This window comes from Ralstonia sp. 1138, assembly GCF_040544795.1.
Taxonomy (GTDB): Bacteria; Pseudomonadota; Gammaproteobacteria; order Burkholderiales; family Burkholderiaceae; genus Ralstonia; species Ralstonia flatus.
Window position 1 is genome coordinate 113780 of record NZ_JBEPKQ010000003.1, and the last position, 227150, is coordinate 340929.

The window sequence follows — 227150 nt, forward strand, 5'->3', positions numbered from 1 at the left end:
CGGCGAGCGTAAAGGCGCGAGGCTCGGCGCCCATCGCTGCCAGGTCAGAGAGGTTGACAGCCAGCGCTTTGTGGCCAAGTGCGCGCGGCTCCGCGTGTGGAAAGAAGTGACGGCCGGCGACCAGCATGTCGGTGGAGATCGCCAATTCGTGTCCCGCGCGCGGCGCAAGCAGGGCGCAGTCGTCGCCTACGCCCAACGTCGCTTTCGGGGTCGGTCGCGTGAAATAACGGCGGATCAGACCAAATTCGGACAGATTTTCCGCCGGATCGCTGGAGTTGGAGGGGTGGGCGGGCTTGGACACGGCAGCGGCGATGGAAGAATATGGGGCAAGCCCGATGGTGCCGTGACAGGACGGTGGAATATTGTAGCGAATGCGCATAGCACTCCCACCCAAAATCCCGTTGTGAGATCGCTTTTCACTATATAAAATGACGGGCCCAAGGAGGCGGACCGTATTCCCGTGGCGCTCGTGAGGGTATCCCGGTGGCCCGCTAGATGCGACGGCCGGCGCGCGCGCTGGCCACCCGATACGAGAGACCCATGACCACGGTGGATACCCAGCCTCAGCAGCCCGCCCGCACGGATGAAGAACTCAAGGCGCAGCAGCGCGCCGCCTTGCGCAAGGCCGCGCTGGAGTACCACGAGTTTCCCACCCCGGGCAAAATTTCGGTCACGCCGACCAAGCCGCTGTCGAACCAGCGCGACTTGGCCCTGGCGTATTCGCCCGGCGTTGCCGCCGCCTGCGAAGAGATCGTCGAAGACGTCGCCAACTCGTTCCGCTACACCGCCCGCGGCAACCTCGTCGGCGTGGTGACCAACGGCACGGCCGTGCTCGGCCTGGGCGACATCGGCCCGGAAGCCTCGAAGCCGGTCATGGAAGGCAAGGCAGGCCTCTTCAAGAAATTTGCCGGTATCGATGTGTTTGACATCGAGATCAACGAAAAAGACCCCCAGAAGCTGGTCGATATCATCGCCTCGCTGGAACCGACCTTCGGCGGCATCAACCTGGAAGACATCAAGGCCCCGGAGTGCTTCTTCGTCGAGCGCGAACTGCGCAAGCGCATGAAGATCCCCGTCTTCCACGATGACCAGCACGGTACCGCCATCGTCGTGGGCGCAGGCATCACAAACGCACTGAAGGTCGTCGGCAAGGACATCAAGAAGGTCAAGCTGGTGGCTTCGGGCGCGGGCGCTGCGGCGCTGGCCTGCCTCGACCTGCTGGTCGATCTGGGCCTGCCGCGCGAAAACATCTGGGTGACGGACCTGGCGGGCGTTGTCTACGAAGGCCGAACCGAACTGATGGATCCGGACAAGGCGCACTTCGCACAGAAGACCGATCTGCGTACGCTGGCCGAAGTCATCGACGGCGCCGACATTTTCCTGGGGCTGTCCGCCGCCGGCGTGCTCAAGCAGGACATGGTCAAGCGCATGGCCGACAAGCCGATCATCTTCGCGCTGGCCAACCCGAACCCGGAAATCCTGCCGGAGCTGGCCAAGGAAGTGCGCCCCGACGTCATCATGGGCACCGGCCGTACGGATTATCCGAACCAGGTCAACAACGTCCTGTGCTTCCCGTTCATCTTCCGCGGCGCGCTGGACGTGGGCGCGACCACCATCACGCGCGAGATGGAAGTTGCCGCCGTGCACGCCGTGGCTGAACTGGCCCGCCAGGAGCAAAGCGACATCGTGGCTTCCGCCTACGGCATTCAGGATCTGTCGTTCGGCCCGGAATACCTGATCCCGAAGCCCTTCGACCCGCGCCTGATCGTCAAGATCGCGCCGGCCGTGGCGCAAGCGGCCATGCTCTCGGGCGTGGCACAGCGTCCGATCGAAGACATGGACGCCTACCGCCAGCATCTGCAGCAGTTCGTCTACCACTCGGGCACGCTGATGAAGCCGATCTTCTCGGCCGCCCGCAAGGTGCCGATGGAGAACAAGCGCATCGTCTTTGCCGAGGGCGAAGAAGAGCGCGTCCTGCGTGCCGTGCAGATCGTCGTGGACGAAAAGCTCGCCAGCCCGATCCTGATCGGCCGCCCGAGCGTGATCGCCCACCGCATCGAGCGTTTCGGCCTGCGCCTGCGTGAAGGCGTGGACTTCACGGTGGTCAACCCCGAGCACGACGAACGCTTCCGTGATTACTGGGAGACGTACTACAAGCTGATGGCGCGCAAGGGCGTGACGCCGCAGTACGCCAAGCTGGAAATGCGTCGCCGCAATACGCTGATCGGCGCGCTCATGATCCACAAGGGCGAAGCGGACGGCATGATCTGCGGCACCATCAGCAATACGGCTGCGCATCTACGCTACATCGACCAGATCCTGGGCGGCACGAACTGCGTGTACGCCGCCATGAACGGTCTGGTTCTGCCGGGTCGCCAGGTCTTCCTGACCGACACGCATGTCAACGTCGACCCGACCGCCGAGCAGTTGGCCGAGATCACCATCATGGCCGCCGAGGAGCTGTGCCGCTTCGGCATCAAGCCGAAGGTCGCGCTGATGTCGCATTCGAACTTCGGCTCGTCGGAGGCGCCTTCGGCCGTCAAGATGCGCGAAACGCTGGCCATCCTGCGCGAACGTGCGCCGAACCTGGAAGTGGACGGTGAAATGCACGGCGACGCCGCGCTCGACGAGAAGCTGCGCGCCTCGCTGGTGCCGGACTCGACCCTGAAGGGCGAGGCGAACCTGTTGGTCATGCCCAACATCGACGCCGCGAACATCGCTTACAACCTCCTGAAAGCGGCTGCCGGCAACAACATTGCCATCGGCCCGATCCTGCTCGGCGCCAAGAAGCCGGTGCACATCCTGACGCCATCGGCTACGGTGCGACGCATTCTCAACATGACGGCGTTGACCGTTGTGGATGCCGCCGCACAAGCGCAACGCTGATCGCCACTGCACCACGAAAGGGAGCGCACGATGCTGCGCTCCCTTTTTTTGTACGTTAAGTTTGCGTGCGCTTACATTTGTGCAAACTTAATGGCTGCATGAAAAAACCCTTCAGACTTTTACCGTCGGTTGATTGTTGTCATCGATGAGCGTACCCTTACGGGCTGAAGGGGTGCTTCTGAGCACATGAGGTCTGAACCGGGCCGACGGCGTCGAAAAATGCGGTTTTCCGTAGACACGTCTGACGGGTTCGCCTGATTCAGTGCGCGCAATGGGTTGGTTTTTGCAGGCGGAAGGATTCCCCAAGTCTTCGGCAGTCGCCCGACTTGTCATTCCCTGCCAAGCCTCTCAGGCATTGAGCCGCTTCGCTTTCAGCTGCAAACGGCTGTCCGGATCGTTATTGGACGGCCACCTGCGCTTGTGACCTGCGCCGGGCTTCGGTCGGCGCGATTCTCCCGTTAGGGCCTGCTGATGACAAAGCGACTTGGAGCGTGGATCGGCCGCTCCGTATCTCAGGCGATGGCACGTGGCGCGCTGGCGGCGACGCTTGTGGTGTCGGTGGCTGGCTTGCCGGCCAATGCGGTCGCCCGGGACACCTCCGGCATGACTGCCGCGGTGGGAACCATTCGCGTGGCAGACCTGCCCAATGAGGCGCAGCGCACGCTGGCACTGATCGAGCAGGGCGGTCCGTTCCCCTATGCAAAAGATGGCACCACGTTTGGCAACTATGAACGACGTTTGCCTGCGCAGCGGCGTGGCTATTACCACGAGTACACCGTGAAGACGCGGGGCGCTCGTAACCGCGGCGCCCGGCGCATCATTTGCGGCGGCGATCAGCAAGCGGCCAACGACTGCTACTACACGGAAGATCACTACAACAGTTTTCAACGGATACAGCGATGACGACCAACATGTTTGGGCTGGACGACTCGCTCACCGCACGCGATGAGCGCGTGGCCCGCGAGGCGTGGCACAAGGCGCAAAATCTGTACGACGGTGTGGTCGGGATGCAAGCCCTGGGCGCACGCGTCGGGGGGGCGGCCAAGTTGCCTCAAAGCGCACCGCAGAACATCATGACGCAGGACAACACCCAGACGGACGACGACGGAGGCCGCGAAGACGCCATGAACCTCTTCAAGACGGTGCGTCCGAATATCGTGCAGTCGATCCGCGCGTTTCGTGTGGCGGATCTGGCCGAATCGGCGGCCAGCCTTGGCCAGCATTTCCTGTACGCCAACTGCGCGGCCGCGACCACCAAGAGCGAAGTGCTTGACGTGATTGCGCGTGAGTTCCTGTTCCCGAAGCATTTCGGCAAGAACTTCGATGCTCTGGCCGACTGCCTGACCGACATGATCTACAAGGCCGGCCCGCAACCGGGTTTTGTGATCGTGCTGGAGGGTCTGCCGTGCCAGCCCAAGTTCGACAAGGAAGCGCGTGAAGTGCTGCTTGACGTGTTCCGCGACGCGGCCGAATTCTGGGCCGAGCGCAAAGTTCAGTTCCGCGTGTTCTACTCGTTCGCGTGAATTTGCCCGCCCGCCGGTTGATCGGCGTTGCAACAAAAAAGCCCGCACATGCGGGCTTTTTTGTTGCCGTGCGAAAGCCCAGTGGGGCGTGTCAGCTTGCCCGCTTGTTGCGGCGAATCCGGTCAAACCACACCGCCAGCAGCAGAATGCCGCCGCGGATCAGGTACTGATAGAACGTCGGCACGTTCATCAGGCTCATTGCGTTCTGCACCGAGCCCATGATGAGAACGCCGACCAGCACACCGGATACGGTCGCCACCCCGCCCGTGAGCGACACCCCGCCCAGCACGCAGGCCGAGATCACGCCCAGCTCAAGCCCGACCGACGTTTTAGGATCGCCCAGGCTCATGCGCGAGGCCAGCATCACGCCGGCAAAGCCCGTCACCAGACCCTGCAGGACGAACACGGCGATCTTGATGCGCGTGACGGGCAGGCCGGCAAGCAGTGCGGCTTCTTCGTTGCCGCCGACGGCGAGCACGTTCTTGCCGAACACCGTCTTCTTGAGCAGGAAGCCGAACAGGGCGAACCCGACGATGTTGCTCCAGATGGGGTAGGAAATGCCGAGGAAGGATCCGCCGCCCAGGTCGAAGAAGCTCTCTTCGGAAATCATCACCGCGTCGCCGTTGGACGTGATGAAGGCGAGGCCGCGCACGACTTCCATCATGGCCAGCGTGACGATCAGCGAGTTGATCTGGTAGCGCGCCACCAGCACGCCGTTGACGAGCCCGACCAGGCCGCCCGCCAGCACGCCGGCTCCGACGCCAAGCACCACGCTATGGGTTGCGGTGATGAGCGTCGATGCCACCACGCCCGCGAACGCGACGATGGAGGCGACGGACAAGTCCACTTCGCCGAGTGCGAGGACGAACATCATCGTGACCGAGATGGAACCGATCAAGGTGACGGAGAGCAGCAGGCCCTGGATGTTGCGACTGCTGACGAAGCCCGGCACCGTGAAGGCCAGCGCGGTGAACAGCAGGAGGAACACCACGACGATGCCGGAACGGTTGACCAGTTCCCACGTGAGCGCGGCACGGCTGGGCATGCCCGGGGCAGCCAACGGCGCGCCGCCCGGCACGGATTCGGTGGATGGCGTTTGCATAGGGTCGGTTTCCATGAAGGCGTGAAGCGCGCGCTAGCGCGGCAGCGCAAGTTTGATGAGGGTGTCGGGCGAGGCGTGCTCTCTGGGCAGATCGCCGACGATGCGGCCTTGCTTCATCACGAGCACGCGGTCGGCCACGCCGATGACTTCCGCCAGGTCGCTCGACACGACGATGACGGTGCGGCCCGCCTCGGCCAGGCCGTAGAGCAGGCTGTAGATTTCGCTGCGGGCACCGACGTCGATGCCGCGCGTGGGCTCGTCCATCAGGAAGACGTCGATGTCTTCGGCAAGCCAGCGCGAGAGGATCACCTTCTGCTGATTGCCGCCCGACAGCTTGCCGATGGGTGTTTCACCGTTGCGCGTCTTGATGGCGAGCTTGTCGATGAACGACTGGGTGGTCCGCGCTTCCTGCCGGTTGTTCAGCACGCTGAAGCGGCTGAAGTGGCGCCGGCAACTGATGTTCAGGTTGTCCGAGACCGAAGCGATGGCGACGATGCCTTCCTGCTTGCGGTCTTCCGGGCAGAGCGCGACACCCGCGCGGACCGCATCGCGCGGCGAGTTGAACTGGACGCGCTTGCCGTTCAGGCGAATCTCGCCTGCCGTGGGCTTGACCGCGCCGTAGAGCAGCTTCATCAGCTCCGAGCGCCCTGCGCCCACCAGCCCGAAGAAGCCGACGATTTCGCCTGCATGCGCCCGGAACGATGCGGGTTCGCTCAAGCCGGGCCCCATCAGGCCGCGCACGTCGACCTTCACGCCGCCGAGTGGGCGCGGCTTGTAGCCGTACACGTCCTGGATCGAGCGGCCGACCATGCAGCGGATGAGCCGTTCGCGATCGAGGTTCGCGCCGGCGTTGAACGTGTCGATGTGCCGGCCGTCGCGGAACACGGTTACGCGATCGCACAGTTCGTACACCTCTTCCATGCGGTGCGTGACGTAGATGACCGCGCGGCCCTCGGCCTTGAGTGCGCGAATGATGCGGAACAACTGCGTCGTCTCGCGTGAGGAGAGCGAACTCGTGGGTTCGTCGAAGGCGATCACGCGCGCGTCGCGCATCAGCGCCTTGCCGATTTCGATCATCTGGCGCTGGCCGATCGACAGATGCTTGACGGCCTGGGTCGGATCGAGCTTCTCGCCCAGCCGTTCCAGTTCGCGCAGCGCGCGGGCGATCAGCGTCTTCTCGTCGAGCACGCCAAAGCGGTTGGGCAGCGCGCCGAGCATCAGGTTTTCTGCCACCGTCAGTTCAGGTACGAGGTGCAGTTCCTGATAGATGATCGCGATGCCCGCCGCAATGGCCGCGCGCGTGTTCGTGAACTGCTGCGGCACGCCGTCGAGCGACAGCGTGCCGTTCTCCGGTTGGTTGACGCCCGATAGCACCTTGAGCAGCGTCGACTTGCCCGCGCCGTTCTCGCCCATCAGGCCGTGCACTTCGCCGCGGCGGATGTCGAGCGAGACGTGGTCGAGCGCCAGCACGCCAGGAAAGCGCACGGTGATGCCGTCGAGCTTCAGATACGCGCCAGCGGAAGCGTCGGGAGGACCGCTCGCATCAAGTGATTGGACTGTCATCGATTGCCTTTTTTTCGCTGCCCTTGGCGCTGAACCGGTTCACGGTCCGTAGCGAGCGGCCCGAGGTTGGCCTGAGAAGCGCAGTCGTACATGGGTACGGCGAGCATCGCAAGGTCAAGTTCGAGCCGCGCAGTAGGATCGTGAGCCGGTTCTCAAATGCCCAGTTCCTTGCGCACCTCTTGCCAATTGCTGCGCACCATCAGCTTGCCGGTGGTCTGCGTATCGGCCGGGGGCTGCTTGCCGGTCTTGATCCAATTGACGAGGTTTGCAGCACTCTCCTTGCCGTGGCTGGTGGAGCTGACGGCAATCGTGCCAAAGAAGCCCGTCTGCTCCTTCTTCTGGAATTCGGCAAACGCCTCGCCGGCACCGTTGATGCCGACGCCGATCACATCGGCTGCGGGAATGTGAAGTTGCTCGGTGGCACGGACGCCGCCCAGCACGCTCTCTTCATTGAGCGCGAAGATCACCCACTTCTTGATGTTGGCATGCTGGGCCAGCACCGGCGATGCCGCATTGAAGCCGCCTGCGTCGTCGGTCGTCTTTTGCGGCGCGTCGAAGATGTTCTCCTTCTTGAAGCCGCCGGCCAGCAGCGTCTGCGTAGCGCCGTCGGTGCGCAGCTTGGCGGTGGGCAACTCGTAGTTGGTGATGCGCAGCGCGCCCACTTCCTCGGGCTTCCAGCCGCGGCGCTTCATCTCGTCGGAGATGGCCTGGCCGACCTGGTTGCCGATCTTGAAGGCCGACATGCCCAGGTGCGGCACGTTGGCCAGCGGCTTGCCAGACGAGTCGACGAGCTGATCGTCGACCGTGACGAACTTCATGTTGTAGTGCTTGGCGCGTGCCGAGATGGCCGGCCCCAGGCGCACGTCGGGTGCGCAGATCACGAAGCCCTTGGCACCTTGCGCGCCCAGGTTGTCGATGGCGGACAGCACTTTTTCGCCATCGGGCGTGCCGATGTTCACCACCGAAAAGCCGTTCTTCTGACCAAGCTCGGTGGCGGCTTTCTGCTCGTTGATGAACCACGCCTGCTCCGGCATCTTGACCAGGAAGCCGATCTTGAGCGGCTCGTCGGCGTGGGCGGGCAGGCTGGCGGCCAGCGGCGCCAGGCACAGGGTGGCTGCCAGGGCGGACAGGGTCAGCCGGCGAAGTTTGCGTTGCATGGTTGTCTCCTCGTTGGAATGGCTCTGATGGCACTACGTAAGTCGGGCGCGCTTCATGGCACGAACGGGTCAATCAGATGGCGCCGGCCGAGCAGCATGGCGTCGGCGACGTGCTGCAACGGGCGGACATCCACATCGCTTTCACCACGGGCGATCAGCTCGAGAAAGCGCGCGTAGAGACTCGGGTATTCGCGTTCGGGGCCGACGTCGATTTCTGCGCCGTCGATGGTCAACTGCTTGCCGCCCTGGGCGAGCCGCAGGGTGCCGTCGCGCGTGGTCACGTCGATCTGCCAGAGTTCGCCCGCGTCATGGCGCCAGTCGAATTCCGCCGCGATGGCCGTGCCGCGTTCATCGGTGAAGGCGAGGTGGGCGGCAATCGGCGTCTGCTGATTGGCGGGCACCCACAGGTCGGCCGCCGTCAGAAAGAACGCATGCGGCAGCACGCGGGTCAGGATCGACAGCGCGTTGATGCCCGGGTCGAATACGCCCAGGCCGCCGGGTTCCCAGATCCATGCCTGGTTCGGGTGCCAGCGGCGCACGTCTTCTTTCCATTGCACGTTGACGGAGACGATGTCTCGGCTTGCCAGCCACGCCCGAGCGGCCTCGACACCGGGCGCGTGGCGCGAGTGCCAGGAGGCGAACAACGTGCAGCGGTGCTGCCGCGCCAGATCAGCGAGGATCGTCACTTCCGACACGCTGGCGCCGGGAGGCTTCTCCAGCATCACGTGCTTGCCTGCGGCGAGCGCCGCGCGGGCCTGGGCAAACCGCACCTGCGGCGGCGTGCACAGCGACACTGCCTGCAGCGCGCGTTCGTCTGCCAGCATGGCCTCGAGCGTCGTGTAATGCGGCAGGCCCTCAACGCGCGAATGCGGGCTGGCGCAGGCCGCAAGCGTAAAACCCGGCTGCGCGGCGAGCGCAGGCAGATGCTGGTCACGCGCGATCTTGCCAACGCCGACGATCCCGATCGAAACCGGATGGAGTTCACCGTGCATGGCTATCGCCCCCAACGCAAGACCAGCGGGTCAAGCCGCCGGGCAATGTCGATCAAGCCCCGGCGCGTGTCGGGATGCATGGCCGGCAACGGATGCCGTGATGCCTCGCAGGCAATCACGCCGCCTTCCTTCATCAGCGCCTTGGCGGCCAGGATGCCGGCCTGCCGATTCTCGTGATTGATGAGCGGCAGCCAGCGTTGATACAAATCGAACGCCAGATCCTGCTGCCCTTGCGCGTGCGCCTCGATGATCGGCCGGATGCCGTCGGGATATGCGCCGCCAGTCATGCTGCCCGTCGCGCCGGCATCGAGATCGGCCAGCAGCGTGATGGCTTCTTCGCCGTCCCAGGGGCCTTCGATGGCGTCGCCGCCAAGGCGGATCAGCTCGCGCAGCTTGGCCGCCGCCCCGGGCGTTTCGATCTTGAAGTAGGCCACTTGCTCGATCTCGCGGGCCACGCGCGCGAGGAACGCCGCAGACAGCACCGTGCCGCTGGCCGGCGCATCCTGGATCATGATCGGAATACCCACCGCATCCGACACGCGCGCAAAGAACTCGTAGATCTGCGTTTCGGGCACGCGGAAGGTGGCACCGTGGTAGGGCGGCATCACCATCAGCATGGCGGCGCCCATGTCCTGCGCCCGGCGGCTGCGTTGTGCGCAGACCTGCGTGCTGTAGTGCGACGTGGTGACGATCACCGGTACGCGGCCTGCCACGTGTTCCAGCGCGGTGCGGGTGAGCACTTCGCGTTCGTCGTCCGACAGCGAGAACTGCTCGGAGAAATTCGCCAGGATGCACAGGCCATCGGAGCCGGCGTCGATCATGAAATCGATGGCCCGCTTCTGGCTGGCCAGGTCGAGTTCGCCAGTTTCCGTGAACGTGGTGGGCACCACCGGAAAGATGCCTCGGTAGCGTGGCTTGCTGTTGCGGGTCATGAAGTCGTGAAGTCGTGAAGTCGGGAACGGGTGTCAGGAGAGGTGCTGGCGTGCGCCCAGCACGGTGCGAACGACGAACGTCATCACCACGGCAAATGTCAGCGCGGCGGCAAGGAAGTACAGGCCGGCAGACAGGCTGCCTGTGGCGTTCTTGATGATGCCCATGCCATAGGGCCCAAGGTAACCGCCCAGGTTGGACAGCGAGTTGATGGTCGCGATGCCCACGGCGGCGCTCGTGCCGGTCAGGAAGTGTCCCGGCAGCGTCCACAGCACGGCCTGGATTGCATAGGCGCAAAACGCGAACAGGCAGAGGCAGGCCAGTTGCAGCGCGGGCGCTTGAACCCAAGCGCTGGCCGCCATGCCGAGCGCGGCCAGCGCCGACAGAATGGCGATGTGCCAGTAGCGCTCGCCCGTGCGGTCCGAATGACGCGGCACCAGGTACAAGCCCAGCACGGCAAACAGATAGGGCACCGCCGACAGCAGACCGGTGGCGACATCGCTCACGCCAAACTGCTTGATGATCGTCGGCAGCCACAGCGAGAGGCCGTAGATGCTCAGCGGAAACGGCAGAAACAGCAGCGCCAGCATCAGCACGCGCACATCCTTGAGCGCCTTGAGCGGGCTGCCGTGCGACTTCAGCGCATAGGCGGCCTGGTCTGCGGCCAGCTCACGTTCGATCCACGCGCGGTCTGCAGCGGGCAGCCAGCGCGCATGCGCGGGGGATTCCGGCAGGATACGCAGCGTCGGCACACACAGCAGCGTGGCCGGCAGGCCGCTGACCACGAACAGCGTTTGCCAGCTCGACATGCCAAAGAGCCCCGGCACCGACAGCAGCCACCCCGCCATCGGCCCGGTGATGATGAGCGCGACGGGTTGTGCCAGCACCAGCAAGCCGACGATGCGCGCACGATGGCGCATCGGAAACCACTTGGTCAGGAAATACAGAATGCCGGGGTACAGGCCGGCCTCGGCCGCACCGAGCAGGAAGCGCAGCACGTAGAAACTGACCGGGCCGCTGACCAGCGCCATGGCCATGGTGATGACGCCCCAGGTGAACAGAATGCGCGCGAACCAGCGGCGTGCGCCAAAGCGTTCGAGTGCCAGGTTGCTCGGCACCTCGCACAGGAAATAGCCGATGAAGAACAGGCCCGCCCCAAGCCCGTAGGCAGCATCGCCGATGCCCACTGCCGCGTTCATGTGCAGCTTGGCGAAGCCGACTACGGAGCGATCGATATACGCCACCACGTAGATCAACGCGAGGAACGGCATCAGCTTGCGCGCGAGCAGGCGGATGATGCGCTGCTCCTCCGATGCATCGGCCGAAGCCGGAACGGCGCCTGCGGTTTGAGAGATGTCCATCGGTCTTTCCCCCGCTCAGTGCGAGTGGCGCGGCACGGCGGCGCCACGGCAGCCGACCAGGAAATCGAGGTCGCAGCCCTCGTCGGCCTGGAGCACGTGATTGACGTACAGGCGCTGGTAGCCGCCGCCTTCACCATGGGAGCGCGGCGCCTGATAAGCCGCCATGCGGCGTGCAAGTTCGGCGTCGTCGATGTCCAGGTGCAGCGTACCGGCCTCGCAGTCGAGTTCGATCCAGTCGCCGTCCTGCACCGCGGCCAACGGCCCGCCAGCGGCAGCTTCGGGCGCGACGTGCAGCACGACCGTTCCGTAGGCGGTGCCGCTCATGCGCGCGTCGGAAATGCGGACCATGTCCTTCACACCCTGGCGCAGCAGCTTGGGCGGGAGGCCCATGTTGCCGACCTCGGCCATGCCCGGATAGCCCTTCGGTCCGCAGTTCTTCATCACCAGCACGGAGCTGGCGTCCACCTCCAAGGTCTCGTCGACGATGCGTTCCTTGTAGTGCTCGAGGTTCTCGAACACGACCGCACGGCCGCGATGCCTGAGCAATTCCGGACTGGCCGCCGACGGCTTGAGCACCGCACCGCGCGGCGCGAGATTGCCGCGCAGCACGCGAATGCCGCCATCGTCGATCAGCGGCTTGGTGAGCGGCCGGATGACTTCGTCGTCGGTGATGGGCGCGTTCTTGACGTTCTCCCACAGCGTCTTGCCGTTGACCGTCAGCGCATCGGGGTGCGGCAGAAGCTTGGCCTCGCCAAGGCGCCGCAGCACGGCGGGCAGACCGCCGGCGTAATAGAACTCCTCCATCAGGAAGCGCCCGGAGGGCATCAGGTCGACGATGGTCGGGGTGTCCCGGCCGATGCGCGACCAGTCTTCCAGCTCAAGCGGCACGCCGATGCGCCCCGCAATCGCCTTGAGGTGGATCACCGCGTTGGTCGAGCCGCCAATCGCCGCGTTGACGCGGATGGCGTTCTCGAATGCAGCGCGCGTGAGGATCTTGGACAGCGTCAGCCCTTGCAGCGCCATCTCGACGATGCGGATGCCGGACATGTGCGCCAGCACGTAGCGCCGCGCGTCCACTGCCGGAATGGCGGCGTTGTGCGGCAGCGAGGTGCCGAGCGCTTCGGCCATGCAGGCCATGGTGGACGCCGTGCCCATCGTGTTGCACGTGCCGGCCGAGCGCGACATCCCCGCCTCGGCGGACAGGAAATGATGCAGGTCGATCTCACCCGCCTTGAGCGATTCGTGCAGCTGCCACACCGCCGTGCCCGAGCCGATGTTCTTGCCGTCGAGCTTGCCGTTGAGCATCGGCCCGCCCGTCACGACGATCGCCGGCACGTCGCAACTGGCCGCGCCCATCAGCAGGGCGGGCGTGGTCTTGTCGCAGCCCGTGAGCAGCACCACCGCGTCGATCGGGTTGCCGCGAATCGCCTCTTCCACGTCCATGGCCGCGAGGTTGCGCGTGAGCATGGCGGTCGGGCGCAGGTTCGATTCGCCGTTGGAGAACACCGGAAACTCCACCGGAAACCCGCCCGCCTCGTAGATGCCGCGCTTGACGTGTTCGGCCAGCTTGCGGAAATGCGCGTTGCACGGCGTCAGTTCCGACCAGGTATTGCAGATGCCGATGATCGGGCGGCCGTCGAATTCGTGGTCGGGGATGCCCTGGTTCTTCATCCAGCTTCGATACATGAAGCCGTTCTTATCGGCAGTGCCGAACCATTGGGCCGAGCGCAGCTTGGGTTTCGATTCCGACATGGGTGCGTGTGTCACGGACGTGGTTGTCGAGGCGCGCGCGTCGACCGGCAGCGCGGCACTTGCAGGCCGCGCGGCACGTCCGTTGTCTCCGGTGTGGTTGTGGTTTTTTGATCGGACCGAGTGTACGGAGCGCCCTGATATCCTTCCAATGAAATATTGGCCCTGACCGATATCCGATTTGATATCCCGAGGAAGACCCGATGTCGAACAGCCCCTGGTATGTCCGTGCGCGCCTGAAGACGCGACAACTGCTGTTGCTGATCGCCCTGGCCGAGGAGGGCAACATCCACCGGGCGGCCGCCGCGCTCAACATGACGCAACCCGCCGCCTCCAAGCTGCTGCGCGAGCTAGAGGCCATGCTCGATGTGCAGTTGTTCGAGCGCATGCCGCGCGGCATGCGGCCCACGCGCTATGGCGACGCGCTGATCCGGCACGCGCGCGCAGTCGTCGGCAGCCTGGACCAAGCGCAGGAGGAAGTGCTTGGACTGAAGGCCGGCCACTTGGGGCATGTGGCAGTGGGCACCATCACCTCGCCGGGCGTGCGGCTGTTGCCGCCGGTGGTGGCGCAGATCACGCGCGAGCATCCGGGGCTGCGGGTGTCGCTTGAAATCGAAAGCAGCAACGTGCTGCTCGAACGCCTCGCGCAGGACAAGCTCGACCTGGTGGTCGGCAGGCTGTTTGCCGAGCACGACAAGCTGCACCTGCGCTACGAGCCGCTGGCCGACGAACCGGTGGTTGCGGTGGCGCGACCTGGGCATCCGCTGCTGGCAGAACCGTCGCTGACGCTGGCCGATGTGCAGCCCGCCACCTGGGTGGTGCCGCCCATCGGCAGTGTGTTGCGTCACCGGTTCGATCTGATGTTCCAGCGGGAGAGCCTGACGGCGCCGTCCAGCGTGGTCGAAACCTCCGCGCTGCTTTTCCTGACGCGCATCCTCGAGCAGAGCGACATGCTCGCCGTGATCGGCACCGATGTCGCGCAGTACTACGCGTCGTACCGCATGCTGGCGATTCTTCCGCTGGCCATGCCGTGCCAGATGGACGATTTCGGCATCATCACGCGCACGGACCGCTTGTTGTCGCCGGCGGCCCTGCATGTGGTGCAGGCGCTGCGCGATGCGGGCCGAACAGCCTACGGCGCGGCTTGATCGCCCTCGTAAAAAAAGCCCGCAATTGCGGGCTTTTCTCTGTGCAGCGATGACGTTCAGGCTGCCGGTACGGCGCCCTGCGGCGTGAGGTGATTGACCGCTTCGGGCAGGCCTTCGGCAAGCTGGCTGGCGAGATCGCCCTCGTTGATGCCGAAGTTGGCGGCCAGTTTCGACACCTCCTCCAGCGCGCCCGTGCCGCTCAGTGCCTGCGTGATCTGTTCGCCCGACACCGGCAGGTTCTGACCATTGCCGATCCACGATTTGACCTGTTCGCCCAGACCGGCTTGTTCCAGGATTTGCTGCAGCGGCCCAAGGCCACTGACCGCCGCCTGATCCGCATTGACGCTGCCGCCGCCCAGCAAACCGCCGAGCAGACCGCCCAGGCCACCGGCTCCGCCTGCACCGCCGAGCAGACTGCCCAGCGCGCCTGCACCGCCTGCCGCACCGAGCAAGCCACCCAGCGAGCCGAACAGGCCGCCGCCCTGATCTTCCTGCCCCTGCGGCGCGGCTGCATCGCCCGCGCCTTGCGACTTGTGCTTCATTGCCAGGTAGGCCAGCACGCCCACGGCCAGCAGCACCTTCTTGTTGCCCAGCAAGGACGATTGCGCGCCGCTGGCGTCATTGCCGCCGCCGAGAATCGAATCGAGTAGACCCATGATGAAGCTCCTTTGGTCAATGGCGGGCACGGGGGAAAGGCCCGCCGGGGGATCAAACGGTCAGTGTTTCGTCGTCAGAACTTAGAACTCGCCGAGCACGGCGTGCAGCGCGGAGACGGCAACAAGCGCCGCCGATTCCGTTCTCAGAATACGTCGCCCGAGTGTCAGTGGTAAGAAACCGGCAGCCTCGGCAAGCGCTTCTTCGTCGGGGGAGAGGCCACCCTCGGGCCCGATCAGCAGGACGATGCCGTTGCCTTCGATGTGCGTGCGCGACTGCACCGCCCACTGCGTGAGCGACTGTGTGCCGCGCGGTGACAGCAACACGCGCGGCGCGTCGGTCGACTTGGCGGCGGCAAGCCACTCGCGCAGCGTGGCGACCGGCGCGACCACCGGCACGCGGGCGCGGCCGCATTGCTCGCAGGCGGCTTGCACCAGTGCTTGCCAGTGCTGCACGCGCTTGGCGGCACGCTCGCCGGAGAGTCGCACCACGCCGCGTTCGGTCTGCAGCGGCGCGACGGCATTGACGCCCAGTTCGACGGCCTTCTCGATCAGCCAATCCATCTTGTCGCCACCGGCAATGCCTTGCGCGAGCGTGATGGCGTAGCGCGCTTCGGTGTCGGGCTGCGTGGCGTCGGCAAGGCTGGCAGTGGCATCGCGCTTGTTGATGGCATCGAGCCGCGCACGGAATTCGTGGCCGGAGCCATCGAACAGGCAGACGTCATCGCCGGCAGCCAGGCGCAGCACGTGGATGTGGCGCGTAACGGCCTCGGGCAGCGTGACGCTGGTGTTGGGGGCGAGCGGCGTGTCGACGAAAAAACGGGGAAGCCCCATTACAGCAATCCTTGTGGTGAATCGGTCAGGCGAGCAGACGATGGCGCGATCAGGCCGCGGCGGGGCGGCAGGCGAGGCCCCAGCGGTAGCCATCGGGGTCGCGCACGGCGGCGTAGCGTTCGCCCCAGAAAGCATCGTGCGGCGCCATGATGGACGCGGCGCCCTGGTCGAGCGCGTGCTGGTACACGGTGTCGACGTCGTCGCAATACAGGTGGAAACTCTGCGGGCATTCAAAGCCGGCGCCCGCGGGGGCTTTGGCGGTGGAGCCGAAGACGCCTTCGGGCGCGAACATCAGCATGAGCTGGCCCTGGTACGTCATCTCGACGTGGATCGGGCGGCCATGGTCGTGCACCTCATCCTGCACACCAAAACCGAACGCGTTGCGATAGAAGGCGATGGCGGCCGAGGCGTCGCGCACGGTCAGGTACGGGACGAGCCACGGCGTGTTGGCGGGGCGGGGGAAGCTCATGGCGGGCTCCTTCTTCGGCGCGATGCAAACAGGGACGAGTAGTGTAGAGCGCCGGCCGCACCACAATCAAAAAGAAATCAAAACACCTCGCCTGCCGCCGACTGGTTGCGCGGCCGCCCGCCGCTGCGCGCCACTTCATCGACGAGCCATTGGCGGAACAGCGCAAAACCTGCGTGCTCGGCCGCCTGGTGCGGGTGGATCAGGTAGTACGACAGGCGCAGCGACGCCTCAGTCGCCAGCGGCCGCATCAGGCGCCCGGCGGCGATGTCGTATTCGACGAGGATGCCCTGGCCGAGCGCCACGCCTTGGCCGTCAATGGCGGCCTGCAGGGCCATCAGCGCCTCGGAAAACGCGGGCCCGCGCGTGGCGTCGATGTGCGCGACGCCGACTTCGTCCAGCCATTGCCGCCACGTCGGATGGTGCGCGAGATGGCGTCCGCCGCGCTCGTGCAGCAGCGTCTGTGTGGCCAGGTCCTGCGGCATCCGGATCGCGGCCTGCAGCGTGGCGTTGCATACCGGAAAGAAATCGGTGGAGGTGAACCACTCGACGCGCAGGTTGGGTGCATTGACTTGCCGGTCGTCGATGCACAGATCGAACTGGCCGTGGTCCTGCACGTCGGCGGTCGACACCTCGACGCGCACGTGCGGGTGCTGGTTGAAGAAGCGGTACAGCCGCGGCACCAGCCACTTGGCGCCGAAGGTTGGCGGCACGGCCACGCGCAGGGGCGCGTCGGCGGTGTCCATCAATAGGTCGGTGGCCTGTTCGAGCGCGCGCAGCGCATCGCGCACGCGGGGCAGGTAGTTCTCGCCGGCGTCTGTGAGCGTGAGCTGGTTGTTGCGGCGCGCGAAGAGCTTTTTGCCCAGATGATCTTCGAGCTGCTTGATCTGGTGGCTGACGGCGGCATTGGTGACGCAAAGCTCGTCCGCGGCTCGGCTGAAACTCAGGTGACGGCCCGCGACTTCAAAGACGCGCAATGCATTAAGGGGAGGGAGGCGCCGTGGCATGCGTTCTCGTTAAGAAAAATTTAACGTCTCGCGAAGAATTTGTAGTTTGCCACGTTAAGGCGGCCCCGACTACAAATGCGCCTGGGGACGGTGACGATGCCTGGTGTGTGCCTCCAGCGATCTCAAACCACGCGACGGACCGGACCCCGCCTACAAAAACATTCCAGGAGACGTCATGAATCGAACCACCGCTGTTCGCGGGACGCTGGCGTGCGCGCTTGGGCTCACCTTCGCGCTCGCTGGCTGGACCGCTCCCGCCCTCGCACAAACCAACGTCACGCTGTACGGCCGCGTCGCCAGCGGCATCGACTACCAGAACAACGTCGCCCCCACCGCGACGTCGCCCGGCGGCAGCCTCTGGCGCGCCGCCGACAACCAGTGGGGGACCAGCATGTTCGGGTTCATGGGCAAGGAGGATCTCGGCGGTGGCCTGCAGGCCGTGTTCCGGCTTGAATCCGGCTTCGGTGCAGCCCAGGGCAAAACCAACGGCGATGCGCTCTTCAACCGCCGTTCGTACGTCGGCCTGTCCAGCCCCACCTGGGGCACGTTGACGGCCGGCAAGAACCTCTTCATCAGCAACGACGTCTGGTTCCTCGACCCGACCGGCCAGCAGTTCATCGGCTCGGCCACGCTCGTGCGCGGGCGCAACTGGCCGGGCGCGAACAACATCGTCGAATATCAAAGCCCGACCTGGGGCGGCTTCCAGATCGGCCTGCAGACGGGCCTGGGCGAACAGCCGGGCTCGTTCACGAACAGCCGCCGCGATGGCGTATCCGCCGTCTACACGGCCGGCCCGCTGGAAGTGCGCGCGATCTATGACGTGATCCGCGATGGCAACGGCAAGTTCAGCGACATCTTCAACTTCTCGAAGGAAGCGACGATCGGCGGCACATACACCATCGGCAAGGCCAAGCTGTTTGCGGCGTATGAAAACCTGTCGGCGCCGGATGCCGCGGCGGGTGCGCCGACCAAGGCGAACCACTACTGGCTGGGCATCAACTATGAAGTCACGCCGGCGCTGACGCTGATCGGCGCGGCCTACCGCGTCAACGTGAACCACGGCGGCGGCAACGCCAACCTGTTCATGGCCGGCGCGAACTACAACCTGTCCAAGCGCACGATGCTGTACGCGAGCGTGGGCACGGTGCAGAACAGCTCCACCGCCAATTTCTCGGTGGAAGCGACCAACAACAACCCGGCCCCGGGCAAGAACCAGCTGGGTGCCTATACGGGTATCGTTCACTCGTTCTAAAAACCGCTCATGATCGTGGTGCGCACCCCCAAGATTGACCCCGCGATGCTGCCGTTTCCGGACGACGTCCTCATGAGCGGCGGCAGTTCTCAAGTCAACCTGGGGCCGCCCGCTGCGGCTCATGGATGGTTTTAACCCGGGCCGTGTCCCAAGTCACACCAAGCAATGCCACGCATGAACATCCTCACCATCGATACCGGTACCACCAACACACGCGTTACGGTCTGGCGCGATGACGTTGCGCTTTGCCAGGCTGCGCGCCAGGTTGGCGTGCGCGACACCGCCATCACCGGCAACCGGACGACGCTGCAGCGCGGCGTGCAAGACACGATTGAAGCTGCGCTGCAGAAGGCCGGGTTCGGCATGAGCCAGGTCGACTTGGTGCTGGCGTCCGGCATGATCACCTCCAACGTCGGCCTGCACGAAGTCCCGCACCTGATGGCGCCGGCCGGCCTGCGCGACCTGGCGGCCGGGATGGTGCAGGCAAGCATCCCCGAGGTGTGCGCCCAGCCGATCTGGTTCGTGCCGGGCGTGCGCAATCCGGTGGACAACCTCGGCCTGCACAACATCGAGTCGATGGACATGATGCGCGGCGAGGAGGTCGAGACCATGGGTCTGGTCTCGCGTCTGGGCATCACGGAACCGGCGGTGATCGTGCTGCCGGGGTCGCACTCGAAGTTCGTGCATCTGGACGCCGACCAGCGCATCACCGGCTGTGTGACGACGCTGGCTGGCGAACTGCTCCACGTGATCACGCACAACACCATCCTGGCCGACGCGCTCGACTCCGACTTTGCCACCGAGGTCGATCCGGAAATGTTGCTCTCCGGCGCGCGCAGCGCCAGCAGCATCGGGCTGGGGCGTGCCTGCTTCATGGTGCGCACGCTGGGACAGTTCACGATCTACGAGCGCAATGCGCGGGCCAACTTCCTGCTGGGCGCGGTGCTGGGCGCGGATCTGCTCACGCTCAAGAACAGCAGCGCGATCCGCATGAATCCGGGCACGCAGTTCGTCATCACGGGCAAGCCGCTGCTGCGTGAAGCGCTGGCCGTGCTGGTGTCGGACGACGATTTCTTCTCGGGCAAGGTCACCGTCACCAGCAGTGAACAGCAGGAACACCTGGCCGGCAGCGGCGCGATCGCCATCGCACGCGAGCGCGGCCTGGTCAAAACCTTGAAGGTGGCGTGAGCCTGGCGCACACGCCACTCCTCTTTCATCCAACGCAGAACAGATGCCGCAACGACGGCATCGCAAGGAGACAACATGCAACAACAACGACGCGGGACATTCAAGGCCATTGCGGCCGCCACGCTGTTTGCCATGGCCGGCGGCCTTTCGGTGTTTGCCCATGCCGCCGATGACGTGAAGATTGGCTTCCTGGTCAAGCAGCCCGAAGAGCCGTGGTTCCAGGACGAATGGAAGTTCGCAGACCAGGCTGCCAAGGAGAAAGGCTTCAAGCTCGTGAAGATCGGTGTGCCCAGCGGCGGCGAAGTGCTCACCGCCATCGACAACCTGGGCGCGCAGCACGCGCAGGGTTTCGTGATCTGCGTGCCCGACGTGAAGCTCGGACCGGCGGTCGTCGCCAAGGCCAAGCAGAACAACCTCAAGCTGATGACGGTGGATGACCGGTTGGTCGACGGCGCAGGCAAGCCGATCGAGTCTGTGCCGCACATGGGCATCTCGGCCACGAAGATCGGCGAACAGGTGGGCGACGCCATCGCGCAGGAGATGAAGAAGCGCGGCTGGAACCTGTCGGAAGTCGGTGCTATCCGTATCGCCTATGACCAGCTGCCGACCGCCAAGGAACGTACCGACGGCGCCGTCGCCGCGCTCACCAAGGCGGGCTTCCCGGCCGCCAACGTGCTGACCAGCCCGCAGGCCAAGACGGATACCGAAGCGGCCTTCAACGCCGCCAACATCACGCTGACCAAGAACCCGAAGTTCAAGCACTGGATTGCCTTCGGCCTGAATGACGAAGCGGTGCTCGGCGCTGTGCGCGCAGCGGAAGGCCACGGCGTGAAGCCGGCCGACATCATCGGGGTGGGTATCGGCGGCAGCCAGTCGGCACTCAACGAGTTCGCCAAGCCCGAGAAGACCGGCTTCTTCGGCACCGTGCTGATCAGCCCGAAGCGTCACGGCTACGAAACCTCGGTCAACATGTACGAGTGGATCAAGAACAACAAGGCGCCGGACCCGCTCATCCTGACCAGCGGCCGCCTGATGACGCGCGACAACGAAAAGGCCGTCCGCCAAGAGATGGGTCTGTGATCTTGCGGATGACGTTGTTGAAGGAGACTTGCCATGTCGGCGTTTCTTGAGTTTCGTGGCATCAGCAAGGTGTTTCCGGGTGTGCGGGCGCTGTCCGATGTGTCGTTCGGCATCGAGTGCGGTCGCGTGCACGGCTTGCTGGGCGAGAACGGCGCGGGCAAGTCGACGCTGTTGAAGATCCTGGGCGGCGACTATCAGCCCGATGGCGGGCAGATCGTCGTCGAGGGAACGCCGACGACGTTTCCGACCACGCGCGCGGCGCTGGATGCCGGCATTGCCGTCATCCATCAGGAGCTGCAGACGGTGCCCGAGCTGACCGTGATGGACAACCTGCTGCTCGGCCACCTGCCGGCCAGCGGCGGGTTCATCCGACAGCGCGAGGCGATGGCGTGGACGCGCGAGCAGCTCGGCCGCATCGGCGTCGACCTGGACCCGCGCGCCAAGCTGAAGCACCTGTCGATCGGCCAGCGCCAGATGGTCGAGATCTGCAAGGCGATCCTGCGCGATGCGCGCGTGATTGCGCTGGACGAGCCGACGAGTTCGCTGTCGATCCGCGAGACCGACATCCTGTTCCGCCTCGTGAAAGACCTGCGCGCGCAGGGCCGTGCGCTGATCTACATCTCGCACCGGCTCGATGAGATTTTCGAGCTGTGCGATGGCTGCACGATCTTCCGCGACGGCCGCAAGGTGGCGGATTTCCCGTCGATGGCCAACGTCACGCGCGACGAGCTGGTGGCGCAGATGGTCGGCCGCCAGATCGACGACATCTTCGACTACCGTGCGCGCCCGCTGGGTGACGTGCGCTTGCAGGTGGATGGCCTGATGGGCCCGAAGCTGGCCGAGCCGGCAAGCCTGTCCGTACGCCGCGGCGAGATTGTCGGCCTGTTCGGGCTGGTGGGCGCGGGGCGCTCGGAACTGGCGCGATTGATCTACGGGGCCGATCGCAAAACGGCGGGCAGCATCACGCTCGACGGCGCGCCGATCCGCATCCGAGACGTGGCCGACGCCATCCGCCAGGGCATCGTGCTGTGCCCGGAGGACCGCAAGGAAGAGGGCATCATCGGCTGCCGCTCGGTGTCGGAAAACATCAACATCAGCTGCCGGCGCAACCAGCGTCGCTTCGGCCTGTTCGTCAATGACCGGCAGGAAGCGAAGACGGCCGATCACTACATCACGCGCCTGCGCATCAAGACGCCCAACCGCGAGCAGCCGATTCGCCTGCTGTCGGGCGGCAACCAGCAGAAGGCGATTCTGGCGCGCTGGCTGGCCGAAGACGACATGCGCGTGCTGATCATCGACGAGCCCACGCGCGGCATCGACGTGGGTGCCAAGAACGAGATCTACCAGGTGCTGTACGAGTTGGCCGAACGCGGCGTGGCCGTGCTGATGATCTCCAGCGAGCTGCCGGAAATCCTCGGTGTGGCCGACCGCGTGCTCGTGATGAGCGAAGGCCGCATCGCCGGCGAATTGCCGCGCGAACTGGCGAACGAGCAAGCGGTGCTCAAGCTCGCACTGCGGCCAGAGTCCGCGCCGTTGCCGTCCGCACCTTTGCCGCCGCTGGCGGCATGAGAACCCCGGAGTCCAAGATGTCTCAGTCTCAACCCCTGCAACATTCCGATGCGCTCGCCGCATCGGCACGCTCTGCCATGAACAAGACGCGCCTGCTTAGCCTGCTGGACGATTTCAGCCTGCCGCTGATCTTCGCCATTCTCTTTGCCGCGCTGTCGTTCTCGGTCGAGTATTTCTTCTCGTGGCAGAACATGGTCGGCCTTGCGCTGTCCGTCTCGCAGATCGGCATGGTTGCCTGCACGATGATGTTCTGTCTGGCCTCGCGTGATTTCGATCTGTCGATCGGCTCCACGGTGGCGTTTGCCGGCGTGCTCTGCGCCATGATCATCAACGCCACCGGCAGCATCGCACTCGGCATCGGCGCGAGCCTGGTGGCGGGCGCGATCATCGGCGGCATCAATGGTTTCGTGATCGCCAAGCTGAAGATCAATGCGCTGATCACGACGCTGGCCACGATGGAAATCGTGCGTGGCCTCGCTTTCATCGCCTCACATGGGCAGGCGGTGGGCGTGTCGGACATGGATTTCTTCGACCTCGGCAACACGATCCTTTTTGGCGTGCCGACGCCGGTGTGGGTCGCGGCGCTGTGCTTTGTCGTGTTTGGTGTGCTGCTCAACAAGACGATCTACGGCCGCAATACGCTGGCGATCGGCGGCAACCCGGAAGCCGCGCGGCTGGCCGGCGTGAACGTCAACATGACGCGCATCGTGATCTTCCTGATCCAGGGCGTGATTGCTGCGTTGGCCGGCGTGATCCTGGCGGCGCGCATCACCAGCGGCCAGCCGAATGCGGCGCAAGGCTTTGAGCTGAACGTGATTTCGGCCTGCGTGCTGGGCGGCGTGTCGCTGCTCGGCGGCCGCGCGACCATCAGCGGGGTGCTGGTCGGCGTGCTGATCATGGGCACCGTGCAGAACGCGATGAACCTGCTGAACATCGACGCGTTCTATCAGTACCTGGTGCGCGGTGCGATTCTGCTGGCGGCGGTGCTGGTCGACCAGTTGAAGAACCGTGGCGGCCGTGAGTGAGGCCGTGCAGATGACAACCGCAACCACGCTGTCCGATCTGCGCTGCACGCTGGGCGAAGGCATCGTCTGGGACGACGCCCTGCGCGTGCTCTGGTGGACCGACATCCAGGAATCGCTGCTGTGGCAGCACGATCCGACGACGGGGCAGGAGCGTCAATGGCCGCTGCCGCAACGCGTCGGCTCTTTCGTGCTGACGGACGAGCCCGGCGTGTTGATCCTCGGCCTCGCGAAGAACATCGCCCGCTTCGATACGCGCACCGGCGCGCTCACGCTGCTGGCTGACGTCGAGCCGGACAACCCGACCACGCGGGTCAATGACGGCCGCGCAGACCGCTCCGGCAACTACGTCTTCGGCACGCTGCACGAGGGCGGCCCCGAACCCACCGGCAGCTTCTATCGCTTCACGCCGATGGGCACGTTGCAACGCCTGGCGCTGCCGCACATCGCCATCGCCAACAGCATCGCCTTCAGCCCCGACGGCGAGACCATGTATTGGTGCGATACCAACAGCCGGCGCATCCACGCGTGCGATTACGACGGGCAGACCGGCGCAGTCGCCAATATTCGCGTCTTCGCCGATCTGCGCGACCAGGATGCCGATGGCGCCCACAAGGGCTCGCCCGATGGCTCGACCGTCGATGCAGACGGCTGCCTGTGGAATGCCGAGTGGGGCGGTAACCGCCTGACGCGCTACGCACCGGACGGCCGCGTGCTGGCGCGCGTGTCCGTGCCGGCATCGCAGCCCACATGCCCGGCATTTGGCGGCGCGGCGCTCGATACGCTGTATCTGACGACGGCACGAGACGGCTTGTCAGCGCGCCGCCTGGCAGAAGACGTGCATGCCGGCGCGACGTTGCAGCTTGCCGTGCCGGACGCACGCGGATTGCCGGAGGGCCGGTTCGGCCATGCCTACGTTGCAGCTTGAAAACGGCACGCTACGCGCCGAGGTATTGCCCGAAGCCGGTGGCGGCTTGCTGCGTTTCGATCTGCTGCGTGACGGCGATGTCGCGCCGATCTTCCGGCCGGCGGTAGCAGAAGCCGCGCTGCACGATCCGAGAGCGCTCGCCTGTTTTCCGCTCGTGCCGTGGTCCAACCGCATCGGCGGTGGGCGCTTCCAGTTCGAAGGGCGGACCATCGACGTGCCGGGCACGCGTGACGACGAAGCCTATCCGCTGCACGGTCACGGCTGGCTGATGCCGTGGGAGGTGGTCTCACAAACAGACACGTCAGTCGAACTCGCCGCAACGGTCCACCACGGCCCTCCCTTCCGCTACCTGACGACGCAGCGCTACACGCTCGCGGGCAACACGCTGGAAATCTCGCTGACGGTACGCAACGAAGGTGCGCCGCTGCCCTTTGGCCTGGGCGTGCATCCGTTCTTTCCGCGCACGCCGGATGTTCGGTTGCTCGCCAGCGCAACGGCCATGTGGGAATCCGCATCTGACCATCTGCCGACGGTTCTGCAGGCGCCACATGCAGATGCAGACTTTCGCGAGCTCCGGAAGCTCGAAGCCAACGCCGCCATCAATCACAGCTTTGAAGGCTGGGATGGCCACGCCGAGATCGTCTGGCCCAGCCGCCGCCTGTCTGTGCAGATCACGGCCGACACGGCGCGCTATGTGCTGTACACCCCAGCCGGGTACGACTTCTTCTGCTTCGAGCCGGTCGACCACGCCATCAACGCGCACAACTTATCCGGCCTGGCGCAAGACCACGGGCTGACGGTTCTCGGCACCGGTCAGAGCCTGCAGCGCAGCTATCAATTCACCGTGAACCGAACTGACGCATGACTGTTTCTCCGATGTCTTTCCCGCCGCGTCTTGCCGGCAAGGTCGCCTTGGTCACGGGCGCCACGCAAGGCATTGGCGGCGCGATTGCCAGGCTGTTCGCGCAGCACGGCGCGCGCGTGATCGTCAACGCGCTGGTGCGTGACGCGTGCGCCGAAGCCTTTGCCGCCGAAATTGGCGACAGCGTTGGCAACGACAACATCCTCCTCGTGCAAGCCGACGTGCGCGACCGCGCGCAGATCGACGCGATGGTCGCTGCCGGCGTCGAGCGCTTTGGCGGCATCGACGTGCTGGTCAACAACGCCGGCATCAACGTGTTTTCCGATCCGCTCACGTTGAGCGAGGACGACTGGGCGCGCTGCCTTTCCGTCGATCTGGAAGGCGCGTGGCATTGCGCGCGCGCCGTGCTGCCGCACATGCTGGCGCGCGGGGCGGGCAGCATCGTCAACATCGCGTCGGTGCATGGACACAAGATCATTCCGGGCGCGTTTCCGTATCCGGTGGCCAAGCATGGGCTGATCGGGCTCACGCGTGCGCTGGGGATCGAATATGCAGCGCGCGGTATCCGCGTCAATTCGATTTCGCCGGGACTGATCCTCACGCCGATTGCCGAGGCCGGCTTTGCCGCCGCGCCCGATCCGGAGGCCGAACGCCGCCGCCAGGCCGAACTGCTGCCGTGCAAGCGCATCGGCGAGCCCGAAGAAGTGGCCTACACCGCGCTGTTCCTCGCCTCCGACGAGGCGCGCTTCATCAACGCGACCGACATCCTGATCGATGGCGGCCGCTCGCAGCTCTATCACGAATGACCTGGACAACCCACCTTCCGCTGATCGCCATCCTGCGCGGCATCCGGCCTGACGAGGTGCTCGCGCACACGCAGGCGCTGGTCGATGCCGGTTTCGATGCCATCGAAATTCCGCTGAACTCGCCCGACTGGGCGCAGAGCGTGCTACTCGCCGCGCGTGCTTTTGGCGACCGCGCGCTGATCGGCGCGGGCACCGTGCTGCGCCCCGAAGACGTTGACCTGATGGTCGCGGCCGGCGGCAAGCTCGTCGTGACGCCCAATACGAATGCAGACGTGATCCGTGCCGCCGCTGCACGCAAGCTCGTCACCTGCATCGGCTGCATGACCGCCACCGAGGCTTTTGCCGCGCTCGACGCAGGTGCGCAGGCGCTGAAGATCTTCCCGGCCGGCAATCTCGGGACTGGTTATGTCCGGGCGCTCAAGGCCGTGCTGCCCGCTGACGTGCCGGTATTTGCCGTCGGCGGCATCACGCCGGAGAACCTTGCCGATTACCTTGCCGCCGGCTGCATCGGCGCCGGGCTCGGCAGCGACCTGTATCGCCCGGGCCAGCCCATCGAGCGCACCGCCGAACGCGCGCGCGCCTTTGTCGCGGCCTACCGCGCCGTCCAATCTGTCCGCACCTGAACGCACCTTCGATTCGATCCATGAAAATCACCCGCCTGACCACGTACCGCCTGCCTCCGCGCTGGATGTTCCTGAAAGTCGAGACCGACGAGGGCGTCACCGGCTGGGGCGAACCCGTCATCGAAGGCCGTGCGCGCACGGTGGAGGCGGCGGTGCACGAGCTGTCCGATTACCTCGTCGGCCAGGACCCGCGCCGCATCAACGACCTCTGGCAGACCATGTACCGCGCCGGCTTCTACCGCGGCGGCCCGATCCTGATGAGCGCCATCGCCGGCATCGACCAGGCGCTGTGGGACATCAAGGGCAAGGTGCTGGGCGTGCCGGTGTATGAACTGCTCGGCGGCCTCGTGCGCGACAAGATGCGCACCTACAGCTGGGTCGGCGGCGACCGCCCGGCCGACGTGATTGCCGGCATGAAGGCCCTGCAGGCCGGCGGCTTCGATCACTTCAAGCTCAACGGCTGCGAAGAGATGGGCATCATCGACACGTCCCGCGCGGTGGACGCGGCGGTCGCCAAGGTTGCAGAGATTCGCTCCGCGTTTGGCAACACCGTCGAATTCGGGCTCGATTTTCACGGCCGCGTGTCTGCGCCGATGGCCAAGGTGCTCATCAAGGAGCTGGAGCCGTATCGCCCGCTCTTTATCGAAGAGCCCGTGCTGGCCGAGCAGGCCGAAACCTATGCCCGCCTGGCCGCCCACACCCATCTGCCGATCGCCGCTGGCGAGCGCATGTTCTCGCGCTTCGACTTCAAGCGGGTGCTGGAGGCGGGCGGGGTGTCGATCCTGCAGCCGGACCTGTCTCACGCCGGCGGCATTACCGAATGCGTGAAGATCGCCGCCATGGCCGAGGCTTACGATGTGGCGTTGGCGCCGCATTGCCCGCTGGGCCCGATCGCGCTGGCGGCCTGCCTGCACGTCGATTTCGTCAGCTGGAACGCCACGTTGCAGGAACAGAGCATGGGCATCCACTACAACAAGGGCGCCGAACTGCTCGATTACGTGCGGAACAAGGCCGATTTCGCACTGGAAGGCGGCTATATCCGCCCGCCGCGCCTGCCCGGCCTGGGCGTGGACATCGACGAGGCGCTGGTCATCGAACGGAGCAAGGAAGCACCCGACTGGCGCAACCCGGTGTGGCGCCACGCCGACGGTTCCGTCGCGGAGTGGTAAGCCGGGCGGGGGAGGGGACGTCGTAGCACGTTTTACTGACCGCGATCACCCCAGCCGGGTCATTCCCGTCTGGTAAAATCGCGGTTTTCCCGCCTATCTCCTGCCGCAGGTTCGCATGACCGCCCCCGCCCTCCACTCGAATACCACCCAGCCTACCCAGTTGATGGCCAGCGCCATTCGCGTGCTCGCCATGGACGCCGTCCAGCAAGCCAACTCCGGCCACCCCGGCGCGCCGATGGGCATGGCGGATATCGCCGTGGCACTGTGGAGCCGCCACCTGCGTCACAACCCGCTCAACCCGCGCTGGCCCGACCGCGACCGCTTCGTGCTGTCCAACGGGCACGGCTCGATGCTGATCTACGCGCTGCTGCACCTGACCGGCTATGACCTGCCGATGTCGGAACTGAAGAACTTCCGCCAGCTGCACAGCAAGACCGCCGGCCACCCGGAATACGGCATCACCCCGGGCGTGGAAACCACCACCGGCCCGCTGGGCCAGGGCATCACCAACGCCGTCGGCATGGCCCTTGCTGAGCGTCTGCTGGGTCAGGAATTCAATCGCCCGGGCTTTGACATCGTCAATCATCACACCTACGTCTTCCTGGGCGACGGCTGCCTGATGGAAGGCATCAGCCACGAAGCCTGCTCGCTGGCCGGCACGCTGGGCCTGAACAAGCTGATCGCGCTGTGGGACGACAACGGCATCTCGATCGACGGCGACGTCGTCCACTGGTTCAACGACGACACCCCGAAGCGCTTCGAAGCCTACGGCTGGAACGTGATCCGCGCCGTCGACGGCCATAACGTTGCCGCCGTGGAGGCCGCGATTGCCGAAGCCAAGAAGTCCGACAAGCCGACGCTGATCTGCTGCCGTACGCTCATCGGCAAGGGCGCGCCCAACAAGGAAGGTGGCCACGACGTGCACGGCGCACCGCTGGGCGGCGTGGAAATCGCTGCCGCGCGCGAAGCGCTGGCTTGGCCGCACGCACCGTTTGAAATTCCGCAAGCCGTGTACGACGCGTGGGATGCCAAGGGCCAGGGCCAGGCGCTGGAAAAGGCCTGGAACGCGCTGTTCGACGCGTATTCCGAGCGCTACCCGGCCGAGGCCGCGCAGTTCGAGCGCCGCATGCGTGGCGAACTGCCGGAAGCCTTCGACAAGGCCGTCGCCGAGTTCATCGAGAAGTGCGAGCAAAAGGCCGAGACCATTGCCACGCGCAAGGCCAGCCAGAACACGCTGGAAGCCTACGGCCCGGTGCTGGGCGAGCTGCTGGGCGGCTCGGCCGACCTGACCGGCTCGAACCTGACCAACTGGAGCGGCAGCAAGGCCGTGCGTGTGGATGCCTGGGGCAACCACATCAACTACGGCGTGCGCGAGTTCGGCATGAGCGCCATCATGAACGGCATCGCGCTGCACGGCGGCTACATTCCGTACGGCGGCACGTTCCTGACGTTCTCCGACTACAGCCGCAACGCGCTGCGCATGGCCGCGCTGATGAAGATCCGCTCGATCTTCGTCTTCACGCACGATTCCATCGGCCTGGGCGAAGACGGCCCGACGCACCAGTCGATCGAGCACGTTGCCAGCCTGCGCCTGATCCCGAACATGGACGTCTGGCGTACTGCCGACACCACCGAAACCGCCGTCGCCTGGGCCGCGGCCATCGAGCGCCAGAACGGCCCGAGCTGCCTGATCTTCAGCCGCCAGAACCTGCCGTTCCAGGCACGCAATCCGGCCACGCGCGAAGCCATTGCGCGCGGCGGCTATGTGCTGCGCGATGCCGCCAACGGCAAGCCGGACGTGGTCATCATCGCCACCGGCTCGGAAGTTGGCCTGGCGGTCGGTGCAGCAGACCAGCTCGCCGCCGAGGGCATCCACGCGCGCGTGGTTTCGGTGCCCGCCACGACCGTGTTCGACAAGCAGGACTCGGCCTACAAGGCGAGCGTGCTCCCGGCCGGCGTGCCGCGCATCGCCGTGGAAGCGGGCGTGACCGATTTCTGGTGGAAGTACCAGGTGCAAGCCGTGGTCGGTATCGACACCTTCGGTGAATCGGCCCCGGCGGGCGTGCTGTTCAAGCACTTCGGCTTCACCGTCGAGAACGTGGTGAACACCGCCAAGAGCGTCATTGCTTAACTGAATTTGCGTACGCGGCACCCACGAGGTGCCGCGCTGGTTTTTATCGCATCGTCGATTTCTTTTCTGCTATCAGGAGACTGACCATGACCATCAAGATCGGCATCAACGGCTTCGGCCGCATCGGACGCATGGTGTTCCGCGCCGCCGCCGCCAACTTCAAGGACATCGAAGTTGTTGCCATCAACGACCTGCTGGAGCCCGACTACCTGGCGTACATGCTGAAGTACGACTCGGTGCACGGCCGCTTCGACGGTGAAGTGTCGGTCGACGGCAACACGCTCGTCGTCAACGGCAAGAAGATCCGCCTGACCGCCGTGAAGGACCCGTCCGAGCTGAAGTGGGGCGAAGTCGGCGCCGACGTGGTGATCGAATCGACCGGCATCTTCCTGACCAAGGAAGGCGCGCAAAAGCACATCGACGCGGGCGCCAAGAAGGTGATCATGTCGGCCCCGTCGAAGGACGACACCCCGATGTTCGTGTACGGCGTGAACCACGAAACGTACAAGGGCGAGGCGATCATCTCCAACGCTTCGTGCACGACCAACTGCCTGGCACCGGTTGCCAAGGTGCTGAACGACAAGTGGGGCATCAAGCGCGGCCTGATGACGACCGTGCACGCTGCCACCGCCACGCAGAAGACCGTTGACGGCCCGTCCAACAAGGACTGGCGCGGCGGCCGCGGCATCCTGGAAAACATCATCCCGTCGTCGACCGGCGCCGCCAAGGCCGTGGGCGTGGTGATTCCGCAGCTGAACAAGAAGCTGACCGGCATGTCGTTCCGCGTGCCGACCTCCGATGTGTCGGTCGTCGACCTGACTGTCGAGCTGGAAAGCGCCGCCACGTACGCTGAAATCTGCGCCGAAATGAAGGCGCAGAGCGAAGGCGCGCTGAAGGGCGTGCTCGGCTACACCGAAGACAAGGTTGTTGCTACGGATTTCCGCGGCGATGCACGCACCTCGATCTTCGACGCCGAAGCCGGCATCGCACTGGATGGCACCTTCATCAAGGTCGTGAGCTGGTACGACAACGAGTGGGGCTACTCGAACAAGTGCCTGGAAATGGCACGTGTGGTGGGCAAGTAATCCACCTTGCTGCCAAGAGAACGCGCCTTCGGGCGCGTTTTTTTCATGGGCACGTCGGTCTAGGGCGAGCCGATCTCACTAAAACGCTGCGGGTTGGGCGCAGATCGGCGTTTGTTATGGACTGAAACGAAAACGTTTGCGGATTAGCAAATTTCGGATTCGGGCTACAGGAATTCGCTTTGAAAATTGGGTTGCAGTCCGTACACTGAACAAATACTACATTGTGATGTGGCGGGCTTTTACGTCGCATCCGGCCCATTGCCTTGGCAATGGTTGCCTTTCCAGTTTTCCAACGTGTTCGAGCCAAGGCGTCCCATGGTCAACGTCGATACCAAGCTGCTGGTGATTTTTGTTGAGCTGCTCAGCAAGCGCAACGCCACCTACGTGGCCGAAAAGATGCACATGACCGCACCGGCTGTTTCGCATTCGCTGGGCCGTCTGCGCGAGATCTTTGACGATCCCCTCTTCATTCGCGTGCCGCACGGCCTGACGCCTACGCCCAAGGCGCTTGAGCTGGGCCCGAAGGTGCGCGAGATGCTCGACCTGTGGGCGGCCATCAACGAGGGCGATATCGCCACGTTCGATCCGGCCGAAGCCACCGGCACGTTCAACGTCAGCTTTGCCGGCACGCTGGGCGATGCGCTGTTCGATCGCTTCCTGCTGCGCATCAAGCGCCTGGCGCCGGCATTGCAGGTGCGCCTGACCGAATCGTCTTCGTGGGAAGCCGATGTGGCCGCCATGCGCGCGAACGAGCTGGATCTGGCGTTCTCGCCGTTCCCCACGCGCCATCCCGAGATCATGGAAGAGGTCGTGACCTCCTTCAACATGTGGGTCTGCGCGCGCAAGGATCACCCGATCCTCGGTGATCGCTGCACGCTCGAGCAATACCTCGACTGCGAGCACATCTTCATCGCGCAGGGCAGCCCCGGCAGCCGTGTCGCGCCGTCGCTCATTCCGCTGGACTACGCCTTGCAGCAGCGCGGCCTCAAGCGCAATTCGACCATGACGGTGCATAGCTGGCGCACCCAGGGCGAAGTCGCCGCCCAGACCGACATGATCTTCACGGTCAATTCGCTGATGAAGGATATGGTCTGCAAGATGTACGACCTCAACGCGTTCCCGCTGCCGACCGAGCTGGAAACCGTGCTGGGCCTGAACATGCTGTGGCACCGCAGCCGCAATACGCACCCGATGCTGGTGTGGGCGCGTCAGCTCTTCAAGCAGGTCGTGGCTGAGTACACGGGGCAGGCGTCGGGCGCGCCGGCGCATTCGCCCGTGCAGGCCAATGAACATGGCAAGGCCGAAAAGGGCGGCCAGGGCGACGCAGAAAAGGAGGACGAGACGCGGCTGTCCGCCTGACATCCGCCCTCTCGCCGCTCCAATGAAAAACGGCCGCAGACGATGCGGCCGTTTCCTTTTGGCGACGACGCTTCAGCGCTTCGGCCGATGCGGGCAGGCTTCCTTCGTGCAATTGCCATAGAGCGACAGCGCATGCTCCTGCAACGCAAAGCCGCGCGCACGTGCAATGCTTTGCTGGCGCTGCTCGATCTCGGCATCGAAAAATTCTTCCACGCGGCCGCAATCGAGGCACACCAGGTGATCGTGGTGTTTGCCTTCGTTGAGTTCGTAGATGGCCTTGCCGGATTCGAAGTTGTTGCGTGACAGCAGGCCCGCCTGTTCGAACTGCGTCAGCACGCGATAGACGGTGGCCAGGCCAATGTCCATGTGCTCGGCGAGCAGGATGCGGTACACGTCTTCGGCGCTCATGTGGCGCTCTTCGCTGGTCTGAAAGATCTCGAGGATCTTCAACCGCGGCACCGTGGCTTTCAGACCGATGTTCTTGAGGTCTGCAGGACTCGGCATGCGCCAGGCTCCCTAGAGTACAATGTTCGGATATTCCAATCATAAGGGTTTTGGCGGCAAAAGTCCTATTGACGGGCCTGCACGATGTGCCTGGGCCGTCGCCGATTCCTCCCGTACCGGCATGTCCGGAACCGTTTGAAGGCCGATCGCTCATGACCTTTTCTTTTGCGCGCAGTCCTGTCCGTTTTGCCCACGTCGCCCGTCGCGGCGGCCTGTTGGTGGGTGCCATGCTCGCCGCGTCGGCGTTGCTGGCCGGATGCGGCACCTATGACAGCACCACGCGCAAGATCGCCAATGCCATCACGCCGTATCGCATCGATATCGTGCAGGGCAACTTCGTCTCGCGCGAACAGGCAGCGCAGCTCAAGGAAGGCATGACGCGCGACCAGGTCCGCTTCGTACTCGGCACGCCGCTGCTGACGGACATGTTCCACGCCAACCGCTGGGACTACATCTTCTCGTTCAAGCGTGGCAACACGTCGGTTGTGCAGGAGCGCAGGCTGACGGTGTGGTTTGACGGCGACCGCCTTGCCAAGTGGGTCGGCGCCGATGAGCTGCCGTCCGAGTCGGAACTGATCTCCGAGATCGACGGCATCAAGCGTCCGAAAAAGGATGCCGCGCAGGCCGCCGCAGCTGCGGGCGCCGCGCCGGCAGCGCGTGCACCGTCGATTCCGTCGGCTGAGGTGACGGACCGCGTGCAGTCGACCGCAGGCTCCAAAAACAACGTTGACGTGACGCTGCCGGAGCGCCGCACTGGCGGTGGTGGTACTGACACCAGCGTTCCGCCGCCGGCCACCCAATCGCAGTGAACGCCGTGAAGCGCGCATAGCCAGCGCGCCGGCATCACGACTTCGAGCGAGCGGCGGACGGGTTCCGCCGCTTGTGCGTTTTACAGACCGTTTTTCTTTTGCAGCTTTTCGCTTCCACCGACATGAAAATCGCGATTGCAGGCGCCTCGGGCCGTATGGGCCAGATGCTGATCGACACCGTACTGCGCACGCCCGGCGTGACGCTGGGCGCAGCGCTGGACCGCCCAGGCAGCGATGCCGTGGGCCAGGACGCCGGCATCAAGCTGGGCAAGACGACCGGCGTGATTGTGACCGAGGACGTGCGCGCGGGTCTCTCGCAAGCCGACGTGCTGATCGACTTCACGCGTCCTGACGCAACGCTGAATCACCTGAACGTGGCCCGTGAGCTGGGCACCGCGGTGGTCATCGGCACGACCGGCTTCACGGCTGAGCAAAAAGCCAGCTTCAAGACCTACGGCGAGTCGATCGGCGTGGTGTGGGCGCCCAACATGAGCGTGGGCGTCAACGCGACCTTCAAGCTGATCGAAGTCGCCGCGAAGATCCTGGCGCAGGGCTACGACGTCGAGATCATCGAGGCGCATCACAAGCACAAGATCGACGCCCCGTCGGGCACCGCGCTCAAGATGGGCGAGATCGTGGCCGAGGCGCAGGGCACCAAGCTGGCCGATCGCGCGGTCTATGCGCGCGAAGGCGAGACCGGCCCGCGCGAGCTTGGCACCATCGGCTTTGCCACCGTGCGCGGCGGCGACATCGTCGGCGACCACACCGTGCTGTTTGCTGGCGACGGCGAGCGCATCGAAATCACGCATCGCTCCAACACCCGCCAGTCGTATGCCGAAGGCGCCGTGCGCGCTGCGGTCTATGTGGCTGGCAAGAAGGGTTTGTACGACATGAACGACGTGCTCGGCCTGTAATCAGGCTGGCGGCAGAAGGCGCTGGCAGGCCTGTCCGGCGCCTTTTTTCACTGCTCGCGATCGCCCGGATGGGGCGGGTGGCGACGGTATAATCGGGCCTTTTCCGTTATTCAATCCGGCTGCGCGCGTTGGCGGCGCGGCTGCAATCGCCGGGGCATCCGGGCGACCCATCACCATGCAAGACAAATATTCCCCGTCCGACGTCGAACAGCAAGCGCAGCAACACTGGCAGGCCCTGGATGCCTACCGCGTGACCGAACACGCGCGCGCTGCTGACGGCTCGGACAAGCCCAAGTTCTACGCCTGCTCGATGCTGCCGTATCCGTCGGGCAAGCTGCACATGGGCCACGTGCGCAACTACACGATCAACGACGTGATGACGCGTCAGCTGCGCATGAAGGGATATAACGTGCTGATGCCGATGGGCTGGGACGCCTTCGGCATGCCGGCGGAAAACGCGGCGCTCAACAACGGCGTGGCACCGGCTGCATGGACCTACGACAACATCGCTTACATGAAGAAGCAGATGCAGTCGATGGGCCTGGCGATCGACTGGTCGCGCGAAGTGGCGACCTGCAGCCCCGACTACTACCGCTGGAACCAGTGGCTGTTCCTGAAGATGCTCGAAAAGGGCATCGCCTACCGCAAGACCGGTACCGTGAACTGGGACCCGGTCGACCAGACCGTGCTCGCCAACGAGCAGGTGATCGACGGGCGCGGCTGGCGTTCGGGCGCGGTGGTGGAAAAGCGCGAGATCCCGATGTACTACCTGGGCATCACCAAGTATGCGCAGGAACTGCTCTCCGACCTTGACCCGCTGGGCTGGCCCGAGCGCGTCAAGCTGATGCAGCAGAACTGGATCGGCAAGAGCGAGGGTGTGCGCTTTGCATTCCCGCACAACATTGCCGGTGACGACGGCAAGCTGATCAACGACGGCAAGCTGTACGTCTTCACCACGCGTGCCGACACGATCATGGGCGTGACGTTCTGCGCCGTGGCCGCGGAGCATCCCATTGCCGCGCATGCCGCGCAGAGCAACCCGGCACTCGCCGCGTTCATCGAAGAGTGCAAGCACGGCAGCGTCATGGAAGCCGACATGGCCACCATGGAAAAGAAGGGCATGCCGACCGGCCTGACGGTCACGCACCCGCTTACGGGCGAATCCGTGCCGGTGTGGGTGGGCAACTACGTGCTGATGACCTACGGCGACGGCGCCGTGATGGGCGTGCCCGCGCACGACGAGCGCGACTTTGCCTTTGCCAACAAGTACCACCTGCCCATCAAGCAGGTGATCGACGTGAAGGGCCAGCCGTACGACACGACCACCTGGGCCGACTGGTACGGCGACAAGGAACACGGCGTGCTATTCCACAGCGGCAAGTACGATGGCCTGAACTATCAACAGGCCGTCGACGCCGTGGCTGCCGATCTGGCCGCACAAGGCCTGGGCGAGAAGAAGACCACCTGGCGCCTGCGCGACTGGGGCATCTCGCGCCAGCGCTACTGGGGCACGCCGATCCCGCTGATCCATTGCGAGAGCTGTGGCGTCGTGTCCGTGCCCGAGCAGGACCTGCCGGTGCGCCTGCCCGAAGACCTCGTTCCGGATGGCACGGGCAACCCGCTCGCTAAGGATCCGCGCTTCCTGAATTGCACGTGCCCGTCGTGCGGCAAGCCCGCGCGCCGCGAGACCGACACGATGGATACCTTCATCGATTCGTGCTGGTACTACATGCGCTATACGTGCCCGGACGGCGAGACCATGGTCGATGCCCGCAACGATTACTGGATGCCGATGGACCAGTACATCGGCGGCATCGAGCACGCGATCCTGCATCTGTTGTACGCACGCTTCTGGACCAAGGTCATGCGTGACCTGGGCCTCGTCAAATTCGATGAGCCGTTCACCAACCTGCTCACGCAGGGCATGGTGCTCAACGAGACGTACTACCGGGAAGATGCCGCAGGCAAGAAGCAGTGGATCAACCCCGCCGACGTCGACGTACAGACCGACGAACGCGGCCGCCCGGTGGGCGCCACACTCAAGGCCGACGGCCAGCCGGTGGTGATCGGCGGCGTGGAAAAGATGTCGAAGTCGAAGAACAACGGCATCGACCCGCAAGCCCTGATCGACCAGTACGGTGCCGACACGGCGCGCCTGTTCACGATGTTCGCCGCGCCGCCCGAGCAACAGCTCGAGTGGAACGACGCCGGCGTGGAAGGCGCCTCACGGTTCCTGCGCCGTCTGTGGAACTTTGGCGTGGCGCACGCCGACGCCATTCGCGCCGGTCACGGCAATGGCGTTGTGGCCGGTGCCACGGATGCCGATCGCGCACTGCGCCGCGAGCTGTACACCGTGCTCAAGCAAGCGAATTACGACTACGAGCGCCTGCAGTACAACACCGTCGTCTCGGCGACGATGAAGATGCTCAACGCGCTGGAAGGCGCCAAGGACGCCGGTGCCGATGCGCGCCGCGAAGGCTTGGGGTTGCTGCTGCGCGTGCTGTACCCGGTGGTGCCGCACATCACGCACGTGCTGTGGACCGAACTGGGCTACACCGGCGTATATGGCGACTTGCTCGACGCCCCGTGGCCGCAGGTCGACGAAGGCGCGCTGGTGCAGAGCGAGATCGAACTCGTGCTGCAGGTCAACGGTAAGGTGCGCGGCAGCATCGTCGTGCCGGCCGATGCCGATCGCGCCGCCATCGAAGCGATTGCCGCCAAGGATGAAGCGGTCCAGAAATTTGCTGAAGGCAAGCCGCCCAAGAAGATCATCGTGGTGCCGGGCCGTCTGGTGAACGTGGTGGCCTGATCGGCCATCCCACTCAAGGAACGCATGGTTATGTCGTTGTCCCGAGGTTTGTCCCGCCGTCGCTTTGGCCGCTCTGTCCTTGCGCTTGCGATTGCGCTGCCGGCGCTGTCCGCTTGCGGTTTCCACATGCGGGGCAATACCGACTTCGCGTTCAAGCGGCTGTACATCAACTTGCCGCAGAATTCGCAGATGCGCGCGCAGTTGCGCCGGCTGATCGACAACGGCTCCGACACCGTCATCGTGTCGGATAAGAAAGACGCCGATGCGCTGCTCGACGTGCTGGCCGAAGACCGCGTGAAGACCATCTCGTCGCTCACGCCGCAGGGTGTGGTGCGCGAGTACCGCATCACGTACCGCTTCCGCTTCCAGCTGCGCGATGCGCACGACAACCTGCTGATCCCGCCGTCGGAAATCACGCAGTTCCGCGATCTCTCGTACAACGAGACGCAGGTGCTTGCGAAGGACTACGAAGAAGCGGCGCTCTACCGCGACATGCAGGGCGATACGATCAACCAGCTCGTGCGGCGCCTGGGCGCCGTGAAGCTGCCGTCGTAAGCGCGGATCAGGGCAGGGTTTGCCATGCAATTGCGGCTCGATGCGCTCGAAGGTCATCTGAAGCAGGCCACTGCCAAGGGGCTCGCCCCGCTGTACGTGGTGCATGGCGACGAGCATCTGCTCGCACTTGAGGCGGTCGATGCGCTGCGGCAGGCCGCTCGTGCGCAGGGCTTTACCGAACGCGAGGTGATGAGCGTCGAGCGGGGTTTCTCGTGGTCGCGCGTGACCGAGGCGCAGCAGTCGATGTCGCTGTTCGGAGATCGCAAGATCGTCGAGCTGCGCATTCCGTCTGGCAAGCCCGGCAAGGATGGCGGCGAGGCATTGCGCGCATTGGCGGCGGGCACACCGTCTGGCCCCGCCACCGATACCGTCACGCTGATCACGCTGCCGCGTCTGGATTTTGCGACGGCCAAGTCGGCGTGGTTTGCGGCGCTGGAAGGGGCGGGCGTGTCGATCAAGGTGGATTCGGTGGATCGCACCAAGCTGCCCGGCTGGATTGGGGAGCGCCTCGCGCGCCAGCAGCAACGTGTGGAGCCCGGTGAGCCTGGCCGCCGCGCGCTGCAGTTCATTGCCGACCGTGTGGAAGGCAATCTGCTGGCCGCGCATCAGGAAATCCAGAAACTCGGCTTGCTGCATCCGCCCGGTGTGCTGACGTTCGACGATGTGCACGATGCGGTGCTCAACGTGGCGCGCTACGACGTGTTCAAGCTGTCCGAAGCCATGTTGGCCGGCGATGTGCCGCGTCTGGTGCGCATGCTGGAAGGCCTGCGCGGCGAGGGCGAAGCCACGGTCCTGGTGCTCTGGACGTTGACCGAAGAAATTCGCGTATTATCAAAAATCGCCTCGGGCGCGGCCCAAGGCAAGCCGGTGGCGTCCATGCTGCGAGAACTCCGGGTGTGGGGCCCGCGCGAGCGGCTGGTGCCGCAGGCGGCGCAGCGGCTGTCACAGCGGGAGCTGGAGGGTGCGCTCTCCATGGCCGCCAAGCTGGATCGGCAGGTCAAGGGGTTGCGCGAGCCGTCGCTGCCCGCCGAGCCATGGGACGGCCTGCTGCAACTGGCGATGCGCGTCGCGCGGCCGGGCAGTCTTCCGGTGCCGGCCTGATCCACACCGTCGGCCGCAAGCCTCCGAATTGTCCTCACACTGAATTTGCCGGCAGCTCGCCGGTCGCGATCATCATGAAGCAGCTCGACGTGAACGAATACATGGCCCTGGTCGGCCGTCAGGCGCGCACCGCCTCGCGTGGCATGGCCCGGGCCGGCACCGCGCAGAAGAACCGCGCGTTGTTGCACATTGCCGCCGCCGTCCGTCGCGATGCCGCCAAGCTCAAAGAGGTCAATGCCCGCGACGTCGAACGCGCTCGCGCCAACGGCCAGGACGCCGCCTTCATCGACCGCCTCACGCTGACCGATCGTGCCATCGACACCATGGCCGCCGGCCTGGAGCAGATCGCCGCGCTGCCCGACCCGATCGGCGAGATCAGCAACATGAAGTTCCGCCCCACCGGCATCCAGGTCGGCCAGATGCGTGTGCCGCTTGGCGTGATCGGCATCATCTATGAGTCGCGGCCGAACGTGACGGTGGATGCCGCGGCGCTGTGCATCAAGTCGGGCAACGCGACCATTCTGCGCGGCGGCTCCGAAGCGATCGAATCGAACGGCGCGCTGGCGGCGCTCATCGAGGAAGGGCTGGCCGATGCCGGCCTGCCGGCCAACGCCGTGCAGGTGGTGGCCACCACGGACCGCGCAGCGGTCGGCAAGCTCATCACCATGACGGAGTACGTCGATGTGATCGTGCCTCGCGGCGGCAAGAGCCTGATCGCGCGACTGATCGAAGAAGCCCGCGTGCCGATGATCAAGCATCTGGACGGCATCTGCCACGTCTACATCGACGTCGATGCCGACATCGAGAAGGCCGTGCGCGTGTGCGATAACGCCAAGACCCAGCGCTATGCGCCGTGCAACACGATGGAAACGCTGCTCGTGTCGCGCGATGTGGCTGCGCGCGCGCTGCCGCCGCTGGCAAAGATCTACCAGGACAAGGGCGTGGAACTGCGTGTGTGCCCGGCCACGCGCGCCACGCTGGAAGCGGCCGGCTTCAGCAACCTGAAAGACGCCGTTGAGGCCGACTGGCACACCGAATATCTCGCGCCGATCCTGTCGATCCGCACCGTCGACGGCCTGGACGACGCCATCGAGCACATCAACACCTACGGCTCGGCGCACACCGATTCGATCATCACCGAGAACTATTCGACTGGCATGCGCTTCCTGCGCGAGGTCGATTCGGCCAGCGTGATGATCAACGCATCGACGCGATTTGCCGACGGATTCGAATACGGCCTGGGCGCCGAGATCGGCATCTCCAACGACAAGCTGCACGCGCGCGGGCCGGTCGGGCTGGAAGGGCTGACCTCGCTGAAGTACGTCGTGTTCGGGCACGGCGAGATCCGCACCTGACATCGCTTGCTGCACATTGAGCGCCGCCACGAGCGGCGCGCTGTTTTTACCGCTCGCGCTTCACACCATTCACGGGACGCTTCGCATGCTCTGGGTCAAAGCCTTTCACATCGTCTTCATTGCGTCGTGGTTTGCGGGGCTGTTCTATCTGCCGCGCATCTTCGTCAATCTTGCGATGGAAACCGAGCGCGCGGCCATCACGCGCCTGCTGATCATGGCGCGCAAGCTGTTCCGCTTCACGACGATGCTGGCGATTGTCGCGATCCTGCTGGGGCTGTGGCTGTTCCTGGGATATCGCATCGGGCTATATCCGCCCAATGGCTGGATGCATGCGAAGCTCGCGCTGGTGCTCGTAACGATCGGGTATCACCATGGCTGTGGCGTGCTGCTGCGCAAGTTCGAGGCGGGTGCCAACAAGCGCTCCCACACGTTCTACCGCTGGTTCAATGAACTGCCGGTGCTGTTGTTGTTGGCGATCACGATCCTGGTGGTCGTCAAGCCATTCTGATTTTTTCTGGTTTTCCGATGGCAACTGCTTACTTCGCGCCATGCCCCCGTGGGCTGGAACAGGCGCTGGCCGATGAACTGGCCGAAATCGCCATTCGCCCCGAGGTCGATGAGCTGGCGGCGTTCGAGGTGGGCCGCACCGTGCCGGGCGGCGTGCATTTCTTCGGCACGCAGGGTGCGGCGTATGCGGTCAACCTGCACAGCCGCATTGCCAGCCGCGTGCTGATGCGCCTGGCTTCGCGCGGGTATCGCTCGGAAGACGACATCTATGCGCTGGCCGCTGCGCAGCGCTGGGAAGACTATTTCACGCCCGACGAGATGATCCGCGTGGACGTGACCGCGCACAAATCGCCGTTGCAGAGCCTGAAGTTTGTCGGCCTGCGCGTGAAGGACGGCGTGTGTGACCGCTTCCGCCAGCGCATGGGCGCGCGGCCCAGCGTCGATACGGTCTCGCCCGACGTGCGCATCTACGCATACCTGACCGAGACCGACTGCACGATCTATCTCGACACCACCGGCGAACCGCTGTTCAAGCGCGGCTGGCGGCAGGAAAAGGGTGAGGCGCCGCTGAAGGAAAACCTCGCCGCCGGCATCCTGCGCCTGACGGGCTGGACGGGCGCACACGGCATGCCGTTCTACGATCCGATGTGCGGCAGCGGCACGTTCCTCGTTGAAGCCGCGCAACGTGCGCTGGGTATTGCGCCGGGCGGGCAGCGCGCCTTCGCTTGCGAGTGGTTGCAGGACCACGATGCCAAGTGCTTCAAGCGCCTGCGCGAAGCCGCTGCCGATGCGGCGGCCGCATCCATGCGCCGGGCACCGCCGCTGGTGGCTGGCTCCGACATTTCCACCGACATGCTCGCCTATGCTGCCGCCAACTGGCAGCGTGCCGGTCTGCCCGGCGAGCCGGTGCTCAAGCAGGTCGATGCGCGCTTCGGTAAGCCGCCGTTCGAGGCGGCCGGCGTGCTGCTGATGAATCCGCCGTACGGCGAGCGTATCGCCGTGCGCGGTGCCCACGGTTCGCGCCGCCGCCGGCCGGAAGGCGAGGGCGACGAGGATGGCACCGTGTTCGAGCGCGCCAGCCGCGCCATGGGCGCCCCGCGCGACGATGGTCGCCGTCCGATGCGCGAACTGCGTCAGCCGGAGCCGCCGCTCCCGATCGACCCCGAGGAAGAGGCCGCCGCCAACGAATTTGCACAGGCCTTTGCGGGCACGCTCAAGCGTGAATTTGCTGGCTGGAAGGCGTTCGTCTTCACGGGCGATCTCTCGATGCCGCGTCGGATGCGGCTGAAGGAATCGCAGCGCACACCGCTCTACAACGGCAACATCGAATGCCGTCTGTTCCGCTTCGACATGGTGAAGGGCGGCATGCGCGATCGCCCGGAGCGGCCTGTAAAAGGCGATGCCTCAAACGACAACGCCGACGCATAAGCATCGGCGTTGTGTGCCAACGGCGGGCTCCGTTCAGGCGGCCTGCTGACCTTGGAAATGCTCCATCCACGCCGCGAGTTGATCCGGCGTGAGCTGCGTCTGGTTGTCGAGCAGGCGCAGCTTGACGGTTGCGTCATCGCGCTCGGCCGTGAGTGACCAGCCCTTTCCGTCGAGCCACAGCAGGAACGCCAGCCACTTGGCATGCGCGTCCGACACCTTGTGCGTGGACGCGGCTTCCAGGAATTCCGTCAGGGTGGTGAGATCCACCACCGCGGCAGCATCGCTGCCCGACGGCGAGACCTTGCCGTGCAGCACCTCGGCGAGCACCTCCAACGCCTGGGCTGCCGGCTTGCTGTCAAAGCGCGACGACAAGTCGAGATAGGCCTGCCGCACTGCGTGGCTGAACTCGCCGGTGCGCAGGCTTTCTTCGCCCACCAGCTCGGTGTAGTCCTTCATCGCCCAGTCCGGCTGCGCCAGCGATTGCAGCCCCACGGCCGCGGCCGCACGGAGGTAATCGTTGACGGCGCTGAACGACGACAGCCCCGATACCGCCAGGTACAGCGTCTGCAGCGCCCCGATGCGGTGGGTGAGCGTCTGGCTCTGGCGTACGGTCATCTTCTCGCGCAGCAGCGCGTCGCGCTCGCGGCGCAGGTCAGAGAACTCCAGCGCCTGCTTCAGCTCCACGCGCAGCGCCGTGATGTCCCACGGCTTCTTGATGTAGCGGTGAATCTGCCCCTGGTTGACGGCCTCCACCGTGTCTTCGATTTCGGAATAGGCGGTCGTCAGGATGCGCACGAGGTGCGGATACCGCTCGCGTGCATAGCGCAGCAGTTCGTTGCCGAGTTCACCGGGCATGCGCTGGTCCGACACGAGCACGCCCAGCGTGGCGGCGTGCTGGTCGAGCATGCGCTTGCCTTCTTCGACCGAGGTGGCGGTGACGACCGGCGCCAGTGAACCGATGGCACGGCCGAAGTAAGTCAGCGCCAATGTCTCGTCGTCCACGTACAGGATCTTGGGCTCGTTGCCCCCGGGATTGGTCATCCGTCACTCCTCATAGCAAATGCAGCCAATACGGCAAACGCGCGGAACACGTGCGGCTTGGTTCGTAAGTCTTGTGGTCTTGTCATGGGAACGTCAGAGTCACGCGCGTGCCTGCGCTGGGTGCAGAATCAATCGCAATCGCTCCTCCGAACGATTGCATGATCCGCGTACAAAAAATCATGCCCATGCCGTTGCCGCCTTCTTCAGCGCGCGTCGTTACGGGGTCGATGGTCAGCCGCGCGAGAACGTCCGGCGCGATGCCGGGGCCGTTGTCTTCGATGCGGATCATGTGCTGCGCGCTGCCGGCATCCGGCGCACGGCCGGCGACGATTTCGAGCTTCGGCGCATTTGTTTGCCGCAGCGCCTGCAAGGCGTTGCTCGTCAGCGACGAGAGGACCAGCATCACGCAGTTGGGCAGGGTCTGGATCGGGAAGTCGTCTTCCACGCGGTACGACACCCATTCGCGCTGCGCGTTCGTGAACGGATACGTGTCGAACAACGAGCGGATCAGGCCGCCCGCGCTGTTGGGCGTGACGGCCGTGCCGGGCTTGCCGTAGGTGTTGCGCACGGAGTTCAGGAACGTGGCGATCACCGAAAGGCAATAGCGCGCGTTGTCCTGCACGCGATCGGCCGCGCGGCCAATCTCGGGCAGCGCGCCTGGCGTGGGCTCGGTCTGGTCCACGCGCATGCGGATGCCGCGCGCAAAATTCGAGATGGCGGCCAGCGGCGTGTTCAGTTCATGCGCAAGAAAGGCCAGCGTTTCGTCGATTGCCATGAGGCGCTGCGTACGCAAGAGGCGATCCTGGCGCAGGGCCAGCGCCTCCTGCAGCGAGCGCCGAACGTCTTCGGGTTGATAGGGCTTTTCAAGGATCTTGAACACGCGCCCGGTGTTGACGGCCTGGATCAGCAGGTCCTTGTCGGCATATGCCGTGACGAGGATGGTGGCAATGTCGCCGTATTCCGCATCGATGAAGCGCAGCAGTTCGGTGCCGTCGCCGCCGGGCATGCGGAAGTCGGTCAGCACCACGCTGATGCGCTCGTGCGAATCGCGCAGCACGGCCTTGGCCTCTTCGACGCTGTTGGCCGTGAGCACCTCGTAGCCGACACCGATCGTGCGTGCAAACCACTTGCAGGCCTGCACTTCGTCGTCGACGTAGAGGATGGTGACGGTGTCCGGCGTGGTGTCCATGATGCGTCTACTCCGAACGCGGCAGATCGAACGTGAAGCGCGCCCATTCGCCTTCCTGGCTCGTCACGGCCAGGGTGCCGCCGTGGCGCTGGATCACGCTGTAGCTGATCGACAGGCCGAGCCCCAGGCCCTTGCCGACGTCGCGCGTGGTGAAGAACGGCTCGAACACGCGCGACAGGTTCTTCTCGGAGATGCCGGGGCCGTTGTCGGTCACCACCACATGCAGGCGGTTGTCGATCCACTCGCCGGCAATTTCGATGCGCGGGTTCTCGCGCTGCACCTTTTGCATGGCAAGCGCAGCGTTCGACAGCAGGTTGATCAGTACGCCAATGATGGCCGCCTCGTCGCCGCGCACGAGCGTGTCGGCCGGCAGCTTGCGTTCGAGCGCCACGCCGCGCAACTCGTGGCTGGTCAGGCGGACGGCCGAGTCGATGGCCTTCTCGACCAGGAATGGCGCATCGGCTTCGCCTTTCTCGGGGCTGCGGTAGGCGAAGGTCTTCAGGTCCGACACGATGTGCTGCACGCGCTGCATGCCTTCCTTGGCATCGGTCAGGCATTCGAGCAGCATCGGGCTGCTCTTGGCGGTCGGGTCTTCCTGCGCCACTGCAATCGCCATCAGGCAAAAGTTAACCGGGTTGTTGATCTCATGCAGCAGGCCGGCCGACAGCGTGCCGATGGCGGCCATCTTTTCCTGTTGCAGAAGCTGACCCTTGATGTCGGTGAGGTTCTGATTGGTCTGCGCGAGCTGCTCGTTCTTCTGCGCCACTTCTTCCTTGAGCCGGAAGAGCTGGAAGCGCCCGCGCTCATTGAAGTACGTGTAAAGCGTGCTCGTCGCAATCGAGAACAGGATGAACATCGAATGCACGATGAAGATTTCGCGCGACTGGATGCCGCCGGGGTGCAGCGTGCACGCGATCACCCAGAAGATGTACGTGCAGGTGCCGAACAGCACGGCCTGCAGAAAGCCGATCGGCATCACCATGCCCACCGCATAGATCGCCAGGTTCAGCCCCGAGTAATACGGCGAACTGGCGCCCTCGGTGTCGTAGATCATCCACGAGATCATGATCTGCGGGCAGATCAGCCAGAAGAACGTCAGGCTTTGGACGTGCTCCTCGCCCCAGCGCGTGTACAGCACCAGCAGCGCGCCCAGCATGATGAGCGACGTGATGACCCGCAGCGAAGCGAACAGCCAGAGCCTGTCCACGTACATGCCGTAGTCCAGCCCGACGCCCGCCAGCACCAGGACGATGCCGGTAATGGCGGCCATGCGGCTGAAGACGAGCCGGAACTGCTTCAGCTCGGCTTGGTATCCGCGATGTGTAATGGGCTCCATGGTGTTCCTGGGCAGCGGATTAGGCGGCGGATGTGGCAGGCCCGGCCACGCTGGCCTGGGCGAATACGTTGACGCCGGTCACGTCGGTATAGACACGCACGTCGTGCGAGCCTTCGGGCAGCAGTTCGGCCATCAGCGGTTCATCGCGATAGACGAGATACCACTCCAGCACGTGCTCCATCACAAAGCGCATCGGGTTGTTGCCGTGCACGTTGGTCGCAAGAATGGCGCCGCCCCGGCGCGTGCGCGCAGCAAAGTACGAGAGCAGGCGCTGGCAGACCTTGTTGGACAGATAGTCGAACAGGCCGGCGCAATACACCGCATCGCAATCGCCGGCTTGCAGGCTGTCGGCCGTGATGCGGCGCTTGAGCAGCTGGTGCACCGATTCGTGCACGAAATCGACAGTGACGGTCTTGCGCGCGCGGTCCATCGCACGGCGCATCTGCTCGCGGGTGTAATCGAGCGTCTCCTCGCTGAAGTCCACCAGCTCGAACGACAGCAGCGACGGCTCCGGATGCTGCTGAATGAAGCGCTGGATTTCCACGGCTGGCCCGCAGCCCACGTTCAGCACCTTGAACGTTCGGCCTGCCGCCTTCGCCTGTGCAGCCAGGTCGCTCAGATACTGCACAAGAATGTCGATGCGGTTGCGGTGCGCCTCGGCCACGTCGGTACGAAGGAAAGCGGCGTTGACGATCTGGAAATAGGTGTTCGGCCCCTCGCGCGGGTCGGAGAGGATCTGGTTGACCATCTCATAATCGCCTGCGTAGCCGAGCGGCTTGGTGTACGTGCGATAGATGAACGGCGCGCGCAGCAGCAGCGGATGCAGCGCCGCCTGCGCGAACGTGCGGTGTGCGGGTGCAAGCTCCGCCTCGACCTTGCCGGCTTCCGATTCCAGCCCGTCCATGTAGCCCTTGAGCTTGAGCATGATCGGCTCGGCCAGCTCCTGGAAGACATCCATGCGCAGCTTGTTGTCCTCGCGCGGCAATGTCTTCGACAGATCCACCTGTTCCACCCAGCGCGACACTTCGGCGAGGAACGCGCGCATCTCGTTGACGACGATCTGATAGTCGCGATGGATGCGGAAACGCTCCTGCCATTCCTGCACGAACGTTCGCGCTTCTTCGCCCACCGAGGCGGGCGTGTCGGCCACTTCCGACAGCTCGCGCCATTCGTCGATCAGCGTGAGCGAGACGACGGCGGTCAGACCCGTGTTCACCAGGCTGATCACCACCGCCTTGCCGAGATAGGCCTGCCGGGTCCCCATCTTGATCGCGAGTTCGGACAGCACCTCGCTCACCTGCACGATCGAGTAGGGGTTGTAGATCTCCATCACCAGGGCACGCCGCTGCAGCGTGATGATGGTGCCGCGGACCTGCTGACCCTGTGAGTTGCGGAAGCTGACCGCGGGATCGATTTGGTTGGGTGAGTACACGGTGCGAATTTGCCGGAGACTTCAGGGAAAACGTCTGCCAAGCGGGACGCTCACTCCAACAACCGCGCACCCGGCGTCGCACCGCGAATCCGGGCACCGCGAACACGGCGCGCCCCGCCGACACTGCCGGGCATGCCGCCGCATCAGTCGTGAAAGCGTGCTTGAAGCCGTCCGCTGGCCATGCGCAATACGCGCCAGCCCGGGCGTCTCTCGCCCAAACCCGCTCCGAGAAGATCGGGGAAGACGATCGACTGCAGCCGGTGCCTTCAGTCCTACAACGACGGCACCTTTACTGCCTGCCGATCAACAGCGTGGCAACGGGAATCGTGCAACCGTGAACCATGACCAGACTGGAACGATGCACTCCCCTGACATCCGCAACGCGCGCTGCTTGAACGCGCGGCCCGCTGCTGCATCCCAAATCGTCTCTCAAGGAGAATCCCGCACAGTAATGAACTCGGGGCGCCGTATCGTATGTTGCGTGCCGGCGCCCGTGTTCGCCATGATGCCGCAGCTATGCCACGCATGCATCAGGGCGATTCAACCGGGCCATGCTCTGACGTCATGGCTGCCGAATGACCCAATCGATTGTACTTGCCGAATGTGACCCACACAATGCGGAAACCCGCAGTGCAGAGCAAAGCTGAACCACCATCTCAGCGTGATTTACGGCCGGTGAGCGCGTCCGGATCCTGCTTGTAGTTGGTGAGGAACTGGGTGTAGCTGTAGACCTGTGCCGGCAGCAGGTGGCTGGGCATGTCGAACAGTGCGTAGTAGTACGGCTCGCGCCCCTGACACACCTCTGCGGGCAGGCAATATTGTTCCCACTCCACACAGGCCGGGGTGTACATGCCGTCGCCGGGCCAGAAGAACGGGACGATCTGCTTGTCGTGCAGCCCCTTGAGCAGCGCGTCGGGCGCGTTGTAGGCCTCGGCGTTTTCCAGGTGCGTCAACATGCTTGCGTTGGTCTCGATGACCATCAGCGTTGCCCGACCGTCGGCTGTGAGCAGCAGCACGCCGGCGGGGTGCGGATACAGGTAGTACTCGATGAAGCGGTACCGCGTCGACAGCTCGCGCACGAGCCGTGTGATCGCCGGGTCTGAGAGAAAGCTGAACGAGTGGCGCGACAGCAGATCGCGCAGTGTGCTCGACAGGTTGCTGAAGTAGCGCACCTGCAGTGCTTCGATTTCCGCGCTGAGCCGCTCGGCCATCGCCGGATTGTCTTTCTTGATGTAACGGTCGATCAGGCCGTCGTTGAAACCCTGCACGGCGATGTTCTCGTCGGCCATGCCGGTGAGCAGGATCGTCATGCACGGCAGGTCTTTGAGCTTGGCGCAGAATTCCAGCCCGTTCATGCGCGGCATGGAGTAATCCACCACGATGACGGACGGCTGCAGGAAGCGGTTGACCTCGTGGATCTGGCGGTAGACGCGGTCGACGTCGAGCTGGATCGTGCGGCGTTCGGTCGAGAACGTCAGATCGTCGTGGGTGACGCGCACCGGCAGAAAACCCGGCATGCGCAGCGAATGCCACTGGCGCAGCCACGCCAGCGCCTCTTCCGGGTCATTGAAGGCCAACAGCGCACGCGATGGGTCCATCTGGAACCCAAGGCTTTCCACGAACGATTGGCTGTCGTCGACCACCACCGTCAGGGTCGGGTGGAAATAGACCGGCAGGGCGCTGTCCTGTTGCATACGTCGGGAAGAGTCGGAAGAGGGCTGGGTGCAGCGCACGGCCGGTGTGGCCGGCGCTGCCCGTTTCCACTACGTTACTGTCTGCCGCCGCCGGGAGCAAGCGGAACCCGTCTGACCTGACGGACCGTTGACGGCCGTCAGTGGGGCCGCCAGTGCGCCGCTTTACTCGACGGATTTCACCATGTCTTCGACAACCTTCTTGGCGTCGCCAAACACCATCATCGTCTTGTCCATGTAGAACAGCTCGTTGTCGAGCCCGGCGTACCCGGCGTTCATCGAGCGCTTGTTCACGATGATCGTCTTGGCCTTGTAGGCCTCCAGGATCGGCATGCCGGCAATGGGCGACTTCGGATCGTTCTTGGCCGCCGGGTTGACCACGTCGTTGGCGCCCAGCACCAGCACCACGTCGGCCTGGCCGAACTCGCCGTTGATGTCTTCCATCTCGAAGACCTGGTCGTAAGGCACTTCGGCTTCGGCCAGCAGCACGTTCATGTGGCCCGGCATGCGGCCTGCGACGGGGTGGATCGCGTATTTGACGGTCACGCCCTTGTCCGACAGCTTTTCGGTCAGCTCCTTCAGGGCGTGCTGCGCGCGCGCCACCGCGAGGCCGTAGCCCGGGACGATGATGACGGTTTCGGCGTTGCCCATGAGGAAGGCCGCATCATCGGGCGAACCCGATTTGACCGGGCGCTGCTGCCCGCCGCCACCCGCTGCCGCTCCGGCGGACGCTTCGGAACCAAAGCCGCCCAGGATCACGTTGAAGAACGACCGGTTCATCGCCTTGCACATGATGTAAGACAGAATTGCACCGGATGAACCCACCAGCGAACCGGCGATGATCAGCATCGGGTTGTTGAGCGAAAAGCCGATGCCGGCCGCTGCCCAGCCCGAGTACGAGTTCAGCATCGACACCACGACCGGCATATCGGCGCCGCCGATCGGGATGATGATCAGCACGCCCAGCACAAAGGCGATGGCCGTCATGATGATGAACGGCAGCCAGCTCTGGCTCAGGAAGAACAGGATGCCGAAGCCGAGCATGGCGACCGCCAGCAGCAGGTTCAGCATGTGTTGACCGGCAAACTGCACCGGCGCGCCCTGGAACAGGCGGAACTTGTATTTGCCCGACAGCTTGCCGAAGGCGATCACCGAGCCCGAGAACGTGATGGCGCCGACGAAGGTGCCGATGAACAGCTCCACCCGGTTGCCCAGCGGCAGCACGTTGTCGCCCGCCACGGTGATGCCGAAGGCCGACGGTTCTGCCACCGCGGCGACCGCAATACACACCGCGGCCAGACCGATCAGCGAGTGCATGGCAGCCACCAGCTCCGGCATCTTGGTCATCTCGACCGTGCGCGCCACGTAAGCGCCGATGCCGCCCCCGACCACCAGGCCCGCGAAGATCAGGATGAAACCCGTGGAGGCGCCGCTCTCGGTGCCCGCAAACATCTCGGCCTTGAGCTTGTAGATGAGCGCGACGGTCGTGACGGCGGCGATCGCCATGCCCGTCATGCCGAACGCGTTGCCGCGCCGCGCCGTGGTCGGGTGCGAAAGCCCCTTGAGCGCCTGGATGAAGCAGACCGAAGCCAGCAGATACAGCAGGGTGACGAGGTTCATGCTCATTGCTTGGCTCCCTCGCTCTGACCGCCCTTGGCCTTCGGCTCTTTCTTCTTGAACATCTCAAGCATGCGCTGGGTGACCAGGAAGCCGCCAAACACATTCACCGCCGCCAGTGCCACCGCCACCACGCCCATCGTGCGGCCCAGGCCCGTTTCCGTGAGGCCCGCCGCCAGCATGGCGCCGACGATGATGATGGCCGAGATGGCGTTCGTCACGGCCATCAGCGGCGTATGCAGCGCCGGCGTGACCGTCCAGACCACGTGGTAGCCGACGTAGATCGCCAGCACGAAGATGATCAGATTGATCACCGTGTGATTGACCAGCTCCATTTGCTCCTCCTCGCTTCTTGGTCGATGTGCGAAGCGGCCAGGCCGTTCAGGCCCGGCCGCCCGGCGCGTCAGGTTGCCTTGATGGCCTTGATCTTGTTGCCCTCGCCCAGCAGCACGACCTTGGGCTTGTAGCTAGCGACTTCTTCTTCGTTCATCGGTGCATAGGTGCAGATGATCAGCAGATCACCCACGTGCGCACGGCGCGCTGCGGCACCGTTGAGCGAGATTTCGCCCGAGCCGCGCTTGCCCTTGATGATGTAGGTGGAGAAACGCTCGCCGTTGTTGACGTTGTACAGCTCGATCTTTTCGTATTCGCGCATGTCGGCGGCGTCGAGGAGGTCCTCGTCGATGCCGCACGAACCTTCGTAGTCCAGATCGGCCTGGGTGACCGTCGCGCGGTGCAGCTTGGCGCGAAGCATGTTGCGTTGCATGAAGCTTTCCTTGAAACAGAAATGAAATCGCCACTGGCGACCGCGCCGGGTTGTGACGCCCGGCAGGCCGCCGTCTCCGTTCTTATTTGGCGGCGCTCGTGGCTGCGGGAGCGCGCTCCACCTGGCCGGCCTGGCTGAGCAGGCAGGCGGCCACGATGTCGTCTTCGCGGTTGATGTTCAGGACGCCATCCTTGTCGATGATCAGCTTGAGGAAATCGAGCACGTTACGGGCGTAGAGGGCAGAGGCGTCGGCCGCCACCATCGACGCGAGGTTGGTGTAGCCCACCAGCGTGACGCCGTGTTTGACGACCACGCGGTCGGCTTCGGTCAGTGGGCAGTTACCGCCTTGCGCTGCCGCCAGATCAACGACGACCGAGCCGGGCTTCATGGCTTGCACGGTGGCTTCGGACAACAGCGTCGGCGCGCGGCGGCCCGGGATCAGCGCCGTCGTGATGACGATGTCGGCCTGGGTTGCGCGCGTGTGCACCAGTTCCGCCTGGCGGCGCATCCAGTCGGGCGGCATCGGGCGGGCATAGCCGCCCACGCCCTGGGCGATTTCGCGCTCTTCGTCCGTCAGGAACGGCACGTCCAGGAACTTGGCACCCAGCGATTCGATCTGCTCTTTCACCGCCGGCCGCACATCGGATGCCTCAATGACGGCACCCAGACGCTTGGCCGTGGCGATGGCCTGCAGGCCGGCCACCCCAGCGCCGAGGATCAGCACGCGCGCGGCTTTCACGGTGCCGGCTGCGGTCATCAGCATCGGCATGAAGCGTTGGTAATGGTTGGCAGCGACCATCACGGCCTTATACCCGGCGATGTTGGCCTGGGAGGACAGCACGTCCATGCTTTGCGCGCGTGTGGTGCGCGGCGCGGCTTCCAGTGCGAACGCGGTGACGTTGGCGGCGGCGAGGCGGGCCGTGTTCTCGTCGTCGAACGGGTTCAGCATGCCGACCAGCACGGCGCCCGGCTGCATCTGCGCCAGCTCGGCCGCTTCCGGCGAGCGCACCTTCAACACAATCTGCGCGCCCAGCGCCTCGGCGGCGGTGCCGATCTTGGCGCCGGCTGCCACGTAGGCGTCGTCGGGCTGGGCAGCGGCGACACCGGCACCCGATTGCACCGTCACCTGATGGCCAAGCGCCACGTACTTTTTCACCGTTTCCGGGGTCGCGGCAACGCGCGTCTCGTCCGCCCGCGTCTCCTGCGGGATGCCGATGTGCATCGTGTTCTCTCCTCGCTGATTATGGTTAGGATGCGCGCGAAGTGAACGAAGGCGCGCTGGATCAGGATCGACGTGCAGCTTACCCGAACTTTTTGGCGCACGGACGCTCGTCGAATGCCATGTCGAATATCCGAACCGACAGGGAATGCGGGCCCATTCTGCGCAAACGTGTGCTCAATTGCTCACAACTCTGCGCTGGCGCGACATGCCGTGGTTTCAGCGCCCCATGCAAGCGGGGAGGGCAGCCTCCAGCTACAATAACGCCTTGTTTTTGTTGCCTTTTTGCCATGAACCAAGCTGTCCGCTGGAAACCCAGCGTTACCGTTGCCGCCGTCATTGAACAGGACGGGCGCTTTCTGCTGGTGGAGGAGCACACCGATGTCGGCTTGCGCCTGAACCAGCCCGCCGGCCATCTCGACCCGGACGAAAGCCTGGTCGACGCCGTCGCGCGCGAGGCACTGGAAGAAACCGCGCACAGCTTTGTGCCGACCGCGTTTCTGGGCTGCTACATGGCACAGTTCCAGCCGCCGCAGGGCGATCCGGTCACCTACGTGCGGATGGCCTTTACTGGCGAGCTGGGCCCCCAAGACCCGCGCCGCACGCTGGACGACGGCATCGTCCGCACCGTGTGGATGACGGCGGATGAAATCCGCGCCAGCCGCGAGCGCCATCGCAGCCCGCTGCTGCTCGCCTGCGTGGAGGACTACCTGGCCGGCAAACGCTATCCGCTCGATGTCATCCACACACATGCGAGCGTGTACGGCCTGGGAGCGCAGTCATGAGCAAGAAGCGGATCGTCGTCGGGATGTCCGGCGGCGTGGATTCGTCCGTCACTGCCTGGCTGCTCAAACAGCAAGGCTACGACGTCGTCGGCCTGTTCATGAAGAACTGGGAAGACGATGACGACAGCGAATACTGCTCGACCCGGCAGGACTGGATCGACGTGGTGTCGGTGGCCGACCTGATCGGCGTCGATGTCGAAGCCGTCAACTTTGCCGCCGAGTACAAAGACCGCGTGTTTGCAGACTTCCTGCGCGAATACTCCGCCGGCCGCACGCCCAATCCCGACGTGCTGTGCAACGCCGAGATCAAGTTCAAGGCCTTCCTCGACCACGCGATGGCGCTTGGCGCCGACACGATTGCGACCGGGCACTACGCCCGCGTGCGCGAGGTCGACGGCCGCTTCGAGCTGCTGAAGGCGTTCGACCACACGAAGGATCAGAGCTACTTTCTGCACCGGTTGAACCAAGCACAGCTGTCGCGCACGCTCTTCCCGCTGGGCGAGATGCCCAAGACGAAGGTGCGGGAAATCGCCGCCGAGATCGGTCTGCCGAATGCCAAGAAGAAGGATTCCACGGGGATCTGCTTTATCGGCGAGCGGCCGTTCCGCGATTTCCTGAATCGCTACCTGCCGACCAAGCCCGGCCCGATCAAGACGCCGGACGGCAAGACCATCGGCGAACACATCGGCCTGGCGTTCTACACGCTGGGGCAGCGCAAGGGCATCGGCATCGGCGGCAGCCGCGACGGCAACGGCGATGCCTGGTACGTGGCCCGCAAGGACATGGCGGCCAACACGTTGTATGTGGTGCAGGGTCACGACCACCCGTGGCTGCTGGCGCATACCGTGCACGCCGACGATCTGAGCTGGGTTGCCGGGCACGCGCCCGCCGAAGGCACGCACCTTGGCGCCAAGACGCGTTACCGCCAGGCGGACGCGCCTTGCACGGTCGCACGCGCGGCCGACGGCGCACTGACGTTGGCCTTCCCAGAGGCGCAGTGGGCCGTCACGCCGGGTCAATCTGCCGTGCTGTACGACGGTGAAATCTGCTTGGGCGGCGGCATTATTTCGGCAGTCGAGCCTGCAGTCATCGAAAAGGCAGTCGCTTAAGCGGTTTCTGCAACACGGCGTTGTGACGGCTGCGGCTGTTGCGGCACTCGTTTAAGCTTGCGCCCTGATTTGTCTTCACACAGGGTTGGTCATGCTGCCACGTCGCTACTGGGCCTTTGCGGGCGTTGTGCTGTTGTTTGCCGTTACCGCCGGGTTTGCGGTAGCGGGGCGCCTGCATTGGGTGTGCGCGGTCATTCCGGGCATGTTCGTCATCCTGGGCGTGCACGACATCACGCAGACGCGCCACTCGGTGTTGCGCAACTACCCTCTCTGGGGCCATTTCCGCTTCCTGTTCGAGTTCATTCGTCCGGAAATCCGCCAGTATTTCGTTGAAGACGACACCGACGAAAAGCCGTTCTCGCGCGCCCAGCGCAGCATCGTTTATCAGCGTGCCAAAGGTGAGGTCGATAGCCGTCCGTTCGGCACGGAAGTCGACGTAAAGGTGGCCGGTCACGAATGGATCGGCCATTCGTTGGCGCCAACGCGCATTGCCTCGTCGGACTTCCGCGTGATGGTCGGCGAGGGCCGCGCCAAGCCGTATTCGATGTCGGTGTTCAACATCTCGGCGATGAGCTTCGGGGCGCTGTCGGGCAATGCCATTCGCGCGCTCAATCGCGGCGCCAAACTCGGCAACTTCGTCCATGACACGGGCGAAGGTTCGATCTCGCCGTACCACCGCGAAGAGGGCGGTGACCTGATCTGGGAAGTCGCCTCGGGCTACTTCGGCTGCCGCGACGCCAATGGCCGCTTTGATCCGGACCGCTTTGCCGAGCAGGCACGCAGCCCGCAGGTGAAGATGATCGAGGTGAAGCTCTCGCAAGGGGCCAAGCCGGGCCACGGCGGCGTCTTGCCAGCGGCCAAGGTCACGCCCGAGATTGCTGCCACGCGCGGCATCCAGATCGGCAAGGATTGCATCTCGCCGGCCGCGCATTCGGAGTTCAACTCGCCGCTGGGTTTGCTGCAGTTTGTGGATCGCCTGCGTACGCTGTCGGGCGGCAAGCCGACCGGCTTCAAGCTGTGCATCGGGCATCCGTGGGAGTTCTTCGGCATCTCCAAGGCGATGCTGGAGTCCGGCATCCTCCCGGATTTCATCGTCGTTGACGGCGCGGAAGGGGGCACGGGCGCGGCGCCGCTGGAATTTACCGACCACGTTGGCACGCCGCTGCAGGAAGGGTTGCTGCTGGTGCACAACACGCTGGTCGGCACCAACCTGCGCGACAAGATCAAGATTGGCGCGTCGGGCAAGATCGTCACCGCGTTCGATGTGGCTCGCACGCTGGCAATGGGTGCCGACTGGTGCAACGCGGCGCGTGGCTTCATGTTTGCGCTGGGCTGCATCCAGGCGCAGAAGTGCCACACCGACCGCTGCCCGACCGGCGTGGCGACACAAGACCCATCTCGTCAGAAGGCGCTGGTGGTGCCGGACAAGGCCGAGCGCGTGCATCAATATCACGCGCATACCCTGCATGCGCTGCTGGAGCTGACGCAGGCCGCCGGCCTGCAGCATCCGGCGGATTTCCGCGCGCACCACATCGTGCGGCGCGTGTCGGGCAACGAGGTGCAGTTGCTCTCGACGCTGCTCAAGTACCTGGAACCCGGCGATCTGCTGGCCGGGCGGTACCGTTATCAACTGTATGAGCGCTACTGGCCGATGGCCCAGGCCGAACGGTTTGATCCGGTGGCCGTGTAACGCTCGATAATTTCCCTGGATTACTGCGGCTGGGTTTCCATGAAACTCGGCCGCTTTTCAATGCGCGCGTAGAACGTGGCGAGGTTCGCGTGACGCTCGCGCCAGTCGATCTGCGGCTGGCGGAAATCCAGGTAGGCAAGTGCGCAGCCGACGGCGATGTCGGCCAGCGTCAGGTGGTTGCCGTTGCACCAGGTCTTGTCGGCCAGGCCTTGCGACATGGCTTGCAGGGCCTGATCGATCTTGTGGCTCTGGCGCGCGAGCCACGTTTCGCTGCGCTGCTCCGGCGTGCGCTGCGTATGTTCGATGCGCAGCATGAGCGCGGCGTCGAGCAGGCCGTCGGCCAGCGCTTCCCAGCAGCGCACTTCCACGCGTTCACGGCTCGACGGCGGAATGAGGCGCGCCACCGGCGACAGCGTGTCGGCGTATTCCGCAATCACGCGCGAGTCGAACAGCGCGCCGCCGTCGTCCATCACCAGGCAGGGGACCTTGCCGAGCGGGTTGAACTGGTGGATCTGCGTACCTGCGCTCCACACGTCTTCCAGCACGAACTGGTAGTCGATTTTCTTTTCAGCCAGGACCACGCGCACCTTGCGGGTGTACGGGCTGGCGTGCGATCCGATCAGTTTCATAGGCATGTCATGTTGGAGGCGGAAGTATAGCCGCGCACTTTCCCGAGTGCGCTGCGCGGCGCCTGAACCCAACTCAACCAAACGGAGGCTTGCTTTCGGCCGGATTGGCCGTGAAAGGCAGGTGCCGGGTGGTAAAATCGCGGGCTCGCTTGGGTGCGGGTATGCACCTGGGTTCAACGCGCAACGCCGCGTCCGGGTTGTCCGGATTGAGATTCCCTTCACATTTTTCCCCGCCTGCCATGTCGTCGCTTTCTGCCCTGACCGCTCTGTCTCCCATCGATGGCCGCTACGCTGCCAAGGCCGATCCGCTGCGCGAGTGGCTGTCGGAAGCCGCTTTCATGCGCAACCGCGTGAAGGTGGAGGTGCATTGGCTGATCGCCCTGTCGCAGGCCGGGCTGGCCGAGATCCCGCGTTTCTCGGCCGCCGCCGAGGGCGCACTGCTGGCGCTGGTCGAGAACTTTGCCGAGGCAGACGCCGTCCGCATCAAAGAGATCGAAGCCGTCACCAACCATGACGTGAAGGCCGTCGAATACTGGATGAAGGAGCGCGTGAAGGGTAACGCCGAGCTGGAAGCCGCCAGCGAATTCATCCACTTCGCCTGCACGTCCGAAGACATCAACAACACCTCGCACGGGATGATGCTCAAGGGCGCGCGCGACACGGTCATCGTGCCGACGCTGCGCCGCGTTCAGGCGCGCCTTGTGGAGCTGGCTCATGCCAACGCCGACGTGCCGATGCTCTCGCGCACGCACGGCCAGCCGGCCAGCCCGACCACGCTGGGCAAGGAAATGGCCAACGTGGCCGCGCGCCTGGACCGCGCCATCCGCCGCATCGAAGCCGTGGAACTGCTGGGCAAGATGAACGGCGCGGTGGGTAACTACAACGCGCACCTGTCGGCGTATCCGTCGCTGGACTGGGAGGCGTTCTCGAAGAACGTGATCGAGACGCGCCTGGGCCTGACGTTCAACCCGTACACCATCCAGATCGAGCCGCACGACTACATGGCGGAGCTGTTCGACGCCGTGGCGCGCGCCAACACGATCATCCTGGACCTGGACCGAGACGTCTGGGGCTACATCTCGCAGGGCTACTTCAAGCAGAAGACCAAGGCGGGCGAGATCGGCTCGTCGACCATGCCGCACAAGGTCAACCCGATCGACTTTGAAAATTCGGAAGGCAACGTCGGCCTGGCCAACGCGGTGCTGCGCCATCTGTCGGAAAAGCTGCCCGTGTCGCGCTGGCAGCGTGACCTGACCGATTCGACCGTGCTGCGCAATATCGGCGTGGCGTTCGGCTACAGCCTGTTGGCCTACGACGCCTGCCTGCGCGGCTTGGGCAAGCTCGAAACCAACCCGGCCCGCCTGGCCGAAGACTTGGACAACTGCTGGGAAGTGCTGGCCGAGCCGGTGCAGACCGTGATGCGCCGCTATGGCATCGCCAACCCGTACGAGCAGTTGAAGGAACTGACGCGCGGCAAGGGCATTTCGCGCGAGGCGCTGCGTGAATTCATCGCCACGCTGGCCATTCCCCAAGACGCGCGCAAGCTGCTGCTGGACATGACGCCCGGTAGCTACATCGGCAAGGCAGAAGAACTGGCGCGTCGTATCGCCTGATTGTTGCAAAAATTTGGTGGTACCGTCTTGAAAAACGGCCCGCTCTCGAATTCGAGGCGGGCCGTTTTGTTTGGTGTACTCCGCAGAACGGGCTGTCGCGCCACGTCTATAAAGCTGCCTGGTCAATCAAAAAATTTGAATCGCTTCGTGAACTTCGCGCCGACTTGACGGGTCGGATCGCGCAAATAATGCACAATCGTTTGGCGCCGTGGTCTGACCCACAGGCGCCGCCAACTGAGCGCTTCAAAATACCGAGGGAACCGATGTCTCAAGCTGCCCACTCGAATCCGGCCATGCGCGGCGCCGCTGACCACGGCGTCTATACCAAGCCGGCGATTGCGATGCACTGGATCATCGCGCTGCTGATCTTCGCAGCCTTCGGGCTCGGTCTGTACATGACCGATATCCCGGGCTTTACGCCCACCAAGCTGAAGCTGTTCTCGTATCACAAATGGATCGGCATCACGGTGCTAATTTTTGCGGCGCTGCGCGTGCTGTGGCGCCTGACGCATCCGGCGCCGGCGCCCGTGCCCGGTATGCCGAAGTGGCAACACGCCGCCGCCGAAGCCGCGCACGTCGGCTTGTATCTGTTGATTTTGGCGGTGCCGCTGACCGGCTATCTGCTCAGCGTCGCGGCCGGCGTCAAGGTTGTCTACCTTGGCCTGTGGGAACTGCCGATGCCGTTCGACAAGAGCGACGCGCTGAAAGACATCTTCGGCATGGCGCACGAATGGCTGAACTGGACCATGGCGGCCATCGTCGTGGTGCACATCCTAGCTGCGCTGAAGCACCACGTCGTCGATCGTGACGGCACGCTGCGCCGCATGGTGCCTTTCCTCCGCTGATTTCCAAATGCGCCGGTGCGCGGTGTGTGCCGGTGCTCCTGCCTGTCCATCCTGACCAAGACTGCCGGCATGATCCGGCCTGACTGAAGGAGTCTGATGATGAAACGTGTTGTGCGCCCCCGCGCCATCGCCCTGGTTGCCGCCGGCGCGCTGTCGATCGCTGCCGTATCGGTATCGGCCATCGCCCAGGTGGATGCCGCCAAGAGCAGCGTCACCGCCACCGGCAAGCAGCTCGGCGTGCCGATGGACATCAAGTTCGGCAAGTTCGATGCCGCCGTCAATTACAACCCGGCCAACGTGGCCGCCTCGACGGCGAAGGTCGACATCGATGTCACCAGCGTCGACGTTGGCAGCAAGGAATACAACGACGAACTGAAGAAGAAGGATTGGTTCGACACCGCCAAGTACCCGAAGGCAACGTTCGTCTCGTCGGCGTTCAAGCCGGGCGCGGGCGGCAAGGTGGACGTGGTCGGCAAGCTGACCATCAAGGGCATCACGCAGGATGTGACTGCACCCGTCACGTTCAAGCAAGAAGGCGCCAATCAGGTCTTTGAAGGCGCATTCCCGGTCAAGCGCAACGCATTCAAGGTGGGTGACGGCGAGTGGAAGGATACGTCGGTCGTCTCGGACGACGTGACGATCAAGTTCCGCGTCGTCATTGCCAAGAAGTAATCGGAAGTCTCACCCCAACGTTTTTCCGGCCCTCGTGTGCCGCTTTTATCCGCAGGAGTTCTCATGAAATTGCGTACCCTCGTTGCCGCACTGTCGGCCGTTGCTGCCACCGCCGCATTTGCCGCCCCCGCTACGTACCAGCTCGACCCGAGCCATACGTACCCGAGCTTTGAAGCCGACCACATGGGCGGTCTGTCGAAGTGGCGCGGCAAGTTCGAAAAGTCCAGCGGCACCGTGACGCTCGATCGCGCCGCCAAGACCGGCAGCATCGACGTGACCGTGCAGACCGACAGCATCGACTTCGGTCACGCCAAGATGAACGAGCACGCCAAGAGCGCCGAGATTTTCGACGTGGCCAAGTACCCGACCGCCACGTTCAAGGGCAACTTCACGAAGTTCAAGGGCGACGTGCCGACCGAAGCCGAAGGCCAACTGACGCTGCACGGCGTGACCAAGCCGGCCAAGCTTGAAATCGACGCGTTCAAGTGCATGCCGCACCCGATGCTCAAGCGTGAAGTCTGCGGCGCTGATGCCGAGATGAAGTTCAAGCGCGACGACTTCGGTGTCGACTACGGCAAGGCCTACGGTTTCAACATGGAAACCAAGCTGAAGATTCAGGTGGAAGGCATCAAGCAAGACGCCAACGTTGCACAGCAGTAAGCCTGGCAACACGGCACAGCCAAAGAAAAAGCCCCGCAATTGCGGGGCTTTTTTGTGGCCCGAGGAATGCGTCCTCTGGGCATTGGACGACCGAGCCTTCAGACTTGCGCGCCGAAGTTCGGATCGTCTTCCTTCGGGCCACCGGCCTTTTTGTCGGCCTTGACGAGATCTTCGCGCTTGACGCCCAGCCACATGCACAGCGCAGCCGCCACGAACACCGACGAGTAGATGCCGAACAGAATACCGATCGTCAGGGCCAGGGCAAAGTAGTGCAGCGTCGGGCCGCCGAACACCAGCATCGACAGCACCATCATTTCGGTCGAGCCGTGGGTGATGATCGTGCGCGAGATGGTGCTGGTAATCGCGTGGTCGATCACCTCGTGCGTGTTCATCTTGCGGTACTTGCGGAACGCTTCGCGGATCCGGTCGAAAATCACCACGGATTCGTTGACCGAATAGCCCAGCACCGCTAGCACCCCCGCCAGCACCGACAGCGAGAACTCCCACTGGAAGAAGGCGAAGAAGCCCAGGATGATCACGACGTCGTGCAGGTTGGCGATCACGCCCGCCACGGCAAACTTCCATTCGAAGCGGATCGACAGATAGATGACGATGCCGACCACCACGAACAGCAGCGCCAGGAGGCCGTCGGTGGCCAGTTCCTTGCCGACCTGCGGCCCGACGAACTCGACGCGCTGGAGCTTGGCGTCGGGGTTGGCGGCGTTCAGGGCTGTCATCACCTGCTCGCTTTGCACGGCCGAGGCGATGGGCTTGCCGTCCGGGCCGGTCTTGAGCGGCAGGCGGATCATCACGTCGCGCGAGGTGCCGAAGTTCTGCACCTGGGCGTCGGCGTAGCCGAGCTTCTCAATGTCGCCGCGGATCTTCGGCAGATCGGCGGCCTGGGTGTAAGCGACTTCCATCACCGTACCGCCGGTGAACTCCACCGACAGGTGCAGCCCCTTGTGGAACAGGAAGAAGACGGCGGCGATAAACGTCAGGAACGACAGCGCGTTGAGGATCAACGCGTGCTTCATGAACGGAATGTCGCGGCGGATGCGGAAAAACTCCATGGTCTGCCCTTTGTGGCGACCGCCCCTTCGTATCGGGGGCGGTGCCGGTTATGCGAGATTCGTGGTGGGTGGCGTGATTACTTGGCGGGCGATTCCGTGTTCGTATTGCCCGGCTTCCACACCTGCCCGATGGCGACGCTCTGCAGTTTCTTCTTGCGGCCGTACCAGAGGTTCACGAGACCGCGGTTGAAGAACACCGCCGAGAACATGGACGTGCCGATCCCCAGGCAGTGCACGATCGCGAAGCCGCGTACCGGGCCCGAACCGAAGGCGATCAGCGCCAGGCCGGCGATGAGCGTCGTCACGTTCGAATCGAGGATGGTCGCCCAGGCGCGGTCAAAGCCGGCGGAGATGGCCATCTGTGCCGATGCGCCGTTGCGCAGCTCTTCACGCACGCGCTCGTTGATCAGCACGTTCGCGTCAATGGCCATACCGAGCGCCAGCGCGATAGCCGCAATACCGGGCAGCGTGAGCGTGGCCTGCAGCATGGAGAGCAGCGCGATCAGCAGGAACACGTTGACGCCGAGGGCCGCGACCGAGAATGCGCCGAACAGCATGTAGTACAGCACCATGAACACCGAGATGGCGAGGAAGCCGTACAGCGCCGAATCGAAGCCCTTCTTGATGTTGTCGGCACCCAGCGACGGGCCGATGGTGCGTTCTTCGATGATCTCCATCGGCGCGGCCAGCGAGCCTGCACGCAGCAGCAGCGCCAGGTCGGAAGCCGCCTCGGTCGAGCCCATGCCGGTGATCTGGAAGCGCGAGCCCAGTTCGGACTGGATGGTCGCCACCGTCAGCACTTCGCCCTTGCCCTTTTCAAAGAGCACGATGCCCATGCGCTTGCCGATGTTGTCACGCGAGACATCGCGCAGCATGCGGCCACCCTGGCCGTCGAGCGTGATGTCGACCGACGAATTGTGGTTCTGGTCGAAGCCCGCCGAGGCGCTCGTGATGCGATCGCCCGTGAAGATCACCTGCTTCTGCAGCAGGACGGGAGCGCTGCGCCCTTGCGTGAACAGCTCGTCGCCCAGCGGTACCGGATCGCCGGCACGCGGCACGAGCGGCGCGTTCGGATCGGCCAGGCGCGCTTCCAGCGTTGCCGTGCGGCCGATGATGTCCTTGGCCTTGGCGGTGTCCTGCACGCCGGGCAATTGCACGACGATGCGGTCCGGGCCCTGTTGCTGGATCACCGGCTCAGCCACGCCGAGTTCGTTCACGCGGTTGTGCAGCGTAACGATGTTCTGCTTCACCGCGTTGTCCTGCACTTCCTTCATCGCGGCGGCGGTGAAGGTGCCGGTGAGCGTGGCGCCGTCGGCGCTCTTGTCCACGGTGTAGGCCAGTTCGCGGGTGGAGTCGGCCAGCAGCCCGCGGGCGCGATCGGCGTCGTCCGGGTTGCTGAACTTGATCGTGATGGTGTTGCCGTTGCGGTCGATGCCGCTGTGGCGGATGCCCTTGTCACGCAGTTGCGTGCGGATGTCGCCAGCCAGCGAGTCGAGCTTCTTCGTCACAGCGCCGTTCATGTCGACCTGCAGCAGGAAGTGCACGCCGCCGCGCAAGTCCAGGCCGAGGAACATCGGCTTGGCGAAGAACGGCGCGCCGCTGAGCCACTGCGGGGAGCCCGGCAGCAGGTTCAACGCGACGATGTAGGTCGGATCGGCTTGATCGGTGTTCAGGCCGCGGGCCAGGACGTCCTTGGCCTTGAGCTGCGTGTCGGTGTCGGCAAAGCGCACGCGCACGCTGGCGGAGGTGCCGTTGTTGTCGAAGAACACGCCGTCGGGCCGAATGCTGGCCGCAGCCAGCAGGCTCTCGACCTGCTTTTGCACGTTCAGATCGACCTTGACGGTGGCCTTGCCAGAAGACACCTGCACGGCAGGCGCCTCACCGAAGAAGTTCGGCAGCGTATAGAGGAACCCAATGGCAAGCGCCACCAGGATCACAATGTATTTCCAGAGCGGATAGCGATTCATCTTGGAATGCAGAGAGGCGACGCCGAGGGGCGCGGGCGCGGATTCTTAGAATAGGCGCTGCCTGGGGTTCCGGCGCCGGCGCAATCGTGCGCGGCGCCTGGATGGGGCGATTACAGCGCCTTGAGCGTGCCCTTGGGCAGCACGGTCGTCACGGCGCTCTTCTGGACAGTGATTTCGGTGTTGGCAGCGATTTCCACGGTGACGTACTGCTCGGCCACCTTGCTGACCTTACCGAGGATGCCGCCGGCGGTGACCACTTCGTCGCCCTTGGCCAGGGCTTCGAGCATCGCCTTGGTTTCTTTCTGGCGCTTCATTTGCGGGCGGATCATGATGAACCACAGCACCACGAACATCAGGATGATGGGCAGGAAGCTCATCAGGCCACCCGCGGCACCACCGGCTGCCGGTGCGGTTTGCGCGTAAGCGTCGGAAATCAGGAACACGTCAGAACTCCGTAATGGTTCGTCAATCGGTCAAAAATCGGACCGGACATTCTACCATTGCGATGCTGCGGCAAATGGGCGCGCCCGGCGCCCTGCGAAGGCGGCTTACAGGGCCCCGCGCGCGCGGTCTGCGGCGAAGCGCGCCTGGAAGGCGGCAAAGCCGTGGGATTCAATGGCAGCGCGCATTTCGGCCATCAATTCCAGGTAGTAATAGAGATTGTGGATGGTGTTCAGGCGGGCACCCAGGATCTCGCCGACGCGCTGAAGGTGGTGCAGGTAGGCGCGCGAGAAATTGCTGCAGGTGTAGCAGCCGCAGGTCTCGTCCAGCGGGCGCGGATCGTTGCGGTGTACCGCGTTCTTGATCTTGATGTCGCCAAAGCGGGTGAAGAGCCAGCCGTTGCGCGCGTTGCGGGTGGGCATCACGCAGTCGAACATGTCGACGCCGCTGGCGACGCCCGCCACCAGGTCTTCTGGCGTACCGACGCCCATCAGGTAATGCGGCTTGTTGGCCGGCAGACGCGGCGCCACGTGCTGCAGCACGCGCATCATGTCTTCCTTGGGCTCGCCGACCGACAGGCCGCCGATGGCATAGCCGCCGAAACCTTCGCCGCCCGCATCGGCGTCAATCGCTTGCAAACCGGCCAGCGATTCGTCGCGCAGATGCTCGAACATGCCGCCCTGGACGATGCCGAACAGCGCGTTCGGGTTGTTCTCGCGCGCAAATTCGTTGCGGGAGCGCTGTGCCCAGCGCAGGCTCATGCGCATGGAGGCGGCGGCTTCGGCCTCGGTGGCCGGGCGATCGCCCATCTTGTACGGCGTGCATTCGTCGAACTGCATGACGATGTCGGAGTTCAGCCGGCGCTGGATCTGCATCGAGATTTCGGGCGAGAGGAACAGCTTGTCGCCATTGATGGGCGATGCAAACGTCACGCCTTCTTCGGTGATCTTGCGCAGATCACCCAACGAAAACACCTGAAAACCGCCAGAATCGGTCAGGATGGGCTTATCCCAGCCATTGAAACCGTGCAGGCCTTTGTGCGCGTCCATCACTTCCAGACCCGGGCGCAGCCACAGGTGGAACGTGTTGCCCAGGATGATCTGTGCGCCGATGTCCTTCAGCTCCGCCGGCGACATCGCCTTGACCGCACCATAGGTGCCCACCGGCATGAAGATGGGCGTTTCGACCACGCCGTGGTTCAGGGTCATGCGGCCGCGTCGAGCGAGGCCATCGGTGGTGAGCAGTTCGTACTTGAGCATGGTCAGAGCGATTGGGTTTCGCTGGGTTCGGCGGGCGCGCGCGTGAGCAGCATGGCGTCGCCGTAACTGAAGAAGCGGTAGCGCTGGGCGATGGCGTGCTGATACGCCTCACGGATGGCGCTCATGCCGGCAAACGCCGATACCAGCATCAGCAAGGTCGACTTGGGCAGATGGAAGTTCGTCACCAGCAGGTCGACGGCGCGGAAACGGTAGCCGGGGGTGATGAAGATGTCGGTCTCGCCGCTGCAGGCGTTGAGCGTGCCGTCCGGCTGCGCGGCCGACTCCAGCGCCCGCATCGACGTGGTGCCGACCGCGATGATGCGGCCGCCGGCAGCTCGCGTGGCCCGAATGGCGTCGGCCAGTTCAGCCGTAATTTCGTACCACTCGCTGTGCATGCGGTGTTCGGCGATGTTTTCCACGCGCACCGGCTGGAACGTGCCCGCACCGACGTGCAGCGTGAGAAAACCGCGCCGGATGCCCATGGCGTCCAGCTTGGCGAACAGCGCATCGTCGAAGTGCAGGCCCGCCGTGGGTGCCGCGACGGCGCCCGGGTTGCGCGCATAGACAGTCTGGTAGCGCGTCTCGTCAAAGCTGTCCGGGTCGTGCTCGATGTAGGGCGGCAGCGGCAGGCGGCCGTATTGTTCGATCAGGTCCAGCGCCGGCTGCGGGAAACGCAGCGTGAAGAACGGCTCGGCGCGCGGCCCGACCGTCACGTCAAAGGCGTCGGCCAGGCGCAGCGTGGTGCCCTCGACGGGCGACTTGCTGGAGCGGATCTGCGCCAGCACCGTGTGTTCGTCCAGCAGGCGCTCGACGAGCACTTCCACCTTGCCGCCGCTGGCTTTGTGGCCAAAAAAGCGTGCCTTGATGACGCGCGTGTCGTTAAAGACCAGCAGGTCGCCGGGGCGCAGGTAGTCGACCAGGTCGGCAAATTGGCGGTCTTCAAAGTGCACGGCGTCATCCGCGGGGCGTACGGCCAGCAGGCGGCTCGCGGTGCGGTCGGGCAGGGCGGTTTGCGCGATCAGCTCGGGCGGCAGATCGAAATCGAAATCGGACAGCGTCAGCATGAAAAGTGGCGCAGACGTGGATTGCGCCAAGTGATGGTCGCGGGCGCCGGTACAATCGGGCGACTCGCAAAGTTCGCCATTGTAAACGCCCTGTGCCGTCTCGCGCCCGTTCCGCCACTGATGCTGCTCCTATGCCCGACGCTGATACTGCGCCGGCGCCGAAGCCAAAACGCGCGGCCACGGCAGATAAGGCGGCCAAGGCAACGGCCAAAACCGCCCGCCCGGCAGACAAGCTCGCCAAGCTTGGCCTGCACCGCGACGTCGATCTCGTCCTGCATCTGCCGATGCGCTACGAGGATGAAACCACGCTGCTGACCATTGCCGAGGCCACGGCCCGCGCCAACACCGGGTGGGCTGCGCAAGTCGAAGGCACGGTCACGCGCAATGAAGTGGCGTTCCGGCCGCGCCGGCAGCTGGTCGTGCATATCGCCGATGACTCGGGCGAACTGGTTCTGCGTTTTCTCAATTTCTACGGCAGCCAGGTCAAGCAGATGGCCGAGGGTGTGCGCTTGCGCGTGCGCGGCGAAGTGCGCGGCGGCTTTTTCGGCGCCGAGATGGTGCACCCGACCGTGCGCGCGGTGGCGGACGATGAACCGCTGCCCGATCGCCTGACGCCGGTGTATCCGAGCACGGCTGGCGTGGCGCAGGCCTATCTGCGCAAGGCGATCCTGAACGCGCTCACGCGCACGCCGCTGCCGGAAACGCTGCCGAACAGCCTCGTCAACGGCTCGCTCGCTCCGCTCAAGCTGATGACGCCGGCCGATGCCGTGCGCCTGTTGCATCAGCCGACGCCCGATGTCGATGAGCACAGCCTTATCGAGCGCACGCACCCGGCGTGGCTTCGCATCAAGTTTGATGAACTGCTCTCCCAGCAGCTCTCGCTCAAGCGTGCGCAGGCCGCGCGCCGTATGCGCAACGCGCCTGTCCTGCGCGACAGCGGCAAGGATGGGCTGCTCGCGCGCTTCATGAACGCGTTGCCGTTCAAGCTGACCGGCGCGCAGGCCCGCGTGTGGGAAGAGATCCGCGCCGACCTCGCGCACCCGTACCCGATGCAGCGGTTGCTGCAGGGCGATGTGGGCAGCGGCAAGACCGTCATTGCCGCGCTGGCCGCCTGCCAGGCCATCGATGCGGCGTGGCAGGCGGCGCTGATGGCGCCGACCGAATTGCTGGCCGAGCAGCACTATCGCAAGCTTTCTGCGTGGCTCGAACCGCTGGGCGTGGACATCGTCTGGCTGGCCGGCAGCCTCAAGCGCAAGCAGAAGGACGAGGCGGCCGCGCGCGTGGCCGCTGGCACGGCCCAACTTGTGATCGGTACGCACGCGCTGATCCAGGATGCCGTCACGTTCGCGCGGCTCGGCCTGGCGGTGGTGGACGAACAGCATCGCTTTGGCGTGGCGCAGCGGCTCGCCCTGCGCGGCAAGGCAAGCAACGGCGATGCACCTGCCGCCAACGCCCAGGTGCCGCACCAGCTGATGATGTCCGCCACGCCGATCCCGCGCACGCTCGCGATGACGTACTACGCCGACCTCGACGTCTCCGCCATCGACGAGTTGCCGCCCGGCCGCACGCCCATCGTGACGCGCCTGGTCAACGATGCGCGCCGCGACGAAGTGATTGAACGCATCTACGCCGCCGCACGCGAAGGGCGACAGGTCTACTGGGTTTGCCCGCTGATCGAGGAAAGCGAAGCGCTGCAATTGCAGACCGCCGTTGAAACCTTCGAGACGCTTTCGCAAAGTCTGGAGGGCCTGAAAGTGGGCCTTGTGCACGGACGCCTGCCATCCGCCGAGAAGGCCGCCGTGATGAGCGCCTTCGCCGGCGGCGACCTGCACGTGCTGGTTGCCACGACCGTCATCGAGGTCGGTGTGGATGTGCCCAATGCCTCGCTGATGGTGATCGAGCACGCCGAGCGCTTTGGCCTTGCGCAGTTGCATCAGTTGCGCGGGCGAGTTGGGCGCGGTACGGCGGAATCGGTGTGCGTGCTGCTGTATCAGGCGCCGCTGTCGCCGACGGCCAAGCAGCGCCTGCAGACCATGCGCGAGACCACCGATGGTTTCGAAATCGCCCGGCGCGATCTGGAGATCCGGGGGCCCGGTGAATTTCTCGGCGCGCGGCAATCAGGCGAAGCGATGCTGCGTTTTGCCGATCTGAACCACGATGCGTGGCTCGTCGAGTTCGCGCAGGGCGCGGCGGACGCGATGCTCGCGCGCTTTCCCGAAGCGGTGGACACCCACCTCAAGCGCTGGCTGGGCGAGCGCGAGCACTACCTGCGCGTCTAAGGACGGCGGCCCGAGCGTCAGTGCGCCGGCTGTGCCTGCTTGCGCAACCGCTTGACGGTGTACATCTGGCGATCTGCCTGATCGAGCAAGGCGGTGATCTCGGTGCCGTCCTCGGGCATGACGGCCACCCCAACGCTCACACGCAGGTCCAGCGGCTGACCTTCGAACACGTACGGCTGCTGCACCTCTTCGACGAGCCGCTCGCATTGCGCTTGTGCATCGGCCCGTGCGCCAATGCCGGGCAGGATCACGGCAAACTCGTCGCCGCCGACGCGCGCCACCGTGTCGGAGCGCCGTGCCGTGCGGCCCATGCGCTGTGCGGTCTCGCGGATCGCCGCATCGCCGGCGCGGTGGCCATGACGATCATTGATCAGCTTGAGATTGTCCATGTCGATATTGAGCACGCCCAGGCTGCCCTGCGCACGTTGTGCCAGATGGATCGACTGGCGCAGGCGGTCATAGAACAACGCGCGGTTAGGGAGGTCGGTAAGCGCGTCGTGTGTGGCGCGCAGGTACAGCTGGTCGCGCTCGGCGTTGGCGGCGTGGAACATGGCCGCGGCAATCAGTTCAGACATCAACGCCAGCACGCCGATATCGCTTTCGCTGAAAGCGTCGACTTCCGGCGCCACCAGCTTGAGCACGCCGACCGTGGTGTCGAGATGCCGCAGCGGCGTGACCACCATCGAGCGCAAACCCACGCGGCGGCAGGCTTCGCGGTCGACGCGTGCGTCGGTTTCGGAGTCCGTGCATTGCAGGATTTCGCCGGTCTGCACACACAGGCCAGACAGGCTGCCCTTGCGCGCCAGGCGCAGGCCCAGCAGCGTTTCAGTCAGACCCGAGGTGGCGCGATAGACCATCTCATCGCCTTCGGCCAATTCGATCACCGCGCCCGTCGCGCATGTCAGATGCTGTGCTCGCTCGGTGACCAGCGCCATGATCGCCCCGAGATCAGTGCCAAGCTTGGCGATCTCTGACTGCGCTCGCACGATTTCGAGGAGCGTCGCGGGATTTTGCAGTGGTGGGTGATCGAACGACATGGAGCGCAGTGCGGGCGGAACTGTGGTTCGGGCGATTCTAGCCCGGTCAACCGAATGACATAGATCGAAATGTCGCCGGTGTGAGGCGGCGTTACAACTTTCGTATGCACCCTGGCGGTGCGGGCGGCCTCGACAGCGCGCGAGACGTCAATACGGTGCGGGTTTCCGGTCGATGCGTCCCTTTGGCGGTTCAGTTCCCGGCCGGCTCCAGGCGCAGCAGCGTGATCTCCGACGGCGCACCGAATCGCTTGGGCGGGCCCCAATATCCGGTGCCGCGGCTGGTGTAGATCCACAGGCGCCCCAGTTTGTGCAACCCCGCCGTAAAAGGCTGCTGCAGCGGAACAAACAGGCTCCACGGCCAGAACTGGCCGCCATGTGTGTGCCCGGAAAGCTGCAGATCGAAGCCCGCCTCCGCAGCGGCGGGAGCGGTGCGCGGTTGATGCGCGAGCAGGACGGTCGGCGTCACCCCAGGCGGCGAACCTGCCAGCGCCCGGGCCGGATCGCTGGTGTGCGCGGCGTCGAACTTGCCCGCGCTGAAATCAGTCACGCCCGCAATCACCAGCGGCGCGCCGTCGTGTTCCAGCACCGCATGCTCGTTCATCAAGACCCGCATGCCGAGCCGCTCGAACTCCGAGACCCAGGGGCCCACGCCCGAGTAGTACTCGTGATTGCCCGTCACCGCAAAGACGCCGTGCCTTGCCGACATGCCTGCCAGCGGCGCGATGTGCGGACGCAGCACCTCCACCTCGCCGTCCACCAGATCGCCCGTCACGGCAATCACATCGGGTCGCAGTGCATTGAGCCGTTCGACCACGCCGGCCACATAGGCGCGCTTGATGGTGGGGCCGACATGCAGATCGGTGATCTGCGCGATGGTGAAACCGTGCAGCGCTGCCGGCAGGCCCGCAATGGGTACCGTCACCCGCGCCACGCGGGGAATGCGGCGCGCATTGATATAGCCGATCAAGGTGACGAGCACGGTGAGGCCGACGACAAGCAGGGCCGAATCATGGCGGTAGGCGTCTGGAAGCACGATCAGCGCGATGTCACGCAGCAGCGTCAGCACCAGCAGCGACGAGAACAGGCCCATCAGCAACGCCCCGAACCACGTCACGCGATCCGCCAGCGAGATGGGCCGGATCACAAAGCGGGCCGCCATCCCCGTGGGGATCATCACCGTCGATACGAGCAGGAAGACGATGCCCGCGGCCCAGCCGGCGCCATTCCAGCCCAGGTCGGGCAGCAGCCGCCATCCGATATAGAGATGCAGCGCCGCGATGAGCGCCACGGCCGTCGTTAGAAAGCGGCGCCTGCCGCGGGGCAGGGATCGGCTGCCGTTAGGTTCGTCACGCATGCTGGGGCGGCTCCTTTGGGTCTCGGTGGGGCGTGTCCACGGAAGATGGGGCGACTGGCAGCGTTGTCAATGCCGGGCACCCGTTCGAACGGCAAGCAACATCGCACGTCCCTTGGTAAAATCTATCGATATCCTCAAGCCGATTGATCGTCATGACGCTCACCGAACTCAAATACATCGTCGCCGTCGCGCGGGAACGCCACTTTGGGCGTGCCGCGGAGGCCTGCTTCGTCTCGCAGCCGACGCTGTCGGTCGCCATCAAGAAGCTGGAAGACGAACTGGCCGTGCAGATCTTCGAGCGCGGTGCGTCGGAAGTGAGCGTCACGCCCGTCGGCGAGCAGATCGTCACGCAGGCGCAGCGCGTGCTCGAGCAGACCATGGCGATCCGCGAGATCGCCAAGCAGGGGATGGACCCGCTGGCCGGGCCGCTGCGGCTCGGGGTGATTTATACGATCGGCCCGTACCTGCTGCCTGCGCTGGTCAAGCAGATGATCGACACCGTCCCGCAGATGCCGCTGATGCTGCAGGAGAACTTCACCGTGCGGCTGGTGGAGCTGCTCAAGCAGGGCGAGATCGACTGCGCCATCATGGCCGAGCCGTTTCCCGAAGCCGGCCTGATGACGGTGCCGCTGTACGACGAGCCCTTTGTGGTGGCGGTGCCGCGCGGCCATGAGCTGGCCAAGGCATCGTCGGTGGACCCGGAGGCGCTCAAGCAGCAGACCATGCTGCTGCTCGGCAACGGCCATTGCTTCCGCGACCATGTGCTGGGCGTGTGCCCGGAGCTGTCGCGCTTCTCGCAGAACGCAGACGGCATCCAGAAGACTTTCGAAGGTTCGTCGCTCGAAACGATCCGACATATGGTGGCCAGCGGCGTGGGCATTACCGTGCTGCCGCGTACGTCGGTGCCGAACATGCAGCCCGCCGCCACCGATCTGCTGACCTACGTGCCATTCCAAGAGCCCGTGCCTGACCGCCGCGTTGTGCTGGCCTGGCGCAAGAGCTTCACCCGCATCGCCGCAATCGAGGCGGTGGCCAAGGCGGTCGCGCAATGCGATCTGCCCGGCATCAAGCTGCTGCCGCCCACGCCGCTGATTCACTGATTCATTGATTCACTGATCCGCTGAGTTGTCAGTTGGCCGTCACCGCATGACGGCCATAGCGCACGTCTAATTGATAGATAAAAACAATCAAATATACGGATCAATAGCGTAAAGATAGACTGTGTTCCATGGTGAGCGCATCGCTCACCGCCCGATCACCGTGGAGCCCGTCATGTCCTTGCCGCTTGCCTCGAACACCGTTGCGACCGTGCTGGAATGGCTCGCTGCCTATGGTGAATCGCACTGACCTGACGGATGCACGAAGTTGCTCGCGCGAATGGTGCGGGCATCAGGAGGGCGCAGGGTCGCAAGGAGAAGAAAACATGGCAATGGTGCGGATGTTCGTTTCGGAGTGGCAGGGATTTGCGGGCACAGTGCGCGCCTCGCACGCGGAGGTGCCGACGCTGTCCGGCATGCCGGGCAGTGCAGCCGGTGGCCGCGGCCCACGCGCGGCTGAATCCGCCCGCCTGCAACGCAAGTGGGTGCGCAAGCAGATCGGTCTGTCCATCGTGGCTGCCGGCGCTATGATCGTGCTCCTGCACGGTATGGTGCAGTTCACGGTCTGACGACCGGCCGGATGCTCGGTTGCCAGCCGCTCTGTGTTTCGTCATAGGACGATGCGACGATCGGAACTTGCTGCGCGAGCGGCAACCGAAAGAAGGCTCCAAGCACGCGTGGCCCGACGCTGAATCCAGCGGACGGCATCGCGTTTTTGCACACCACTTCATAGGGGAATCCAGATGGCAAAGAAGAACAGCGGCGCGCCTGCCGCAGCCCAGATCAACATCGGCATTGCTGACAAGGATCGCAAGAAGATCGCAGAAGGCCTGTCGCGCCTGCTGGCCGATACCTACTCGCTCTATCTGAAGACGCATTACTTCCACTGGAACGTCACCGGCCCGATGTTCAACACGCTGCATCTGATGTTCGAGACGCAGTACAACGAGCTGTGGAATGCCGTCGACCCCGTGGCCGAACGCATCCGCGCGCTGGGCTATCCGGCACCGGGCTCGTATTCGGAGTTCGCCAAGCTGTCGTCGATTCCGGAGTCGAAGGGCATTCCCGAGGCGATGGACATGGTGCGTGAACTGGTGGCCGGCCACGAAGCCGTGACGCGCACCGCCCGCAGCCTGTTCCCCGACGTCGACAAGGCCGCCGACGAACCGACCGCCGACCTGCTGACGCAACGCATGGACATTCACGAAAAGACCGCGTGGATGCTGCGTTCGCTCCTGGCTTAAGGCTGACCTGACGGCCGTTCGCCACGTTTGCGACAGGCGTTTCGACAGCAGCGAATTGCGCCCCACCCGCGAGCCCGTTGTGTTGCGGGTGGGGCGGCATCAACCCCATGACCTAGACGAGAGAATCATGACGACTGAAGCCAAATGCCCGTTTTCCGGCCATGCTCCCGCTGCTTCGCACACCTTCGGTGGCGGTACGGCCAACAAGGATTGGTGGCCCAATCAGCTGCGTGTTGATCTGCTGAACCAGCATTCCGAGAAGTCCGATCCGCTCGGGTCGAGCTTCAACTACCGCAAGTCGTTCAATGCGATCGACTACGACGCGCTCAAGGCCGATCTGCGCCGCCTGATGACGGACTCGCAAGACTGGTGGCCGGCAGACTTTGGCCACTACGGTCCGCAGTTCATCCGCATGGCGTGGCACGCCGCCGGCACGTATCGCACGGGCGATGGCCGTGGTGGTGCCGGCCGCGGCCAGCAACGTTTTGCACCGCTCAACTCCTGGCCTGACAACGTCAACATCGACAAGTCGCGCCGCCTGCTGTGGCCCATCAAGCAGAAATACGGCCAGGCTATCTCGTGGGCCGACCTGCTGATCCTGACCGGCAACGTTGCGCTTGAAACCATGGGCTTCCGCACGTTCGGCTTTGCCGCCGGCCGTGAAGACACGTGGGAACCGGACAACGACGTCTACTGGGGCAACGAGACCAAGTGGCTGGAAGCCACGCGCTATTCGGGCGAGCGCAACCTCGCGAACCCGCTCGCCGCTGTACAGATGGGCTTGATCTACGTGAACCCGGAAGGCCCGGAACATGCTCATGGCGATCCGCTGGCTGCCGCAAAAGACATCCGCGAAACCTTCGCCCGCATGGCGATGGACGACGAAGAAACCGTCGCGCTGATCGCCGGTGGTCACACCTTCGGCAAGACCCATGGCGCCGGTGCGGCAAGCCACGTTGGCGCCGATGTCGAGGCCGCGCCGCTGGAAGCGCAAGGCCTGGGCTGGGCCAGCACCTTTGGCACCGGCAAGGGCGCGGATGCGATCACCAGCGGGCTTGAAGTCACCTGGACGCAGACGCCCGCGCAATGGAGCAACTACTTCTTCGAGAACCTGTTCAAGTACGAATGGGTGCAGGAAAAGAGCCCCGCCGGCGCCCTGCAATGGGTGGCCAAAGACGCCGAGGCGATCATTCCGGGCCCGACACCCGACTCGCCCAAGCGCAAGCCGACGATGCTGACGACCGACCTGTCGCTGCGTTTCGATCCGGCATACGAAAAGATTTCGCGCCGCTTCCTGGACAACCCGCAGGCCTTTGCCGAGGCCTTCGCCCGCGCCTGGTTCAAGCTCACGCACCGTGACCTCGGCCCGAAGTCGCGTTACCTCGGCCCCGAAGTGCCGCGTGAAGACCTGATCTGGCAAGATCCGCTGCCGGCCGCCACGCACAAGCCGACCGAGGCCGATATCGCCGACCTCAAGGCAACGATTGCCGCTTCCGGCCTGTCGGCATCGGAACTGGTTGCCGTGGCGTGGGCGTCTGCCTCGACCTTCCGCGGGTCGGACAAGCGCGGCGGCGCCAACGGCGCGCGCATTCGCCTGGCGCCGCAGAACGATTGGGCGGTCAACCAGCCGGTGGCCGGCACGCTGGCCAAGCTGGAGGACATTCAACGCGCCTCGGGCAAGGCTTCGCTGGCGGACGTGATTGTACTGGCAGGCAGCGTTGGTATCGAGCTGGCCGCGAAGGCAGCCGGCACGACGATCACCGTGCCGTTCACGCCGGGCCGTGTCGATGCGACGGCCGAGCAGACCGATGCTGCATCCTTCTCGGTGCTCGAGCCCGTGGCCGATGGCTTCCGCAACTACCAGAAGTCGAAGTTCGCGGTGCCGGCCGAAGTGCTCCTGCTCGACAAGGCGCAGCTGCTGACGCTGACGGCGCCCGAGCTGACCGTGCTGATCGGTGGCCTGCGCGCCATCAACATCAACGCGGATGGCAGCCAACACGGCGTCTTTACCCGCACGCCGGGCGCACTGACGAACGACTTCTTCGTCAACCTGCTCGACATGAACACCGAGTGGAAGCCTGCCGGCGACATCTACGAGGGCTATGACCGCAAGACGGGCGAGCGCAAGTGGACGGGCACGCGCGTCGATCTGGTGTTCGGCTCGAACTCGATCCTGCGTGCGCTGGCCGAGGTGTTCGGCAGCGCCGACGGTAAGGAGCGCTTCATCAGCGAGTTCGTGGCCGCATGGGTCAAGGTGATGAATCTCGACCGGTTCGATTTGGCCGCCGCCTAAGCTGCTTTCGGCGGGACTAAAATGGCGCCTTGCCTCGTGCAGGCGCCATTTTTCTTTGGTGATTTCCATGCAATCGTCCGCTGCCCAACCCAGCCGCCTCGTGCTCTATGCGCGCCTGATGCGGATGGACAAACCGATCGGCACGCTGCTGCTGCTGTGGCCGACGCTGTGGGCGCTATGGATGGCGGCTGATGGTCATCCGCCGGTCTCGCTGGTGGTGATTTTTACCGTCGGCACGTTCCTGATGCGCTCGGCCGGCTGCGCCGTCAACGACTGGGCCGATCGCGACTTTGACAAGCACGTCAAACGCACCAAGGAGCGACCGATCACCGCGGGACTGATCGCCCCGTGGGAAGCGCTCGCGGTTGCGGCGGTGCTCTCGCTCATCGCCTTCACGCTGATCCTGCCGCTCAATGCGCTGACGAAGTGGATGTCGGTTGCCGCCATCGTGATTGCCGGCACGTATCCGTTCTTCAAGCGGTTCTTCGCGATTCCGCAGGCGTACCTCGGTATTGCGTTCGGGTTTGGGATTCCGATGGCGTACGCCGCGGTGCAGGATCAGGTGCCGATGCTGGCGTGGCTGATGCTCGCCGGCAATGTGTTCTGGGCCGTCGCCTACGATACCGCGTATGCGATGGTCGACCGCGATGACGATTTGCTCATCGGCATCAAAACGTCGGCCATCACGTTCGGACGCTACGACGTGGCGGCGATCATGCTGTGCTACGTCGGCTTCTTCGGGATCATGGCCTGGGCTGGCCATGTGATGGCGTTAGGCGTGGCGTACTGGATTGGATTTGCCGCCGCCGTGGCGTTGTCGCTTTGGTATTACCCGATGCTGCAGACGCGGGATCGGATGAAGTGTTTTTTTGTTTTTCGGCATAACAATTGGTTGGGGGCTTGTTTGTTTGGCGGGGTGGTGGGGGGGTATTTGATGCGCTGAGTTCTTGTGCTGTTGGTCCACCCTCCTTTCGTTCCCTGCCGGGACCGACTCACTTTTCTTTGTCTTGCCAAAGAAAAGTAAGCAAAAGAAAGGCGCGCCCGAGATGGCGAAAGATTCCTTGAATTTGCGTAACCGGGCGGAGGTGGGGAAAACTCGCTGCGCTCAGACAGTTCCCCACCTTTTTTCCGCCCGCTTACGAAAATTCAAGGCGCCATCAAGGGCCTAACGTCAAAAGAAAAAGGCCAACCCGTCGTGAGGTTGGCCTTGTCGTTTGCGCTGGCGCTGCGTTGGTTTGGTCTTTGACTTTCCTGCCCTAGATGGCGCCTTGAATTTCTGTTGCAGGGAGGAAAAAGAGGGGAGGCCTGTCTGAGCGCAGCGAGTTTGCCTCCCCTCCCTCCCTGCGACATAAATTCAAGGGGAAGTCGCCATCTCGGGCGCGCATTTCTTTGCTTACTTTCTTTGGGCAAGACCAAAGAAAGTGAGTCAGCCCCGGCAGGGGATGAAACAAGGGATGCACCACCAAGCCGTCAATCCCGCCCAAACTCCTCGCCCATTTCTTTGCCACGGGCAGCAGCAGCCTGCATGGCCCGCACAAACGCAGCCTTAATACCTGCGCCTTCCATCGAAGTGAGCGCCGCATAAGTCGTCCCGCCCTTGGACGTCACACGCTCGCGCAGCACCTCCACCGGCTCGGTCGATTGGCCCGCCAGCGTGGCCGCGCCAATAAACGTCTCGACTGCCAGCGTGCGCCCATCTTCCGCCGACAGCCCCAGCTCCTGCGCCGCCTGCTGCATCGCTTCGATGAAATAGAACACGTACGCGGGGCCGCTGCCCGAGATGGCGGTCACTGCATCAATCTGCGCTTCGGCGGGCACCCAAACGCTCTTGCCGACGGCATTGGCGATGGCGCTGGCGGTCGCGCGGTCGGCGTCGGACAAGCCCGCATTGGCAGCCAAGCCGGTCATACCCAGACCGGAGAGCGCAGGCGTATTCGGCATCGCCCGAACCACACGCGCGTGGCCATTCAGCCAGCGCGACAGATCCTGGATCCGGATGCCCGCCGCCACCGACAGCACCAGGCTGTCGCGCAGATGCGGTGCCAGTTGCGCACAGACCTCGCGCATCTGCTGCGGTTTGACGGCCAGGACGATCACGTCGCGGTCGGCCAGTTCGGCGCCCGGCGCGGCAGCTGTGCGGGCGCCCCAGGTCTGCTCGGCGCGGCTGCGGGCGGGTTCGGTCGGGTCTACCACCACGATGTTGGCGCCGTGCGCGCCCTTGGCGATCAGGCCGCCGATGAGGGCCGCCGCCATGTTGCCGCCGCCGATGAAGCCGAGTTTCAGAGTGTCGAGCATGAGAGTGGTGGTGTGAGAGGAAACAGGAAGTCAGGCGTTGGCATACTGCCGCGCGCCAAAGATGGCGCTGCCGACACGCACAATCGTGGCGCCTTCGGCAATTGCGTCTTCCAGGTCGGCGGACATGCCCATCGAAAGCGTATCGAGCGGGATGCCGGCCTCGCGCAACCGGCCCGCCAGGGCACGCAGATCAGCAAACGGCTTGCGCTGCGCCACGGGGTCATCGCTGGGCTCGGGCACGGCCATCAGGCCGCGCAACTGCAAGCGGGGCAGGGACGAGACGGCTCGTGCCACGGCAACCACCTCATCGAAATCGGGCAGCAGGCCATGTTTGCTGGCCTGGCGGCTGATGTTGATCTCGAGACAGACCTGCAGCGGCGGCAGGGTGTCCGGGCGCTGGGCCGACAGGCGCTCGGCGATCTTCAGGCGATCGACGCTGTGCACCCAGTCGAATTGTTCGGCCACGGCGCGCGTCTTGTTGCTCTGCAGGGGGCCGATGAAGTGCCAGCGGATCGGGTCGGGGCCCGTGCGCAGGTCGGCCAGCGCGTCGATCTTGGCGATGCCTTCCTGCACGTAGTTTTCGCCGAAGAGGCGTTGCCCGGCGGCATGCGCGGTGCGTACGGCATCGGCGTCGAACGTCTTCGAAACCGCCAGCAATGTGACACCCGCAGCATCGCGCGAAGCCAGTGTGCAGGCCGTTGTGATCCGTTGACGCACGGCTTGCAAGTTGGCGGCGATTACAGACATAATCCGGCGACGTTTGTTACAAATAAACAAGGTTCCGGCACGTCAAAACAACGGCTCGGAGCGCGTCTGGAGGCGCCATTGCGACGCCGGGCGACATAAAAAAGTCGGGGGTCATTATAAGATGGACATCGCGCAGCTTCTGGCGTTTTCCGCCAAGAACAAGGCGTCGGACTTGCACCTGTCGGCCGGACTGCCGCCGATGATCCGGATCCACGGCGACATGCGCCGGATCAACGTGCCCCCGCTCACGCACCAGGATGTGCACTCCATGGTGTACGACATCATGAGCGACGGGCAGCGCAAGGTCTACGAAGAAAACCTGGAAGTCGACTTCTCGTTTGAGATCCCCGGCCTCTCGCGTTTCCGGGTCAACGCGTTCAACCAGAACCGCGGCGCTTCGGCGGTGTTCCGGACGATTCCGTCGAAGGTGCTTTCCCTGGATGACCTGAAGGCGCCGGCCGTGTTTGCCGATCTGGCGATGAAGCCGCGCGGCCTGGTGCTCGTCACGGGCCCGACCGGCTCGGGCAAGTCGACCACGCTCGCCGCGATGGTCAACCACCGCAACGAAAACGACTTGGGCCACATCCTCACGGTGGAAGACCCGATCGAATTCGTGCACGAATCGAAGAAGAGCCTGATCAACCAGCGTGAACTCGGGCCCCATACGCACTCGTTCGCCAATGCGTTGAAGTCGGCACTGCGTGAAGATCCGGACGTGGTGCTGGTCGGCGAATTGCGTGACCTTGAAACCATTCGCCTGGCGCTCACCGCAGCAGAAACCGGCCACTTGGTGTTCGGCACGCTGCACACCAGCTCGGCAGCCAAGACCATCGACCGGGTCGTCGACGTGTTCCCGTCGGACGAAAAGGAGATGGTCCGGACCATGCTTTCCGAATCGCTGGAGGCGGTGATCTCGCAGACGCTGCTCAAGACGCGCGACGGGTCGGGCCGGATTGCGGCGCACGAAATCATGATTGCCACGCCGGCCATCCGTCACTTGATCCGCGAGAACAAGATCTCGCAGATGTACTCGATGATGCAGACAAGCAGCGGCATGGGCATGCAGACGCTTGACCAGTGCCTGTCGGAGCTGATCAAGCGCTCGGCGATCAACTACGCAGACGCGCGCGCCATCGCCAAGAACCCGGACGCGTTCGCGAACTGATACGCGAACTGATACGCTGACCGAACCGTCAGCGCGCTTTCCAATTCTTTCCAGGAGGGGCACGCCATGCTGGACCGCGAAGCCGCCACCAAATACATCCACGAACTCTTGCAGTTGATGGTGAACAGCCGTGGCTCGGACTTGTTCATCACGGCAGAATTTCCGCCCGCGATCAAAGTGGACGGCAAGGTCACGCCGATCTCTCAGCAGCCGCTGAATGCCCAGCAGGCCCTCGGTCTGGTCAAGTCGATCATGAACGAGAAGCAGCTGCGCGAGTACGAAGACAGCTCGGAATGCAACTTCGCCATCACGGCGCCGGGTGCGGGGCGTTTCCGCGTGTCGGCGTTCATGCAGCAGGGCCGCGCCGGCATGGTGCTGCGGACCATCAACACGAAGATCCCGACGCTGGGCGAGCTGGACCTGCCGCCGATCCTGAACGAGATCGTGATGAGCAAGCGCGGCCTCGTGATCGTCGTGGGCGCCACGGGCTCGGGCAAGTCGACCTCGCTGGCGGCGATGGTGGGCTATCGCAATGCGAATTCGTACGGCCACATCATCACCATTGAAGACCCGGTGGAATACGTGCATGCGCACCAGAACTGCGTGGTGACGCAGCGCGAGGTGGGCGTGGATACCGAGTCGTGGCACGTGGCGCTGAAGAACACGCTGCGCCAGGCGCCGGATGTGATCCTGATCGGCGAAATCCGGGATCGCGACACGATGGAATACGCCATCCAGTATGCGGAAACCGGCCACCTGTGCCTCGCCACGCTGCACGCCAACAGCTCGAACCAGGCGATCGACCGGATCATCAACTTCTTCCCGGAAGAGAAGCGTCAGCAGCTGCTGATCGACCTGTCGCTGAACCTTCGCGCAATGATCGCGCAGCGCCTGCTGCCGCGTCAGGGCAAGAAGGGGCGCGTACCGGCCGTCGAGATCATGCTGGCGACCCCGCTGGTGCAAGACCTCATCTTCAAGGGCGAGGTGCATGAGCTGAAGGAGGTCATGAAGAAATCCCGCGAGCAGGGAATGATCTCGTTCGACCAGGCGCTGTTCGAGTTGTACGAACAGAACAAGATCACCTACGAGGATGCGCTGCGCAATGCGGACTCGCTCAACGATCTGCGCTTGCAGATCAAGCTGCACAGCAAGCGGGGCGGCCAGACCGACCTGTCGGCCGGCACCGAGCATCTGAATGTCGTCTGATGTGGCTGATGCGCTACACCATTTGAGGTAATTTGCGGCGCATAACGTTTGCGCCTCTTCCTGCACCCACCTGTCGTCATTAACTTTCCTTAATATTTGCTGAGAATTGCCGTATAAACCGGCGAGCACGCCTGTCGAGTCACTTGACGGGCGTGAATAAAAGAATTGCCTTAGCAAATACGGGTGGGTGGAAACGTGGCAAGCAGGCCGATACGCCAGCGCGCGCAAGCCGCGCGGGGCTTTACGCTGATTGAGTTGATGATCACGGTGGCCATTGTTGGCATCTTGGCGATCATTGCTTATCCCAGCTACGTCAAATACATCGTCCGCTCCAATCGGGCAGCGGCGGAATCCTTCATGCAGGAAGTGGCGGCCGCGCAGGAGCGCTTCCTGCTCGACAACCGCGCCTATGCGCCTGACCTGACAACGCTGCAATACGCCAGCAACGTCCCGGCCAACGTTTCGCCCAATTACACCTTCACGCTGAGTGCCAGCAGCGTGCCGCCGTCTTACCAACTGGCGGCGACGCCGCTGGGCTCGCAGCAGGCGAACGACGCCGCCTGCGGCACGCTCACGCTGACGAACACCGGTGCCAAGGCGGCTTCCGGCGGCGCCTCCAACTGCTGGAAGTGAGGCGCGCCATGAACACCCTGCGAAAGCCCATCCGTGGTTTCACGCTCACCGAGCTGATGGTCACGCTGGCCGTGCTCGCCGTCCTGGTGACGATTGCCGTGCCGTCGTTCTCCGGCATGATCGCGACACAGGCCACACGCAATGCATCGTTCGACCTGTCGTCTGCCGTGTCGTTGGCGCGTGCCGAGGCGGTCAAGCAAAACGCCGTGGCCACCGTCTCGACCACCAGCAACTGGGCGACCGGCTGGACGCTGACGGTGGGCTCGCCCGCCACCGTCATTCGCACATTCGGCCCCTACAGCGGCGTGACCATCGCGGCGAGCAGCGGCAACACGCTGTCGTTCGGCAACGATGGCCGACCCACTGCAGGCGGCGTCACGTTCCAGGTCACGCCGACGAGCGCCTCGCAATCCGTTTCCTCGAGCTGCGTGCAGGTGGGCGGCACCGGCCGCGTCGCCGTGGTGTCGGGGACGTGCTCATGAGCGGCGCCGCACGCTTTCGCCATCGCAGGTCGCGCAAGGCCGCGCAGCGTGGGTCGACCCTGATCGAAATCCTGATTTCGGTCGTGATTCTGCTGGTCGCGCTGCTGGGCGCGGCGGGGATGATGGTTCGCTCCAACCAGTCGGAGATGGAGTCCTACCAGCGCGTGCAGGCCCTGACGTTGTTGCAGGACATGGCCGCGCGGCTCAATGCCAACCGCCAGGTGGCCGCCTGCTACGCCGTGGCCGGTGCGATCACCACCGTGGGCACGGGCGGTGTCTCGGCGCCCAGCTGCACGATGGGCACAGCCGCGCAGCAAGCCACGGTCACCACCGATCTTGCGGCGTGGAACAACGCGCTTCTCGGCAATACCGAAACCGCTGCGAGTGGGGCCGTCGCTGTGGGCGCCATGATCGGCGCGCGCGGCTGCATCGAAGCCGTCGACACCGTCAACCAGATCTACCGCGTGACTGTCGCGTGGCAGGGCCTGGTGCAGACCGTGGCGCCGGCCTTGCCCTGCGGCAGCGGCAGCGGCAATTACGGAAACGACGCTTACCGGCGCGCCATCAGCGTGCAGGTGCGCATGGGGGTGCTGTCATGACGACGCCTTCCAAACGTCCTGCACATCGCACACATCGCACGCTGCGGTCTCTGCAGCGCGGGATGTCGCTGGTCGAATTGATGGTCGGCATGGCGCTCGGGCTGCTGCTGCTGACCGCGTTGGCGAGCTTGTATGCATCGACCTCGCAATCGCGCGTGCAACTCGGCAACAGCGCCACGCAGATCGAGAACGGACGCTATGCGCTCGACATCATCAGCCAGGAAGTCGGGCTGGGCGGCTTTCTCGGCGACCTGAACCTGCTGGGCACCTCCGCCGTTGCCACGCCTGATGTCTGCGCCGCGGCCATCAATGCGCTCGGCTTCAGCACCGGCCCGGCAACGGTGCCGGTGGCCATCTACGGCTACGTGCCCGGCGCGAATGCGGCGCCGTGCTTGCCCAACCTGTCCCCCAACTCGGAAATCCTGGTGGTGCGCCGCGTGTCGAGCACCGTCACCTCGGCGAGTGCCGTCGCGGCGGGGCAGGCCTATCTGCAGGACTCCTTCTGCAGCACTGACACGTCGCCCTTTGTGTTCAGCGCTACGGCAACGGATTTCACGCTCAAGGACAAGACCTGCACCAATCTGGCAGACCTGCGCCAGGTCAGCGTGCGTGCGTTCTATCTGGCCACGTGCGACCGTTGCGGCACGGGCGGCGACAGCATTCCGACGCTCAAGATGGTCGAGTTTTCCAGCGGTGCAATGCAGCCGCCCAACTCGATCGCCCAGGGCATCGACGACGTGCATTTCGCCTATGGCGTGGACATGGACGGCAATGGTTCGCCCGATTGCTACGTCGCCAATCCCGGCATCGACAACAGCGCTGCGTGTACCAACGTGGGCGGCTACAACTGGCTCGCATCCGCCGCGACCAACTGGAGCAACGTGACGGCCGTGCGCATCAACGTGCTCGCGCGCACGCTGGGCGTGTCACCGGGCTGGACGGATACGCGGTCTTACGACCTCGGCCGCGGCACGCTCACCGCCCCTTTCAACGATGGCTACAAGCGGCACGTCTACGCGGAACTCGCGCGCGTCGCCAATGTGGCCGGCCCTCGGGAGTAGCCATGCGGCGCTTATCGGTTCGCCAATCGGCACGTCAGTCGGGCGTGACCCTCGTTGTCACGCTGATCTTCCTGGCGATCTTCATGGGCATCGTCGTGATGATGATGAACTCGGGCGTGATCAACACCAAGATCGCCGCTAACCAGCAATACGGCCTCGAAGCACGCAGCGCGGCGCAGCAGGGTATCGAGCAGGTCATCAGCGTGGATTTCACTTCCAATCCGGTCGCGACCAGCGTGCCGGTCGATGTGAACGGCGATGGCAAGGCGGACTACACCGCGCAGGTGGCCGCCCCCGCCTGCGTGGCCACCAAGCCCATCGCCAATACGCAGCTGACGACAGATACGACCAGCCCCAACTTTGCTGCCGACTCGTCCTGCTTCAGCGGCGTGAACAACAACTCCGACACCGGCATCCTGACCGCTGCCGGCACGCCGGGCGGCATGTCGAACTGCAGTGCGACGCAGTGGGATGTCGCTGCCACCGTCAACGATGCCAATGGCACGGCCGTGAGCACCACGCTGCATCAGGGCGTGGCCGTTCGCGTGCTGACCGGCGCCGCGTGTCCGTAAGCCAACGCGCAAGCAAGGAACAACTCATATGCGCTCATTTGCTCAACGATTTGCGTTTGCCGCGACGGCCACCGCCGCGCTCGCGCTGGCGTGTGTCCAGCCTGCCGGGGCCGAGGATATTGATCTGTACACCGGGCTGCAACCGCAGGCAGGCAAGCCCAACGTGCTGATCATCATGGACAACGCGTCCACATGGAATGCATCCGCAACGTTCACCTGCGACACCAGCGGCGTCGTGTCGAGCAACAATGCGAACACCGATGTCGGTGCCGAGCAGTGCGCGCTCTATGACGCGGTGAACGCGTTCAAGAATTCCCCGTCGCTGCTGGGCAACCTGAATCTGGGCCTGATGATGTTCGGCTCCGGCAACAACGTCGGTGCGCAGTTCCAGTTTCCGGCAACGCCGCCCGCGCAATTGCCGCTGATGGATCTCAATGGGATCAACAGCTTTCTCAACTACGTGTTGACGATCGACCGTCAGGCAAACAACTCGAACAACTCGCAGGTGGGCGGCGGCATGGAGGAGGCATGGGCCTACTTCAACAGCGGAACCGGGCCATCCGGAACGTCATACAAGTCGGCCAATCCGATCAACAACCCGTGTCAGCGGAATTACGTCATCTACATCGGCAATGCCGTCAACAACGGCAAACCGCAGGACACCGGCAAGAACATCCAGAGCGATCTGGCATCTGCGCTCGGCCTTTCTGCCAACACGACGCCGCCGCAGATCGTCATCCCATCGCCCTACAACAAGTACCAGGCCAACTGGGGCGACGAGTGGGCGCAGTTCATGTACCGCTATGACCTGCAGACGAAGACGATCCCCAAGGATCATCCGCCGCAGAACATCATCACCTACACGATTTCCGTCACGGACGGAAACAACCCCGACTACGTGGCCTTCGACCAGAGCATGGCCACGAACGGCGGCGGCAAGGCGTATGTTGCGCAGCTTGGCAAACCGGACCAGCTGAAGGACATCCTGCTGCAGATCTTCAACGAAATTCAGGCTGTGAACAGCGTGTTCGCCTCGGTCAGCTTGCCGGCCGCCGTGAATGCGCAGGGCCAGTTCCTGAACCAGGTCTATGTCGGCATGTTCCGTCCGGACGCGAGCGCCGCGCCGCGCTGGATGGGGAACCTCAAGCAATACCAGGTGGGCTACGACGCCAACGGCACCCTGCAGTTGCTGGACTCCGTCGGCAAACCGGCGCTCAGCAGCGCAGGCACCGGCTTCATTTCGCCCAACGCCGTCAGTTTCTGGTCGGCCGATCCCCCGCTGGCTTTTGGCACCAGCGGCTACGGGTCGGGCGTAACGAACTGGCCGAAGAACGGATTCTGGATCAACAGCCCTTCCGGCGTCGGAGGCGCAAGTGACTCCCCTGACGGCGAGGTGGTCGAGAAGGGCGGCGCCGGTGAAATGCTGCGCGCCCAGTTCCTGACCGATCAAAGCACCCGTGTGCTCTATACCTGCAACGGCGTCGGCACGTGCCCGACCAGCGGTGCCATGCCGACGTTCGACACGTCGAACACGTGGCTGACCGGCGGTGCAGGGAAAGGGCTGGACGCCATCAACTCCTACAACAGCGTCAACGGCGCCCCGGCCATCACTTCGACCGAGCAGAACTACTTCATCAATTGGGTGCGCGGCCGCGACGTCTACGCGATGGACGGCACCACGAAGGCGCCGACGGTGGGGCAGGAAGCCGAGACAGGCCCGGGCTCTCCGGTGACGATCCGTCCGTCGATCCACGGCGACGTGCTGCACTCGCGCCCCGTGGTGATCAACTACGGAACATCGACCGCGCCCAACGTCGTCGTCTATTACGGCACCAATGACGGCGTGTTCCATGCCGTCAACGGCAACCAGGCAACCGGCATCAAGACCTCGTCGACGAACATCGTGCGTCCGGGCGGCGAGCTGTGGGGCTTCATCCCGCCCGAGTTCATCGGCAAGCTGAGCCGGCTCTATGCCAACACGCCGGAGGTTGCGCTCTCCACCACGCCGGGCGGCATCACGCCCAAGCCGACACCACGCGACGACTTTTTCGACGGCAGCACGACCGTCATGCAGGATCAGCGTGTGACCGGCAGCCCGCGCACCGTCATCTACCTGACAGCGCGTCGTGGTGGCAGCCTCATTTATGCGCTGGACGTGACCGACCCCGTCAACCCGCGCTACCTCTGGTCGCGCAGCAACACTGACATTCCGGAGCTGGGCCAGACCTGGTCGAAGCCTCGCCTGATGCGCGTGGCAGGCTATACCAACCCGGTGCTGATCATGGGCGCAGGCTACGATGCCGCCTCCGAAGACAGCGACCCGGCACCCGGCACCGACACCGTCGGCCGCGGCATTGTCGTGCTCGATGCGTACAGCGGCGTGCCGGTGTGGAGCGCGTTGGCCAATTGCAGTGGCGTCGCGGGCGTGTGCGTGAAGAACACCAGCCTCACGCGCTCGATTGCCTCCGATGTCACCACGGTGGACCGCACGGGCAGCGGCTACATCCAGATGGCCTACGTGGGCGATGTGGGTGGCAACATCTGGCGCGTCGATTTCCAAAGCGCGGCCGGCAACACCCCCGCCAACTGGGCACTGACCCAATTCGCGACGCTGGGCGGCGCAGCCAACACCAACAATGCGCGCAAGTTCTTCTATGCGCCCGATGTGGTGCCCACGGCTGGCTTCAATGCGATCCTCGCCGGCACCGGCGATCGCGAGCATCCGCTGTATTCGGCGTCGAACGCGCCCGGTACCGCATACAACGTGGTCAACCGGTTCTACATGCTCAAGGATCCGAACCTCGGCCCGGTGCCCGCCGGCTGGACGCCGCTGACCGAGGCCAACCTCGTCGACGCGACCTCGGGCGCGTACAACGGCACGGGCTCCGGCTTCTTCATCACGTTGCCGAATGCAGGCGAGAAGGTGGTGAATGCGCCGCTGACCGTCGCGGGCTACACGACGTTCGGCACCAACACGCCGGCAGTGCCGAAGGCCGGCATGTGCTATCCGAACCTCGGCGTGGCGCGTACCTACTCCGTCAGCTTCCTCACCGGTGCGGGTCAGAACCCCGACCGGTCCGTCATGCTCGATGGCGGTGGCTTTCCGCCGTCGTCGGTGTATGGCGTGGTGCTGGTCAACAACGGCAATGGCGGCACAACGCCGGTGCCGGTGTGTTTTGGCTGTGGCAACCAAACGGGTACGGGTGGTGGATCGTCACTCGCTCCGATCAAGGTCTCGCCGACGGGCCTCGGCAAACGCAAGCGCACGTTCTGGTTCTCCGAAACCGACAAGCACTGACCCGCATCGTCCCGCATCGCTCCCAAACGGCCCGCCCAGCGCGGGCCGTTACAATTCCGGCCAGATGCCGGAGCACTCCCGTTCCCGCAACCATCCGGAGAGTAGCCATGACTGACGTTTATGCATTCGAGGCCGATTCGCTGACCGGCCAGCGCGTGCCGCTGTCGCAGTACAAGGGCAAGGTCCTGCTGATCGTGAACACGGCCAGCAAGTGCGGATTCACGCCGCAATACGCGGGGCTGGAGGCGGTATACAAGCGGCTGCACGACAAGGGGCTGGAAGTGCTCGGCTTTCCGTGCAACCAGTTCGGCAAGCAGGAACCGGGCGGCGAAGACGAAATCGGCGCGTTCTGCGAAAAGAACTACGGCGTCTCCTTCCCGATGTTCGGCAAGATCGACGTGAACGGCTCCAATGCGCATCCGCTCTACAAGTGGCTGACCTCGGAAAAGCCCGGCGTGCTCGGCATCGGAGCCATCAAATGGAACTTCACCAAGTTCCTGCTGCGCCGCGACGGCACGGTGTACAAGCGCTACGCGCCGATGACCAAGCCGGAAGAGATTGCCGGCGATATCGAGCGGCTGCTGGCGGAGCCGGATCCCGCCTGACGTTGCGTTCGTCGGTTACGGTCGTTAATCCGACGAGCCTCGCACCTTGCGCATGAAGTCCGCCAGCGAGCGCTCGGCGGATTCGGCAAAGTGGCGCTCCAGAATGTCCACTTTGACGCAGCGGTCGAGGCGGAAAGTGCGGTAGTCCTGACGGTGCTCGCACCAGGCGGCCACCAGCCAGACTTGTCCCCAGAAGAACAGGCCGAGCGGCTGGATGCAGCGTTCGGTCAACTGGCCCTGCGCGTCGCGGTAAGACAGCCGCGCAACAGCGTGGCGGCCCAGGGCGGCATGCAGCGTATCGAACACCTGCTTGACCTCGCTGCCCATGCCGTAGCCGGGCGCGAAGATGCGTGTGGTCTCGGCCTCGGCGCGGCGTTCGGCGGGCAGGGCGCCCATCAGCTTTTCCAGCGCCGCTTCCACGGAGTCGGCCATGGTGCCGCCGCTCCACGCCTTGATCATCCGCGCGCCGGCCACCAGCGCTTCCACTTCATCGGCGGTGAACATGAGCGGCGCCAGGTCGTAGCCGGCACGCATGCGGTAGCCGATGCCGGCTTCTCCTTCGATCGGCACGCCCGAGACAGACAGATCGCGGATATCGCGATACACCGTGCGCTCCGACACGCCGAGGCGGTCGGCCAGCATCGCCGCCGTGGTCAAACGGCGGCCTCGCAGGATCTGGGCAATCTGGAACAGGCGGTCGGCGCGGCGGGTCATGCGCGGCATTGTAGTGGGCTTCTTGCCGCGCGCAATCCGCACAATCTTTCCCCTACGCGCCGAAGGGCGTCAGTTCACGTTGCGGGTGGATATCCACCACGTCGACCTGCTCGCCACGGCGCAGCATGCGCTTGCCCAGTCGCGGGAAATCGGCAATCTCGATGTTGAGATGTTCGCCGCCGCACAGGTAGACGAGATCTTCCTTGCCGCAGTTGCGCAGGTGGTGCGCGACGCCTGTGGGGAAGGCCATGAAATCGCCGCTGCGCACGGTGAAGATGTTGTCGTCGATCTCGGCCTGCGCTTCGCCGGAAAGGATGTAGATCCATTCCTCTTCGCGCTGGTGCGCGTGATAGACGAACGACTCCTTGCCCGGCGGCACGCGCGCGAAGTTCACGCCGGTGCGCTTGAGCCCGAGCAGCCGGCCCATCATCGTGCCGTGAATTTCCGACAGGCTGTTCCAGGGGTGCGAAAACGACTGCGTGCGCGCGGTGACATCCGCGGCACGCATGAGATACGGGGATTGGCTCGGCATGGTGTTCTTCTCTGTCTCATGGTGAAGGCCGGCGCCCGCGCACCGGCCTTGGGGAGCGTTGCTGCCGTTACTGCTGCAGCAGGTACGCCTGCGTCTTGGCATCCGGCTCGTGCAGGCCGACGCGGTTGCCTTCGGTGTCGACGATGTGGGCGATGCGACCCATGTGGTCGGGCAGCGTCATCGGGCCGAATACGCATTGGCCACCGCTGCCGTTCACGCGCTCGAGCACGGCATCCAGGTTGGGCGCGTTCAGGTAGACCACGCTGCCCTTGTCGGACGGCGCAAAGCCCTCGCCCTTGACCAGCGCGCCGTGGATGGTCGTCTCACCCGCCGGAAACACGCCCATGGTCAGGTCGCCCATGTCTTCCTGCTTGAGCTGCGTGTCGAAGACGTTCTCGTAAAACTTCACCGCGCGCGGGAAATCGTTGGCGGGGATTTCAAACCAGTTGATGACGCTTGCCATGGTGTTCGCTCCGGTAGGTGGCTCAGGCGGTGGGGAGTGCCGTTGCCGGTTAAGGTGGAGCGATTCTGGCGGGGGGCTCCTGACAGCGTTCTGTCAGGAGCATTCAGGAGGACTGAGGATCGTGTCTCAGGTTGCTCAGGCAGTGAATGCCGGGCGGAGGGGGGAGGCAGCTCAGTGGGGAATCCAGCCCGCCAGCAGCGGCACCAGCACCGCTGTCAGCACGCCGTTCAGGCCCATGCCCAGCGCCGAGAACGCACCCGCTTCCGGATTGACCTGAAACGCGCGCGCGGTGCCAATGCCATGCGCCGCAATGCCGGTGGCGAAGCCCCGCACGCTGTACTCACGCACGCGCAGCAGGTTCAGCAGCCGCGTCGTGGTCGTCGCGCCGACAATGCCGGTAATGAGCACCAGTACTGCCGTGATGGTCGGCGCGCCGCCGATCTTCTCCGAGATACCCATGGCGATCGGGATCGTCACCGATTTCGGCGCCATCGAGCGCAGCGTTTCCGGCGATGCGCCCAACAGCCACGCGATGCCCACCGCTGACACCACCGCCACGACCGACCCCGCAAGCAGCCCGGCCATGAGCGGTAACGCGTGGCGGCGCAGCTTCGCCCATTGCTGAAACAGCGGCACCGCCAGCGCCACCGTGGCCGGCCCCAGCAGGAAGTGCACGAACTGCGCGCCGTCAAAGTAGGTCTTGTAAGGCGTGCCTGTCACGGTCAGCAGCGTGCCCAAAATGACCACCGCAATCAGCAGCGGATTGACCATCGGATTGAAGCGGCTGCGCTCATGCAGACGCACGCCGATCAGGTAGGCGATGAGCGTGGCAGTCAGCCCGAGCAGCGGGCTGGCGGCCAGGTAGACCCAGAGTTGATGCAGGTTCGGAGCCATCGCGTTCATGGGGCCAGCTCCTCGTGGGCTTCGCCGTGGTCACCCATGCGGCGCATCAGCGCGCGGGTGACAAGTGCACCGGCGGCAATCGACAGCCACGTCGATACGACAGTCGCCACCACGATCGGCAGCCATTCCTGCCCGATGCGGTTCAGTTGCGTCATGACACCCACGCCGGCCGGCACGAACAGGATGGTCAGGTGCCGCAGCAGTTCACTCACGGTGCCGTGCATGACTTCGAGCACGCGGCCCTTGTCCACCAGCAGGTAGATGACCAGCAGCACCATGCCGATCACCGGACCGGGCACCGGCAGGTGCATCGAATACGTCAACAGCTCTCCCACCGACTGGAACGTCAACAGGATCGCGAAGGTTTGCAGCATGGGGCCTCCGGGTAAAACGAAGCGCCAAGTATAGAACCGGGCTGCGTTCGTTTCAGGCCAGCATGCGGTCGACCAGCTCGATCCAGTGTTCGACCGGCGTGTCGGTGCCGCTTTGCAGATGCGTGACGCAGCCGATGTTGGCGGTGACGATGCGCTCGGGCTGCGTAGCTTGCAGCTTGGCGAGCTTGTCGTCGCGCAGGCGGTAGGCAAGTTCCGGTTGCAGCACCGAATACGTCCCCGCCGAGCCGCAGCACAGATGGCTGTCGGCGCAGAGCTTGACGTCCACACCCAGCGAGCCGAGCAGTGTTTCCACCGCGCCGCGAATCTGCTGGCCGTGTTGCAGTGTGCAGGGCGGGTGCCATGCCACGCGCGGCCGTTGCGCTTCCGGTTTGGCTTTCTGAAGAAGCTGCTGTGAAAACGCAGGCAGCACCTCGCACAGATCGCGCGTCATGGCGGACACACGCGCCGCGCGCTCGGCATAGGCCGGGTCGTCGCGCAGCAGGTGGCCGTATTCCTTGACCATCGCGCCGCAGCCGGAGGCCGTCATGACGATGGCCTCGGCGCCGGCCTCGATATGCGGCCACCACGCGTCGATGTTGGCGCGCATGTTGCCCAGGCCGCCTGCGTGGTCGTTCATGTGATAGCGGATCGCCCCGCAGCAGCCGGCACGGTCTGCGCTGATGAGCTGCACGCCCAGCTTGTCGAAGACGCGTGCAGTGGCCGCGTTGATGTTGGGCGACATGGCGGGTTGTACGCAGCCTTCCAGCAGCAGCATCTTGCGTGCGTGCGCGGTGCTTGGCCGCACGCCGGCGTGGGGTTGCTTCGCCGGGACCTTGTTGCGCAGCACCGGCGGCAGCATCGGCCGCACGGCTTGTCCGAGCTTGAGCGCGGAGCCGAACAGCGCCGGCCGCGTCAGGCCCTCGCGCAGCGCCCAGCGCACGGCGCGTTCGCCGAGCGGGCGTGATTCGCCTTTCGCGTCGAGCTGGTCATCGACGATCTTGCGGCCGATCTCGACGAGGCGCCCGTAGGTCACGCCGGACGGGCAGGTCGATTCGCAGTTGCGGCAGGTCAGACAGCGGTCCAGGTGCAGGCGTGTGGCCTCGCCGGCGGGCTGGCCTTCCAGCACCTGCTTCATCAGGTAGATGCGCCCGCGCGGGCCGTCCAGTTCGTCGCCAAGCAGTTGGTAGGTCGGGCAGGTGGCGGTGCAGAAACCGCAGTGCACGCACTTCTGCACGATGCTTTGGGCTTCTTCGCCGTCGGGGGTGTTGCGCAGGAACGCCGCGAGCGTGATTTGCATGATGGGCTTGCGTTAGAAGTCGGCAGTCAGAACGCTGAATACAGACGGCCCGGGTTGAAGATGCCGTGCGGGTCGAAGCTGTCTTTCAGGCGTTTGTGCACGGCCATCAACGGCGCGGCGACGGGCGTGAAGATGTCGCTGGCGCGGTCGCCGTTGCGGAACAGCGTGGCGTGGCCGCCGGCCTTGCGTGCTGCATCGCGGATGACATCCGCGGAGGTGTTGGCGGTGTCGATCCACCAGCGCTGGCCGCCGCCCCATTCAACGAGTTGCTCATCAGCGGACGCATGGCCCAGCGCCAGCGGCGGCGTGGCGGGGGGCAGCGCGATGCGCCACAGCGGCAGGCCGCCTTGCACGGCGCGCGCGAAGAACGCATGCGATTGCTCGCGCAGGTCGCGCCAGAACGCCGCCGCTTCTGCGTCATCAACACGCTCGCCGCCAAGCTTGGCGATGGCCGCACGCACCGCCGCATCGGCCCCGCTCAGGCGCACCCACAGCGCACCGTCGATCCACGCAGACGCCGCAATCGGCAGCGGCTGGCCGCCCCAGCGGTTGAGGGTATCGATGGCCTCGCCTTGCGCCATGGCAAAGCGCAGCGTTGCATCGCAGAACGGCATCGGCAGCACCTTGAGCGACACCTGCACGATCAGGCCCAGCGTGCCGAGCGCGCCGGCCATCAGGCGCGAAACGTCGTAGCCGGCCACGTTCTTCATGACCTGGCCCCCGAAGTTCAGCAGGTCGCCGCGGCCATCCATGACGACGGCGCCGAGCACGAAGTCGCGCAATGCCCCCACCGATTGCCGGCGCGGCCCGGACAGGCCCGATGCAAACGCACCGCCCACGGTTGCCTGTTGGCCATTCGCAGCAAAGTGCGGCGGCTCGAACGCCAGCATCTGTTTGTGCTCGGCCAGTGCGGCTTCGATTTCGACGAGCGGCGTGCCGCTGCGCGCGGTGACGACGAGTTCAGCGCAGTCGTAGTCGACGATGCCGGACCATTCGCGTGTGTCGAGCACCGTGCCGTTGGGCTGCGGGGCGCGGCCGTAGAAATCCTTCGTGCCGCCGCCGCGCAAGGTCAGCGGCGTATGGCTGTCGCCCGCATGGGCGATGGCGTCGCGAAAACGTGCGAGCGTGGGCGAAAGGGCGGTGTCTGGCGTGCTTGGCATGGCGAACCTTCGGGTGCGCAGCTCACTGGCTGGGCGCGGTCTCGGTGGGGTGAAGCGGAAGCCTGGTGCCGCAGCGCTTGCAGAATGCGGCGTCGGTGTCGTGACGGTCGAACGTGCAGCCTGTGCAGGCGCGCGTCGATGGCGCAGTGGGTGGCGTGGTCGAGGAGGAACCGTCGCGCATGGTGTTCACGAGTTCGGCACCGATGATGCCGGTGGGGAACGCGATGATGCTGTAGCCGAGCAGGATGGTCATCGACGTGATGAACTGGCCCAGCGGGGTCTTCGGCACGAGGTCGCCAAAGCCCGTGGTGGTGAGCGTGACGACCGCCCAGTACATGCTGACCGGAATGCTGGTGAAGCCATGCTGCGGCCCCTCCACCACGTACATCACCGTGCCCAGGATGATGGTGATGATGAAGACGGTGCCCAGGAACACGAAGATCTTGTGCCGCGCGTTCAGCAGCGCACGCAGGAGGATCTGCGCTTCTTCAAAGTACACCGTGATCTTCAGGATCCGGAAGATCCGCAGCAGGCGCAGCAGCCGCACATCGAGCAGATAGGCCAGCTCGGGCACAAAGATCGCCAGCCACGTCGGCAGGATCGAGATGAAATCGATGACGCCGTAAAAGCTCAGCACGTAGCGCCAGGGCCTGCGCACCACCAGGATGCGCATGACGTATTCCGCCGTAAACAGCAGCGTGAAGAGCCACTCGAGCACCGTGAAGAGCGTGCCCGCGCGGCCGCTTACGCTCGGCAGGCTGTCGAGCATCACCACCAGCACGCTGGCGAGGATGGCGCCCAGCAGGGTCAGGTCGAACAGCCGGCCGGCGCGTGTCTCGGCTTCGAAGATGACGGTGTACCAACGCAGGCGCCAACCGCTCTCGGGCTTGCCGAGATACTCGCCAAGGCGCGCGTTGTGGGCGTGCCAGCGGTTCCGGGTGGTACGGGGCGGATTCTTCATGGCTGCGGGCTTCAGAAGCGCGGCAGATCCGGATGCGGCAGCAGGCCGTTGCGCACGTGCAGCTTGCCGTATTCGGCGCAGCGTGCGAGCGTCGGGATGGCCTTGTCGGGGTTCAGCAAACGCGCCGGGTCAAAGGCTGCCTTCACGCGCAGGAAGGCATCACGCTCTTCCGTCGAGAACTGCACGCACATCGAACTGAGCTTTTCCACGCCTACGCCGTGCTCGCCCGTCACGGTGCCGCCCAGCTCCACGCAGGTCTCGAGGATGTCGGAGCCGAACAGTTCGGCGCGGTGCCATTCGTCCTGGTCTTCGCCGTTGAAGAGGATGAGCGGATGCATGTTGCCGTCGCCGGCGTGGAACACGTTGATGCAGCGCAGGGCGTACTTCTGCTCCATCTGCTGGATGCGTCGCAGCAGCGTGCCGATGTGCTTGCGGGGGATGGTGCCGTCCATGCAGTAGTAGTCCGGCGAGATGCGCCCGGCTGCCGGGAAGGCATTCTTGCGTCCGCTCCAGAACTTCAGGCGCTCGGCCTCGCTTTGCGAGACCTGGATCCGCGTGGCACCCGAGGCGCGCAGCACTTCGCTCATGCGCGCGATTTCTTCGGCCACTTCTTCGGGCGTGCCGTCGGATTCGCACAGCAGGATGGCGGCGGCATCCAGGTCGTAGCCCGCGCAGACGAATTCCTCCACGGCCGCGGTGGCGGGCTTGTCCATCATCTCCAGCCCGGCCGGGATGATGCCCGCGGCAATCACGTCGGCGACGGCGTTGCCGCCCGATTCCACATCGTCAAAGCTGGCCATGATCACCTGCGCCAGTTGCGGCTTGGGGATCAGGCGCACGGTCACTTCGGTCACCACGGCCAGCATGCCTTCGGAGCCGATCACCGTGGCCAGCAGGTCGAGGCCGGGGGCGTCGGGCGCTTCGCTGCCGAATTCGACGACCTCGCCGTCCATCATCACGGCGCGCACGCGCAGCACGTTGTGCACGGTCAGGCCGTATTTCAGGCAGTGCACGCCGCCCGAGTTTTCATTCACGTTGCCGCCGATGGTGCAGGCAATCTGCGACGACGGATCGGGCGCGTAGTACAGCCCGTGCGGGTTGGCGGCTTCCGAGATGGCAAGGTTGCGCACGCCCGGCTGGACCACCGCCGTGCGCGTGTAGGGGTCGACCTTGAGGATGCGCTTGAACTTGGCCAGCGAGAGGACCAGCCCGCCCGGCGTGGGCATCGCGCCGCCCGACAGGCTCGTCCCTGCGCCGCGCGGCACCACGGGCACGCCCAGGCGGTGGCATACGCGCAGGATTTCGACGACCTGCGCCTCGGTATCCGGCAGCACCACGGCCAGCGGCACCTGCCGGTAGGCGGCCAGGCCATCGCATTCATACGGGGTGGTGTCTTCGCGCTCCCAGAGCAACGCGTCGTCGGACACGATCCGGGACAGCGCGGCGGTCAGCTCGGCCTGCAGGGCGGTCAGGTCGCGGGCGGTGGCGGACAACGACGATGGCGCATTCATGGGGTGTCTCTCATGGTTCTGCCCGCCAGCGGTGGCCGGGGTGGGAGGCACTATATCCCGGCCGCCGCGCCGCGCGGCGTGTTAAGGACTTTTGCTGCGATGAATTTGGCTCGCCGGGGCGGCCAATGCGGTTCATCGCGGTGCAGCAAGGGTTCGCCGCCCGTTGGTGGAGGTCCGACCTTCACGATCGAGCCTCCGACCGTCGACGATGGACCTCCGATCACCGAGCTTCACACTAAAAGTTTCGAATCCGAGGTTCGGATACCTCACGCGTGAGGCAAATACAGTCGCCGTTGATGAAAAAAGCAGCAACGATGAGGTTCAGAACGCCAACTTCGAGGCTCAGAGGGTCGACCGATGACGCTTTTTGCTCCGACGTTGCTGCTTTTTTCATCAACGCTGAGGTTCCGAACGTCAACGTCGATACTAAAAGTTTCGAATCCGGTGGTTTGAGGCCCGGCGACGCGCCTCCACTGCCCACGGCAGGCCGCTTACCAATCCAGCCCGAGCAACCAGTCCACAAAATGCTGCGCCTCGGGCTTCATCGGTGCCTGCTCGCGCTGCACGATGTAATAAGCATGTGGCGACGTCGATTCGATGTCCAGCAGCCGCACGATCTGCCCCGAGGCCAGCCAGTTGCGCGCCATCGCCTGCCGCACCAGCGCCACGCCCTGGTTGGAGGCGACGGCTTCCAGCATGAGCCCGATGTCGTTGAAGAGCGAACCGGTGGCAGGCTCCGGCGCATCCAGCCCCGCTGCCTCGAACCACGGGCGCCACGGCTCCAGCGGGCTGCGCAGCAGCGTGAGGTTCAGCAGTTGCGATGCCTCGGTGATGGTGCTGCCGCTGATCTGCTCGAAGTAGCCGCGCCCGCATGCGGGAAACACCGGCTCGTTGAGCAGGAGCGTGGTCTTCAGGTCGGGGTAGCGGCCGGTGCCGTAGCGGATTTCGACGTCGGTGTCTTCGGCCTTCACGTCGAGGAACGGGATGGCGAGGTGCAGCTCCACGTCGATGTGCGGATACAGCGCGTTGAACTCCGGAATGCGTGGCACCAGGTGCTGACGCCCGAACGTGGGCGGGATTGCCACACGCAGCCGCGCGCGCTGTTTGCTGAATTCCGGGCGAGCCAGCTCATGCAGGCTCTTGAGCGCGTCCTGCACGCTGCGCAGGTAGCGCGTGCCGGCGGCGGTCAGCCGCAATGCCGTGCCGGTGCGCACGAACAGGTCTTCGCCCCACAGCTCTTCGAGGTTCTTGATGCGGTGCGAGACCGCGCTGGGCGTAACGGACAGCTCCTCGGCCGCGCGCGCGAAGCTCGCATGGCGTGCGCCCGCTTCAAAGGCAATCAGCAGGTGCAGCGGAGGAACGCGCTTGAAGACGGAGGCCATTACAGGTGGAAGATCTTGCCGGGGTTGAGGATGTGCTTCGGGTCCAGCGCGAGCTTGACGCTGCGCATCAGGTCGATCGCATCGTTGCCGTGTTCGGCGATGAGGAAGTCCATCTTGTGCAGGCCCACGCCATGTTCGCCTGTGCAGGTGCCGTCCATGGCAATCGCCCGCGCGACGATGCGCTGGTTGATGCGCTCGGCTTCTTCCAGTTCTTCCGGCTTGTTCGGATCGATCAGCAGCGCGACGTGGAAGTTGCCGTCGCCGACGTGGCCGACGATGGGGGCGGGCAGTTGCAGCGCGCTGGCCAGCAGGTCCTTCTCGGTCTCGACCACGCATTCAGCCAGGCGCGAGATCGGCACGCACACGTCGGTGGTGACGGCGCGGCAGCCTGGCTTGAGCTGCAGGAACGCAAAGTAGGCGTTGTGGCGGGCGTTCCACAGGCGGCTGCGGTCTTCGGGGCGCGTGGCCCATTCGAAGCCCTGGCCTTTATGTTCAGCGGCGATCTGCTGGACGGTCTCGGCCTGTTCCTGCACGCCATGCTCCGAGCCGTGAAACTCGAAGAACAGCGTCGGCATCTCGGGCAGCGTCAGCTTGTCGTACTGGTTGATCGCCCGGATGGCCAGCGCATCGACAAACTCCACGCGCGCAATCGGCACGCCCATCTGGATGGTGTCGATCACGGCGGACACCGCATCGCCCATGCTCGGGAAGGCGCACACGGCTGCGGACACGGCTTCCGGTTGCGGATACAGCTTCAGCGTGATCTCGGTGATGATGCCGAGCGTCCCCTCGCTGCCGATGAACAGGCGCGTGAGGTCGTAGCCCGCCGACGATTTGCGTGCACGGTTGGCGGTCTTGACGATGCGGCCGTCGGCGGTGACGACCGTCAGGTTCAGTACGTTTTCGCGCATCGTGCCGTAGCGCACGGCGTTGGTGCCGGACGCACGCGTCGCACACATGCCGCCGATGGACGCATCCGCGCCCGGATCGATCGGGAAGAACAACCCGGTATCGCGAATCTCGGTATTGAGCTGCTTGCGCGTGACGCCCGGTTCGACCGTCACCGTCAGGTCTTCCGGGTGCACCGACAGCACGTGGTTCATCTGCGAGAGATCGAGGCTCACGCCGCCGGCCACGGCCAGCAGATGGCCTTCGAGCGACGAGCCGGCGCCATACGGGATCAGCGGAATTTCGTGCTCGAAGCAGAGCTTGGCGACGGCAGCGACTTCCTCGGTGGTCTGCGCGAAGACGACGGCGTCGGGCAGCATCGGGTCGTAGGCGGATTCATCGCGGCCGTGGTGGGCGCGCACGGCTTCGGTGGTGGAGACGCGGTCGCCGAAGCGGGCCCGCAGCGCGTCGAGCATGACCGGGGGGATCGGCTTGCGCACCAATCCGGGATGGGGAATCGGGTGGTTCATGGGGGTCTCGCAATGTTGTGCGGCTCTCGGCGGGCCAATGGATCATTCTAACGCCGGGGTTGCACGCCGCTTGCGATAATGGCGGCTTGCAACGCGCCAATACAGGAACAGGAGACGCACCTTGGGCAACCGCCTATCCAAAATCGCCACCCGCACCGGCGACGACGGCACCACTGGCCTTGGCGACGGCAGCCGCACGGCCAAGGACAGCCTGCGCATCGCTGCCATCGGCGACGTCGACGAGTTGAACTCGCACATCGGCGTGCTGCTGACGGAAACGCTGCCCGACGGCGTGCGCGCGGCGCTCACCGCCATCCAGCACGACCTGTTCGATCTGGGTGGCGAACTCTGCATTCCGGGCTACACGATGGTGACGACCGCGCACGTGCTGCGGCTCGACCAATGGCTGGCCGATTACAACGCCGATCTTCCGCGGCTGGCCGAATTCATCCTGCCCGGCGGCAGCCGCGCCGCGGCACAGGCGCATGTGTGCCGCACCGTTGCGCGCCGCGCGGAGCGCAGCATCGTCGCACTCGGCCGCGCAGAGGCCATTGGCGAGGCGCCGCGCCAATACGTCAACCGCCTCTCGGACCTGCTGTTCGTGCTGGCGCGCGTGCTGAATCGCGCAGATGGCGGCACGGACGTCCTCTGGAGGCGCGACGAGCACAAGCCGGCGTAATCGCCGTCCGCATCAAACAAAACGGCCCGGCGAGGTGACGTTACCTCGCCGGGCCGTTTGCTTGTGCGGTGCGCTGACTTAGTTCACGCTTGTCGGCGTCGTCGTGCTTTGCGCCACGGCGGCCAGCCCCGCCAGTTGCCCCGGCGTGGTGATCGTCAGCGCCTGCGATGGCGTCGGCGCCGGGAAGCCGGCTTCGGCCAGCGCTTCCTTGATGGTGCGGTTGGTGTCGAAATAGACCTGCCAGTAGTTGTCGTTGTGCGTGTACGGGCGCACGGCCAGCACAGGCCCGACCAGGTTGAACTCGAGAATCTCAACATCGACCGCCGGATCGGTCAGCACGTTCGGAATGGCGGCCACCTTTTCCTTGAGTAGCGCGATGGCGGCGCGGTGATCGGCGCTGCCGGCCAGTTGCGCCTTCAGCTCGACGCGGCGGAACGGGTTGGAGGTGTAGTTCTGGATCGTGTCGGCGAAGATCTTGCCGTTGCCGACAATCGTGACCACGTTGTCCGGCGTGTTGATGGTCGTGGCAAACAGGCCGATCTCCTTGATCGTGCCCGTCACGCCACCGGCCGTCACGAAGTCGCCCACCTTGAACGGCCGCAGCACGATCAGGAACGCGCCCGCCGCAAAGTTGGACAGCAGGCCCGACCACGCCATGCCGATCGCCACACCGGCTGCAGCAATCAGCGCCGCGAACGTCGTCGTCTGGATGCCGAAATAGCCGAGGATGCCGATCACCAGCAGCACATTCAGCGTGACGGTGATGATGGAGCCGACATACCGCAGCACGGTCGGATCGACCTTCTGTCGACTCAGCGAACCTTCCACCATGCGCACGGCCAGGTTGATCAGCCAGCGGCCGACCACCCAGAAGACGATGGCGGCGAGGATCTTCATGCCGACGTCGGTGGCATACTGCGCCACGATTGCCTGGTACTTGCTTGCGGTGTTGACGGCGGTGTCCGCCAGGTTGTCTGCCATGGGTGCCTCCGAAAGAGCAGGGGGGAACCCACCTACGATATGTCAAAGACAACGCACTTGTGTGACTTTGATACGTTTCGCTCACATTTGTTATAGATCTGCGCGTTGATGCGCGCGCAAAGAAAAAGGACGCCCGCAGGCGTCCTTCCCAAATCACGCTGATGGCGTCTTAGTTGCCGCTGCCCGGTACGAGACGGCGCTTGCGCACGGCGTCGGCCAGCGTTTCCAGCACCTTCACCGAATCGTCCCAGCCGATGCAGGCGTCGGTCACGCTCTGGCCATAGGCCAGGTCGGATACGGGCGTGCCTTGCACGTGGTCCTGGCGCCCGGCGTTGATGTGCGATTCCACCATCACCCCGACGATGCGGTTGTCGCCGGCAACCATCTGGCGGCCGATGTCTTCGCACACCGGAATCTGGTTCTCGTGTTTCTTGCTGCTGTTGGCGTGCGAGGCGTCGATCATCAGGCGCGCGGCCAGGCCCGACTTGGAGATGGCGTCGCAGGCTTCCTGCACGCTGGCGGCGTCATAGTTGGGCGCCTTGCCGCCGCGCAGGATGATGTGGCAATCCTCGTTGCCGGCCGTCGACACGATGGCCGAGTGGCCGCCCTTGGTGACCGACAGGAAGTGGTGCGGCTGCGATGCGGCCTTGATGGCGTCCACGGCGATCTTCACGTTGCCGTCGGTGCCGTTCTTGAAACCGACCGGGCACGACAGGCCGGACGCCAGCTCGCGGTGCACCTGGCTTTCGGTGGTGCGCGCGCCGATGGCGCCCCAGCTCACCAGATCGGCGATGTACTGCGGGCTGATCACGTCGAGGTATTCGGTGCCGGCCGGCAGGCCCAGTTCGTTGATGTTCATCAGCAGTTCGCGCGCGGTGCGCAGGCCGTCGTTGATCTTGAAGCTGCCGTCCATGTGCGGGTCGTTGATCAGACCCTTCCAGCCGACCGTGGTGCGAGGCTTCTCGAAGTACACGCGCATCACGATTTCCAGCTCGTTCTTGAAGCGCTCGCGCTGCTCGACCAGGCGGCGGGCGTAGTCCATCGCTGCCTTGGTGTCGTGGATGGAGCAGGGGCCGATGATGACGATCAGGCGGTCGTCCATGCCGTGCAGGATGCGGTGCATCGCGTTCCGGCTCTGGTAGATCAGGTCGGACACGGTATCGCTGCACGGGAATTCGCGGATCAGATGCGACGGCGGCGTCAGCTCTTTGAGTTCGCGAATGCGCAAATCGTCGGTGTTCTTCGGCATGGAAAGCTCCGGGGATGTGTCTTGAGTTCTATTGGAAACGTCTACTGTGTTCGGATCATGTTTCGCGTCGGTGCCGGGGTGGGGCAGGTGACAGGGCGAAAAAAAAACCGCCAGGGTCGCTGGCGGTTTTCGGTATCTGCTGGGTGCTTTTATTTTTGCTGCAAGCGCCCCTCTCCTTCCGCCAGCGGTGCGAGATGCCAAAAGTAAAAGTAAAAAAACTTGGCGAAGGACATGAGAGGAAAACGAGGCAATGCAGGAAAAATTGTGGCGCTCAGTTAGCTTGAACCTACTGCGCCGCACCAATCGAACCGTCTTTATAAACCCTTTTTTTGAGGGCCGCAAGCGCGGATTTTCCGGGCCTGCGGCGTCAAAACGACGGTTCCAGGGCAATCAGGCGGTGCCGCCCACGGTCATGTTCTCCATGCGCAGGGTCGGCTGACCGACACCCACCGGCACGCTCTGACCTTCCTTGCCGCACACGCCGATCCCCGAATCGAGGCGCATGTCGTTGCCGATCATGGTCACGTGCTTGAGCGATTCCGGGCCACTGCCCACCAGCGTCGCGCCCTTGACCGGCGCGGTGATCTTGCCGTCTTCGATCAGGTAGGCCTCGCTGGCCGAGAACACGAACTTGCCGTTGGTGATGTCGACCTGGCCACCGCCGAAGTTGACCGCATACAGGCCTTTCTTAACGCTGGCGATGATCTCTTGCGGGTCCTTGTCGCCGCCGAGCATGTAGGTGTTGGTCATGCGCGGCATCGGCAAGGCGGCGTAGCTCTCGCGGCGGGCGTTGCCGGTCACGGGCATCTTCATCAGGCGCGCGTTGAGCGTGTCCTGCATGTAGCCGGTGAGGATGCCGTCTTCGATGAGCGTGTTGCACTGCGTGGGGTTGCCCTCGTCGTCGAGGTTGAGCGAGCCGCGGCGGTTGGCCAGCGTGCCGTCATCCACCACGGTGACGCCCTTGGCCGCCACGCGCTCGCCCATGCGGCCGGAAAACGCCGACGAGCCCTTGCGGTTGAAGTCGCCCTCCAGGCCGTGACCGATGGCCTCGTGCAGCAGCACGCCGGGCCAGCCCGGACCGAGCACCACCGTCATCGTGCCGGCCGGTGCCGGCTTGGCTTCCAGGTTGACGAGCGCGGAGGAGACCGCCTCGTCCACGTATTCGCGCAGCAGTTCGTCGGTGAAGTAGCCGTAGGCATAGCGGCCGCCGCCGCCGGAGCTGCCCATTTCGCGGCGACCGTTCTGCTCGGCAATGACGGTGACAGAGATGCGCACGAGCGGGCGCACGTCCGCAGCGATCACGCCGTCGCTGCGCGCAACGAGCATCACGTCGTATTCACCGGCCAGGCCGGCCATCACCTGCACCACGCGCGGGTCTTTGGCGCGGGCGAGCTTTTCGATCCGCTCGAGCAAGGCAACCTTTTCGGAGGCCGTCATCGAATCGAGCGGGTCGTTCGGTGCATACAGCGAGTGGCTGCCCGGGGTGCTGGCCAGACTGCTGGCGACCTTCACGCGACCGGCGCCGGCTTTGCCGATCGTGCGCGTGGCACCGGCGGCCTGCATCAGCGCGGGCAGGCTGATGTCGTCGGAATACGCGAACGCCGTGCGGTCGCCCGACACGGCGCGCACGCCCACGCCCTGGTCGATGCTGAAGCTGCCGGATTTGACGATGCCTTCTTCCAGGCTCCATGCCTCGTTGCGGGTGTACTGGAAGTAGAGGTCGGCGTAGTTCACGCGGTGCGTGAAGATGTCGGCTAGTGCGCGCTGCAGGTGCGCTTCATCAAGGCCGTACGGATCGAGCAGCACGCGGCGCGCGATGGACAGATTCTGGATGGCGATGTCGCCTGCGTTCATGATCGGTTCTCGTAAAAAAATTCGATTGGCTTACATCACGCGGTGCTTGAGCGCGGGCAGGTCCCGGCGCACTTGTGCGATGCGTGCGGGGTCCATGTCGCCGATGGCGACGCCTTCGCCCTCGGGCACGGAGGCGATGATCTCGCCCCACGGATCGACCAGCATGGAATGGCCCCACGTGCGGCGGCCGTTTTCATGGCGCCCGCCCTGCGCGGCGGCGAGCACATAACACTGGTTCTCGATGGCGCGGGCGCGCAGCAGGATTTCCCAGTGGGCGGCGCCCGTCACATAGGTGAAGGCCGCCGGCATCAGAATCAAGTTCAGGTTGCCCTGTGCCGCCAACGCCCGGTACAGCTCCGGAAAGCGCAGGTCGTAGCACACCGACATGCCCACGCGGCCGCACGGCGCATCGAATGCGACCGGCGTGGCGCCGGGTTCGATGGTGCGGGCTTCGTCGTAGCGCTCTTCACCGCGCACGAAGTTGAACAGGTGGATCTTGTCGTAGCGTGCGACCCGCAATCCGGCCGGGTTGAATGCGAGCGACGTATTGCGCACGCGCTGTTCGTCGTCGCACCACATCGGCAACGTGCCGCCGACGAGCCACAGCTTGTGGCGGCGCGCGGCATCGGCGAGAAAGGTCTGGATCGGGCCGTCTTCGTCGCCTTCGCGGATGGCGACCTTGTCGGTGTCCTTGCGGCCCATCATGCAGAAGTACTCGGGCAGCAGCGCGAGTTGCGCACCTTGGGCGGCGGCCTCGGCGAGCAGGGCGTCTGCCCGCGCCAGGTTGGCGTCCACGTCGATGGCCGTCACGGTCTGGATGGCGGCGACGCGAAAAGGTGCATCGAAAGGCGCATCCATACCGGATGCGACGGGGGCCGGAGCAACGGTGGTCGAGGTCATGGCGCCTATTTTGCCGAGGTTTGCGATTGGCTGCCCGAATTACCGTTGGAGGCCACTTTTTCGATCTTCGGATCGGCCCAGCTGCCGGTCACGTGGTATTGCGTGACGAAGGCCTTCGACAACTGATCGCCCAGGACCAGTTGCGCGGCCAGGGTGCCCAGCCCGATGGCCGGGTTGATGAACGCCGCCGCCAGCGAGGCCGATGTGGCGTCCACCTTGGGCGTGACCTTGACGCGCAGGTCCTGCGTTTCATCGAGGATGTTGGCCGAGCCCTGCATGGCGACCTGGAACTGCGGGCCCTTCACGGCGAAATCTTCGGTGTGGGCGATGCCGCTGGCGATGGTGCCGGTGGCGGCCACGCTCTCGAACGGCGTGCCGCGCCCGGTGGCGCTGCGCAGGTCGGTGGCGAAATGCAGCAGCCCCTGCAGGCTCAGCACACCGGCCAGCTTGGCCAGCCCCGGATCGACGGGCAGGAACTGGCCGCGCTCCAGGTTCAGCGCCATGCGGCCGTTGAGCGTCGGGTAGTCGATCGACATGGGCGAGCCGCGCCACACCACACGGCCTTCCAGCTTGCCCTTGGCCCCGTCGATGACCTTGGCGAAGCCCATCTTCTGCAGCAGGTCGCCGGTGTCGCGCAGGTCGAGGTTGAAGTCGAGCAGCGTCCGGCGCTCGGGATCATCGCCGCCGCCGCGCAGGCGTCGCGGGATGCGCCACGTGCCGTGCGCTGTGAGCGTGGCGGCCGGCTGCTCGATCTTCAGCGTTTCGAGCGTCCACACCGGCGCGCCGTCAGTGATCTGGCTGCGCGCCTTGATCTCCAGCTTGCCGAGCGCCTTGCCGCGCAGGTCGAACTTGTCGGCGACGAGGTCGAGCGAGGGAATTTCCTGCGAGCTGCTGGCCAGCGATTCGGTGAGCGCCGTCTCTTCCTTGGCGTCGGGGATGCTCATGCGCGACAGGCGCATCGTCAGCTCGCCGAAGGGCACGGCGGCGCTTTCGGCGTGCCAGCGCGCGCTGCCGGCAATTTCGCGCGAATCGATGGTCGATTGCCAGTTGGCGCCATCGCGCGTGGCGTCGATGCGCACGGCGTTGAAGTCGCGGCCCAGGATGCGCAGCGTTTGTGCGCGGGCATTCAGGTGGCTGGGCAGATACGCGCTGTGGTTGCTGGAGGCGTTGGCCGCATTGGCTGCATTCGCGGCATGTTCGGCGGCAATCTGCGAGGCGCTCTTGTCAGGGGCGGGTGCAGCAAAGGCATGGCGCCAGGCGTCGACGTCCAACTGATCCAGCGCAAGATTCGCCTGCACGCCTTCCTGCGGCTGCGGCACCGGTTGCCGTACGCCGATGCCGCCGCGCAGCACCTCGACGCCGTTGCCTGTGTTGCGTTGCTCGTAGCGCGCGCTGACGATGTTGCCGACCTGCAGAACGATTTCGTCGACAGCGTTGTTGGACGCCAGTGGCTGCATCTCGAAACGCACCGGCAGCGGCTGCCCCGCCGCCTTGTTGAGCGGTGCCGGCAGACGCACCGTCATTGGCGTGAGATCAGACTGCACTTGGATGAGCGGTCGATGCTGCTTGACGCTGATGGTCGCGCTGTACGGGGCGCTGCCCTCCAGCGAGCGGGCGACGGCGGCCACCGGGCTGTTTTCCGGCGTCGTCTCGCGCAACCCTTGCGCGGAAGCGGTGCCCGCCACCTGGATGCGGATCGTGCCGTCGGGCGCGGTGCCGCCGGTGGGGCGGATTTCGCCGCCGGCAAAGCGCGCGCGCAGGTTGTCGAAACCGATGCCCTTTTGCGTGAAGGTCAGCGCGCCGGTCACATCGGTAAGCGGCGGTGCCTGCGGAACCAGCGTGACGTCATTGCGCAGGAACGTGACGCTGCCCTGGGCGCGCGTCGAGTGCATCTCGTGCAGCGGCAAGTCCAGCTTGAGCGCCAGCGTCGCGTTGCCCTGGGCGCGCGCGTCCTTGGTGAAGTGGCCGATCCACTGGCTGATCGGGCTGGCCTCGATGTATTGCAGGAAGTTTTGCGTAGCCCCGTCGCCGCGGCCCTCGATGGTGAGCAGCGGGCTGTGGTCGCCCATGTCGGGCAGGCTGCCGCTCACGTCCTGTAGATTCACGCCCATCACCTTGGCGCGCGCCACCTTGAACGCGAGCGATGCGCGATCGAAGATCACTGTGCCGTCGATGTTGGTGAACGCCGGCCAGCCGCCGGGGTGCGTCGGCGCCTGGCCGGGCGGGATGTGCGCGGCTTCGGCCGGCGCCGATTGGTACGTCACATCCTGGATCGGCACTTCCACGCGGAAAACACCCTTGTGCGGCGGACGGAACGGAAAGTCGTGCAGATCGCCCGCCAACGCGAAATTCACATTGTTGGCCGTGCCTGCCTGCAGTGCCCCGCCGAGGTAGTCGCGCAGATGCTGCCCGATCGACAGCGGCAGATAGCGCGGCACACGCGGCACGTTCGCGCGTTCCAGCGTGCCCTTCAGGTCGATGGTGCCGAGGTGGCTGGTGTCTGCCGCGTGACGATAGCTGCCCGTGATGCGCGCCGACAGGTCGTCGTTGGAGAACGCAAGGTTGTCGCTCGTGACGACCAGCTCCTGCTTGCGATACGTCCAGCTGAACGTGCCTTGCAGCCGGTCCAGCGGCACGCGGGCATCGGCGAAGGTGCCGGGCAGCAGCAGCGCGGTGTCGTTGGACTCGATGCGCAGCGTCCCCTTGTCGTCGGAGAAGACGGCGTTGCCGGAGAGGTTCTCAACGCCGGGCACGGCCGGCTCGGGATGCTGGCCCGGCGGCACTGCAGGCAGCGCGCCAGGGCCGAACGACACCTGGCGCATCGTGGCGCGGCCAGTGAAGTGCACGGGCGCGGGTGTATTGGGCCGCCAGCGGGAGACATCGCGCTGCCAGTTGATGTCCAGATCGTCGATGCGGCCGGACGGTTGCTTTGTGCGCAGGGGTTCCAGCACGCCGCTGGGCAGCGGCAGCGCGGTGGCGATGTTGCGCAGGTCGGCCAAATCCAGTGTCGTGGCCTTGACTTGCAGGTTGCGCAGGGCGTCGCGCGAATCCAGCGCCCACCCCACGGTGACGTTGCGCAAGCCGCGCGGCGTGCCCGCCGGGTTGGCCGGCGTCTGGATACCGGGGCCTGCCAGCTCGGGGACCGACGGCGGCTGGGCGGGCAGGTTCAGCGGTTGCCAGAGCAGCGTGTCGACGCGCAAGGTGTGCTCGCCACGCGCATTGCGCTGATGGGTCGCCAGCGCCTGGAGGCTGCGCAGCTGCAGCGGGTCAAGATCCTTGCGGACCTGCAGATCGAGCTGCTGCCCCGTCAGCCGTGCCTGGCTGCGCGTGAATACGCCGTCCGCAAACTCCACCGAACCATCGGACGTGAGCGTGCCGCTTTTGGCCGCGGCCAGCACGGGCACGTAGCGCTGCACGGACGCCAATTGCAGCGTATCGACCTGCCAGGACGCCTGGCCATGCCAGTGGTGCCAGTCGCCGGGGCGGGCGAGCAGGTCGTGGCGGAAATCGGCATGCAGCTTGATGGGGCCGCTGAACAGCGTGGGCGATGTGCCGCTGGCCTCCAGCCGGTGGCGCGTCGGTCCGCTGCGCAGCTGCACGCGCACGTTGCCCAGGGCGACTTCGGGCAGCTTCTGCTGTTCGTCGAGCCAGCGGACCTCGCCTTGCTGAAAGTCGATGTTGCCCTGGGAAAGCAGCTGGTCGAGGAAATTGCTGTCGCCGCCGGCGTCGGGGTTGAGCGGCATGCCGGCGACGGAGAGGGCGCCTTGCGGGTCGCGCCGTACCAGCACGTCGGCCTGGCTGGCGTGCAGCGCGGCAAAGGTGATCTGCACGCGCAGCAACGAGCGCCACGACAGCCGCGCCTGCACGTCCTGTACCGCGAAGGTGCGGCGGCCTGCGGTGTCGCGCGCGTCGATACGCTGGGCGCGGAAGGCCGGGTGCCAGCCTTCCCAGTAGGTTTCGAGCGAGCCGATTTCGACCTTGGCGTGCAGTGCGCTGGACGCCTCGCGCTCCATCCACTCGCGTGCCACGCTCGCGCGCGGCCACAGAATGAAGCGCACTGCCAGCATGCCCACGACGGCCAGAATGGCCAGCACCGCCGCAGTCTTCCACAGCACGCGCCACAGCTTGCGCCAGATCGGGGCGCGGAAAACGGCTCCGATGGCGGCGCCGATACGGCTGACGAGCCGGACCGACCGCGCCCAGGCCGAGGGCCGGCTCACCCCGCGTGTGGACAGGGTGCTGGCGTGTCCACCATCGGACTTCGGCGATTCTGGGGGCTGGGACGGGCGGGGCATGATGCGGATTATCCGATATTCAGGAGGCGGCGCCACATTTGGAGGCCGGGCGCCGCGCTTGCTGAGCGGCAAGCACGGGCAAGCACGCCCGATGCCCGCGACGCCGGAGACCGCTCGCCGGCTTTGCATGCATTTCAGCGAGAATGGATGCTTCCGCCAATGCCCGATGGGTTCGCATGACCGATTCCGCCTTGTCCGCCCAGCCCTTTCTGAAAGCCCCGGCCCGCCGGCCTGAGACGCCTGCGCCTGCGCTGCCCTTCGCGCTGGCGTATTCCCGCTACCTCCAGCGCCAGGCGCAAGCGCGCCAAGGTTGGGCCGAGCGCGTGCAGGCCAGCGCCGACCGTCCGGTTGACGCGGCGTGGCTGTCGGCGCGCTTTGCCGAGCTGTTCGACACGAAGGCCGTGGAGGTCGAGGTCGCGCTCAAGCGGGCGTTGCGCCTGCTGCGCAATGAAGTGTTCGGCGCACTGGTTGAGCGCGATTTGTCCGGTGCCGCGACGCTCGATGAGGTTACGGGCACGATGACCGACCTGGCCGAATTTGCCGTGCGCACAGCCATTTCCGTGATCGGCCAGGAGCTGAGCGCACTGCACGGCCAGCCGATCGGGCAATCCACCGGCGAGGTGCAGGAACTGGTGGTGGTCGGCATGGGCAAGCTGGGCGGGCGCGAGTTGAACGTCTCGTCCGATATCGACCTGATCTTTCTCTACGACGACGACGGCGACACCCAGGGTGGCCCGCGCCCGCTCTCCAATCATGAATATTTCACGAAGCTTGGCCGGCGGCTGATCAACGCGCTGGCCGATGTGACGGAGGACGGCTACGTCTTCCGCGTCGACATGCGCCTGCGCCCAAACGGCGATGCGGGGCCGCTCGCCTGCAGCCTGGGCATGCTGGAGGAGTACTTCGTCGTGCAGGGCCGGGAGTGGGAGCGCTACGCCTGGATCAAGGGCCGCGTCATCACCGACCCGACCAGCCCGTATGCCGGCCGCGTGATTCAGCAGTTGGAGCGCGTGACGGGGCCGTTCGTGTTCCGGCGCTATCTGGATTACGGCGTGATCTCGGCCATTCGCGCGCTGCATGCGCAGATCCGCAGCGAAGCGGCCAAGCGCAGCAACGGTGCCAACCAGCAGCGCGACGGCGAGGGCCACCTGCAGGCGCGCTCGCCCAACATCAAGCTCGGGCGCGGCGGCATTCGCGAGATCGAATTCGTGGCGCAGGTGTTTCAGCTCATTCGCGGCGGGCAGGACTTCGGCCTGCGCGTGCGGCCCACGCTGGAGGTGCTTCGGGCGGCGTCCGAGCGCGGCCTGATCGACGCCGAAGCCGTGGCGCGCCTGACGGAGGCCTACTGCTTCCTGCGCCAGCTGGAACATCGCCTGCAGTACATCGAAGATGCGCAGACGCACAACCTGCCGGGCTCGCCCGAAGATCAGCTGCGCGTGGCGCGCATGATGGGTTTTGACGATTACGCGGCGCTCGTCACCAGGCTCGAGGCGTATCAGGACGAAGTCGCCCACCATTTCGAGCAGACCTTCTCCGACAAGCAGGACAGCCAGCCGCCGTGCGCCGCCGTCTGGCACGCCGACCTGCTCGACGACGAGCACACGGAAACCGCGCGCGCACAACTCGCCGAACTCGGCTATGCAAATCCGGAGAGCGTGCTGGAGCGGCTGCGTGCGACGCGCAATTCGCCGCGTTACCGCGCGTTGTCCGAAGTCAGCCGCCAGCGTTTCGACTTGCTGATCAACCGCGCGCTGGACCAGGCTTCGCGGCAGACCGATGCCGATGTCACCATCGCGCGCTTTCTCGATTTCTTTGATGCCATCAGCCGGCGTTCGTCGTATCTGTCGCTGCTGAGCGAATACCCGCAGGCCATGGAGCGCGTGGCCCACACGCTGCATGCATCGCGCTGGGCGGCGGACTACCTCACGCGCCATCCGCAACTGCTCGACGAACTGCTCGACGTGGAGGCGCTGTCAGCCGAGCCTGACTGGCCGGCGTTCAGGGCGCGCGTGCGCGAACGCCTGGAAGCCGCGTCCGACCATGTCGAGATGCAGATGGACATCCTGCGTCAGGAGCACCATGCGGAAACCTTCCGCGTGCTGCTGCAAGATCTGCAGGGCATGCTGAGCGTCGAGCACATCAGCGACCGGCTTTCGGACCTGGCCGACGCCATGCTGGACCTCACGCTGGAAACGGTCTGGAAGCAGGTCGCCACGCGCCACCGGGAGGTGCCGCGCTTTGCCGTGGTTGCCTACGGGCGGCTGGGCGGCAAGGAACTCGGCTATGCGTCGGACCTCGACATCATCTTCCTCTACGACGACGATGACGAGCGCGCGCCGGACGTGTACGCGTCATTCGCACGCAAGCTCATTACCTGGCTGACCAGCCATACCGCCGCCGGCACGCTGTTCGACGTTGATACGCGCTTGCGGCCGAACGGTGCGGCAGGTCTGATGGTCACGCACTTCGAGGCCTTCCGCCGCTATCAGATGCGCGAAGGCGACAACGCCGCGTGGGTGTGGGAGCACCAGGCGCTCACGCGGGCACGCTTCTGTGCGGGCGATGCGGAAATCGGCGAGCGCTTCGAGGCGCTGCGTACGGCCGTGTTGCGCCAGCAGCGCGAACGCGGCCCGCTGCGCGACGAGATCGTGGCGATGCGCGAGCGCGTGGCGGAGGGCCATGCGAATCCGACGGGGCTGTTTGATCTCAAGCACGACCGCGGCGGCATGGTCGATATCGAATTCACCGTGCAATTCCTGGTGCTTTTGCATAGCGCCGCGCACGCCGAGCTGACCCGCAACAAGGGCAACATCGCACTGCTGCACATGGCCGGCGAGTTGGGCCTGATCGATGCGACGGCGGCCGTGCAGGTCGCCGATGCCTACCGTGATTTCCGCGCCCGCCAGCACAAGTTGCGGCTCGATGGACACTCGGCCGCGCGCGTTCCGGTTGATACCTGCGCGCACGAGGCCGCCCACGTGCGTGCGCTCTGGACGCAGGTGTTCGGGCCCGAGCAATGACGGCACAGCGGCACACGTTGTACACGTGGAGCGTGTGCGTGGGTGTGGCTGCGCTGGCGGCCGCTTTCTCGTTCGTGCCGTGGCTGTACGCGGTCGGGATGTATCAACGCGATGCGGTGCGCGCAGGGCAATGGTGGCGCATCGTGACCGCCATGTGGGTGCATCTGGATGCGTGGCATTGGCTGGCCGATGCAATGGCAGCGGCAGGGCTCATCTTGCTGCTCGCGCGCGTGGTGCGGCCGCAGGTCATTGTTGGAGCGCTGGTGGTGTGTGGGGTGCTCGTGCAGGTGGCGCTGCTCAGTCAGCCGGCGGTGCAGTGGTACGGCGGGCTGTCCGGCGCGCTCCATGGCCTGGCGGCATGGGGCGGGCTGCGGCTGCTGAAGCCGTCTGTGAGCGATGCCGAGGATCGCTTCTCGCGCTGGATTGGCGTGGCGCTGTGCGTGGGCGTGCTGGTGAAGGTGTGGCTCGAGCAATCGTGGCTGTCGCCCATCGCCTATGACCCGCACTGGGGGTTTGGCGTGGTACGCATTGCGCATGCCTTTGGCGCGGCGAGCGGATTGCTGATCTGGGTGCTTGGAGAGTGGCGTGCGCAAGGAAGCAGGCAGGCGCCGCGCTGATCGGCAGAGAGTCACGTGCTGATAAAAAAAACGGACATGCTGGCGGGCCAGCGTGTCCGTTTTGCGTTGAGACGATCGCGAGATGGCTCGATCAGCTCTTGCGACGGCGGAAGGTCAGTGCACCGCTGATGAATAGCAGGGCCGCCAGCTCCAGGGGGAGGGCGCCACCGCCACCGCTCTGGTTCAGCGAGCCCGTTCCGCTGGTGCCGCCACTGAAGGGCAGCGTGCCCGTGCCGGTGCCGGGCGTGGTCGTCGGCGGCGCCGTCACTGTGACGGAAGTCGATGCCGAGGCCGTGCCGCCCAAGTTATTCGTGACCGTAACCGTGAAGCTGTAGGTGCCGGCGGCGCTGGGGGTGAAGGTGGCGGTGACGTTGCCGTTGCTGTCCGGTCCAGCGGTAGTGGGGGTCACACCGGGGCCGGCAGTCTGTGCCCACTGGACGCCACCGCCAGACAGCGTGTTACCAAAACCCGCGCCGACCACGGCCGTCAGCGTGACTGCGTTGTTGGCTACAACCGTGCTCGCCGAACTCGACACGGTGACCGTCGGCGTGCCGACCGACAGCGCGATGGCCGCGCCGGCATCCAGCATGCCGGCTCCGCAAGCGCCCGGGTTCTGCGCGCAGAACGTACCGGCCGGGAAGGCACGTGCCGATTGCGTCAGGATCGCCTTGATGTCGTCCACGCTCAGCGTTGGCTTGTGGGACAGCAACAGGGCCGCAACCCCGGCCACGTGCGGCGTCGCCATCGAGGTGCCCATCTCGGTGGTGTAGTAGCTGGTGCCGGTGTCCGGGGTGGTCAAGCTGGCGTTGGACAGCGAGACGATCTTGTCACCTGTGCCTGTGACGACCTGACCCGGGCCGCCGCCCGGTGCGCTGATCGTTGTACCGGTACCGACGTTGGCGTAGAACGCGTTGTCGCCATCGATCGTGTGGGCTGTCACGGCAATCACGCCGTTGCAGTTGGCTGGTGAGCCAATGAACGGTGCGCCGTCGTTGCCGGTTGCCACCACGATGGTGGCGCCTCGGTTGCGGGCGGCGGTAATGACCGCCTGTTCCGCCGAGGAGCACGCGCCCGCGCCGCCCAGGCTCATGTTGACCACCTGCGCCATCGGCGAATTTGCGGTCAAGGCCGTGCCGCCGGCACCGGGGACGCCGCTGGCGCCAGTGACCCAGGCCAGAGCGTCGAGGATGTCCGATGTGGTGCCGCCGCATTTGCCCAGTGCGCGAGCCATCTGGATCGTCACGTTGGGCGCAATGCCCGCGATGCCGACCGAGTTGTGCTGCGCGACGATCTGGCCCGTGACGAAGGTGCCGTGCCAACTACTGTCGCTGTGAGTCCCTGCGGTACCGCAGTAGCTGGGGTAGTTGGTGGTGTCTTGTGCCGACACCCAGTCACCCGGATCAGACGGGTTAGTGTCGCGGCCGGCGGGTGTGTCCAGCGGGTCGTTTTCGACGAAGCCCAACGGCACCGTTTTGTTGGTGGCGGGGTCGGGTGTGCCGTGGTACGCGTCGCTGCTGATGAAGTCGTAACCCGGGCGGATATTCGCGCCCACGAAATCCTCGTGATTGGTCAGCAGGCCCGTGTCGATGACAGCCACATTGACCGAGGGTGCGCCCTTGGTGCTATCCCAAGCGGTGGTGATATTGGCGCCACCTGCAGATGGGGTCGAGGGGCCGTTGGCGACCACGGTGCTCGGCCACAGGCTCCACTGCTGAGTGAATTTCGGATCGTTCGGCACGGAGGTCGGCCGCATGATGCGGTCGGGCGACACATACTCGAACTGGCCACTGGCTTCCATCCGCTGCGCAACCGTTTGTGCATCGGCCAGCGACATCCCGTTAGGCAGGGTGACCACGTGGGCACCGCCTGACATGGCGCGCTTGTACATCACCGGCAGTTGTGCTGCGACCGACCAACGTTGCACCGCCGCAACGTCAGCGCGCGCAATGGGCGTTCCCGGCGCAACCGATTGCGTCTTCAGGCCGCTGTTTTTCTCTTTAACGATGAGCTGCGTCACCCATTGCAACTGCGGTGCCGGCGTGGTGGTTTTGCCCACTGCCAGCGCCGGCATTGCGTGATACGACAACAGCCCGAGCGCCACCAGCGCGCGAGCCACACCCCCTGAGACCCCTGTCTTCATGCGAATCGCCTCGATTGTTTTTGTGAGGATTGCGAAATTTGCCGAGGCATTTTCCTAAAGGATTTCCATGTCGCGAATGTTCGTTAGGTTTAAGTAGAAACCCTAGTATCGCGAGCCTGGGCAGCTATGGACCGGGCAACGCCCGCTGAAAGGCCACGCACGTTTGCGTTGAGCCATAAAAAAACCGCCTCGCAGGGAGGCGGTTTCGTGCACCGGATGACGGTCTCAACGCGAAAGCGGACGTCGTTTGCGGCTGGCCAGCCCAACCGCCAACAGCAGGGCAGCCCCAATCAGCGGCACGGCCCCACCACCTCCGCCACCGCCGCTGCTGCTGGTACCGCCGGACGACCCAGTGGAGCCGGTCGACCCCGAGGTGCCGCTGCCCGCGCCTGCCGGCGCCGTGTTCTGCGCATAGCTGACGGCCCCGGCGGCGTCCAGCAGGCCCGCGCCACAGACGCCTGTGTTCACAGCGCAAAACGTGCCGCCCGGATGCGGTCGCGCAGTCTGCTTCAGCCCGGCGAGCACCTGCGCGTTCGACAACTGTGGCTGCACGCTCAACATCAGCGCGATGGTGCCGGCTGTTTCCGGCGTCGAGAAACTTGTCCCAGCGACCGACTTGACCGTGGGGTTGCCAACGCTCTGCGTACCGTCGTTGGAGTCGGCCTGGATGATTGAAACTGGCTCCGAGCAAGTCGCCGGATTAGTACCTGTGACGACCTTTGAGTTGCCGCAGCCACCGCCGGGCGCGGACAACGCCACCTGCGGCCCCACGTTCGCGTAGCTGGCGTTCTCGCCGCTGTCGACGTGCGCGGTGACAGCGATCGCGCCCGTGCAATTGGCCGGTGCGTCAACGGTCTGCGCGGCTTCATTGCCGGCGGCGGCCACCACGATGGCGCCGCGTGCGGCCAACTGGTTCACCGCATCCTGTTCTGCCGCAGAGCACTGCGTGGTGCTGCCCAGGCTCACGTTGACCACCCGCGCCGGGTTGGCGTTGGCCGGCACGCCAGACACGTTGATGCCGCCCGCCCACAACATGCCGTCGACCGTGTCCGACAGCAGCGCGCCGCATTTGCCCGACACGCGCACTGGCACGATCGGCGTGTTCCAGCCTACCCCGGCGATATAGAGCCCGTTGTTTGTCTGGGCGGCGAGCACGCTGCTGACCTCGGTGCCGTGCCAGCTGCTGTTGCCGACGTCGTTGCTGGTGCAGCCTGGAATGTTCTGCCATTGCGTGCTGGTCACGCCGTCGCCAAGGTCATGCGCATCCGTTCCCCGGCCGAAAGAGTTGCCCGCGCGCGCCGGATCCGAAATGAAGTTGTAGCCCGGCAGGATCTTGCTCGACAGGTCGGGGTGATCCGTGTAGCCGGTATCGACCACCGCTACCACGATGCCCGTCGAGCCCTGCGTGATGTTCCAAGCCGCTGCCGCGTTGATGCCGCCCGGCACCAGCGCCGGCGCGGCGAGGTTGTTTTGCGTGGCGAACAGCGGGTCGTTCGGAACGGTGTTGGGCCGCAGGATGCGGTCAGGCACCACGTAGGCCACGCGGGCGTCCTGCGCGATCTTGTTGACGGTGGCCTGGATGCTGGCGGCATCGGTCAGGCCGGTGTGCATGAGCTGCGCGTTCGTCGCCAGCGTGCGCTTGACCTGCAGCGTGCTGCCCGCCGCTTGCGCCACCGACAGCAAGCGGTTGCTTGCCTCGCTGGCCGAGAGCGTCTTGCGCGTGCCGCTCGTGTCGTCGCGCCATTTGATGATCAGGTCACCGGTGTACTGCGGTTGCGGCGTGGCTGCTGCGGCCGCTGTGGCGACTTGGCCGCCCACCATCCAGGCAAGACAGGCAAGGCTGGCGCCTGCGCGGCGCCAAGACTTCAACCGGAAGAGGGAGGGGGTCATCAGCGCGGGCTCCGTGGTGTCTCGTTGTGATGAGAAACGTCGTCAGGATGTGGTCGTTGACAGACCGTTACACAAAAACAAAGGTAGCACGCGACTCGTCCGCTTGGTGTGGTGGCGAAGGGCGATGACGTTTGCGCGGGGAATGGGCCTGCCAGTGCGCCGCCATCGCAGCAGAATACGGACCCGGCTGCGACGAACAACCGGAAATCGGGCGCCACGTGGCACCCGATGATTCACAGTGTGGAGCGGTGTTGCGGTGGTTCAGCGTTGGATCTTCACGACGCGGTCCGGATCGGCCGAAGCAACACCTGGCGTGTTGCGCAACGCGGTCACCGCGCCGTCCAGCGTGGCCGATGCATCGCCCGAGGTGGCACGCACCAACCAGAACCCACCCGACATCGGGCGTACCACCGCAAAGGCCAGTCGCGGCGTTGCGCGCGCGCCCGCGGCATCCAACAGACCTTGCACGGTGGCCGATGACGTGGTCGGCGTGCTCAACCCGATGATGACATCGCCCACGCTGTGTGCGGCCGACACCGAAGCCGGCGGCTGGGTGTTGGTCGATGCAGGGTCCATGGCAGGCGGCTTGCCCGGATCAATCGCCGGCACGGACTTGCATGCGGCCAGCAGGCACAAGCCAAGAGCCACCACCAGCGCAGGTTTGGCAGACGACAACAGCGATCGAGGGCGGGCGGCCGATTGGATCATGCGGGCCATGAAGTTCTCCTTGGATTCGGTAGACGACGTTTGCGTCGGTTGCAGCCGGAACCTTCGTGCCAATGACGGCAGCCATGGTTCCGGTATAGGCGATCACTGCGCCACGCGGCGGGATTTCCGCGTGGAGGCTTCCGGCGCCGATTGCGCGCGGCCGGCAGCGAGCATTTCGTCCGCATGGCGGCGCGTGGTGTCCGTCAGCGAAGCCCCGCCCAGCATGCGGGCGATCTCGTCCACGCGGCCCGTGGCGTCCAGCACCACGAGGTCGGACCGCGTGCTGCCGGCCACGGTTTGCTTGGCGACCTGAATGTGGTGATTGGCCAGCGCGGCCACTTGGGGCAGGTGCGTGACGCACAGCACCTGGCGGCGCATGCCGAGTTCGCGCAGGCGTCGTCCCACGACTTCCGCCACCGCACCGCCGATGCCGGAATCCACTTCGTCGAAGATCAGCGTGGGGGTTGGGCTGGCCTCGCTGGCAATCACCGAGATGGCCAGGCTGATGCGCGCCAGCTCGCCGCCCGAGGCGACCTTCGCCAACGGCCGCGGCGAAACACCCGCATGCCCGGCAACGAGGAATTCGACCTGTTCCAGCCCCGCCGCGCCGCCGTGTTCCAGCGCGTGCAGCGCGATGTCGAAGCGCCCGCCGGCCATCGACAGGCCTTGCATGGCGCCGGTCACGGCATCGGCCAGCTCGCGTGCGGCCTTGGCGCGGTCGCGCGACAGCGATTGCGCCACCGTCATATAGGCAGCGTGGGTTTGCGCTTCCTGAGCTTGCAGCGCATCCAGATCGGATGCGGCTTGCAGCGCCGCCAGTTGCGCCTGGCGTTCAGCCAGTTCGGCAGGCAGCGTTTCGGGGGCGACGCGATATTTGCGCGCCATGGTGTGCAGCGCCTGCATGCGCGCATCGACTTCGGCCAGCCGGTCCGGATCCAGCTCCGCGCGGTCGGCATAGCGCGCGAGCGTGTGCACGGCTTCCTGGATCTGCACTTCGGCCGGCTCAAGCGCAGCCAGCACATCGGCAAGCGCGGGGTCGATCTCGGCCAGTTCGCGAAGCGTATGGAGCGTCGCGCCCAGTTGCGTGAGCACCGCGCCTTCGGATTCGGACAAACCGTCCAGCGCCGCGCGCGTGCCTTCGATCAGGCTGGCCGCGTGCGACAGGCGGTGATGCTCGGCCTGTATCTCTTCCCACTCGCCGGGTTGGGGGCCAAGCTTCTGCAATTCGTTGACCTGCCATTCGATGCGCTCGCGTTCGAGCTGGGCTTCGCGCGACTGCTGCTCGGCAGCTTCGCGTGCGCGCACCACGGCGTGCCACTCGCGGTAGCGCTCGCCCACCACGCGCACGGCGCTTTCCAGGCCCGCATGGGCATCGAGCAGGCTGCGCTGGGCATCCGTCTTGAGCAGCAGTTGATGCGCGTGCTGGCCGTGGATGTCGACCAGTTGCTCACCCACTTCGCGAAGTTGCGCCAGCGTGACGGCCGCCCCGTTGATGAAGGCCTTGCTGCGGCCGGCGGCATCGACCGTGCGGCGTAGCAGGATGACCCCTTCGTCGTCGTGCAGTTCATGCGCTTCGAGCCATGCGGCCACGTGCGGATGCACGTCGAACTCGGCGGTGATGTCGGCGCGCGGCGCCCCTTCGCGGACGACGGCCGCATCGGCGCGCTCGCCCAGCGTCAGGGCAAGCGCATCGATCAGGATGGATTTGCCCGCGCCGGTTTCGCCCGTGAATACGGTAAAGCCGTCGGCCAGATCGAGATCCAGCGCGTGAACGATGACGAAATCGCGGATGGTGAGGCTGCGCAGCATGGAAGCGGTGAGCGAAAAGTTTTTAGAACCTGCTCATGATTCGTAGCGAGCGGCGCGAGGTTGAAGCGAGAAGCGCAGCCGTACATGCGTACGGCGGGCATCGCAGGTTCAAGATCGGGCCGCGCAGCAGGATCATGGGCAAGTTCTTAGAGCCGGTTGTCTTCGGTCGGGTACTCGTGCCAGTGCAGCTTCTTGCGCAGCGTGGCGTAGTAGTTGTAGCCGATCGGGTGCAGCAGCCGCACCGTACGCTCGGAGCGGCGCACCACGATGCGGTCGCCGGGCAGCAGGGACGTGAGCGACTGCATGTCGAAGTTGACGCTGGCATCACGCCCGCTGGTGACCTGGATGACCACCTCGGCGTCGTGCGGAATGACGATCGGCCGGTTCGACAGCGAGTGCGGCGCGATGGGCACCAGCACCAGACCCGACAGCGCCGGATGCAGGATCGGGCCGCCCGCAGACAGCGCATACGCCGTCGAGCCGGTCGGCGTGGAAACGATCAAGCCGTCCGAACGCTGGTTGTACATGAAGAAGCCGTCGACCGACACGGCCAGTTCCACCATCCCCGAAGTGCCCGAGCGGTTGACCACCACATCGTTGAAGGCGAGGGCGGAGAAGATGACCTCGTCGTCGCGCACGACCTGGGCCTGCAGCAGCGTGCGGGTTTCGGCCTCGTAGCGGCCCGCCAACATGTCGGGCAGCACGGTGTGCACGTCGTCGAACGGGATGTCGGTCATGAAGCCGAGCCGCCCGTGGTTGACGCCGATCACGGGGACGCTGGCGCCGGCCAGGTGGCGCCCGATGCCGAGCAGCGTGCCGTCGCCGCCGAGCACGACGGCCACATCGGCGTGGCGCGCCATTTCTTCGGGCGGCAGGGCCGGGTAGTCCTGGACGCCGATGTTGAGCGCCGTTTCTCGCTCGAACACAATGTCATGCCCGCGCCCGGCGATGCACGATGCCAGCTCCATGAGCGGGCCGGCAATGTTGGCGGCCGAATACCGGCCGACCAGCGCAACGGTCTTGAAAGGCGAGACAGGCGAGGCGGCGGGAGCTTGCGGGGCCACGGCGGACGGGGAAGTCGACATGCGCGCATTACACCATATCGATATGACCGTCGCCACGTTAGCGCGTGTTTCGTGGAGAAACGCCGACATCACCCGCAGACGGGCGCCGAATTTGCGTAAAATTGACGAATCATGGACAAGCGCGCAACCATCCTCCTCAAGACCCTGATCGAACGGTATATCGCCGAGGGCCAGCCCGTGGGCTCCCGCACCTTGTCGAAATATTCGGGGCTCGATCTGTCGCCGGCCACCATCCGAAATGTGATGTCGGACCTGGAGGAAATGGGCTTCATTGCCAGCCCGCACACCTCGGCCGGCCGCGTGCCGACGCCGCGTGGCTACCGGCTCTTTGTCGACACGATGCTGACCGCCAGCCCGCTGGACGTGTTGAGCACGCAAGACCGCATGGCGCAGCAGATGGTGGGGGCGATTGCGGAGCAGGTCCGCACGCAGCTGGCCTCGCATGGGTCGGAATCGTCGCAGCGGGTGATTGCGGCGGCGGCGCAAACCTTGTCCAACCTTTCGCAGTTTGCCGGCATCGTGATGACGCCGCGCCGCACGCATGCGTTTCGGCAGATCGAATTCCTGCGGCTGTCGGAGTCGCGCATCCTGCTGATCGTCGTCACGCCCGAAGGCGACGTGCAGAACCGCATCATCCATACCGATACGCCCTACACCCCGTCGCAGCTGGTGGAAGCGGCCAACTACATCAACGCGCACTACGGCGGCCAGACGTTCGACGCGGTGCGCGAAAGCCTGCGGGGTGAACTCTCTGCGCTGCAGGCCGACATGACGGCGCTGATGCAGGCGGCCGTGGAGGCGGGCAGCAGCGCCGTGTCGGAAGAAGAACCAGTCGTCATCTCGGGCGAGCGCAAGCTGCTGGATGTGGAAGACCTGTCGTCGTCCATGGACAAGCTGCGCCGGCTCTTTGCCGTGTTCGAGCAGAAGACCGGCCTGCTGCAACTGCTCGACGTATCGAGCCGCGCCGAGGGCGTGCAGATCTTCATCGGCGGCGAAAGCAGCCTCGTCCCGCACGAAGACATGGCGGTCATCACCGCACCGTACGAGGTGGACGGCAAGATCGTCGGCACGCTCGGCGTGATCGGGCCGATGCGCATGGCATATGAGCGCGTGATCCCGATTGTGGATATCACGGCCAAGCTGCTGTCCAGCACGCTCAGCCAATATTGATCTCCCGGTTGTTCTGTCTGCGAGCTGCATAAGCTCAGCCGATTTTCTTCGACGACAGCCCACGCTGCCGTCTCTCACAATCGACTCCGGCGCATGTGCGCGATTCTTTTCTGCCGGAGTCTTTCATGGCTGGTCCTTCCTTCTCCCGTTTGCTGGCCGCAGCAATGTCTGCGGCCATTTCATTCGCCTTGTTTGGCGCTGCTCCTGCACGCGCGGCCGACCGCGAGGTTGTCATCGCTTATCAGGACATGGTGCTGCCCTGGCGCTACGCCCAGGCCACGGGCGAGGTCGAGCGTGCCACCGGCTATAAGGTGACGTACCGCCAACTCGCCAGCGGCGCCGACGTGGTGCGCGCCATCGCATCGGGTTCCGTGCAGATCGGCGAAGCCGGCTCCAGCCCGATTGCGGCCGGCGTGTCGCAGGGCGTGGACCTGTCGCTGTTCTGGATTCTCGACAACATCAACGATGCAGAAGCGCTGGTTGCCCGCAACGGCAGCGGCGTGTCGCGCGTGGCTGATCTGAAGGGCAAGACCTTGGGCGTGCCGTATGTCTCGACCTCGCATTTCCATGCGCTGGTGGCGCTGCAGCAAGCCGGGCTCGAGCCGCGCGACGTGAAGGTCGTCAACCTGCGGCCGCAGGAGTTGTCGGCCGCGTGGGACCGGGGCGATGTCGATGCGGCCTTCATCTGGGATCCGGTGCTCGCCAAGGTGAAGAAGAACGGCACCGTGCTGACCACCTCCGGCAAGATCGCCGCCGCCACTGGCAAGTCGACCTTTGATGGCTTCGTGGCAGACCGCAAGTTCGCGCGCGACCATGCCGAGTTCATCGCCAAGTTTGTCGAAGTGCTGGCCAAGGCCGATGCGGCCTATCGCGACAACAAGGCCGCGTGGACGGCGACGTCGCCGCAGGTGGCAGCCGTGGCCAAGACGTCGGGCGCGACGGCGGCGGATGTGCCAGCAAGTCTTGCGCTGTATGCCTTCCCGGATGCGGCGGAGCAGGCTTCCAAGCGCTGGCTGGGCGGCGGCGCGCAGTCCGGCGCAGCGCAATCGCTGCTGGCCACGGCGCAATTCCTGAAGACGCAGGGCACGATCCAGACGGTGCTGCCGGATTACGGTGCCACCATCGACTCGCGCTTTGTCCAGCGCACGGCCAATGCTGGCAACAAGGCCGTCGCCACCGCAGCGCGATGAGCCGCATCGATGTGCGCGGCCTGGGCGTCGACTACATCGACGCGCACGGCCGCACCGCCCGCGCCCTGGCCGGGGTGGATTTGTCGATCAACGCCGGCGAATTCGTCGTGGCCCTGGGGGCCTCGGGCTGCGGCAAGACCACGCTGCTGAACTGCCTCGCGGGTTTTGTGGCGCCCACGGCGGGGCAGATTCTCCTGGATGGCCGCGAAATCGATGGGCCGGGCGCGGACCGCGGCGTGGTGTTCCAGCGCTATGGGCTCATGCCGTGGCTGAACGTGCGCGACAACGTGGCGCTTGGCCTCAAGCTGCGCGGTGTCGACCGCAAGACGCGCTATGCGCGTGCGCTGGAGTTGCTCCGGCTGGTCGGCCTTGAAGCGCATGCCGCATCGCCCGTCTATGCCCTGTCCGGCGGCATGCAGCAACGCGTTGGCATTGCCCGTGCGCTGGCGACGGAGCCCCGCGTGCTGTTGATGGACGAACCGATGGGCGCGCTCGACGCGTTCACGCGCGAGACCATGCAGACGCTGGTGCTCGATGTCTGGCAGCGCACCGGCACGACCGTTTTCTTCATCACGCACGACGTGGAGGAGGCGCTGTTCCTGGCAACGCGCCTGATCGTGATGTCGCCATCGCCGGGGCGCATCGTGCAGACATTCGATCTGCCGTTCTCGCGGCAGGCGCTGGCAGGCGGCGACGCCCGCGCGGTGAAATCGTCGCCGGAGTTCATTGCCTGGCGCGAGCGTGTACTGGCGCTGATCCACCATGCCCCCGAGGAGCTGCTCGCATGAGCGCGCTCGAAACTCCCGTGCTGCAGCGCGCCTCCGTCGATGCAGCGCCGCCTTCCAGCAGGCCGGCGCGCAGGCTGCGCGGCTATCGTCTGCCGGGCGAGGGCAGCGCATTGGGGCTCAGCGTGTTGTCGGTGACGGCGTTGCTCCTGCTTTGGTGGGCGGCGACCACCTTCCATTGGGTGCCGCCGTTGTTCCTGCCTTCACCGCAGGCCGTGGGGCGCGCGTTCATCGATGCCTGGCATGGCGATATTCAAGGCGGCCAGCCGCTGGCGTCGCATCTGGGCTGGAGCGCGTTGCGCGTGTTCGGTGCGTTTGCGCTGGCTGCCGTGACGGCCATACCGATCGGCCTTGCGATGGGCGTTTCCCGCACCGCGCGCGGCTTGCTGGATCCGCCCATCGAGTTTTATCGCCCGCTGCCGCCGCTGGCATACCTGCCGCTCGTGGTCATCTGGCTGGGTATTGACGAGCGCGCGAAGATTGTCGTCATCTATCTTGCCTGCTTCGCACCGATTGCCATGGCCGCGCGTGCCGGCGTGCGCAGCGCCACGCTTGAGCAGATCAACGCCGCGTATGCGCTTGGCGCGAGCTTCACGCAGGTGGTGCGACATGTGATCCTGCCGGCGGCGCTGCCCGAGATCCTGACCGGCTTGCGCATCGCCATCGGCTTCGGCTGGACCACGCTGGTGGCGGCGGAAATGGTGGCGGCCACCGTGGGCGTGGGGCAGATGGTGCTCAATGCGTCGAGCTTTCTGCGCACCGACCTCGTGGTGATGGGCATCGTGCTGATCGGCGCGATTGCATGGGCGTTCGACTTGGCCATGCGCGCCATCGAAGCGCGCGTGGTGCCCTGGAAGGGCCGCAGCTAGCTGCGACTCAGAAGCTGCCCGTGAACTGATAACGCCCGCCCGGATGCCACATGGTCGCCACCGAGGCGACCTGTCCCTGCGACAACGTTTTTCGCCGCAGCATCAGGCAGGGCTCGCGCACGTCCATGTGCAGCATTTCGGCGATCTCGCGGGTGGGCAGGCGCGCCTCGATGCCGTAATCCACGCCTTGCAATGGGGCGGCACGCATCAGGTAGGCGTTGGGCGTGGTCTGCGTGAAATCCTGCTCCATGTATTCGGGCGCCAACGCCGCGTTCACCCAGCGGTCTTCCACCTGGATCGGCAGGTCGTTTTCGAAGTGCACGATCAGTGAATGAAAGAGCACGCGGCCGGCCGGCACGCCAAACGCAGTCGCCATCGCTTCGTTGGCGCGGGCGCGTTCCAGCTTGTGCAGTTCGGCGCGGTGCCGGTGGCCGCGCGCGGCAATTTCCTCGGCGATGTTGCGGATCGCCACCAGCGTCGCCTGGTATTTCTGCTGCGCGACGAATGTTCCCAGCCCCTGCACGCGCGTGAGGATCTGCTCGGCGGTCAACTCCCGCAGCGCGCGATTGACCGTCATGCGCGACACGCCAAAGGTCTGCGCGAGCGTCGTCTCCCCCGGAATCATTTCCCCTTCCTGCCACTCCCCGCTGCGAATGCGCGTGAGGATGTCTTCCTTGATGCGCTGGAAGGCGGGCGTGCTGGCGGACGGGTCGTGTGACATGGGCGTGGCTTGCAGTGCGGTGGTGGCCGCGGATGTGATGTGCGGATGGCGGTCATCATCAGGGTTTGCTCTTAGCTTGTAAAGTTTTCTTGCCTAAGTTGTATATACAACATAAGATGCGCTCCATGACAAAGGAGTTCGCAGGAGACCTCACATGAACGCCCCGACCCACGCTGCCCACCTGACCAACGATCCGCGCTACGACGCTTCGCGTGAAATCCGCGCCCCGCGCGGCACCGAGCTGCACTGCAAGAGCTGGCTGACCGAAGCGGCTTACCGGATGCTGCAGAACAACCTCGACCCGGATGTGGCCGAGAACCCCAAGCACCTCGTCGTGTATGGCGGCATTGGCCGCGCCGCGCGCGACTGGGCCTGCTTCGACAAGATCCTGGAAACGCTGCGCGAGCTGAACGACGACGAATCGCTGCTCGTGCAATCGGGCAAGCCGGTGGGCGTGTTCAAGACGCATCCGGATGCGCCGCGTGTCTTGATCGCCAACTCCAATCTCGTGCCCAAGTGGGCGAACTGGGAGCACTTCAACGAGCTGGACCGCAAGGGCCTGTTCATGTACGGGCAGATGACTGCCGGCAGCTGGATCTACATCGGCAGCCAGGGCATCGTGCAGGGCACGTACGAGACGTTTGCCGAAGCCGGTCGCCAGCATTACGACGGCAAGCTGGCCGGCAAGTGGATCCTGACCGCAGGCCTGGGCGGCATGGGCGGCGCCCAGCCGCTGGCCGCCACGCTGGCCGGCGCCGTGTCGCTGAACATCGAATGCCAGCAATCGAGCATCGATTTCCGCCTGCGTACGCGCTACCTCGACAAGCAGGCCAAGGACATCGACGACGCATTCAACCTGATTCGCCACCATTGCGAGCGCGGCGAGGCCGTGTCCATCGGCCTGCTCGGCAATGCGGCGGAAATCCTGCCGGAGCTGGTCAAGCGTGCCCGCGCCGGTGGCCTGAAGCCGGATCTGGTGACCGACCAGACCTCGGCGCATGATCTGGTCAACGGCTATCTGCCGATTGGCTGGACGGTCGAGCAATGGCGTGCTGCGCAACGCGACCCGTCGCAGCACGCCCGCCTGACCGACGAGGCCGCCAAGTCCTGCGCCGTGCACGTGCAGGCCATGCTGGATTTCCAGGCCATGGGCATCCCGACGGTCGACTACGGCAACAACATCCGCCAAGTTGCGTTTGACCAGGGCGTGAAGAACGCCTTCGACTTCCCGGGCTTCGTGCCGGCCTACATCCGTCCGCTGTTCTGCGAGGGCAAGGGCCCGTTCCGCTGGGTGGCGCTGTCGGGCGATCCGGAAGACATCTACAAGACCGACGCCAAGATCAAGGAACTCTTCCCGCACAACACGCACGTGCATCGCTGGCTCGACATGGCGCGTGATCGCATCGCCTTCCAGGGCCTGCCCGCACGTATTTGCTGGCTGGGCCTGGGCGAGCGTCACCTGGCCGGTCTGGCTTTCAACGAGATGGTCAAGAATGGCGAGCTGAAGGCGCCGATCGTGATCGGCCGCGATCACCTCGACACGGGCTCGGTGGCCAGCCCCAACCGCGAAACCGAAGCCATGCGCGACGGCACCGACGCCGTGTCGGACTGGCCGCTGCTCAACGCGCTGCTCAACACGGCCGGCGGTGCGACGTGGGTGTCGCTGCACCATGGCGGCGGTGTCGGCATGGGCTATTCGCAGCACTCGGGCGTGGTGATCGTCGCCGACGGCACCGACGCTGCAGCCAAGCGCCTGGGCCGTGTGCTCGTCAACGATTCGGGCTCGGGCGTCATGCGCCATGCCGATGCCGGTTACGAAAGCGCCATCGCCTGCGCCAAGCGCAACGGTTTGAACCTGCCGATGATCGGCTAAGTTAAAGACATCCTCTCGCATTGCTATGAACACCATGACCACGCCCCCCATCATCACGTTGCAGCCGGGCGCAATGTCCTTCGCCGACCTGCGCCGCGTCTGGCTGGCCCCGACGCCTGTTGCGCTGTCGGGCGACTGCGCGGCCGCCATCGAAGCGTCTGCGGCCACCGTGCAGGCGATCGTTGCCAAGGGCGACCCGGCCTACGGCATCAATACCGGATTCGGCCTGCTGGCCAAGACGCAGATCCCCACGCACGAGCTGGAGCGCCTGCAACGCAACCTGATCCTCTCGCACGCCGTCGGCACGGGTGAAGACCTGAGCGACAACGTCGCGCGACTGGTGCTGCTGATGAAGGCCGCCAGCCTGGCCCGAGGCTATTCGGGCGTGCGCCGTGTCGTGATCGACACGCTGCTGGCACTGCTGAACGCCGGCATCGTGCCGTGCATTCCGTCCAAGGGTTCGGTGGGCGCGTCGGGCGATCTGGCGCCGCTCGCGCACATGACGCTCGCCCTGCTGGGCGAGGGCGACGTGCGTGTGAACGGCGTGCGCACGCCGGCGCGTGCCGCATTGGCCGCCGCCGGCATCGAGCCGATCGCGCTGGCCGCTAAGGAAGGCCTGGCGCTCATCAACGGCACGCAGGTGTCGACCGCGCTGGCGCTCAACGGTCTGTTCCTGGCAGAGCGCCTGCTGCAGGCTGCCACCGTCTCCGGCGCGTTGTCAGTGGATGCCGCCAAGGGCAGCGATGCGCCGTTCGACCCGCGCGTGCACACCGTGCGTGGCCAAGCCGGGCAGATCGCCACCGCGGCCGTGTACCGCAACCTGCTGGCCGGCAGCGCCATCCGCCAGTCGCACCTCGTGGGCGACAAGCGCGTGCAAGACCCGTACAGCCTGCGCTGCCAGCCGCAAGTCATGGGCGCATGTTTAGATCTGATCCGTCAGGCCGGCGCCACGCTGCTCACCGAAGCCAACGCAGTCACCGACAACCCGCTGGTCTACGCCGATGCCGGTGAAGTGATCTCGGGCGGCAACTTCCACGCCGAGCCGGTGGCGTTTGCCGCCGACATGCTTGCGCTGGCGATTGCCGAGATCGGTGCGCTGTCGGAGCGCCGCATCGCGCTGCTGATCGACTCCACGCTGTCGGGCCTGCCGCCGTTCCTGGTCGAACAGCCGGGCCTGAACTCGGGTTTCATGATCGCGCACGTCACGGCCGCGGCGCTGGCCTCGGAAAACAAGACGTTCGCCCACCCGGCCAGCGTCGACAGCCTGCCGACTTCGGCCAACCAGGAAGACCACGTCAGCATGGCGACCTTCGCCGGCCGCCGTCTGCAGGACATGGCCGAGAACACCGCCACCATCGTCGGCATCGAAGCACTGGCGGCGGCGCAGGGCATCGACTTCCACAAGCCATTGGCGACGTCCGACACGCTGCAGAAGGCACATGGCTGCATCCGCGCGCGCGTGGCGTACTACGGTGAAGATCGCCTGTTCGCCCCCGACATCGAAGCCGCCCGCCGCCTCGTGCTCGACGGTGCCCTCGGCGATTCGTGCCGGGCGCACGTCGGCGAACTCGCACTCGTCTGACCATGCTCGCCCAAGCCGAACCGAACGTCTGGCAAGGCCGCGTCGATGCGGAGGAAGGCCCGCTGGGCTTGCGTTGGCACCAGACGGTGCGCCGCATCGATGCATCGACGCCGCTGGCCAACACCGTCGCCCTGGCGGGCTTTGCCTGCGATGCGGGTGTCGCACGCAATCACGGGCGAACCGGTGCACAGGCGGGCCCCGCCGCCATCCGCAAGATGCTCGCGAACTTGCCTGCGCGTGCAGGCCGTGTGGTCGTCGACGCGGGCGACGTAACTTGCCAGGGCGATGCGCTGGAAGACGCGCAGAGCGAATTGTCCAGTGTGCTCCACGATCTGCTTGACCGCGGTGCGTTTCCGATCGCGCTCGGCGGCGGGCACGAGATCGCATGGGCTTCGTTCGGCGGCTTGGCGCGGCATCTGGCGGCGAAATCCGACCAGCCTCCGCGTATCGGCATTCTCAATCTGGACGCGCATTTCGATTTGCGCGCCGGCGAGCGCGGCAGCTCGGGCACGCCATTCCGCCAGATCGCCGAAGACTGCGCGCGGCGCGGATGGCCGTTCCACTACGCCTGCCTCGGCGTGAGCACCTACGCCAACACCGAAGCGCTGTTCGCGCGTGCGCGCCAGCTCGGCGTGCGCTGGATGCACGACGATGAGATGGACGTCATGCAACTCGCGCACGTGCTGAAGGTGGTCGAGGTGTTCCTGAGCCAGGTCGACCACGTCTATCTGACGATGTGCCTGGACGTGCTGCCGGCCGCTGTGGCCCCCGGCGTGAGCGCGCCGTCCGCACGCGGCGTGGGGATGGACGTGATCGAACCCATCGTCGATCGCGTGGTCAGCTCGGGCAAGCTGCGGCTGGCGGATGTGGCGGAACTGAACCCGTCGCTCGACATCGACAACCACACGGCGCGTGTCGCCGCCCGTCTCGTGGCGCGCGTAGCAGACGGCATTGGCCTGCAGGGAGCCGCACATGACTGATCCGGCCAACCCGCACTGGGACGCGCTCTGGACCAACGTCCACCTCGCCACGCTCGCCGCCGATGCCGACGGCTACGGCGAGATCCGCGACGGGGCCATCGCCGTCAAGGATGGCCGCATTGCGTGGCTTGGCTACCGCGCTGATGTGCCCGTCAACGCCCGCGCCACACGCGAACACGATGGCGGCGGCGCGTGGCTCACGCCCGGCCTGATCGATTGCCACACACACCTCGTCTACGCCGGCAACCGCAGCAATGAATTCGAAGCGCGCCTGAACGGCGTGCCATACGAAGAGATCGCGCGGGCGGGCGGCGGCATCCTCTCCACCGTTCGCGCCACGCGGGCGGCCAGCGAAGACGCGTTGGCCGAAGCCAGCCTGCCGCGCCTGAATGCCCTGCGCGCCGAAGGTGTCACCACCGTCGAAATCAAGTCCGGCTACGGCCTGAACCTGGAAACCGAGCGCCGCATGCTGCGCGTTGCACGGCGCTTCGGTCAGTCATTGCCGGTGCGCGTGCGGACAACATTCCTCGGCGCGCATGCCGTGCCGCCCGAATTCGCCGGCCGTGCGGATGACTACATCGATCATCTCTGCGCCGATGTGCTGCCCGCGCTCGCTGCGGAGGGTCTGGTCGATGCCGTTGACGCCTTCTGCGAAACCATTGGCTTCACGCCCGCGCAGACGGCGCGCATGTTCGACGCGGCGCAGCGCCACGGCTTGCCGGTCAAGCTGCACGCCGAGCAGCTCTCCGACCAGGGCGGCGCGGCGCTGGTGGCTCGCTACGGCGGCCTGTCAGCAGATCATCTCGAATGCCTGACCGAGGCCGGCATCGCAGCCATGGCGCAAGCCGGCACGGTGGCCGTGCTGCTGCCTGGCGCGTTCTACTGCCTGCGGGAGACGCGCCTCCCGCCGATGGCCGCGCTGCGTGCCGCCGGCGTGCCCATGGCCGTGTCGACCGACTGCAACCCTGGTACCTCGCCGTTGTCGTCGCTGCTGCTGGCGATGAACATGGCGTGCACGCTGTTCCGCCTGACGCCGCTGGAAGCGCTGACCGGCGCCACGCGTCATGCTGCCGCAGCGCTGGGCCTGTCCGGCACGTGTGGCGTGCTGGCTCCGGGCTGCGCGGCCGACTTCGCGCTGTGGCGCATCGACCGGCCCGCCGATCTGGCGTACGCGATGGGGCTCAACCCGTGTGTGGGCGTGGTTAAGGACGGCACCGTGGTGGCGTAAGGAACACGCGATGACGCGGCTCGTATAATCGGCCGGTCTATCGCGAACCCGCGCCCATGCCCTTCTTGCCCGAACCCCTGTTCCAGCACGGCCAGCCCGATCGCACGGCGATCCTGCTCGTCAATCTCGGTACGCCCGACGGCACATCGCCGCGCGAGGTCGGCCGCTACCTGCGTCAGTTCCTGTCCGACCCCCGCGTTGTGGAAATTCCGCGCGCGGTGTGGTGGTTCATCCTTAACGGACTGATCGTGCCGCTGCGTTCGCGCACGTCGGCGCACAAATACGAAAGTATCTGGCTGCGCGAGGCCAACATGACCGGCTCGCCGCTGCTCGTCTACAGCGAGCGCCAGGCGCATGCGCTGCAGCAGCTGCTGAACGCGCAGGGCCACGATGTGGTGGTCGCCTGTGCAATGCGCTATGGCAATCCGTCGATTCCGTCCGTCATGCAGGCGCTGCGCAAGCAGGGCGTGGAGCGCATCCTCGTGTTGCCGATGTATCCGCAGTATTCCGGCACCACCACCGCCACGGCCTTCGATGAGGTCTTCCGTGTGCTGGGCGAATTGCGCAATCAGCCGGAGTTGCGGCTGGTCAAGCATTTCCACGATGACCCTGCCTACATCAATGCGCTGCACCAGCAGGTGGGGGCGTATTGGGCACAGCACGGCGCTCCAGATTTTGCGCACGGCGACAAGCTGGTGCTGTCCTTCCATGGTGTGCCGCGACGGACGCTGGAATTGGGCGATCCGTATCACTGCGAGTGCCTGAAGACCGGCCGCTTGCTCGGCGAAGCGCTCGGCCTGCAGCCGGGTCAGTACTTGGTCACGTTCCAGTCACGCTTTGGCCGCGCCGAATGGTTGCAGCCGTACACCGCCCCCACGCTGGAAGAGCTGGGCCGCGTCGGCACCCATCGCGTCGACGTGTTCTGCCCGGGTTTTCCGGCCGATTGCCTGGAAACGCTGGAAGAGATCGCCATGGAAGGGCAGTCGACCTTCCGTGTCGCCGGCGGCAATGCATTCCATTACATCCCGTGCCTGAACGACAGCGAAGCGTGGATTGCCGGCATCGCTGACATCGCGCTGGCGCATCTGCAGGGCTGGCCGCTCACGCTCACACATCCGCATGTGCTGGAGGCGAGCCGAACGCGTGCGCAGAGCAAGGGAGCGGCCGCATGAAGGTGAGCACCGACGCGGCCGAACGCGTGCGCATCGACAAATGGCTGTGGGCGGCGCGCTTCTTCAAGACGCGCTCGCAGGCGACGGATGCAGTGGAGCGCGGCCGCGTGCAGATCAACGATCAGGCGGTTCGTCCCGCCAAGGATGTCAAGATCGGAGACCGCGTGCGTGTGCACGCGCATGAACAGCAATGGGAAGTGGAAGTGTTGGCGCTGGCGGAAGTGCGCGGCCCAGCCTCGATCGCGCAAACCCTCTACGCCGAGACGGACATCAGCCGCTTAAAACGCGAAGAGAGTGCGGACAAACGCCGGCTGTATCGGGAACCGGCCACACAAATCGCCGGCCGGCCGACCAAGCGGGACCGGCGACGTATCGACAAACTCGGCGGAGAATGACGCAATCCGCGCGAGTGTGTGCTAACTTGATACGCTCATCAAGCCGCGCGGCATTTGCTGCATCTGTGCCGGCTTGATGATGTAGTGCTTGAAGAATGCCTTGCCGCTGCCGTACTCCGTATAACGGGGCGTGACGGCGCCAGACAGGCAGATGAACGTTGTGGCTGCGGTCAGGGTCAACAGCAGGAGCACGGTCAGAACGGGCAATTTGTTGTGCATGGTACGAACCCTCAAAGAAGCTCGCGCCCCCCAATTTTTTCTTGCATCATAGGCGGCCAATTGGGGCGTCGCAATTGCTGTGCCGTTGCAGTCTGATGAAAGTTGTAACCCCATATTTCGTGATGCACGCCGCACAGTTGTCGCGCATCCGGCGCCCTTGAAAAGCGCGCCAATTGCCCCATAACGGGGACAAATCGTTTGTAAAAATCCAGCGGATCGATTCCGGGCACATACCGTGCGTCGATCCCGTTTATCCAGCGCTATGAAACACACTTCGGACACCCAATCGAACTCGGACATGTCAGCGGACAGCCAAGCCACCCAGCCGAACGCATCGGCGACGGGCCAAGCGGCCCATGCCTATTCGAGCCAGGCCCAGCACGCTAGCGCAGATGCGCAGGCTGTGGCCGGTGACGAAGCCGCCGTGGCGGAAGCCGTGGCCGACGTGGACGTCGCCGAACTGCGCCGCCAGCTCGAAGCTGCCGAGGAAAAGGCACGCCAGAACTACGAAAACTGGGCCCGCGCCACGGCCGAAGGCGAGAACATCCGCCGCCGTGGTCAGGAAGACGTGGCCAAGGCCCACAAATTCGCCATCGAGGGCTTTGCCGAATACCTGCTGCCCGTGATGGACAGCCTGCAGGCCGCCTTGGCTGACACGTCGGGCGACGCCACCAAGCTGCGCGAGGGCGTTGAACTGACGCTCAAGCAGCTGTACGCCGCATTCGAAAAGGGCCGCGTCACCGAGCTGAACCCGGTGGGGGAAAAGTTTGACCCGCATCGCCATCAAGCCATTTCGATGGTGCCGGCCGATCAAGAGGCCAACACCGTCGTCGCCGTCCTGCAGCGCGGCTACACGCTGGCCGATCGCGTGCTGCGGCCGGCCCTGGTGACGGTGGCAGCGCCCAAGTAAGCTGACGCGCCCCATGATCCAAAGCACAGTCACTTCGCACGACGCCCACGGCGCGCTCCCGGTCGATAAGACCGCGTTCGCGGCGTTCGGTATGCGCGAGGTGAACACCGAGACCTTCGACGCGGCCATTGCGGCCGCGGGCGATGCGCTCGTGTGCGTGTTCTTCTGGGGCGTCGATTGCTTCAACTGCGAGATGGCCAAGAAGGCCATGCTCGCGCAACCGGCCGCCGTGCGTGAACTGGGGCTGACCTGGCTGCATGCCGACGTCTATGCCCACCCGGAGCTGGGCCAGCGCTTTGGTCTGCACGGTATTCCGGTGTTCATGTTCTTCCACCGTGGCAAGAAGCTGGGCCGGGCGACCGGCTGGCACGGCCACGCGCAGTTTGCCGCCGCCGTTGCCAATGCGCGCAACAAGCTGGCCGGCAAGCCGCTCGTCTGAGGCTGCGACCATGATGACGTCGACGCCCATGGCTGCGGCCCTCTTTCTTGCCTCGCCTTCCCGTGCTGTGCGCCCCAAGCGCATGGCGCGCACCTTGCCGCGCGCCGCTCAGGCGATGACCGCGGCCCTTGCCGCCGCCCGGCGGTCGTTCTAGTGCCCCTGCGGCACGTTGCCGCCGGGCTCGCTCTCTTTCACCAGCAGTTTTAGTGCGTATTACTGCCGGCCGGCCTGTGTGCCCGCTGGTTTCCTCGTCGCTGCTTTGCGTTGGCCCGTCAGGCTACCGGCAGCGGCTTTGCTTCGTGTTGAACACAGACTTGTAGGAGATCGTCATGTCCAAGGCAGCCGCCATCTACTTGACCGAGCTGGACCTCACCCGCCTGGAAAACGCTGCCACACGCGCGGGCAGCAATTCGCCGCTGGCCGATCTCGTCGATGACCTGATTGCGCGCGCCAACGTGGTCCCCGGCAACAAGATTCCGGCCGATGTGGTCACCATGAACTCCGTCGTCTGCGTGGTGGACGATTCCGGCGTGGAGCAGGAGTGGACGCTCGTCTACCCCGAAGAGGCCAACGTTGCGTCGGCCAAGCTGTCGGTGCTTTCGCCGATGGGCGCGGCGCTGCTGGGCGCGCGGGCAGGCAAGTCGGTCAAATACTCCGCGCCCAATGGTGCACAGCGTTCGTTGCGCATCGATCGCGTGGCGTTCCAGCCCGAGGCCGCCGGCCAGCATACGCTGTAAGCCGGCTGCGTCCTATCGCGAGAGGCTGTAACCGACGCGCAACTGCGAGCCCAGCTTGTGGTTGTAGTCGAGCAGGCTCTCGCCGTAGCCGGTGAAATACTGGATGAACAGATAGCCCGCCGTGCCAGTGAAGATCCGGCTCATCGGATACGTCAATTGCGCGTCGACGCTGCCATAGGCCTTGCGCGTGCCCTTGCGCAGCGTGGCGGCCAATTCCCAGCCGTTGGGCGCGCCGTACGACACGCGGAAATCCCCAAAGCCGCGGTAGTGCGCGATATCGGTGTTGCCCGTGCGCGTGAGGTAGGCGTAGAGCTTCGGCTCGAACTTCCAGTGGTAATCGTTCAGGTCACCAAAGTGGAACGTCGGCCGGACGAAGACGGTGTTGATGGCGCGTGAGGCATCGCCGTCGCGGCCGTTCGATTCGTGCTCGATGCCGCCCGCGAACGACAGCCGGGTGAGCGCGCCGCCGTGGATGCCCGTGTCGGGGCGGTAATAGAAGAGGCTGGGCCGGTAATTCGTATCGCGGAACGGCGCCGATTCCTTGCCCAGATCCCACAGCGAGAACTGCGTGTAACCGAAATACAGGTTATCGAGCAGCGCTGCCGATGCGGGATTCTCCGGCTGAAAAATCCGGAACTTGAAGCTCAGCTGGAACTTGGCGTTCAGGCCTTCGTGCGCCCCGATGGCGGCGAACATCGGTTCGTGGAACGTCAGGCGCGCGGTCTCTTCAGGCGGGCGGACGGCTTCGCCGTTGCCGGCCACGGCGATGGGAACGGCAGGCGTCGCCGTTGCATTGGCCGCGGGGGCGCTCGGGTTGGCGCCCAGCGCACCGCCGGGCCTGGTCGCCTCGGCGGCGGCGTTGCGGACGGCGCCATTGGGCGCACCTTCCGCAGCGATCTGCGGGGCGTCGGGGCCGCGCACGAGCGTGACCAGAACGGGCGCCGCATCCAGATCGGGAACATCGATCCGGACGGTACCGCGCAGCACCTCGGGCAGCGTGCCCGTATAGGCGACGGTGCGGACCTGCCCCGGGCGCAGGTGCAGGGTCTCCGCCCCGGCGTTATGTCGATTGAGAATCACTTCCACCGCGCCTTGCAGATCGGCGGTGGCCGTTGCACGCAGCTTGGCCGGCACGGCATAGCTGCGCTGGGCGGCATCGCCAGAAATGACGAGGGTCAGGGTGAAAGGCTGGTTGGCATCGATGCGGCGGGAAGGCTGCAGCAGGGCCACAGCGGCATCGGCGGAGGGCACGGCGCATGCGGCAAGGAGCGCAGCGCCAAGAATGGATCGAAGCGGATGCAAAGGCATGGGCGCAAAAGCCGGGTTGGCGTCCGGCGAGTGGCAATGCGCGCAAGGGTAACACCCAGACCTTTTGTGCCCGGTTTGCGGCGGTGAACGTTCGAAACGGACGTTTTTGCCTGGTAGCGCACGTTTTCGGGTGCTTTCCCAAGAAAAACCGGCCAAAATGCTCAACTTTTCAAAATTCGGCCTTGAAAAGCCGGACGGCACTCCCACATCCGATCCAAGTTTGTATTCAGTGCAGTCCTGACACCAGATTCGAGGAGCAAGAACATGGGCAAAATCATCGGTATCGACCTTGGTACCACCAATAGTTGCGTCGCCATCATGGAGGGCAACACCCCCAAGGTGATCGAGAACGCCGAAGGCGCTCGCACCACCCCGTCGATCATCGCCTACATGGAAGACGGCGAGATCCTGGTCGGTGCCCCGGCCAAGCGCCAGGCGGTGACCAACCCGAAGAACACGCTGTACGCCGTCAAGCGCCTGATCGGCCGCAAGTTTGAAGAGAAGGAAGTCCAGAAGGACATCGGCCTGATGCCGTACACCATCACCAAGGCCGACAATGGCGACGCCTGGGTGGAAGTGCGCGACAAGAAGATGGCGCCGCCGCAGATTTCGGCTGAAGTCCTGCGCAAGATGAAGAAGACCGCCGAGGACTACCTGGGCGAGGAAGTGACCGAAGCCGTGATCACAGTGCCGGCCTACTTCAACGATTCGCAGCGCCAAGCCACCAAGGATGCCGGCCGCATCGCCGGTCTGGACGTCAAGCGCATCATCAACGAGCCGACTGCGGCTGCGCTGGCATTCGGCCTGGACAAGAACGAGAAGGGCGACCGCAAGATCGCCGTGTATGACCTCGGCGGCGGTACGTTCGACATCTCGATCATCGAGATTGCCGACGTGGACGGCGAGAAGCAGTTCGAAGTGCTGTCGACCAATGGCGATACGTTCCTGGGCGGCGAAGATTTCGACCAGCGCATCATCGATTACATCATCGGCGAGTTCAAGAAGGAGCAGGGCGTCGACCTGTCGAAGGACGTCCTCGCGCTGCAACGCCTGAAGGAAGCCGCTGAAAAGGCCAAGATCGAGCTGTCGAGCACGCAACAGACCGAGATCAACCTGCCGTACATCACGGCGGATGCCTCGGGTCCGAAGCACTTGAACCTGAAGATCACGCGCGCCAAGTTGGAAGCGCTGGTCGAAGACCTGATCGCCCGTACGATCGATCCGTGCCGCACCGCCATCAAGGATGCTGGCGTGAAGGTGTCGGACATCCACGACGTGATCCTGGTCGGCGGCATGACGCGTATGCCGAAGGTGCAGGAAAAGGTGAAGGAGTTCTTCGGCAAGGAAGCCCGCAAGGACGTGAACCCGGACGAGGCCGTTGCCGTGGGCGCTGCCATCCAGGGCCAGGTGCTGGGCGGTGACCGTACCGACGTGCTGCTGCTGGACGTGACGCCGCTGTCGCTGGGCATCGAAACGCTGGGTGGCGTGATGACCAAGATGATCGGCAAGAACACGACCATCCCGACCAAGTTCTCGCAGACGTTCTCGACCGCGGACGACAATCAGCCGGCCGTGACGATCAAGGTCTATCAGGGCGAGCGCGAGATGGCCTCCGGCAACAAGCTGCTGGGCGAATTCAACCTGGAAGGCATTCCGCCGGCACCGCGCGGCACGCCGCAGATTGAAGTGTCGTTCGACATCGACGCCAACGGCATCCTGCACGTGGGCGCCAAGGACAAGGCGACCGGCAAGGAAAACAAGATCACGATCAAGGCAAGCTCCGGCCTGTCGGAAGCCGAGATCGAGCGCATGGTGAAGGATGCCGAGGCCAACGCCGAGGAAGACAAGAAGCTGCGCGAACTGGTCGACTCCCGTAACCAGGGTGAAGCGCTGGTGCACTCGACCAAGAAGGCACTGGGCGAATACGGCGACAAGCTGGAAGCTGGCGAGAAGGACAAGATCGAAGCCGCGATCAAGGAACTTGAAGAGACCCTGAAGGGCACCGACAAGGCCGCGATCGACGCCAAGACCGAAGCGCTGGCAACCGCCTCGCAGAAGCTCGGCGAGAAGGTCTATGCCGACATGCAGGCCAAGGGCGAGGCAGGCGGCGCTGAACACGCTGCCGGTGCCCAGGCAGGCGCGCAAGCCGGACAAGGCGCTCCGCACGACGATAACGTCGTCGACGCCGAGTTCAAGGAAGTGAACGACAAGAAGTAAGCCAACTCGTCCGCCAGGCGGACGTTACGGTACGCCGGGCAGTGGTCATCGGGTTGTGCGGGACGCACCTGATGTCACGCTCGGCTTTTTTGCTATTCGACACGCAGTAAAAACAGGCGACGACTGAAGCCACCATGGCAAAACGTGATTACTACGAAGTGCTCGGGGTGGGCAAGAACGCGAGCGACGACGAGATCAAGAAGGCGTATCGCAAGCTCGCGATGAAGTACCACCCGGACCGCAATCCGGACAGCAAGGAAGCAGAAGAGAAATTCAAGGAGGCCAAAGAGGCCTACGAGATGCTCTCCGACGCCGAGAAGAAGGCGGCCTACGACCAGTACGGCCACGCGGGTGTCGACCCGAACATGGCCGGCGGCTTTGGCGCGGGCGGTGCAGGCTTTGGCGGGGGCTTTGCCGAAGCCTTCGGCGACATCTTTGGCGATATCTTTGGCCAAGCCCAGGGCCAGGGCGGGCGCCGCGGTGGCGGCCCGCAGATGTATCGCGGCGCTGACCTGCGCTACAGCATGGAAATTACGCTGGAGCAGGCCGCGCATGGCTACGATACGCAGATCCGTGTGCCGCACTGGGACGAGTGCGACCACTGTCACGGCAAGGGCGCCGAGCCCGGCTCCAGCGTGGAGACGTGCCCGACCTGCCACGGCGCCGGTCAGGTGCGTGTGTCGCAGGGCTTCTTCACGATGCAGCAGACGTGCCCGAAGTGCCACGGCAGCGGCAAGTACATCCCCAAGCCGTGCACCAAGTGCCACGGCCAGGGCAAGCTGAAGAGCCAGAAGACGCTGGAAGTGAAGATTCCGGCCGGCATCGATGAAGGCATGCGCATCCGTTCGTCGGGTAATGGCGAGCCGGGCATCAACGGTGGGCCGCCGGGCGATCTGTATGTGGAAATCCACATCAAGCCGCATCCGGTATTCGAGCGCGACGGCGATGATCTGCACTGCCAGATGCCGATTTCGTTTGCGACGGCAGCCATTGGCGGCGACATCGAAGTGCCGACGCTGGGCGGCCGCGCCTCGTTCACGGTGCCGGAAGGCACGCAGGCCGGCAAGACGTTCCGCCTGCGCGGCAAGGGCATCAAGGGCGTGCGTTCGGGCTATGCGGGCGATCTCTATGTGCACATCAACATCGAGACGCCTGTCAAGCTGACGGAGCACCAGAAGGAGCTGCTCAAGCAGTTCGACAAGTCCGTGCACGAAGGCGGCTCGCGGCACAGCCCGCAAGAGCAGTCGTGGCTAGACAAGGTAAAGAACTTCTTCTCCTCGTAAACTCCGCAAAGCTACTGCGCGCCCCGATCTTGGTCCTGCGATGCTCGCCGTACCCATGTACGGCTGGGCTTCTCGAACCAACCTCGGGGCGCTCGCTACGCTTTTCGAGGCTTCTTAAACACCACCTTTTCAATCAAGGACATCGTCATGCAGCCGCTCCAAGCGCCAGAAGCCGGCGCGCCGTTCGCGCTGCTGGACGATGCCACCTCGGGCGGCGCGCCGTGCTCGCGCTGGTACACGGGTTATGCCGGCGAGTTCTTCCGGCCGGCGGGCATCCTGGATGGACTGGACGATGACCTTCGTGCCGCCTGGCGCCAGGGCTTGCATGCCCTGATCGTTGCGCCGTACGAGTTTGGCGAGCCGCTGGTCGGTCTGCCGGCTTCCACGGAAATCTCTTCGTCCTTGCCCGGCCACGATGGCCGCCTGCGCGTGCTGCTGTTCCGCACGATGCAGGTGCTGTCGCCCGCCGAGGTCGACACGCTGTTCGGAGCTTGGCCTGAAGCGGCCGGGGCCGCCGGTCTGTTCGACTGTGCTGCCAGCGTTGATCACGCCACCTATACCAACGCCATCGCGCGCATCCACGACTGGATTGCGGCGGGCGACACCTACGAAGTCAACTACACGTACCGCCTGCGCATGACGGCGTTCGGCGCGCCGGCGGCGTTGTATCGGCGCCTGCGTGCGCGCCAGCCGGTGCCGTACGGTGCCTTCATCGGGCTGCCGGAGGGCGGCGCGATTCTGTCGTGCTCGCCGGAGCTGTTCTTCTCGCATCACGCCGGCAAGCTTGTTGCGCGGCCGATGAAGGGCACCGCGCCAGCCTCCGGCGACGCTGAAGTCGATGAAGCCCGCGCCATCGCACTGGCCGCAGACGAGAAGAACCGCGCCGAGAACCTGATGATCGTCGACCTGTTGCGCAACGATCTGGGCCGTCTCGCGCGTGCGGGGTCGGTGCGCGTGCCGGCGTTGTTCGAGGTGACGCCGTTCGGCAGCGTGCTGCAGATGACGTCGACCGTGGAGGCCGAGATTCCGCCTGCCACTGGCCTGGCCGATTGCCTGCGTGCGCTGTTTCCGTGTGGCTCCATCACGGGGGCGCCCAAGCGGCGGACGATGGAAATCATCAAGGCGCTGGAGTCTGAGCCGCGGGGCCTCTACACCGGCGCGATCGGCTGGATCGATGCGCCTGCCGATGATCGCGCGATGGGCGACGCCTGCTTCTCGGTGGCGATCCGCACGCTGGTGCTGAGCGCGCCCGGCACCGATGGCCTGCGCTGCGGCGAACTCGGCATCGGCTCCGGCATCGTGCACGACAGCGTCGCCCATGAGGAATACGCGGAGTGCCAACTGAAAGCGCGCTTCGTGACGGCGCTTGACCCGGGGTTGTCGTTGTTCGAGACGATGCGCGCGACGCGCGACGGCGTGCCACTGCTGGATTGGCATCTGGCGCGGCTGGAGCGTTCAGCGGCTGCCTTTGGTTTTCCATTCGACCGGGCTGCCCTGACGAACGAGGTGGCACGTGCCTGCGCAACGCTGGACGGTGATGGCGCCTATCGCATGCGCCTATTGCTCACACCGGACGGTGCGGCCAACGTATCGGCCGTGCCCTTGTCGCCGCTGCATGCGAGCTGGGATGCGCCGGTCCGCCTGCTCGTCGCACCGCAATCGCGCGAGATCACGCACAGTCTGCCGACGCACAAGACCACGTTGCGCGAAGGCTACGACGCCGCGTGGCAGGCCGCCGAGGGCGAAGGTGCGTTCGATGCCGTGTTCTTCAACGCCGACGGCACCTTGGCCGAGGGCGGGCGCAGCACGTTGCTGGTCAAGCTCGATGGTGCGTGGTGGACGCCGCCGCTGTCGGCGGGGGTCTTGCCGGGCGTGATGCGCGCCGTGCTGTTGAAAGATGCTGCGCCGTGGCTGGGCGGGCCGCTGCAAGAGCGTTTGCTCACCCGGGCCGATGTTGCCCGCGCCGAGGCCGTCGCCGTATGCAATGCCCTACGCGGCGTGGTGCCCGCGCATTTCGAGCCGGCCCTGACCGTCGACGTGCTCTAGCTTCCAGCGCGCCACGCCGGGCAGGTTGATGAGTTCGCGGTCGTGGCAGACCATCAGCAGTGTGCGGCCCTCCGCTGCCAGCTCGCCGACCAGCGCAATGACTTGCTCGCGCGCAGCGCCGTCCAGGTTCGACGTCGGTTCGTCGAGCAGCAGCACATCCGTGTGCAGCGCGCGCGCCCGCGCCAACGCAAGACGTTGCGTCTCTCCGCCGGACAGCCGTTCGGGCGGCACATCCACCACGTGCTGCAGCCCCGCCCAGCGCAGCGCATCGTCGACGCGCGCAGCCAACGCCGTAGGCGCCGCGCGGTGTGGGCCCGTGGTCAGCCCATAAGCGAGATTCGCGCGTACCGACGTGCGAAACAGATACGGATGCTGGTGCACGTAGGTCAGCCGCGCGCGCAGCTCGGCTGGGTAGGGCGACAGCGCTTGCCGCCCCTGGCCCATGTCGACGGTCGCACCATGGGCGGGTGCAAGCCCGGCCAGCATGCGCAGCAGCGTTGTCTTCCCGACACCGTTTGCGCCGGTGATGACGATCGCGTGCCCCGCGGACAGCGCCAGGCGCGGAATCTCGAACAGAACGCGCGCGCCGTGCTGGCAGCGCAAGCCTTCAAACACCATCGTGGGCTGCGACGGCGCGCTCATGCCGGCTCCCTGCGATAGTTGCCAGCCCCTTGCAACCACGCCAGCACCAGGTTGACGAGCAGTGCCAGCACGATCAGCACGATGCCCAGTGCGATGCCCTGTGCGAACTCACCCTTGCTGGTTTCCAGCGCAATCGCGGTGGTCATGGTGCGCGTGACGCCTTCGATGTTGCCGCCGACCATCAGCGCCGAGCCCACTTCGGCGATGACGCGCCCGAAGCCGGCCACCACCGCCGCCATGAGGCCGAAGCGCAATTCACGAAACACCGTCAGCAGCAGCCGGACGCGCCCGGCGCCCAGCACGCGTGCGGTTTCGGCGAGACGCGGATCCGCGCGCTCCAGTGTCGTCAGCGCAAATGCGACGATCACCGGCAGGCCAAGCACCGCTTGCCCAAGGATCATCCCGCCCTGCGTGAACAGCAGTCCGAAGCCGCCCAGCGGCCCCTGGCGCGACAGCAGCAGATACAGCAACAGCCCGATCAGCACGGTCGGAAACGACAGCGACGCCTGCGCCAGCACCACGAGCGCACGGCGCCCTGCAAACCGATGCATGGCGATGAGATAGGCGATGAGCAGGCCGGGAGGCGCCGCCACCAGCAGCCCCGCGATCGCCACCTTCAACGACACCCAGACGATCCGCCACAACGCCGCATCGCCGCCGGCAAGCAGGGCGAAGGCGTCGACGGTGGCCGACCAGATTTCCATGCGGAGGCCGCTCAGGCGAAGGTGTGTTCCGGGCCGGGGAACGTGCCGTCCTTGACGGCGGCCACATAGGCCGCCACGGCGCCGTCGATGGTGGCTTGCCCGTCCATGAAGTTGCGCACGAACTTCGGGCGATGGCCGGGGAACACGCCCAGCATGTCGTGCATGACGAGCACCTGGCCCGAGCATTCCAACCCCGCGCCGATGCCGATGGTCGGAATGGCCAGCAGACGCGTCACCTCGCCGGCCAGCGCGGCAGGAATCGCTTCCATCACGACGAGTTGCGCGCCGGCGTCCTGCACGGCCAGCGCGTCGGCTTTCAGTTGCGCGGCCGCTTCATCGCCGCGACCCTGCACCTTGAAGCCGCCGAACGCATGCACCGATTGCGGCGTCAGGCCGATGTGCGCACACACCGGAATGCTGCGTTCAACGAGGAACTTGATGGTCGGCGCGAGCCACACGCCGCCTTCGAGCTTGACCATCTGCGCGCCGGCCTGCATCACGCGCACCGCGCTGTGGAAAGCCTGTTCGGGCGTGCCATAGGTGCCGAACGGCAGGTCGGATACGAGCAACGCCTTGTCGATGCCGCGCGATACGCATTCGGTGTGATAGACGACGTGATCGAGCGTGACCGGCAGCGTGGTCTTCTGGCCCTGCATCACGTTGCCGAGCGAATCGCCGACGAGCAGCACGTCGGTGCCGTTGCGGTCCATCAGGGCGGCGAAACTGGAGTCGTAGGCGGTCAGCATGGCGATGCGCTCGCCGGCGGCACGCATGGCCTGCAGCGAAGTCACCGTGACGGCCTTGCGGTTCGATTCCTGGAGATAGCTCATGGACTGAGACTCATTGGGGCATCGCGAGCGCCCACGCAGACCATGCGGTGCGTCGACTGACTAGCGCGTTGCCAGCTTGATGAATTCCTTGGGTCCGCGCATCGCGTCGATGCGGGCGAGCAAGGTGCGGAAATCGTCGTCGTTGCCTGCGGGGTCGAAGGCAGCGGTGTCGACGATCATCGTCGGTGCGGCATCGTAATACAGAAACAGCTCGCCGTACGCGGCGCAGATGCGTTCGAGATACTCCGCATCGATGCCTGTTTCGTAAGGAACGGCACGACGGGTGACGCGTGGTAGCAGGTCTTCTGCACGCGCCTGCAGACAGATGACGAGATCGATGCGCTGTTGCGGCAGGGCCAGCGCATTCGCCATTGCGTCGTACAACGCGAGTTCATCGGCGGGCAGCGTGAGCTGGGCGAACAGCCGGTCGCGCGGCAGGAAACTGTCGGCGACGATGCGCTCGCCGGCGAGCGTTGCCTTGTGCCACGCCTTCAGACGCTCGGCACGTTGCAGCAGGAAGCGCAGCTGCACCGGCAGCGCATAGCGCGCGGGGTCTTCGTAAAAGCGGGCGATGAAGGTGTTGTCGGCGGGCGTCTCGAATAACGTCGACGCGCGCAGGTGATCGGCCAGACGCTGGGCCAGCGCGGTCTTGCCCACGCCAATGGGTCCCTCGACAACGATACGGCGCAGGTGGTCCAGGGCCATCGGCAGGTGTTTGTGCGTGGTGCGGATGATCAGGCGGCGGACTGCTTGGCGCGCATGCACTGACACATCGTGGTCTTTTCGATGCGCTGGTCGGCCACGCCGGGCAGCAGTGCAGCCACGGCGCCAATGCCCGGAATCACGAGGTCGGGCGCCAGTTCATGCAGGGGCAGCAGGGTGAAGGCGCGCTGGCCCACGCGGGGGTGCGGCACCGTCAGCTCGGGTGAGGTGAGGACGTGGTCCCCGTAGAGCAGCAAGTCCAGATCGAGCGTGCGCGGCGCGTTGTGGAACGGACGCTCGCGGCCGAACTGGTCTTCGATGTGGTGACAGATGCGGAGCAGCTGGTCGGCGGTGAAATGCGTATCGATGCGCACCACGGCGTTGATGTAATCGTCGCCGCTGGATTCGACGGGCGCGCTGCGATACAGGCTCGATTTGCCGGTGACGGTGATGCCGACCTGCTGTGCGAGGCAGACCACGGCGTCTTTCACTGCCTGGCGCGCGTCGCCCAGGTTGGCGCCGATGCCGATGTACGCCACTGTCTTCACGTTTCCTCCGAACTTCCCGGATTGACGTCACCGACTGTATCCGATTTTGCCGGACCACGTCGGCGGCGACGGCGCTTGCCCGGGCTGGCCGGGCCGGCATTTGCCGAGGGGCTCGGGGCGTGCTTCGCTTGTGCCATGAGGGCTTCGCGGGCTTCGCCGTCACCGTTCTGGAAGTCGGTCCACCAGTCGGCGAGTTCCTGCGGCAATTCGCCCGAGGCGCAGCGCAGGACCAGGAAGTCATATCCGGCGCGGAAGCGCGGCGATTCCAGCAAGCGATACGGCATGCGGCCCGAGCGCTTCTCAAAGCGCGGCTGCATGCTCCAGATTTCCTTCATGTCGGAGGTGAAGCGGCGCTGGATGGCGAGCTGCTCGGTCTGGCGGTCGAGCACTTCGTCCATGGCGGTATGCAGCGCAGGGATCAGCGGCTCGCCGGCGGCGCGGCGGCGGTTCCAGTGCTCGACCACGTGATGCCACAGCAGCGAGGCAAACAGGAAGCCCGGCGAGACCGGCTTGCCGGCCTTCACGCGATCGTCGGTGTTGTCGAGCGCGAGCTGCACGAAGCGCTGGCCCATCGGCTGCTCCAGCGCGACGTCCAGCAATGGCAGCAGGCCGCGGTGCAGGCCCGCCTTGCGCAGTTCCTGCAGCGATGCCCAGGCGTGGCCCGACATCAGCAGCTTCAACATCTCGTCGAACAGGCGGGCGGCCGGCACGTTGTGGATCAGCGGGCCCAGCTCCGCGATCGGCGCGCGCGTGTCCGGGTCGATGTCGAAGCCGGTCTTGGCCGCGAAGCGCACCACGCGCAGCATGCGCACCGGGTCTTCGCGGTAGCGGGTGTGCGGATCGCCGATCATGCGCAGCGTGCGGGCGCGCATGTCTTCCATGCCGTGATGGTAGTCATGCACGGTTTCGTCGGCGGGGTTGTAGTACATCGCGTTGACGGTGAAGTCGCGGCGGGTGGCGTCTTCGGCCTGGGTGCCCCAGACGTTGTCGCGCAGCACGCGGCCGCTGGCGTCGACGGCGTGCGTGTGGTGGTCCAGCTCGGTGCGCTTCACGCGCTTGCCGGCGGGCACCTGCTCGGCGTCCACCGCGTCGACGAGCGCACGGAAGGTCGAGACTTCGATGATTTCCTGGTCGCGTCCGCCGTAGAACGTGACGTGCACGATCTGGAAGCGGCGTCCGATGATGCGCGAGCGGCGGAACAGCGCCTGGACTTGGTCGGGCGTGGCGTTGGTCGCCACATCAAAGTCCTTCGGCTTGATACCGAGCAGCAAGTCGCGCACGGCGCCGCCCACGATGAAGGCGGCATAGCCGGCGTCCTGCAGCGTGGACGTGACCTTGACCGCGTTGCGCGAGAGCAGCTTCGGGTCGATACCGTGCTCGTCCACGCTCCACACGCGCGCCTGGCGCGGCACGCCACCGGCGGACTTGGTGCGCGCCTTGACGGTTTTGGCTGCCTTGGGCGTGCGGGTTTTCCTGGCGGCGGGCGCGCCCGGTTCAGCGGGAACGGTGGGCTCTGCGGAGGTTTTGCCCAGCAGGCGATTGATGAGTTTCTTGATCACGCCGCGCCTGCTTAGAAGAGATCCATGATGCGCCAGTTGCGCGCGGCTGCGAGGTTGCGCAGCGTGTCGTCCGGATTGGTGGCGACGGGGTCGGTCACTTCCTCCAGCAGCGGCACGTCGTTGGCCGAATCGCTGTAGAAGGTGCTGCGCTCGAAATCGCTCCAGCCGTGGCCCATGTTGGCCAGCCACTCATGCACGCGCGCGACCTTGCCTTCGCGGAAGCTCGGTGTGCCCGCCACGTCGCCGGTGAAGGCGCTGTCCGGGTTGCCGTCGGCGGTGGCCGGTTCGGTGGCGATGAGGTGGTCGATGCCGAAGGCCTCGGCAATCGGGCGCGTGACGAAGCTGTTGGTGGCGGTGACCACGCAGCACAGGTCGCCGGCGTCCAGGTGCTTGTAGACCAGTGCCTGCGCCTGCGGTGTGATCTTCGGACGGATCACGTCGTGCATGAACTCGGCGTGCCACTGGGCGAGCGTGTCGCGCGGGTGGGCGGCGAGCGGTGCCAAGGCAAAGCGCAGAAAGGCATGGATATCCAGCGTGCCGGCTTTGTAGTCGGCATAGAACTGATCGTTCTTGCGCTGGTATTCGGCTTCATCCACCACGCCGCGGCGGATGAGGAAGCGTCCCCACTCGTGGTCGCTGTCGGTGGGGATGAGGGTGTGATCGAGGTCGAAGAGGGCCAGATTCATGGGGCGCGATTTTACCCGAACGTTACATAACCGGCCGCGCCAGCCCTGGTTTCACTTCATCAGCGCGAGCATGTCGCGCACGAGCGGCAGGGTGACGGCGCGCTTGCGGGCGAGCGAATAGGTGTCGAGGGCGTCCAGCAAAGCCATCAGGCTCGGCATGTCGCGGTAGGAGTGCGTCACGAGCCACTGCGGCACGTCCGCCGAGAGCTGCATGCCGCGTTCGCGAGCGGCTTGGCGCAGGGCTTCGACTTTGTCGGCGTCGGACAACGGGCGCAGCCAGTAGACGAGTCCCCAGCCCAGGCGGGTGCGCAGGTCTTCACGCAGCGGCATCGCCATCGGCGCGGCCGCCCCGGAGATGGCGATGGCGGCATGCGGATGCGCGCGCACTTCATTGACGAGGTTGAACACGGCGATCTGCGCCCATTCGTCCAGGCGCTCGGCGTCATCGATGGTCCAGACGGTGATGGTCGGGTCGAATTCGAAGGCTTCGGGCGGGGCGTCCGGCTCCAGCGTGCGGACTTCGTAGCCGCCGGCTTCGGTCTGGGCGCAAATGGCCTGTAGCAGGTGGCTGCGGCCGCTGCCTTCCTCGCCCCAGAGGTAGACCAGGCGGTCGGTGGCGGTGCCGTCCACCACTTGCGGAATCAGGGCGCGCAGGCGCAGCACCGCCTCTTCGTTGCCGGTGGCGACGAAGTTGTCGAAGGTCGGGGCGGGTGTCGCACCGAGTTCGAGCGGGAGCTGTTCGGGTGTGGCCATGAAACGTGGAGTGGAGTCGCCGTACTTTTCAGTTGCCTTCAGTCGCCTTCAGTGGCTTTCAATCCTGGTAGAGCCGGCTGCCCAGGTAAAGCTTCCGAATCTGCCGCAAACCGACCAGCAGCACAGCACTCATCGGTAGGGCGAGGAGGATACCGAAAAAACCGAACAATTGGCCAAAAGCCAGCAAGGCGAGGATGACCGCCAGCGGATGCAGGCCGATGCGTTCGCCTACCAGCCGGGGCGTCAGGTAGAAGCCTTCCAGGAATTGGCCGATGCCGTACACCACGGCCACCGCCAGCAGGCCGTAGAGGTTGCCGAACTGCAACAGTGCGGCCAGGATGGCCAGCGTGAGCCCCACGCCAAAGCCGATATACGGGATGAACACGGCCAGCCCCGTAAAAATGCCCACCGGCAGCGCCACGTCAAAACCCGCCAGCGCCAGCCCCGCCGAGTAATACACCGCCAGCACCAGCATCACGATGATCTGCCCGCGCAGGTATTGGGAGAGCAGGCCGTCGGTTTCGGCGGCCAGTTCACGTGTTTTTGCCAGCCAGCGGCGCGGGACGGCGGTTTCGATCCGGCGCATGAGCATGTTCCAGTCCATCAGCAGGTAGAACATCACGATGGGCACGAGAAAGAAGATGCCCAGCACCTGGATGGCCGCCGAGCCCGACACACGCAGATAGGTCAGTACCCGAGCCACCACGTCGTCCGGGCTGGCGGCGAGCTGTTCCGTGAGCAGGGCGCGCAGGCCGGGAAAATCGAAGCTGACATGCAGACCCAATTCGTCCAGCTTGGGCGACAGAAACGCGTTGAGCTTGGCAAGCATCCCGGGCAATTGATCGCGGATGGCCGGAATCTCCCGCTGCAGCACCGCCAGGATCAGCAGCATCAGCGCCACGCCCACCACCGTCAGCACCAGGATCATCAGAAACACGCCCAGCACGCGCGGTACGCGATGACGCTGCAGCCATTCCACGCCCGGGTGCAGGATGTACGACAGGATGAACGCGAAGACGAAGGGCGTGAGCGTCGGCGCCAGCGCCTTGAGCAGGGCCAGGAAGACAAGCGCCACGGCGATCCAGGCGAGCGTGCGCTTGGTTTCCTGCGACAGCACGGGGGCGTTCATGGGGGGCGACGGTTCCGATGGCGGGGTGGAGGAGTCGGAAAAGCGGCCATCGGGACGGCCGCATCCGGTAAAATCGCGATTTTACTGGACCGGCGGGTCCGATTTTTGTGACTCCCCGCCGCCGTCTCGCTTTCTTTCCCGGTTTTTTCAATTCAGACGATTGTATGAGCGCTTCCGAAACCCCATCCGCATCGACCGGCCTGTCTTACCGCGACGCGGGCGTCGACATCGAGGCGGGTGACGCCCTTGTCGACCGCATCAAGCCGTTTGCCAAGCGCACCATGCGCGAAGGCGTGCTGGGCGGCATCGGCGGCTTCGGCGCGCTGTTCGAGCTGTCCAAGAAGTATCAGGAACCGGTGCTGGTGTCCGGCACCGACGGCGTGGGCACCAAGCTCAAGCTGGCCTTTGCGCTCAACCGCCACGACACGGTGGGCCAGGATCTGGTCGCCATGAGCGTGAACGACATCCTCGTGCAGGGTGCCGAACCGCTGTTCTTCCTGGATTACTTTGCCTGCGGCAAGCTCGACGTCGACACCGCTGCCACCGTGGTCAAGGGCATCGCACAGGGTTGCGAGCTGGCTGGCTGCGCGCTGATCGGCGGCGAAACCGCTGAAATGCCGAGCATGTACCCGGACGGCGAATACGACCTGGCCGGCTTTGCTGTCGGCGCGGTCGAAAAGCGCAAGATCATCGACGGCACCACCATTGCCGAGGGCGACGTGGTGCTGGGCCTGGCTTCGTCGGGCGCGCATTCGAACGGCTACTCGCTGGTGCGCAAGATCATCGAGGTGTCGCGCCCGGACCTGAACGCCGACTTCCACGGCCAGCGCCTGCAGGACGCCATCATGGCGCCGACGCGCATCTACGTGAAGCCGCTGCTGGCGCTGATGGAGAAGCTGACCGTCAAGGGCATGGCGCACATCACCGGTGGCGGTTTGACCGAAAACGTGCCGCGCGTGCTGCGAGACAACCTGACCGCCGTGCTGCACAAGGACGCCTGGACGCTGCCGCCGCTGTTCCAGTGGCTGCAAAAGGCTGGCAACGTGGCCGATGACGAAATGCACCGCGTGTTCAACTGCGGCATCGGCATGGTGGTGATCGTGTCGGCAGCCGATGCACCGGCTGCCATCGCCCACCTGAAGGACGCAGGCGAAACGGTCTACCAGATCGGCGAAATCCGCGCCCGCCAGGCAGGCGAAGCGCAGACGATCGTGGTCTGACGCGAGGCTCGCCCCCACAAAAAACCGCCGATGCGTTCGGCGGTTTTTTTATGCGCGTCGTCTGGCGGGCGCTTATTTGAGCGGGACGTATTCGCCGCTGGCGGGGTCGTCCTTCTGCAGGGCGCCGGTGTTCTTGTCGATGAGCAGCGTGACGACGCGCGGTGCCGCGTTCGGGTCGCCGCCGCAGGCCGGGGTGTGGTTCTCCAGCACTTCAACGCTGTTGTGCGTGTCGTCGGCCCGGTCCACCACGAAAGACAGGCATTCCTGCGACAGGGAGGTCAGCTTGTACTTTGCGATGGCGGCGCGGGCCAGGTCGACGGCCTTGGCCTGTTCGGCTTCGCTGACGGCGGGGGCGCTGGCGGTCGGCGCATTGGCCGAATTGGCCGCGTTGGACGCGCCAGGGGCGGGGGCCGCAGGTGCGGAAGCCGGAGCGGGCGCGGCAGGCTTGTGCGCGTCGTCGGAGCGGCCGCAGCCGGCGAGCGCAAGCACCGTCAGCGCGGCAAGCAGCAAAGGTTTGGTCATGATGGGCGAAGCGTGTCTGCGATGATCAGCCCACGACTTTACCCGCAACCGGCCGATCTTTTCCATGCTGCATACGCCTGTGGCATGCACACGGCGCAGGGCCGGTAGCCGGCGGCGCGCGCATCGGCTTCGTTCAGGAAAAACACCCGGTGGCGCACATAACCGCCGCGCGCGATGGCCCGGCGTGCGGCGGCGCAATCGAGGCGGCCATAGATGCGAGCACGCCGATGCCCGCCCAGCGTGCCGGGCAGGGCGCTCTCATAAGGCTGGCCGCTGGCGCCGATGAGCGTCCACGTTCTCACGCGCTTTCATGCGGCGGATTGCGACTCGCGCTCCAGCAGCGCCAGCTTGCGCTCCACGCCCCAGCGATAACCGGAGGTGTTGCCGTCCCGGCGGATCACGCGGTGGCACGGAATGGCCACCGCGATGTGATTGGCCGCGCAGGCCTGCGCGACGGCGCGGACGGCCTGGGGCGCGCCGATGCGCGCGGCAATCTCGGTGTAGCTGGTGGTGCTGCCGGGCGGCACTTCGCGCAGCGCCTGCCACACGCGCTCCTGGAACGCGGTGCCGCGCACGTCCAGCGGTAGGTCCAGGCCGATGGACGGCGCTTCGACAAAACCCACCACTTTCGCCACCAGATCTTCGAAGCCCGCGTCGCCGCCGATGAGTTCGGCCTTCGGGAAGGTGTCCTGCAGATCGCGCGCGAGGGCGTCGGGGTCGTCGCCCATCAGGATCGCGCAGATGCCGCGATCGCTTTGCGCCACCAGGATCGAACCGAGCGAGCACTCGCCCACGGCAAAGCGGATCGTCGTTTGTACGCCGCCGGCGCGGTAGCGGCTGGCCGTCATGCCGAGCACGTTGTCCGACGCCTCGTAGAAGCGGCTGCTGGCGTTGAATCCGGCGTCGTAGATGGCCTCGGTGACGGAGCTGCCGCGCCCCAGCTGCGCGCGCAGCTTGCGGGCGCGATGCGCATCGGCGTAGGCCTTGGGCGTGAGGCCCGTGACGCTTTTGAACAGGCGATGAAAGTGATACGGACTCAGGCCGGCGTCTTGCGCCAGCGCATCGAGCGTGGGCGGCGTGTCAGCTGCTTCGATGCGGCGGCACGCTTGCGCGACAAGCGCCGCTTGCTGCGCCCGGACGGTGGTCTGATCCGGGCCGGCGCGGCGGCTCGGGCGGTAACCGGCGGCTTCTGCGTCGGCGGGCGTGTCGAAGAACTCGACGTTTTCCGGGCGCGGCAAGCGCGACGGGCTGCTCGGCTGGCAATACACGCCGGTGGTCTTTACGGCATAGACGAATTGCCCGTCGGCAGAAGCATCGCGCGCCAGCACGCGAGCCCAGCGCGGGTCATGTTCGACGGAGGTGGTGTCCGGTACGGTACGGGCGGAGGTTTGCATGGCGTCATCCAGTGGACTGCGATGACTGTACTGTAGGTGCGGCCCCCTGGCGGGACACTCCGGGTCTTGCGGTCAAATTCGAAACGCCGCAGGCGTCACCCGCCTCTGCGCGTTCACGGGCGGGCGGCATTCGCGGGCACCCGCCATAAATACCAGGCCGCGATGGTCCGATATGGGCTCCACGCCAGACCAATGGCCTCCATCTGCCGGCGTGTGGGCGTGGCATCGAGCCGCTTCAGGCGGCGGTAGCCATCGCGTACGCCGAAGTCGTCTGCGGGCAGGATGTCGGAGCGCTCCAGCGTGTAGATCAGCAGCATTTCGACCGTCCACCGGCCAACTCCGCGCAGTGTCACCAGCCGCTCGATGAGCGCTTCGTCGCGCATGGCCAGCGCTTGCGCGCGCGTGGGCACGACGCCGTCGAGCGCGGCTTGGGCGATGCCGCGAATGGTCGCCAGTTTGGTCGCAGAGAAGCCGCACGCGCGCAGCGCTGCCTCGTCCGTGTCGAGCACCTGTTGCGGCGCGGGAAACGCAGCAGCCGGATAGAGCGCGAGGAAACGGCCGAGGATAGCGTCACCCGCCTTGGCGTGCAGCTGCTGATAGGCGATGGCGCGGACCAGCGCTTCATAAGGCTCGCGCGCAGGCTTGGCGGCGTGGCCGCAGGGCCCGACGGCGGCGACATGGCGCGCCCAGTCTTCGTCCAGCGTCGCCAGAAACGTTTCGGCTTGCCGGTAGGCGCTCTCGGACAGGTCTGCGGTGATGGTCATGCGCGGGATTGTCGGTCAGCCGGCCTTGCGGAACGTTAGGTTGATGCGCTGGCTGCCCAGCGATGCGTGCGGATGGTCTTTGAGCGGTGCGACGCCGTGGTAGCGCAGGCGATCCGGGCCGCCCCAGACGACAACATCACCGTGAAACAGGGGAATGCGCTGCGCCTTGTCGGCACGGCGATGGCCGCCAAACAGGAAGACGGCCGGCATGCCGAGCGACACGGAGACGATGGGAGCGCTGTAGTCCTGCTCGTCTTTGTCCTGATGCAGCGACATGCGCGCGCCCGGCACATAGCGGTTGATGAGGCAGGCGTCCGGCGTAAAGCCCGGAAAGCCTGCTTCTGCGGCCGCGTGGCGCGCCAGCCGCACGAATGCGTCGGGCAGCGGCGGCCACGGGTTTCCCGTGAGCGGATCGAGCGTGGCATAGCGGTAGCCGCGGCGGTCTGAGGTCCAGCCCAGTGTGCCGCTGTTGGTGAGTGCGACCGACATCTCGAAGCCGCCCGGCGTGACCATGTGGCGAAACGCGGCTTGCTGCGCGATGGCGTCCACAGCCGTGATCAGGCCCGGCGCTTCCGACAGCGCAAAGCCGCGCAGGACAAAGGCCGCCTCGCCGAGCGCAATGCGCGCGTCGTCAGCGGGTGCGTGATCGGCAAACAGATCGCCGGTGGTCATGGTCAAGCCTCTACAGCGCGTCGTGGAAGATGATCCCCACAGTATGCCGTTGGCCCGAGCGCAGGCGGCTCACGCCGTGGCGCATGTTCACCCGGTATGTGCCGCGCGTGCCCTGCACGGGGCGATGGTGTACCGCAAAGACCACCGCATCGCCTTTGCGCAACGGCACCACCTCGGGCCGCGACTGCATTCGCGGGCGCTGCTCCGTCATGACGAACTCGCCGCCGCTGAAATCGACGCCCGGTTCCGACAAGAGGATGGCGACCTGCAGCGGGAAGACGTGCTCGCCATAGAGGTCTTGATGCAGGCAGTTGTAGTCGCTGGGGCCGTATCGCAGGATCAGCGGCGTGGGGCGCAGCTGGCCGGCTTCGTGGCAGCGGCGCAGGAAATCGGCGTGTTTGGCCGGATAGCGCACGTCGATATCCATGGCTTGGTTCCAGCGGTTGGCGATGGTCGCCAGCGGCGGATAAAGCGACGTGCGCAGTTGCGCGATGAGGTCCGGCAGCGGATAGGCAAAGTACTGGTATTCGCCACGCCCGAAGCCATGGCGCTCCATCACCACGCGCGAGCGGTACAGGCGGTCCTGCGGGTACAGCGCGGTCAGGACGTCACAGGCGTCGTGGTCCAGCAGGCTCGGCAAGACGGCGCTGCCGACATCGTTGAGCGCGTCTTCAACGGCGTGCCAGTCGACGCCCTCTAGATCGGGACGGTGCCCCGCGCTGACATGCGCGGCGGCCGTGGAAGGCGGCATATGCGCTCCTTCGGAGATTCGATATGCCAAGCCTACGCTCACCGGCGTGCGCGTGACACTCCGGAGCTTGCGGTCAAATTCAGGCTTGTGCGGCCAAGCTGGCGGGCATGGTCGTGGCGGCCAGCTTGGTCAGCGCATCGCCGGTGGCGCGGCAGATGCGCCACTCGGGCAGCACATCGGCGCCCATGGCTTCGTAGAAAGCAATCGAGGGCGCATTCCAGTCGAGCACGCTCCATTCGAAGCGGCCGCAGTCCCGCTCCTGCGCCAAGCGCGCCAGGTGGATCAGGAGTGCCTTGCCGATGCCCAGGCCGCGGTATTCGGGCTCCACGAACAGGTCTTCCAGGTACAGGCCCGGCTTGCACAGGAAGGTCGAGAAGTTGTGGAAGAACAGCGCAAAGCCCACGGCCCGGCCGTCGACTTCCGCCATCACCGCCTCGCAATACGGGCGCGGCCCGAACAACATCGTCGCCAGCGCTTCGGGCGTGGTCTGCACGAGGTGCGTGAGCTTTTCATACTCGGCCAGCGCAGAGATCAGGCGAACGAGCGAGGCGCAGTCGTCTGGCGTGGCAGGGCGCAGCGTGAACGTGGTGGCGGTGTCAGTCGTCGTCATTGCGATTCCAGTGAGGTTTGGACCAGGCGCGCGACCTGGTCGACGTAATCGGGCGCGAGGCAGTCGACAACGTGCCGCTCGGGCGTGCTGCGCAGCCACGTGATCTGGCGCTTGCAGAGCTGGCGCGTGGCTGCGATGCCTTGTTCGCGCAGGGCGGTCATGTCGATTTCGCCGTCGAGGTACGCCCACGCCTGGCGATAACCGACGCAGCGGATGGACGGCAGCGTGGGCGAAAGATCGCCGCGGCGGCGCAAGGCCTCCACCTCGTCGAGCAGGCCGCCGGCGAGCATCGCGTCAAAGCGCTGTGCGATGCGCGCATGCAGCACGAGGCGGTCGGACGGTTCCAGCGCAATCGTCAGATACGGCGCAGCCGCATCGTGTTGCTGGAATGCATTTGCGCCGACCTCGCGTGCGAGCAGGGCAGACATCGGCTGGCCTGTCAGCCGATACAGCTCCAACGCGCGCTGGATGCGCTGTGCGTCGGTCGCGTGCAGTCGCGCAGCCGTCACCGGATCGACCTGCGCCAGTTTCGCGTGCAGCGCCGGCCAGCCATCGCGGGCGGCTTCGGCATCGATCTCCGCGCGGATGGCGGGATCGGCGCCGGGCAAATCGGAGAGACCTTGCGTGAGTGCCTTGTAATACAGCATCGTGCCGCCGACGATCAGCGGCAGCCGGCCGCGCGCGCGGATGGCGTCGATCAGCGCATTCGCATCATTGGCAAACTGCGCGGCGGAATAGGCATCGAGCGGATCGATGATGTCGATCAGGTGATGCGGCGCGATGGCTTGTTCTTCGGCGCTGGGCTTGGCGGTGCCGATGTCCATGCCGCGATACACCAGCGCGGAATCCATGCTGATGATCTCGACCGGCCAGCGCTCGGCCAGCTTCAATGCCGCGGCGGTCTTGCCAGACGCGGTCGGGCCCAGCAGGCAAATCGCGCGCGGGGCGCTTGCAGCGGACGCAGTCATCGGAACTTACTGGCCACGCAGGAAGAGGCGATCCAGGTCAGCCACGGTGAGCTGGATCCACGTCGGGCGACCGTGGTTGCATTGGTCGGCGCGTTCGGTGGCTTCCATCTGGCGCAGCAGCGCGTTCATCTCATCGAGATTCAACCTGCGGTTGGCACGCACGGCGGAGTGGCACGCCAGCGTGGCCAGCAGTTCGTTCTGACGTTCGGCCAGCACGCGCGAGCCGCCATAGGCCTGCAGATCGCGGAGCACGTCGCGGGCCAACGCCTGCGCATCGGCCTTCTGCAGCAGCGTGGGCACCGATCGCACGGCCAGCGTGGTCGGCGACACGGCGGAGATGTCGAAGCCGAGGAGCGTGAGCGTGTCGCGGAACTCCTCTGCGGTGCCGATCTCTACCGGGCTCGCGGCAAACGTCACCGGAATCAGCAGCGGCTGCACTTCCACGCGCCTGGCTTCCAGCGCGGTCTTGAGCTGTTCGTAGAGGATGCGTTCGTGTGCGGCATGCATGTCGACGAGCACCATGCCGCGCGTGTTCTGCGCCAGCACGTAGATGCCGTGCAACTGAGCGACGGCAAAGCCGAGCGGGTGCGCATCGTCGCCATCGTCATCGGCGTGCTGCACAGCGGCCGGCTCCGCAACGGCGACAGGCGCTTGCGCAGTTGCGGTACCGCCGTCGAACAACGTCGCGGCGCTCGCCACATCGGTCATCCAGGCCGGGCGGCTCGACGGCATGGGCGCGCTATCGCCGCGCATCATCGACAGGTATTCCGCACGCGGCTGCGCAATGCCGAGCGACGTCTGTCGCGCGGCCATCTGGTTGATCCAGCGCGTGGTGTTGTCGGCGGGCGAGGGCGCCGTCGTGACGCCCGCAACCTCCGGCGCATCGGCGATGTCGGTGCGCAGGCTGTCGCCCTGTTCGCCGGCGTGGCGGGAGAGGGCGCGTTGCACCGCGTGATAGACGAACTGGTGCACCGCGCGGCTGTCGCGGAAGCGCACCTCGATCTTGGACGGATGCACGTTGACGTCCACCGCTTCGGGCGGCAACTCGAGGCACAGCACGTAGGCGGGGAAGCGGTCGCCGTGCAGCACATCTTCATAGGCGCTGCGCACGGCGTGCGTGAGCAAGCGATCGCGCACGAAGCGGCCGTTGACGTAGAAGAACTGATGATCGGCCCGGCCGCGCGACGCGGTCGGCAGGCCGGCAAAGCCGAACAGGCGCAGCTCGCCGGCGGATTCTTCGAACGGCAGGCGCGCGCGGGCGAATTCGGTGCCGAGCACGGCCGCCGATCGGGAATCCGCCTGCGTGGCGTTCCAATGCTCCAGCGGCTTGCCGTTGTGATGCACGGAGATGGCCACGTCGGGCCGCGCCAGCGCGGTGCGGCGGATCACCTCCATGCAGTGGCCCAGCTCGGTCTGCTCGGTCTTCAGGAATTTGCGGCGCGCCGGCGTGTTGAAGTACAGATGCTGCACGTCGACCGTGGTGCCGACACCGCCCGAGGCGGGCTGCGCTCGCCCCGTTTGCGCAATGATCTGCGTGGCGTGGGCATCGTTGGCCGTGCGCGACGTGAGCGTCAATTCCGCCACCGAGGCAATCGAGGCCAGCGCCTCGCCCCGGAAGCCGAGCGTCGCCACCGATTCCAGCTCTTCCAGCGAGCCGATCTTGCTCGTCGCATGCCGCATCAGCGCGACGGGCAGTTCGTCGGCCGGAATGCCGCCGCCGTTGTCGGTAATGGCAATGCGCCGCACGCCGCCTTCCTCCAGCTTGATCTGCAGCTGCGTGGCGCCGGCATCCAGCGCGTTTTCCAGCAGCTCCTTGACCACGGACGCAGGCCGTTCGACCACCTCGCCGGCTGCGATCTGGCTGATCAGCTGGTCGGGAAGGGGGCGGATGGGGCGGCGGGAAGTCGAGGCGGAAGTCATCGCGGCATTATAAATGTCACGCCCTGTGCGGCGCACTGCCGCAAGCCCCGCCAAGGGCAAGGGGAAATCTAAGTCACATCCGGTATCATTTCCCGCTCGTTCAGGGGGAAGGTTTGGATATCGTGATGCAATTGGTCGACATCGTGTTGCATGTCGACAAGTCGTTGGGCTTGCTGATTCAGCAATACGGCGCGTGGGTCTACGTGCTGCTGTTCGCCATCGTGTTTGCCGAAACCGGCCTCGTGGTGCTGCCTTTTCTGCCGGGCGACACGCTGCTGTTCATTGCTGGCGCCATGTGCGCCACGGGCCAGATGGACGCCTGGCTGCTCATCGTGCTGCTGGTGATTGCCGCGACGACGGGCAACACCGTCAACTATTTCGTCGGCTCCTGGATCGGTCCCAAGGTATTCGACGGTCACATCCGCTTCCTCGATCACGAAGCGCTGATGAAGACCCACGGCTTCTATGAGCGCCACGGCGGCAAGACGCTGGTGATGGCGCGCTTCATCCCGGTGGTGCGCACGTTCGCGCCGTTTGTGGCGGGCGTGTCGAAGATGACGTTCGCGAAGTTCCAGCTCTTCAACATGATCGGCGCCGTGCTGTGGGTCGCGATCCTGGTGCTGTCAGGCGAGGCCTTCGGTAATGTGCCGGTGATTCGTGATCACCTGAACACGATCGTGCTGATCGGCCTGGGCGCGGCGATCGTGCCGCTGGCGCTGGGCGGGCTGTGGAAGCTGCTCAAGCGCCGTCGCGGCGTGGCGCCGAAGTAGGCGTCAATTCAAGTGCTTGCTCATGGCGCGCAGCGTCGGCATGCGCTCCTTGAGCTTGGCCGTGTCGGCTGCGTCCGGCCGGGCATCCACGTAGGCTTCCAGATCTTCCAGCGCGGGCCGGAAGCACTCCAGGTTGGCGTAGGCCAACCCCCGGTCGCGCACTTCCTCGATTGAATCGGGCAGCAAAATCACCAGCCGCTGCTGCACCGCCAGCAGGCGCTGCCAGCGCGATTCCTGCAGGTAGATCGCCTTCAGATTGCGCAGCATGCGCGCGATGATCTCGCGGTGCGTGGCCACTTGCAGGAACACCCCGAGCGGCACCGTGTTCGGATCTTCGATGCCTTCCTTTTCCAGGTACGGGTCGAGCATGTCCTGCAACTCTTCCTTCGACAGCGTCTGCCCCGTCAGCGGATCGAGCACCACCTCGCCCGCAGGAATGCTCATGCGCACCAGGAAGTGGTTGGGGAAAGACACGCCCTTGAGCGGCAGGCCGATCTGCTGGCCGATCTCCATCAGCAGCACCGCCAACGAGATCGGAATGCCGCGCCGGCTTTGCAGCACGGCATTCAGATAGGAGTTCTCGGGATCGTAGTAATCGTTTGCATTGGGCCCGAAGCCCAGCTCGCGATAGAAGAACTGATTGAGCAGGCGCAGGCGCTGGATGGCCGGCGTGCCGTCGGCGATGCGGTTTTTGATCCGCGCGACGAGCACGTCAATGGCGGCCAGCTCGGCTTGCAGGTCCAGATCCGGATACGCGTCCTGCGCAATCGACAGGGCGGTTTCTGTGAGGGGGATGCTGTCGTCGTCCGCGACCAGGGCCGAAAAATAATCGAGGACTTTAGTGGTCATCAGATGGCCTTTTTTCGGAACGTGGAGAACTTCAATCCGGTGAGCCACAGTGTACCGAAATAGACCACCGCGCACAGGACCAGGCTTGCCCCGAGCAGCGCGATGCGCACAAGCGGCTTGGCGCCCAGTCCCACCCAATCGAAATTGTGGGCGAGCCACAGCAGCGCCCCGGCCAGCAGCAATACCGCCGCCATCACCTGCGCGATGAACAGCCCCCAGCCCGGCAGCGGATGGTAATAACCGCGCCGGCGCAGGCCGAAGAACAGCAGCGCCGCATTGATAGTCGCGCCAAAGCTGATCGACAGCGCCAGCCCCGCGTGCCCGAAAATCGGCACAAAGACATAGTTGGACAACTGCGTCGCCACCAGCACCACCAGCGCAATCTTCACCGGCGTGCGAATGTCCTGCCGCGCATAGAAGCCCGGCGCCAGGATCTTGATGACGATCAGTCCGATCAGGCCCACGCCGTACGACGTCAGCGCCTGGCGCGTCATCTCGACGTCCATGCCGGTGAATTTGCCGTAGTGGAATAGCGTGGCCGTGAGCGGTGCGCCAAACACGAACAGCCCCACCGCAGACGGCACCGCCAGCAGCACGGTGAGCCGCAGGCCCCAGTCGAGCAGCGATGAGTACTCTTCACGGTTGTTCTCGGCGCTGGCCTTCGACAGGCTGGGCAGCAGGATCGTCCCGAGCGCCACGCCAAGCAGCGCGGTCGGGAATTCCATCAGCCGGTCTGCGTAGTTCAGCCACGAGACGCTGCCCGTGGGCAGGCGCGACGCAATGTTGGTGTTGATGATCAGGCTGATCTGCGCGACGGACACCGATAGCGTTGCCGGCAACATCTGCTTGAGCACGCGCCGCACGCCCGGGTGATGCCACGCCGCCCGCACGTTGAACGACACGCGCGGCAGCATCTCGATCTTGCGCAGCGACGGGATCTGAATGGCGAGCTGCAGGATGCCGCCCACCATCACCGCGTAGGCCTGGGCGTAGATCGGCGTCTCAAGGTGCGGCGCCACAAACACCGCTGCCACGATGAACGACAGGTTCAGCAGCACCGGCGTAAAAGCCGGCACCGCGAACTGCCGCCACGTATTCAGAATGCCCGATGCCAACGCCACCAACGACACCAGCCCGATGTACGGAAACATCACGCGCGTCATGAAGATCGCCGAGATGTACGCCTGGCTCTCGTGCTCCTTGAAGCCGGTAGCGACCGCGGTGACGATCAACGGCGCGCCAATCACGCCCAACGCCGAGATGATCACCAGGAACCACGTCATCACCGTGGCCACGGAGTCGACCAGCGCACGTGTTTCGGCTTCGCCCTGGCGGTTCTTGAATTCCCCCAGGATCGGCACGAACGCTTGCGAGAACGCGCCCTCGGCGGACAGCCGACGCAGCAGGTTGGGAATGCGGAAGGCGACGTTGAAGGCGTCGGTGTAGACCGAGGCACCGAAGGCGCGGGCGATCAGCGTCTCGCGAACGAGCCCCGTGATGCGCGAGAGCATCGTCAGGCCGCTGATCGTGGCGAGGGTTTTGAGGAGATTCAAGATGAATGCGTGGTTGGGCGCCGCCTGGGAGGCAAACACGGCGATGGCGGTCTGACCGACGGCGCCATGCGGGGTTCGCGCCCGGCGTGACGAACGTGACCGGAAGGCACAATTGCGGCCGTATTATAGGGACCGGCCCGCCACGCGCCCAAAAGTGCCGCAAAAGCCGCAAACTGCGGCTATCCGGGCGATTTCACAACAGGGTTTGCGTTGAGGGCCGAAGTCTGCGTATAATTGCCGTCTTTCACCAATTTGCGCGCTTCGGCCTTCCGTGTCTCCCGGGGCGCTTGCTACCGTTTCTTCAGGGATTTTTCCATGGCAAACACCGCACAAGCACGCAAGCGCGCACGCCAAGCCGTCGTTCAAAACGCTCACAACTCGGCTCTGCGCTCGCGTCTGCGTACCGCAATCAAGGGCGTCCGCAAGGCTGTGGCTGCTGGCGACAAGACTGCCGCTGCTGCTGCATTCAAGACCGCCCAAAGCACGATCGACAGCATCGCTGACAAGAAGATCGTCCACAAGAACAAGGCTGCACGCGCCAAGTCGCGTCTGTCCGCTGCCATCAAGGCAATGGCTGCCTAAGTTCGGGTGATGCCGGCCCAGGCCGGCATGGCGCGACACGCAACGTCGCGCTCCGACGATAAAAAAGCCCGTCTTCGGACGGGCTTTTTGCGTTCTGTGCGCCCGCAATGTGCGAGGCGCTGCATCGGACGAACTGGAGAGAATTAGCTTTTCGCGGCAGCGCCGCCTTCCGGCAGGATGCAGGCTTCCACGAGCTGGAGATTGTTGTCGTGCGCGAAGTTCAGCACGAAATCCAGCGCCTTGGGTTCGATGTCGCGCAAGCGCTCGTCGACGAACACGCTGCGGATGCCGCCCGACATGACGGGGCGCACATACGGGGAGTAGGTGAAGCGGGGATCTCCGGAATCGCCGGCAGGGCGGAACTGCGCCATCACACCGCACAGCCGATCGGCCCAGTCGCTCGGGCGGAACGTTTTTCCGTCGCGGGTGACGCCCTGGATAAAGAATTGGCGAGGGTTGGCTGCCATGGACTGCGTGGGGCTGTGGAGATTTGCAAACGACTTCGACCGTGCGGGTGCCGCAACGTTCGAACGGGGTGCACTTGTGGTGCGGATGATGCGCCTGCCTGGTTGCCGATTCGTGAACCGGACAGACCGGTTTGTCGTACCGGTGTGCGGACGGTTGGGGCATCCGAGGCAGCCAGTATTATATCTTATATAAGACTTTCATCGGCCTTTCAGCCAGGCCTTTATGGTAGCGGGCGCGCGTAGGCACGAAACTCGCCAAACCGGTGGCGATCCCGTATGATGGGCTGAATCTTCAACAGGCAAGGCGGCTAGGGCGACGTGCTACGGGATGTTCCCGGTGCGTCTTCTGCGGGCCGCCTTCGTTGTTTTATGAACCCACCAAGCTCGATCAAGCACTACCTGCAGTTCAAGGACTTTTCGCTGGAAGAGTACGAATACCTGCTGGACCGTTCCGCGATCCTCAAGGCCAAGTTCAAGAACTACGAGACGTGGCACCCGCTGCACGACCGCACGCTGGCCATGATCTTCGAGAAGAATTCCACGCGTACGCGCCTGTCGTTCGAAGCTGGCATTCACCAGCTCGGCGGCCACGCGGTCTTCCTCAACACGCGCGATTCCCAGTTGGGACGCGGTGAGCCGATCGAAGACGCAGCGCAGGTCATCTCCCGCATGACCGACATCATCATGATCCGCACGTTCGGGCAGGAGATCATCGAACGCTTTGCCGCGCATTCGCGCGTGCCGGTCATCAACGGGCTGACCAACGAATACCACCCGTGCCAGGTGCTGGCCGACATCTTCACCTTCATCGAGCACCGCGGCCCGATCAAGGGCAAGACCGTCACTTGGGTGGGCGATGCCAACAACATGGCCTACACGTGGATCCAGGCGGCTGAGATCCTCGGTTTCCGCTTCCATTTTTCTGCGCCGAAGGGCTATCAGCTGGATCCGGCCATGGTGGCCGATTCCGCTTTGCCGTTCGTCCATGTGTTCGAAAGCCCGCTCGAGGCCTGCGACGGCGCGCATCTGGTGACCACCGACGTGTGGACCAGCATGGGCTACGAAGCCGAGAACGAAGCGCGCAAGAAGGCCTTTGGCGACTGGATGGTCACCGAGGCGATGATGCAGCGCGCACAACCCGATGCGCTGTTCATGCACTGCCTGCCCGCACACCGCGGCGAGGAAGTCGAAGCGGCCGTCATCGACGGCAAGCAGAGCGTCGTGTGGGACGAGGCGGAAAACCGTCTGCACGTGCAGAAGGCGCTGATGGAATACCTGCTCTGCGGTCGTTATTGAGCGCGCAGCCGCCCCAATCTGCAGGCATAAAAAAGGCCGCTCCGATTGACGTCGGAGCGGCCTTTTTGCCTTGATGCGGCAGGCAGTTACTTCTTGCCGCCGTCGAGTTGGGGCAGCGCGTTGGCGGTGCCCAGCGACAGCAAGCCGGCCTTCGAATAGATGGCCAGCTTGTCGCGCGTGTCCATCAGGTCGAGGTTACGCATGGTCAGTTGGCCGATACGGTCGGCCGGGCTGAACGGCGCGTCTTCCACCTTCTCCATCGACAGACGCTCCGGCGCGTAGGTCAGGTTGGGCGACTCGGTGTTCAGGATCGAGTAGTCGTTGCCGCGGCGCAGCTCCAGCGTGACGGTGCCGGTCACGGCGCGGGCCACCCAGCGCTGGGCGGTTTCGCGCAGCATGATCGCTTGCGGGTCGAACCAGCGGCCCTGGTACAGCAGACGGCCCAGGCGCAGGCCGTTGATGCGGTACTGCTCGATGGTGTCTTCGTTGTGGATGCCGGTCACGAGGCGCTCGTAGGCGATGTGCAGCAGCGCCATCCCCGGGGCTTCGTAGATGCCGCGGCTCTTGGCTTCGATGATGCGGTTCTCGATCTGGTCGCTCATGCCCAGGCCGTGACGGCCGCCGATGCGGTTCAGCTCCAGGAACATCTCCACCGGGTCGGCGATTTCGCGGCCGTTGACGGCGACCGGGCGGCCTTCGTCGAACGTGACCGACACTTCTTCCGCCTTGACCTCGACTTCCGGCTTCCAGAACGCCACGCCCATGATCGGATTGACGATGCGGATGCCGCTGTTCAGGTGCTCCAGATCCTTGGCTTCGTGCGTAGCCCCAAGCATGTTGCTGTCCGTCGAGTAGGCCTTCTCGGCGCTCATCTTGTAGCCGAAACCTTCCTTGGTCATGAACGCCGACATTTCGGCGCGGCCGCCGAGTTCGTCGATGAAGGCCTGGTCCAGCCAGGGCTTGTAGATCTTCAGTGCCGGGTTGGTCAGCAGGCCGTAGCGGTAGAAGCGCTCGATGTCGTTGCCCTTGAAGGTCGAGCCGTCGCCCCAGATGTTGACGTCGTCTTCCTTCATGGCGGCGACCAGCATGGTGCCGGTCACGGCGCGGCCCAGCGGCGTGGTGTTGAAGTACGTAATGCCGCCAGTGCTGATGTGGAACGCGCCGGATTGGATAGCGGCAATGCCTTCATTGGCCAGTTGCGGGCGGCAGTCGATCAGGCGGGCCTTCTCTGCACCGTACTCCATGGCCTTGCGCGGGATGGCATCGTAGTCTTCCTCGTCGGGCTGGCCGAGATTGGCGGTGTAGGCATAGGGCAGCGCGCCCTTGTTCTTCATCCAGCGCAGCGCAGCGCTGGTATCGAGACCGCCCGAGAAGGCAATGCCGACCTTCTGGCCGACGGGAACGTGTTGCAGGATGGTTTCCATGGTGTGTCTCTTCAGTCTTTCAGTTCTGTGAACCTGTTCAGAATCCGTAGCGAGCGGTTCGAGGTTGGCCTGAGAAGCGCAGCCGTACACGGGTACGGCGAGCATCACAAGGTCAAGATCGAGCCGCGCAGTAGGATCCTGGGCAGGTTCAGGCGTAGTGGCAGATGTAGTGGTAGGCCTCGGTCACCCGAATGTCGAACTTCGAGTTGGCCGGAACCTGGAAGCTTTCGCCTGCGCCGGACGTCTTCCATTCATCGGTGCCGTCGAGCTTGTATTCGCACGAACCGCCCACGCATTCCATGATCTCGGCCGCGGCCGTGCCGAAGGTCAGCGTGGCCGGCAGCACCACGCCCACGGACTTCTTGGTGCCGTCGGGCAGGGTAAAGCTGTGGCTGACGCACTTTCCGTCAAAGTACACATTGGCCTTGGTGGTCAGGCGGACGCCGTCAAAGGTTTCGGTGGTCATGAAATGGAACGCAAAAAGGGAGGTCGTGGGGTCAAACCAGCCATTTTAGGCCATTGGATCGACCGCGGGTACGTCTGGCAGGGGCTGCGCGAATCCAGACACGCTGCATGTGGCGCAAGATGCCCCGCGCGCCCCTCCGGCCGCCTGTCTACACCACGACGGGCTCAGGTTCGATGCGCACGCCAAAGCGTGCATGAACCGCGTCCTGGATTTCGCGCGCCAGCGTCATCAACTGGACCGCGCTGCCGCCGCCACGGTGCACCAGCACCAGCGCCTGTTTTTCGTATACACCCACCGCGCCGCTCTGCCGGCCCTTGAAGCCGCACTGATCGATCAACCAGCCGGCGGCGAGCTTGTACGTGCCGTCGGGTTGCACATATCCGACCAGATTCGGGAAACGCTCGGCGAGGGCATCGCGCGTGGCGGCATCGACGATGGGGTTCTTGAAGAAGCTGCCGGCGTTGCCGATCTCGGCCGGGTCGGGCAGCTTGCGGCGGCGGATGGCGACCACCGCATCGAAGATGTCCTGCGCCGTTGGGCTGGCGATGTGTTGCGCGGACAGCTCGCGCGCGAGTTCGGCGTAATGCGTGTCGGGCTGCCAATCGGCCGGCAGGGCGAAGGTGACCTCGGTGATGACGTAGCGATCGGCGCCGGCACGCTTGAAGAGGCTGTCGCGATAGCCGAAGGCGCAATCGGTGGCGGTGAGGGTGACGAATTCGCCGGCGTGGCGGTCGTAGGCGCGCAGCAAGTGGAACCGGTCCTTGATCTCGACGCCGTATGCGCCAATGTTCTGGATGGGCGCGGCGCCCACCGTGCCCGGAATCAGCGCGAGGTTTTCCAGCCCAGGCAAGCCATGCGCCACCGTGTGGGCGACCAAGCCATGCCACGATTCGCCGGCGCCTGCGGTGACGGTGTGGACTGCGCGGCCATCGACCATGCTTCGACCGGTGGCGATGCCCGGAATCTCCATCAGCAACACCAGGCCTTCGAAATCGCGTGTGAGCACGACATTGCTGCCACCGCCCAGCACCAGCACCGGCAAGCCCTGCACGCGCGCGTCGGCCAGCGCGGCGGGAATGTCGTCCGGCGTGCGAACGTGGGCGGCATAGCGCGCAGTGGACTCGAAACGGAACGTGTTGTGCTGGCCTAGGGGATAATGCGTGTCGAGCAACGCCATGGCGCCAAATCTGCTGGGAAAGCCGGGATTATAGAAGCCATGGCGCACGCGGCCCCCGCACAGAGACGCCGCAGCAACCCGATTCAAGTCTGCAAGGAGAACACGATGCCGTCGTTTGACGTGGTATGCGAAGCCAACATGGTGGAAGTGAAGAACGCCGTGGAACAGGCCAACAAAGAAATTTCGACGCGATTCGACTTCAAGGGCTCCGACTCCCGCGTCGAGCACAAGGAGCAGGAACTCACGCTGTTTGCCGACGACGATTTCAAGATCGGTCAGGTCAACGACGTGCTGATGAACAAGCTTGCCAAGCGCAACGTCGACGTGCGCTTCCTGGACTACCAGGACAAGCAAAAGATCGGCGGCGACAAGATGAAGCAGGTCGTCAAGATCAAGAAGGGCGTCTCGGGCGACCTGGCCAAGAAGATCGTCAAGACGATCAAGGACAGCAAGATCAAGGTGCAGGCGAGCATCCAGGGCGATGCGGTGCGCGTGACCGGCGCCAAGCGCGATGACCTGCAAAGCGTGATCGCCATGCTGCGCAAGGACGTGAGCGATACGCCGCTGGATTTCAACAACTTCCGCGACTGAATCCGCACGCTTCTAGGCAAAACGCCCCGCACGAGCGGGGCGTTTGCATTGGTGGTGACGCACTTTATTGCGACAGCTTGGTCACCTTCAGTGCCGGATCGGCGGCGATGGCGGCTTCCGAGAACGGCAACCGGTTCCAGCGCTTGGCCGAAAACTCGCGCATCTGGTCGAACGCATGCGGCGAGGCCGGGTCGGTCGATTCACCGTAGGTCAGAAGCGCATCCGCCACCGGGCCCTGATCGTCGAACGTCACGGTCTGGATATAGCTCGTGCCGAAATACACCTGCAAGCCCCTGGGCCCGATCGGCGTGCTTTGCAGCTTGTTCAGCACGCCTTCGTACTCCTCGCCGCCGTGCAGGGCGATGTCGCCGCCCGGTGCGTGTGCCGCCTGAACCGTACCCAGCGGTGCGTCGAGCGCAAAGCCGGCGGTGCGGACGGCGCCCACGGCGTCCTTCAACGCTTTGAACACGGCCGCGCGTACGGTGGGGTCGCTCATGCGCAGGCTGCGCGGCGTGTAGACAGGATCCGCCGGGTTGAAGTCGACCGCGTAGACATTGGGGATGTCCTTGGCGCGCATCCAGAACTCGCGGAACACATGCGCGGCGCGCGCGTCGACGTTGTCTGTGAGGTTCCATTGCGCCAGGGCAGCGCAACCGTCGCGCACGTCGGTGTCAAGGTTTGCCGTGGCTTTGCAGGCGGCCAGCAGATCGTCGCGCACGAGGTGGCCGGCGAGGTTGGCATTGCGGAAGATCATCGCCTGCAGGTTCGGCAGGTTCACCTTGTTACCCGGCAGCCCATCTGTCCCGGCGAGGCGACGCTCGATTTCGATGATGCCGATGCGGGTGCGCAGGCGTTGCGGCACGTCGGTCGAGCCCATCACCGGCGAGAAGCCCGTGAGCTTCTGCGCCGGGTTGGTCAGCCACGAGCTGTCGTTGCTGTTGGCGACGTAGTCATCACGCTCCAGCACGGGCATGCGCGCGGGCGCCACCAGGCCCGGCACCGGCGATGCGGGGTCGACCTGCCAGTTGCACGCGCTGCGTGAACCGTCGAGCAGCACGAGGCCCACGCCCTTGAAGAGCTTGTCTGCGAGCGGCGACGGCGCGCAGCGCTTGAGCGCTTCGGTCGACACGTCCGGCGTGGTCGACACATCGGCAAACAGCGCACGGCCGTTGCGGTCTGTGGCGATCGTGTTCACCCAGGGAATGCCGAGATTGCCGATGGCCTGCCGGATACCCGCCACATCCTTGGCCTGCGCGATATGCAGCCACGTATCGACGGAGCGCGTGTTGTTGCGATTGACGTCGCGCAGCGAGTAGGCCTTCTGCGAGGTCCACGGCATGCCACCGGCGGGCATCGACAGCACCGGCCCGTACACCGTGTTGTAGAAGGTGTGCGTGCGGCGCTCGATGCGACCGTCCGGCAGCTTCACGTCAAAGGCCACGGTGCGCGTGGTCATCTTGTGGGGCTTGCCGTCGATGAGGTAGGTGGTCGGGTCGCCTTCGGCCAGCTTCAGCTCGAACAGCGTAAAGCGGCGGCCGGTGGAGACGGTATGCGTCCACGCCACGTCTTTGTTGAAGCCGATGCTGACGACAGGGAAGGCGGCGATCGAGGCGCCCATCACGTCCAGCTTGCCCGGCACGGTCAGGTGGACCTGGTAGAAGCGGTTGGTGGTCGTCCACGGGAAGTGTGGATTGCCGAGCAGCACGCCGCGGCCCGTATCCGTGGCGGTCTTGCCGAAGGCCCAGCCGTTGGAGCCGATCGGCATGTCGCGCAGCTGCAGATCGCGGTCGAGCGCGGCGGTGTCGACGGCATGCGGTGGAATGACTATCGATGCCGGTGCGCCCCCCGGCGGCTGCGCTGCGACGATGCTTTGCAGCATGGCGCCCGCGCTCGCCTGAATGGCTTTCTCTTCGCCCATCAGCATCATGTCGGCCACCGTGAGCGGGCGCACCCAGTCGGCATTGCGGCAGGCGGCCGGGCGGTTGGCGGGGGGCGTGTCTTTCAGATAGCGGTTGTAGCCGGCGATGTAGCCGCGCAGCAGTTCACGCGCTTCGGGCGACATCTGTGCATAGCCGGCGCGCAGGCCAGCCTCGTCGAATGCGCCCTTGAAGAAGGCGTCGGCTTGGGTGTTCGGCACCGGCTTGAACGACACCACGACCGTGCCGTCCGGCCCGAATGTCTTCGAACGTTCGCCGTTGACAGTGACGACCTGGTCGGCCAGCAGGCAGACGTTGTCCTGCGCATAGGCGTAGGCCATGCCGAAGCCGAGGCTCGCGTAGTCGTGGGCGCGGACGTGCGGAATGCCGAAGCGGGTGCGGCTGATGTCAGCCGAGAGGCCGGTGTCCGAAGGCGTGGCCCAGCCGCTGCCTGTGCTTGCGCAGCCGGCCAGCGCCGCAAGCGCGGCCGTGGCAAGCGCGCCGCGCGCGAATCCTTGCATGAATCGCTGCATCGTGCGTTGTCTCCTGATGTCGATGTTGTTATGGGCGGTTGCGTCTGTGCGCAGCCACCGCGGCATCGTCAATCGGGCGGGTCTGATTCGAAAGAGGTATTCCCGCCAGAATTCGGGGCAATATCGCCACGCGTATTGCCGCCCGGACCTATACTGCGGCATGCCGAAAATCGACTTGCTGACCTTTCCTGACGCCGGTTTCTCTATGCTGGCCACGGCTTCCGACACGCTCGGCGTGGCCAATGCGCTGGCTTCCATGCAGGCCGGCAAGCGGGCCAATGTCGCCAAGGCGCCGGTGTTCGGCTGGCGGCTCATCGCGCGGGACCCGGCGCGTTGGCAGGCGGCTGCAGAAACGCTCGCTTGCCGTTGCGACGCACTGCCGCAAGACGACACGCAGCTGGGCGACGCGTTGATCGTCCCGCCGCTGCATTTCGATCACATCGGCACGCTGGAGCAGCGTCTGGCCCTGCTGGACGCGGAGCGCGCCACGATCCGCCGTTATTTGCATGCAGGGCGGCTCGTGGCGTCGCCGTTCACGGGTGTGGCGATGCTGGCCGACGTGCTGCCGCCCGGACAGCGCCTGACCGTCACGTGGCTGATTGCAGGGTGGGTACAGGGCAATTTCCCTAGCCTGAAGGTGGTGCCGGCACAGGCGATTGTCACCAGTGGCAACGTCATCACCGCACGGGCGATGGAGCATGGCGTGGCGCTCACGCACCGGTTGGTCGCGCGATTGGCGGATGCACGGCTTGCGCGCACGCTGGGCAATACGGCGCTCGATCACCCCTCGCGCGGCGAGGCCATCGGCATCTGGCTGCGCAGCAAACCGGCCATCCGCGACAGCGTTGTGCTGCGCGCGCGGCGCTACCTGCAGCAGCATCTGCACGAACCGTTTGATCTGGAAGCACTCGCGGCCGCGGCGTCAACCAGCGAGCGGACGCTGCTGCGGCATTTCGCGAAAACAGTGGGGATGTCGCCGTTGCAATTGCTGCACCGGTTGCGCGTGGAGCGCGCCTGTCACCTGCTCGAAGTCAGCACGCTGAGCCTGACGGCGATTGCCGAACAGTGCGGCTATCAGGACATGTCCGCCTTCCGGCGATTGATCCGGCGGCACACGGGGCGGCCGCCGGGAGAACATCGACGCGCGCATTCGGTGCGCGCCGAGCTGCGGAATTAGGCCGCTTTTTTCTTCTCGCCGATGCGGCTTTCCTTGCCGGCGAGCAGCTTGGCGATATTGGCGCGGTGGCGCGCGATGAGCAGCACCGCCATCAGCGCAACCGCCCCGGCAATCCAGTCGAAGCCGTTCATCAGCACGTAGAAGAACGGCGCGAACACCGCCGACACCAGCGCCGCCAACGACGAATACCGGAAGAACACGGCGATGATGAGCCACGTGGCCAGCGTGGCCAGCCCGAGCCACACGTTCAGCGCGAGCAGAATGCCTGCCGCCGTGGCCACGCCCTTACCGCCCTCAAAGCGGTGGAATACCGGAAACAGGTGGCCCAGGAACACAGCGATCACCACCAGGGCGATGCCGGTTTCGTCCACGCCAAAGCGCGCGGCCAGCCATTGCGCCAGCCACACCGCGAGCCAGCCCTTGGCTGCATCGCCGAGCAACGTCAGGATGGCCGCCTTCTTGTTGCCCGAGCGCAGCACATTGGTGGCGCCGGGGTTGCCCGAGCCGTAGGTGCGCGGGTCTGCCAGGCCCATTGCACGGCTCACCACCACGGCAAACGAGATCGAGCCGATCAGGTAGGCGGCCACGGCAAAAATGACGGTTGCGACGACTGGGGACATAGGAAATCGGTGAAATCAGGCTGCGGGATTGTAGCGCGCCGCGTAGGGTGCCCCAGCCGCCGCGTTCGTTTCAATCGGGGTTTGCACAGTTGACGGGCTGCGCATTCAGCACGGTGGTCAGCACGCTGGGCGCGAGGCTGACGAGAAAGCCGCGCCGCCCGCCATTGATGTAGATGCGCTCCAGCTCCAGCACGCTTGCCTCCACATACACCGGCATCGCCTTGCGCACGCCAAACGGCGACGTGCCGCCGACCAGGTAGCCGCTGTGCCGTTGCGCCACCTCGGGCTTGCATGGCTGCACGGTCTTGCGGCCGGTCTGGCGCGCGAGGTTCTTGGTGGAGACGGAGCAATCCCCGTGCATCAGCACGATCAGCGGCTTGGCATGCTCGTCTTCCATCACCAGCGTCTTGACGACGTGATGTTCATCGACGCCAAGCTGGCGCGACGACTCGGTCGTGCCGCCCTTGTCGACATAGTCGTAGGTGTGTTCGGTAAAAGCGACGCCGTGCGCCTTGAGGAACTGCGTGGCGGGCGTCTCGGAAACGTGCTTGGACTTGCTCATACGGGGCAGGGGAACGATCGCTATCCGCGCGGATGGTGCTGCGCATGCAGCGTACGCAGCCGCTCGCGCGCGACGTGGGTGTAGATCTGCGTGGTGGAAATATCTGCGTGGCCGAGCAGCATCTGCACGACGCGCAAGTCTGCGCCGTGGTTGAGCAGGTGCGTGGCAAACGCGTGCCGCAACGTGTGCGGCGACAGCGGCGCGTGAATGTCGGCCAGCAGCGCATAGCGCTTGATGAGATACCAGAACGCCTGGCGCGTCATGCCTTCGCCGCGCGCGGTGACGAAGAGCGCGTCAGCGGTGCGCTCGCCGAGCAGCGCCGTGCGGCCATCGCGCAGATAACGCCGCAGCCAGTCGCCCGCTTCCGCGCCGAACGGCACGAGGCGGTCCTTGCCGCCCTTGCCGCCGACCACGCGCACCACGCCTTCATTCAGGCCGACTTCCACCGTTTTCAGCGCGACGATTTCCGACACGCGCAGCCCGCTCGCATACATCAGTTCGATCATCGCGCGGTCGCGCAGGCCGAGCGGCGTGTCGACATCGGGCGCGTTGATGAGCGCCTCGACTTGCGTTTCGGACAGCGTCTTCGGAAAGCGCGGCGGCTGCTTGGCGGTCGGCAGCAGGCGCGACGGATCGGTGCTCACCACATGCTCGCGCAACGCCCATTGAAAGAAACGCTTGAACACCGTACGGCGCCGGTTGGCGGACGATGCGCGGCTCTCGGCGTGGCGTGCGGCGAAGTAGTCGGCCAGGTCACCGTCTTCGGTTTCGGCGATGGATTTGCTGCGCTCGGCGAGCCACTGCGCGTAGAGGGTCAGGTCGCGCCGGTACGCATCGAGCGTATTGCGGGCGAGGCCGTCCTCGAGCCACAGGGCGTCGCAAAAACGCTGGATCGCGTCTGCGCTTTGCGGCGGCAGAGACGGTGCTTCGGCGTCTTTCCGTGCGGCCTTTCTCATATCAGCATCACGCCTTCGTGGCGCAGCAGCCAGTGCTTGATGTTCAACAGATAGCCATCCGTGTGATGCGAAAACCCGCCGATGCCGGATGCACTCACCACCCGGTGGCACGGGATGAGAATCGGGAACCAGTTGTCGCCGCAGGCCTGCCCCACCGCGCGTGGCACGCTGCCGACCTGTTGCGCGATGGTGCCGTAGGTGATGACGCTGCCGCATGGGATGGCGCTGATGGCCTGCCATACGCGGTGCTGGAAATCCGTGCCGGCGCGTGCGAGCGGGATGTCGAATGTCGCGCGAGGGTCGCTGTAGTACGCGTCGAGCTGCCGGGCGAGTCTTGCGATCAACGCGTCGGATGAATCGACGCGGGGCGTGCCTTCCGGCAGATAGACGAGTTCACGAAGCGCGCCGTCGGCCACGCGCACGCCCAGCTTGCCGAAGGGCGCTTCGAGAACGGCGTCGAAAGGGGATGGCATGACAGGGGCCGGCGCTGGAAAACAATCCTGCGAATCTAGCACAGGCCCCACGTGAGGCAGGGTTACTGATCCAGCTTGATGTTCTGCTGCTTGACCAGGGTGCGCATCTTGTCGAATTCGCGTTTGATCTCGGCCGCGTATTGCTGCGGCGTATTGCCCACAGGCTCAGCGCCGGCACCACGGAACCGGTCCACCAGGCCCGGGTCTTTCAGCGCCTTCACGGCGGCTTCGTTGAGCTTGCGGATGATGTCGTCGGACGTGCCCGCCGGCGCGACCAGGCCATACCACGCCGGGTCATTCGCATCCTTCAGGCCGACTTCGGCAAAGGTCGGCACATCGGGCAGGCTATCGATGCGTTTGTTCCACGCCACCACGATCGGCCGCAGCTTGCCGCCCTTGATGAACTGAATGGACGACGGCAGGTTGTCGACCATGATCGGCACCTGGTTGGCCAGCACGTCGTTCAGCGCAGGCCCCGCGCCGCGATACGGCACATGGACCATCTGCGTCTTGGTCAGCACCTTGAACTCTTCGCCGAGCATGTGCCCGATGCCGCAGGTGCCGGATGTCGCAAACGAATATTTGCCAGGATTGGCCGTCAGCACCGCAACAAATTCCTTGTAGTTCTTGGCCGGAAAGGTCGGGTTGACTGCAATCACGTTGGCCACCGTGGCCAGGTTGGTGATCGGCTTGAAATCCTTGAGCGGGTCGTACGAAAGCTTCGGGTTGCACGCCGGGTTGACGGCATGCGTGGAGACGGTGGCGATGCCGATCGTGTAGCCGTCCGGCGCCGCCTTGGCGATGGCGTCTGCGCCGATCGATCCACCGCCGCCGCCCTTGTTTTCCACCACCACGGCCTGGCCCAGCACCTTGGAAAGCTGGTCGGCCACGCCGCGCCCCACGATGTCTGTGGTGCCGCCGGGCGGAAACGGAATGATCAGCTTGAGCGGCTTGGCGGGGTAGGTGTCGGCCAGCGCGGGCCCGCACAACGCCATTCCTGCGGCGCCGATCAGGCTGGCGATCAGTCGTCCCTTGGTCATCGTCTCCTCCTTGTAGCTTGGTGTGCGTTCTGCGTTCTTGTGGGGAAACTGCTGAATAGCACAACGGCAAACGCCAGCCACACGGCAACCGGGGAAACCCTGAAAAGCCAATCGTCAGCTTGTCAGCTTCCGAGCAGCCCGTTTTTCAGATCGCGGTCGACCGGGCTGTTGCCGATGAAGATGCTGAGCACGGCCTGGTAGAAGTCTTCGCCGGGGATGGCCTTGGTGCGTGCCACGCCGTTGATGCTGATGGTGGTGCCGGCATCGGGGGCGTAGTCGAAGTTGATGGTGTCGCCGCGCTTGGTGGAGCCGATCTGGCGCATTGCGTCTTCCAGCTGGGTCAGGCGGTCGGCCAGCTTCTGCACTTGAATTTCGGTCTGGTTGCGGTGGATGCCGTCGTTCAGCGCGTGGATGAACGTGTCGGCACCGACGTCGCGCAGCGGATGGATCTGCAGCCGCTTCGGCCCCTTCATGCCGAGGACGACTGCCGCGTTCTTGGCGCGCTCCGGCAGGTACAGGCCCGCCACATAGCCCTTGATGACGAACACCGAACGCAGGCCCGTGCCGTTGAGCAGCAGTTCGCGGCCGGCCACACGTGCGGCGTCGTCGAAGGGCACACCCTCGACGTTCACCGCTGCCCATGCCGTGCTCATACACGCAGCGCAGAACATCGCGCCCAGGACGCCACCGCGCCACGCGCGTGCCATCCGGGAGGAGCGGGCACGGATACCAGCCTGCAATGCGCGACGGAGATCAACAAGAGCGGAAAACATCGAAGTGGACGGTTTAGGATTAAGCCGCCATTTTCCCGATATTTTATTTACAAACAATTAGTGTCTGCCCTGATGCGCAAGCGTTTGCGTACTAGGCGGTATAAGGCCCTGCTGGCGGCAGCATTAAGCGGCATTCATGGGTTTGTGCTAGACGCGCATTGTTTTGTTTTTAAAACAAGCTGCAGGCTGCGTGAAAAAAACAGATTAAGCGCGCGTCACAGTGTTGATGCGCTGGTACGTTGCACCACAGGGAGTGCTCACGTCATTGGGCGAGCGCCCATGCGACGTGTTCGCGCACGAGTTCCGACGCGTCATCAGCGCGTGCACGCAGGGCGGCGGTCAGTTGCGTGCGCGTGGCATCTGGCAGCGGCCCGCGCAGCGCGTTGCCGATCGCCACCGCAATGTTGCGCAGCCAACGCTCGTGCCCGATGCGGCGGATCGGGCTGCCTTCGAGGCGCTGGTTGAACTTGTTGTCGGTCCAGTTGAACAGGTCAGCCAACGTGGCCGCGTCCAATCCGTTGCGCACGTCGAAGTCGGGCAGGTTGGCCGGCACGGCAAATTTGTTCCATGGGCAGACGAGCTGACAGTCGTCACAGCCGTAGACGCGGTTGCCCATCGCTGGGCGCAGTTCGACCGGGATGCTGCCCTTGTGTTCGATCGTCAGGTAAGAGATGCAGCGTCGGGCGTCCACCGTGTATGGCGCGACGATGGCCTGCGTGGGGCACACGTCGATGCAGCGCGTGCAGTTGCCGCAGTGGGGCTCCACGGGCGGGTCGACGGGAAAGGGCAGGTCGACGAGGATCTCTCCGAGAAAGAACATCGAGCCCGCATCGCGGTCGAGCAGCAGCGTGTGTTTGCCGCGCCAGCCGAGGCCGCCGTTGGTAGCCAGTGCGACTTCCAGGACCGGCGCCGAATCGGTGAATACGCGAAAGCCGTACGGCCCGACAGCGCCGGCAATCTTCTCTGCCAGCTTCTGCAGGCGCTGGCGCAGTACCTTGTGATAGTCGCGGCCGCGCGCGTAGAGCGAGATGGTGGCGTCTTCAGGGCGGCGCAGGCGGTCCCACTCGATGGTGCGCCAGTCGCTGCCGGGCGTTTGCGGATCGGCCAGATGTGGCAGATACGGCATCCGCGCGACGATGGCGCGTACCGTTCCGGCAACAAGTTCGGCCGGGCGTGCGCGGAGCATGCCATGGTTCGCCATATAATCCATGTCACCGTGAAACCCCTGCGCAAGCCATGTCTGGAGCCCTTCTTCAGCATGCGACAGGTCGACATCGGCGATGCGGACCGCATCGAAACCGAGTTCGGCACCCCAGGAGCGAATCTGCGCGACAAGCGTTTGCATGCCGGCCGCATCGGCTGGCAGGCGTGCATCGAGGTTCGTTCCGGGTGATGACGTGGGGGTGGCGGACATGCCCAAATTGTACGCAATGCCCACCGTGCTCCCTGCTGACGCGCCTTCTGGTCTGACCCCTCCGCTCGCCGAGCGCACACTTTCGCTCACCGATGAAGCGGCCACGTCGGCCTTTGGCGCCGGACTCGCGCAGGCCGTGCTGGCATTGGGTCCGCGGCCCGTGCAGGTGCAGCTTTCCGGCGATCTGGGCGCGGGCAAGACGACGCTGTCGCGGGCCATCCTGCGCGGCCTCGGGCACACCGGACGCGTGCGCAGCCCCACCTATACGCTGGTCGAGCCGTACGACGTGGCCGGAACCACTGGCGCGCAGAAGGTCTATCACTTCGACCTGTACCGCTTTGCCGATCCCGAAGAGTGGACCGATGCCGGGTTCCGTGACTGCTTTGCCGAACCTGCGCTGTGCCTGGTCGAATGGCCTGAGAAGGCGCAGGCGCTGCTCGGTACGCCTGACCTGCACATTGCTTTATCGGTCGACGTTGTGCACGAAACCTACGATGACGGCGTTGAGCATGCACCGCGCGCAGCCCGTCTGGGCGCACGCACGCAGACCGGCCTTCAACTTCTACAGTCGTTGCAACACCTGTTCCCATGCTGATCAAGCATCTGCCGACCGACCAACCGGATGATCCCAACCTGCCGAGCCAGGCCCGCCGCCAATGGCTCACGCGCATGGCGAAGGCCGGCGCAGGCACGGTCATCCTGAGCCTGGTGGGCCCGCAGATCGCACGCGGCGCCAACATCGTCGCCGTGCGCGTGTGGCCCGCCGAGGACTACACGCGCGTGACGATCGAATCCGACGTCGCGCTCAAGGCCACGCATCAGCTCATCAAGGATCCGGATCGCCTGATGGTCGACATCGACGGGCTCGACCTGAACCCGACCTTGCGCGAATTGGTGGCCAAGATCGCGCCGAACGATCCGTACATCCGCCAGGTGCGCGTGGGCCAGAACCGGCCGAGCGTCGTGCGCCTGGTGTTCGACCTGAAGGAAAGCGTCAACCCGCAGGTGTTCACGTTGCTGCCGATTGCCGGCTATCGCAACCGGCTTGTGTTTGACCTGTACCCGACCAACCCGCCCGACCCGCTGATGCAGCTGGTGCAGGCCACCGAGGGCAAGCAGGAGCGCTTTGCCGCGTCAGGCGGCACGCCGATGCCGACGCCGTCGGATGACGATGACCCGATCGCCGCGCTGGCACGCCGCGACAGTGGCGCAAGCCCCACCAAGCCCGCGATCGAAGAGCCGCAAGCTCCGGCACTTGCCAGCCGCACACCGCCTCGCAAGACGCCGCCTTCGACGTCGACGAATCCGCCGTCGACGCTCGCCAACGCGCCGAACACGCCGCCGCTGGAGATCGTTCCTGAGCAGCCTGTGCCGCGCACGCCCTCAAACGGGCCGCGCATGCGCCGCCTGCTTACCGTCGCGATCGACCCCGGCCATGGCGGAGAAGATCCGGGCGCCACGGGCGGTGCTGGCACGCACGAGAAAGACGTGGTGCTGTCGATCGCCCGCATGCTCAAGGCCAAGATCGACGCTCAGCCCAACATGCGCGCCATGATGACGCGCGATTCCGACTACTTCGTCCCGCTGGGCGTGCGCGTGCAGAAGGCGCGCCGCGTGCAGGCGGATCTGTTTGTCTCGATCCATGCCGATGCGTTTCTTTCGCCGGAAGCACGCGGGGCCTCGGTGTTCGTGCTGTCCGATCGCGGCGCTTCGAGCGCGCAGGCCAAGTGGCTCGCCAACAAGGAAAACGCGGCCGACATGATCGGCGGGGCGAATCTCGGCTCGAAAGACGCGCAGGTCACGCGTGTGCTGCTCGACCTGTCGACCACCGCGCAGATCACCGACAGCATGAAGGTCGGCAAGGCGGTGCTGGACCAGATTGGCGGCATCAATCGGCTGCACAAGGGGCAGGTCGAGCAGGCGGGCTTTGCGGTGCTCAAGGCGCCGGACATTCCGTCGATCCTGGTCGAGACGGCCTTCATCTCCAACCCGGAGGAAGAGGCCAAGCTCAACGACCTGGGTCACCAGAACCAGCTTGCCGACGCCATCCTGCGCGGCATTCGGGCGTACTTCGCCAAGAACCCGCCGCTGTCGCGCAACCCGGGCGTCTGAGGCATGGCAACGCTCGTATTGCGCGAAGGCGGTGCGTCCGACGCGGGCACCATCGCCGACATCCATACGCGCAGCTGGCAAAGCGCGTACCGCGGGCTGGGCGTTTTGTCCGACGCGTATCTCGATAGCCGCGCAGCGACCGACATCCAGGCGAAATGGCGTGAGCGCATGGCTGCACCCGTGGCCGGACAGCAGGTGTGGTGCGCCGATCTGGACGGCCAGACCATCGGTTTTCTGTGCGCCCTGCGTGAAAACGGCACGCCCTGGGGGGCGTTCGTCGACAACCTGCATCTGCTGCCAGCCTCACGCGGCCATGGTGTCGGCAAGCGCCTGATGAGCGAAGCAGCGCGTTGGGCTGCCGCTCAGGGCATCACGCAGTTGCATCTGCTGGTGTACGAGGCGAACACCGCCGCGATCGGCTTCTACGAAGCCCTGGGCGGTGTGTCGGTCAGCCGGGACTGGCTGGAGACGGCCGATGGCGGCCACGCTTGGGTGCGCACCTACCACTGGCCGGAAGCGAAATTCGCGGGCCTGACGCGCTTGCCTTGATTAAGCCGCGCGGCTCGCCGGGGCGGCTGCGCTGGCCTCGGCGTGGGCAACGCGATCCGCATATCGGCGCGCCAGCGTCGAGCACACGATCAGCTGCAGCTGGTGATAAATCATCAGCGGCAGCACGATCAGCCCCAGCGCCGGGTTGCCGGCAAACAGGATCTTCGCCATCGGCACGCCGTTCGCCAGGCTTTTCTTCGAGCCGCAGAACACAGCGGTGATTTCGTCGGCCAGGCTGAAACCGGCGCGCCGCGACAGCCATGTCGTCGCACCGAGCACGACGAACAGCAGCGCGCCGCTCATCACGGCCACGGCCACGATGGTCTCCCACGGATACTTCGACCACACACCCGCGTGCGTCGAGTCGGCAAACGAGTTGAACACGATCAGCAGGATCACCGCGCGGTCAACTTTGTTGATGATCGCCTTGTGCTTGTTGATGAACCCACCGATGACCGGGCGGAGCAACTGACCCAGCACGAACGGCAGCAGCAGTTGCTCGGCCACGCCCAGCAGCGCCTTACCGACCGACAGGTCCGCGCCCGACGCGTGGATCACGAAGCTCATCAGCAGCGGCGTGGCGATCATGCCGATCAGCCCCGAGATGGTCGCGTTGAAGATGGCGGCCGGCACATTGCCCTTGGCCATGGCCGTCATCGCCACCGACGAGGACACCGTGGACGGCAGCGCGCACAGATAGAACACGCCGAGCAGCAGTTCAGCTGGAATGAACGGCTTGCAGACAAACAGAATGGCCGCGCCGATCAGCGGAAAGAGGATGAACGTGCAGCTCTGCACGAACAGATGCAGACGCCAGTTGCGCGCGCCTTCGACGATCTTCTCGCGCGAGAGCGCCGCGCCGTGCAGGAAGAACACCAGCGACACGCCGACGATGGTGACGATGTCGAGCCGCAGCGGGCCGTCGCTCGCGCCAAGCGCCGGGAAGAAGAGGGCCAGTGCGACCATCACGAGCATGGCGCGAATGAACCCATCGATCTGGGACAACAGCGGAGACAACAGCGGGATCTTCATGTGCGTGCGCGGTCACCATTACGTAACGGCGCGGATTGGATGGCGGGATAGCCGCTATTGCACAACATCCCTATCTAGAATACAAATGCATTGATCGAATCAATTCATACGTCGTCAGCATGAATGTGACCTTGCGCCAGTTGCGCGTCTTTCTCGCGGTGGCACGCGCGCACAGCTTCAGCCGGGCGGGCGACACCATCGGCCTGACGCAGCCGGCCGTGAGCCGTTCGATCTCGGAGCTGGAAGGCGAACTGGGCCTGAAGTTGCTCGATCGCACCACCCGTGAAGTCGTGCTGACGGAAGTGGGGCGCTCGCTGGCGACGGCGCTGGATCGCCTTGTGGCCGATCTGGACGACACGTTGCAACAGGCGCGCCAAGTCGGCGAGCAACGGCGCGGGCGCGTGGTGGTGGCGTCCAGCCCGACCGTGTCGACACGGCTGATGCCGGTGTATGTGGCCGAGTGCGCGGTGCGCTATCCGGACATCCGCATGATCGTGCGCGACTCCGTGCAGGTCGACACGCTGCAGTTGATCCGCACGGGCGGCGCCGATTTCGGTGTGGTGGTGGAGCCGCTCGATACCGAAGGCCTCTGGACCGAGCCGCTGCTGATCGATCCGTTTTGCCTGGTCTGCCGCAAGGATCACCCGTTCGCGCAGCGCAGCAGCGTGCGGTGGAAAGATCTGCATCGCACAGCGGTCGTCCTGCTCGATCATGCCTCGGGCAGTCGCCCGCTGATCGACCGCATCTTCCTGCGCCACGGTGTTCATCCTGACGTTACGCAGGAGATGGGCCACAGCAGCGCGGTCTTCGGGATGGTGGAAGCGGGCATCGGTGCGGGTGTGGTGCCGTCGCTGTCGTTGCCGCTGCCGTCCTCGTCGCCATTGGTGGCGGTGCCGCTGTCGCCCAAGGAGACGCGCGCCATTGTGCTGGCGCGGCGGCACGACCGGTCGCTTTCGCCGGCGGCCGAGGCAGCGTGGCAGATGATCCGCCGAATGGCGCTGCCAGCCGCCTGACGACCTGACCGCGCTTATTTCGGCTGCATGCGGATGGCGCCATCCAGGCGGATGGTCTCGCCATTGAGCATCGGGTTCTCGACGATCGCACGCGCGAGCTGCGCATATTCCGCCGGCTTACCGAGGCGCGGCGGAAACGGCACCATCTTGCCCAGCGCGTCCTGCACTTCCGCCGGCATGCCAAGCAGCATCGGCGTCTCGAAAATGCCCGGTGCAATCGTCATCACCCGGATGCCGTCGCGCGACAGGTCACGCGCAATCGCCAGCGTCATCGCCACCACGCCACCCTTGGACGCTGCATAGGCTGCCTGGCCAATCTGCCCGTCAAAGGCGGCCACCGATGCCGTGTTGATGATCACGCCACGCTCGCCGCCGGCATTGGGTGTGTTGCCCGCCATGGCCGTCGCGGCCAGGCGGATCATGTTGAATGTGCCGATCAGGTTGATGTTGATCACGCGTGCAAATTGGTCCAGCGGGTGCGGCCCCGTCTTGCCCACCGTGCGCGACGCCGTAGCAATCCCCGCGCAATTCACCAGCCCGCGCAACGTGCCCAGCGACGTGGCGGCGTCCACCACCGCCTGGCCGTCGGCTTCCGACGTGACGTCACAGCGCACGAAGCGGCCGCCCAGTTCCTGTGCCAGCGCGCTGCCGGCAGCCTCGTTCAGGTCGGCAATCACGACCTTGCCGCCCGCTTCGGCCAGCGTCCGTGCCGTACCTGCACCCAGTCCCGACGCGCCGCCGGTAACGATGAATACCTGATCGCGAATCTCCATGCCGTGTCTCCTTGTGTGTTGTTTGCGAGTTACTTGACGTTTACGTTCGCGTCAAGTTCAGCGCCATATGTTAGCGCGAAGCGGCCGGCGATCGAGCAAAAAAAAAAGCGCCTCATGATCGAGGCGCCTTTTTTCGTGGCGGGTATTGCGGGGTGTGCTCAGTCCTGCAGCGCGCCGAATACGCGAGCCGTGATTTCATCGACGTTGCCCACGCCGCTGATCTTGCGGTACTTCGGCGGCGCAACCTTGGCGGCGCTGTTGCCGTTGGCGGCCCATTGCGAGTAGTAGTCGACCAGCGGACGCGTCTGGTTTTCATACACGTCCAGGCGCTTGCGCACGGTCTCTTCCTTGTCGTCGTCGCGCTGGATCAGCGGTTCGCCGGTTTCGTCATCCACGCCTTCGGTCTTGGGCGGGTTGTACTTGACGTGGTACGTGCGGCCCGACGCCACGTGCACGCGGCGGCCGCTCATGCGCTCGATGATGGCGTCGAACGGCACGTCGATTTCCAGCACGTAGTCGATCGCCACAGCGGCGTCTTTCATGGCTTCCGCTTGCGGAATGGTGCGCGGGAAACCGTCGAACAGGTAGCCGTTCTTGCAGTCGGGTTGTTGCAGGCGGTCTTTCACGAGGCCGATGATGATGTCATCCGACACCAGGCCGCCGGCATCCATCACCTTCTTTGCTTCGATACCCAGCGGGGTACCTGCCTTGACGGCCGCGCGCAGCATGTCGCCGGTGGAGATCTGCGGAATGCCGAACTTTTCGCAGATGAATTTGGCTTGCGTACCTTTGCCGGCGCCGGGCGCGCCCAACAGAATCAACCGCATGGTGACGAGTTCCTCAAGTTTTCGAATCCTGTCGCGCTGTCAGGCTCTGTGAAGCGCGTTGGGAATCGGTCCAAGAGGGCGGATTCCCAATACGCCTGGGGATAAAGCCATGGCGACGCAATCGACGCGAACAGGCAGCCTAGCGGGCGAAGTTGACGCCAGCCTTACCGGACTCTGGGGAATCAGGCGTCCGCCGGACGGCGGCACCCATGGCTCGATTTGTCTCCCTGTCGCCGCTGTGGCGCCTGCGTGGGCGCCGTCATGCGGCTTGTCGTCCTCGCGATTATGCCATGGCGAGGACGGGGTTTTGGCAGCCCCGCACGCAAAGTTCAGAGAAATGCGGCCTCAGGGGCCATCCTGGGCAAGAAGCTCGCCCCACGCGGCGCGCACCCGTGCGAGGTCTTCGGGGGTGTCGACGCCGGCGGCGGGGGCGTCTTCGGTGGTCAGCACGGCAATGCGTTCACCGTGCCACATGGCGCGCAGCTGCTCCAACTGCTCCGTCTGCTCGATGGGGGCGGCGGCCAATTGCGGGAAGCGGCGCAGGAATCCGGCGCGGTACGCGTAGATGCCGATATGGCGCAGCACGGGCATGGCCGGCAACGGGCGCTCCACAACGGACCGCGCCATGACGGCGGGCGTCCAGGTGTCGCGCGCCCAGGGCAGCGGTGCGCGCGAGAACAGCAGTGCGCGTTCGGCAGCGTCGAGGACGACCTTGACGACATTCGGGTTGAACACGTCGGCCGGGTCGTGGATCGGGTGCGCCGCGGTGGCGATGGCGCAGTCGGGATGATCGCGCAGGTGCGCGGCCACGTTGTCGATCAGCGTCGGTGCGATCAGCGGCTCGTCGCCTTGCACGTTGACGACGATGGCGTCGTCGGGCAGGCCCAGCACCGTGGCCACTTCGGCCAGGCGGTCGGTGCCCGAGGCGTGGTCGGCGCGCGTCAGCACGGCTTCCACGTGATGCTGCATGCAGGCATCGGCAACCGACGCTGCATCGGTGGCGACCACCACGCGCGCGGCGGACGACTGATGCGCGCGTTCAGCCACGCGCACCACCATCGGCTTGCCGTCGATGTCGGCCAGCGGTTTGTTGGGCAGCCGCGTGGACGCCAGCCGCGCGGGAATGACAGCGATGAACGGCGCGTGCGACATGGCGGCGACCTTCGTATCAGGCCGGATCGACCGGCGTGCCTTCCACGGTCTGGCGCGCTTCGTCAGCCAGCATGACGGGGATGCCGTCGCGGATCGGGTAGGCCAGCTTGTCGACGTGGCAAATCAGTTCATTGTTGGCGCGGTCGTGTTGCAGCGTGCCCTTGCACAACGGGCAGACGAGGATTTCCAGCAGGCGATTGTCCATGGCGGTAGAGGCTCCGTGGCGGCCGCTCAAGACGGAGGGCGGCGCGCCGGTACAGCGGAAGGGTGGCGTTATTGTGCGCTTGCCTTGAGCGTTGCGCGATCGGCCAGGGCGCGCACGCGCTGGCAGACCTGTTCGACCAGCGCCGCGTCGACCACCGGTGTGGTCGGCACCACCCAGATGCGCGGATCGTCGAGATGGCCGCATTTTACGGCATCCTTTTCGGTGATCAGGATGACCTCGGCGTGGCTGTCGGTGAACGGGTTGTCAGCGAAATCGTAGTGATCGGGCAGCGGCAGCGTGCTCGGCTTGAGGCCGGCGGCGCGCAGCGAGGCGAAGAAGCGCTCGGGGTTGCCGATGCCGGCCGCGGCCAGCAATTGCTCGCCCTCGATGCGTGCGAACTGGGCCAGCGGGCGGCGCAGCGCCGGGTCGGCCAGGTTGTAGGCGTCCTGCAGCTCGAGGTGCATGCCGAACACGTCCGGGCGGTCGGGCGTGGCGCGGTAGTTCGGATCATTGATGAGCGTGGCGTCACGGCGGCGCGTCATCGGTTCGCGCAGTGGGCCGGCGGGCAGCAGGAAGCCGTTGCCGCCCATGCGCGTGTCGAACACGATGATTTCGATATCGCGGCGCAGGCGGTAGTGCTGCAGGCCGTCGTCGCAGACGATCACGTTGCAGCCCGGGTGCGAGGCCAGCAGCGTCTGGGCGCACAGCACGCGATCGGGAAAGACCCACACCGGTAGATCGGTGGCGCGGGCGATCAGCAGCGGTTCATCGCCGACGTCTTCTGCCCGGGAGTGTTCTCGCACAGGGCGCGGATGCTTCAGTTGCGCACCGTAGCCGCGCGAGACGATGCCCGGGCGCAGGCCGGCTTCAGCCAGCGCCGAGGCCAGCGCAATCACGGCGGGCGTCTTGCCGGCGCCGCCCACGGTGACATTGCCGATCACCACCACCGGCATCGGCAGCCGCACCGAACGCAGCACGCCAAGGCGGAACAGCAGCCGGCGCAGCGCGCTGATCCCACCAAACAGCCACGACAGCGGCCACATCAGCCACGCAAACCAGCCGCGTTGCTGCCATTGGCGGGTGACGAAGCTGGCGAGACGGTGCTGGGCGACGGGCATGCGTGATGGTGGTTGAGAAGCGATCTCTTAGCGGGCGTTGCCGGTTTGCGTGGCGAAGGTCAGGTGCGAAAGACCCGCCACACGTGCAGCTTCCATGACATTGACCACCGCCTGGTGCGCGGCTTGCGCATCGGCGTTGACGATGACGATGGGCTCGGGGCCGCCAGCCTTGCCTGCAGCATTGCGCAGTGCATCGGCCAGGCTGGTGACATCTCGGGTGTCGAGCACCTGCTTGTCGACAGAGTAGACGCCGTTGGCGGTGACGGACACGACAATCTGGCCCGGGCGCTCGGTGGCTTTCTCAGCCTCTGCGGTGGGCAGGTTGACCTTCAGTTCGGTGTAGCGGGAATACGTGGTCGTGATCATCAGGAAGATGAGGATCACGAGCAGCACGTCGATCAGCGGGATCAGGTTGATCTCCGGCTCTTCGCGGGCACGGCGCGGGCGGAAGCGCATGGCTGTTTCCAGTAAGGCGTGGCCCGGATCAGCCGCGCCGCGGCGGCAGGATCGCGTCGAGGTACGTGGTGGAGAGGTGCTCCAGCTCGACCACGTAGTTGTCCACCACGCCACGGAAGTAGCGCCAGAAGATCAGCGTCGGGATGGCCACCACGAGGCCCAGCGCCGTGTTGTACAGCGCGACCGAGATACCGTGTGCCAGCGCCTGCGGGTTCGTGCCCGCGGCCGTCTGGCTGCCGAAAATCTCGATCATGCCGACGACCGTGCCGAACAGGCCCATCAGCGGCGCCACCGACGCAATCGTGCCGAGCGCGTTCAGATAGCGCTCCAGGCGGTGGGCAACGTTCTGGCCGGCTTCTTCCACCACTTCCTTGGCGGCATCGCGCGAGGTGTTCGGATGCAGCACCACGTGGCGCAGCGCAGCAGCCAGCAGGCGGCCCAGCGGCGAGCCCTGTTCCAGCGTGTTCACCACTTCCGGTGTGGCGCGGCGCTGATGCGCGACGGCCAGCGCCTCGTCATAGACCTTGGGCGGAATGATCTTCTTGCGTTGCAGGGCGACGAAGCGTTCGATGATGAGCGCGAGTGCGAGCACCGAGGCGATCAACAGCGGCCAGATCGGCCAGCCGGCGGCTTGAATGATGGAAAACACTGGACAACCCGTTTTGTCGTTGTGGAAGGAGTGTGATTCTGATGGTGTGCTCGTGCCGTCCGCGTCCCCGAACGCTGTCCGTTGCGGCAAAAACAGGCAGCACTCTAGCGCGTCGGACCTGCCTCGGCAACACGATGGCGCAGCATCGCGACATGCGCAGACGATGGTCAACGCGCTGTCACGAAAGAGACTGGCCGCGCAATCCACAGCCAGGCGGGACAGTCTTGTGGACGGGTTGTGGACATTGCCCGAACAAGCAAACTAAGTGCTTGATGTGAAAGGGCGTTCGGGTTCCTGCTTAAAAAACGTGCAACGGGCGTTTTCGCGGTCTATCCATCAAAAAGCGTGTGCTGGCCCGGCAAAACGGCGGGTAATCCACACCGCTGCGGGACAGTCTTGTGGATGGGTTGTGGACATTGCCTCAACAAGCACGCTAAGTGCTTGATCCGAAAGGAAGTCCGACGGCCTGCTTAAAAATGAAGCAACCGAGGGTTCTGGCCTTGATCTGGTGGAAAACGAGGGTGCGCCTCGAAAAACCGTGAGGAAATCCACACCGACACGGGACAGTCTTGTGGACGGGTTGTGGACATTGCCCGGACAAGCACCTTAAGTGACTGATTCAAAACGGTGTTCGGTGTTGCGCTTAAAAATTGAGCAGCGAAGTTTCCCGCGAAAAACTGTGGACACGCACCTCGGACGTGTGAGAATCGACGGCCGATTTATCCACTGCCCAGGCGTCACACCACGGTTTTCCAGCGATGCTGTGGATAACTTTGTGAACATCCTTGGGGCGCTCGCGCTAAATGCTTGACGCAGAACGAAATTACTTGCGGTGCTGAAATTTTGACATGGGCGGATTTTTCATAAGAATCAATGGGTTGCGCCAAAATGCAGAGAGCGCGTCACCTGACCTCTGTCAAGCTTGACAAGCACGTTATGCTGTGGACAGGTAGCCCATTCCGCGTGAGTTGCCTCCCCTATTCAAGGTAGATGTCGCCCCGAAGCCTCATCGTTTTGCGCTCCTCGCACCACTTATGACCCCGCCGCCGTCTTCCCGCCGACCCTTTTGGATGGATGCCTCCGCGCCCGCAGCCCCATCCGCCCCCGACACATCGGCCGCCGCTGCCGCCGCATCTGCACCGAATCGGGGCTCGCAGGAAGTGCTGACCGTCAGCGATGTCAATCGACGCATTGCGGGGCTGCTCGAACGCAACTTTCCGCTGGGCTGGGTGCGCGGCGAGATTTCCAACTTCACGCGCGCGGCCAGCGGCCATTGGTATTTTTCGCTCAAGGATGCAGGCGCGCAGATCCGCTGCGTGATGTTCAAGGGCCGCAACCAGTACGCCGATTTCTCCCCGCGCGAAGGCGAGGCCGTCGAAGTGCGCGCGCTGGTCACGCTGTACGAAGCGCGCGGCGAACTGCAATTGAGCGTCGAAGCGATTCGCCGGGCCGGCCTGGGCAATCTATACGAGGCCTTTCTGCGGCTGAAGGCCGCGCTGGAGGCGCAAGGCCTGTTCGATGCCGACCGCAAGCGGCCACTGCCACGGCATCCGCGCGCAATTGGCGTGGTGACGTCGCTGCAGGCGGCGGCCTTGCGCGACGTGCTGACCACGCTGCGCCGGCGTGCGCCGCATGTGCCGGTGGTGGTGTATCCCGTGCCGGTGCAGGGTGCCGGGGCGTCGGAGCGCATCGCCGCCATGCTGGAACGGGTCAATGCCCGGGCAGAGGTCGACGTGGTCATCCTGTGCCGGGGCGGCGGCAGCATTGAAGACCTCTGGGCCTTCAACGAAGAGCCGGTCGCGCGCGCGGTGGCCGCATCGCAAATTCCCATCGTGGCGGGCGTCGGGCACGAGACGGATGTGACCATCGTCGACTTTGTTGCCGACGTGCGCGCGCCCACGCCCACCGCTGCGGCCGAACTGGTCAGCCCGGACCGTGCACGCATGCTGCGCGATGTGGGGCGTGACTGGGATGCGCTGTCTGCCCAATTCCGCCGGCAGCTCGATCGCCGCGCGCAGACCGTCGATTGGCTCGCGCGCCGCCTGCGCAGCCCGCAGGCGCAGATGCGCGAACGCCGCACCCAACTCGCCCATCTGGAGGGCCGTCTGCGCTTTGCCCTGACCGGCCGCGTGCAGCGCGCGGAACATCTCCAGCGTCTGCTGACGATGCGCCTGTCTGCGGCGCGCCCCGACGCCACGCGAGAGCGCACGCGCCTCCAGCAAGCCGAAGCGACGCTGGCACGCGTCATGCGAGACACGCTGTCTCGCGCCCACGAACGCCTGGCGCGTCAGCACTCTGGCCTGGAGCTGCTGGCACCCCAGCGCACGCTGGAGCGCGGCTATGCGGTGCTGCTCGATGCCAAGGGCCACGCCATCCGCGATCCGAACGCATTGCATGCCCGGGCGCGCATCGAGGCGCGGCTGGCGCAAGGCACGGCCGACATCGAAATCGCCCGCGTGCAACCGAAGCTCGAACTGTGACCAGCGCATGACCTTATAGCGCCAGTGATCGCGATTCCGCACGCGTTTAGCGGGTATTCCGACTATTTAGCCTGCGGTTTGCGCCGGTTTTGCAAGTCTCCTACAATCGTCGCTCCCAACCTGTACAACCCACAGAAGGCAAGAACAATGGAACACACGCTCCCCCCGCTGCCGTACGCCCAAGACGCTCTGGCGCCGCACATCTCCAAGGAAACGCTGGAGTTCCACTACGGCAAGCACCACCAGACCTACGTCACGAACCTGAACAACCTGATCAAGGGCACCGAGTTCGAGAACCTGAGCCTGGAAGACATCGTCAAGAAGTCCTCGGGCGGTGTGTTCAACAACGCCGCACAGGTCTGGAACCACACGTTCTACTGGAACGGCCTGAAGCCGCAAGGCGGCGGTGCTCCGACCGGCGCGCTGGCTGACGCCATCAACGCCAAGTGGGGCAGCTTCGACAAGTTCAAGGAAGAGTTCACCAAGACGGCCATCGGCACGTTCGGTTCGGGCTGGGCCTGGCTGGTGAAGAAGGCCGACGGCTCGCTGGATCTGGTGTCGACCTCCAACGCCGCCACGCCGCTGACGACCGACGCCAAGCCGCTGCTGACCTGCGATGTGTGGGAACACGCTTACTACATCGACTACCGCAACGCCCGTCCGAAGTACGTCGAGGCGTTCTGGAACCTGGTCAACTGGGACTTTGTTGCCAAGAACTTCGCCTAAGGCGAAACGCTTTTGGCGATTCAGAAAAAACCTCCGCACCAGCGGAGGTTTTTTTATGCGCGCACGCTGCCGAGCATGTCGTGCAACTCGTGGCTCATCATCGCAAGGAACACGACCAGGCCGATGTAGTAGACGGTGTAGGTCAGGCGAGATTCGTTCGAGATGCTGTAGTACGCGCGGTTTTCCGGCGCATGTGGGTCGTAGCGCCACGCCTTCATCAACTGCGGTACGGCCAGCACCGCAATGAGGATCAGGATCGGGCTCGGCCGCCAGATGAACAGCGCCACCAGCACCGGCACGCCCAGAAACCAGATGCGCGGCGACAGCACCGCCGTAATCCGTCCGCCGTCAAACGGTGACAGCGGGATCAGGTTGAACAGGTTGAGGAAGCAGCCAGCGTAGGCCAACGCCAGCAGCAACTGGCTGTCGGTGTAGCGTGCAAGCCCGTAGCAGAGCATCGCGCCGACCGTGCCGGCGACGGGGCCGGCCAGGCCGATGTGGGCCTCGGTTTCTACATCCATCGGCTGCTCTTTCAGGTCGATCCACGCGCCCACGAAGGGGATGAAGGTCGGCGCGCCCACGGCCAACCCGCGCTGGCGTGCCGCCATGAAATGGCCCATCTCGTGGATGAACAGCAGCACCACGAAACCCACCGCATAGCGCCAGCCGAACACGAAGGCATAGGCGGCCACCGACAGCAGCATCGTGCCGCCGGTGGTCAGCAGCTTGCCGAACTTCAGCCCTGAAAACAGCAGGATCAGCAGCTTGGCCACGGCTTATGCGCTCGGCTTGCGCTTGAAGAACTTGGCGATGGCGGCGCCAAAGCCTGCCACCGCCAGGATCGCCACCTTGGCGAACTTCGCCAGGAAGGCGGCGATCACCGCGAACAGGCCCAGCTTCTTGGCGGCGATGCCACCGACCAGCGCGGCCAGGCCGTACTCGGCCACCTTGTCGGTCTTCGCGTTGAAATCGGTGTAGCGCTTGCCGTCTTTGAAATCGAGATCGGCGAGCAGCTTTTGCACGGCGGGCTTGTCGGCGTCGACGTGGTTGCGGCCGGTGATCAGGTTCAGGCTGATGTAGCCATCGCGGCCCAGTGCGTAGGTGTTGTAGTTGACCGCGCCGGGGTCATCAGCGGGCTGGCCCTTGGAGCGTGCAGCCATCGACCAGATCAGGCGGTGCGTGGCGGCGTCATAGTGCGGACGCTCGACCCAGCCCTGGATTTCCAGTGCGGGGATGCCGCGCTTCTCACGCTCTTCGTTGGCGGCAGCGGTGCCTTCCTTGAGCGATTTGTACAGGTCGTCGACGTTCCAGTCGCGGGCGTCGTCGTCCTTGATGTAGCCGGAGGCCTCGTACTTGGCGACGACCATCCATTCGTCATCGTCGCTGGTGGGCATGACCAGGCCGAGCATGTCGGGGTTGTTGCTGTTGCCCATGGCGTGCATGAGCTGTCCCGCGGCCGGCTGCGGAATGAAGACCTCGTCCTTGCCGATCTTGAGCGTGGCCTGGTCACGCAGTTCGATCGACGTGGGGCCGACCTTCGCAGCGGCCTTGGCGGCGGCCCAGGCTTGCTTCATTTCCTGTTGCCGATCGCTGGCCTGTTGCGCGTGGGCGGCCGTCGCGCCCGCCAAGCTCGTTGCGCCCAGCACCGCTGCGCAGGCGAGCGCGCCCGTGCAGGCGCGCAACGCGCCCTGAAACCCCTTTCCCATGGACTTCTCCCGAAGATGTTCTTGTGTGTTGATTGGCTCGATTCTTCTGACGCTTGGGCAGCCGCATCAGCGGTTTGCAAGCTGGGCCGAAGCATAGCGGGCGCAGGGAGCAGGGCTGTTAATGGGCGTTAATGAAGCCGTGTGGATTACGGTTGAAGGCCCATCTGCCGCAGCAGCGTCTGGTTGTCTTCCAGGTGCCAGTTTTCGGCGATCTTGCCGTCGGCAATGCGGTACAGGTCGAAAGCCTGGAAGTCGATCGGCTGGTTCTGCCCGTGCGTGCGGCCGAACTCGCCGGTGAAGTGTCCGCGAAAGCGCAGGTGAACCGAGACGCGGTCGCCGGCGACGACCATGTCTTCGATCTCCACGCGCATGTCCGGTACCGCCGTGCGGAACGCCTTGGACGCATCGAGTGGGCCTTGCGTACCCTGCACGCGCCCGGCGGGCAGTGTGCGGTCGACAAACGCAGGCGACAGCGCTTCCGTGGCATAGCGCGCATCGCCGGTATGCCAGAAGGTGGCGTAGCGGCGCGCAGCGAGCACGGCAGCCGCGGCCTGCGGCGTGTCCGCTGCGGCGACGTGGTCCGGGCGGATGAGGTCTGCATCGGACGTTGGCGCAGCCGCAGCGGCGGCAGGGGCAATTGCGAGCGCCATCGGCAGGGTGAGCGCGGCGGCGGCAAGCAGGGCGGGGCGGATGAACATGGTCAAACTCCGTTGGGGTGGCAATGCGCTGCACTGTAGATTTCCAATCGCAGACGATAAAGGGCCTGTGAGTCGATCTGGTTTCAATCCGGATTTGATGATCGATCGCCACGCCGCTCCTCGCCGCGAACGCAATCCAGCGCACGTGATAGTCGGTATCGCGCGCCGAGCTGCGTTCAAATGGTCCGCGCCGCGCCAGGTTTTTCTAGACTGGCCTCTCATCGAACAGACGCAAAACAACAAGGGAGGGGACGGTGGACCTGAGCCATATCCTGTCGCGCACGGAGCGCGGCACGCAGGAGCTGCAAACGCGCAGCGGGCACGTCACGCATCGGCAGCGGGCGATCCTGCTGCTGGTCAATGGCGAGCGCTGCGCGGCGGACATCCTGGCGCAGTTGAGCAGCGCCGGCCCCGATATCGAAGACCGCGCCGAAGACCTCGCGCGCCTGATTGCCGACGGCCATGTCGCAAGCCGCGCGCCCATCAAAACCGCGCCCAAGCCGCCCAAGCCGGTGTCGTCCACGCCGTTTGCGCCACGCCACGTGCGGCAGGCCTCGATTGCCGATTGGCGCCTAAGCCAGGCCGGCGCCTTCTCGGCGTTGCAGCGCTATCTCGCCGAAGGTCCGGAAGCGCCCATCGACTTTCTCAACGGCCTGGCCGCACCGCTGTACGCCGCGCTGACGACCTGCCGCAGCGAGGCATCCGCCCACGCCGTCGTCGCATTTCTGGAAACGCGACTGGACGAAGGCGCCGGAAATGTGACCGATGCGTCCTAGGTGTAAATACCGAATTCGCGATGATTTCCCGTTCAATGGGAATGTCGCGTTGATGGATTGAGAAAATCGTCGCATTCTCCGTTGCAACATCACTCGACGGAGTTTCGCGATGACCGAGCCGGGGTTGGCCCCTTCGCCAGCACAATCCGCTGCCGCCACGAGCGGATCGGACCGCGTGCTGATGGTGCTCGCCACCATCGCGCGCCACGGCCGCCCGGTTGCCGCGCGCGAGCTGGTCGAACTGACCGGCCTGCCGCAGAGCACGCTGTACCGCCAGGTGGCGATGCTCAAGCGCTGGGGCTTCGTGCTGGAATCGGCCGGCACCTATGCCCCGGGCCCGATCAGCCTGCAGCTCGCACTCGGTTTCGACCACGCCTCGCACCTCGTGCAGGAAGCGCGCATCGGCATGGCCAAGCTGGTGGCGGAGTCGGGCGAATCGGTGGGGCTTGTCGTGGCCGTAAAGGACCAGGCCGTCTGCCTGGAGATGGTCGAGAGCCAGCAGTCGCTGCGCTGCTCGTTCGAGAAAGGGCGCGGCGTGCCGCTGCTGGCCGGCGCCTCCGCCAAGTCGCTGCTCGCCTTCATGCCGCCCGCTGCGGCGCGCGCCATCCTCGCCGATCTGCTGGCCATCGATGCCGACACCCAGGCGCAACTGCAAGCTGAACTCTCCGACATTCGCGCCGCGGGCTATGCGCTGTCCGAAGGCGAGGTCGACCCCGGCGTCTGGGGCGTGAGCGTGCCGGTGTTCCGGCTGCCCGGCCACGCGCTCGGCTCCATCACGCTGATGGCGCCAGCAACGCGCGTGCGCGGCAAGGAGCAGCGCCTGATCGACATGACCGTTGCCGCGGCGGCGTCCATTTCCGCACGGCTGCAGGACCTTTGAATTTTCGATTTTTCCGATCTTTTTTCTCACCCCACACGCATCACACAAGGAGACCACTCATGGGGAATCGTCGTCGTTTCATGCATTCGATGCTGGCTTGTGCCGTGGCGTTGTCCGCTGCGGCGTCTTTCGCAACCGCCGCGCACGCTGCTGGGGAGCCGCTGCGCGTCGCCACCGACGCGACATTCGCGCCGATGGAGTTTGTCGAAAACGGCAAGCGCACCGGCTTTGATGTGGACCTGATCGAAGCGCTGGCCCGCACCATGGGCCGTCCGGTCGAATGGACGGACATCGACTTCAAGGGCCTCGTGCCGGGCCTGATCTCGCGCCGCTTCGATGTGGCCATCTCGGGCATCTACATCACGGAAGAGCGCAAGAAGGTGGTTGATTTCACGGTGCCGTACTACCACGGCGGCCTGGTCGCGATGGTCAAGCAAGGCAACACGGCCATCAAGACGCCGGCGGATCTGAACGGCAAGAAGGTCAGCGTGCAGGTCGGTACCAAGTCGGTCAACTACCTGAAGGAAAACTATCCGAAGGTCGAGCGCGTGGAAGTCGAAAAGAACGAGCAGATGTTCAACCTCGTCGAAATCGGCCGCGCCGATGCCGCCGTCACGGGTCGCCCCGCCGCCGCGTATTACGTCAAGGCGCGTCCGGGCCTGCGCCTGGTTGAGCCTGCGCTGACTACCGAGGAATACGGCATCGCCGTGCGCCGCGATCAGCCGGAACTGACCAAGGCGCTGAACGCCGCGCTGGAGAAGATCAAGGCCGACGGCACGTACGACCAGATCGTCAAGAAGTGGTTTGGCGCCGCTGCCAAGTAACGACCGACGGACACGCTGATGGAACTGGATTTCTCTCCTGTCTGGGCCGGTTGGACGGACATCCTGCACGGTGCGCTCGTCACGGTTGAGGTGACGGCCGCCGCGCTGGTGCTCGGCTGCGTGCTCGGCTTGCTGATCGGCATCGGGCGGCTGAACCCGCGCCGCCGATTCATCTACGGCATCTGCACGGTGTACGTGACGTTCATCCGTGGCACGCCGCTGCTGGTGCAACTCTTCCTGCTGTTCTTCGGGCTGCCGCAGTTCGACATCCTGCTGCCGGCGTTTGTGTGCGGCGTGCTGGGGCTGGGCGTGTATTCGGGCGCGTATGTGTCGGAAATCGTGCGCGGCGCGATCCAGTCGGTGGATCGTGGGCAGATGGAGGCGGCGCGCTCGATCGGCATGTCGTTGGCGCAGTCGATGCGCGCGATCATCCTGCCGCAGGCCGTGGTGCGGATGATTCCGCCGCTGGGCAACGAGTTCATCGCACTGATCAAGAACTCTGCGCTGGTGTCGCTGCTGACGATTCACGACCTGATGCACGAAGGGCAGAAGATCATCAGCGTGTCGTATCGCTCGCTGGAGGTGTACCTGGCGATTGCGCTGGTGTATCTGGTGCTGACGAGTGCCGCCAGCTATCTGCTGCACCGCCTTGAACGCAACATCCGTGCGGGAGGCATGGTGCAATGAACATGACGAATGCGAACCTGCAAACGCTCAAATCGGCGCTGGATGTGCCCATGATCCAGATCCGCGGCCTCACCAAATCGTATGGCGATCACACCGTGCTCAAGGGCATCGACTTTGATGTCGACGCCTCGCAGGTGGTGGTCGTCATCGGTCCCAGCGGCTCGGGCAAGAGCACGTTCCTGCGCTGCTGCAACGGGCTCGAAACAGCCGAAGGCGGCACCATCGACATCTGCGGCAAGCGCCTGATCGACAACGGCAAGCTGCTGCCCGACGGCGAGTTGAATCAGCTGCGGCAGCAGGTCGGCATGGTGTTCCAGTCGTTCAACCTGTTCCCGCATCTTTCGGTGCTGCACAACGTCACCGTTGGCCCGCGCATGCTGAGCGGCAAGTCGAAGCACGAAGCAGAGACGGAAGCGCGCGAGCTGCTGCAGAAAGTGGGCTTGGCACACAAGGCCGACGCGATGCCAGCAAGTCTGTCGGGCGGACAGAAGCAGCGCGTGGCCATTGCCCGCGCGCTGGCGATGCGGCCCAAGGTGATGCTGTTCGACGAGCCGACCTCCGCGCTTGATCCGGAACTCGTTGGCGAAGTACTGCAAGTGATGAAGCTGCTCGCCAAGGAAGGCATGACGATGCTGGTCGTCACGCACGAGATGGGTTTCGCACGCGAAGTGGCCGACGTGGTGGTGGTGATGGACGGCGGCGGCATCGTCGAAGCCGGGCCGCCGTCGGTCATCTTCGGCGAGCCCAAGGAAGCGCGCACGCGTTCGTTCCTGCAAGCGGTGCTGACACGCGCATGACGATGACTGAAGCTGCAACGTTCGATGCTTCCATCTGGCAGGGGCGTGACGACACCGGTGAACGCGGTGACGTGACGCGCCTGTTCCAGGTCGTGCAATCGGCTGATGCGACGACATTGTCCGGCGCGCCTGCGCTGCTCGGTTTTGCGTGCGATGCCGGCGTCGTGCGCAACCACGGCCGCGCCGGTGCTGCGCAGGGTCCGCGCGAAATCCGCCGTGCCTTGGCCAACGTGCCCGCGCATGGTCTGTCGGTGCTCGCGGACGCAGGCGATGTCACGTGTGACGACGGCGATCTGGAACGCGCGCAAGCGGCGCTTGGCAATAGCGTGTGCGCGCTGCTCGATGCCGGTGCGCGGCCGGTCGTGCTCGGCGGCGGCCACGAGGTGGCGTTCGGCACGTACCAGGGCCTGCGCCAGCATTGGCAGAAGCAAGGCTGGCGCGGGCGTCTTGCGGTCGTCAATTTCGATGCGCATTTCGACCTGCGCACGAGCCGGCCCGGCAACTCCGGCACGCCGTTCGACCAGATCGCCGAAGACTGTGCTGCACACGGTATCGACCTGACGTATTGCTGCCTCGGTGTCAGCCGTCTGTCGAACACGCCCGCGTTGTTCGACCGCGCCGACGCACTGCACGCGCACTACGTTGAGGACACCCACGTGCAGGAGCGGCACCTCGATGCGCGCATGGCCGATCTCGATGCATGGCTGGCTGATGCCGATCACGTCTACCTCACAATCGACATGGATGTGCTGGCCGCCGCCGTGGCGCCTGGCGTGTCCGCGCCTGCGGCCTACGGCATCACGCTGCCGGTGCTCGAAGCTCTCGTGCAGCATGTCTGCGCCACTGGCAAGGTGCGCGTGGCGGACATCGCCGAAACCAACCCCGAATACGACCAGGATCGCCGCACCGTGCGTGTGGCGGCGCGTCTGGCGTATCACTTGTTGCGCCGTTCATGAAACTGATTTCTGCAGATGCAATGCGCCGCATGCCGTGGAAGAACGGCGGTGGTGTGACGACCGAAATCGCCATCGCGCCGGCTGGCGCCACGCTCGACAATTTCGACTGGCGCGTCAGCACGGCGCAGGTGGATGCGGCTGGGCCGTTCTCGCGTTTTGCCGGCATGGACCGTTCGCTGGCGGTGATTGCGGGCGGCCGGCTGACGATGCATCGCCCCGATGCCGAGGCGGTGACGCTGGCACCCGGCGAAGCGCCCGCGCGCTTTCCCGGTGAAGCCGATGTGCATGCCACGCTGGATGCACCGCTGTCGGATTTCAACGTGATGACGCGGCGCGACGCCTGGGCGCATCATGCTGAGGCCATCGCGCTGGCGGCCGGTGAGCGTCGTTCACTGCCGCGCTTGCATGCGGGCATGCAATGGCTGGTGTATTGCGTGCACGGCGTGTTGTCGATCGGCGCTGACGATGTTCCGCAGGGCGCCGCGGCTTGGCTCGATACAGAGGGCGATGCCGATACGGTTGTCGCGCGTGTCGGTTCGGTCGGTTACGTAGTGGCCCTGTGGCCGGTCGGCTGACGTTGCGCCAGATCAAACGCGCCAAAAGAAAAGGGACCCCGTAGGGTCCCTTGCAAGTCTCCCGGCCAGGCACGCATGCCGGGCTCGGCAGAAGACTCTTACTTCTTCTTGTTCACGGCGTCCTTGAAGCCCTTGCCAGCCGTGAACTTCACGGTCTTGGTTGCCGGGATCTTGATGGCTTCGCCGGTGCGCGGGTTGCGGCCGGTGCGTGCTGCACGCTTGCCCGACGAGAACGAACCGAAGCCAACCAGCGTGATGGTGCCGCCCTTGGCGACGGTCTTCTTGATGTTTTCCAGCGCGGAGTTCAGCGCGCGCTCGGCGGCGGCGTTGCTCAGTTCAGCGTCTTTCGCAATGGCGGCTACGAGTTCGGATTTGGTCGTCATGTCAGTTCCCCACTTCAGGTTTGTTGGACAGCGTTGTACTGCGACCCGTTTTATATCACCGTTGCGAAGGGTTGCACATCCCCTAACTGCAAGGGTTTGCGGGTCGTTGCTTGCAGCCGACACTTGCCCCGTATGGGTTTGCGGGCGGGCATCCGGGAAACACCTGATATCGACACGGTTTGTTTGCATTTCCGCCAGCGTTCTTTACGTGACGAACGCACCGAAAGCGCGCAGGCGGCACGGCAAAGAACCGGTTCGCCGGACGCCGTACACTGTGTTCCAGCACCTGTGCCAACTTCATGGAGAACATCATGTCGAGTGCGCAAATGCCTGTCGGACAAGGCTTCGCGGCCAGCGGCGAAGCGCCGGAGCAGCCGCGCGGGCCGTCCGTTCTGGTGGCCGGCGCCAACGGACTGGTGGGCCGTGCGGTGGTGCGTCGGCTCGTCGCGCAGCCTTGGGCTGGCAGCGTGACGGCCCTTGTGCGCCGGCGCGGGGCCTTGACAGCGGGGCACGCGGCGCCCGGTCGATTGCGCGAATGCGTGGTCGACTTCGATCGCCTGGACGCCCCTGAAACGCAGCCTGTGTTTGCCGCCGATATCGTCATCTGCGCGCTCGGCACGACCATCCGGCAGGCCGGTTCCCAGGCGGCATTCCGGCGCGTTGATGTCGAGTATCCGGTGGAACTGGCGCGGCGCGCGTTTGCCGCTGGCGCGCATCATTTTCTGCTGGTGAGTGCGTTGGGCGCCGATGCGCGCTCGCGCGTTTTCTACAACCGCTGCAAGGGCGAGGTGGAGGCAGAAATCCTGTCGATCGGCTTTCCGTCGGTGACGGTGGTGCGGCCTTCGCTGCTGCTGGGCACACGCGCAGAATTCCGGCCCGGTGAACGCGTTGCGCAAGGCGTGTCGCGTGCAATCGGATGGATGGTGCCCCGGACGTGGCGGCCGGTGTCGGCGGAATCGGTGGCAGCTGCGCTCGTCACGGCAGCGCGGGTGGATGCGCCCGGTGTTCGGGTGCTGGAGAACGCGGCATTGCTGGCCGCAGAAGACGAACGGCCGGTGGGGTGATCCACCGGCCGTTGTTCGAGCTTATTTCGCCTGACTCTATTTCATTCAGGCGATTATTTTTCGATCGGCTTGCCCGTGCGGTCATGCATCAGCGACAGCGCAAACACGCTGATGATGGCAGCGGCCATCACGTAGTACGACGGTGCGAGCTTGCTGCCGGAACTCGCAATCAACCACGTGACGATCAGCGGGGCAAAACCGCCGAAGATCGTGACCGCCAGGTTGTACGAGATCGACAGGCCGGTGGAGCGCACCGCCGTCGGGAACTGCTCGGCCAGCACGGCGGGGGCCGGGCCCGTGAACGCCGCCAGCAACACACCCAGGATCACCTGCACCTGCAGCAGCGTCTGTACCGTCGGATGGACGTTGAGCCAGTGGAAGAGCGGATACGCTGCAGCTGCGATGACGAGCGCCACCGTGCCCAGCATGCGCTTGCGGCCGATGCGATCGGACAGCGTGCCCATGAGCGGGCACAGCACGAAGATGATCGCGCCGCACAGCGCCGTCGACTGGAACGTCGCGCCCAGCGGCAGACCCAGTTGCTGCTTCGCATACGTCGGCATGTAGAACACCAGCGTGTACGTGCAGACCGTCCAGAGAATCGTCACGCCGAGGCCGCCGAGCACTTCGCGCGGATGATCGCGCAGCACTTGCGACAGCGGTGCCAGGCGCGATTCCTTCGCGGCCTTCGCCTTCTGCGCTTCAAAGGCGGGCGGCTCGTGCAGGTGCGAGCGGATGTACATGCCCACCGGCCCGATCAGCAGACCGAACAGGAACGGAATGCGCCAGCCCCACGCATCGATCTGTTCCGGCGACAAACCGTTCGTGACGATCGCGCCCATGGCGGCACCCAGGATGAACGAGATGCCCTGGCTTGCCTGCTGCCAGCTCGCGAAATAGCCGCGCCGTTCGTCCGGTGAATACTCGATCAGGAACGCCGTGGCGCCCCCGACTTCACCGCCGGCCGAGAAGCCCTGGATGAGTCGTGCGATCACGATCAGGATGGGCGCGCCGATACCGATTTGCGCGTACGTCGGTGCAAGGCCGATGATGGCCGTGCCGATCGCCATCAGCATGATGGTGAGCGTGAGCGCAGCCTTGCGGCCGACGCGGTCGGCGTAGATGCCGAGCACGACGGCGCCCACCGGACGCATGAAGAAACCCACGCCGAACGTGGCGACCGTCAGCATGAACGAGGTGAAGTCATTGCCGGTGGGGAAGAACAGCTTGGCGATGATGACGGCGAAAAAGCTGTAGACCGTAAAGTCGAACCATTCGAGGCCGTTGCCGATGGTGGCGGCGATGATGGCCTTGCGTCGGGTGGCCGCAGAGATGGCCGGTGCGGGTGCCCGATCGCCTTGAGTCGGCGCTGCCGTGGCTTGCATGGATGTGTCCTCCAGTGTTTATGGGCATCGCCTGCCTCGATCTCTCCCCAGCGCGGGCGGCGAAGCGGTCATGGTAAGTGATCCGGCAGCGATTCGCTGCTGCGGTATGCGAAGTCCTTGGAATTGAACCGGCCAAACACTGTCGAACGCATATCCACATGCATCCAACGGAGCACATCATGGACCGCGCATCGCAACCTGGCCGCCGTGCCGCCATCCTGCCGGGCGCGCTGGTCGCGTGCGCGGTGGTCCTGCTAGGCGGCTGCGTGGTCGCGCCGTATTACGACGCCTACGGCAATCCGATCGCCCCGACAGCCGTGGCGCCTGCGCCGGTGGCGGCGTATCCGTCCTATCCGTACGATCCTTATTACTACTACGGGCCGGCCTACTACCCAGCACCGGTTTACCCGGCGCCGGTGTTCGGCAGCGTGTGGATCGGCGGGGGCGGGTGCTGGGGCTGCCATCGCGGCTGGGGCGGCCGCGGGTGGGGCGGGCGCGGCTGGGGACATGGCGGAGGCTGGGGGCACCGTCATTGAATCGTCATCGTCGACGTGACGAAGACGCCCATCTGGAGCCGATGAACGCCAGTTCCGCCGCCAGTTCAATACGCGTGATTGCGTAACGGAATCTGTTGCATCGCGACATACAATCCTTCGCTCTTAAAAGAAAAGCATACGAGGAGATTGTCGATGTCCGTCATCATCGTGCTGGCTGCGCTGGCATTCCTGATGTTCGCCGCGTATCGCGGCTACAGCGTCATCCTGTTTGCACCACTGGCCGCCCTGGGCGCGGTGCTGCTGACCGATCCATCGGCCGTGGCGCCGGTGTTCTCCGGCATCTTCATGGAGAAGATGGTCGGCTTCGTCAAACTGTATTTCCCCGTGTTCCTGCTGGGTGCCGTGTTCGGCAAGGTGATCGAGCTGTCGGGCTTTTCGCGCTCGATCGTCGCGTCGGTCATCCGTGTGGTGGGGGCCAAGCGGGCGATGCTTTCCATCGTGCTGGTGTGTGCGCTGCTGACGTACGGCGGTGTGTCGCTGTTCGTGGTGGTGTTTGCGGTGTACCCGTTCGCGGCGGAGATGTTCCGCCAGGGCAATATCCCCAAGCGCCTCATCCCGGGCACCATCGCGCTGGGCGCGTTTTCGTTCACGATGGATTCGCTGCCCGGCACGCCGCAGATCCAGAACATCATCCCGACCACGTTTTTCCACACCACGTCGTGGGCGGCGCCGTGGCTGGGTACCATCGGCGCGCTGTTCATCATCGTGGTGGGCATGGCGTACCTGGAATGGCGCCGCCGCGTCGCGCTGCGCAATGGCCACGGTTATGATCACGGCCTCACGAAGCTGGTGAACGAGCCCGAGACGGCCGAGACCGGCGTGCTCGCGCATCCGCTCGTCGCGCTGTCGCCGCTGGTGCTCGTGGGCGTGATGAACCTGTTGTTCACGCGCTGGATTCCGACGTGGTACGGCAAGGTCGTGACCGTTGCATTGCCGGGCCTGCCCAAGCCGCTCACCGTTGAAGCCGACAAGCTGACCGCGATCTGGGCCGTGGAGGCCGCGCTGTTGATCGGCATCATCGTGGTGCTCGTGTTTGGCTTCCGCGCTGTCAAGGACCGTTTTGCCGAAGGCAGCAAGGCGGCGGTGTCTGGCGCGCTGCTGGCCGCGATGAACACCGCGTCGGAATACGGTTTCGGTGGCGTGATTGCCGCGTTGCCGGGTTTCCTGGTGCTGGCCGATGGCCTGCGCGCGATTCCGAATCCACTGGTCAATGAGGCGGTCACGGTGAGCACGCTTGCAGGCATCACCGGTTCCGCCTCGGGCGGCATGAGCATTGCACTGGCGGCAATGGCCGATCAGTTCGTGCAGGCAGCGCAGGCGACGGGCATTCCGATGGAGGTGCTGCACCGTGTGGCGGCGATGGCCTCGGGCGGCATGGACACGCTGCCGCACAATGGCGCCGTGATTACGCTGCTGGCCGTCACCGGCCTGACGCACCGCGAGGCGTATCGCGATGTGTTCTGCGTGACGATCATCAAGACGCTGGCGGTGTTCTTCGTGATTGCCGTGTTCTACGCCACCGGCATCGTCTGACACAGGCATTGCCGCAATGAAAAAGCCGACGCGCAAACGTCGGCTTTTTTCATGGGCAGGTTGCGGTTATTGGCCGCTGCCGGCGGCGTCGGAGCGACGCTCGCGGCAGACGCGCTGGGCTTCACCCACCAGCGAGTCGCACTGGCTGGCGCGACGCGACCAGAATGCGCGGTCCGATGACGACTCCGCCGTCGCCGTACCTTTCCCCTTGCCGTGGCGGTGCGTGACGTGCTTGTCGACCCACTTGTCGGTCTTCACGTGCGCGCGGTGGACTTTCTGCTTGAGCGTGCCGGGCGTGGCTTCCGGCTGCGCGCCGGTCGCGTTGTTGTGATAGCCGGGGTTGGCAGCCGCATCGGCATTGCGCTGAACCTGGGTGCGCGGGCCTTCCATCTGGCTGTCGACACCCGTCACTGCGCTGTGATCCTTCTGCTGGGCCTGCGCGGGCGCCGCGCCGATCCACGCACAGGCGGCCACGGCGATCGCTGCGGCCAGACTCGACATCTTGCGTGCTTGCATGCTCGTTCTCCTTGTTGTGAAACAGGGTCGCCTTCATGGCACGCATGCCGCGTGCCACGGGGTGCATCCCGAACGTCACAATAGGAAAGGGTCAGCCCGGCAGACAGTAGGCGCAGACTGAACCGCCTGTCGGACAAACGCTGTCAAGCCGTCATCGGACGCCGCATTCAGGCACGCATGAACAGCCAGACCGTCAGGATGATCCCGACGATGACGACGAAGCCGCGCAGCACTTTTTCCGGCAGCCGGTGCAGCAGCCATGCGCCGGCAAATCCGCCCGCGATGCCGCCAATGCCCAGTGCCACCACGGCCGCCCAGTTCACCTGCGGCGAGAATGCAAACACCGCCACGGCCGATGCATTCATCGTCATGGCGAGCACGTTCTTGGTCGCGCCCGCCATGCGCACCTGCTGGCCGGCCACCGTTAGCGCGGCGAGCATCAGGAAGCCGATGCCGCCACCGAAGTAGCCGCCGTAAATCGCAATCGCAAATTGAGCGGTCGCCAGCGCGGCGGTCGACATGCCCGATGCCGCATGCAGCGGTTTGCGGCGGAAGCTGCCCCACGCAAACACGCTCGTCGCAAACAGCACGAGATACGGCACCAGCTTGGCGAAGAACGACGGCGGTGTCGCCAGCAGCAACAGCGCGCCCAGCACGCCGCCCACCAGGCTGATGACGATGAGCTGCTTGAGCGAGAGGTGATGCTCGCCGGCATCGACGCCGCCGGCCAGTTTGCGCCCGGCAATCGACGAGGTGATCTGGCTGGGGAACAGCGCGATCGTCGAGGTCATGTTGGCGCCCAGCGGGTTGAGCCCCGCCAGCAGCAAGGCCGGAAACGTGATGAACGATCCGCCGCCCGCGAGGGCATTCTGGGCGCCGGCATAAACGCCGGCCGCCGCGACGAGCAGGGCGGTGGAAAACGGGAGCGTGGTCATAGGCGAGGCGTGCTGCGCGGCTGGAATGACCGCGATGTTAATGGAACTGGAACGCCCGCGCGCGTGCTCGCTAGTGCTGCACGTTGCTGCTGCCGTGTCGGCGCAGCCACCATTCGGCCACCTCGAACGCGGCCTGCACCAGCAGCGCCAGCACCGCTGCGGGGATGGCGCCCGCAAGCAGCGTTGCGCTGTCGTTCAGCGCGAGCCCCGTGGCGATGCGCTCGCCATAGCCGCCGGCGCCGATGAACGCGGCAATGGTCGCTGTGCCGACGCTGATGACTGCGGCGGTTTTGACGCCGGCCAGGATGACCGGCAGCGCCAGCGGCAGATCGACCACGCGCGTGCGTTGCGACGGCGTGAACCCCAGCGCCAACGCCGCATCGCGCAGGCCGTCGGGCACCTGCTCCAGCCCGACGATCGTGTTGCGCACGATGGGCAGCAGCGCATAGACCGCCAGCGCAATCAGCGCCGGCACTACGCCAATCGACCCGACGATGGGGATAAGCATTGCCAGCAGCGCCAGCGACGGAATCGTCTGCAACACGCCCACCACCGCAAGAATCGGCTGCTTGATCCGGCGGCGCGCGGCCATCAGGCCCAGCGGCACGCCCAGCAGCACGGCAACGCCGGTGGAGATGCCGACCAGCATGAGATGCCGCTGCGTGAGCCGCCCCAGGCCGTCCGTCAGCCGGCTGAAGAACGCGCGCGCCGGGGTGGCTGCCGGCACATCGCCGTGCCCGGCGAGAAACTGCCGCGCCGCTTGCGAGAACGACTGGCCTTCGAGTTCGACCGCGGCATTCATCGCCACCATGTCGTCGCGCTGGATGCGTCCGGCGAGTGTGTTGATCGCCTGCCATTGCGCCGGATGCCGCTGCGCAACGTCGGCGCGATACAGCAGCACGGCGTCGTAGCGCGGAAAGACGTGTGCAGGGTCGTCGAGCACCCGCAGGTGTTCGCGGCGGATCTTCGCGTCGGTGGAGTAGATGTCGATCACGTCGACCTGATTGGCGCGCAGGGCGTCGTAGGCAACGCCGTGGTCGAGGCCAGTGGGGCGCTGCGGCAGTTTGTAGTGCTGCGCAATCGCCGGCCAGCCATCGGCACGGCCGAGAAATTCGTGCGACAGGCCAAGCCGCAGCGTCGGATGCGTGGCAAGGTCGGCCAGCGTGCGGAGCTGTTCGCGCTCGGCATCGGCGTCGCGCATGGCCAGCGCGTAGGTGTCTTCAAAGCCGAGCGGCACGCCGGCCGCCAGGCCCATCGGCGCGAGGCCGCGGTTGACGTCGGCCAGCAGCGCGGCTTGATCGGGATTGGCCGCCTGCTCGGCGGGCAGGTGCAGGATTTCAGCGGCGATGGTGCCGAGGTAATCCGGGTAGACGTCGATGCTGCCGTTTTTGAGCGCGGCAAAGACGATGGCAGTGTTGCCCAGGCCCGGTACGTGTTCGACAGGGCCGCGCGGGTTTGCCGTCTGCGTGAGGATTTCGCCCAGCACGTACGACTCGGTGAAGCGTTTGGAGCCGATCCGCAAGGGTTGTTCGGCGAAGGCCGACGCGCTGCACGCCAGCCAGCCCAGCGCAAGCCATGCCAGCAGGCGCCGGAGAAAGGGATGACGGATCAGTCGCCGTGTATCCAAAGTTCGTTGAGGTCGGTCAGGCCCCAGTCGCGGGGTTCTTCTCGCGAGACGATCTGGTCGCCGGTGTGCGCCAGGTCGATGAGTTCGGGCGCAATCCGCGTGCCCGACGATATCGAGAAGAATACCTTGACCGTGGGCGTGAGCAATGCGCCCGGCGCATGCTGCATGACCACCGCCAGCCGGCCCGAGCGCAGCCGCACCAGCGAGCCCACCGGATAGATGCCCACGCTCTTGACGAAGGCGTTGAACACCATCGGGTCGAAATGGTTGCCGCGCCATTCGACCATGCGCTGCACGGCGTAGGCGGCTTCCCACGCTTTCTTGTATGGACGGTCGGACGTGACCGCGTCGTATACGTCGCAGATGGCGCCCATGCGCGCAAACAGCGAGATGCCTTCGCCGGCAAGCTTGTGCGGATAGCCGGTGCCGTCCATGCGCTCGTGATGATGCAGGCAGACGTCGAGCGCGATGTCGCGCATGCCGCGGTCGCCGGCCAAGATGTCGTGCCCTGCCTGCGGGTGGACGATCACGTGGCGGAATTCAGCGTCGGTCAGGGCGCCTGGCTTGTTCAACACCTCGGGCGGAATCGCGATCTTGCCGATGTCGTGCAGCAGCCCGGCAAGACCGGCGTCGCGCACTTCGTCATCGGACAGCCCCAGTTGACGGCCCAGCGACACCATCAGCGCGCATACCGCCACGGAATGCAGAAACGTGTAGCGGTCTTTCGCTTTCAGGCGCACCAGGCTTGTCAGCGCGCTCGGGTGGCGGTCGACGGAGCCTGAAATGGCTTCCACCAAGGGCAATGCGTCGCGCGCTTCGATCGTGCGGCCCATGCGCGCATCGGCAAACATGGCCTGCACGGCCACCTCGGCTTTGCAGATGAGGCGAGCGGCATGGCGCATTTCTTCCGCATGCGTGATGGCGCGGGGCGCAATGCTGGCGTCGGCCGAACAGGCGGGCGGCGCCGGCATTTCCGGGGCGGGGGGTGCCGCGTTGGCGGCGGCCACGTCGGTGCCGCGCGTGGTGTCGATCCACACCTCGCGCACGCCGCTGGCACGCAGGCGTTGCAATTGGGCAGCATCTTCCACGCGAAAGCGGGCCCGCCAGAACGGGTGTTCCAGCCAGGAGCCGACGAATTCGTCGAGGTACATGCCCACCCGCAGGTGTTCGATAGCGATGCGCTTGCGCATGTTGATGTTCAGAGATCGGCCGTGGCGGGGCGCGTTATGGCGCAACGGGTCCAGGGGAAGGCTACCCGCCAACGAATGCATTCTCTTCTATCGGACGTGCGGCCGCGGCCTTGAGGGGGAAAAGTCCGGGCTCGCCATGTGAACGCTGCGGGTGTAGGCGAAAAAAAAGCGGCCACAAAGGCCGCTTCAGTAAGCCGGTACCGGCGCCAACGCGGGCTCCGGCATCGGGGAGGGAGAGTGATACAGGATGATACGGACAGCCGATCGACGACTTATTGGCCGTCGCTGAACGGGTCAGCCTTGCCGACCAGGGCGCCATCGGTGTACGGATCGGCCTTGCGCAGGGCGCCATCGGTGTACGGGTCAGCCTTGCGCACAGCGCCGTCGGTGTAGACGTCTGCCTTGCGGGCGCCATCGGTGTACGGATCCGCCTTGGTCACGGCTTGGCCGTTGGTGTACGGGTCTTTGTTTTGCACGCCGGCAGCGAAGGCGGGAACAGCGGCAACAGCGATCAGCGAGGCGAGAATCAGGTTCTTGGTCTTCATGATGGACTCCACAACAAGGGGGTGAGCATTGCCGCAGGGCAGTTTCGCTGCGGTGCGGTAACGCGATGGCATAAGCTTAGTCGTTGCTTGAACAGTAAAAAAGCAGTTCTATTAAACTCTTTGTTCAAAAAATAAGAACAATTGTGGCGCTTCGAGCACCGCAATCCGCACATAAGTCATTGAATTGACATGGAAATGTGAGATGCGGGATAACCCTTAATGCGAAGGTCTGACGGCGCACGAAGCAAAAAATTCCTGCCTCCTCGCGGCGGGATTGTTGCGATGCATTACAGCCATGGGGATTCCCCTCCCCTCAGGGGGCCGTGCAGCGGCTAAACATTCGGCGTGGATGGTCGTTGATGCAGGTACGGGCGGCGTTTTCCGCCCCTTGCAGCAGGAAGGTCACCATGTCCATCACCACCGCTTCCATCGCCCGTTTCGAAATTGACGGCGTCGCTTATCAGGCGAGGCTGTTTGCCATGCCGTTTCACGTGCCGGAAAACGGCCGCGTGCGCGCGCATGCGATCGGGCGTCCGGACATGCCGTTCAGCGGTGTGCACGTGCTGGCCGGGTGGCTGAAAGAGCGCGTGTTGCCCGAGGGCGTGGGCCTGGTGATGGCAGATCGCCTGTTCTCGCACGGCGCGGTGGAGCAGTGGTCGGGCGCCGACGGCGCGCGCGCAGCCAAGGTGCTGTCGCAGGTGGCACTTGGCAGCAAGAGCAGCCATCGCCTGTGGCGCAACACCGTGGCGGGTGGTTTCCGCGACGAGACGGCGTTCTTCCTGGGCGCTGCCTTTGTGCAGACCGACGCCGCCGTCGACGACATCCGCCTGCTGGGCGACCTGATTCCGGCGGCCGAATGGTCCAGCGTGGCCGATGCCGCCTCGACGATGATGGGCCTGCACCTGTATCGCCCCGACGAGCCCGAAACGCTGGTCAACTGCGCGCTGCTGGCGCCGTCCTGGACGGAAGCCGCCGTGGAGCGCGCCGACGGCTATCGAGCGCTGACGCTGCTGCATTCCTTTACCGAAGACGACGAGGTCATCCACGTCGACATCGAACTGCTGCCGCCGGGTCAGGTGGTGCTGCAGGTGGAGTCGTGCTCGACGCGTTTTTCTGCGCGCTTCGACCCGGCGCTCCTGGGCCGCGACATGACCGATGCATTGCTGCGCGACGCGCTGGCCCTGCAACACGGCGATCGGAGCAGCCTCCACTAAGCTTGCCGGCGGCTTTCGCCGGAGCGCTGCACGGCACGTACTTCCACGGCATCATCTCGTCTTTCGATTTTCGAAGCGCTGCCGCCCCGACGGGCGCGCAGCGCATTCGCATGCCTGCCTTTGCCGTCATCCTCTTTACGCTGACGCTCGATGCCATGGGCGTCGGGCTGATCCTGCCCATCCTGCCGAGCCTGCTGCGCGAGCTGGATCACACGGGCGACATCGCATTCGAATTCGGCCTGCTGATCGCGGCGTACGCGGCGATGCAGTTTGTCTTTGCGCCGATCCTGGGCGCGCTGGCGGACCGTTACGGGCGCCGGCCGGTGCTGCTGGTGTCGCTGGCGGGCGCGGCAGTCGACTACCTCGTCATGGCGCTGTCGCCGCACGCGTGGGTGCTGTACGTCGGTCGCGTGGTGGCAGGCATCACGGGTGCCAACTATGCGGTGGCGACGGCATACATCGCCGACATCACCGCGCCGGCCGACCGCGCGCGCCGTTACGGGCTGATGAACGCGTGCTTCGGCCTCGGGTTCATCGCCGGGCCGGCCTTGGGCGGGCTGCTGGGCGACTGGTGGCTGCGTGCGCCGTTCCTGCTGGCGGCGGCGCTCAACGGCGTCAACTTTCTGGTGGCTTGCTTCGCGCTGCCGGAGTCGCGCCGCGCTGAACGGGCGCCGTTTGCATGGCGTGCGCTGCTGCCGGTGCAATCGCTGCGTCGCTTGGCGCGTGTACCGACGCTGTTGCCGTTGCTGGCCGTGCTGGCCATCATCGAAATCGTCGGGCAGATTCCGCAAACGCTGTGGGTCATTCACGGCGAAGCGCACTTCGGTTGGGACACGCGCGCCGCCGGCTTGTCACTGGCGGCTTACGGGCTGATGCATGCGCTGGCGCAGGCATTCCTGACCGGGCCGATTGCCCGTGCGCTGGGTGAGCGCCGCGCCGTTGTGGCGAGCGTGATGATGGATGTCTCAGGCTTTGCGGCGATGGCGTGGATCAGCGCCGGCTGGATGGTCTATCCGACCATGGTGCTGCTGTGCATGGCCGAGATCGGCATGCCTGCGCTGCAGGCGATGCTCTCGCGCCACGTGAGCGAGCATGAGCAGGGCGAATTGCAGGGCGCGCTGGCCAGCCTTGCCAGCGTGGCCGCCATGATCGGGCCGCTGGCGGCCACAGCGTTTTATGCGCTGACGGCGCCGGTGTGGTCCGGCGCGGTCTGGTTGATGGGCGCGCTGCTGAACGGCGTGTGCCTCATGGTGTTGATGGGCGGCGCAGCCAGGCGCGCCGCACGGACATAGCGCCGCTTACTTGGCCGGAGCATTCCACGGATACGCCAGCCACGCATCAAAGCGCTTGGCGAACTCACCGCTCTCTGCGGTCTGCCGCAGCCACTGGTCGACGAAGTTCTTAAACACGACGTCGCGCGGCAGCAGGTAGGCCTTCTCGGAGAAATCGAACGGCGCCTCCGGATGCACGGCGCACAGTTCCGGGTGCAGCTTCTGCTGCAGCTTCGTTTCCACCGCGTCGGTCATCATGAGGTCTGCGCGGCCGGCGACGATCTCATTGAAGATCGTCACGTTGTCCGGATACACACGAATCTGCGCCTGCTTCAGATGCTCGCGCGCGAATTTCTCGTTGGTGCCGCCCGGGTTGACCACGGCACGCACATTCGGCTGGTCGATCTGCGCCAGCGTCTGATACTTCGACTGGTTCTCGCAGCGCGTGATCGGCGTCTTGCCGTCGCGCTGATACGGGATCGAATAGAACGCCTTTTTCTGCCGCTCCAGCGTGACCGACACCCCGCTCATGGCAATGTCGTAGCGGTCGGCCGCGAAGTCCTGCATCAGCGTCGACCACGTGGTCGGCACGATTTCCAGCTTCACGCCGAGTGCCTTGGCAAGGCGTTCGCCCATCTCGACGTCCAGGCCGATGAAGCGGCCGTCTGCGGGGTTCTTGTAGGTAAAGGGCTTGTAGTCGCCGGTGGTGCCGACGCGCAGTGTGCCGCGCGCGATGATTTCGTCGAGACGGTTGGCCGCCGGGTTGGCGGACGTGGTTTGCGCCAAGGCGGGTGCCGCGGCGCAGGCACACAGCAGCAGGGCGCTGGTGCGGATGAAACGGTTGAACATGGAATCCCCTCCAGAGAAATCAAAAGGCGCGGCCGCCCGGTCACCCGGGCCGGTCGCGCCCATCTCAACGCCGGATTACTGGCCCGACGCCTTGTTCCATTGCAGCGCGTTGAGCACCGCCAGCGACATCGCCGTCACGCCCGTCTTGATAGACGGCTCCGGCACGGGCGCGAACAGCGGCGAATGGTTGGTCGGCAGCGGCTTGGCCCCGGGCTTGAGCGAGGCGAAGAACGTCTGCGGATCGTTCACGCCGATGAAGAAGAACATCGACGGGATGCCCGCGTCAACAAACGCCGAGAAATCTTCGCTGGCCGTGATGGGCGGCACGCGCAGTACGCGGTCGTTCCCAAAGGCGGTCTTGAACATCGCCTCGGTGCGCGCGACCACGGCCGGGTCGTTGTTGACGGCCTTGCCGCCCTCGGTGATCTTGATCTCGGCGTCCGGCGCGCCCGACATTTCGGTGACGGCCTTGGCCGTGCGGCGGATACCGTCGAGCATCTTCTGGCGCACGGCCGGCTTGTACGAGCGGATCGTGCCGCGCAGCAGCACGCTGTCAGGAATGATGTTCTCGGCGCTGCCGCCCTGGATGGCGCCGATGCTCACCACGCCGAACTCCTGCGGATCCTTCTCGCGGCTGATCACGCTTTGCAGGTCGACCACGAAGCGCGCCGCCATCATCACGGGGTCGATGGTCTTGTCAGGTGCGGAGCCGTGCCCGCCGCGGCCTTTGAACGTAATTTCCAACCCGTCGGAGTTGGAGGTGACGGGGCCGCTGTTGAAGACGATCGAACCGTACGGCCCCGGGCCCGTGTGCAGCGCAAACGCATAGTCGGGCTTGGGGAAGCGCTTGAAGAAGCCGTCGTCGATCATGCTCTGCGCGCCCGATACGGTTTCTTCGGCAGGCTGTGCAACGAACACCAGCGTCCCGTGCCAGCGGTCCTTGAGCGACACCAGCGTCTTCGCCGTGCCCACCCACGACGCCATGTGAAGATCGTGCCCGCAGCTATGCGCGACGCCCACGTCTTCGCCGCGCCATTTCGTGTGGACGTGGCTGGCGTAGGGCAGGCCGGTTTTCTCTTCCATCGGCAGCGCGTCGAGTTCGGTGCGCACGAGGATGGTCGGGCCGGCGCCGTTGCGATAGACCGCCACCACGCCGGTCTTGCCGACATGCTCCGTCACGTCAAAGCCGATCTTACGCATCTGCTCAGCCAGCTTGGCTGCCGTGCGCGTTTCCTGAAACGCCAGTTCCGGGTGCGCGTGGATGTCTTTGTAGAGCAGGTCCAGCTGACCGTATTCCGCATTGACCGCTGCATCGACCGCCGGTTTGATCTGCGCCACGTCGATCCCGCCGGCCGTGGCGGCCGACTGTGCGGGCGCAGAAGACGCGCCGCCCGTGCTGAACGGAATCTGTGCGAATGCCGGCAAGGCAGCACCGGCCAGCATCCAAGCGAGCGCAGTACGTTTCAAACGGATCGGTGGCGTGATCATGTTGTCTCCTGTCGTTGTGGTGGCGCCAACAAAGTCGTTGCTTCGTCAATCGAATCGATTATGCAGCGTGATTCAGACCATGTGCACCGGGGGCATCCCCGAGTCGATCTTCGTGGACCCGGCGGCACACGGAAACGCGCGCTCAGGAACGAGCGTCACGCTTGGCACTCGATAGGCGCTTTCCTAGACTGGGTCAGGTGTGCTGTTCCAGTGAATCGAACATCGAAACGCGGATGAATCCGACGACGTCCTGTCTACAGCTAGCGTTTCGCGATGCCCCGCCCGGGGAGACGGCGATTCGTGCGGCGCTGGAAGCCGCGCAGCGGGTGCTTGAGCGCAGTGGTGTGCCCCCGCGCGAGGCGTTTGCGGCCTACCAGGCCTTCGCGAGCGGGGCGGGGAGCCCCGACACGCTTGCGCTGACGTTCGCCCGGGCCGAAGCCGAGGCCATGGATACATTGGCCGCGCACGGCTACGCCCGCTACGGCTCGGTCAGCCTCGCTGTGCTCTAAGCGCCTGCGGTGGCCGCGCGTTTCAGCTTCAGACTTCCGCTGTCTTGCCACCCAGCCGCCGTGCCGTCTCGGACACATGGCGATGGATACGCGCGAGGAAATCGATCTCTGCCGCGCGTGTCGGCGAATGCCCCAGCGCCTGCGAGAGATGCGTCGCCACGAATGACGACTGCGGCGCCAGCATGCTGATCAGCCGCAGCAACTCGCGGCGCGCCTGGCTGGCGTCGTAACCGAGGTGATCGGCCAGGGCGAGCAGCGCGTCTTGGTCGATGGCGTCGTAGCGTGCGTGCGCGTCCGGCGAGAGTTCATCGGCATTCCATTCGTTGGCGTAGACCGCCGCACAGAACAGGTGATCGTGCGCGGCAAGGCGGATGCCGTCCGCACCGATGTGGAAATGCAGTGTGCCGGCCGAGGCATTGCGTCCGCCGATCAACAGGCAGAACACCATCCAGCGGAACAGCGCGGCGGTTGCAGACGCCGGATCCGCGCACAGGCGTGCGCATTCTGCGACCTGCTCGACGGTGATCGGCAGGAAGCGGTGCTTGGGCGAGAGCCCCAGCAATTGCACCGCCGAGACGACATAGCGCGCCTGCACCAGCGCAGTGTCGTCGCTCTTGCAGCGCAGCGTGCGATCAAGGCGCTGCACCACGGCGGCGGTTTCCGGAAATTGGCGCAGCCCGATGAACGGCGTGTCCAACCCGATGCTGCGGCCCAGCAGCGTGGCCCAGCAGTGATTGATGGTGGCGTAAGGAAGTTGCGCGCCTTCGCCGAGATCCAACCGGACGAAGTGGCTCGATTGCGCGGCATTGGCCGGCGCGGAAAACCGGCCCAGCCACATCGATACGGGCAAGCCATTCGAAGCCAGGAAGGGCAGGCTGATTTCTTCGGCTGCCGCGGCTGTATCGGTGCCGTAGCGTGCGCGAGGTTCGGCCACACGCAGCGGCGTGCTGCGGGGCGGGCGCCCGACGGTTTGCTGGAACTGCAGCACGAGATCGCGTTCGGAGAGCCCGTCGGCGTGGCCACTGCACGGCTTGAGGCCGCTGGGCACCAGCGTCAGCGGGCCGTCCAGATGCGGCGCCGCTTGCGCGAGATGCTCCAGCGCCGGGGCCGCCGCCTTGGGCGTGTTGCGCGCCGCTTCCGGCAGCAGGTATTCAAAGAAGTGGCGCACCGGCTGGGCTTTTGCCGTGTCGGCGATATGGCCGGCGGTACGTGGCAGGTGCGGGCTCAGATCAAAGCCCTGCGACGAAGCTTGCCAGCGGGAATCGTATTCGAACGCCCAACCGCTGCGGCCGCACGATAGCTGACCGATCAGATGCTTATTCAGGTAGACGTCCAGCATGCGCGTATCCAACGTATTTGATGGAGCGTGCGTAGTCGGCTGTGCAGCGGAGAACCCGCCGGCAATTGGGAATTTGGCTGTTTTGCAGTCAATACGCCATTCCCTTGCACGCCCCTCATCGACCGATGGCGAGCATAACAAAGAAAATCGGCTCAACAAGCCGAGATATCCGATTTCGATGATGCAATTTTCTCAAATCGGATTATCGGATCGTTAAGATCGAGTGCGCGTTGGTCGATGTTTCAGGCGTCTACTTCAGCTTTGCAGATTTTTTAAATCGTGCCGCGGAGCCAATGCCGACGCCATTGAATAAATTGCACGAGGGTGGCGGCGGCATGGCATTCATTACAAATTCCGGATTTAACGTCGTCGCAATGGGGAGGCAGCGATGACATCGCCGCATTGCTGGAGAATTCAACCGCGGTTTTAAGCGTCGGCTTCAAGCGGATTTGCGCAAGCCACGGCGCCCCGAACCGCCGGGGCGCTCACTCGGCAATTCAGCGGCCGGAACGCAAAAGCGAATCTTTTTCGCTTGCGGCCGGGGTCGCATTTGCATCGGCCTTTTTACCTGGTGCGAATACGCCGGTCGACAGCGACGTCCCGAGCAGGATCACGGCGCAGCCGATCACCATGTTCAGCGTCAGCTGCTCGCCCAGGAACAGGATGCCCCACAGCACGCCAAACACCGGGATCAGGAAGGTGACCGATACCGCGCGCGTCGGCCCCACATGCGCGATCAGGCGGAAGAACAGGATGTAGGCCACGCCCGTGCAGGCGATGCCCAATGCGATGACGTGCAGCCACACGCTGCCGGTGGGCGTCTGCGCGGGCCACAGCCAGTAGGCCAGCGGTGCGAGCACGATGGTGGCAGCCACTTGGCTGCCGGTCGCCACGGCCAGCGGCGGTACGCCGGTCAGGAAACGCTTGGTGTAGCTGCTCGCCACGCCGTACAGCACGGTGGCCGACAGCGCTGCAGCCACCGCCACGCCGCCCTGCTTTGCATCGATGACAGACGACCCGCCCACCAGCACGATCACGCCGATGAAGCCGATCGCCAATCCCAGCACGCGCAGCGACGACATCCGCTCGCCCAGCCACGTGAACGCAACGATGGCCGCAAACAACGGCGCCGCCGCATTGAGCACCGAGGTAAAGCCCGCCGTGAGCGTGAGTTCGGCGTAGGCGAACAGGCAGAACGGGATGGCCGAATTCAGCACGCCCACGGCCAGCAGATGCGGCCAGTGCGTGCGCAGCGCCCCCATGCCGCCGCGCACAGCGAGCGTCGGGACGAGGAAGCACGAGGCGATGGCCACCCGCAGCGCGATCAGTGCAACCGGTCCGAACGGCGGCGCGGCCACGCGCATGAACAGGAAGGAGCCGCCCCACAGGGCTGCGAGGGTGAGGAGTTCAAGCACATCGGAGCGGCGCATGGGGGTCTCGTTATCGTTGTTGGGGTGATGTGCGCGCATTGTCCGCGCGATTTGGTTTTTATGCAGGCAGTAACGCCAGCAAGCCTTGGCGACCGTCGCCGGGCATGGGCAGGCGTTCGCCAACCTGCGCGGGGTGTCCTTCGATCCGCAGCAGCGCCGCCTTGCGTGGCAACCCCCCGGCGTAGCCCGTGAGCGCACCATCGGCGCCCACCACGCGGTGGCACGGGATGGCGATTGAGATCGGGTTACGGCCCACGGCGGTGCCCACCGCGCGCGCATGTTCGCGCGTGAGCCCCAGGCGAGCCGTGATCTGGCCGTAGGTGGTGCGACTGCCGAACGCGATGTCGCACAGCAGACGCCAGACGTCTTGCTGGAACGGTGTGCCCTCAGGTGCCATCGGCAGATCGAAGTCCTGCAACTTGCCGGCAAAGTACGCCGTGAACTGTGCCTGCGCCTCGCGGATGACCGCGACCTCCGCACCCGCCGCCATGCGCGCGGCGTTCAGGGGAATCGTCTTCTGGCCGGGAAAGAACGCGCCGGTCAGGTGGGTGTCGGTGGCGGTCAGCAGCAGATCGCCGAGGGGGCAGGCAAAGGTGTGGCGGTACATGGCGGTCGAATCGTCAGTGCGACGCAGGTTGGGCGAGGGCATCCTCGCGATGCCAGAGATGCATGGCGGCATACGCCCGCCACGGCGCCCAGGGTTCGGCACGCTCAACCATGGCGCGGCGCGTGGGCAGCGTGCCGTCGCCGTCTGCAAGGCGTTTGCGCAAGACGTAGTCGCCCAGCGGAAATGCATTCGGCCAGCCCAAGGCGCGCATGGCCACATATTGCGCTGTCCATTCGCCGATGCCGGGCAACGCCTGCAACGCGGCCAGCGTGGGAACGAGCGGCACCAGCGGTTCGAGCCGCAGGCTTCCGCTGTCGACGGCGCGGGCGAGTTCAACGACGGCGGCAGCGCGGCTCGCCTGCAGACCGGTCTGTGCCGACAGCGCCTGCGCATCGATATTTGCCAGTGCCGCAGCGCTCGGAAATGCGGTGGACAACCCTTCGCGCGGTTGCTGCAACGGCACGCCATACACGGCAGTCACGCGCCCGAGAATGCGTCGCGCCTGCGCGAGCGAAATCACCTGCCCGGCGATGGCGCGCACCGCAATTTCGAAACCGTCGACGGCGCCCGGCACGCGCAGGCCGGGCGTCTCGGCAGCAAGCGTGCCGAGGTGCGCATCGACCAGATCCGGCCGGCAATCGAGATCGAACAGCCGCCGCGCGCGTGCCAGCACCGGCGGCATGGCGTGCAGCAGGCTGGGCGACAGCGTCAGCGCCACCGCGTGGCGTTGCGGCACATCGCGCGCGTGCAGCCAGCCGATGTGCCGCGCGCCGCCGTAGTCGACGGTGATCGTGCGCGCGTAGCTGTCGGCGTCGACGACCTCCACGCCATCCACGGCACGGGCACGCAGAAACTCGAGCAATGCCTGCCACGCAAACGGCGGCCGGTAGCCGAGCATGAGCGTGGGGCCGTCTTCGGTGCGGGGCGCTGTCGTGCGCGAACGCAGGCGCGTCGGTGCAAAGCCGTAATGCTCGTTAAAGCCGCTGTTCAGCCGTCGGACGCTTCCGAAGCCGGCCGCAAAGGCGACATCGCCGACCGGCATGGCGGTGTCGGTCAACAGCTGCTTGGCGAGCAGCAGGCGCTGCGTTTGCGCGTATTCGATGGGGGAGACGTCGAACTCCGCGCGGAAGATGCGGCGCAGGTGACGGTCGGTCACGCCCACGGCTGCGGCCAGCGCGGCGAGGTCGTGCTCTTGCAGAAAGCCCTCGTCGATCATGCGGGCGGCGGCACGGGCAAGGTTGGACGACATCTCCGCCAGGCTGTGGCCCGGTGCCAGTTCCGGCCGGCAGCGCAGGCACGGCCGAAAGCCCGCGCGCTCGGCCGCGGCGGCGGTGGCGAAGAAGCGGCAGTTCTTCTCGAGCGGTGTGCGGACCGCGCAAACCGGGCGGCAATATACGCCGGTGGATGTCACACCGACGAAGAACCAGCCGTCGAAGCGACGATCGCGCGACTGCACGGCGTGGTAGCAGGCGTTGTGGTCGAGATGCATGGTGGTGATCGGGGAAGCTGGCAGCTAGTCTAGCCCTGTCGGGTCGCAGGAGTTCGCCGGATTCGGACACATCCCTCGATGCCAAACCATCGGTATCTCGGCACAATTGCGAACACAACAACACATCGGGAGACCGGCATGTCCAAGACCATCGTCATTACCGGCGGGAGCCGGGGTATCGGTCGCGCCACGGCGGTGCTGTGTGCGCAACGCGGCTGGTCTGTCGCGCTGCAATATCGCGGCAACAGGCAGGCGGCGGAACAGACGGTGGGCCTGATCGAGCAGGCCGGCGGCCATGCGCTGGCCGTGCAGGGCGATGTGTCGAGCGACGAAGACGTGATTGCCCTGTTCGAAGCGGCGGCCGGACGCTTTGGCGCGCTGCACGGCGTGGTCAACAACGCCGGCATCGTGGCCGAGGCGCAGGACGTGGCTAACATGACCACGCACCGGCTGCGCACGATGTTCGAGACCAATGTCCTCGGCGCCTTTCTGGTGGCACGCGAGGCGGCGCGGCGCCTGTCGACCTCGCGCGGCGGCGTGGGCGGTTCAGTGGTGAACGTGTCGTCGGCAGCGTCGCGGCTGGGGTCGCCGCACGAATACGTCGACTACGCTGCCTCCAAGGGGGCGGTCGATACGATGACGCTGGGGTTGGCCCGTGAACTCGGGCGCGATGGCGTGCGCGTGAATGCCGTGCGCCCCGGCTTGATCGAGACCGATATTCACGCCTCGGGCGGCCAGCCCGACCGCGCTCAGCGCCTGGGCAGCGCCACGCCGATCGGCCGCCCCGGCACGCCGCAGGAAGTGGCCGAGACCATCGTCTGGCTGCTCTCCGACGCGGCGTCGTACGTAACCGGGGCGCTGCTGGACTGCGCGGGCGGGCGCTGACTGCGGATCAGGCGTCGGCCCCGGCGCGGAAGGTGTCGCACTGGCGAAGATCGCCGCCGTCGAAGCCCTGGCGGAACCAGTGCATGCGCTGCTCCGACGTGCCGTGCGTGAAGGCATCGGGCGTGACGCTGCGGCCGGCGTTGCGCTGGAGGGTGTCGTCGCCGATGGCGTGTGCGGCGGTGAGCGCCTGTTCCAGGTCGCCGCGCTCCAGCAGGCCGCGTTGCTGCGCGTAGTGCCCCCACACGCCGGCCAGGCAATCGGCCTGCAACTCCAGCTTGACCGACAGCGCATTCGCCCCGGCCTGAGATTTGCCGGCCTGCGCGCGGCTGACCTTTTCCGACACGCCCAGCAGATTCTGCACATGGTGGCCCACCTCGTGCGCGACGACGTACGCGGCGGCAAAGTCGCCGGGCGCGCCAAACTTGCGGCGCAGTTCGTCGAAGAAGCCAAGGTCGAGATAGACCTTCGTGTCAGCGGGGCAATAGAACGGGCCGACGGCCGAGGTGGCGTCGCCGCAACCTGAGCGGATGCCCTGGCGGAACAGCACGAGCTTGGGCGGCTGATACGCGCGGCCGGCTTGCTTGAACAGTTGGCTCCACGTGTCTTCGGTGTCGCCCAGCACGTGCGAAACCAATTGCTTGCTGCGGTCGTTGTCGGTCTCCCCGGTCGGCCGGCTTGGGTTGTGCGGCGCAGATTGCGTCGGTGCATTCTGCGAGACCTGCATCACCATGCTGAGGATTTCCAGGGGGTTCTTGCCCATCAGCAAGCCCACCACGGCCACGATTGCGATGCCGCCGATGCCCAGCCGCATGCCGCCGCCACCAAAGCCGCCGCCCGAGGATGCGCGCTCATCCTCCACGTTGTTGCTTTCGCGCATGTCATCCCAACGCACGATGTTCTCCTTAAGGCCGGTGAGGCGAGTAGGGCAAGGTAAGGCCGGATGTCACACCCGGTAAACTTTGCAAAGTCTACCTGCTGTGGGTACGTACGGACATGCCGTTGCGCTGCCGAATCGTCTGCGCGCAGCGCCGATGCGAGGATTGGCAAGGGTTTGCGGGTGTTTGCGGCGCTGCACCAAAGCCGGCAAGAAACTTGCTAACCAAGGCTGCTCATCCTCCGTCCGGCTGTCACACACATGACATGCGGCGGTTCCCGAATAACGATCGGCAGAAGATGACGCTGCCGCTTCATGATGTCGAGTTCTCACCATGCGCTTGCCCGCTTCGATCACCGCTCAACCTCCCGTTGCCACAGAGCCGTCGCATCTGGCCGCCGCCCATGTTGATCCGACCGACGTGTCGGACGTGGAGCAGACCGCTGCCGAGCGCAAGTCGTGGTGGGAACGCGTATCGGGTGTCGTGCTAGGCGGCGCATTCAGCAGTGTGGCCGCTGCGTTGATTGCCGTGACGGGCGCGATTTACGTGGGGATGTACCACGCGCCCTGGGTGAAGAGTCTTGCCAGCCACACACCGACAGCCGAGCAGGCCGGCGACGCGATGAGCGTTGCCATGGCCGCCGGCCCGGCCAACGCTGCTGCCCCGGCGTCCACCGCTGCACCTGCGCCGGCGGAAGCTGCCACGCAACCCGCATCGCCCGACCGGGTTGCGGCAGCGCGCGACCGGATGGAGCAACGCGTCTATTCGCAAGTGCAGCAGCCCCGCGCCCGCACCGTGGCCGAACGCGAGACGATGCAAGACAACGACGATGCGCCGGCACCTGCCAGCCCGCGCCGCCATCATCGCGGCACGCGCTACATGCGCCATAGCGCGCCGTTCAACGCAGCCTGGTACAAGGGCGCCTGATCTGTCCTCGCAGCCTCTAGGCCAGTCGTAACGGGCAATCCGCTTCGACGTTTTCCAACGCGTGCATTGCTGCCACCAGGCGGCGGTGCAGCGATTCGGACACGGGCAGAATCGGCGCGCGCGTGTCTGCGCCAATGCGTCCCGCGGCTGACAACAACGCCTTGACCGGCGCCGGATTCGGCTCGGTGAACAGCAGCGTGGCCAGTGGCGCCAACGCGTCGGCCAGGCGTCTGGCCTCGTCGATGCGGCCAGCGCGATGATGCGCAACCAGCGCCACGAACAACTCCGGCCGCAGATGCGCGCCGGCCAGGATGCCTCCCGCGCCGCCGTGTGCGAGGCAATCGAGCAGTGCGCTGTCATCCCCGCTCAGCACATCGAGCGGCCCGCCCTGCAACGCGCCGAAATGCTCCGCCACACATTCCTTGATGGCGACGATGTTGGAGTGCTCGGCCAGCGCCAACGCGGTGTGGGGAGCGATCGAGACGCCTGTGCGTTTGGGCACGTTGTAGAGCACCACCGGGCGGGCCGTGCTGGCGGCCACCTGCGCGTAATGCCAACGCAATCCCGCTTGCGACGGGCAGACGTAATACGGCGGCGGCACGAGGTAGCCCGCGCTGTTCCAGCGCTCGTAATGACGGATCTGCGCGCACACCTCGCGCGTGTCCGCCGCGCCTACGCCGATCAGAAAAGGGGTGTGGTCGGCGCAAGCGTCGGCGATGGCCTCCAGCACGGTGTAGCGCTCGATCTGAGAGAGCAGCGCGGCTTCACCGGTCGTGCCCAGCGCAACGAAGCCCGACACGCCCGCGCCCTGGTAATGACGCACCAGCCGCCGCAGGGCAGCGGTGTCGACCTGGCCATGGTGGAGCGGCGTGACCAGCGGAATCCAGATTCCCGAAAACATGGCGCGCCTCAATGCAGCAGCGCATGCGCGCGTTTGTGGGGCGTGCTCAGCGGCGTGATGCGGCCCAGCGTGGCGCGGGGCAGACCGCGCAGCAGCGCGCCCACCACCGTATCGACATCCGCATGCGGCAGCTCGAGGTCGACCGTGACTGCCTTGCGGCGAGCGTCATGCCGGACGATGTACAGCCCCAGGGTGTCGCCAAGCAGCGCATGCAGCTGCCGCCGAACCGTGTGCGGTGCATCGCCGGGCACCGTCACGCGCAGGCATACATATTGCCGTGCCGGCAGCGCCGCTGCGCGAGGCACCGTCGCCGGCGACGGCGGCAGCAATTGCGGAATCAGCGAAGACAGCAGCATCGATCGCGCCATGATGAGTTGGCGACGGCCTGCGTCGCCATGTCGTTGAACATGACGACACCGTATCGATTCGCTCGTAAAAAGCGTGAAAAAGGGGCGTGACGCTGCGTAAAGAAAGCGTAAATGCTCAGGCAGCGCCCACTGCCTTGCGACGACGCAGCGCGATGATCGTCAGCGAGATGCCGCTCACTGCGGCGGCCGTCAGCACGTAGTAGCTCGGTGCCAGCGTATCGCCCGTCGTGTGGATCAGCCATGTGACGATGAACGGCGCGAACCCGCCAAACAGCGTCACGCCGAGGCTGTAGCCGAGCGATAGCCCGGTCGAGCGCACGCGCGTGGGGAAGATCTCCGACATCAGCGCTGGCATCGGGCCCGAATACGCTGCCTTGAAGATGCCCGACACGGCTTGCAGCGCCAGCAGCGCACCGATGGTCGGATACGCGCGCAACAGCGCAAACATCGGGTAGATCAGCAGGATCATCAGCACCGACGTGCTGAGCATGATGCGGATGCGGCCAATGCGATCCGACAGCGCGCCCATCACCGGCGAGAGCAGAAACTGCAGCCCGCCATTGAGCACCACCACCGCGAACGACTGTGCGGCCGGCAGATGCAGTTGCTTGACGGCATACGTCGGCATGTAGAGCTGGAGCACGTACACCGACACGGTGGACTGCGCCACCACGCCCACCGCCAGCAGCAGGTTCGTCCACTGCGCTTTGAACGACGCTTGCGGATCGACGGTCGTCTTCTTCTGCTCGGCGACGAACTCGGGCGTCTCATCCAGATGTCGGCGGATGTAGAAACCCACCGGGCCGACCAGCAAGCCGAAGATGAACGGCAACCGCCAGCCCCAGCCTTCCAGATCGGCCGGCGTGAGCGACGCGGTGAGCAGCGCCCCGAGCCCGGCCGCCAGAATGGTGGCAATACCCTGGCTGGCAAATTGCCAGCTGGCGTAGTAGCCGCGCCCGCGCGTGCTGTGCTCGACCATGAAGGCGGTCGCGCTGCCGAATTCACCGCCCACCGCAAAGCCCTGCACCAAACGTGCGAGCAGGATCGTGATGGGCGCGACGATACCGATCTGCTGATAGCTCGGCATCACGGCAATCGCCAGCGTGCCGACGATCATCAGCAGGATCGACAACGTGAGCGCCGCCTTGCGCCCCTTTCTGTCGGCATACATGCCCAGCACGATCGCGCCCACCGGCCGCGTGATGAACGACACGCCAAAGCTGCCCACTGCAAACAGCAGCGACACCCATTCGTCATCGGCCGGAAAGAACAGCTTGCCGATGACGGACGCAAAGAAGCCGTAGACGAGAAAGTCGTACCACTCCAGCGCATTGCCGATCGACGACGAAATGACGATGCGGCGTGCGTGCGCTGCACTCGTTGTTGCGGGCCGAGCAGGTGCAGCAGTGCCTGCCGCAGAGGGGGCGGTCATGATGAGGGTTCCTTTGGTGCCGGCCGGGATCGTTTTTATGGGAACTGCAGCGCGTCGCCCGCCCGGTCCGACGGGGCAGCGCGCTGGTGCGGCGGGGCTGTCTTAGAAGCCCACCGCGTGGCCGTCGCGGCGGCTGTCGCTGGCGGCCACGTAGCCGTGGTCGGCGTCGTCCGACAGGCGCCAGATGAACTGGCCGGAGCCGAAATCCATGTACGGATCGGCCACCGATTCGAGCTTGTGCCCACGTGCTTCCAGTGCAGCGACGGTCTTGGCGTTCATCGTGCCTTCCACGTCCAGCGTGAAATCGCGGTTGACCTTCCAGCGCGGTGCATCGCACGCGGCCTGGGGCTGCTGCTTGTAATCGAGCATGCGCACGAGCGTCTGCAGATGGCCTTGCGGCTGCATGTCGCCGCCCATCACGCCGAAGCTCATCTGCGGCTGGCCGTCCTTGGTCAGGAACGCCGGAATGATGGTGTGGAATGGTCGCTTGCCGCCTTCCACCACGTTGGCCGAACGCGCGTCCATCGAAAAACCGAAGCCACGGTTCTGCAGGCTGATGCCGGTGCCGGGCACCACCACGCCGGAACCGAAGCCCATGTAGTTGGACTGGATGAACGACACCATCATGCCGTTCTCGTCCGCGGCCGTCAGGTACACCGTGCCGCCGGCGCGCGGCATGCCGAAGGTCGGCATCTGCGCGCGGCCCATGTCGATGAGCTTGGCGCGGGCGTCGAGGTACGCGTCGTCGAGCATCTGCTCGGGCGTGACTTCCATCGAGCGCGGGTCGGCCACGTATTTGTAGAGATCGGCAAACGCCAGCTTCATCGCTTCAATCTGCAGATGCTGCGAATCGGCAGAGTCGACCGGCAGGGCGCCAAGATCGAAGCGATCGAGAATGCCCAGTGCGATGAGCGCGGCGATGCCCTGGCCGTTCGGCGGGATCTCGTGCAGGTCGTAGCCGCGGTAGCGCTTGGTGATCGGTTTGACCCAGTCGGGGCGATAGTCGCGCAGGTCTTGTGCCGTCATGCCGCCACCGCATTCGCGCGAATAGGCGGCGATGCGTTCAGCGAGTTCGCCTTCGTAGAAATCGCGCCCATTGGTCTGTCCAAGGCGGCGCAGCGTGGCGGCTGCGTCGGGAAGCTTGAATTTTTCGCCTACTTCCGGCGCGCGGCCGTGCGGCATGAAGGCCTGTGCGTAGCCGGGCTGGTTGTGCAGCTCGGGAATGGCCGCCGCCCATTTGTGCGCGACGATGGGCGCGATGGTGTGGCCGCGCTCGGCAATCTCGGCGGCGGGTTCCAGCACATCGGCAAACGGCAGCTTGCCGAAACGTTCGTGCAACGCAGCCCATGCGGAGATGGCGCCGGGCACGGTCACCGCGTCCCAGCCGCGCGTGGGGCGCTTGGGGTTGCCGTTGGCGTCTTCGCCGTATTTCTTGCGGAAGTAATCGAGGTTCCAGGCCTGCGGCGCGGTGCCGGAGGCGTTCAGGCCGTGCAGTTCCTTGCCGTCCCAGAGGATTGCGAATGCATCGCTGCCGAGGCCGCACGAGACGGGCTCGACCACGGTGAGCATGGCCGCCGCGGCGATGGCCGCATCCACGGCGCTGCCTCCCGCGAGGAGCATGCGCAGCCCGGCCTGCGCGGCCAGCGGGTGCGACGTGGACACAACGTTGCGCGCAAACAGTGGAATGCGCACGGTCGGATAGGGGTTCTGCCAGTCGAAGCGGTGGGACATGGGGTTCAAGCGGTGATCAGCGGGAAGGGTTGACGAACGATTATTTGCGGTGCGCTGGATTTAATAAAGTTAAAATTCATTGGATATTGATTAAGTAAAACTTGAGAGTCCGCTGCGCCTTGCCGTGAGTACCGTCCGCTTTCTCCGCACCTTTGTCGCCGTGGCCCGTCATGGCTCGTTTGCCGCCGCCGCGGAGCGCGTGGCGCTGACGCAGGCCGCGGTGAGCCTGCAGATGCGCGCGCTGGAAAACGAACTGCGCCGTGACCTGTTCGACCGGTCCGGCCGCACCGTCACGCTGAATGCGCACGGCCGCGCGCTGCTGCCGCAAGCCGAGCACCTGCTGGGCCTGTACGACGCCATGCGCATCGGCGATGAACCGCAGACGGAGCTGTCCGGCGCGGTGGCGATCGGCGCGGTGGTGTCGGTGATGGGGTCGCTCGCGCATGCGGTGGCGGGGCTCAAGCAGGTGCACAAGGGGCTGGACGTCAAACTCATCACCGGCAAATCGGGCGAACTGGCGGAGCAGGTGGAGGCGGGCGAGCTGGATGGGGCGCTGGTGGTCGAGCACCTGGAGCGTCTGCCTGCCAACCTCGCGTGGCATCCGCTCTATACCGAGCCGCTGGTGGTAGTGGCGGGCCGGCATACGCGTGGCCGTGCGGAAGAGGTACTGCGCACCCATCCGTTCCTGCGCTTCGACCGCGCGGTGCGCACCGGCGCGCTCATCGACCGGGCCCTGCGCAAGACGCACATGGCGGTCAACGAGTTCATCGAAGTCAATTCAATCGAGGCGATTGTCGAGCTGGTGCGCCAGCAGGTCGGGGTCACGCTGGTGCCGCGCCTGCGCCGTGCAAGCTGGGAGAGCGATCCCGCCCTGCGGGTGCTGCCCATGCCGCCGCATACGCCGGTCCGCACGGTTGGCATGATCGAGCGAAAAGAGCATGTGCGGCACGGTGTGATTCAGGCGGTACTCGATGCGCTCGAAACCACACTTGGCAATTCCAGCGCCTAGACTGATTGCACCAAGGCTCGCTCTGGAGGCCGCGATGGACGCATTCATTCAACGCTGGCGGGACGAATTGATCCTGCTTGCCCGGATTCTGCTGATGGTGCTGTTTGTGATGTCGGGCTGGGGCAAGCTGACGGGCTTTCAGGGCACGGTCGGCTACATGACGAGTACGGGCGCGCCCATGCCGATGGTGGCCGCGGCGGTGGCTGTCGTCATGGAGTTTGGGGTGGGCATCGCCTTGCTGATCGGCCTGTGGACGCGGCCGCTGGCGCTGCTGATGGCGCTGTTCGTGCTCGGCACGTCGTTCATCGCGCATTCCTACTGGGATATGCAAGGCGCCATGGAAGCCGCCAACAAGATCCAGTTCTACAAGAACCTGAGCATCATGGGCGGGCTGTTCCTGCTGGCGGCCGCGGGGCCGGGCCGGTACGCGGTACAGAAGTCGTAACGCTGCCGGTTCAGCGCAACGACCGCTGCACCAGCACCAGCACGGCAAACAGGCCGCACGCCACGGCAAACCAGCTGAAGAGTTGCGTGCCGGCCAGCAGCGTGGCTTGGCGATCGATTTCAGCGGACAGGCTCGCCAGGCGCTCGGGCGTCATCGGGTTCATGGTCTGCAGGTCAGAGGTGAACCGCGTGACATGCGCCACGATCAGCGAGCGCGATTCCGCCTGCTGCGTCTGCAGTGACACGGCGGCCAGCCCTGTGCCCACCGCCGTCGCAAACTGCCGCGCGATGTTCTTCATCTGGTAGCCGTGCGCAAAATCTTCCCGGTCCAGATCGAGGTACGTCATCATCGCCACCTGGATCATCACGGCGCCCGGCGTGATGCCTTCCAGCATCGATACGGGGAAGAACGCATAGTCAGGCGCACCCGGCATCAGGCTCGTCGCCAGCAACAGCGCCGCTCCCGCATACACGGCAAAACCGATGGCGATAAAGCGACGCTTGCGGAAGAAGAACGGCAGCCAGATCGTCATGACCACGGCCACCACCGTCGACACCGCGCCGCTGATCATCAGGAACAGCGTGGTCGTGCGGAATGTAAAACCGAGGCCGCCTTGCGACACCGCCGGAAACAGGTACGACCAGTACCCGCTCATCAGGTAATAGACGCCGTAAAAGCCGATGCCCCACAGATAGCGGCGGCCGTTCAAGCGGGAGAGATCCAGCCAAGGGTCGGGGTGCGTGCGCAGGCGGTGGATGGCCAGCAGCAGCGAAGCCGTACCGCCCAGCAGCAACAGCGGAATCACCGGCGAGGCGGTCAGCCGGCTGTAGCGCAGCTCCGACAGGCCCATCAGGAACGACAGCGCGCCGATGGCCATGGCGCCCACGCCAATCCAATCCCATTGGCCTTGTTGCGGCGGTGCTTGATCGGGGCGGCGTGCGGCGCGTGTGCGCGGCTGATGATGCTCGGGCGGCAGGAAGAACACCGCCATCCAGGCCACGCCGGCCAGCGCCAGTTCGATCCAGAAGATCACGCGCCACTCGCTGTATTCGAGCACTTCAGCGCAGATCCACGGTGCAATCGTGGT

213 protein-coding genes (2 of these 213 running past the window's edge) are annotated in these 227150 nt (G+C 65.2%); 95 read left to right on the plus strand and 118 right to left on the minus strand.

Annotated features, from left to right (window positions below; all coding sequences use genetic code 11):
- Positions 1 to 379: the start of a thiamine-phosphate kinase gene (gene thiL, locus ABIC76_RS13405; protein WP_354534273.1), read on the minus strand. The gene continues 707 nt to the left of window position 1, outside the view; 379 of the gene's 1086 nt are visible here — the first part of the coding sequence; it begins with the start codon at positions 377 to 379; the stop codon falls past the left edge of the window.
- Positions 380 to 540: 161 nt separating this feature from the next.
- Between thiL and ABIC76_RS13410 the strand changes: the two genes are divergently transcribed.
- The 3 genes from ABIC76_RS13410 (at position 541) to ABIC76_RS13420 (ending at position 4409) form a co-directional block, all read left to right on the plus strand.
- Positions 541 to 2886, plus strand: a complete 2346-nt coding sequence (locus ABIC76_RS13410; protein WP_027680376.1) for an NADP-dependent malic enzyme — start codon at positions 541 to 543, stop codon at positions 2884 to 2886.
- Between the two features lie 471 nt (positions 2887 to 3357).
- Positions 3358 to 3789 (plus strand): ribonuclease, encoded by a 432-nt coding sequence (locus tag ABIC76_RS13415; RefSeq protein WP_354534274.1) that lies wholly within the window; start codon positions 3358 to 3360, stop codon positions 3787 to 3789.
- A complete protein-coding gene (locus ABIC76_RS13420; protein WP_009241534.1) occupies positions 3786 to 4409 on the plus strand; it encodes a barstar family protein in 624 nt (207 codons plus the stop codon). Before ABIC76_RS13415 ends, ABIC76_RS13420 begins: the two co-directional genes overlap by 4 nt.
- A 91-nt stretch (positions 4410 to 4500) precedes the next feature.
- Here ABIC76_RS13420 and araH (ABIC76_RS13425) read toward each other — a convergent pair whose 3' ends face one another.
- The 7 genes from araH (ABIC76_RS13425) to ABIC76_RS13455 all read right to left on the minus strand — a co-directional run bounded on the left by araH (ABIC76_RS13425) (position 4501) and on the right by ABIC76_RS13455 (position 13266).
- On the minus strand, positions 4501 to 5511 hold the full coding sequence (araH, locus tag ABIC76_RS13425; protein WP_354534275.1) for an L-arabinose ABC transporter permease AraH: 1011 nt from the start codon (positions 5509 to 5511) through the stop codon (positions 4501 to 4503).
- A 33-nt stretch (positions 5512 to 5544) separates the two neighbouring features.
- Complete coding sequence (gene araG / locus ABIC76_RS13430; protein WP_354534276.1) at positions 5545 to 7074, minus strand: L-arabinose ABC transporter ATP-binding protein AraG; 1530 nt, start codon at positions 7072 to 7074, stop codon at positions 5545 to 5547.
- Between the two features lie 152 nt (positions 7075 to 7226).
- Entirely contained in the window at positions 7227 to 8231 is a 1005-nt protein-coding gene (locus tag ABIC76_RS13435) for an arabinose ABC transporter substrate-binding protein (RefSeq protein WP_027680380.1), read from the minus strand.
- Positions 8232 to 8284: 53 nt separating this feature from the next.
- On the minus strand, positions 8285 to 9223 hold the full coding sequence (locus tag ABIC76_RS13440) for a Gfo/Idh/MocA family protein (RefSeq protein ID WP_102066825.1): 939 nt from the start codon (positions 9221 to 9223) through the stop codon (positions 8285 to 8287).
- 2 nt (positions 9224 to 9225) lie between these two features.
- On the minus strand, positions 9226 to 10155 hold the full coding sequence (locus tag ABIC76_RS13445) for a dihydrodipicolinate synthase family protein (protein WP_354534277.1): 930 nt from the start codon (positions 10153 to 10155) through the stop codon (positions 9226 to 9228).
- 33 nt (positions 10156 to 10188) lie between these two features.
- Positions 10189 to 11514 carry an MFS transporter gene (locus ABIC76_RS13450; protein ID WP_354534278.1) on the minus strand — a complete coding sequence of 442 codons (1326 nt, stop codon included), beginning with the start codon at positions 11512 to 11514 and terminating at the stop codon, positions 10189 to 10191.
- A 15-nt stretch (positions 11515 to 11529) separates the two neighbouring features.
- A complete protein-coding gene (locus ABIC76_RS13455) occupies positions 11530 to 13266 on the minus strand; it encodes an IlvD/Edd family dehydratase (protein ID WP_354534279.1) in 1737 nt (578 codons plus the stop codon).
- A 200-nt stretch (positions 13267 to 13466) separates the two neighbouring features.
- Here ABIC76_RS13455 and ABIC76_RS13460 point away from each other — a divergent pair, with 200 nt between their 5' ends.
- Positions 13467 to 14411 carry a LysR family transcriptional regulator gene (locus ABIC76_RS13460; protein ID WP_206274296.1) on the plus strand — a complete coding sequence of 315 codons (945 nt, stop codon included), beginning with the start codon at positions 13467 to 13469 and terminating at the stop codon, positions 14409 to 14411.
- Positions 14412 to 14467: 56 nt separating this feature from the next.
- On the opposite strand, the gene ABIC76_RS13465 is transcribed toward ABIC76_RS13460, so the two are convergent.
- From ABIC76_RS13465 to gcvA, 4 genes are all read right to left on the minus strand, one after another.
- Positions 14468 to 15067, minus strand: a complete 600-nt coding sequence (locus ABIC76_RS13465) for a YidB family protein (protein ID WP_354534280.1) — start codon at positions 15065 to 15067, stop codon at positions 14468 to 14470.
- An 81-nt stretch (positions 15068 to 15148) separates the two neighbouring features.
- Entirely contained in the window at positions 15149 to 15898 is a 750-nt protein-coding gene (locus tag ABIC76_RS13470) for a 16S rRNA (uracil(1498)-N(3))-methyltransferase (RefSeq protein WP_354534281.1), read from the minus strand.
- 49 nt (positions 15899 to 15947) lie between these two features.
- Positions 15948 to 16367 carry a VOC family protein gene (locus tag ABIC76_RS13475; RefSeq protein ID WP_354534282.1) on the minus strand — a complete coding sequence of 140 codons (420 nt, stop codon included), beginning with the start codon at positions 16365 to 16367 and terminating at the stop codon, positions 15948 to 15950.
- A gap of 77 nt (positions 16368 to 16444) precedes the next feature.
- Positions 16445 to 17371, minus strand: a complete 927-nt coding sequence (gene gcvA, locus ABIC76_RS13480) for a transcriptional regulator GcvA (RefSeq protein ID WP_027680389.1) — start codon at positions 17369 to 17371, stop codon at positions 16445 to 16447.
- Positions 17372 to 17546: 175 nt separating this feature from the next.
- On the opposite strand from gcvA, the gene ABIC76_RS13485 reads away from it, so the two are divergent.
- From ABIC76_RS13485 to ABIC76_RS13545, 13 genes are all read left to right on the plus strand, one after another.
- Positions 17547 to 18623: a porin gene (locus ABIC76_RS13485; RefSeq protein ID WP_102066817.1), complete on the plus strand. Its 1077-nt coding sequence runs from the start codon at positions 17547 to 17549 to the stop codon at positions 18621 to 18623.
- A gap of 174 nt (positions 18624 to 18797) precedes the next feature.
- Positions 18798 to 19811 (plus strand): 2-dehydro-3-deoxygalactonokinase, encoded by a 1014-nt coding sequence (locus tag ABIC76_RS13490; RefSeq protein WP_027680539.1) that lies wholly within the window; start codon positions 18798 to 18800, stop codon positions 19809 to 19811.
- Between the two features lie 75 nt (positions 19812 to 19886).
- The gene (locus ABIC76_RS13495) at positions 19887 to 20891 is read left to right on the plus strand and encodes an arabinose ABC transporter substrate-binding protein (RefSeq protein ID WP_147215933.1); all 1005 of its coding nucleotides are present in this window, start codon (positions 19887 to 19889) and stop codon (positions 20889 to 20891) included.
- Between the two features lie 33 nt (positions 20892 to 20924).
- Positions 20925 to 22460, plus strand: a complete 1536-nt coding sequence (araG, locus tag ABIC76_RS13500; protein ID WP_354534283.1) for an L-arabinose ABC transporter ATP-binding protein AraG — start codon at positions 20925 to 20927, stop codon at positions 22458 to 22460.
- A gap of 77 nt (positions 22461 to 22537) precedes the next feature.
- Complete coding sequence (araH, locus tag ABIC76_RS13505) at positions 22538 to 23485, plus strand: L-arabinose ABC transporter permease AraH (protein ID WP_502947862.1); 948 nt, start codon at positions 22538 to 22540, stop codon at positions 23483 to 23485.
- A gap of 10 nt (positions 23486 to 23495) precedes the next feature.
- Complete coding sequence (locus ABIC76_RS13510; protein WP_354534285.1) at positions 23496 to 24410, plus strand: SMP-30/gluconolactonase/LRE family protein; 915 nt, start codon at positions 23496 to 23498, stop codon at positions 24408 to 24410.
- Positions 24391 to 25275, plus strand: a complete 885-nt coding sequence (locus ABIC76_RS13515; protein ID WP_354534286.1) for an aldose 1-epimerase — start codon at positions 24391 to 24393, stop codon at positions 25273 to 25275. Before ABIC76_RS13510 ends, ABIC76_RS13515 begins: the two co-directional genes overlap by 20 nt.
- Positions 25272 to 26078: an SDR family oxidoreductase gene (locus ABIC76_RS13520; protein WP_354534287.1), complete on the plus strand. Its 807-nt coding sequence runs from the start codon at positions 25272 to 25274 to the stop codon at positions 26076 to 26078. The genes ABIC76_RS13515 and ABIC76_RS13520 overlap by 4 nt, the downstream gene beginning before the upstream one ends.
- Entirely contained in the window at positions 26075 to 26701 is a 627-nt protein-coding gene (locus ABIC76_RS13525) for a 2-dehydro-3-deoxy-6-phosphogalactonate aldolase (RefSeq protein ID WP_354534288.1), read from the plus strand. The genes ABIC76_RS13520 and ABIC76_RS13525 overlap by 4 nt, the downstream gene beginning before the upstream one ends.
- 20 nt (positions 26702 to 26721) lie before the next feature.
- Positions 26722 to 27870 (plus strand): galactonate dehydratase, encoded by a 1149-nt coding sequence (gene dgoD / locus ABIC76_RS13530; protein ID WP_354534289.1) that lies wholly within the window; start codon positions 26722 to 26724, stop codon positions 27868 to 27870.
- Positions 27871 to 27985: 115 nt separating this feature from the next.
- Positions 27986 to 30001 carry a transketolase gene (tkt, locus tag ABIC76_RS13535; protein ID WP_343549330.1) on the plus strand — a complete coding sequence of 672 codons (2016 nt, stop codon included), beginning with the start codon at positions 27986 to 27988 and terminating at the stop codon, positions 29999 to 30001.
- An 86-nt stretch (positions 30002 to 30087) separates the two neighbouring features.
- Entirely contained in the window at positions 30088 to 31086 is a 999-nt protein-coding gene (gene gap, locus ABIC76_RS13540; RefSeq protein ID WP_009241512.1) for a type I glyceraldehyde-3-phosphate dehydrogenase, read from the plus strand.
- A gap of 315 nt (positions 31087 to 31401) precedes the next feature.
- Positions 31402 to 32445, plus strand: a complete 1044-nt coding sequence (locus ABIC76_RS13545) for a LysR family transcriptional regulator (protein WP_024972152.1) — start codon at positions 31402 to 31404, stop codon at positions 32443 to 32445.
- Positions 32446 to 32517: 72 nt separating this feature from the next.
- Here ABIC76_RS13545 and fur read toward each other — a convergent pair whose 3' ends face one another.
- Positions 32518 to 32949: a ferric iron uptake transcriptional regulator gene (fur, locus tag ABIC76_RS13550; protein ID WP_004632868.1), complete on the minus strand. Its 432-nt coding sequence runs from the start codon at positions 32947 to 32949 to the stop codon at positions 32518 to 32520.
- Positions 32950 to 33101: 152 nt separating this feature from the next.
- On the opposite strand from fur, the gene ABIC76_RS13555 reads away from it, so the two are divergent.
- From ABIC76_RS13555 to ABIC76_RS13590, 8 genes are all read left to right on the plus strand, one after another.
- Positions 33102 to 33758, plus strand: a complete 657-nt coding sequence (locus tag ABIC76_RS13555; protein ID WP_027680548.1) for an outer membrane protein assembly factor BamE — start codon at positions 33102 to 33104, stop codon at positions 33756 to 33758.
- Between the two features lie 122 nt (positions 33759 to 33880).
- Positions 33881 to 34672 (plus strand): 4-hydroxy-tetrahydrodipicolinate reductase, encoded by a 792-nt coding sequence (gene dapB / locus ABIC76_RS13560; protein WP_102066810.1) that lies wholly within the window; start codon positions 33881 to 33883, stop codon positions 34670 to 34672.
- Positions 34673 to 34847: 175 nt separating this feature from the next.
- Complete coding sequence (gene leuS / locus ABIC76_RS13565) at positions 34848 to 37481, plus strand: leucine--tRNA ligase (RefSeq protein WP_354534290.1); 2634 nt, start codon at positions 34848 to 34850, stop codon at positions 37479 to 37481.
- Positions 37482 to 37511: 30 nt separating this feature from the next.
- On the plus strand, positions 37512 to 38036 hold the full coding sequence (locus ABIC76_RS13570; RefSeq protein WP_037027129.1) for an LPS-assembly lipoprotein LptE: 525 nt from the start codon (positions 37512 to 37514) through the stop codon (positions 38034 to 38036).
- Between the two features lie 24 nt (positions 38037 to 38060).
- Positions 38061 to 39137: a DNA polymerase III subunit delta gene (gene holA / locus ABIC76_RS13575; RefSeq protein WP_343549333.1), complete on the plus strand. Its 1077-nt coding sequence runs from the start codon at positions 38061 to 38063 to the stop codon at positions 39135 to 39137.
- 74 nt (positions 39138 to 39211) lie between these two features.
- Positions 39212 to 40492 (plus strand): glutamate-5-semialdehyde dehydrogenase, encoded by a 1281-nt coding sequence (locus ABIC76_RS13580; RefSeq protein ID WP_354534291.1) that lies wholly within the window; start codon positions 39212 to 39214, stop codon positions 40490 to 40492.
- Between the two features lie 85 nt (positions 40493 to 40577).
- Positions 40578 to 41000, plus strand: coding sequence for a CopD family protein (locus ABIC76_RS13585; RefSeq protein WP_316870193.1), 423 nt, complete (start codon positions 40578 to 40580; stop codon positions 40998 to 41000).
- Between the two features lie 17 nt (positions 41001 to 41017).
- Positions 41018 to 42427: a THUMP domain-containing class I SAM-dependent RNA methyltransferase gene (locus ABIC76_RS13590; RefSeq protein WP_343549334.1), complete on the plus strand. Its 1410-nt coding sequence runs from the start codon at positions 41018 to 41020 to the stop codon at positions 42425 to 42427.
- A gap of 33 nt (positions 42428 to 42460) precedes the next feature.
- On the opposite strand, the gene ABIC76_RS13595 is transcribed toward ABIC76_RS13590, so the two are convergent.
- The 9 genes from ABIC76_RS13595 to ABIC76_RS13635 form a co-directional block, all read right to left on the minus strand.
- A complete protein-coding gene (locus ABIC76_RS13595; protein WP_354534292.1) occupies positions 42461 to 43468 on the minus strand; it encodes a response regulator in 1008 nt (335 codons plus the stop codon).
- An 82-nt stretch (positions 43469 to 43550) separates the two neighbouring features.
- Entirely contained in the window at positions 43551 to 44657 is a 1107-nt protein-coding gene (phcR, locus tag ABIC76_RS13600) for a two-component system hybrid sensor histidine kinase/response regulator PhcR (RefSeq protein ID WP_102066805.1), read from the minus strand.
- A 7-nt stretch (positions 44658 to 44664) separates the two neighbouring features.
- On the minus strand, positions 44665 to 45993 hold the full coding sequence (locus ABIC76_RS13605; RefSeq protein WP_102066804.1) for a sensor histidine kinase: 1329 nt from the start codon (positions 45991 to 45993) through the stop codon (positions 44665 to 44667).
- Positions 45994 to 46012: 19 nt separating this feature from the next.
- Complete coding sequence (gene phcB, locus ABIC76_RS13610) at positions 46013 to 47425, minus strand: class I SAM-dependent methyltransferase PhcB (protein WP_354534293.1); 1413 nt, start codon at positions 47423 to 47425, stop codon at positions 46013 to 46015.
- 656 nt (positions 47426 to 48081) lie between these two features.
- Positions 48082 to 49119, minus strand: a complete 1038-nt coding sequence (locus ABIC76_RS13615; RefSeq protein ID WP_092972452.1) for a response regulator — start codon at positions 49117 to 49119, stop codon at positions 48082 to 48084.
- 162 nt (positions 49120 to 49281) lie between these two features.
- Entirely contained in the window at positions 49282 to 50742 is a 1461-nt protein-coding gene (locus ABIC76_RS13620) for an NAD(P)(+) transhydrogenase (Re/Si-specific) subunit beta (protein WP_147215962.1), read from the minus strand.
- A complete protein-coding gene (locus tag ABIC76_RS13625) occupies positions 50739 to 51068 on the minus strand; it encodes an NAD(P) transhydrogenase subunit alpha part 2 (RefSeq protein ID WP_027680561.1) in 330 nt (109 codons plus the stop codon). The genes ABIC76_RS13620 and ABIC76_RS13625 overlap by 4 nt, the downstream gene beginning before the upstream one ends.
- A 68-nt stretch (positions 51069 to 51136) precedes the next feature.
- Positions 51137 to 51499 carry an aspartate 1-decarboxylase gene (gene panD / locus ABIC76_RS13630; RefSeq protein ID WP_316653897.1) on the minus strand — a complete coding sequence of 121 codons (363 nt, stop codon included), beginning with the start codon at positions 51497 to 51499 and terminating at the stop codon, positions 51137 to 51139.
- 82 nt (positions 51500 to 51581) lie between these two features.
- Complete coding sequence (locus tag ABIC76_RS13635) at positions 51582 to 52721, minus strand: Re/Si-specific NAD(P)(+) transhydrogenase subunit alpha (RefSeq protein ID WP_354534294.1); 1140 nt, start codon at positions 52719 to 52721, stop codon at positions 51582 to 51584.
- Positions 52722 to 53008: 287 nt separating this feature from the next.
- On the opposite strand from ABIC76_RS13635, the gene ABIC76_RS13640 reads away from it, so the two are divergent.
- The 3 genes from ABIC76_RS13640 to ABIC76_RS13650 all read left to right on the plus strand — a co-directional run bounded on the left by ABIC76_RS13640 (position 53009) and on the right by ABIC76_RS13650 (position 56302).
- A complete protein-coding gene (locus ABIC76_RS13640; protein ID WP_206274280.1) occupies positions 53009 to 53503 on the plus strand; it encodes an NUDIX hydrolase in 495 nt (164 codons plus the stop codon).
- Positions 53500 to 54612 carry a tRNA 2-thiouridine(34) synthase MnmA gene (gene mnmA / locus ABIC76_RS13645; protein ID WP_354534295.1) on the plus strand — a complete coding sequence of 371 codons (1113 nt, stop codon included), beginning with the start codon at positions 53500 to 53502 and terminating at the stop codon, positions 54610 to 54612. Before ABIC76_RS13640 ends, mnmA begins: the two co-directional genes overlap by 4 nt.
- A gap of 91 nt (positions 54613 to 54703) precedes the next feature.
- The gene (locus ABIC76_RS13650; protein ID WP_354534296.1) at positions 54704 to 56302 is read left to right on the plus strand and encodes an FMN-binding glutamate synthase family protein; all 1599 of its coding nucleotides are present in this window, start codon (positions 54704 to 54706) and stop codon (positions 56300 to 56302) included.
- Positions 56303 to 56322: 20 nt separating this feature from the next.
- Here the strand turns inward: ABIC76_RS13650 and ABIC76_RS13655 are convergent, their stop codons facing one another.
- Positions 56323 to 56931: a glutathione S-transferase gene (locus ABIC76_RS13655; RefSeq protein WP_206274277.1), complete on the minus strand. Its 609-nt coding sequence runs from the start codon at positions 56929 to 56931 to the stop codon at positions 56323 to 56325.
- 239 nt (positions 56932 to 57170) lie between these two features.
- Between ABIC76_RS13655 and purB the strand changes: the two genes are divergently transcribed.
- The 4 genes from purB to ABIC76_RS13675 all read left to right on the plus strand — a co-directional run bounded on the left by purB (position 57171) and on the right by ABIC76_RS13675 (position 60721).
- Entirely contained in the window at positions 57171 to 58544 is a 1374-nt protein-coding gene (purB, locus tag ABIC76_RS13660; RefSeq protein WP_354534297.1) for an adenylosuccinate lyase, read from the plus strand.
- A gap of 263 nt (positions 58545 to 58807) precedes the next feature.
- Entirely contained in the window at positions 58808 to 59389 is a 582-nt protein-coding gene (locus tag ABIC76_RS13665) for a cytochrome b (RefSeq protein WP_354534298.1), read from the plus strand.
- A 99-nt stretch (positions 59390 to 59488) separates the two neighbouring features.
- Positions 59489 to 60061, plus strand: a complete 573-nt coding sequence (locus ABIC76_RS13670; protein ID WP_009241485.1) for a YceI family protein — start codon at positions 59489 to 59491, stop codon at positions 60059 to 60061.
- A 63-nt stretch (positions 60062 to 60124) separates the two neighbouring features.
- Positions 60125 to 60721 (plus strand): YceI family protein, encoded by a 597-nt coding sequence (locus tag ABIC76_RS13675; protein WP_027680570.1) that lies wholly within the window; start codon positions 60125 to 60127, stop codon positions 60719 to 60721.
- Positions 60722 to 60819: 98 nt separating this feature from the next.
- On the opposite strand, the gene secF is transcribed toward ABIC76_RS13675, so the two are convergent.
- From secF to queA, 5 genes are all read right to left on the minus strand, one after another.
- Positions 60820 to 61791, minus strand: a complete 972-nt coding sequence (gene secF, locus ABIC76_RS13680; protein ID WP_102066794.1) for a protein translocase subunit SecF — start codon at positions 61789 to 61791, stop codon at positions 60820 to 60822.
- Positions 61792 to 61868: 77 nt separating this feature from the next.
- On the minus strand, positions 61869 to 63758 hold the full coding sequence (gene secD, locus ABIC76_RS13685) for a protein translocase subunit SecD (protein ID WP_354534300.1): 1890 nt from the start codon (positions 63756 to 63758) through the stop codon (positions 61869 to 61871).
- 110 nt (positions 63759 to 63868) lie between these two features.
- Positions 63869 to 64201 carry a preprotein translocase subunit YajC gene (gene yajC / locus ABIC76_RS13690; RefSeq protein ID WP_004632835.1) on the minus strand — a complete coding sequence of 111 codons (333 nt, stop codon included), beginning with the start codon at positions 64199 to 64201 and terminating at the stop codon, positions 63869 to 63871.
- 105 nt (positions 64202 to 64306) lie between these two features.
- Positions 64307 to 65458 (minus strand): tRNA guanosine(34) transglycosylase Tgt, encoded by a 1152-nt coding sequence (tgt, locus tag ABIC76_RS13695; protein WP_354534301.1) that lies wholly within the window; start codon positions 65456 to 65458, stop codon positions 64307 to 64309.
- Between the two features lie 2 nt (positions 65459 to 65460).
- On the minus strand, positions 65461 to 66522 hold the full coding sequence (gene queA, locus ABIC76_RS13700; protein ID WP_102066791.1) for a tRNA preQ1(34) S-adenosylmethionine ribosyltransferase-isomerase QueA: 1062 nt from the start codon (positions 66520 to 66522) through the stop codon (positions 65461 to 65463).
- Between the two features lie 131 nt (positions 66523 to 66653).
- Here queA and recG point away from each other — a divergent pair, with 131 nt between their 5' ends.
- Positions 66654 to 68801: an ATP-dependent DNA helicase RecG gene (gene recG, locus ABIC76_RS13705; protein WP_354534302.1), complete on the plus strand. Its 2148-nt coding sequence runs from the start codon at positions 66654 to 66656 to the stop codon at positions 68799 to 68801.
- Between the two features lie 17 nt (positions 68802 to 68818).
- On the opposite strand, the gene ABIC76_RS13710 is transcribed toward recG, so the two are convergent.
- The gene (locus ABIC76_RS13710) at positions 68819 to 69838 is read right to left on the minus strand and encodes a GGDEF domain-containing protein (protein ID WP_354534303.1); all 1020 of its coding nucleotides are present in this window, start codon (positions 69836 to 69838) and stop codon (positions 68819 to 68821) included.
- Positions 69839 to 70028: 190 nt separating this feature from the next.
- Positions 70029 to 71192 (minus strand): metallophosphoesterase, encoded by a 1164-nt coding sequence (locus ABIC76_RS13715; protein WP_354534304.1) that lies wholly within the window; start codon positions 71190 to 71192, stop codon positions 70029 to 70031.
- A gap of 152 nt (positions 71193 to 71344) precedes the next feature.
- Between ABIC76_RS13715 and ABIC76_RS13720 the strand changes: the two genes are divergently transcribed.
- The 5 genes from ABIC76_RS13720 to ubiA all read left to right on the plus strand — a co-directional run bounded on the left by ABIC76_RS13720 (position 71345) and on the right by ubiA (position 76769).
- Positions 71345 to 72292, plus strand: coding sequence for a LysR substrate-binding domain-containing protein (locus tag ABIC76_RS13720; protein ID WP_102066787.1), 948 nt, complete (start codon positions 71345 to 71347; stop codon positions 72290 to 72292).
- Positions 72293 to 72615: 323 nt separating this feature from the next.
- Complete coding sequence (locus tag ABIC76_RS13725; RefSeq protein WP_354534305.1) at positions 72616 to 72858, plus strand: hypothetical protein; 243 nt, start codon at positions 72616 to 72618, stop codon at positions 72856 to 72858.
- 174 nt (positions 72859 to 73032) lie between these two features.
- Complete coding sequence (locus ABIC76_RS13730; RefSeq protein WP_027680580.1) at positions 73033 to 73533, plus strand: Dps family protein; 501 nt, start codon at positions 73033 to 73035, stop codon at positions 73531 to 73533.
- A gap of 127 nt (positions 73534 to 73660) precedes the next feature.
- A complete protein-coding gene (gene katG / locus ABIC76_RS13735; RefSeq protein ID WP_354534306.1) occupies positions 73661 to 75826 on the plus strand; it encodes a catalase/peroxidase HPI in 2166 nt (721 codons plus the stop codon).
- Between the two features lie 67 nt (positions 75827 to 75893).
- Positions 75894 to 76769, plus strand: a complete 876-nt coding sequence (gene ubiA / locus ABIC76_RS13740; RefSeq protein ID WP_354534307.1) for a 4-hydroxybenzoate octaprenyltransferase — start codon at positions 75894 to 75896, stop codon at positions 76767 to 76769.
- A 527-nt stretch (positions 76770 to 77296) separates the two neighbouring features.
- Here ubiA and proC read toward each other — a convergent pair.
- Both proC and ABIC76_RS13750 read right to left on the minus strand, forming a co-directional pair.
- Positions 77297 to 78121: a pyrroline-5-carboxylate reductase gene (gene proC / locus ABIC76_RS13745; RefSeq protein WP_354534308.1), complete on the minus strand. Its 825-nt coding sequence runs from the start codon at positions 78119 to 78121 to the stop codon at positions 77297 to 77299.
- Between the two features lie 30 nt (positions 78122 to 78151).
- Complete coding sequence (locus ABIC76_RS13750; protein ID WP_354534309.1) at positions 78152 to 78868, minus strand: YggS family pyridoxal phosphate-dependent enzyme; 717 nt, start codon at positions 78866 to 78868, stop codon at positions 78152 to 78154.
- Positions 78869 to 78989: 121 nt separating this feature from the next.
- Here ABIC76_RS13750 and ABIC76_RS13755 point away from each other — a divergent pair, with 121 nt between their 5' ends.
- The 9 genes from ABIC76_RS13755 to ABIC76_RS13795 all read left to right on the plus strand — a co-directional run bounded on the left by ABIC76_RS13755 (position 78990) and on the right by ABIC76_RS13795 (position 88489).
- Positions 78990 to 80033, plus strand: a complete 1044-nt coding sequence (locus tag ABIC76_RS13755) for a type IV pilus twitching motility protein PilT (protein WP_354534310.1) — start codon at positions 78990 to 78992, stop codon at positions 80031 to 80033.
- Between the two features lie 66 nt (positions 80034 to 80099).
- Positions 80100 to 81239 carry a PilT/PilU family type 4a pilus ATPase gene (locus ABIC76_RS13760; RefSeq protein ID WP_012762832.1) on the plus strand — a complete coding sequence of 380 codons (1140 nt, stop codon included), beginning with the start codon at positions 80100 to 80102 and terminating at the stop codon, positions 81237 to 81239.
- 195 nt (positions 81240 to 81434) lie between these two features.
- Positions 81435 to 81872, plus strand: coding sequence for a type IV pilin protein (locus tag ABIC76_RS13765; RefSeq protein WP_354534311.1), 438 nt, complete (start codon positions 81435 to 81437; stop codon positions 81870 to 81872).
- Positions 81873 to 81880: 8 nt separating this feature from the next.
- Entirely contained in the window at positions 81881 to 82354 is a 474-nt protein-coding gene (locus ABIC76_RS13770; RefSeq protein WP_354534312.1) for a GspH/FimT family pseudopilin, read from the plus strand.
- Positions 82351 to 82953, plus strand: a complete 603-nt coding sequence (locus ABIC76_RS13775; protein ID WP_102066766.1) for a type IV pilus modification PilV family protein — start codon at positions 82351 to 82353, stop codon at positions 82951 to 82953. Before ABIC76_RS13770 ends, ABIC76_RS13775 begins: the two co-directional genes overlap by 4 nt.
- Positions 82950 to 84014 carry a PilW family protein gene (locus ABIC76_RS13780; RefSeq protein ID WP_354534313.1) on the plus strand — a complete coding sequence of 355 codons (1065 nt, stop codon included), beginning with the start codon at positions 82950 to 82952 and terminating at the stop codon, positions 84012 to 84014. The genes ABIC76_RS13775 and ABIC76_RS13780 overlap by 4 nt, the downstream gene beginning before the upstream one ends.
- 2 nt (positions 84015 to 84016) lie before the next feature.
- Complete coding sequence (locus ABIC76_RS13785) at positions 84017 to 84586, plus strand: pilus assembly PilX family protein (protein WP_354534314.1); 570 nt, start codon at positions 84017 to 84019, stop codon at positions 84584 to 84586.
- Between the two features lie 28 nt (positions 84587 to 84614).
- Positions 84615 to 87884 carry a pilus assembly protein gene (locus ABIC76_RS13790; RefSeq protein WP_354534315.1) on the plus strand — a complete coding sequence of 1090 codons (3270 nt, stop codon included), beginning with the start codon at positions 84615 to 84617 and terminating at the stop codon, positions 87882 to 87884.
- 107 nt (positions 87885 to 87991) lie between these two features.
- A complete protein-coding gene (locus ABIC76_RS13795; RefSeq protein WP_147214279.1) occupies positions 87992 to 88489 on the plus strand; it encodes a glutathione peroxidase in 498 nt (165 codons plus the stop codon).
- Positions 88490 to 88513: 24 nt separating this feature from the next.
- Here ABIC76_RS13795 and ABIC76_RS13800 read toward each other — a convergent pair whose 3' ends face one another.
- The 11 genes from ABIC76_RS13800 to ABIC76_RS13850 form a co-directional block, all read right to left on the minus strand.
- Complete coding sequence (locus ABIC76_RS13800) at positions 88514 to 89212, minus strand: helix-turn-helix transcriptional regulator (protein ID WP_027680592.1); 699 nt, start codon at positions 89210 to 89212, stop codon at positions 88514 to 88516.
- Between the two features lie 43 nt (positions 89213 to 89255).
- Entirely contained in the window at positions 89256 to 89735 is a 480-nt protein-coding gene (locus ABIC76_RS13805; protein ID WP_354534316.1) for a cupin domain-containing protein, read from the minus strand.
- A gap of 67 nt (positions 89736 to 89802) precedes the next feature.
- On the minus strand, positions 89803 to 90198 hold the full coding sequence (locus ABIC76_RS13810; RefSeq protein ID WP_027680594.1) for a VOC family protein: 396 nt from the start codon (positions 90196 to 90198) through the stop codon (positions 89803 to 89805).
- A 171-nt stretch (positions 90199 to 90369) separates the two neighbouring features.
- Positions 90370 to 91101, minus strand: a complete 732-nt coding sequence (locus ABIC76_RS13815) for an LrgB family protein (protein WP_027680595.1) — start codon at positions 91099 to 91101, stop codon at positions 90370 to 90372.
- Positions 91098 to 91475: a CidA/LrgA family protein gene (locus tag ABIC76_RS13820; RefSeq protein ID WP_354534317.1), complete on the minus strand. Its 378-nt coding sequence runs from the start codon at positions 91473 to 91475 to the stop codon at positions 91098 to 91100. The genes ABIC76_RS13815 and ABIC76_RS13820 overlap by 4 nt, the downstream gene beginning before the upstream one ends.
- A gap of 52 nt (positions 91476 to 91527) precedes the next feature.
- A complete protein-coding gene (gene glcF, locus ABIC76_RS13825; protein ID WP_354534318.1) occupies positions 91528 to 92772 on the minus strand; it encodes a glycolate oxidase subunit GlcF in 1245 nt (414 codons plus the stop codon).
- Positions 92773 to 92798: 26 nt separating this feature from the next.
- Positions 92799 to 93932 carry a glycolate oxidase subunit GlcE gene (glcE, locus tag ABIC76_RS13830; RefSeq protein WP_354534319.1) on the minus strand — a complete coding sequence of 378 codons (1134 nt, stop codon included), beginning with the start codon at positions 93930 to 93932 and terminating at the stop codon, positions 92799 to 92801.
- Between the two features lie 22 nt (positions 93933 to 93954).
- The gene (locus tag ABIC76_RS13835; RefSeq protein WP_354534320.1) at positions 93955 to 94893 is read right to left on the minus strand and encodes an ion transporter; all 939 of its coding nucleotides are present in this window, start codon (positions 94891 to 94893) and stop codon (positions 93955 to 93957) included.
- A gap of 11 nt (positions 94894 to 94904) precedes the next feature.
- Positions 94905 to 96404 (minus strand): FAD-linked oxidase C-terminal domain-containing protein, encoded by a 1500-nt coding sequence (locus ABIC76_RS13840; protein ID WP_354534321.1) that lies wholly within the window; start codon positions 96402 to 96404, stop codon positions 94905 to 94907.
- A gap of 491 nt (positions 96405 to 96895) precedes the next feature.
- The gene (locus ABIC76_RS13845; RefSeq protein ID WP_045787641.1) at positions 96896 to 97786 is read right to left on the minus strand and encodes a LysR substrate-binding domain-containing protein; all 891 of its coding nucleotides are present in this window, start codon (positions 97784 to 97786) and stop codon (positions 96896 to 96898) included.
- Positions 97786 to 99204: an FAD-binding oxidoreductase gene (locus tag ABIC76_RS13850; protein ID WP_354534322.1), complete on the minus strand. Its 1419-nt coding sequence runs from the start codon at positions 99202 to 99204 to the stop codon at positions 97786 to 97788. The genes ABIC76_RS13845 and ABIC76_RS13850 overlap by 1 nt, the downstream gene beginning before the upstream one ends.
- A gap of 121 nt (positions 99205 to 99325) precedes the next feature.
- On the opposite strand from ABIC76_RS13850, the gene ABIC76_RS13855 reads away from it, so the two are divergent.
- Positions 99326 to 99883, plus strand: a complete 558-nt coding sequence (locus ABIC76_RS13855; RefSeq protein ID WP_354534323.1) for a cob(I)yrinic acid a,c-diamide adenosyltransferase — start codon at positions 99326 to 99328, stop codon at positions 99881 to 99883.
- A gap of 78 nt (positions 99884 to 99961) precedes the next feature.
- On the opposite strand, the gene ABIC76_RS13860 is transcribed toward ABIC76_RS13855, so the two are convergent.
- The 5 genes from ABIC76_RS13860 to ABIC76_RS13880 form a co-directional block, all read right to left on the minus strand.
- Positions 99962 to 100864, minus strand: coding sequence for a mechanosensitive ion channel family protein (locus ABIC76_RS13860; RefSeq protein ID WP_102066753.1), 903 nt, complete (start codon positions 100862 to 100864; stop codon positions 99962 to 99964).
- 169 nt (positions 100865 to 101033) lie between these two features.
- Positions 101034 to 102113: a 3-deoxy-7-phosphoheptulonate synthase AroG gene (gene aroG, locus ABIC76_RS13865; RefSeq protein WP_354534324.1), complete on the minus strand. Its 1080-nt coding sequence runs from the start codon at positions 102111 to 102113 to the stop codon at positions 101034 to 101036.
- A gap of 390 nt (positions 102114 to 102503) precedes the next feature.
- Positions 102504 to 103967 (minus strand): metalloprotease TldD, encoded by a 1464-nt coding sequence (gene tldD / locus ABIC76_RS13870; protein WP_024974813.1) that lies wholly within the window; start codon positions 103965 to 103967, stop codon positions 102504 to 102506.
- A 30-nt stretch (positions 103968 to 103997) separates the two neighbouring features.
- Complete coding sequence (locus ABIC76_RS13875; protein ID WP_354534325.1) at positions 103998 to 104867, minus strand: carbon-nitrogen hydrolase family protein; 870 nt, start codon at positions 104865 to 104867, stop codon at positions 103998 to 104000.
- Between the two features lie 5 nt (positions 104868 to 104872).
- The gene (locus ABIC76_RS13880) at positions 104873 to 109162 is read right to left on the minus strand and encodes a YhdP family protein (RefSeq protein ID WP_354534326.1); all 4290 of its coding nucleotides are present in this window, start codon (positions 109160 to 109162) and stop codon (positions 104873 to 104875) included.
- Between the two features lie 176 nt (positions 109163 to 109338).
- Here ABIC76_RS13880 and glnE point away from each other — a divergent pair, with 176 nt between their 5' ends.
- A complete protein-coding gene (gene glnE / locus ABIC76_RS13885) occupies positions 109339 to 112182 on the plus strand; it encodes a bifunctional [glutamate--ammonia ligase]-adenylyl-L-tyrosine phosphorylase/[glutamate--ammonia-ligase] adenylyltransferase (protein ID WP_354534327.1) in 2844 nt (947 codons plus the stop codon).
- Entirely contained in the window at positions 112179 to 112799 is a 621-nt protein-coding gene (rrtA, locus tag ABIC76_RS13890; RefSeq protein WP_354534328.1) for a rhombosortase, read from the plus strand. The genes glnE and rrtA overlap by 4 nt, the downstream gene beginning before the upstream one ends.
- A 91-nt stretch (positions 112800 to 112890) precedes the next feature.
- On the opposite strand, the gene ABIC76_RS13895 is transcribed toward rrtA, so the two are convergent.
- The 5 genes from ABIC76_RS13895 to ABIC76_RS13915 all read right to left on the minus strand — a co-directional run bounded on the left by ABIC76_RS13895 (position 112891) and on the right by ABIC76_RS13915 (position 120431).
- The gene (locus ABIC76_RS13895) at positions 112891 to 114939 is read right to left on the minus strand and encodes a rhombosortase-dependent MprA family serine protease (protein ID WP_354534329.1); all 2049 of its coding nucleotides are present in this window, start codon (positions 114937 to 114939) and stop codon (positions 112891 to 112893) included.
- 225 nt (positions 114940 to 115164) lie between these two features.
- Positions 115165 to 116829, minus strand: a complete 1665-nt coding sequence (locus ABIC76_RS13900) for a rhombosortase-dependent MprA family serine protease (protein ID WP_354534330.1) — start codon at positions 116827 to 116829, stop codon at positions 115165 to 115167.
- A 261-nt stretch (positions 116830 to 117090) separates the two neighbouring features.
- Positions 117091 to 117537 (minus strand): hypothetical protein, encoded by a 447-nt coding sequence (locus ABIC76_RS13905; protein WP_102066928.1) that lies wholly within the window; start codon positions 117535 to 117537, stop codon positions 117091 to 117093.
- 102 nt (positions 117538 to 117639) lie between these two features.
- Positions 117640 to 119346 (minus strand): DNA repair protein RecN, encoded by a 1707-nt coding sequence (gene recN, locus ABIC76_RS13910; RefSeq protein ID WP_354534331.1) that lies wholly within the window; start codon positions 119344 to 119346, stop codon positions 117640 to 117642.
- A 146-nt stretch (positions 119347 to 119492) separates the two neighbouring features.
- On the minus strand, positions 119493 to 120431 hold the full coding sequence (locus ABIC76_RS13915; protein ID WP_027680614.1) for an NAD kinase: 939 nt from the start codon (positions 120429 to 120431) through the stop codon (positions 119493 to 119495).
- Positions 120432 to 120542: 111 nt separating this feature from the next.
- Between ABIC76_RS13915 and hrcA the strand changes: the two genes are divergently transcribed.
- From hrcA to ABIC76_RS13935, 4 genes are all read left to right on the plus strand, one after another.
- Positions 120543 to 121601: a heat-inducible transcriptional repressor HrcA gene (hrcA, locus tag ABIC76_RS13920; protein WP_027680615.1), complete on the plus strand. Its 1059-nt coding sequence runs from the start codon at positions 120543 to 120545 to the stop codon at positions 121599 to 121601.
- Between the two features lie 125 nt (positions 121602 to 121726).
- Positions 121727 to 122791 carry a taurine ABC transporter substrate-binding protein gene (tauA, locus tag ABIC76_RS13925; protein ID WP_354534332.1) on the plus strand — a complete coding sequence of 355 codons (1065 nt, stop codon included), beginning with the start codon at positions 121727 to 121729 and terminating at the stop codon, positions 122789 to 122791.
- Entirely contained in the window at positions 122788 to 123579 is a 792-nt protein-coding gene (locus tag ABIC76_RS13930; protein ID WP_354534333.1) for a taurine ABC transporter ATP-binding protein, read from the plus strand. Before tauA ends, ABIC76_RS13930 begins: the two co-directional genes overlap by 4 nt.
- Positions 123576 to 124445 (plus strand): ABC transporter permease subunit, encoded by an 870-nt coding sequence (locus ABIC76_RS13935; protein ID WP_354534334.1) that lies wholly within the window; start codon positions 123576 to 123578, stop codon positions 124443 to 124445. The genes ABIC76_RS13930 and ABIC76_RS13935 overlap by 4 nt, the downstream gene beginning before the upstream one ends.
- Before the next feature lie 7 nt (positions 124446 to 124452).
- Here ABIC76_RS13935 and hutC read toward each other — a convergent pair whose 3' ends face one another.
- Entirely contained in the window at positions 124453 to 125166 is a 714-nt protein-coding gene (gene hutC / locus ABIC76_RS13940) for a histidine utilization transcriptional repressor HutC (RefSeq protein WP_102066743.1), read from the minus strand.
- A 154-nt stretch (positions 125167 to 125320) separates the two neighbouring features.
- Here hutC and hutU point away from each other — a divergent pair, with 154 nt between their 5' ends.
- Genes hutU through ABIC76_RS13970 form a run of 6 tightly spaced genes read left to right on the plus strand, consistent with a single transcriptional unit; the run spans position 125321 to position 132396 of the window.
- Positions 125321 to 127039 (plus strand): urocanate hydratase, encoded by a 1719-nt coding sequence (gene hutU / locus ABIC76_RS13945; RefSeq protein WP_354534335.1) that lies wholly within the window; start codon positions 125321 to 125323, stop codon positions 127037 to 127039.
- A gap of 25 nt (positions 127040 to 127064) precedes the next feature.
- The gene (gene hutH / locus ABIC76_RS13950) at positions 127065 to 128621 is read left to right on the plus strand and encodes a histidine ammonia-lyase (protein ID WP_354534336.1); all 1557 of its coding nucleotides are present in this window, start codon (positions 127065 to 127067) and stop codon (positions 128619 to 128621) included.
- Between the two features lie 2 nt (positions 128622 to 128623).
- A complete protein-coding gene (gene hutG / locus ABIC76_RS13955; RefSeq protein WP_354534337.1) occupies positions 128624 to 129601 on the plus strand; it encodes a formimidoylglutamase in 978 nt (325 codons plus the stop codon).
- Positions 129594 to 130829 carry an imidazolonepropionase gene (gene hutI / locus ABIC76_RS13960; protein WP_354534338.1) on the plus strand — a complete coding sequence of 412 codons (1236 nt, stop codon included), beginning with the start codon at positions 129594 to 129596 and terminating at the stop codon, positions 130827 to 130829. Before hutG (ABIC76_RS13955) ends, hutI begins: the two co-directional genes overlap by 8 nt.
- Before the next feature lie 56 nt (positions 130830 to 130885).
- Positions 130886 to 132001, plus strand: coding sequence for a ferrochelatase (gene hemH / locus ABIC76_RS13965; RefSeq protein ID WP_354534339.1), 1116 nt, complete (start codon positions 130886 to 130888; stop codon positions 131999 to 132001).
- Positions 131998 to 132396, plus strand: coding sequence for an RNA-binding S4 domain-containing protein (locus tag ABIC76_RS13970; protein WP_354534340.1), 399 nt, complete (start codon positions 131998 to 132000; stop codon positions 132394 to 132396). Before hemH ends, ABIC76_RS13970 begins: the two co-directional genes overlap by 4 nt.
- 21 nt (positions 132397 to 132417) lie before the next feature.
- Here ABIC76_RS13970 and ABIC76_RS13975 read toward each other — a convergent pair whose 3' ends face one another.
- A complete protein-coding gene (locus tag ABIC76_RS13975; protein WP_009241433.1) occupies positions 132418 to 132615 on the minus strand; it encodes a hypothetical protein in 198 nt (65 codons plus the stop codon).
- Between the two features lie 262 nt (positions 132616 to 132877).
- Here ABIC76_RS13975 and grpE point away from each other — a divergent pair, with 262 nt between their 5' ends.
- The 3 genes from grpE to rnk all read left to right on the plus strand — a co-directional run bounded on the left by grpE (position 132878) and on the right by rnk (position 134701).
- Positions 132878 to 133525, plus strand: a complete 648-nt coding sequence (gene grpE, locus ABIC76_RS13980) for a nucleotide exchange factor GrpE (protein WP_354534341.1) — start codon at positions 132878 to 132880, stop codon at positions 133523 to 133525.
- 13 nt (positions 133526 to 133538) lie between these two features.
- Positions 133539 to 133964 (plus strand): thioredoxin family protein, encoded by a 426-nt coding sequence (locus ABIC76_RS13985; RefSeq protein WP_354534342.1) that lies wholly within the window; start codon positions 133539 to 133541, stop codon positions 133962 to 133964.
- A gap of 329 nt (positions 133965 to 134293) precedes the next feature.
- A complete protein-coding gene (rnk, locus tag ABIC76_RS13990) occupies positions 134294 to 134701 on the plus strand; it encodes a nucleoside diphosphate kinase regulator (protein ID WP_354534343.1) in 408 nt (135 codons plus the stop codon).
- Between the two features lie 12 nt (positions 134702 to 134713).
- On the opposite strand, the gene ABIC76_RS13995 is transcribed toward rnk, so the two are convergent.
- Complete coding sequence (locus ABIC76_RS13995; protein WP_502947857.1) at positions 134714 to 136009, minus strand: phospholipase A; 1296 nt, start codon at positions 136007 to 136009, stop codon at positions 134714 to 134716.
- Between the two features lie 264 nt (positions 136010 to 136273).
- On the opposite strand from ABIC76_RS13995, the gene dnaK reads away from it, so the two are divergent.
- From dnaK to ABIC76_RS14010, 3 genes are all read left to right on the plus strand, one after another.
- Complete coding sequence (dnaK, locus tag ABIC76_RS14000; protein ID WP_102066733.1) at positions 136274 to 138226, plus strand: molecular chaperone DnaK; 1953 nt, start codon at positions 136274 to 136276, stop codon at positions 138224 to 138226.
- A 134-nt stretch (positions 138227 to 138360) separates the two neighbouring features.
- The gene (gene dnaJ, locus ABIC76_RS14005) at positions 138361 to 139509 is read left to right on the plus strand and encodes a molecular chaperone DnaJ (protein WP_102066732.1); all 1149 of its coding nucleotides are present in this window, start codon (positions 138361 to 138363) and stop codon (positions 139507 to 139509) included.
- Between the two features lie 147 nt (positions 139510 to 139656).
- On the plus strand, positions 139657 to 141555 hold the full coding sequence (locus ABIC76_RS14010) for a bifunctional chorismate-binding protein/class IV aminotransferase (RefSeq protein ID WP_354534345.1): 1899 nt from the start codon (positions 139657 to 139659) through the stop codon (positions 141553 to 141555).
- Here the strand turns inward: ABIC76_RS14010 and ABIC76_RS14015 are convergent.
- Genes ABIC76_RS14015 through ABIC76_RS14055 form a run of 9 tightly spaced genes read right to left on the minus strand, consistent with a single transcriptional unit; the run spans position 141499 to position 149108 of the window.
- Positions 141499 to 142197 carry an ABC transporter ATP-binding protein gene (locus ABIC76_RS14015; RefSeq protein WP_354534346.1) on the minus strand — a complete coding sequence of 233 codons (699 nt, stop codon included), beginning with the start codon at positions 142195 to 142197 and terminating at the stop codon, positions 141499 to 141501. The two genes, ABIC76_RS14010 and ABIC76_RS14015, sit on opposite strands and share 57 nt — an antisense overlap.
- On the minus strand, positions 142194 to 142901 hold the full coding sequence (locus tag ABIC76_RS14020) for an ABC transporter permease (RefSeq protein ID WP_354534347.1): 708 nt from the start codon (positions 142899 to 142901) through the stop codon (positions 142194 to 142196). Before ABIC76_RS14020 ends, ABIC76_RS14015 begins: the two co-directional genes overlap by 4 nt.
- A gap of 11 nt (positions 142902 to 142912) precedes the next feature.
- On the minus strand, positions 142913 to 143731 hold the full coding sequence (gene panB, locus ABIC76_RS14025; protein ID WP_354534348.1) for a 3-methyl-2-oxobutanoate hydroxymethyltransferase: 819 nt from the start codon (positions 143729 to 143731) through the stop codon (positions 142913 to 142915).
- Between the two features lie 60 nt (positions 143732 to 143791).
- Entirely contained in the window at positions 143792 to 144436 is a 645-nt protein-coding gene (locus ABIC76_RS14030; RefSeq protein WP_354534715.1) for a deoxynucleoside kinase, read from the minus strand.
- Positions 144437 to 144465: 29 nt separating this feature from the next.
- Positions 144466 to 144981 carry a 2-amino-4-hydroxy-6-hydroxymethyldihydropteridine diphosphokinase gene (gene folK / locus ABIC76_RS14035; RefSeq protein WP_354534349.1) on the minus strand — a complete coding sequence of 172 codons (516 nt, stop codon included), beginning with the start codon at positions 144979 to 144981 and terminating at the stop codon, positions 144466 to 144468.
- A complete protein-coding gene (gene pcnB / locus ABIC76_RS14040) occupies positions 144978 to 146540 on the minus strand; it encodes a polynucleotide adenylyltransferase PcnB (RefSeq protein ID WP_102066727.1) in 1563 nt (520 codons plus the stop codon). Before pcnB ends, folK begins: the two co-directional genes overlap by 4 nt.
- 11 nt (positions 146541 to 146551) lie before the next feature.
- Positions 146552 to 147226: a histidinol-phosphatase gene (locus tag ABIC76_RS14045; protein WP_354534350.1), complete on the minus strand. Its 675-nt coding sequence runs from the start codon at positions 147224 to 147226 to the stop codon at positions 146552 to 146554.
- A 51-nt stretch (positions 147227 to 147277) separates the two neighbouring features.
- Positions 147278 to 147979, minus strand: coding sequence for a DnaA regulatory inactivator Hda (gene hda / locus ABIC76_RS14050; RefSeq protein ID WP_004631704.1), 702 nt, complete (start codon positions 147977 to 147979; stop codon positions 147278 to 147280).
- Positions 147980 to 148037: 58 nt separating this feature from the next.
- Positions 148038 to 149108, minus strand: coding sequence for an AI-2E family transporter (locus tag ABIC76_RS14055; RefSeq protein WP_027680637.1), 1071 nt, complete (start codon positions 149106 to 149108; stop codon positions 148038 to 148040).
- Between the two features lie 164 nt (positions 149109 to 149272).
- On the opposite strand from ABIC76_RS14055, the gene purM reads away from it, so the two are divergent.
- Complete coding sequence (purM, locus tag ABIC76_RS14060; protein ID WP_354534351.1) at positions 149273 to 150328, plus strand: phosphoribosylformylglycinamidine cyclo-ligase; 1056 nt, start codon at positions 149273 to 149275, stop codon at positions 150326 to 150328.
- A 72-nt stretch (positions 150329 to 150400) separates the two neighbouring features.
- On the opposite strand, the gene ABIC76_RS14065 is transcribed toward purM, so the two are convergent.
- From ABIC76_RS14065 to mutL, 9 genes are all read right to left on the minus strand, one after another.
- A complete protein-coding gene (locus ABIC76_RS14065) occupies positions 150401 to 150850 on the minus strand; it encodes a hypothetical protein (protein WP_354534352.1) in 450 nt (149 codons plus the stop codon).
- A 38-nt stretch (positions 150851 to 150888) separates the two neighbouring features.
- Positions 150889 to 151152, minus strand: a complete 264-nt coding sequence (locus tag ABIC76_RS14070) for an Ada metal-binding domain-containing protein (protein ID WP_354534353.1) — start codon at positions 151150 to 151152, stop codon at positions 150889 to 150891.
- Positions 151153 to 151158: 6 nt separating this feature from the next.
- Positions 151159 to 152244: a bifunctional DNA-binding transcriptional regulator/O6-methylguanine-DNA methyltransferase Ada gene (gene ada, locus ABIC76_RS14075; protein ID WP_354534354.1), complete on the minus strand. Its 1086-nt coding sequence runs from the start codon at positions 152242 to 152244 to the stop codon at positions 151159 to 151161.
- Positions 152245 to 152357: 113 nt separating this feature from the next.
- Positions 152358 to 153008: a DNA-3-methyladenine glycosylase family protein gene (locus ABIC76_RS14080; RefSeq protein ID WP_354534355.1), complete on the minus strand. Its 651-nt coding sequence runs from the start codon at positions 153006 to 153008 to the stop codon at positions 152358 to 152360.
- Positions 153009 to 153023: 15 nt separating this feature from the next.
- Positions 153024 to 153680, minus strand: a complete 657-nt coding sequence (alkB, locus tag ABIC76_RS14085) for a DNA oxidative demethylase AlkB (RefSeq protein ID WP_354534356.1) — start codon at positions 153678 to 153680, stop codon at positions 153024 to 153026.
- 10 nt (positions 153681 to 153690) lie between these two features.
- A complete protein-coding gene (locus tag ABIC76_RS14090) occupies positions 153691 to 154431 on the minus strand; it encodes a 2OG-Fe(II) oxygenase (RefSeq protein ID WP_354534357.1) in 741 nt (246 codons plus the stop codon).
- A gap of 79 nt (positions 154432 to 154510) precedes the next feature.
- Entirely contained in the window at positions 154511 to 155041 is a 531-nt protein-coding gene (locus tag ABIC76_RS14095; protein WP_354534358.1) for a GNAT family N-acetyltransferase, read from the minus strand.
- Positions 155038 to 156009, minus strand: a complete 972-nt coding sequence (gene miaA / locus ABIC76_RS14100) for a tRNA (adenosine(37)-N6)-dimethylallyltransferase MiaA (RefSeq protein WP_102066718.1) — start codon at positions 156007 to 156009, stop codon at positions 155038 to 155040. The genes ABIC76_RS14095 and miaA overlap by 4 nt, the downstream gene beginning before the upstream one ends.
- A gap of 6 nt (positions 156010 to 156015) precedes the next feature.
- Positions 156016 to 157929: a DNA mismatch repair endonuclease MutL gene (gene mutL, locus ABIC76_RS14105; protein ID WP_332395074.1), complete on the minus strand. Its 1914-nt coding sequence runs from the start codon at positions 157927 to 157929 to the stop codon at positions 156016 to 156018.
- A gap of 125 nt (positions 157930 to 158054) precedes the next feature.
- Between mutL and ABIC76_RS14110 the strand changes: the two genes are divergently transcribed.
- Positions 158055 to 158699: a VTT domain-containing protein gene (locus tag ABIC76_RS14110; RefSeq protein ID WP_037027145.1), complete on the plus strand. Its 645-nt coding sequence runs from the start codon at positions 158055 to 158057 to the stop codon at positions 158697 to 158699.
- A gap of 3 nt (positions 158700 to 158702) precedes the next feature.
- On the opposite strand, the gene ABIC76_RS14115 is transcribed toward ABIC76_RS14110, so the two are convergent.
- On the minus strand, positions 158703 to 159548 hold the full coding sequence (locus ABIC76_RS14115; protein ID WP_027680649.1) for a SirB1 family protein: 846 nt from the start codon (positions 159546 to 159548) through the stop codon (positions 158703 to 158705).
- Positions 159548 to 161101, minus strand: coding sequence for a murein biosynthesis integral membrane protein MurJ (gene murJ / locus ABIC76_RS14120; RefSeq protein ID WP_354534359.1), 1554 nt, complete (start codon positions 161099 to 161101; stop codon positions 159548 to 159550). Before murJ ends, ABIC76_RS14115 begins: the two co-directional genes overlap by 1 nt.
- Positions 161102 to 161416: 315 nt before the next feature.
- On the opposite strand from murJ, the gene rpsT reads away from it, so the two are divergent.
- Positions 161417 to 161683 (plus strand): 30S ribosomal protein S20, encoded by a 267-nt coding sequence (gene rpsT / locus ABIC76_RS14125; RefSeq protein WP_004631753.1) that lies wholly within the window; start codon positions 161417 to 161419, stop codon positions 161681 to 161683.
- Between the two features lie 143 nt (positions 161684 to 161826).
- Here rpsT and ABIC76_RS14130 read toward each other — a convergent pair whose 3' ends face one another.
- The gene (locus tag ABIC76_RS14130) at positions 161827 to 162150 is read right to left on the minus strand and encodes a DUF3579 domain-containing protein (RefSeq protein WP_354534360.1); all 324 of its coding nucleotides are present in this window, start codon (positions 162148 to 162150) and stop codon (positions 161827 to 161829) included.
- A 369-nt stretch (positions 162151 to 162519) separates the two neighbouring features.
- Between ABIC76_RS14130 and argF the strand changes: the two genes are divergently transcribed.
- On the plus strand, positions 162520 to 163446 hold the full coding sequence (gene argF / locus ABIC76_RS14135) for an ornithine carbamoyltransferase (RefSeq protein ID WP_027680652.1): 927 nt from the start codon (positions 162520 to 162522) through the stop codon (positions 163444 to 163446).
- A gap of 86 nt (positions 163447 to 163532) precedes the next feature.
- Here the strand turns inward: argF and argG are convergent, their stop codons facing one another.
- From argG to murB, 3 genes are all read right to left on the minus strand, one after another.
- Positions 163533 to 164870, minus strand: coding sequence for an argininosuccinate synthase (gene argG / locus ABIC76_RS14140; protein WP_012762767.1), 1338 nt, complete (start codon positions 164868 to 164870; stop codon positions 163533 to 163535).
- Positions 164871 to 165018: 148 nt separating this feature from the next.
- Positions 165019 to 165336: a pyrimidine/purine nucleoside phosphorylase gene (ppnP, locus tag ABIC76_RS14145; RefSeq protein WP_027680653.1), complete on the minus strand. Its 318-nt coding sequence runs from the start codon at positions 165334 to 165336 to the stop codon at positions 165019 to 165021.
- Between the two features lie 148 nt (positions 165337 to 165484).
- Positions 165485 to 166513 carry a UDP-N-acetylmuramate dehydrogenase gene (gene murB / locus ABIC76_RS14150; protein WP_354534361.1) on the minus strand — a complete coding sequence of 343 codons (1029 nt, stop codon included), beginning with the start codon at positions 166511 to 166513 and terminating at the stop codon, positions 165485 to 165487.
- A 105-nt stretch (positions 166514 to 166618) separates the two neighbouring features.
- On the opposite strand from murB, the gene ABIC76_RS14155 reads away from it, so the two are divergent.
- On the plus strand, positions 166619 to 167104 hold the full coding sequence (locus ABIC76_RS14155) for a YajQ family cyclic di-GMP-binding protein (RefSeq protein WP_009241389.1): 486 nt from the start codon (positions 166619 to 166621) through the stop codon (positions 167102 to 167104).
- A gap of 64 nt (positions 167105 to 167168) precedes the next feature.
- On the opposite strand, the gene ABIC76_RS14160 is transcribed toward ABIC76_RS14155, so the two are convergent.
- Positions 167169 to 169553: an acylase gene (locus tag ABIC76_RS14160; protein ID WP_354534362.1), complete on the minus strand. Its 2385-nt coding sequence runs from the start codon at positions 169551 to 169553 to the stop codon at positions 167169 to 167171.
- A 160-nt stretch (positions 169554 to 169713) separates the two neighbouring features.
- On the opposite strand from ABIC76_RS14160, the gene ABIC76_RS14165 reads away from it, so the two are divergent.
- Positions 169714 to 170730 (plus strand): GlxA family transcriptional regulator, encoded by a 1017-nt coding sequence (locus tag ABIC76_RS14165; protein WP_332395077.1) that lies wholly within the window; start codon positions 169714 to 169716, stop codon positions 170728 to 170730.
- On the opposite strand, the gene plsY is transcribed toward ABIC76_RS14165, so the two are convergent.
- The 7 genes from plsY to queG all read right to left on the minus strand — a co-directional run bounded on the left by plsY (position 170727) and on the right by queG (position 176568).
- Positions 170727 to 171350: a glycerol-3-phosphate 1-O-acyltransferase PlsY gene (plsY, locus tag ABIC76_RS14170; protein ID WP_045787584.1), complete on the minus strand. Its 624-nt coding sequence runs from the start codon at positions 171348 to 171350 to the stop codon at positions 170727 to 170729. The two genes, ABIC76_RS14165 and plsY, sit on opposite strands and share 4 nt — an antisense overlap.
- Before the next feature lie 70 nt (positions 171351 to 171420).
- The gene (ybaK, locus tag ABIC76_RS14175; protein ID WP_332395078.1) at positions 171421 to 171912 is read right to left on the minus strand and encodes a Cys-tRNA(Pro) deacylase; all 492 of its coding nucleotides are present in this window, start codon (positions 171910 to 171912) and stop codon (positions 171421 to 171423) included.
- A 20-nt stretch (positions 171913 to 171932) separates the two neighbouring features.
- Positions 171933 to 172868, minus strand: coding sequence for a site-specific tyrosine recombinase XerD (gene xerD, locus ABIC76_RS14180; protein ID WP_102066710.1), 936 nt, complete (start codon positions 172866 to 172868; stop codon positions 171933 to 171935).
- The gene (locus ABIC76_RS14185) at positions 172865 to 173341 is read right to left on the minus strand and encodes a methylated-DNA--[protein]-cysteine S-methyltransferase (protein WP_147213388.1); all 477 of its coding nucleotides are present in this window, start codon (positions 173339 to 173341) and stop codon (positions 172865 to 172867) included. The genes xerD and ABIC76_RS14185 overlap by 4 nt, the downstream gene beginning before the upstream one ends.
- Before the next feature lie 62 nt (positions 173342 to 173403).
- Positions 173404 to 174381, minus strand: coding sequence for a tripartite tricarboxylate transporter substrate binding protein BugE (locus ABIC76_RS14190; protein ID WP_102066708.1), 978 nt, complete (start codon positions 174379 to 174381; stop codon positions 173404 to 173406).
- Between the two features lie 122 nt (positions 174382 to 174503).
- Entirely contained in the window at positions 174504 to 175154 is a 651-nt protein-coding gene (locus ABIC76_RS14195; RefSeq protein ID WP_354534363.1) for a chalcone isomerase family protein, read from the minus strand.
- Between the two features lie 262 nt (positions 175155 to 175416).
- Entirely contained in the window at positions 175417 to 176568 is a 1152-nt protein-coding gene (queG, locus tag ABIC76_RS14200; RefSeq protein WP_354534364.1) for a tRNA epoxyqueuosine(34) reductase QueG, read from the minus strand.
- A gap of 16 nt (positions 176569 to 176584) precedes the next feature.
- Between queG and tsaE the strand changes: the two genes are divergently transcribed.
- From tsaE to ABIC76_RS14215, 3 genes are read left to right on the plus strand one after another with little or no spacing between them, the layout of a single operon-like run.
- Positions 176585 to 177163: a tRNA (adenosine(37)-N6)-threonylcarbamoyltransferase complex ATPase subunit type 1 TsaE gene (gene tsaE, locus ABIC76_RS14205; protein ID WP_354534716.1), complete on the plus strand. Its 579-nt coding sequence runs from the start codon at positions 176585 to 176587 to the stop codon at positions 177161 to 177163.
- Complete coding sequence (locus tag ABIC76_RS14210) at positions 177157 to 178680, plus strand: N-acetylmuramoyl-L-alanine amidase (RefSeq protein ID WP_343547671.1); 1524 nt, start codon at positions 177157 to 177159, stop codon at positions 178678 to 178680. The genes tsaE and ABIC76_RS14210 overlap by 7 nt, the downstream gene beginning before the upstream one ends.
- A 3-nt stretch (positions 178681 to 178683) precedes the next feature.
- Positions 178684 to 179229, plus strand: coding sequence for a GNAT family N-acetyltransferase (locus ABIC76_RS14215; protein ID WP_354534365.1), 546 nt, complete (start codon positions 178684 to 178686; stop codon positions 179227 to 179229).
- Here the strand turns inward: ABIC76_RS14215 and ABIC76_RS14220 are convergent, their stop codons facing one another.
- On the minus strand, positions 179230 to 180261 hold the full coding sequence (locus ABIC76_RS14220) for a bile acid:sodium symporter family protein (RefSeq protein WP_102066703.1): 1032 nt from the start codon (positions 180259 to 180261) through the stop codon (positions 179230 to 179232). It abuts the gene before it with no gap.
- A 119-nt stretch (positions 180262 to 180380) separates the two neighbouring features.
- Here ABIC76_RS14220 and ABIC76_RS14225 point away from each other — a divergent pair, with 119 nt between their 5' ends.
- On the plus strand, positions 180381 to 181274 hold the full coding sequence (locus ABIC76_RS14225; RefSeq protein WP_102066702.1) for a LysR family transcriptional regulator: 894 nt from the start codon (positions 180381 to 180383) through the stop codon (positions 181272 to 181274).
- A 14-nt stretch (positions 181275 to 181288) separates the two neighbouring features.
- Here ABIC76_RS14225 and ABIC76_RS14230 read toward each other — a convergent pair whose 3' ends face one another.
- The 7 genes from ABIC76_RS14230 to ABIC76_RS14260 all read right to left on the minus strand — a co-directional run bounded on the left by ABIC76_RS14230 (position 181289) and on the right by ABIC76_RS14260 (position 186454).
- The gene (locus ABIC76_RS14230) at positions 181289 to 182047 is read right to left on the minus strand and encodes a 3-hydroxyacyl-CoA dehydrogenase (protein ID WP_332395084.1); all 759 of its coding nucleotides are present in this window, start codon (positions 182045 to 182047) and stop codon (positions 181289 to 181291) included.
- Between the two features lie 158 nt (positions 182048 to 182205).
- Positions 182206 to 182874: an adenylate kinase gene (gene adk, locus ABIC76_RS14235; RefSeq protein WP_027680670.1), complete on the minus strand. Its 669-nt coding sequence runs from the start codon at positions 182872 to 182874 to the stop codon at positions 182206 to 182208.
- A gap of 345 nt (positions 182875 to 183219) precedes the next feature.
- On the minus strand, positions 183220 to 184026 hold the full coding sequence (kdsB, locus tag ABIC76_RS14240; RefSeq protein ID WP_102066700.1) for a 3-deoxy-manno-octulosonate cytidylyltransferase: 807 nt from the start codon (positions 184024 to 184026) through the stop codon (positions 183220 to 183222).
- Positions 184027 to 184042: 16 nt separating this feature from the next.
- Positions 184043 to 184231, minus strand: a complete 189-nt coding sequence (locus tag ABIC76_RS14245) for a Trm112 family protein (protein WP_004631803.1) — start codon at positions 184229 to 184231, stop codon at positions 184043 to 184045.
- A 68-nt stretch (positions 184232 to 184299) separates the two neighbouring features.
- A complete protein-coding gene (gene lpxK / locus ABIC76_RS14250) occupies positions 184300 to 185349 on the minus strand; it encodes a tetraacyldisaccharide 4'-kinase (protein WP_354534366.1) in 1050 nt (349 codons plus the stop codon).
- 27 nt (positions 185350 to 185376) lie between these two features.
- Positions 185377 to 185805 carry an ExbD/TolR family protein gene (locus ABIC76_RS14255; protein ID WP_004631807.1) on the minus strand — a complete coding sequence of 143 codons (429 nt, stop codon included), beginning with the start codon at positions 185803 to 185805 and terminating at the stop codon, positions 185377 to 185379.
- 28 nt (positions 185806 to 185833) lie between these two features.
- Positions 185834 to 186454: a MotA/TolQ/ExbB proton channel family protein gene (locus tag ABIC76_RS14260; RefSeq protein WP_004631809.1), complete on the minus strand. Its 621-nt coding sequence runs from the start codon at positions 186452 to 186454 to the stop codon at positions 185834 to 185836.
- Between the two features lie 1070 nt (positions 186455 to 187524).
- On the opposite strand from ABIC76_RS14260, the gene xseA reads away from it, so the two are divergent.
- Positions 187525 to 188934: an exodeoxyribonuclease VII large subunit gene (gene xseA, locus ABIC76_RS14265; RefSeq protein ID WP_354534367.1), complete on the plus strand. Its 1410-nt coding sequence runs from the start codon at positions 187525 to 187527 to the stop codon at positions 188932 to 188934.
- A gap of 147 nt (positions 188935 to 189081) precedes the next feature.
- A complete protein-coding gene (gene sodB / locus ABIC76_RS14270) occupies positions 189082 to 189660 on the plus strand; it encodes a superoxide dismutase [Fe] (protein ID WP_009241368.1) in 579 nt (192 codons plus the stop codon).
- A 53-nt stretch (positions 189661 to 189713) separates the two neighbouring features.
- On the opposite strand, the gene ABIC76_RS14275 is transcribed toward sodB, so the two are convergent.
- From ABIC76_RS14275 to ABIC76_RS14285, 3 genes are all read right to left on the minus strand, one after another.
- Positions 189714 to 190433 carry a site-2 protease family protein gene (locus ABIC76_RS14275; RefSeq protein WP_112183829.1) on the minus strand — a complete coding sequence of 240 codons (720 nt, stop codon included), beginning with the start codon at positions 190431 to 190433 and terminating at the stop codon, positions 189714 to 189716.
- Positions 190434 to 190436: 3 nt separating this feature from the next.
- Positions 190437 to 191366, minus strand: a complete 930-nt coding sequence (locus ABIC76_RS14280) for a DUF2167 domain-containing protein (protein WP_354534370.1) — start codon at positions 191364 to 191366, stop codon at positions 190437 to 190439.
- A 146-nt stretch (positions 191367 to 191512) separates the two neighbouring features.
- Positions 191513 to 192064: an ester cyclase gene (locus ABIC76_RS14285; RefSeq protein ID WP_102066695.1), complete on the minus strand. Its 552-nt coding sequence runs from the start codon at positions 192062 to 192064 to the stop codon at positions 191513 to 191515.
- A gap of 254 nt (positions 192065 to 192318) precedes the next feature.
- Here ABIC76_RS14285 and ABIC76_RS14290 point away from each other — a divergent pair, with 254 nt between their 5' ends.
- The 7 genes from ABIC76_RS14290 (at position 192319) to ABIC76_RS14320 (ending at position 197559) form a co-directional block, all read left to right on the plus strand.
- Complete coding sequence (locus ABIC76_RS14290; RefSeq protein ID WP_354534371.1) at positions 192319 to 192840, plus strand: hypothetical protein; 522 nt, start codon at positions 192319 to 192321, stop codon at positions 192838 to 192840.
- Between the two features lie 109 nt (positions 192841 to 192949).
- Positions 192950 to 193720, plus strand: a complete 771-nt coding sequence (locus ABIC76_RS14295; RefSeq protein WP_316864517.1) for an IclR family transcriptional regulator — start codon at positions 192950 to 192952, stop codon at positions 193718 to 193720.
- 59 nt (positions 193721 to 193779) lie between these two features.
- On the plus strand, positions 193780 to 194544 hold the full coding sequence (locus ABIC76_RS14300; RefSeq protein WP_102066692.1) for a glutamine ABC transporter substrate-binding protein: 765 nt from the start codon (positions 193780 to 193782) through the stop codon (positions 194542 to 194544).
- 18 nt (positions 194545 to 194562) lie between these two features.
- Complete coding sequence (locus ABIC76_RS14305; RefSeq protein ID WP_354534372.1) at positions 194563 to 195231, plus strand: amino acid ABC transporter permease; 669 nt, start codon at positions 194563 to 194565, stop codon at positions 195229 to 195231.
- Positions 195228 to 196028, plus strand: coding sequence for an amino acid ABC transporter ATP-binding protein (locus ABIC76_RS14310; RefSeq protein WP_102066690.1), 801 nt, complete (start codon positions 195228 to 195230; stop codon positions 196026 to 196028). The genes ABIC76_RS14305 and ABIC76_RS14310 overlap by 4 nt, the downstream gene beginning before the upstream one ends.
- On the plus strand, positions 196025 to 196984 hold the full coding sequence (gene hutG, locus ABIC76_RS14315) for a formimidoylglutamase (RefSeq protein ID WP_354534373.1): 960 nt from the start codon (positions 196025 to 196027) through the stop codon (positions 196982 to 196984). Before ABIC76_RS14310 ends, hutG (ABIC76_RS14315) begins: the two co-directional genes overlap by 4 nt.
- Complete coding sequence (locus ABIC76_RS14320; protein ID WP_354534374.1) at positions 196981 to 197559, plus strand: HutD/Ves family protein; 579 nt, start codon at positions 196981 to 196983, stop codon at positions 197557 to 197559. Before hutG (ABIC76_RS14315) ends, ABIC76_RS14320 begins: the two co-directional genes overlap by 4 nt.
- A 98-nt stretch (positions 197560 to 197657) precedes the next feature.
- Here the strand turns inward: ABIC76_RS14320 and ABIC76_RS14325 are convergent, their stop codons facing one another.
- Positions 197658 to 197942 carry an HU family DNA-binding protein gene (locus ABIC76_RS14325; protein WP_003272088.1) on the minus strand — a complete coding sequence of 95 codons (285 nt, stop codon included), beginning with the start codon at positions 197940 to 197942 and terminating at the stop codon, positions 197658 to 197660.
- Between the two features lie 311 nt (positions 197943 to 198253).
- Here ABIC76_RS14325 and ABIC76_RS14330 point away from each other — a divergent pair, with 311 nt between their 5' ends.
- Complete coding sequence (locus tag ABIC76_RS14330) at positions 198254 to 199006, plus strand: oxidoreductase (protein ID WP_354534375.1); 753 nt, start codon at positions 198254 to 198256, stop codon at positions 199004 to 199006.
- Between the two features lie 53 nt (positions 199007 to 199059).
- Here ABIC76_RS14330 and ABIC76_RS14335 read toward each other — a convergent pair whose 3' ends face one another.
- On the minus strand, positions 199060 to 200391 hold the full coding sequence (locus tag ABIC76_RS14335; protein ID WP_102066687.1) for an MFS transporter: 1332 nt from the start codon (positions 200389 to 200391) through the stop codon (positions 199060 to 199062).
- Between the two features lie 179 nt (positions 200392 to 200570).
- On the opposite strand from ABIC76_RS14335, the gene ABIC76_RS14340 reads away from it, so the two are divergent.
- Both ABIC76_RS14340 and ABIC76_RS14345 read left to right on the plus strand, forming a co-directional pair.
- Entirely contained in the window at positions 200571 to 200927 is a 357-nt protein-coding gene (locus ABIC76_RS14340; RefSeq protein ID WP_354534376.1) for a hypothetical protein, read from the plus strand.
- Positions 200928 to 201080: 153 nt separating this feature from the next.
- Positions 201081 to 202481 carry a GntP family permease gene (locus ABIC76_RS14345; protein ID WP_027680686.1) on the plus strand — a complete coding sequence of 467 codons (1401 nt, stop codon included), beginning with the start codon at positions 201081 to 201083 and terminating at the stop codon, positions 202479 to 202481.
- Between the two features lie 66 nt (positions 202482 to 202547).
- Here ABIC76_RS14345 and ABIC76_RS14350 read toward each other — a convergent pair whose 3' ends face one another.
- From ABIC76_RS14350 to ABIC76_RS14370, 5 genes are all read right to left on the minus strand, one after another.
- Entirely contained in the window at positions 202548 to 202997 is a 450-nt protein-coding gene (locus ABIC76_RS14350) for a hypothetical protein (RefSeq protein ID WP_354534377.1), read from the minus strand.
- Between the two features lie 167 nt (positions 202998 to 203164).
- Positions 203165 to 203932: a sulfite exporter TauE/SafE family protein gene (locus ABIC76_RS14355; protein WP_354534378.1), complete on the minus strand. Its 768-nt coding sequence runs from the start codon at positions 203930 to 203932 to the stop codon at positions 203165 to 203167.
- A gap of 70 nt (positions 203933 to 204002) precedes the next feature.
- A complete protein-coding gene (locus tag ABIC76_RS14360) occupies positions 204003 to 205559 on the minus strand; it encodes an ABC transporter permease/substrate-binding protein (protein WP_354534379.1) in 1557 nt (518 codons plus the stop codon).
- Positions 205541 to 206749 carry a cyclic di-GMP phosphodiesterase gene (locus tag ABIC76_RS14365; protein WP_354534380.1) on the minus strand — a complete coding sequence of 403 codons (1209 nt, stop codon included), beginning with the start codon at positions 206747 to 206749 and terminating at the stop codon, positions 205541 to 205543. Before ABIC76_RS14365 ends, ABIC76_RS14360 begins: the two co-directional genes overlap by 19 nt.
- 272 nt (positions 206750 to 207021) lie before the next feature.
- Positions 207022 to 207294, minus strand: a complete 273-nt coding sequence (locus ABIC76_RS14370) for a hypothetical protein (RefSeq protein WP_004631860.1) — start codon at positions 207292 to 207294, stop codon at positions 207022 to 207024.
- Between the two features lie 407 nt (positions 207295 to 207701).
- On the opposite strand from ABIC76_RS14370, the gene ABIC76_RS14375 reads away from it, so the two are divergent.
- Positions 207702 to 208508 carry a hypothetical protein gene (locus ABIC76_RS14375; RefSeq protein WP_027680691.1) on the plus strand — a complete coding sequence of 269 codons (807 nt, stop codon included), beginning with the start codon at positions 207702 to 207704 and terminating at the stop codon, positions 208506 to 208508.
- A gap of 104 nt (positions 208509 to 208612) precedes the next feature.
- Positions 208613 to 209800 (plus strand): Tet(A)/Tet(B)/Tet(C) family tetracycline efflux MFS transporter, encoded by a 1188-nt coding sequence (gene tet, locus ABIC76_RS14380; protein ID WP_502947863.1) that lies wholly within the window; start codon positions 208613 to 208615, stop codon positions 209798 to 209800.
- A 6-nt stretch (positions 209801 to 209806) separates the two neighbouring features.
- On the opposite strand, the gene ABIC76_RS14385 is transcribed toward tet, so the two are convergent.
- Both ABIC76_RS14385 and ABIC76_RS14390 read right to left on the minus strand, forming a co-directional pair.
- Positions 209807 to 210628 (minus strand): transporter substrate-binding domain-containing protein, encoded by an 822-nt coding sequence (locus ABIC76_RS14385; protein ID WP_354534381.1) that lies wholly within the window; start codon positions 210626 to 210628, stop codon positions 209807 to 209809.
- A gap of 75 nt (positions 210629 to 210703) precedes the next feature.
- Positions 210704 to 212116 (minus strand): M20 family metallopeptidase, encoded by a 1413-nt coding sequence (locus ABIC76_RS14390; protein WP_354534382.1) that lies wholly within the window; start codon positions 212114 to 212116, stop codon positions 210704 to 210706.
- 233 nt (positions 212117 to 212349) lie between these two features.
- On the opposite strand from ABIC76_RS14390, the gene ABIC76_RS14395 reads away from it, so the two are divergent.
- Positions 212350 to 212625: a hypothetical protein gene (locus tag ABIC76_RS14395; RefSeq protein WP_102066680.1), complete on the plus strand. Its 276-nt coding sequence runs from the start codon at positions 212350 to 212352 to the stop codon at positions 212623 to 212625.
- A gap of 28 nt (positions 212626 to 212653) precedes the next feature.
- On the opposite strand, the gene ABIC76_RS14400 is transcribed toward ABIC76_RS14395, so the two are convergent.
- From ABIC76_RS14400 to ABIC76_RS14415, 4 genes are all read right to left on the minus strand, one after another.
- Complete coding sequence (locus tag ABIC76_RS14400; protein ID WP_354534383.1) at positions 212654 to 213964, minus strand: HipA N-terminal domain-containing protein; 1311 nt, start codon at positions 213962 to 213964, stop codon at positions 212654 to 212656.
- A gap of 497 nt (positions 213965 to 214461) precedes the next feature.
- On the minus strand, positions 214462 to 215394 hold the full coding sequence (locus tag ABIC76_RS14405) for a DMT family transporter (RefSeq protein WP_354534385.1): 933 nt from the start codon (positions 215392 to 215394) through the stop codon (positions 214462 to 214464).
- A 58-nt stretch (positions 215395 to 215452) separates the two neighbouring features.
- Positions 215453 to 216001 (minus strand): methylated-DNA--[protein]-cysteine S-methyltransferase, encoded by a 549-nt coding sequence (locus tag ABIC76_RS14410; RefSeq protein ID WP_354534386.1) that lies wholly within the window; start codon positions 215999 to 216001, stop codon positions 215453 to 215455.
- Between the two features lie 13 nt (positions 216002 to 216014).
- The gene (locus tag ABIC76_RS14415) at positions 216015 to 217490 is read right to left on the minus strand and encodes an AlkA N-terminal domain-containing protein (RefSeq protein WP_354534387.1); all 1476 of its coding nucleotides are present in this window, start codon (positions 217488 to 217490) and stop codon (positions 216015 to 216017) included.
- Positions 217491 to 217628: 138 nt separating this feature from the next.
- Here ABIC76_RS14415 and ABIC76_RS14420 point away from each other — a divergent pair, with 138 nt between their 5' ends.
- Entirely contained in the window at positions 217629 to 218375 is a 747-nt protein-coding gene (locus ABIC76_RS14420; RefSeq protein ID WP_354534388.1) for an SDR family oxidoreductase, read from the plus strand.
- Positions 218376 to 218382: 7 nt separating this feature from the next.
- On the opposite strand, the gene ypfJ is transcribed toward ABIC76_RS14420, so the two are convergent.
- Positions 218383 to 219267 carry a KPN_02809 family neutral zinc metallopeptidase gene (gene ypfJ / locus ABIC76_RS14425; RefSeq protein ID WP_102066675.1) on the minus strand — a complete coding sequence of 295 codons (885 nt, stop codon included), beginning with the start codon at positions 219265 to 219267 and terminating at the stop codon, positions 218383 to 218385.
- A 316-nt stretch (positions 219268 to 219583) separates the two neighbouring features.
- Between ypfJ and ABIC76_RS14430 the strand changes: the two genes are divergently transcribed.
- Entirely contained in the window at positions 219584 to 220177 is a 594-nt protein-coding gene (locus ABIC76_RS14430; protein ID WP_354534389.1) for a hypothetical protein, read from the plus strand.
- Positions 220178 to 220193: 16 nt separating this feature from the next.
- On the opposite strand, the gene dapA is transcribed toward ABIC76_RS14430, so the two are convergent.
- From dapA to ABIC76_RS14450, 4 genes are all read right to left on the minus strand, one after another.
- Complete coding sequence (gene dapA, locus ABIC76_RS14435; protein ID WP_354534390.1) at positions 220194 to 221078, minus strand: 4-hydroxy-tetrahydrodipicolinate synthase; 885 nt, start codon at positions 221076 to 221078, stop codon at positions 220194 to 220196.
- 8 nt (positions 221079 to 221086) lie between these two features.
- Positions 221087 to 221434, minus strand: coding sequence for a hypothetical protein (locus ABIC76_RS14440; protein ID WP_354534391.1), 348 nt, complete (start codon positions 221432 to 221434; stop codon positions 221087 to 221089).
- A gap of 127 nt (positions 221435 to 221561) precedes the next feature.
- Positions 221562 to 222878 carry an MFS transporter gene (locus tag ABIC76_RS14445; protein WP_354534392.1) on the minus strand — a complete coding sequence of 439 codons (1317 nt, stop codon included), beginning with the start codon at positions 222876 to 222878 and terminating at the stop codon, positions 221562 to 221564.
- 102 nt (positions 222879 to 222980) lie between these two features.
- Positions 222981 to 224609: a gamma-glutamyltransferase family protein gene (locus ABIC76_RS14450; RefSeq protein WP_354534393.1), complete on the minus strand. Its 1629-nt coding sequence runs from the start codon at positions 224607 to 224609 to the stop codon at positions 222981 to 222983.
- Positions 224610 to 224733: 124 nt separating this feature from the next.
- Here ABIC76_RS14450 and ABIC76_RS14455 point away from each other — a divergent pair, with 124 nt between their 5' ends.
- Positions 224734 to 225618: a LysR family transcriptional regulator gene (locus ABIC76_RS14455; RefSeq protein ID WP_027680707.1), complete on the plus strand. Its 885-nt coding sequence runs from the start codon at positions 224734 to 224736 to the stop codon at positions 225616 to 225618.
- 34 nt (positions 225619 to 225652) lie between these two features.
- Complete coding sequence (locus tag ABIC76_RS14460) at positions 225653 to 226063, plus strand: DoxX family protein (RefSeq protein WP_102066668.1); 411 nt, start codon at positions 225653 to 225655, stop codon at positions 226061 to 226063.
- Positions 226064 to 226073: 10 nt separating this feature from the next.
- Here ABIC76_RS14460 and ABIC76_RS14465 read toward each other — a convergent pair whose 3' ends face one another.
- Positions 226074 to 227150 carry the 3' portion of an MFS transporter gene (locus ABIC76_RS14465; RefSeq protein ID WP_354534394.1) on the minus strand. It continues 480 nt past the right edge of the window, so 1077 of the gene's 1557 nt are visible here — the last part of the coding sequence; its start codon lies off the right edge, out of view — the gene reads right to left on this strand; it ends in the stop codon at positions 226074 to 226076.

Coding starts and splice junctions, on each gene's coding strand:
- ABIC76_RS13590 (WP_343549334.1), top strand. CDS start 41,018: ATGGCAACTGCTTACTTCGCGCCATGCCCCCGTGGGCTGGAACAGGCG.
- ABIC76_RS13580 (WP_354534291.1), top strand. CDS start 39,212: ATGAAGCAGCTCGACGTGAACGAATACATGGCCCTGGTCGGCCGTCAG.
- ABIC76_RS13915 (WP_027680614.1), bottom strand. CDS start 120,431: ATGTCGACTTCCCCGTCCGCCGTGGCCCCGCAAGCTCCCGCCGCCTCG.
- ABIC76_RS14410 (WP_354534386.1), bottom strand. CDS start 216,001: ATGTACCGCCACACCTTTGCCTGCCCCCTCGGCGATCTGCTGCTGACC.
- recG (WP_354534302.1), top strand. CDS start 66,654: ATGCCCGACGCTGATACTGCGCCGGCGCCGAAGCCAAAACGCGCGGCC.
- gcvA (WP_027680389.1), bottom strand. CDS start 17,371: ATGCCACGGCGCCTCCCTCCCCTTAATGCATTGCGCGTCTTTGAAGTC.
- ABIC76_RS14225 (WP_102066702.1), top strand. CDS start 180,381: ATGAATGTGACCTTGCGCCAGTTGCGCGTCTTTCTCGCGGTGGCACGC.
- dnaK (WP_102066733.1), top strand. CDS start 136,274: ATGGGCAAAATCATCGGTATCGACCTTGGTACCACCAATAGTTGCGTC.
- ABIC76_RS14310 (WP_102066690.1), top strand. CDS start 195,228: ATGAACATGACGAATGCGAACCTGCAAACGCTCAAATCGGCGCTGGAT.
- ABIC76_RS14355 (WP_354534378.1), bottom strand. CDS start 203,932: ATGACCACGCTCCCGTTTTCCACCGCCCTGCTCGTCGCGGCGGCCGGC.
- ABIC76_RS13435 (WP_027680380.1), bottom strand. CDS start 8,231: ATGCAACGCAAACTTCGCCGGCTGACCCTGTCCGCCCTGGCAGCCACC.
- ABIC76_RS13795 (WP_147214279.1), top strand. CDS start 87,992: ATGACTGACGTTTATGCATTCGAGGCCGATTCGCTGACCGGCCAGCGC.
- ABIC76_RS13670 (WP_009241485.1), top strand. CDS start 59,489: ATGAAACGTGTTGTGCGCCCCCGCGCCATCGCCCTGGTTGCCGCCGGC.
- rrtA (WP_354534328.1), top strand. CDS start 112,179: ATGACGGCACAGCGGCACACGTTGTACACGTGGAGCGTGTGCGTGGGT.
- dapB (WP_102066810.1), top strand. CDS start 33,881: ATGAAAATCGCGATTGCAGGCGCCTCGGGCCGTATGGGCCAGATGCTG.
- proC (WP_354534308.1), bottom strand. CDS start 78,121: ATGCTCGACACTCTGAAACTCGGCTTCATCGGCGGCGGCAACATGGCG.
- ABIC76_RS13520 (WP_354534287.1), top strand. CDS start 25,272: ATGACTGTTTCTCCGATGTCTTTCCCGCCGCGTCTTGCCGGCAAGGTC.
- ABIC76_RS14110 (WP_037027145.1), top strand. CDS start 158,055: ATGCAATTGGTCGACATCGTGTTGCATGTCGACAAGTCGTTGGGCTTG.
- ABIC76_RS14195 (WP_354534363.1), bottom strand. CDS start 175,154: ATGTTTTCCGCTCTTGTTGATCTCCGTCGCGCATTGCAGGCTGGTATC.
- glcE (WP_354534319.1), bottom strand. CDS start 93,932: ATGCCAAGCACGCCAGACACCGCCCTTTCGCCCACGCTCGCACGTTTT.
- ABIC76_RS14095 (WP_354534358.1), bottom strand. CDS start 155,041: ATGACGACGACTGACACCGCCACCACGTTCACGCTGCGCCCTGCCACG.
- adk (WP_027680670.1), bottom strand. CDS start 182,874: ATGCGGTTGATTCTGTTGGGCGCGCCCGGCGCCGGCAAAGGTACGCAA.
- ABIC76_RS14020 (WP_354534347.1), bottom strand. CDS start 142,901: ATGGAAATCTGGTCGGCCACCGTCGACGCCTTCGCCCTGCTTGCCGGC.
- hutG (WP_354534373.1), top strand. CDS start 196,025: ATGACGATGACTGAAGCTGCAACGTTCGATGCTTCCATCTGGCAGGGG.
- ABIC76_RS13455 (WP_354534279.1), bottom strand. CDS start 13,266: ATGTCGGAATCGAAACCCAAGCTGCGCTCGGCCCAATGGTTCGGCACT.
- argG (WP_012762767.1), bottom strand. CDS start 164,870: ATGGAAACCATCCTGCAACACGTTCCCGTCGGCCAGAAGGTCGGCATT.
- ABIC76_RS13805 (WP_354534316.1), bottom strand. CDS start 89,735: ATGCCGAGCCAATCCCCGTATCTCATGCGTGCCGCGGATGTCACCGCG.
- secF (WP_102066794.1), bottom strand. CDS start 61,791: ATGGAGTTTTTCCGCATCCGCCGCGACATTCCGTTCATGAAGCACGCG.
- ABIC76_RS14330 (WP_354534375.1), top strand. CDS start 198,254: ATGTCGAGTGCGCAAATGCCTGTCGGACAAGGCTTCGCGGCCAGCGGC.
- ABIC76_RS13650 (WP_354534296.1), top strand. CDS start 54,704: ATGCTGCCACGTCGCTACTGGGCCTTTGCGGGCGTTGTGCTGTTGTTT.
- ABIC76_RS14365 (WP_354534380.1), bottom strand. CDS start 206,749: ATGCGCAAGCGCATCGCTATCGAACACCTGCGGGTGGGCATGTACCTC.
- ABIC76_RS13615 (WP_092972452.1), bottom strand. CDS start 49,119: ATGCAACAGGACAGCGCCCTGCCGGTCTATTTCCACCCGACCCTGACG.
- hutG (WP_354534337.1), top strand. CDS start 128,624: ATGCTCGCCCAAGCCGAACCGAACGTCTGGCAAGGCCGCGTCGATGCG.
- ABIC76_RS13655 (WP_206274277.1), bottom strand. CDS start 56,931: ATGAAACTGATCGGATCGCACGCCAGCCCGTACACCCGCAAGGTGCGC.
- ABIC76_RS13625 (WP_027680561.1), bottom strand. CDS start 51,068: ATGGAGCTGGTCAATCACACGGTGATCAATCTGATCATCTTCGTGCTG.
- leuS (WP_354534290.1), top strand. CDS start 34,848: ATGCAAGACAAATATTCCCCGTCCGACGTCGAACAGCAAGCGCAGCAA.
- ABIC76_RS13985 (WP_354534342.1), top strand. CDS start 133,539: ATGATCCAAAGCACAGTCACTTCGCACGACGCCCACGGCGCGCTCCCG.
- ABIC76_RS14015 (WP_354534346.1), bottom strand. CDS start 142,197: ATGAGCGCGCCGTCGCAGCCCACGATGGTGTTTGAAGGCTTGCGCTGC.
- fur (WP_004632868.1), bottom strand. CDS start 32,949: ATGCCGAGTCCTGCAGACCTCAAGAACATCGGTCTGAAAGCCACGGTG.
- alkB (WP_354534356.1), bottom strand. CDS start 153,680: ATGACCACCGGCGATCTGTTTGCCGATCACGCACCCGCTGACGACGCG.
- ABIC76_RS13460 (WP_206274296.1), top strand. CDS start 13,467: ATGTCGAACAGCCCCTGGTATGTCCGTGCGCGCCTGAAGACGCGACAA.
- ada (WP_354534354.1), bottom strand. CDS start 152,244: ATGCAAACCTCCGCCCGTACCGTACCGGACACCACCTCCGTCGAACAT.
- panD (WP_316653897.1), bottom strand. CDS start 51,499: ATGCAACGCAACATGCTTCGCGCCAAGCTGCACCGCGCGACGGTCACC.
- secD (WP_354534300.1), bottom strand. CDS start 63,758: ATGAATCGCTATCCGCTCTGGAAATACATTGTGATCCTGGTGGCGCTT.
- purB (WP_354534297.1), top strand. CDS start 57,171: ATGTCGTCGCTTTCTGCCCTGACCGCTCTGTCTCCCATCGATGGCCGC.
- dgoD (WP_354534289.1), top strand. CDS start 26,722: ATGAAAATCACCCGCCTGACCACGTACCGCCTGCCTCCGCGCTGGATG.
- panB (WP_354534348.1), bottom strand. CDS start 143,731: ATGAGCTATCTCCAGGAATCGAACCGCAAGGCCGTCACGGTGACTTCG.
- ABIC76_RS14420 (WP_354534388.1), top strand. CDS start 217,629: ATGTCCAAGACCATCGTCATTACCGGCGGGAGCCGGGGTATCGGTCGC.
- ABIC76_RS13845 (WP_045787641.1), bottom strand. CDS start 97,786: ATGGCCTCCGTCTTCAAGCGCGTTCCTCCGCTGCACCTGCTGATTGCC.
- hutH (WP_354534336.1), top strand. CDS start 127,065: ATGAACACCATGACCACGCCCCCCATCATCACGTTGCAGCCGGGCGCA.
- purM (WP_354534351.1), top strand. CDS start 149,273: ATGAGCGCTTCCGAAACCCCATCCGCATCGACCGGCCTGTCTTACCGC.
- ABIC76_RS13975 (WP_009241433.1), bottom strand. CDS start 132,615: ATGCACAACAAATTGCCCGTTCTGACCGTGCTCCTGCTGTTGACCCTG.
- tldD (WP_024974813.1), bottom strand. CDS start 103,967: ATGAACGCAGGCGACATCGCCATCCAGAATCTGTCCATCGCGCGCCGC.
- ABIC76_RS13605 (WP_102066804.1), bottom strand. CDS start 45,993: ATGGAGCCCATTACACATCGCGGATACCAAGCCGAGCTGAAGCAGTTC.
- tgt (WP_354534301.1), bottom strand. CDS start 65,458: ATGCTCAAGTACGAACTGCTCACCACCGATGGCCTCGCTCGACGCGGC.
- ABIC76_RS14045 (WP_354534350.1), bottom strand. CDS start 147,226: ATGAATCTGGCCCTCTTCGACCTCGATCACACCCTCATCCCCACCGAC.
- hutU (WP_354534335.1), top strand. CDS start 125,321: ATGAACGCCCCGACCCACGCTGCCCACCTGACCAACGATCCGCGCTAC.
- ABIC76_RS14220 (WP_102066703.1), bottom strand. CDS start 180,261: ATGAAGATCCCGCTGTTGTCTCCGCTGTTGTCCCAGATCGATGGGTTC.
- mutL (WP_332395074.1), bottom strand. CDS start 157,929: ATGACTTCCGCCTCGACTTCCCGCCGCCCCATCCGCCCCCTTCCCGAC.
- aroG (WP_354534324.1), bottom strand. CDS start 102,113: ATGCCGAAGAACACCGACGATTTGCGCATTCGCGAACTCAAAGAGCTG.
- ABIC76_RS13780 (WP_354534313.1), top strand. CDS start 82,950: ATGACGACGCCTTCCAAACGTCCTGCACATCGCACACATCGCACGCTG.
- ABIC76_RS13775 (WP_102066766.1), top strand. CDS start 82,351: ATGAGCGGCGCCGCACGCTTTCGCCATCGCAGGTCGCGCAAGGCCGCG.
- ABIC76_RS14285 (WP_102066695.1), bottom strand. CDS start 192,064: ATGTTCATCCGCCCCGCCCTGCTTGCCGCCGCCGCGCTCACCCTGCCG.
- gap (WP_009241512.1), top strand. CDS start 30,088: ATGACCATCAAGATCGGCATCAACGGCTTCGGCCGCATCGGACGCATG.
- ppnP (WP_027680653.1), bottom strand. CDS start 165,336: ATGACCACCGAAACCTTTGACGGCGTCCGCCTGACCACCAAGGCCAAT.
- ABIC76_RS14065 (WP_354534352.1), bottom strand. CDS start 150,850: ATGACCAAACCTTTGCTGCTTGCCGCGCTGACGGTGCTTGCGCTCGCC.
- ABIC76_RS13445 (WP_354534277.1), bottom strand. CDS start 10,155: ATGACCCGCAACAGCAAGCCACGCTACCGAGGCATCTTTCCGGTGGTG.
- ABIC76_RS13665 (WP_354534298.1), top strand. CDS start 58,808: ATGTCTCAAGCTGCCCACTCGAATCCGGCCATGCGCGGCGCCGCTGAC.
- ABIC76_RS13725 (WP_354534305.1), top strand. CDS start 72,616: ATGGCAATGGTGCGGATGTTCGTTTCGGAGTGGCAGGGATTTGCGGGC.
- ABIC76_RS14010 (WP_354534345.1), top strand. CDS start 139,657: ATGCAGCCGCTCCAAGCGCCAGAAGCCGGCGCGCCGTTCGCGCTGCTG.
- ABIC76_RS14295 (WP_316864517.1), top strand. CDS start 192,950: ATGACCGAGCCGGGGTTGGCCCCTTCGCCAGCACAATCCGCTGCCGCC.
- ABIC76_RS13420 (WP_009241534.1), top strand. CDS start 3,786: ATGACGACCAACATGTTTGGGCTGGACGACTCGCTCACCGCACGCGAT.
- ABIC76_RS14305 (WP_354534372.1), top strand. CDS start 194,563: ATGGAACTGGATTTCTCTCCTGTCTGGGCCGGTTGGACGGACATCCTG.
- ABIC76_RS14230 (WP_332395084.1), bottom strand. CDS start 182,047: ATGGAGATTCGCGATCAGGTATTCATCGTTACCGGCGGCGCGTCGGGA.
- xerD (WP_102066710.1), bottom strand. CDS start 172,868: ATGAGAAAGGCCGCACGGAAAGACGCCGAAGCACCGTCTCTGCCGCCG.
- murB (WP_354534361.1), bottom strand. CDS start 166,513: ATGGCGTTGCTCGACACGCATTATCCCCTAGGCCAGCACAACACGTTC.
- ABIC76_RS13715 (WP_354534304.1), bottom strand. CDS start 71,192: ATGCGTGACGAACCTAACGGCAGCCGATCCCTGCCCCGCGGCAGGCGC.
- ABIC76_RS13440 (WP_102066825.1), bottom strand. CDS start 9,223: ATGCACGGTGAACTCCATCCGGTTTCGATCGGGATCGTCGGCGTTGGC.
- ABIC76_RS13485 (WP_102066817.1), top strand. CDS start 17,547: ATGAATCGAACCACCGCTGTTCGCGGGACGCTGGCGTGCGCGCTTGGG.
- ABIC76_RS14115 (WP_027680649.1), bottom strand. CDS start 159,548: ATGACCACTAAAGTCCTCGATTATTTTTCGGCCCTGGTCGCGGACGAC.
- ABIC76_RS13510 (WP_354534285.1), top strand. CDS start 23,496: ATGACAACCGCAACCACGCTGTCCGATCTGCGCTGCACGCTGGGCGAA.
- ABIC76_RS14245 (WP_004631803.1), bottom strand. CDS start 184,231: ATGGACAATCGCCTGCTGGAAATCCTCGTCTGCCCGTTGTGCAAGGGC.
- dapA (WP_354534390.1), bottom strand. CDS start 221,078: ATGTTTTCGGGAATCTGGATTCCGCTGGTCACGCCGCTCCACCATGGC.
- ABIC76_RS14340 (WP_354534376.1), top strand. CDS start 200,571: ATGGACCGCGCATCGCAACCTGGCCGCCGTGCCGCCATCCTGCCGGGC.
- ABIC76_RS13525 (WP_354534288.1), top strand. CDS start 26,075: ATGACCTGGACAACCCACCTTCCGCTGATCGCCATCCTGCGCGGCATC.
- rpsT (WP_004631753.1), top strand. CDS start 161,417: ATGGCAAACACCGCACAAGCACGCAAGCGCGCACGCCAAGCCGTCGTT.
- ABIC76_RS14440 (WP_354534391.1), bottom strand. CDS start 221,434: ATGCTGCTGTCTTCGCTGATTCCGCAATTGCTGCCGCCGTCGCCGGCG.
- ABIC76_RS13730 (WP_027680580.1), top strand. CDS start 73,033: ATGGCAAAGAAGAACAGCGGCGCGCCTGCCGCAGCCCAGATCAACATC.
- ABIC76_RS13470 (WP_354534281.1), bottom strand. CDS start 15,898: ATGGGGCTTCCCCGTTTTTTCGTCGACACGCCGCTCGCCCCCAACACC.
- ABIC76_RS13835 (WP_354534320.1), bottom strand. CDS start 94,893: ATGAAGAATCCGCCCCGTACCACCCGGAACCGCTGGCACGCCCACAAC.
- tsaE (WP_354534716.1), top strand. CDS start 176,585: ATGCCCACCGTGCTCCCTGCTGACGCGCCTTCTGGTCTGACCCCTCCG.
- argF (WP_027680652.1), top strand. CDS start 162,520: ATGAACCCACCAAGCTCGATCAAGCACTACCTGCAGTTCAAGGACTTT.
- ABIC76_RS14055 (WP_027680637.1), bottom strand. CDS start 149,108: ATGAACGCCCCCGTGCTGTCGCAGGAAACCAAGCGCACGCTCGCCTGG.
- ABIC76_RS13620 (WP_147215962.1), bottom strand. CDS start 50,742: ATGAGCATGAACCTCGTCACCCTGCTGTATCTGCTGGCTTCGGTCTGC.
- ABIC76_RS13570 (WP_037027129.1), top strand. CDS start 37,512: ATGTCGTTGTCCCGAGGTTTGTCCCGCCGTCGCTTTGGCCGCTCTGTC.
- ABIC76_RS14190 (WP_102066708.1), bottom strand. CDS start 174,381: ATGACCAAGGGACGACTGATCGCCAGCCTGATCGGCGCCGCAGGAATG.
- ABIC76_RS14080 (WP_354534355.1), bottom strand. CDS start 153,008: ATGACCATCACCGCAGACCTGTCCGAGAGCGCCTACCGGCAAGCCGAA.
- ABIC76_RS13635 (WP_354534294.1), bottom strand. CDS start 52,721: ATGCACATCGGCATCCCGCAGGAGACGCGGGCGGACGAGACGCGCGTT.
- kdsB (WP_102066700.1), bottom strand. CDS start 184,026: ATGTCGCACGCGCCGTTCATCGCTGTCATTCCCGCGCGGCTGGCGTCC.
- ABIC76_RS13755 (WP_354534310.1), top strand. CDS start 78,990: ATGGACATCGCGCAGCTTCTGGCGTTTTCCGCCAAGAACAAGGCGTCG.
- ABIC76_RS13815 (WP_027680595.1), bottom strand. CDS start 91,101: ATGAACGCGATGGCTCCGAACCTGCATCAACTCTGGGTCTACCTGGCC.
- ABIC76_RS13410 (WP_027680376.1), top strand. CDS start 541: ATGACCACGGTGGATACCCAGCCTCAGCAGCCCGCCCGCACGGATGAA.
- tauA (WP_354534332.1), top strand. CDS start 121,727: ATGGCTGGTCCTTCCTTCTCCCGTTTGCTGGCCGCAGCAATGTCTGCG.
- katG (WP_354534306.1), top strand. CDS start 73,661: ATGACGACTGAAGCCAAATGCCCGTTTTCCGGCCATGCTCCCGCTGCT.
- ABIC76_RS14320 (WP_354534374.1), top strand. CDS start 196,981: ATGAAACTGATTTCTGCAGATGCAATGCGCCGCATGCCGTGGAAGAAC.
- ABIC76_RS14255 (WP_004631807.1), bottom strand. CDS start 185,805: ATGCGCTTCCGCCCGCGCCGTGCCCGCGAAGAGCCGGAGATCAACCTG.
- ABIC76_RS13555 (WP_027680548.1), top strand. CDS start 33,102: ATGACCTTTTCTTTTGCGCGCAGTCCTGTCCGTTTTGCCCACGTCGCC.
- ABIC76_RS13760 (WP_012762832.1), top strand. CDS start 80,100: ATGCTGGACCGCGAAGCCGCCACCAAATACATCCACGAACTCTTGCAG.
- holA (WP_343549333.1), top strand. CDS start 38,061: ATGCAATTGCGGCTCGATGCGCTCGAAGGTCATCTGAAGCAGGCCACT.
- ABIC76_RS13970 (WP_354534340.1), top strand. CDS start 131,998: ATGAAGGTGAGCACCGACGCGGCCGAACGCGTGCGCATCGACAAATGG.
- araH (WP_502947862.1), top strand. CDS start 22,538: ATGAACAAGACGCGCCTGCTTAGCCTGCTGGACGATTTCAGCCTGCCG.
- ABIC76_RS14185 (WP_147213388.1), bottom strand. CDS start 173,341: ATGCCATCCCCTTTCGACGCCGTTCTCGAAGCGCCCTTCGGCAAGCTG.
- sodB (WP_009241368.1), top strand. CDS start 189,082: ATGGAACACACGCTCCCCCCGCTGCCGTACGCCCAAGACGCTCTGGCG.
- ABIC76_RS14395 (WP_102066680.1), top strand. CDS start 212,350: ATGAATCCGACGACGTCCTGTCTACAGCTAGCGTTTCGCGATGCCCCG.
- glnE (WP_354534327.1), top strand. CDS start 109,339: ATGACCGATTCCGCCTTGTCCGCCCAGCCCTTTCTGAAAGCCCCGGCC.
- ubiA (WP_354534307.1), top strand. CDS start 75,894: ATGCAATCGTCCGCTGCCCAACCCAGCCGCCTCGTGCTCTATGCGCGC.
- xseA (WP_354534367.1), top strand. CDS start 187,525: ATGGATGCCTCCGCGCCCGCAGCCCCATCCGCCCCCGACACATCGGCC.
- ABIC76_RS13465 (WP_354534280.1), bottom strand. CDS start 15,067: ATGGGTCTACTCGATTCGATTCTCGGCGGCGGCAATGACGCCAGCGGC.
- ABIC76_RS13415 (WP_354534274.1), top strand. CDS start 3,358: ATGACAAAGCGACTTGGAGCGTGGATCGGCCGCTCCGTATCTCAGGCG.
- ABIC76_RS13490 (WP_027680539.1), top strand. CDS start 18,798: ATGAACATCCTCACCATCGATACCGGTACCACCAACACACGCGTTACG.
- ABIC76_RS13995 (WP_502947857.1), bottom strand. CDS start 136,009: ATGCCTTTGCATCCGCTTCGATCCATTCTTGGCGCTGCGCTCCTTGCC.
- ABIC76_RS14030 (WP_354534715.1), bottom strand. CDS start 144,436: ATGGCCCTGGACCACCTGCGCCGTATCGTTGTCGAGGGACCCATTGGC.
- ABIC76_RS14350 (WP_354534377.1), bottom strand. CDS start 202,997: ATGCAAGCACGCAAGATGTCGAGTCTGGCCGCAGCGATCGCCGTGGCC.
- ABIC76_RS14325 (WP_003272088.1), bottom strand. CDS start 197,942: ATGACGACCAAATCCGAACTCGTAGCCGCCATTGCGAAAGACGCTGAA.
- miaA (WP_102066718.1), bottom strand. CDS start 156,009: ATGACTGCGTCCGCTGCAAGCGCCCCGCGCGCGATTTGCCTGCTGGGC.
- hutC (WP_102066743.1), bottom strand. CDS start 125,166: ATGTCACACGACCCGTCCGCCAGCACGCCCGCCTTCCAGCGCATCAAG.
- glcF (WP_354534318.1), bottom strand. CDS start 92,772: ATGCAAATCACGCTCGCGGCGTTCCTGCGCAACACCCCCGACGGCGAA.
- ABIC76_RS13880 (WP_354534326.1), bottom strand. CDS start 109,162: ATGCCCCGCCCGTCCCAGCCCCCAGAATCGCCGAAGTCCGATGGTGGA.
- ABIC76_RS13840 (WP_354534321.1), bottom strand. CDS start 96,404: ATGAATGCGCCATCGTCGTTGTCCGCCACCGCCCGCGACCTGACCGCC.
- araH (WP_354534275.1), bottom strand. CDS start 5,511: ATGCAAACGCCATCCACCGAATCCGTGCCGGGCGGCGCGCCGTTGGCT.
- ABIC76_RS14160 (WP_354534362.1), bottom strand. CDS start 169,553: ATGCAGCGATTCATGCAAGGATTCGCGCGCGGCGCGCTTGCCACGGCC.
- ABIC76_RS14215 (WP_354534365.1), top strand. CDS start 178,684: ATGGCAACGCTCGTATTGCGCGAAGGCGGTGCGTCCGACGCGGGCACC.
- grpE (WP_354534341.1), top strand. CDS start 132,878: ATGAAACACACTTCGGACACCCAATCGAACTCGGACATGTCAGCGGAC.
- ABIC76_RS13640 (WP_206274280.1), top strand. CDS start 53,009: ATGAACCAAGCTGTCCGCTGGAAACCCAGCGTTACCGTTGCCGCCGTC.
- hda (WP_004631704.1), bottom strand. CDS start 147,979: ATGGCCACACCCGAACAGCTCCCGCTCGAACTCGGTGCGACACCCGCC.
- ABIC76_RS13935 (WP_354534334.1), top strand. CDS start 123,576: ATGAGCGCGCTCGAAACTCCCGTGCTGCAGCGCGCCTCCGTCGATGCA.
- ABIC76_RS13750 (WP_354534309.1), bottom strand. CDS start 78,868: ATGTCTGTAATCGCCGCCAACTTGCAAGCCGTGCGTCAACGGATCACA.
- ABIC76_RS13450 (WP_354534278.1), bottom strand. CDS start 11,514: ATGGACATCTCTCAAACCGCAGGCGCCGTTCCGGCTTCGGCCGATGCA.
- hutI (WP_354534338.1), top strand. CDS start 129,594: ATGACTGATCCGGCCAACCCGCACTGGGACGCGCTCTGGACCAACGTC.
- ABIC76_RS13720 (WP_102066787.1), top strand. CDS start 71,345: ATGACGCTCACCGAACTCAAATACATCGTCGCCGTCGCGCGGGAACGC.
- ABIC76_RS14280 (WP_354534370.1), bottom strand. CDS start 191,366: ATGGGAAAGGGGTTTCAGGGCGCGTTGCGCGCCTGCACGGGCGCGCTC.
- ABIC76_RS14450 (WP_354534393.1), bottom strand. CDS start 224,609: ATGTCCCACCGCTTCGACTGGCAGAACCCCTATCCGACCGTGCGCATT.
- ABIC76_RS13545 (WP_024972152.1), top strand. CDS start 31,402: ATGGTCAACGTCGATACCAAGCTGCTGGTGATTTTTGTTGAGCTGCTC.
- queA (WP_102066791.1), bottom strand. CDS start 66,522: ATGCTGACGCTGTCCGATTTCGATTTCGATCTGCCGCCCGAGCTGATC.
- rnk (WP_354534343.1), top strand. CDS start 134,294: ATGTCCAAGGCAGCCGCCATCTACTTGACCGAGCTGGACCTCACCCGC.
- mnmA (WP_354534295.1), top strand. CDS start 53,500: ATGAGCAAGAAGCGGATCGTCGTCGGGATGTCCGGCGGCGTGGATTCG.
- ABIC76_RS13785 (WP_354534314.1), top strand. CDS start 84,017: ATGCGGCGCTTATCGGTTCGCCAATCGGCACGTCAGTCGGGCGTGACC.
- ABIC76_RS14390 (WP_354534382.1), bottom strand. CDS start 212,116: ATGATCACGCCACCGATCCGTTTGAAACGTACTGCGCTCGCTTGGATG.
- ABIC76_RS13710 (WP_354534303.1), bottom strand. CDS start 69,838: ATGTCGTTCGATCACCCACCACTGCAAAATCCCGCGACGCTCCTCGAA.
- ABIC76_RS14300 (WP_102066692.1), top strand. CDS start 193,780: ATGGGGAATCGTCGTCGTTTCATGCATTCGATGCTGGCTTGTGCCGTG.
- ABIC76_RS13585 (WP_316870193.1), top strand. CDS start 40,578: ATGCTCTGGGTCAAAGCCTTTCACATCGTCTTCATTGCGTCGTGGTTT.
- araG (WP_354534276.1), bottom strand. CDS start 7,074: ATGACAGTCCAATCACTTGATGCGAGCGGTCCTCCCGACGCTTCCGCT.
- ABIC76_RS14130 (WP_354534360.1), bottom strand. CDS start 162,150: ATGGCAGCCAACCCTCGCCAATTCTTTATCCAGGGCGTCACCCGCGAC.
- ybaK (WP_332395078.1), bottom strand. CDS start 171,912: ATGAGCAAGTCCAAGCACGTTTCCGAGACGCCCGCCACGCAGTTCCTC.
- ABIC76_RS13850 (WP_354534322.1), bottom strand. CDS start 99,204: ATGAACCACCCGATTCCCCATCCCGGATTGGTGCGCAAGCCGATCCCC.
- ABIC76_RS14210 (WP_343547671.1), top strand. CDS start 177,157: ATGCTGATCAAGCATCTGCCGACCGACCAACCGGATGATCCCAACCTG.
- ABIC76_RS14090 (WP_354534357.1), bottom strand. CDS start 154,431: ATGCCGCCTTCCACGGCCGCCGCGCATGTCAGCGCGGGGCACCGTCCC.
- ABIC76_RS14430 (WP_354534389.1), top strand. CDS start 219,584: ATGCGCTTGCCCGCTTCGATCACCGCTCAACCTCCCGTTGCCACAGAG.
- ABIC76_RS14415 (WP_354534387.1), bottom strand. CDS start 217,490: ATGCATCTCGACCACAACGCCTGCTACCACGCCGTGCAGTCGCGCGAT.
- ABIC76_RS13800 (WP_027680592.1), bottom strand. CDS start 89,212: ATGCCGCGCATGACCCGCCGCGCCGACCGCCTGTTCCAGATTGCCCAG.
- ABIC76_RS14445 (WP_354534392.1), bottom strand. CDS start 222,878: ATGACCGCCCCCTCTGCGGCAGGCACTGCTGCACCTGCTCGGCCCGCA.
- ABIC76_RS13875 (WP_354534325.1), bottom strand. CDS start 104,867: ATGACCTCGACCACCGTTGCTCCGGCCCCCGTCGCATCCGGTATGGAT.
- ABIC76_RS13895 (WP_354534329.1), bottom strand. CDS start 114,939: ATGAAGACAGGGGTCTCAGGGGGTGTGGCTCGCGCGCTGGTGGCGCTC.
- ABIC76_RS14460 (WP_102066668.1), top strand. CDS start 225,653: ATGGACGCATTCATTCAACGCTGGCGGGACGAATTGATCCTGCTTGCC.
- araG (WP_354534283.1), top strand. CDS start 20,925: ATGTCGGCGTTTCTTGAGTTTCGTGGCATCAGCAAGGTGTTTCCGGGT.
- ABIC76_RS13790 (WP_354534315.1), top strand. CDS start 84,615: ATGCGCTCATTTGCTCAACGATTTGCGTTTGCCGCGACGGCCACCGCC.
- ABIC76_RS13860 (WP_102066753.1), bottom strand. CDS start 100,864: ATGGCAGACAACCTGGCGGACACCGCCGTCAACACCGCAAGCAAGTAC.
- tkt (WP_343549330.1), top strand. CDS start 27,986: ATGACCGCCCCCGCCCTCCACTCGAATACCACCCAGCCTACCCAGTTG.
- phcR (WP_102066805.1), bottom strand. CDS start 44,657: ATGGACACCACGCCGGACACCGTCACCATCCTCTACGTCGACGACGAA.
- recN (WP_354534331.1), bottom strand. CDS start 119,346: ATGCTGCGCAGCCTCACCATCCGCGATTTCGTCATCGTTCACGCGCTG.
- ABIC76_RS13515 (WP_354534286.1), top strand. CDS start 24,391: ATGCCTACGTTGCAGCTTGAAAACGGCACGCTACGCGCCGAGGTATTG.
- hemH (WP_354534339.1), top strand. CDS start 130,886: ATGCCCTTCTTGCCCGAACCCCTGTTCCAGCACGGCCAGCCCGATCGC.
- ABIC76_RS14405 (WP_354534385.1), bottom strand. CDS start 215,394: ATGCGCCGCTCCGATGTGCTTGAACTCCTCACCCTCGCAGCCCTGTGG.
- ABIC76_RS13595 (WP_354534292.1), bottom strand. CDS start 43,468: ATGACCAATCCCGGGGGCAACGAGCCCAAGATCCTGTACGTGGACGAC.
- dnaJ (WP_102066732.1), top strand. CDS start 138,361: ATGGCAAAACGTGATTACTACGAAGTGCTCGGGGTGGGCAAGAACGCG.
- ABIC76_RS13900 (WP_354534330.1), bottom strand. CDS start 116,829: ATGACCCCCTCCCTCTTCCGGTTGAAGTCTTGGCGCCGCGCAGGCGCC.
- ABIC76_RS13930 (WP_354534333.1), top strand. CDS start 122,788: ATGAGCCGCATCGATGTGCGCGGCCTGGGCGTCGACTACATCGACGCG.
- ABIC76_RS13495 (WP_147215933.1), top strand. CDS start 19,887: ATGCAACAACAACGACGCGGGACATTCAAGGCCATTGCGGCCGCCACG.
- ABIC76_RS13905 (WP_102066928.1), bottom strand. CDS start 117,537: ATGATCCAATCGGCCGCCCGCCCTCGATCGCTGTTGTCGTCTGCCAAA.
- plsY (WP_045787584.1), bottom strand. CDS start 171,350: ATGTCCCCAGTCGTCGCAACCGTCATTTTTGCCGTGGCCGCCTACCTG.
- ABIC76_RS14155 (WP_009241389.1), top strand. CDS start 166,619: ATGCCGTCGTTTGACGTGGTATGCGAAGCCAACATGGTGGAAGTGAAG.
- ABIC76_RS13770 (WP_354534312.1), top strand. CDS start 81,881: ATGAACACCCTGCGAAAGCCCATCCGTGGTTTCACGCTCACCGAGCTG.
- ABIC76_RS13475 (WP_354534282.1), bottom strand. CDS start 16,367: ATGAGCTTCCCCCGCCCCGCCAACACGCCGTGGCTCGTCCCGTACCTG.
- ABIC76_RS14335 (WP_102066687.1), bottom strand. CDS start 200,391: ATGCAAGCCACGGCAGCGCCGACTCAAGGCGATCGGGCACCCGCACCG.
- ABIC76_RS14370 (WP_004631860.1), bottom strand. CDS start 207,294: ATGAAGACCAAGAACCTGATTCTCGCCTCGCTGATCGCTGTTGCCGCT.
- hrcA (WP_027680615.1), top strand. CDS start 120,543: ATGGACAAGCGCGCAACCATCCTCCTCAAGACCCTGATCGAACGGTAT.
- ABIC76_RS13675 (WP_027680570.1), top strand. CDS start 60,125: ATGAAATTGCGTACCCTCGTTGCCGCACTGTCGGCCGTTGCTGCCACC.
- queG (WP_354534364.1), bottom strand. CDS start 176,568: ATGTCCGCCACCCCCACGTCATCACCCGGAACGAACCTCGATGCACGC.
- lpxK (WP_354534366.1), bottom strand. CDS start 185,349: ATGCCCGTCGCCCAGCACCGTCTCGCCAGCTTCGTCACCCGCCAATGG.
- ABIC76_RS14375 (WP_027680691.1), top strand. CDS start 207,702: ATGTCCATCACCACCGCTTCCATCGCCCGTTTCGAAATTGACGGCGTC.
- ABIC76_RS14345 (WP_027680686.1), top strand. CDS start 201,081: ATGTCCGTCATCATCGTGCTGGCTGCGCTGGCATTCCTGATGTTCGCC.
- ABIC76_RS14400 (WP_354534383.1), bottom strand. CDS start 213,964: ATGCTGGACGTCTACCTGAATAAGCATCTGATCGGTCAGCTATCGTGC.
- ABIC76_RS13820 (WP_354534317.1), bottom strand. CDS start 91,475: ATGCTGCAAACCTTCGCGATCCTGTTGACGTTCCAGTCGGTGGGAGAG.
- ABIC76_RS14385 (WP_354534381.1), bottom strand. CDS start 210,628: ATGTTCAACCGTTTCATCCGCACCAGCGCCCTGCTGCTGTGTGCCTGC.
- ABIC76_RS14165 (WP_332395077.1), top strand. CDS start 169,714: ATGCCGAAAATCGACTTGCTGACCTTTCCTGACGCCGGTTTCTCTATG.
- ABIC76_RS13810 (WP_027680594.1), bottom strand. CDS start 90,198: ATGGCAAGCGTCATCAACTGGTTTGAAATCCCCGCCAACGATTTCCCG.